General features: G+C 41.5%; 204 protein-coding genes, 10 tRNA genes, 3 rRNA genes, 17 pseudogenes and 1 riboswitch (2 of these 235 running past the window's edge). Of the genes and pseudogenes, 141 read left to right on the top strand and 93 right to left on the bottom strand.

The window, feature by feature from the left end; translation table 11 throughout:
- The 5 genes in view from AC4MDD_RS17335 to AC4MDD_RS17315 are tightly spaced (at most 18 nt apart) and all read left to right on the top strand, a layout consistent with a single transcriptional unit that may run on beyond the window.
- On the top strand, window positions 1-1124 hold the 3' portion of the coding sequence (locus AC4MDD_RS17335; protein WP_491882080.1) for a beta-ketoacyl-[acyl-carrier-protein] synthase family protein. Its footprint begins 73 nt before the window's first position; 1124 of the gene's 1197 nt are visible here — the last part of the coding sequence; its start codon lies off the left edge, out of view; the stop codon is at window positions 1122-1124.
- Window positions 1121-1558 (top strand): hotdog family protein, encoded by a 438-nt coding sequence (locus AC4MDD_RS17330; RefSeq protein WP_159126980.1) that lies wholly within the window; start codon window positions 1121-1123, stop codon window positions 1556-1558. Before AC4MDD_RS17335 ends, AC4MDD_RS17330 begins: the two co-directional genes overlap by 4 nt.
- On the top strand, window positions 1555-2280 hold the full coding sequence (locus AC4MDD_RS17325; protein ID WP_159126981.1) for a 3-ketoacyl-ACP reductase FabG2: 726 nt from the start codon (window positions 1555-1557) through the stop codon (window positions 2278-2280). The genes AC4MDD_RS17330 and AC4MDD_RS17325 overlap by 4 nt, the downstream gene beginning before the upstream one ends.
- Window positions 2280-3500, top strand: a complete 1221-nt coding sequence (locus tag AC4MDD_RS17320; protein ID WP_491882079.1) for a beta-ketoacyl-ACP synthase — start codon at window positions 2280-2282, stop codon at window positions 3498-3500. The genes AC4MDD_RS17325 and AC4MDD_RS17320 overlap by 1 nt, the downstream gene beginning before the upstream one ends.
- An 18-nt stretch (window positions 3501-3518) precedes the next feature.
- On the top strand, window positions 3519-3953 hold the full coding sequence (locus tag AC4MDD_RS17315) for an excinuclease (protein WP_087013779.1): 435 nt from the start codon (window positions 3519-3521) through the stop codon (window positions 3951-3953).
- Window positions 3954-4474: 521 nt separating this feature from the next.
- Here the strand turns inward: AC4MDD_RS17315 and AC4MDD_RS17310 are convergent.
- The 3 genes and pseudogenes from AC4MDD_RS17310 to AC4MDD_RS17300 form a co-directional block, all read right to left on the bottom strand.
- Window positions 4475-4711 carry a VF530 family protein gene (locus tag AC4MDD_RS17310; protein ID WP_004647809.1) on the bottom strand — a complete coding sequence of 79 codons (237 nt, stop codon included), beginning with the start codon at window positions 4709-4711 and terminating at the stop codon, window positions 4475-4477.
- Between the two features lie 115 nt (window positions 4712-4826).
- Window positions 4827-5015, bottom strand: a pseudogene (locus AC4MDD_RS17305) (type II toxin-antitoxin system HipA family toxin); the annotation flags it as partial.
- Window positions 5016-5079: 64 nt separating this feature from the next.
- Complete coding sequence (locus AC4MDD_RS17300) at window positions 5080-5382, bottom strand: helix-turn-helix transcriptional regulator (RefSeq protein WP_002058191.1); 303 nt, start codon at window positions 5380-5382, stop codon at window positions 5080-5082.
- A gap of 198 nt (window positions 5383-5580) precedes the next feature.
- Here AC4MDD_RS17300 and AC4MDD_RS17295 point away from each other — a divergent pair, with 198 nt between their 5' ends.
- The 3 genes and pseudogenes from AC4MDD_RS17295 (at window position 5581) to AC4MDD_RS17285 (ending at window position 11349) form a co-directional block, all read left to right on the top strand.
- Entirely contained in the window at window positions 5581-6672 is a 1092-nt protein-coding gene (locus AC4MDD_RS17295; protein ID WP_002058158.1) for an ATP-binding protein, read from the top strand.
- Between the two features lie 103 nt (window positions 6673-6775).
- Window positions 6776-7738: pseudogene (locus AC4MDD_RS17290) on the top strand (IS481 family transposase).
- 263 nt (window positions 7739-8001) lie between these two features.
- Window positions 8002-11349, top strand: coding sequence for a DEAD/DEAH box helicase (locus AC4MDD_RS17285; RefSeq protein ID WP_491882078.1), 3348 nt, complete (start codon window positions 8002-8004; stop codon window positions 11347-11349).
- Between the two features lie 17 nt (window positions 11350-11366).
- Here AC4MDD_RS17285 and AC4MDD_RS17280 read toward each other — a convergent pair whose 3' ends face one another.
- From AC4MDD_RS17280 to AC4MDD_RS17260, 5 genes are all read right to left on the bottom strand, one after another.
- Window positions 11367-12656 carry a type II toxin-antitoxin system HipA family toxin gene (locus AC4MDD_RS17280; RefSeq protein ID WP_004647812.1) on the bottom strand — a complete coding sequence of 430 codons (1290 nt, stop codon included), beginning with the start codon at window positions 12654-12656 and terminating at the stop codon, window positions 11367-11369.
- On the bottom strand, window positions 12653-12961 hold the full coding sequence (locus tag AC4MDD_RS17275; RefSeq protein WP_004282130.1) for a helix-turn-helix transcriptional regulator: 309 nt from the start codon (window positions 12959-12961) through the stop codon (window positions 12653-12655). The genes AC4MDD_RS17280 and AC4MDD_RS17275 overlap by 4 nt, the downstream gene beginning before the upstream one ends.
- A 227-nt stretch (window positions 12962-13188) precedes the next feature.
- Window positions 13189-16419: a tyrosine-type recombinase/integrase gene (locus AC4MDD_RS17270; RefSeq protein WP_491882077.1), complete on the bottom strand. Its 3231-nt coding sequence runs from the start codon at window positions 16417-16419 to the stop codon at window positions 13189-13191.
- Window positions 16403-18676, bottom strand: coding sequence for a hypothetical protein (locus AC4MDD_RS17265; protein ID WP_086223792.1), 2274 nt, complete (start codon window positions 18674-18676; stop codon window positions 16403-16405). The genes AC4MDD_RS17270 and AC4MDD_RS17265 overlap by 17 nt, the downstream gene beginning before the upstream one ends.
- Window positions 18676-19350, bottom strand: coding sequence for a hypothetical protein (locus tag AC4MDD_RS17260; protein ID WP_016653305.1), 675 nt, complete (start codon window positions 19348-19350; stop codon window positions 18676-18678). The genes AC4MDD_RS17265 and AC4MDD_RS17260 overlap by 1 nt, the downstream gene beginning before the upstream one ends.
- Before the next feature lie 363 nt (window positions 19351-19713).
- Between AC4MDD_RS17260 and AC4MDD_RS17255 the strand changes: the two genes are divergently transcribed.
- Window positions 19714-19977, top strand: coding sequence for a hypothetical protein (locus AC4MDD_RS17255; protein WP_216136848.1), 264 nt, complete (start codon window positions 19714-19716; stop codon window positions 19975-19977).
- 69 nt (window positions 19978-20046) lie between these two features.
- Here AC4MDD_RS17255 and AC4MDD_RS17250 read toward each other — a convergent pair whose 3' ends face one another.
- Both AC4MDD_RS17250 and AC4MDD_RS17245 read right to left on the bottom strand, forming a co-directional pair.
- Window positions 20047-20361, bottom strand: a complete 315-nt coding sequence (locus tag AC4MDD_RS17250) for a hypothetical protein (RefSeq protein ID WP_004835523.1) — start codon at window positions 20359-20361, stop codon at window positions 20047-20049.
- A gap of 99 nt (window positions 20362-20460) precedes the next feature.
- Window positions 20461-20790 (bottom strand): DUF4236 domain-containing protein, encoded by a 330-nt coding sequence (locus AC4MDD_RS17245; RefSeq protein WP_087013843.1) that lies wholly within the window; start codon window positions 20788-20790, stop codon window positions 20461-20463.
- Window positions 20791-21024: 234 nt separating this feature from the next.
- On the opposite strand from AC4MDD_RS17245, the gene AC4MDD_RS17240 reads away from it, so the two are divergent.
- The 3 genes and pseudogenes from AC4MDD_RS17240 to AC4MDD_RS17230 form a co-directional block, all read left to right on the top strand.
- Window positions 21025-21348: a helix-turn-helix domain-containing protein gene (locus AC4MDD_RS17240; RefSeq protein WP_221260618.1), complete on the top strand. Its 324-nt coding sequence runs from the start codon at window positions 21025-21027 to the stop codon at window positions 21346-21348.
- 37 nt (window positions 21349-21385) lie between these two features.
- Window positions 21386-21778, top strand: a pseudogene (locus tag AC4MDD_RS17235) (transposase family protein); the annotation flags it as partial.
- A 29-nt stretch (window positions 21779-21807) separates the two neighbouring features.
- Window positions 21808-22524 (top strand): annotated as a pseudogene (locus AC4MDD_RS17230) (IS66-like element ISAba25 family transposase); the annotation flags it as partial.
- Between the two features lie 105 nt (window positions 22525-22629).
- Here AC4MDD_RS17230 and AC4MDD_RS17225 read toward each other — a convergent pair.
- From AC4MDD_RS17225 to AC4MDD_RS17200, 6 genes and pseudogenes are all read right to left on the bottom strand, one after another.
- On the bottom strand, window positions 22630-24369 hold the full coding sequence (locus AC4MDD_RS17225; RefSeq protein WP_491882076.1) for a protein kinase family protein: 1740 nt from the start codon (window positions 24367-24369) through the stop codon (window positions 22630-22632).
- A 9-nt stretch (window positions 24370-24378) separates the two neighbouring features.
- Complete coding sequence (locus AC4MDD_RS17220; protein ID WP_180105955.1) at window positions 24379-25107, bottom strand: hypothetical protein; 729 nt, start codon at window positions 25105-25107, stop codon at window positions 24379-24381.
- The gene (locus AC4MDD_RS17215) at window positions 25107-25940 is read right to left on the bottom strand and encodes a vWA domain-containing protein (protein ID WP_045126834.1); all 834 of its coding nucleotides are present in this window, start codon (window positions 25938-25940) and stop codon (window positions 25107-25109) included. Before AC4MDD_RS17215 ends, AC4MDD_RS17220 begins: the two co-directional genes overlap by 1 nt.
- Window positions 25941-26235: 295 nt before the next feature.
- A protein-coding gene (locus tag AC4MDD_RS17210; protein ID WP_223235881.1) for an IS3 family transposase occupies window positions 26236-27368 on the bottom strand; the annotation gives its coding sequence in 2 pieces (ribosomal slippage) (window positions 26236-27116 and window positions 27116-27368; 1134 coding nt in all).
- Between the two features lie 374 nt (window positions 27369-27742).
- A pseudogene (locus tag AC4MDD_RS17205) lies at window positions 27743-28682 on the bottom strand (IS5 family transposase).
- 95 nt (window positions 28683-28777) lie between these two features.
- Entirely contained in the window at window positions 28778-29107 is a 330-nt protein-coding gene (locus AC4MDD_RS17200) for a DUF4236 domain-containing protein (protein ID WP_204379267.1), read from the bottom strand.
- A 151-nt stretch (window positions 29108-29258) separates the two neighbouring features.
- On the opposite strand from AC4MDD_RS17200, the pseudogene AC4MDD_RS17195 reads away from it, so the two are divergent.
- The 3 genes and pseudogenes from AC4MDD_RS17195 to AC4MDD_RS17185 all read left to right on the top strand — a co-directional run.
- A pseudogene (locus AC4MDD_RS17195) lies at window positions 29259-29837 on the top strand (class I SAM-dependent methyltransferase); the annotation flags it as partial.
- A 54-nt stretch (window positions 29838-29891) separates the two neighbouring features.
- Entirely contained in the window at window positions 29892-30458 is a 567-nt protein-coding gene (locus AC4MDD_RS17190; RefSeq protein ID WP_026094251.1) for a GIY-YIG nuclease family protein, read from the top strand.
- Window positions 30445-31509 carry an HNH endonuclease gene (locus AC4MDD_RS17185; protein WP_491882075.1) on the top strand — a complete coding sequence of 355 codons (1065 nt, stop codon included), beginning with the start codon at window positions 30445-30447 and terminating at the stop codon, window positions 31507-31509. Before AC4MDD_RS17190 ends, AC4MDD_RS17185 begins: the two co-directional genes overlap by 14 nt.
- An 8-nt stretch (window positions 31510-31517) precedes the next feature.
- On the opposite strand, the gene AC4MDD_RS17180 is transcribed toward AC4MDD_RS17185, so the two are convergent.
- Together AC4MDD_RS17180 and AC4MDD_RS17175 are read right to left on the bottom strand one after the other, a co-directional pair.
- Complete coding sequence (locus tag AC4MDD_RS17180; protein WP_491882074.1) at window positions 31518-32972, bottom strand: oxidoreductase; 1455 nt, start codon at window positions 32970-32972, stop codon at window positions 31518-31520.
- 12 nt (window positions 32973-32984) lie between these two features.
- A complete protein-coding gene (locus AC4MDD_RS17175) occupies window positions 32985-34925 on the bottom strand; it encodes a DUF4407 domain-containing protein (protein WP_491882073.1) in 1941 nt (646 codons plus the stop codon).
- A gap of 250 nt (window positions 34926-35175) precedes the next feature.
- Between AC4MDD_RS17175 and AC4MDD_RS17170 the strand changes: the two genes are divergently transcribed.
- Both AC4MDD_RS17170 and AC4MDD_RS17165 read left to right on the top strand, forming a co-directional pair.
- Window positions 35176-35568 carry a (deoxy)nucleoside triphosphate pyrophosphohydrolase gene (locus AC4MDD_RS17170; RefSeq protein WP_100358050.1) on the top strand — a complete coding sequence of 131 codons (393 nt, stop codon included), beginning with the start codon at window positions 35176-35178 and terminating at the stop codon, window positions 35566-35568.
- Complete coding sequence (locus AC4MDD_RS17165; protein ID WP_491882072.1) at window positions 35565-38456, top strand: DUF3427 domain-containing protein; 2892 nt, start codon at window positions 35565-35567, stop codon at window positions 38454-38456. Before AC4MDD_RS17170 ends, AC4MDD_RS17165 begins: the two co-directional genes overlap by 4 nt.
- Window positions 38457-38586: 130 nt before the next feature.
- Here AC4MDD_RS17165 and AC4MDD_RS17160 read toward each other — a convergent pair whose 3' ends face one another.
- From AC4MDD_RS17160 to AC4MDD_RS17140, 5 genes are all read right to left on the bottom strand, one after another.
- Window positions 38587-39333 carry an ATP-binding protein gene (locus AC4MDD_RS17160; protein WP_491882071.1) on the bottom strand — a complete coding sequence of 249 codons (747 nt, stop codon included), beginning with the start codon at window positions 39331-39333 and terminating at the stop codon, window positions 38587-38589.
- 10 nt (window positions 39334-39343) lie between these two features.
- On the bottom strand, window positions 39344-39916 hold the full coding sequence (locus AC4MDD_RS17155) for a DUF1376 domain-containing protein (RefSeq protein WP_491882070.1): 573 nt from the start codon (window positions 39914-39916) through the stop codon (window positions 39344-39346).
- Window positions 39917-39985: 69 nt separating this feature from the next.
- A complete protein-coding gene (locus tag AC4MDD_RS17150) occupies window positions 39986-40234 on the bottom strand; it encodes a hypothetical protein (protein ID WP_491882069.1) in 249 nt (82 codons plus the stop codon).
- A complete protein-coding gene (locus AC4MDD_RS17145; RefSeq protein ID WP_005403932.1) occupies window positions 40224-41408 on the bottom strand; it encodes a site-specific integrase in 1185 nt (394 codons plus the stop codon). The genes AC4MDD_RS17150 and AC4MDD_RS17145 overlap by 11 nt, the downstream gene beginning before the upstream one ends.
- Before the next feature lie 20 nt (window positions 41409-41428).
- Window positions 41429-41638, bottom strand: coding sequence for a hypothetical protein (locus AC4MDD_RS17140; RefSeq protein WP_005403933.1), 210 nt, complete (start codon window positions 41636-41638; stop codon window positions 41429-41431).
- A 115-nt stretch (window positions 41639-41753) separates the two neighbouring features.
- On the opposite strand from AC4MDD_RS17140, the gene AC4MDD_RS17135 reads away from it, so the two are divergent.
- Window positions 41754-41960 carry a helix-turn-helix domain-containing protein gene (locus AC4MDD_RS17135; protein WP_039909129.1) on the top strand — a complete coding sequence of 69 codons (207 nt, stop codon included), beginning with the start codon at window positions 41754-41756 and terminating at the stop codon, window positions 41958-41960.
- Between the two features lie 491 nt (window positions 41961-42451).
- On the opposite strand, the gene AC4MDD_RS17130 is transcribed toward AC4MDD_RS17135, so the two are convergent.
- From AC4MDD_RS17130 to AC4MDD_RS17120, 3 genes are all read right to left on the bottom strand, one after another.
- Window positions 42452-42527, bottom strand: a tRNA-Gly gene (locus AC4MDD_RS17130).
- Between the two features lie 37 nt (window positions 42528-42564).
- Window positions 42565-42640, bottom strand: a tRNA-Gly gene (locus tag AC4MDD_RS17125).
- A 41-nt stretch (window positions 42641-42681) separates the two neighbouring features.
- Window positions 42682-42757: transfer RNA gene (locus AC4MDD_RS17120), tRNA-Gly, on the bottom strand.
- 221 nt (window positions 42758-42978) lie between these two features.
- On the opposite strand from AC4MDD_RS17120, the gene AC4MDD_RS17115 reads away from it, so the two are divergent.
- From AC4MDD_RS17115 to AC4MDD_RS17095, 5 genes are all read left to right on the top strand, one after another.
- Window positions 42979-43287, top strand: coding sequence for a BolA family protein (locus AC4MDD_RS17115; protein ID WP_058952398.1), 309 nt, complete (start codon window positions 42979-42981; stop codon window positions 43285-43287).
- Between the two features lie 14 nt (window positions 43288-43301).
- Window positions 43302-43694, top strand: coding sequence for a SirB2 family protein (locus AC4MDD_RS17110; RefSeq protein WP_004983982.1), 393 nt, complete (start codon window positions 43302-43304; stop codon window positions 43692-43694).
- 85 nt (window positions 43695-43779) lie between these two features.
- Complete coding sequence (locus AC4MDD_RS17105) at window positions 43780-44634, top strand: ParA family protein (RefSeq protein WP_004684373.1); 855 nt, start codon at window positions 43780-43782, stop codon at window positions 44632-44634.
- Window positions 44631-45020, top strand: a complete 390-nt coding sequence (locus tag AC4MDD_RS17100; protein WP_183173756.1) for a hypothetical protein — start codon at window positions 44631-44633, stop codon at window positions 45018-45020. Before AC4MDD_RS17105 ends, AC4MDD_RS17100 begins: the two co-directional genes overlap by 4 nt.
- 215 nt (window positions 45021-45235) lie before the next feature.
- A complete protein-coding gene (locus AC4MDD_RS17095) occupies window positions 45236-45829 on the top strand; it encodes a LysE family translocator (RefSeq protein ID WP_005401909.1) in 594 nt (197 codons plus the stop codon).
- On the opposite strand, the gene AC4MDD_RS17090 is transcribed toward AC4MDD_RS17095, so the two are convergent.
- The gene (locus AC4MDD_RS17090) at window positions 45826-46470 is read right to left on the bottom strand and encodes a DedA family protein (protein ID WP_004684377.1); all 645 of its coding nucleotides are present in this window, start codon (window positions 46468-46470) and stop codon (window positions 45826-45828) included. The two genes, AC4MDD_RS17095 and AC4MDD_RS17090, sit on opposite strands and share 4 nt — an antisense overlap.
- A 194-nt stretch (window positions 46471-46664) precedes the next feature.
- On the opposite strand from AC4MDD_RS17090, the pseudogene AC4MDD_RS17085 reads away from it, so the two are divergent.
- From AC4MDD_RS17085 to AC4MDD_RS17050, 8 genes and pseudogenes are all read left to right on the top strand, one after another.
- Window positions 46665-47069 (top strand): annotated as a pseudogene (locus AC4MDD_RS17085) (DoxX family protein).
- Between the two features lie 126 nt (window positions 47070-47195).
- The gene (locus tag AC4MDD_RS17080; RefSeq protein WP_491882633.1) at window positions 47196-47543 is read left to right on the top strand and encodes a NirD/YgiW/YdeI family stress tolerance protein; all 348 of its coding nucleotides are present in this window, start codon (window positions 47196-47198) and stop codon (window positions 47541-47543) included.
- Window positions 47544-47690: 147 nt separating this feature from the next.
- A complete protein-coding gene (gene guaA / locus AC4MDD_RS17075; RefSeq protein ID WP_205667349.1) occupies window positions 47691-49259 on the top strand; it encodes a glutamine-hydrolyzing GMP synthase in 1569 nt (522 codons plus the stop codon).
- A gap of 134 nt (window positions 49260-49393) precedes the next feature.
- Complete coding sequence (locus tag AC4MDD_RS17070) at window positions 49394-50068, top strand: HNH endonuclease (RefSeq protein WP_278345109.1); 675 nt, start codon at window positions 49394-49396, stop codon at window positions 50066-50068.
- A gap of 261 nt (window positions 50069-50329) precedes the next feature.
- Window positions 50330-51277: a pirin family protein gene (locus AC4MDD_RS17065; RefSeq protein WP_491882068.1), complete on the top strand. Its 948-nt coding sequence runs from the start codon at window positions 50330-50332 to the stop codon at window positions 51275-51277.
- A 102-nt stretch (window positions 51278-51379) separates the two neighbouring features.
- Entirely contained in the window at window positions 51380-51778 is a 399-nt protein-coding gene (locus AC4MDD_RS17060) for an OsmC family protein (RefSeq protein ID WP_491882067.1), read from the top strand.
- A 131-nt stretch (window positions 51779-51909) separates the two neighbouring features.
- On the top strand, window positions 51910-52551 hold the full coding sequence (locus AC4MDD_RS17055; RefSeq protein ID WP_078426287.1) for a glutathione S-transferase family protein: 642 nt from the start codon (window positions 51910-51912) through the stop codon (window positions 52549-52551).
- A 14-nt stretch (window positions 52552-52565) separates the two neighbouring features.
- Window positions 52566-53165: an alpha/beta fold hydrolase gene (locus AC4MDD_RS17050; RefSeq protein WP_491882066.1), complete on the top strand. Its 600-nt coding sequence runs from the start codon at window positions 52566-52568 to the stop codon at window positions 53163-53165.
- 29 nt (window positions 53166-53194) lie between these two features.
- On the opposite strand, the gene AC4MDD_RS17045 is transcribed toward AC4MDD_RS17050, so the two are convergent.
- Together AC4MDD_RS17045 and argS are read right to left on the bottom strand one after the other, a co-directional pair.
- Complete coding sequence (locus AC4MDD_RS17045; RefSeq protein ID WP_004684390.1) at window positions 53195-53797, bottom strand: SPOR domain-containing protein; 603 nt, start codon at window positions 53795-53797, stop codon at window positions 53195-53197.
- 278 nt (window positions 53798-54075) lie between these two features.
- Complete coding sequence (argS, locus tag AC4MDD_RS17040; protein WP_491882065.1) at window positions 54076-55881, bottom strand: arginine--tRNA ligase; 1806 nt, start codon at window positions 55879-55881, stop codon at window positions 54076-54078.
- Between the two features lie 177 nt (window positions 55882-56058).
- Here argS and AC4MDD_RS17035 point away from each other — a divergent pair, with 177 nt between their 5' ends.
- The gene (locus AC4MDD_RS17035; RefSeq protein ID WP_004684392.1) at window positions 56059-56343 is read left to right on the top strand and encodes a DUF2798 domain-containing protein; all 285 of its coding nucleotides are present in this window, start codon (window positions 56059-56061) and stop codon (window positions 56341-56343) included.
- An 8-nt stretch (window positions 56344-56351) separates the two neighbouring features.
- Here the strand turns inward: AC4MDD_RS17035 and AC4MDD_RS17030 are convergent, their stop codons facing one another.
- On the bottom strand, window positions 56352-56951 hold the full coding sequence (locus tag AC4MDD_RS17030; protein ID WP_491882064.1) for a YfjT/YkfB family phage-associated protein: 600 nt from the start codon (window positions 56949-56951) through the stop codon (window positions 56352-56354).
- Window positions 56952-57223: 272 nt separating this feature from the next.
- On the opposite strand from AC4MDD_RS17030, the gene AC4MDD_RS17025 reads away from it, so the two are divergent.
- The 5 genes from AC4MDD_RS17025 (at window position 57224) to AC4MDD_RS17005 (ending at window position 65596) form a co-directional block, all read left to right on the top strand.
- Window positions 57224-58924, top strand: a complete 1701-nt coding sequence (locus AC4MDD_RS17025) for an NAD-dependent malic enzyme (RefSeq protein ID WP_010325632.1) — start codon at window positions 57224-57226, stop codon at window positions 58922-58924.
- A 151-nt stretch (window positions 58925-59075) separates the two neighbouring features.
- Complete coding sequence (locus AC4MDD_RS17020) at window positions 59076-62381, top strand: type VI secretion system Vgr family protein (protein WP_491882063.1); 3306 nt, start codon at window positions 59076-59078, stop codon at window positions 62379-62381.
- On the top strand, window positions 62371-62925 hold the full coding sequence (locus AC4MDD_RS17015) for a hypothetical protein (protein ID WP_335999852.1): 555 nt from the start codon (window positions 62371-62373) through the stop codon (window positions 62923-62925). The genes AC4MDD_RS17020 and AC4MDD_RS17015 overlap by 11 nt, the downstream gene beginning before the upstream one ends.
- A complete protein-coding gene (locus tag AC4MDD_RS17010; RefSeq protein ID WP_335999854.1) occupies window positions 62925-64871 on the top strand; it encodes a LysM peptidoglycan-binding domain-containing protein in 1947 nt (648 codons plus the stop codon). Before AC4MDD_RS17015 ends, AC4MDD_RS17010 begins: the two co-directional genes overlap by 1 nt.
- Window positions 64868-65596: an SH3 domain-containing protein gene (locus tag AC4MDD_RS17005; RefSeq protein ID WP_234304211.1), complete on the top strand. Its 729-nt coding sequence runs from the start codon at window positions 64868-64870 to the stop codon at window positions 65594-65596. The genes AC4MDD_RS17010 and AC4MDD_RS17005 overlap by 4 nt, the downstream gene beginning before the upstream one ends.
- A 50-nt stretch (window positions 65597-65646) precedes the next feature.
- Here the strand turns inward: AC4MDD_RS17005 and AC4MDD_RS17000 are convergent, their stop codons facing one another.
- Complete coding sequence (locus tag AC4MDD_RS17000; RefSeq protein WP_490792322.1) at window positions 65647-66567, bottom strand: Dyp-type peroxidase; 921 nt, start codon at window positions 66565-66567, stop codon at window positions 65647-65649.
- A gap of 161 nt (window positions 66568-66728) precedes the next feature.
- On the opposite strand from AC4MDD_RS17000, the gene AC4MDD_RS16995 reads away from it, so the two are divergent.
- Complete coding sequence (locus AC4MDD_RS16995) at window positions 66729-67349, top strand: LysE family transporter (RefSeq protein ID WP_078389784.1); 621 nt, start codon at window positions 66729-66731, stop codon at window positions 67347-67349.
- Here AC4MDD_RS16995 and AC4MDD_RS16990 read toward each other — a convergent pair.
- From AC4MDD_RS16990 to AC4MDD_RS16975, 4 genes are read right to left on the bottom strand one after another with little or no spacing between them, the layout of a single operon-like run.
- Entirely contained in the window at window positions 67330-67827 is a 498-nt protein-coding gene (locus AC4MDD_RS16990) for a 2-thiouracil desulfurase family protein (protein WP_491882062.1), read from the bottom strand. The two genes, AC4MDD_RS16995 and AC4MDD_RS16990, sit on opposite strands and share 20 nt — an antisense overlap.
- 4 nt (window positions 67828-67831) lie before the next feature.
- Window positions 67832-68632 carry a zinc ABC transporter permease subunit ZnuB gene (gene znuB, locus AC4MDD_RS16985; RefSeq protein WP_491882061.1) on the bottom strand — a complete coding sequence of 267 codons (801 nt, stop codon included), beginning with the start codon at window positions 68630-68632 and terminating at the stop codon, window positions 67832-67834.
- Window positions 68633-68635: 3 nt separating this feature from the next.
- Window positions 68636-69418, bottom strand: a complete 783-nt coding sequence (znuC, locus tag AC4MDD_RS16980; RefSeq protein ID WP_148826939.1) for a zinc ABC transporter ATP-binding protein ZnuC — start codon at window positions 69416-69418, stop codon at window positions 68636-68638.
- Entirely contained in the window at window positions 69403-69897 is a 495-nt protein-coding gene (locus AC4MDD_RS16975; RefSeq protein WP_004984035.1) for a transcriptional repressor, read from the bottom strand. The genes znuC and AC4MDD_RS16975 overlap by 16 nt, the downstream gene beginning before the upstream one ends.
- Before the next feature lie 141 nt (window positions 69898-70038).
- Here AC4MDD_RS16975 and AC4MDD_RS16970 point away from each other — a divergent pair, with 141 nt between their 5' ends.
- The 11 genes from AC4MDD_RS16970 (at window position 70039) to AC4MDD_RS16920 (ending at window position 78910) form a co-directional block, all read left to right on the top strand.
- Window positions 70039-70878, top strand: a complete 840-nt coding sequence (locus tag AC4MDD_RS16970) for a metal ABC transporter solute-binding protein, Zn/Mn family (protein WP_491882060.1) — start codon at window positions 70039-70041, stop codon at window positions 70876-70878.
- 171 nt (window positions 70879-71049) lie between these two features.
- Window positions 71050-71448 (top strand): ATP synthase subunit I, encoded by a 399-nt coding sequence (locus AC4MDD_RS16965; protein WP_004684416.1) that lies wholly within the window; start codon window positions 71050-71052, stop codon window positions 71446-71448.
- A gap of 107 nt (window positions 71449-71555) precedes the next feature.
- The gene (gene atpB / locus AC4MDD_RS16960; RefSeq protein ID WP_004684418.1) at window positions 71556-72431 is read left to right on the top strand and encodes a F0F1 ATP synthase subunit A; all 876 of its coding nucleotides are present in this window, start codon (window positions 71556-71558) and stop codon (window positions 72429-72431) included.
- Between the two features lie 84 nt (window positions 72432-72515).
- Entirely contained in the window at window positions 72516-72761 is a 246-nt protein-coding gene (gene atpE, locus AC4MDD_RS16955) for a F0F1 ATP synthase subunit C (RefSeq protein ID WP_000424060.1), read from the top strand.
- Between the two features lie 38 nt (window positions 72762-72799).
- Window positions 72800-73270, top strand: coding sequence for a F0F1 ATP synthase subunit B (locus AC4MDD_RS16950; RefSeq protein WP_004684420.1), 471 nt, complete (start codon window positions 72800-72802; stop codon window positions 73268-73270).
- 12 nt (window positions 73271-73282) lie between these two features.
- Window positions 73283-73819, top strand: coding sequence for a F0F1 ATP synthase subunit delta (locus tag AC4MDD_RS16945; RefSeq protein WP_004684422.1), 537 nt, complete (start codon window positions 73283-73285; stop codon window positions 73817-73819).
- Between the two features lie 44 nt (window positions 73820-73863).
- On the top strand, window positions 73864-75408 hold the full coding sequence (gene atpA / locus AC4MDD_RS16940; protein WP_004684423.1) for a F0F1 ATP synthase subunit alpha: 1545 nt from the start codon (window positions 73864-73866) through the stop codon (window positions 75406-75408).
- Window positions 75409-75496: 88 nt separating this feature from the next.
- On the top strand, window positions 75497-76366 hold the full coding sequence (gene atpG, locus AC4MDD_RS16935) for a F0F1 ATP synthase subunit gamma (RefSeq protein WP_005401891.1): 870 nt from the start codon (window positions 75497-75499) through the stop codon (window positions 76364-76366).
- A gap of 26 nt (window positions 76367-76392) precedes the next feature.
- Window positions 76393-77787: a F0F1 ATP synthase subunit beta gene (gene atpD, locus AC4MDD_RS16930; RefSeq protein ID WP_004684425.1), complete on the top strand. Its 1395-nt coding sequence runs from the start codon at window positions 76393-76395 to the stop codon at window positions 77785-77787.
- A 26-nt stretch (window positions 77788-77813) separates the two neighbouring features.
- Window positions 77814-78233 carry a F0F1 ATP synthase subunit epsilon gene (locus AC4MDD_RS16925; protein ID WP_058868679.1) on the top strand — a complete coding sequence of 140 codons (420 nt, stop codon included), beginning with the start codon at window positions 77814-77816 and terminating at the stop codon, window positions 78231-78233.
- A 356-nt stretch (window positions 78234-78589) separates the two neighbouring features.
- Complete coding sequence (locus AC4MDD_RS16920) at window positions 78590-78910, top strand: hypothetical protein (protein WP_491882059.1); 321 nt, start codon at window positions 78590-78592, stop codon at window positions 78908-78910.
- A 31-nt stretch (window positions 78911-78941) separates the two neighbouring features.
- Here the strand turns inward: AC4MDD_RS16920 and AC4MDD_RS16915 are convergent, their stop codons facing one another.
- From AC4MDD_RS16915 to AC4MDD_RS16890, 6 genes and pseudogenes are all read right to left on the bottom strand, one after another.
- Window positions 78942-79877: a hypothetical protein gene (locus tag AC4MDD_RS16915; protein WP_491882058.1), complete on the bottom strand. Its 936-nt coding sequence runs from the start codon at window positions 79875-79877 to the stop codon at window positions 78942-78944.
- 81 nt (window positions 79878-79958) lie between these two features.
- Window positions 79959-80422, bottom strand: a pseudogene (locus AC4MDD_RS16910) (ATP-binding protein).
- A 90-nt stretch (window positions 80423-80512) separates the two neighbouring features.
- Window positions 80513-81103: a PM1805 family lipoprotein gene (locus AC4MDD_RS16905; RefSeq protein ID WP_491882057.1), complete on the bottom strand. Its 591-nt coding sequence runs from the start codon at window positions 81101-81103 to the stop codon at window positions 80513-80515.
- Window positions 81104-81237: 134 nt separating this feature from the next.
- Complete coding sequence (locus AC4MDD_RS16900; RefSeq protein ID WP_491882056.1) at window positions 81238-81612, bottom strand: RcnB family protein; 375 nt, start codon at window positions 81610-81612, stop codon at window positions 81238-81240.
- Between the two features lie 198 nt (window positions 81613-81810).
- Window positions 81811-82356 carry a glutathione peroxidase gene (locus AC4MDD_RS16895; RefSeq protein ID WP_004984048.1) on the bottom strand — a complete coding sequence of 182 codons (546 nt, stop codon included), beginning with the start codon at window positions 82354-82356 and terminating at the stop codon, window positions 81811-81813.
- Window positions 82357-82479: 123 nt separating this feature from the next.
- Window positions 82480-83034 (bottom strand): PM1805 family lipoprotein, encoded by a 555-nt coding sequence (locus AC4MDD_RS16890; RefSeq protein WP_279702185.1) that lies wholly within the window; start codon window positions 83032-83034, stop codon window positions 82480-82482.
- Window positions 83035-83369: 335 nt separating this feature from the next.
- On the opposite strand from AC4MDD_RS16890, the gene AC4MDD_RS16885 reads away from it, so the two are divergent.
- Window positions 83370-84290: a DMT family transporter gene (locus tag AC4MDD_RS16885; protein ID WP_087013942.1), complete on the top strand. Its 921-nt coding sequence runs from the start codon at window positions 83370-83372 to the stop codon at window positions 84288-84290.
- A gap of 399 nt (window positions 84291-84689) precedes the next feature.
- Here AC4MDD_RS16885 and tsaC read toward each other — a convergent pair whose 3' ends face one another.
- From tsaC to AC4MDD_RS16870, 3 genes and pseudogenes are all read right to left on the bottom strand, one after another.
- Entirely contained in the window at window positions 84690-85259 is a 570-nt protein-coding gene (gene tsaC / locus AC4MDD_RS16880) for an L-threonylcarbamoyladenylate synthase type 1 TsaC (protein ID WP_148826928.1), read from the bottom strand.
- Window positions 85260-85304: 45 nt separating this feature from the next.
- A pseudogene (gene dprA, locus AC4MDD_RS16875) lies at window positions 85305-86437 on the bottom strand (DNA-processing protein DprA).
- Between the two features lie 22 nt (window positions 86438-86459).
- A complete protein-coding gene (locus AC4MDD_RS16870; RefSeq protein ID WP_491882055.1) occupies window positions 86460-87614 on the bottom strand; it encodes a LysM peptidoglycan-binding domain-containing protein in 1155 nt (384 codons plus the stop codon).
- A gap of 120 nt (window positions 87615-87734) precedes the next feature.
- On the opposite strand from AC4MDD_RS16870, the gene def reads away from it, so the two are divergent.
- The 9 genes and pseudogenes from def to AC4MDD_RS16825 all read left to right on the top strand — a co-directional run bounded on the left by def (window position 87735) and on the right by AC4MDD_RS16825 (window position 98500).
- Window positions 87735-88268, top strand: coding sequence for a peptide deformylase (gene def / locus AC4MDD_RS16865; RefSeq protein WP_004684452.1), 534 nt, complete (start codon window positions 87735-87737; stop codon window positions 88266-88268).
- 90 nt (window positions 88269-88358) lie between these two features.
- Window positions 88359-88796 carry a DUF2946 family protein gene (locus AC4MDD_RS16860; protein WP_114837735.1) on the top strand — a complete coding sequence of 146 codons (438 nt, stop codon included), beginning with the start codon at window positions 88359-88361 and terminating at the stop codon, window positions 88794-88796.
- Window positions 88797-88868: 72 nt separating this feature from the next.
- The gene (locus AC4MDD_RS16855) at window positions 88869-90869 is read left to right on the top strand and encodes a TonB-dependent copper receptor (RefSeq protein ID WP_491882054.1); all 2001 of its coding nucleotides are present in this window, start codon (window positions 88869-88871) and stop codon (window positions 90867-90869) included.
- 751 nt (window positions 90870-91620) lie between these two features.
- Window positions 91621-93158, top strand: a 16S ribosomal RNA gene (locus AC4MDD_RS16850).
- Between the two features lie 61 nt (window positions 93159-93219).
- Window positions 93220-93296, top strand: a tRNA-Ile gene (locus AC4MDD_RS16845).
- A gap of 68 nt (window positions 93297-93364) precedes the next feature.
- Window positions 93365-93440: transfer RNA gene (locus AC4MDD_RS16840), tRNA-Ala, on the top strand.
- 395 nt (window positions 93441-93835) lie between these two features.
- Window positions 93836-96729 (top strand): 23S ribosomal RNA (locus tag AC4MDD_RS16835).
- A gap of 170 nt (window positions 96730-96899) precedes the next feature.
- Window positions 96900-97014 (top strand): 5S ribosomal RNA (gene rrf / locus AC4MDD_RS16830).
- Together the 16S, 23S and 5S rRNA genes with 2 tRNA genes alongside form the textbook arrangement of a ribosomal RNA operon.
- Window positions 97015-97260: 246 nt before the next feature.
- A pseudogene (locus tag AC4MDD_RS16825) lies at window positions 97261-98500 on the top strand (glutamate carboxypeptidase).
- A gap of 1 nt (window position 98501) precedes the next feature.
- On the opposite strand, the gene AC4MDD_RS16820 reads toward AC4MDD_RS16825, so the two are convergent.
- The 3 genes from AC4MDD_RS16820 to AC4MDD_RS16810 form a co-directional block, all read right to left on the bottom strand.
- Window positions 98502-98972, bottom strand: coding sequence for an IS5/IS1182 family transposase (locus AC4MDD_RS16820; RefSeq protein WP_005399975.1), 471 nt, complete (start codon window positions 98970-98972; stop codon window positions 98502-98504).
- The gene (locus AC4MDD_RS16815) at window positions 98920-99315 is read right to left on the bottom strand and encodes a transposase family protein (protein WP_039889777.1); all 396 of its coding nucleotides are present in this window, start codon (window positions 99313-99315) and stop codon (window positions 98920-98922) included. The genes AC4MDD_RS16820 and AC4MDD_RS16815 overlap by 53 nt, the downstream gene beginning before the upstream one ends.
- A gap of 421 nt (window positions 99316-99736) precedes the next feature.
- Window positions 99737-99964, bottom strand: coding sequence for a hypothetical protein (locus AC4MDD_RS16810; RefSeq protein ID WP_227518530.1), 228 nt, complete (start codon window positions 99962-99964; stop codon window positions 99737-99739).
- On the opposite strand from AC4MDD_RS16810, the gene AC4MDD_RS16805 reads away from it, so the two are divergent.
- Together AC4MDD_RS16805 and AC4MDD_RS16800 are read left to right on the top strand one after the other, a co-directional pair.
- Window positions 99963-102368, top strand: a complete 2406-nt coding sequence (locus tag AC4MDD_RS16805; RefSeq protein WP_491882053.1) for a YgiQ family radical SAM protein — start codon at window positions 99963-99965, stop codon at window positions 102366-102368. The genes AC4MDD_RS16810 and AC4MDD_RS16805 overlap by 2 nt on opposite strands.
- A 381-nt stretch (window positions 102369-102749) precedes the next feature.
- Window positions 102750-103292: a DUF2726 domain-containing protein gene (locus tag AC4MDD_RS16800; protein WP_005401019.1), complete on the top strand. Its 543-nt coding sequence runs from the start codon at window positions 102750-102752 to the stop codon at window positions 103290-103292.
- Between the two features lie 62 nt (window positions 103293-103354).
- Here the strand turns inward: AC4MDD_RS16800 and AC4MDD_RS16795 are convergent, their stop codons facing one another.
- From AC4MDD_RS16795 to mdtD, 10 genes are all read right to left on the bottom strand, one after another.
- Window positions 103355-103711 (bottom strand): RidA family protein, encoded by a 357-nt coding sequence (locus AC4MDD_RS16795; protein ID WP_114836651.1) that lies wholly within the window; start codon window positions 103709-103711, stop codon window positions 103355-103357.
- 78 nt (window positions 103712-103789) lie between these two features.
- A complete protein-coding gene (locus AC4MDD_RS16790; RefSeq protein ID WP_114836650.1) occupies window positions 103790-104023 on the bottom strand; it encodes a hypothetical protein in 234 nt (77 codons plus the stop codon).
- 117 nt (window positions 104024-104140) lie between these two features.
- A complete protein-coding gene (locus AC4MDD_RS16785) occupies window positions 104141-104626 on the bottom strand; it encodes a transposase (RefSeq protein ID WP_225554184.1) in 486 nt (161 codons plus the stop codon).
- Between the two features lie 47 nt (window positions 104627-104673).
- Window positions 104674-104979, bottom strand: coding sequence for an IS630 transposase-related protein (locus AC4MDD_RS16780; RefSeq protein WP_087547287.1), 306 nt, complete (start codon window positions 104977-104979; stop codon window positions 104674-104676).
- A 4-nt stretch (window positions 104980-104983) separates the two neighbouring features.
- A complete protein-coding gene (gene creD / locus AC4MDD_RS16775; protein WP_491882052.1) occupies window positions 104984-106438 on the bottom strand; it encodes a cell envelope integrity protein CreD in 1455 nt (484 codons plus the stop codon).
- 161 nt (window positions 106439-106599) lie between these two features.
- Window positions 106600-108069, bottom strand: coding sequence for a two-component system sensor histidine kinase CreC (gene creC, locus AC4MDD_RS16770; protein ID WP_114836648.1), 1470 nt, complete (start codon window positions 108067-108069; stop codon window positions 106600-106602).
- Window positions 108070-108076: 7 nt separating this feature from the next.
- Window positions 108077-108790 carry a two-component system response regulator CreB gene (gene creB / locus AC4MDD_RS16765; protein WP_078425955.1) on the bottom strand — a complete coding sequence of 238 codons (714 nt, stop codon included), beginning with the start codon at window positions 108788-108790 and terminating at the stop codon, window positions 108077-108079.
- A 346-nt stretch (window positions 108791-109136) separates the two neighbouring features.
- Window positions 109137-110198 carry a DNA polymerase IV gene (gene dinB / locus AC4MDD_RS16760; protein WP_114836646.1) on the bottom strand — a complete coding sequence of 354 codons (1062 nt, stop codon included), beginning with the start codon at window positions 110196-110198 and terminating at the stop codon, window positions 109137-109139.
- 134 nt (window positions 110199-110332) lie between these two features.
- Window positions 110333-111118, bottom strand: a complete 786-nt coding sequence (locus AC4MDD_RS16755) for a glycoside hydrolase family 25 protein (protein ID WP_373863446.1) — start codon at window positions 111116-111118, stop codon at window positions 110333-110335.
- 98 nt (window positions 111119-111216) lie between these two features.
- Complete coding sequence (mdtD, locus tag AC4MDD_RS16750) at window positions 111217-112611, bottom strand: multidrug transporter subunit MdtD (protein WP_114836644.1); 1395 nt, start codon at window positions 112609-112611, stop codon at window positions 111217-111219.
- 160 nt (window positions 112612-112771) lie between these two features.
- Here mdtD and AC4MDD_RS16745 point away from each other — a divergent pair.
- The 4 genes and pseudogenes from AC4MDD_RS16745 to AC4MDD_RS16730 form a co-directional block, all read left to right on the top strand.
- Window positions 112772-113170 (top strand): annotated as a pseudogene (locus AC4MDD_RS16745) (choice-of-anchor I domain-containing protein); the annotation flags it as partial.
- Between the two features lie 72 nt (window positions 113171-113242).
- A protein-coding gene (locus AC4MDD_RS16740) for an IS3-like element ISAba14 family transposase (RefSeq protein ID WP_435370513.1) occupies window positions 113243-114387 on the top strand; the annotation gives its coding sequence in 2 pieces (ribosomal slippage) (window positions 113243-113507 and window positions 113507-114387; 1146 coding nt in all).
- Window positions 114388-114449: 62 nt separating this feature from the next.
- Window positions 114450-115964, top strand: a pseudogene (locus AC4MDD_RS16735) (choice-of-anchor I family protein); the annotation flags it as partial.
- Window positions 115965-116129: 165 nt separating this feature from the next.
- Window positions 116130-117104 (top strand): hypothetical protein, encoded by a 975-nt coding sequence (locus AC4MDD_RS16730; RefSeq protein WP_125273442.1) that lies wholly within the window; start codon window positions 116130-116132, stop codon window positions 117102-117104.
- A gap of 60 nt (window positions 117105-117164) precedes the next feature.
- Here the strand turns inward: AC4MDD_RS16730 and AC4MDD_RS16725 are convergent, their stop codons facing one another.
- Window positions 117165-117785 carry an LOG family protein gene (locus AC4MDD_RS16725; protein ID WP_491882051.1) on the bottom strand — a complete coding sequence of 207 codons (621 nt, stop codon included), beginning with the start codon at window positions 117783-117785 and terminating at the stop codon, window positions 117165-117167.
- A gap of 335 nt (window positions 117786-118120) precedes the next feature.
- Between AC4MDD_RS16725 and AC4MDD_RS16720 the strand changes: the two genes are divergently transcribed.
- The 6 genes from AC4MDD_RS16720 (at window position 118121) to AC4MDD_RS16695 (ending at window position 126945) form a co-directional block, all read left to right on the top strand.
- A complete protein-coding gene (locus tag AC4MDD_RS16720; protein WP_004978531.1) occupies window positions 118121-119701 on the top strand; it encodes a TerC family protein in 1581 nt (526 codons plus the stop codon).
- A 70-nt stretch (window positions 119702-119771) separates the two neighbouring features.
- On the top strand, window positions 119772-120239 hold the full coding sequence (locus tag AC4MDD_RS16715; protein ID WP_148826916.1) for a YchJ family protein: 468 nt from the start codon (window positions 119772-119774) through the stop codon (window positions 120237-120239).
- A 59-nt stretch (window positions 120240-120298) separates the two neighbouring features.
- The gene (locus AC4MDD_RS16710) at window positions 120299-120943 is read left to right on the top strand and encodes a trimeric intracellular cation channel family protein (protein WP_004692884.1); all 645 of its coding nucleotides are present in this window, start codon (window positions 120299-120301) and stop codon (window positions 120941-120943) included.
- Window positions 120944-121044: 101 nt separating this feature from the next.
- Window positions 121045-122364 (top strand): niacin transporter NiaP, encoded by a 1320-nt coding sequence (niaP, locus tag AC4MDD_RS16705; RefSeq protein WP_491882050.1) that lies wholly within the window; start codon window positions 121045-121047, stop codon window positions 122362-122364.
- A gap of 533 nt (window positions 122365-122897) precedes the next feature.
- Window positions 122898-125117: a DNA topoisomerase IV subunit A gene (gene parC, locus AC4MDD_RS16700; RefSeq protein ID WP_491882049.1), complete on the top strand. Its 2220-nt coding sequence runs from the start codon at window positions 122898-122900 to the stop codon at window positions 125115-125117.
- A gap of 148 nt (window positions 125118-125265) precedes the next feature.
- Window positions 125266-126945: an AMP-binding protein gene (locus tag AC4MDD_RS16695; RefSeq protein ID WP_114836637.1), complete on the top strand. Its 1680-nt coding sequence runs from the start codon at window positions 125266-125268 to the stop codon at window positions 126943-126945.
- 49 nt (window positions 126946-126994) lie between these two features.
- On the opposite strand, the gene AC4MDD_RS16690 is transcribed toward AC4MDD_RS16695, so the two are convergent.
- Complete coding sequence (locus tag AC4MDD_RS16690) at window positions 126995-127375, bottom strand: hypothetical protein (protein ID WP_114836636.1); 381 nt, start codon at window positions 127373-127375, stop codon at window positions 126995-126997.
- Between the two features lie 107 nt (window positions 127376-127482).
- Here AC4MDD_RS16690 and AC4MDD_RS16685 point away from each other — a divergent pair, with 107 nt between their 5' ends.
- Together AC4MDD_RS16685 and ppa are read left to right on the top strand one after the other, a co-directional pair.
- Window positions 127483-127887 (top strand): MAPEG family protein, encoded by a 405-nt coding sequence (locus AC4MDD_RS16685; protein ID WP_114836635.1) that lies wholly within the window; start codon window positions 127483-127485, stop codon window positions 127885-127887.
- Window positions 127888-128005: 118 nt separating this feature from the next.
- The gene (ppa, locus tag AC4MDD_RS16680; protein ID WP_114836634.1) at window positions 128006-128530 is read left to right on the top strand and encodes an inorganic diphosphatase; all 525 of its coding nucleotides are present in this window, start codon (window positions 128006-128008) and stop codon (window positions 128528-128530) included.
- Window positions 128531-128634: 104 nt separating this feature from the next.
- Here the strand turns inward: ppa and AC4MDD_RS16675 are convergent, their stop codons facing one another.
- Window positions 128635-129927, bottom strand: coding sequence for an OprD family outer membrane porin (locus AC4MDD_RS16675; protein ID WP_491882048.1), 1293 nt, complete (start codon window positions 129925-129927; stop codon window positions 128635-128637).
- Between the two features lie 457 nt (window positions 129928-130384).
- On the opposite strand from AC4MDD_RS16675, the gene AC4MDD_RS16670 reads away from it, so the two are divergent.
- Together AC4MDD_RS16670 and AC4MDD_RS16665 are read left to right on the top strand one after the other, a co-directional pair.
- Complete coding sequence (locus AC4MDD_RS16670; RefSeq protein WP_491882047.1) at window positions 130385-131155, top strand: TorF family putative porin; 771 nt, start codon at window positions 130385-130387, stop codon at window positions 131153-131155.
- Window positions 131156-131501: 346 nt separating this feature from the next.
- Entirely contained in the window at window positions 131502-132272 is a 771-nt protein-coding gene (locus AC4MDD_RS16665; protein ID WP_491882046.1) for a TorF family putative porin, read from the top strand.
- 72 nt (window positions 132273-132344) lie between these two features.
- Here AC4MDD_RS16665 and AC4MDD_RS16660 read toward each other — a convergent pair whose 3' ends face one another.
- Together AC4MDD_RS16660 and AC4MDD_RS16655 are read right to left on the bottom strand one after the other, a co-directional pair.
- Window positions 132345-133832: a YifB family Mg chelatase-like AAA ATPase gene (locus AC4MDD_RS16660; protein WP_279744567.1), complete on the bottom strand. Its 1488-nt coding sequence runs from the start codon at window positions 133830-133832 to the stop codon at window positions 132345-132347.
- Window positions 133833-133897: 65 nt separating this feature from the next.
- A complete protein-coding gene (locus AC4MDD_RS16655) occupies window positions 133898-134125 on the bottom strand; it encodes an accessory factor UbiK family protein (RefSeq protein WP_004692854.1) in 228 nt (75 codons plus the stop codon).
- 275 nt (window positions 134126-134400) lie between these two features.
- Here AC4MDD_RS16655 and glnK point away from each other — a divergent pair, with 275 nt between their 5' ends.
- From glnK to AC4MDD_RS16620, 7 genes are all read left to right on the top strand, one after another.
- A complete protein-coding gene (gene glnK / locus AC4MDD_RS16650) occupies window positions 134401-134739 on the top strand; it encodes a P-II family nitrogen regulator (RefSeq protein ID WP_004281042.1) in 339 nt (112 codons plus the stop codon).
- Between the two features lie 59 nt (window positions 134740-134798).
- Window positions 134799-136193 carry an ammonium transporter gene (locus AC4MDD_RS16645; RefSeq protein ID WP_058868720.1) on the top strand — a complete coding sequence of 465 codons (1395 nt, stop codon included), beginning with the start codon at window positions 134799-134801 and terminating at the stop codon, window positions 136191-136193.
- 151 nt (window positions 136194-136344) lie between these two features.
- The gene (gene nrdR, locus AC4MDD_RS16640) at window positions 136345-136803 is read left to right on the top strand and encodes a transcriptional regulator NrdR (RefSeq protein WP_004692852.1); all 459 of its coding nucleotides are present in this window, start codon (window positions 136345-136347) and stop codon (window positions 136801-136803) included.
- Between the two features lie 14 nt (window positions 136804-136817).
- Entirely contained in the window at window positions 136818-137921 is a 1104-nt protein-coding gene (gene ribD, locus AC4MDD_RS16635; protein ID WP_491882045.1) for a bifunctional diaminohydroxyphosphoribosylaminopyrimidine deaminase/5-amino-6-(5-phosphoribosylamino)uracil reductase RibD, read from the top strand.
- Window positions 137918-139216: a DNA adenine methylase gene (locus tag AC4MDD_RS16630; protein WP_004692850.1), complete on the top strand. Its 1299-nt coding sequence runs from the start codon at window positions 137918-137920 to the stop codon at window positions 139214-139216. The genes ribD and AC4MDD_RS16630 overlap by 4 nt, the downstream gene beginning before the upstream one ends.
- A 23-nt stretch (window positions 139217-139239) precedes the next feature.
- Window positions 139240-139899, top strand: coding sequence for a riboflavin synthase (locus AC4MDD_RS16625; protein WP_176536997.1), 660 nt, complete (start codon window positions 139240-139242; stop codon window positions 139897-139899).
- Window positions 139900-140044: 145 nt separating this feature from the next.
- A complete protein-coding gene (locus AC4MDD_RS16620) occupies window positions 140045-140593 on the top strand; it encodes a VTT domain-containing protein (RefSeq protein WP_004692848.1) in 549 nt (182 codons plus the stop codon).
- A gap of 82 nt (window positions 140594-140675) precedes the next feature.
- Here AC4MDD_RS16620 and blhA read toward each other — a convergent pair whose 3' ends face one another.
- From blhA to AC4MDD_RS16605, 3 genes are read right to left on the bottom strand one after another with little or no spacing between them, the layout of a single operon-like run.
- Window positions 140676-141311, bottom strand: a complete 636-nt coding sequence (gene blhA, locus AC4MDD_RS16615; protein ID WP_491882044.1) for a cell division protein BlhA — start codon at window positions 141309-141311, stop codon at window positions 140676-140678.
- A gap of 31 nt (window positions 141312-141342) precedes the next feature.
- On the bottom strand, window positions 141343-141750 hold the full coding sequence (locus AC4MDD_RS16610) for a DNA polymerase III subunit chi (protein ID WP_004692846.1): 408 nt from the start codon (window positions 141748-141750) through the stop codon (window positions 141343-141345).
- Window positions 141743-143191, bottom strand: coding sequence for a leucyl aminopeptidase (locus AC4MDD_RS16605; protein WP_491882043.1), 1449 nt, complete (start codon window positions 143189-143191; stop codon window positions 141743-141745). Before AC4MDD_RS16605 ends, AC4MDD_RS16610 begins: the two co-directional genes overlap by 8 nt.
- Before the next feature lie 158 nt (window positions 143192-143349).
- Between AC4MDD_RS16605 and lptF the strand changes: the two genes are divergently transcribed.
- From lptF to AC4MDD_RS16585, 4 genes are all read left to right on the top strand, one after another.
- On the top strand, window positions 143350-144450 hold the full coding sequence (lptF, locus tag AC4MDD_RS16600) for an LPS export ABC transporter permease LptF (protein ID WP_279733548.1): 1101 nt from the start codon (window positions 143350-143352) through the stop codon (window positions 144448-144450).
- A 2-nt stretch (window positions 144451-144452) separates the two neighbouring features.
- On the top strand, window positions 144453-145523 hold the full coding sequence (gene lptG / locus AC4MDD_RS16595; protein WP_491882042.1) for an LPS export ABC transporter permease LptG: 1071 nt from the start codon (window positions 144453-144455) through the stop codon (window positions 145521-145523).
- A gap of 122 nt (window positions 145524-145645) precedes the next feature.
- The gene (gene gpmI / locus AC4MDD_RS16590) at window positions 145646-147193 is read left to right on the top strand and encodes a 2,3-bisphosphoglycerate-independent phosphoglycerate mutase (RefSeq protein ID WP_491882041.1); all 1548 of its coding nucleotides are present in this window, start codon (window positions 145646-145648) and stop codon (window positions 147191-147193) included.
- 18 nt (window positions 147194-147211) lie between these two features.
- Window positions 147212-148387, top strand: coding sequence for a S41 family peptidase (locus AC4MDD_RS16585; protein ID WP_419282461.1), 1176 nt, complete (start codon window positions 147212-147214; stop codon window positions 148385-148387).
- Window positions 148388-148391: 4 nt separating this feature from the next.
- On the opposite strand, the pseudogene AC4MDD_RS16580 reads toward AC4MDD_RS16585, so the two are convergent.
- Window positions 148392-148781: pseudogene (locus AC4MDD_RS16580) on the bottom strand (helix-turn-helix domain-containing protein); the annotation flags it as partial.
- 81 nt (window positions 148782-148862) lie between these two features.
- On the opposite strand from AC4MDD_RS16580, the gene AC4MDD_RS16575 reads away from it, so the two are divergent.
- Window positions 148863-149477: an IS607 family transposase gene (locus AC4MDD_RS16575; protein WP_005402019.1), complete on the top strand. Its 615-nt coding sequence runs from the start codon at window positions 148863-148865 to the stop codon at window positions 149475-149477.
- Complete coding sequence (locus tag AC4MDD_RS16570; RefSeq protein WP_005402020.1) at window positions 149474-150628, top strand: RNA-guided endonuclease InsQ/TnpB family protein; 1155 nt, start codon at window positions 149474-149476, stop codon at window positions 150626-150628. Before AC4MDD_RS16575 ends, AC4MDD_RS16570 begins: the two co-directional genes overlap by 4 nt.
- A gap of 141 nt (window positions 150629-150769) precedes the next feature.
- Here the strand turns inward: AC4MDD_RS16570 and AC4MDD_RS16565 are convergent.
- From AC4MDD_RS16565 to gacA, 3 genes and pseudogenes are all read right to left on the bottom strand, one after another.
- Window positions 150770-151714 (bottom strand): annotated as a pseudogene (locus tag AC4MDD_RS16565) (sigma-54-dependent transcriptional regulator); the annotation flags it as partial.
- 72 nt (window positions 151715-151786) lie between these two features.
- Window positions 151787-153355: a sensor histidine kinase gene (locus AC4MDD_RS16560; RefSeq protein ID WP_078389590.1), complete on the bottom strand. Its 1569-nt coding sequence runs from the start codon at window positions 153353-153355 to the stop codon at window positions 151787-151789.
- Between the two features lie 21 nt (window positions 153356-153376).
- Window positions 153377-154012, bottom strand: a complete 636-nt coding sequence (gacA, locus tag AC4MDD_RS16555) for a response regulator transcription factor GacA (RefSeq protein ID WP_004692836.1) — start codon at window positions 154010-154012, stop codon at window positions 153377-153379.
- 215 nt (window positions 154013-154227) lie between these two features.
- Between gacA and AC4MDD_RS16550 the strand changes: the two genes are divergently transcribed.
- Entirely contained in the window at window positions 154228-155283 is a 1056-nt protein-coding gene (locus AC4MDD_RS16550; RefSeq protein WP_010325698.1) for a serine hydrolase family protein, read from the top strand.
- Window positions 155284-155369: 86 nt separating this feature from the next.
- Here the strand turns inward: AC4MDD_RS16550 and thrC are convergent, their stop codons facing one another.
- The 4 genes from thrC to xerD form a co-directional block, all read right to left on the bottom strand.
- Window positions 155370-156509, bottom strand: coding sequence for a threonine synthase (thrC, locus tag AC4MDD_RS16545; protein WP_004692833.1), 1140 nt, complete (start codon window positions 156507-156509; stop codon window positions 155370-155372).
- Window positions 156510-156574: 65 nt separating this feature from the next.
- Entirely contained in the window at window positions 156575-157879 is a 1305-nt protein-coding gene (locus tag AC4MDD_RS16540) for a homoserine dehydrogenase (protein WP_010325700.1), read from the bottom strand.
- Between the two features lie 129 nt (window positions 157880-158008).
- On the bottom strand, window positions 158009-158818 hold the full coding sequence (locus AC4MDD_RS16535) for a DsbC family protein (RefSeq protein WP_004692830.1): 810 nt from the start codon (window positions 158816-158818) through the stop codon (window positions 158009-158011).
- A gap of 126 nt (window positions 158819-158944) precedes the next feature.
- Window positions 158945-159862: a site-specific tyrosine recombinase XerD gene (gene xerD / locus AC4MDD_RS16530; protein ID WP_419282458.1), complete on the bottom strand. Its 918-nt coding sequence runs from the start codon at window positions 159860-159862 to the stop codon at window positions 158945-158947.
- A gap of 180 nt (window positions 159863-160042) precedes the next feature.
- On the opposite strand from xerD, the gene AC4MDD_RS16525 reads away from it, so the two are divergent.
- From AC4MDD_RS16525 to ftsW, 5 genes are all read left to right on the top strand, one after another.
- A complete protein-coding gene (locus AC4MDD_RS16525; RefSeq protein ID WP_010325703.1) occupies window positions 160043-160303 on the top strand; it encodes a FeoA family protein in 261 nt (86 codons plus the stop codon).
- Window positions 160300-162159, top strand: coding sequence for a ferrous iron transporter B (feoB, locus tag AC4MDD_RS16520; RefSeq protein WP_491882040.1), 1860 nt, complete (start codon window positions 160300-160302; stop codon window positions 162157-162159). The genes AC4MDD_RS16525 and feoB overlap by 4 nt, the downstream gene beginning before the upstream one ends.
- A gap of 27 nt (window positions 162160-162186) precedes the next feature.
- On the top strand, window positions 162187-162438 hold the full coding sequence (locus AC4MDD_RS16515; RefSeq protein WP_004692822.1) for a DUF6587 family protein: 252 nt from the start codon (window positions 162187-162189) through the stop codon (window positions 162436-162438).
- A gap of 160 nt (window positions 162439-162598) precedes the next feature.
- Entirely contained in the window at window positions 162599-163945 is a 1347-nt protein-coding gene (gene murD, locus AC4MDD_RS16510; protein ID WP_491882039.1) for a UDP-N-acetylmuramoyl-L-alanine--D-glutamate ligase, read from the top strand.
- 19 nt (window positions 163946-163964) lie between these two features.
- Window positions 163965-165161: a putative lipid II flippase FtsW gene (ftsW, locus tag AC4MDD_RS16505; RefSeq protein ID WP_010325707.1), complete on the top strand. Its 1197-nt coding sequence runs from the start codon at window positions 163965-163967 to the stop codon at window positions 165159-165161.
- A 152-nt stretch (window positions 165162-165313) separates the two neighbouring features.
- Here the strand turns inward: ftsW and gluQRS are convergent, their stop codons facing one another.
- The 6 genes from gluQRS to AC4MDD_RS16475 form a co-directional block, all read right to left on the bottom strand.
- Entirely contained in the window at window positions 165314-166246 is a 933-nt protein-coding gene (gene gluQRS, locus AC4MDD_RS16500; protein WP_491882038.1) for a tRNA glutamyl-Q(34) synthetase GluQRS, read from the bottom strand.
- Window positions 166247-166248: 2 nt separating this feature from the next.
- On the bottom strand, window positions 166249-166776 hold the full coding sequence (gene dksA, locus AC4MDD_RS16495) for an RNA polymerase-binding protein DksA (protein WP_004692816.1): 528 nt from the start codon (window positions 166774-166776) through the stop codon (window positions 166249-166251).
- 209 nt (window positions 166777-166985) lie between these two features.
- Entirely contained in the window at window positions 166986-167783 is a 798-nt protein-coding gene (gene cpdA, locus AC4MDD_RS16490) for a 3',5'-cyclic-AMP phosphodiesterase (protein ID WP_279733536.1), read from the bottom strand.
- Window positions 167784-167793: 10 nt separating this feature from the next.
- Window positions 167794-168414: an NUDIX domain-containing protein gene (locus tag AC4MDD_RS16485; RefSeq protein ID WP_078390096.1), complete on the bottom strand. Its 621-nt coding sequence runs from the start codon at window positions 168412-168414 to the stop codon at window positions 167794-167796.
- A 75-nt stretch (window positions 168415-168489) separates the two neighbouring features.
- The gene (thiC, locus tag AC4MDD_RS16480; RefSeq protein ID WP_491882037.1) at window positions 168490-170382 is read right to left on the bottom strand and encodes a phosphomethylpyrimidine synthase ThiC; all 1893 of its coding nucleotides are present in this window, start codon (window positions 170380-170382) and stop codon (window positions 168490-168492) included.
- A gap of 144 nt (window positions 170383-170526) precedes the next feature.
- Window positions 170527-170654, bottom strand: a riboswitch (TPP riboswitch).
- A 69-nt stretch (window positions 170655-170723) separates the two neighbouring features.
- The gene (locus tag AC4MDD_RS16475) at window positions 170724-171776 is read right to left on the bottom strand and encodes a hypothetical protein (protein WP_419282454.1); all 1053 of its coding nucleotides are present in this window, start codon (window positions 171774-171776) and stop codon (window positions 170724-170726) included.
- Window positions 171777-172056: 280 nt separating this feature from the next.
- On the opposite strand from AC4MDD_RS16475, the gene abuO reads away from it, so the two are divergent.
- Both abuO and phoU read left to right on the top strand, forming a co-directional pair.
- Complete coding sequence (gene abuO / locus AC4MDD_RS16470; protein ID WP_201953297.1) at window positions 172057-173385, top strand: multidrug efflux outer membrane protein AbuO; 1329 nt, start codon at window positions 172057-172059, stop codon at window positions 173383-173385.
- 90 nt (window positions 173386-173475) lie between these two features.
- Window positions 173476-174192 carry a phosphate signaling complex protein PhoU gene (phoU, locus tag AC4MDD_RS16465; protein ID WP_004692799.1) on the top strand — a complete coding sequence of 239 codons (717 nt, stop codon included), beginning with the start codon at window positions 173476-173478 and terminating at the stop codon, window positions 174190-174192.
- A 403-nt stretch (window positions 174193-174595) separates the two neighbouring features.
- On the opposite strand, the gene AC4MDD_RS16460 is transcribed toward phoU, so the two are convergent.
- Both AC4MDD_RS16460 and argH read right to left on the bottom strand, forming a co-directional pair.
- Window positions 174596-174868 (bottom strand): oxidative damage protection protein, encoded by a 273-nt coding sequence (locus AC4MDD_RS16460; protein WP_004692798.1) that lies wholly within the window; start codon window positions 174866-174868, stop codon window positions 174596-174598.
- A 12-nt stretch (window positions 174869-174880) separates the two neighbouring features.
- Window positions 174881-176314, bottom strand: coding sequence for an argininosuccinate lyase (argH, locus tag AC4MDD_RS16455; protein WP_004692796.1), 1434 nt, complete (start codon window positions 176312-176314; stop codon window positions 174881-174883).
- Here argH and AC4MDD_RS16450 point away from each other — a divergent pair.
- The 30 genes and pseudogenes from AC4MDD_RS16450 to AC4MDD_RS16305 all read left to right on the top strand — a co-directional run bounded on the left by AC4MDD_RS16450 (window position 176305) and on the right by AC4MDD_RS16305 (window position 206432).
- The gene (locus tag AC4MDD_RS16450) at window positions 176305-177459 is read left to right on the top strand and encodes a sensor histidine kinase (protein WP_419380941.1); all 1155 of its coding nucleotides are present in this window, start codon (window positions 176305-176307) and stop codon (window positions 177457-177459) included. The two genes, argH and AC4MDD_RS16450, sit on opposite strands and share 10 nt — an antisense overlap.
- Before the next feature lie 51 nt (window positions 177460-177510).
- Entirely contained in the window at window positions 177511-178251 is a 741-nt protein-coding gene (locus AC4MDD_RS16445) for a LytR/AlgR family response regulator transcription factor (protein ID WP_078425925.1), read from the top strand.
- Window positions 178252-178368: 117 nt separating this feature from the next.
- The gene (gene hemC / locus AC4MDD_RS16440; protein ID WP_419380940.1) at window positions 178369-179289 is read left to right on the top strand and encodes a hydroxymethylbilane synthase; all 921 of its coding nucleotides are present in this window, start codon (window positions 178369-178371) and stop codon (window positions 179287-179289) included.
- 12 nt (window positions 179290-179301) lie between these two features.
- A complete protein-coding gene (locus tag AC4MDD_RS16435; RefSeq protein WP_419380939.1) occupies window positions 179302-180081 on the top strand; it encodes a uroporphyrinogen-III synthase in 780 nt (259 codons plus the stop codon).
- Window positions 180078-180920: a hypothetical protein gene (locus AC4MDD_RS16430; protein WP_087014448.1), complete on the top strand. Its 843-nt coding sequence runs from the start codon at window positions 180078-180080 to the stop codon at window positions 180918-180920. The genes AC4MDD_RS16435 and AC4MDD_RS16430 overlap by 4 nt, the downstream gene beginning before the upstream one ends.
- 4 nt (window positions 180921-180924) lie before the next feature.
- On the top strand, window positions 180925-182118 hold the full coding sequence (locus AC4MDD_RS16425; protein WP_491882036.1) for a heme biosynthesis protein HemY: 1194 nt from the start codon (window positions 180925-180927) through the stop codon (window positions 182116-182118).
- Window positions 182119-182125: 7 nt separating this feature from the next.
- Window positions 182126-182554 carry an acyl-CoA thioesterase gene (locus AC4MDD_RS16420; RefSeq protein ID WP_159153593.1) on the top strand — a complete coding sequence of 143 codons (429 nt, stop codon included), beginning with the start codon at window positions 182126-182128 and terminating at the stop codon, window positions 182552-182554.
- 151 nt (window positions 182555-182705) lie between these two features.
- The gene (locus AC4MDD_RS16415) at window positions 182706-183029 is read left to right on the top strand and encodes an H-NS histone family protein (RefSeq protein WP_004692786.1); all 324 of its coding nucleotides are present in this window, start codon (window positions 182706-182708) and stop codon (window positions 183027-183029) included.
- Between the two features lie 197 nt (window positions 183030-183226).
- Window positions 183227-183937, top strand: coding sequence for a type II secretion system protein N (gene gspN / locus AC4MDD_RS16410; RefSeq protein ID WP_017397056.1), 711 nt, complete (start codon window positions 183227-183229; stop codon window positions 183935-183937).
- Complete coding sequence (locus AC4MDD_RS16405) at window positions 183937-184761, top strand: type II secretion system protein N (protein ID WP_491882035.1); 825 nt, start codon at window positions 183937-183939, stop codon at window positions 184759-184761. Before gspN ends, AC4MDD_RS16405 begins: the two co-directional genes overlap by 1 nt.
- Window positions 184762-184800: 39 nt before the next feature.
- Entirely contained in the window at window positions 184801-187161 is a 2361-nt protein-coding gene (gene gspD / locus AC4MDD_RS16400; protein WP_490751749.1) for a type II secretion system secretin GspD, read from the top strand.
- A gap of 87 nt (window positions 187162-187248) precedes the next feature.
- Window positions 187249-187992: an FHA domain-containing protein gene (locus AC4MDD_RS16395; protein WP_491882034.1), complete on the top strand. Its 744-nt coding sequence runs from the start codon at window positions 187249-187251 to the stop codon at window positions 187990-187992.
- An 84-nt stretch (window positions 187993-188076) separates the two neighbouring features.
- On the top strand, window positions 188077-188745 hold the full coding sequence (locus tag AC4MDD_RS16390) for an HAD-IA family hydrolase (protein ID WP_491882033.1): 669 nt from the start codon (window positions 188077-188079) through the stop codon (window positions 188743-188745).
- Between the two features lie 111 nt (window positions 188746-188856).
- Entirely contained in the window at window positions 188857-190350 is a 1494-nt protein-coding gene (trpE, locus tag AC4MDD_RS16385) for an anthranilate synthase component I (protein WP_491882032.1), read from the top strand.
- A 98-nt stretch (window positions 190351-190448) separates the two neighbouring features.
- Window positions 190449-190524: transfer RNA gene (locus tag AC4MDD_RS16380), tRNA-Thr, on the top strand.
- Window positions 190525-190578: 54 nt separating this feature from the next.
- Window positions 190579-190662, top strand: a tRNA-Tyr gene (locus tag AC4MDD_RS16375).
- Between the two features lie 41 nt (window positions 190663-190703).
- Window positions 190704-190779: transfer RNA gene (locus AC4MDD_RS16370), tRNA-Gly, on the top strand.
- Window positions 190780-190796: 17 nt separating this feature from the next.
- Window positions 190797-190871 (top strand) — tRNA-Thr (locus AC4MDD_RS16365).
- Between the two features lie 146 nt (window positions 190872-191017).
- Window positions 191018-192208, top strand: coding sequence for an elongation factor Tu (tuf, locus tag AC4MDD_RS16360; RefSeq protein WP_004692776.1), 1191 nt, complete (start codon window positions 191018-191020; stop codon window positions 192206-192208).
- A gap of 48 nt (window positions 192209-192256) precedes the next feature.
- A tRNA-Trp gene (locus AC4MDD_RS16355) sits at window positions 192257-192332 on the top strand.
- Between the two features lie 76 nt (window positions 192333-192408).
- Window positions 192409-192849: a preprotein translocase subunit SecE gene (secE, locus tag AC4MDD_RS16350; RefSeq protein WP_004692774.1), complete on the top strand. Its 441-nt coding sequence runs from the start codon at window positions 192409-192411 to the stop codon at window positions 192847-192849.
- A gap of 7 nt (window positions 192850-192856) precedes the next feature.
- Complete coding sequence (gene nusG, locus AC4MDD_RS16345; RefSeq protein ID WP_078390311.1) at window positions 192857-193390, top strand: transcription termination/antitermination protein NusG; 534 nt, start codon at window positions 192857-192859, stop codon at window positions 193388-193390.
- A 118-nt stretch (window positions 193391-193508) separates the two neighbouring features.
- The gene (gene rplK, locus AC4MDD_RS16340; RefSeq protein WP_004668262.1) at window positions 193509-193937 is read left to right on the top strand and encodes a 50S ribosomal protein L11; all 429 of its coding nucleotides are present in this window, start codon (window positions 193509-193511) and stop codon (window positions 193935-193937) included.
- Window positions 193938-193940: 3 nt separating this feature from the next.
- Entirely contained in the window at window positions 193941-194636 is a 696-nt protein-coding gene (gene rplA, locus AC4MDD_RS16335) for a 50S ribosomal protein L1 (RefSeq protein ID WP_004692770.1), read from the top strand.
- Between the two features lie 298 nt (window positions 194637-194934).
- On the top strand, window positions 194935-195441 hold the full coding sequence (rplJ, locus tag AC4MDD_RS16330; RefSeq protein ID WP_010325732.1) for a 50S ribosomal protein L10: 507 nt from the start codon (window positions 194935-194937) through the stop codon (window positions 195439-195441).
- Window positions 195442-195489: 48 nt separating this feature from the next.
- On the top strand, window positions 195490-195855 hold the full coding sequence (gene rplL / locus AC4MDD_RS16325; protein ID WP_004692767.1) for a 50S ribosomal protein L7/L12: 366 nt from the start codon (window positions 195490-195492) through the stop codon (window positions 195853-195855).
- A gap of 301 nt (window positions 195856-196156) precedes the next feature.
- On the top strand, window positions 196157-200245 hold the full coding sequence (gene rpoB / locus AC4MDD_RS16320) for a DNA-directed RNA polymerase subunit beta (RefSeq protein ID WP_062035236.1): 4089 nt from the start codon (window positions 196157-196159) through the stop codon (window positions 200243-200245).
- A 173-nt stretch (window positions 200246-200418) separates the two neighbouring features.
- Complete coding sequence (gene rpoC, locus AC4MDD_RS16315) at window positions 200419-204618, top strand: DNA-directed RNA polymerase subunit beta' (RefSeq protein ID WP_491882031.1); 4200 nt, start codon at window positions 200419-200421, stop codon at window positions 204616-204618.
- Between the two features lie 101 nt (window positions 204619-204719).
- Window positions 204720-205959, top strand: a pseudogene (locus tag AC4MDD_RS16310) (IS3 family transposase).
- 80 nt (window positions 205960-206039) lie between these two features.
- Window positions 206040-206432, top strand: a complete 393-nt coding sequence (locus AC4MDD_RS16305) for a tetratricopeptide repeat protein (RefSeq protein ID WP_490751757.1) — start codon at window positions 206040-206042, stop codon at window positions 206430-206432.
- 143 nt (window positions 206433-206575) lie between these two features.
- Here AC4MDD_RS16305 and AC4MDD_RS16300 read toward each other — a convergent pair whose 3' ends face one another.
- Window positions 206576-207508, bottom strand: a complete 933-nt coding sequence (locus AC4MDD_RS16300; RefSeq protein ID WP_114392660.1) for an IS5 family transposase — start codon at window positions 207506-207508, stop codon at window positions 206576-206578.
- On the opposite strand from AC4MDD_RS16300, the gene AC4MDD_RS16295 reads away from it, so the two are divergent.
- From AC4MDD_RS16295 to AC4MDD_RS16285, 3 genes are all read left to right on the top strand, one after another.
- Window positions 207509-208378, top strand: a complete 870-nt coding sequence (locus AC4MDD_RS16295; protein ID WP_491882030.1) for a hypothetical protein — start codon at window positions 207509-207511, stop codon at window positions 208376-208378.
- A 147-nt stretch (window positions 208379-208525) separates the two neighbouring features.
- Window positions 208526-209065: a hypothetical protein gene (locus AC4MDD_RS16290; RefSeq protein WP_126038576.1), complete on the top strand. Its 540-nt coding sequence runs from the start codon at window positions 208526-208528 to the stop codon at window positions 209063-209065.
- A gap of 149 nt (window positions 209066-209214) precedes the next feature.
- Window positions 209215-209571 carry a YMGG-like glycine zipper-containing protein gene (locus AC4MDD_RS16285; protein WP_491882029.1) on the top strand — a complete coding sequence of 119 codons (357 nt, stop codon included), beginning with the start codon at window positions 209215-209217 and terminating at the stop codon, window positions 209569-209571.
- Between the two features lie 47 nt (window positions 209572-209618).
- Here the strand turns inward: AC4MDD_RS16285 and AC4MDD_RS16280 are convergent, their stop codons facing one another.
- The gene (locus AC4MDD_RS16280; protein ID WP_078425776.1) at window positions 209619-210104 is read right to left on the bottom strand and encodes a DUF4442 domain-containing protein; all 486 of its coding nucleotides are present in this window, start codon (window positions 210102-210104) and stop codon (window positions 209619-209621) included.
- Window positions 210105-210220: 116 nt separating this feature from the next.
- Here AC4MDD_RS16280 and AC4MDD_RS16275 point away from each other — a divergent pair, with 116 nt between their 5' ends.
- The 6 genes and pseudogenes from AC4MDD_RS16275 to AC4MDD_RS16250 form a co-directional block, all read left to right on the top strand.
- Window positions 210221-211105: an alpha/beta fold hydrolase gene (locus AC4MDD_RS16275; protein ID WP_490450528.1), complete on the top strand. Its 885-nt coding sequence runs from the start codon at window positions 210221-210223 to the stop codon at window positions 211103-211105.
- Between the two features lie 101 nt (window positions 211106-211206).
- Window positions 211207-212577 (top strand): Na+/H+ antiporter family protein, encoded by a 1371-nt coding sequence (locus AC4MDD_RS16270; RefSeq protein ID WP_005400971.1) that lies wholly within the window; start codon window positions 211207-211209, stop codon window positions 212575-212577.
- 316 nt (window positions 212578-212893) lie between these two features.
- The gene (locus tag AC4MDD_RS16265) at window positions 212894-213481 is read left to right on the top strand and encodes an OmpW/AlkL family protein (protein ID WP_491882028.1); all 588 of its coding nucleotides are present in this window, start codon (window positions 212894-212896) and stop codon (window positions 213479-213481) included.
- A gap of 160 nt (window positions 213482-213641) precedes the next feature.
- A complete protein-coding gene (locus tag AC4MDD_RS16260) occupies window positions 213642-213986 on the top strand; it encodes a lysozyme inhibitor LprI family protein (RefSeq protein ID WP_491882027.1) in 345 nt (114 codons plus the stop codon).
- 98 nt (window positions 213987-214084) lie between these two features.
- Entirely contained in the window at window positions 214085-216004 is a 1920-nt protein-coding gene (gene htpG / locus AC4MDD_RS16255) for a molecular chaperone HtpG (protein WP_491882026.1), read from the top strand.
- Window positions 216005-216106: 102 nt separating this feature from the next.
- Window positions 216107-216972 (top strand): annotated as a pseudogene (locus AC4MDD_RS16250) (IS3 family transposase); the annotation flags it as partial.
- A gap of 62 nt (window positions 216973-217034) precedes the next feature.
- Here AC4MDD_RS16250 and AC4MDD_RS16245 read toward each other — a convergent pair.
- Window positions 217035-218167, bottom strand: a protein-coding gene (locus AC4MDD_RS16245; RefSeq protein WP_227509860.1) for an IS3 family transposase whose coding sequence is annotated in 2 segments (ribosomal slippage) — window positions 217035-217915 and window positions 217915-218167 — 1134 coding nt in all. Because the reading frame shifts where the segments join, the coding sequence is not laid out codon by codon here.
- Window positions 218168-218308: 141 nt separating this feature from the next.
- Between AC4MDD_RS16245 and AC4MDD_RS16240 the strand changes: the two are divergent.
- Window positions 218309-218632, top strand: a pseudogene (locus AC4MDD_RS16240) (integrase core domain-containing protein); the annotation flags it as partial.
- A gap of 174 nt (window positions 218633-218806) precedes the next feature.
- Here the strand turns inward: AC4MDD_RS16240 and AC4MDD_RS16235 are convergent.
- The 4 genes from AC4MDD_RS16235 to AC4MDD_RS16220 all read right to left on the bottom strand — a co-directional run bounded on the left by AC4MDD_RS16235 (window position 218807) and on the right by AC4MDD_RS16220 (window position 222645).
- Window positions 218807-219958, bottom strand: a complete 1152-nt coding sequence (locus AC4MDD_RS16235; protein ID WP_491882025.1) for a hypothetical protein — start codon at window positions 219956-219958, stop codon at window positions 218807-218809.
- 77 nt (window positions 219959-220035) lie between these two features.
- On the bottom strand, window positions 220036-222018 hold the full coding sequence (locus AC4MDD_RS16230; protein ID WP_491882024.1) for a hypothetical protein: 1983 nt from the start codon (window positions 222016-222018) through the stop codon (window positions 220036-220038).
- Between the two features lie 10 nt (window positions 222019-222028).
- Window positions 222029-222208 carry a hypothetical protein gene (locus AC4MDD_RS16225; RefSeq protein WP_017397192.1) on the bottom strand — a complete coding sequence of 60 codons (180 nt, stop codon included), beginning with the start codon at window positions 222206-222208 and terminating at the stop codon, window positions 222029-222031.
- 275 nt (window positions 222209-222483) lie between these two features.
- Window positions 222484-222645, bottom strand: a complete 162-nt coding sequence (locus AC4MDD_RS16220; protein WP_004692748.1) for a hypothetical protein — start codon at window positions 222643-222645, stop codon at window positions 222484-222486.
- Between the two features lie 459 nt (window positions 222646-223104).
- Here AC4MDD_RS16220 and AC4MDD_RS16215 point away from each other — a divergent pair, with 459 nt between their 5' ends.
- The gene (locus AC4MDD_RS16215) at window positions 223105-223305 is read left to right on the top strand and encodes a dodecin family protein (protein WP_004978694.1); all 201 of its coding nucleotides are present in this window, start codon (window positions 223105-223107) and stop codon (window positions 223303-223305) included.
- Between the two features lie 98 nt (window positions 223306-223403).
- Here the strand turns inward: AC4MDD_RS16215 and AC4MDD_RS16210 are convergent, their stop codons facing one another.
- Window positions 223404-224093 carry a DsbA family oxidoreductase gene (locus AC4MDD_RS16210; RefSeq protein WP_004692746.1) on the bottom strand — a complete coding sequence of 230 codons (690 nt, stop codon included), beginning with the start codon at window positions 224091-224093 and terminating at the stop codon, window positions 223404-223406.
- Window positions 224094-224328: 235 nt separating this feature from the next.
- On the opposite strand from AC4MDD_RS16210, the gene AC4MDD_RS16205 reads away from it, so the two are divergent.
- The 3 genes from AC4MDD_RS16205 (at window position 224329) to AC4MDD_RS16195 (ending at window position 226122) form a co-directional block, all read left to right on the top strand.
- Window positions 224329-224841, top strand: a complete 513-nt coding sequence (locus tag AC4MDD_RS16205; RefSeq protein ID WP_491882023.1) for a hypothetical protein — start codon at window positions 224329-224331, stop codon at window positions 224839-224841.
- A 146-nt stretch (window positions 224842-224987) separates the two neighbouring features.
- On the top strand, window positions 224988-225737 hold the full coding sequence (locus AC4MDD_RS16200) for a hypothetical protein (RefSeq protein ID WP_491882022.1): 750 nt from the start codon (window positions 224988-224990) through the stop codon (window positions 225735-225737).
- Window positions 225738-225849: 112 nt separating this feature from the next.
- A complete protein-coding gene (locus AC4MDD_RS16195; RefSeq protein ID WP_005400961.1) occupies window positions 225850-226122 on the top strand; it encodes a hypothetical protein in 273 nt (90 codons plus the stop codon).
- 57 nt (window positions 226123-226179) lie between these two features.
- Here the strand turns inward: AC4MDD_RS16195 and AC4MDD_RS16190 are convergent, their stop codons facing one another.
- Window positions 226180-226878 (bottom strand): YidX family protein, encoded by a 699-nt coding sequence (locus tag AC4MDD_RS16190; RefSeq protein WP_058868774.1) that lies wholly within the window; start codon window positions 226876-226878, stop codon window positions 226180-226182.
- 285 nt (window positions 226879-227163) lie between these two features.
- Here AC4MDD_RS16190 and tehB point away from each other — a divergent pair, with 285 nt between their 5' ends.
- A complete protein-coding gene (tehB, locus tag AC4MDD_RS16185; RefSeq protein WP_279739502.1) occupies window positions 227164-228033 on the top strand; it encodes an SAM-dependent methyltransferase TehB in 870 nt (289 codons plus the stop codon).
- Window positions 228034-228176: 143 nt separating this feature from the next.
- On the opposite strand, the gene AC4MDD_RS16180 is transcribed toward tehB, so the two are convergent.
- From AC4MDD_RS16180 to fadB, 3 genes are all read right to left on the bottom strand, one after another.
- Window positions 228177-228896: a YidX family protein gene (locus AC4MDD_RS16180; protein WP_279743976.1), complete on the bottom strand. Its 720-nt coding sequence runs from the start codon at window positions 228894-228896 to the stop codon at window positions 228177-228179.
- Between the two features lie 373 nt (window positions 228897-229269).
- Window positions 229270-230442, bottom strand: coding sequence for an acetyl-CoA C-acyltransferase FadA (gene fadA / locus AC4MDD_RS16175; protein WP_004692736.1), 1173 nt, complete (start codon window positions 230440-230442; stop codon window positions 229270-229272).
- Between the two features lie 12 nt (window positions 230443-230454).
- On the bottom strand, window positions 230455-230686 hold the final stretch of the coding sequence (gene fadB / locus AC4MDD_RS16170; protein ID WP_491882021.1) for a fatty acid oxidation complex subunit alpha FadB. 1922 nt of this gene lie beyond the right edge of the window; only the last 232 of its 2154 coding nucleotides appear in the window; its start codon lies off the right edge, out of view; it ends in the stop codon at window positions 230455-230457.

Here is a 230686-nt window from a genome sequence, read left to right as displayed (position 1 = left end):
ATGCCGCTGAGCTTCAACATGCCTTAACAAGCACCAAAAATACCTTATCCCAACGAGAGGATCTGATCGCGGGGCGAACGGTCTGGGTCGGTGCATCTGACCAAGCCTTGCTTCAAGCAGTTCCTGCAAGCTTAAGCAGTGCAGACTCACGGAATTTACGCTTTGCTTTAACGGCTTTGGCACAAATTGAAACCGAAATTCGAACTTATACCGCACAGTTTCCCAAACAACGTCTTGCGGTGATTATCGGCACGTCAACCTCAGGCATCGCGGATAATGAACCAGTTTTAAAAGTCCAGTTTCAACAGTCAGCACCACAGTCTGTACAGCACCAAAAGCAAGAAATGGGCAGTTTAGCGAAAGCCTTACAACAGTATTTGGGCTGGGAAGGGCCTGACTATACCATTTCTACCGCTTGCTCCTCGGCAGCTAAAGCGTTGGCGGTGGGGCAACGTCTGCTAAATGCAGATCTGGCTGATGCGGTCTTAGTCGGTGGAATAGACACCCTATGCAAGCTGACCTTAAATGGATTTGATAGTTTAGAAAGCTTATCAAACGGGATTTGTCAGCCCTGTGGTGCCAACCGTGACGGCATCAATATTGGTGAAGCTGCAGGACTGTTTTTATTGTCGAAAGCACCAGCCCCTGTAATGTTGCTATCGAGTGGTGAGTCAATGGATGCTTGGCATATTTCAGCACCACATCCAGAAGGGAAAGGGGCTGCGGAGGCGATGCAAAAAGCATTAGACGCTGCACAGCTGCAAGCAAGCGATATTGATTATTTAAATTTGCATGGCACTTCCACACCGCAAAATGATGCGATGGAAATTAAGGCGGTACAGACCGTTTTCTCAGATGCAGCTGTGGCCTTGAGCAGCACCAAACATAAAACGGGGCATTGTCTAGGGGCAGCGGGTGCAATCGAAACTTTTATTTGTCAGCAAGTTTTATTAGATCAATCTTGGTTGCCGCTGCATCATGCAGGTGAATTGGACGATGCTTTGGCTGAGCAAAATTATGTGCGTGTTCCACATTTGGATGCACCGATTCGCTATGCGATGAGTAATTCTTTTGCTTTTGGTGGCAGCAATATCAGCTTAATTTTTGGGACGGCTTTGCCATGATGGATGCAGTACAGTTTATTCCTCATGAAAAACCGATGGTTTTCGTGAGTCATTTGATTGAAGCCAATGATGAGTTTGCGATTGCAGAACTTCACATCACACCTGATTTGATGTTTTGTGGGCCAGAAGGTTTACCCACATGGAGCAGCATTGAGCTGATGGCGCAGACCATTAGTGCTTATGCAGGCCATAAAGGGCAAACTAAAGGATTGCCACCGAAAATTGGCTTTTTATTGGGAACGCGTAAAATGCAGTTGCCTTGTGCCTATTTTAGTTTGGGTGCAACTGTGCGGATTCGGGTAGAACAAAGTTATCTGCATGAAGGTTTGGGGCAGTTTAATTGTGAAATTGAATATCAAGAACATCGGTTCAGCGCCATGTTGAGCGTATTTGAGCCTGAAAATATGAATGAAATCATTGGAAAATTAGTGTGAGCAGAAGAATTTTAGTCACGGGTTCGAGTCGTGGAATAGGTAAAGCGATTGCTTTGGAGTTGGCCAAGGCAGGCTTTGATGTCACGGTACATGCCCGCTCAAGACAATCAGAAGCCGAAGCAGTGGCACAGGAGATTCAAGCCTTAGGTCAAGACAGCCATGTGTTGATGTTTGATGTGAATGATCGTGAAAATATTACTGCCATTTTGGAGCAAGATATTGCGCAGCATGGTGCTTTTTATGGGGTGGTGCTGAATGCAGGATTGACCCGTGATGGCGCCTTTCCTGCATTGACCGATGAAGACTGGGATGACGTGGTTTCGACTTCTCTGAACGGTTTTTATAATGTGCTGAAACCCCTGATGATGCCGATGATTCGCTTGAAAAAGGGCGGACGTATTGTGACCTTGTCTTCAGTGTCTGGAATCATGGGGAATCGTGGTCAGGTGAACTATAGTGCTGCCAAAGCAGGCTTGATTGGTGCGACCAAAGCACTCGCACTCGAGTTGGCAAAACGTAAAATCACGGTGAATTGTGTGGCTCCGGGCTTGATTGAAACTGAAATGGTGAGCGAAGAAGTAAAGGAACATGCTTTGAAAATGATTCCGATGCAACGCATGGGGCAGGTGGAAGAAGTTGCAAAAGCTGTGAAATTTTTGTGTAGTGATGATGCCAGTTATATCACTCGCCAAGTGATTTCAGTCAATGGAGGCTTAATCTAATGAAACGTGTTGTTGTGACAGGCATGTCTGGGATTACCTCTTTGGGTGAAACCGCAGAACAAATTTTTGAGCAATTTGCACAAGGTAAAAGTGGCATTCGCTATATGCCTGACTGGGAAATTTATCCTGATTTACGCAGTAAATTGGCTGGCCCTGTTGAGTCATTTACCGTACCCAAACATTTTAACCGTAAAGTGACCCGTGGCATGGGACGTGTTGCTTTAATGTCTGCTGTATGTGCTGAAAAAGCATTGGAAGATGCAGGCTTACTGCATGCCGATATCTTAAAAAGTGGTGATGCAGGCGTGGCTTTTGGTTCCTCTGCGGGCAGTGTAGATGCTGTACGTGAGTTTGGCTCTATGTTGATTGAGCACAATATGAGTCAACTGAATGCCACGACCTACATCCGTATGATGTCGCATACCAGTGCAGTCAATATGACGGTATATTTTGGCCTAAAAGGTTTAACGCTGCCAACCTCAAGTGCTTGTACTTCGGGTTCCATGGCCATTGGTCAGGCGTATGAAGCGATTAAATATGGCAAACAAACCGTGATGATCGCAGGTGGGGCAGAAGAACTCAGTGCCGCAGGTTCAGCCGTGTTCGATGTGTTGTTAGCAACCAGTATGCAAAACGACCAACCTGAGGCAACGCCGCGCCCGTTTGATGCAGACCGCGATGGCTTGGTGGTCGGTGAAGGGGCAGGCTGTTTAATTTTAGAAGAATATGAACATGCTCAAGCGCGCGGTGCCACCATTTATGCCGAGATTGTCGGTTATGGCAGCAATACTGATGGTCAGCATGTGACTCGACCTGATTCCGAAATGATGGGACGTTGTATGCAGTTGGCATTGAAAGATGCACAGCTTACTGCCGCGGATATTGATTATGTCAATGCGCATGGCACTTCAACTGATCAAGGGGATATTGCTGAATCACAAGCCACCGCGAGGATCTTGGGTAAAAAACCGATGAGCTCATTAAAAAGTTATTTTGGCCATACGCTCGGGGCGTGCGGCGCCATTGAGGCATGGCTGAGTATTGAAATGATGCGACGCAATCAGCTGGTGCCTACGCTGAATTTAGATCAGATTGACAGCGCTTGTGGCGATCTGGATTATATCGTTTCAGATATGCGTTCAGCAGAAACGCAAATTATGATGAGCAACAATTTTGCTTTTGGGGGGATTAATACCTCCTTGATTTTTAAACGTGTCTAATAAGATAAGGGTAGAACCATGTTATTCAAAAATATTTGTGCAGTTGCTGTGTTGTCTTTAGGTGCGATTGCATCAGCTCAGGCTGCCGATAAAATGTATGATTTTAAGTTTCAAGAAGCTGTAAACCGTGCTGTTGCAGATGGGGTACTCGATGGTTCAGTGAAGTTTTATTTGGCTGGAACCAAGTCGGGCGGCAAGGTGATTGAAAAGGGCTTAGTGACCAATAAAAAGACCAATGGTTTTGCTAAATCTGCGGAAACTTCATGTGATCATGTACTTCGTTCAGCATTGATTCAATTCCAAAATACTGCCAAAGCCAATGGTGCAAATGCTGTGACTAATCTGGTGAGTTTCTATAAGTCGAATGAAACACGGAGTACCACCACCTACCAATGCGCGAAAGGAACTGCGATGGCGGGTGTTGCGTTGAAAGGGGATTTGGTGAAGTTTTAATTTGTTTGGAGACGTGAGATGAGTTTTCAAATAAGAACAATCTAATTCCAAGTTCGTTGCACAGCAATAGTATTAGGATGGATTCTTACAACGAGGGATGCTCTATTTTTAGACACCCCTTGTTGGTTTGATGTCTCCATTTGGTATTTTTGATTGTCGGAGTTAGTATTGGTAATTTGAGTAATATTCAGAAATGTATAAAAAAGCCCCCATCTTTCGATGAGGGCTTTTTTGAATTTGGAGCGGGAAACGAGACTCGAACTCGCGACCCCAACCTTGGCAATAGTCACCGACATAAAATACACTAAATAACATAATTGGTATTTTAATAAACTCTATATATAACAGTTATATAGAGTTTTTATTTTGTGTGGTGTAATTTAAGGTAGGGTGGGGTACTTTGATTTTTGGTCACTAATTTATTTTGATAATCAACAATAATAACCAACATACACATGCTTAATCTAAAGGTGTTTTACTGACTGGTATAATTTTATAATGAGAGGGGGTGTTGCCTGGGGCTACGGTTTCTGTTTTGCCTTTTGGCGTAAGACGTACAAATATAAGCTTTCTACTTTTTCACGTGCCCATGGTGTGGTACGCAAGAATCGCAATGATGATTTAACACTTGGGTCTATGCAAAAACATCTAATTTCAATTTTACGACTTAAACCTTCAAAGCCACCGTAGTAATCCAATAATTCATCCAAAATGTCAGCAAGTTTTTTGCCGTGTAAAGGGTCATTGGAGTTGTTCATAATAGATCAATCGTATTTTGGGTGGCCATTATTATAACCTGGGCTAGTTGGAAAACTAGAGAGTTGGAATGTAAGTAATGATGGACTGAATAGCCACCAAAATTCTGGAGCACACCCAGCCATCGGGTGATGCATCATATATATGACTTGGTAATCCCATTTGCTGTGTAGGAAAGTTTTTTCTTAATGGGTCACCTTTTAATGGAAGTAGGTAAGAGGAAAGCTCTAAACCTTTACGGATCGCTTCAGCACTGTATTCAAAGGCAATTAATGGTCGACCTGTGATTGCTGTTGAGGAGACCAGTGTACCCTAAAGCCAATATTCACCCCATCCATTGTAGTAAACATTAAGTTTTTTGAGCATGGATTTATTTCCTTTTGATACGTTGGCGAGCCGTATTGCTCTCATAGCGAAGAATATCATCTACACTGTTTAAATTAGGTTTGAAGAGTTCCTCTAATTCTTGTAATCGGCCTAGGACCATGGCAACGCGTACTAAATTTTCAAATGAAACATTTCGACCTGCTTCCAGATTGGATACTGTATTCACACCAATACCAGCACGTGCAGCAACATCTGCCTGAGTCATTTCCAGATAAAGTCGTTCTTTACGAAGCCTCTCACATAATAATCCAACAACTTCTTCAGGTTTTCTGAATTTTAAATCCATAATATTGGGTCTTATGTCCATATATGTCTATTAAACCACAAAATAATGGAGTTATAAAATAAACAGTTGATCGGTAAGAAGGTGCTTTATTGGCCTGATTAGATCCTATTAGATTAAAGAAATCTAATTAGACATTTACAATCTAATGGAATCTAATACAATCTATGGTAATAAATAAATCATTGCCGAGTAATTAAAATGATGACCATCTCCAATGACCCTTGGCACTTTCCACGTACCGAACTGGCGAAACAAATTTTAGGCATGTTTGAGACTGGACTAGCTAGTTCTCTGACTTTTTTTGCCCCACGCCGGATGGGAAAAACTGAATTTTTACGAAAAGATATTACGCCCCTAGCAGAACAGCTTGGATGGCGCGTTTTTTATTTCAGTTTTTTAGATGCAGGCCTGCATAGTGAAGGGCAGTTTGTAAAAGCTCTTGATGAGTTTTCAAAACAAAATGGCTTAATGGGGAAAGCCACACATTGGATTAAAAATATTGGTTCTTTAAGTACAGAGGTGGCAGGGGTAAAAGCTGAAGTGACACTTCTACAAGGACAAGTGAATTCCAGTATTTTGTCTAGCATTACTAAACTGGCTCAGCAGGGGAAACCTATTTTACTGTTACTTGATGAGATTCAGGCTTTAGCTAGTTCAAAATATAAAACCACGATTGCCAGTTTACGTACCGCTTTAGATATGCATAAAGAAACAATAAAGGTAGTTTTTACTGGTTCAAGTCGAGAAGGCCTGAGACAAATGTTTTCTGTGAGTAGTGCTCCCTTTTTTCATTATGGACAGAATTTACCTTTTCCAAATCTAACAAAAGCATTTACAGATCATCTGGCAGATGTATTTAATCAGACAACAGGACGTAGTTTGAATAAAGAAATTTTATGGCACGCTTTTTTAGATATGAAGCAAAGTCCTCAACTAGCAAGATCATTAGTGGAGCGTTTAGCCTTAAACCCAATGCTGGCTATAGATTTTGCCAAGGAACAGCTTATAGCCGATACAATGGGGCATCGTGACTTTTCGGGATTATGGGGAGAGTTTAAGTTATTAGAACAGCTAATTTTAAAAGCCATAGCGGAATCACAAGTTGAACTTTATAGTAGTCAATTTAGACAACATCTGGCTGATTCCATTGGTGTAGATAACATTGCGGTATCAAGTATTCAATCGGCCCTACGTTCTTTATCAAAAAAACAAATTATTTTTAAACCAGAAAATGGTACTTATGAAATCGAGGATGCTCTTTTTAAAGAATGGATTATGGATGAAGCATAATTTTGAAAACTCATTTGGATAAAAATTAACCGTACTGAGTTTGTCGGAGAATTTTTATTTAAGTATTTTATTCATAGACATTATTTCAATATAATGGGTGTCTATGAACAGAGAAATTCAACAAAGACTCGTATGAGTTAAATTATTTGAAGAGACTAATGATGCTGGCCTAGTTTGTCGGAGATGTGGCATTTCTAGACCAACGTTACGCAAGTGGTGGAAACGATATTCTGAGCAAGGTATTGATGGATTAAGTAGCCAGAGTAGACGTCCCTTAAAATCGCCAAATACTAAAATCAATGCTGAGCTAGAAGCCTTAATATTAGAAATGCGCTCAGCTAGAAATTTTGGTGCTCGACGTTTGCAAACAGAATTGATGAGGCTGCACGGAGTCTCGTTGTCCTTAGCGACTATCCATAAAGTACTATCCACCCATCAAGTCAAACCGATTAAAAAATTCCGTCGTAAAGCAGATTTCATTCGTTATGAACGCCCATTACCAGGCGATAGAATTCAAATGGATACCTGTAAACTGGGTCCAGGACTATATCAGTACACATCTATCGATGACTGCACACGATATCGCGTTTTAAGGATATATAAACGCCGAACAGCAGCGAATACTCTCGACTTTTTAGACTGCGTAATTGAAGAAATGCCTTTTCCCATACAGCGAATACAGACCGATCGTGGGCGGGAATTCTTTGCTGAAAAAGTACAGAAAAAAATGATGCAGCATGGAATCAAATTTAGGCCAAATAAACCAGGTTCACCTCATCTGAATGGCAAGGTAGAGCGTTCACAAAAAACTGATAAATCTGAGTTCTACGCTACTGTAGATATCAATTCTGAGGATATCCAAGACAAGCTAGCCGAATGGCAGCATTACTATAACTGGATGAGACCACATTCAGCGTTGAAAGGTAAAACACCGATGGAGAGGTACTTTGAATTATGTGAAGAAACTCCTTTCTCAGATGAAGTCCAGAAGCAATACAACCCCTCAAATGAACGGATTCAACATGCCAATTACAAGATGGATCTAGAGATCGCTAAATTGAAATGATCTCTATGAATCACACATAGAAACAATGCTAAAACTTTTGACCCCATTTGGTTTAAAATTAACTGTTGTGAAGAAATGATCACTTTCTATCAGGATATTTTCGATCTCAATGAACTGTTTAACTTCTCGAATTTGATTGTCTTTATTCACAATATTCCTATTGAGTGAGTCGAATCTGTGCTCAGGTTGAGCAGTTCGGCTACTGTTCTGAAATGACAGCTTTGTCCGTTATAATTGTATAAACATTTTGGTGTCTGGTAATTATGTCCTCATTGATCAATTTTCTATCTCACTTTAGTAATCCAACTCTTCATCGCAGTCTGAGCTATGCTAAACACATTGATAGGGAAACGATTGAGTTCTTTGAGGAAAATGATGATGTCACGATGTATGCTCAAATTGAAGGGACAGATTATTACGATACCGCGATTACCTATAATCTTAAAAAAGACCGTTTAATCGATGATGACTGCACTTGTCCAGTTGGATATAACTGTAAACATGCTGCTGCTTTAGCGCGGTTATTCTTTCAAGAATATCGTCAGGAATTTCAACAGCGTTATGCTGAATCTCAATCTCCGCAGGGAATCGCAAAACGCCGATGGGGGGATGATCAGGCGCAGCGCTGGTTGAATGATTTTAAACGGTATTTGCAACAGACTGAACCTGAGCAATCTGTCAAAACAAACAATTATTTAATTTACCTGCTAGATCAGTCGGTCAGCTTAAAGAAATTGACAGTTGATGTTCAGAAAGCCAGACGCAATAAGAACGGCTCAATTGCAGGGGAAAGTTATTATACCCAATATGAAAATATCACCAGAAAGCATCTGACTTTACCTGAACAAAAACGACAATTATTTAACCAGATTTATTATTATGCCAAAATAAACAGTGACGAACGCTTTTATCAAAGCAATCTTGATATCTCAAGCATTTTATTGGAGCATTTCAAATCTTTTATTCAAAGTGGCGATGTGTACTGGCAAAAAAAGAGCCATACTGCACTTAAATGGTCAGAACAAGGCTATCACATCGAACTGATCTGGCAACAAGGTATAAACAAACAGACAGAGCATTTAAACATTGAATTGGTCAATGGTGATATTCGACTCGATTTAAAATCAAATCCACATATTCAGATTCTCGCGAGCCAGCCACCGTGTTATGTGGATATTCAACAGAACACGGTGGGCCAGTTATATGGTGAATATACGGCAAATCTTCTGTACCATTTTTTACAGATGCCTGATCTTCCATCTATGCTCTTGCCAGAGTTTGAGAAACTGACTCATCAATATTCAGACGTGAAAAATCTGCCTCAGCCCGAGTCTATTCAGCATATTGATGTCCTTGAGGGTAGTCCCCAGCCAATTTTACGCTTCGGTGTTTTAGATAAATTTGATTGGAAATGGGAAGAGTCTGTTTGTGCCGAAATTGAATTCTCCTATGCAGGCGGAAGAATAAAAGCAGGTACATCAGGCGACAGTTTTATTGGTGAGCAGCATGACAAAATGGTACGACAGCTTCGGGACTTAGATCAGGAACAACAGTCAATCCAACGTTTACAGCTATTGGTCGAATCACTGAAGTGGGTGAAAGATCTTAGTTATGACCATCAATTAAAACTGGATAAACAACGTCTTGATTCTATGGTTTTTGCTTTCTATGGAGATTGGATTAAACAGCTGATGCCCATCAATCAAATTGAGTTGATGGGCTGGCAGATAGAGCATCTGAAAAACAGCCCCTTTAATCTGCAATATGTTGAAAATTTAAATATTTCTATCACTGAATCTGAAGGTCAGCAGGACTGGTTCAATATCGGGGCGACGGTTCAAGACAGTGCAGGCAATTCTTATAATTTGCTTGATGCGCTCGTAGCTTTGGTGCGAGTAAATCCTGATTTACTTGATCCACGGACTTTTATTCATCTGCATGACAGTCAAATTTTCACAGTGAAAACTGCAGTTGATCAACCTGATTTGGCTCTATCCGCTAGGGATATTAAGCCGGTATTGTTGCATCTGCAGAGCATTTTACAGCAAGAAGAGCGCAGTATTGATCGCTATGATGCGAGTCAATTATTAGAATTGCAGCATAATCTTGGGATGACATGGCAGGTCAGTGATCGCCTGCAGCAATTTGTACAGAAATTCAAACAAGGCTACCAGCAACAACTGCCGACACCACAAGGTTTTCAGGGGGAGTTGCGTCCATACCAGCAGCAGGGCTTAGGCTGGTTACAGTTTTTAAGGGAAACCCAGCATGGCGGGATTCTGGCAGATGATATGGGCTTGGGGAAAACAGCACAAACTTTAGCCCATTTACTCATGGAAAAGCAGGCTGGATATTTGCAGGACAGTCCCGCCTTAATTGTTGCACCCACATCGCTGATGCATAACTGGTTCAAAGAAGCGGAGAAATTTACCCCTGAGCTCAAGGTATTGCTGCTACAGGGGCCCGACCGCCATCAGAATTTTGAGCAGATTCCGCACTATGATATTGTGTTAACCACCTATCCGCTTCTAGCGAGAGATGAAGAACAACTAAAGCAATATGAATATCATCAACTCATTTTGGATGAGGCGCAGAATATCAAAAATCCGCGTGCCAAAGCTGCACAGGTAGTACGCCAATTAAAAGCACGACATCGTTTGTGTCTAACAGGTACCCCGATGGAAAATCATTTGGGTGAACTGTGGGCACTATTTTATTTCCTGATGCCAGGATTTTTATATTCACAAGAAATTTTTAATAAAAAGTACCGTCATCCGATTGAAAAACGCGGTGATCAGCAGTTAAGGCAAAAGCTGGTCAACCGGATTAAGCCCTTCATTTTACGTCGCTTGAAAACTGACGTAGCCAAAGAATTGCCAGAAAAAACCACGATTGAAGTCAATATTGATATGAATGACCAGCAATCCAAGTTATATGAGGCTGTTCGCGCCACGATGCAGGAAAATATTCAGAAAATTGTGGCAGAAAAAGGCTTTAAACGTAGTCAAATTCAAATTTTAGATGCCTTACTGAAGCTACGTCAGGTGTGCTGCCATCCTAGCTTACTAAAGCTGGATTCAGTGAAAATTGGGCAGGCAAACTCTGCCAAACTTGAACAGTTGATGGATATGGTCGTTCCAATGGTGGAGGAGGGGCGAAAAATTCTTATCTTCTCTCAGTTTACCTCAATGTTGGAACTGATTGAGCAACACCTCCATCACGCAGAAATTGGCTATGTGAAGCTGACTGGAAAGACCAAAAAGCGAGATGAAGTCATTACAGCATTTCAGTCTGGACAAGTGCCAGTATTTTTAATCAGTCTGAAAGCAGGAGGGGTCGGTCTGAATCTAACTGCCGCAGATACGGTCATTCACTATGATCCATGGTGGAACCCTGCTGCTGAAGATCAAGCTTCAGATCGTGCATGGCGGATTGGACAGGACAAGCCAGTATTTGTGTATAAGCTGATTACCAATAAAAGCATAGAAGAAAAAATTCTTGCCTTACAGCAAAATAAAGCAGAACTGGCACAGTCTATTCTAAGTACCGATCATGAGGGCGAAGCGAAACTGACGGAAAATGACGTGATGAACTTGTTTGAGAAATTTTAGTTTGGTTTCAGATTACCCTAATCATCTGTAAGTATCTGAAAGTCTGGATGCAATTTTTTCCAATGTTCTCTTAATTTTTCTTTATGAACAGAAATCATAGGTAAGTCTAGTAATAGCACTGGCCATACTGACCGTGCTTTGTCCATGATCGCGTGAAGTTGTTTTTCAATAACACGCCATGGAACACCGACTTTTTCAGCCCATTGTTCAAAGTGTTTCATCTCAGCTAAATACCAATCTTTATTTTTGGCAAGATTTAATGCGAAATGACGCTCATTTTCAATATATACACTGGTCATTAATATATCGTATGCGGGAGATAATCTGGGTGCACTTTTATCATGATAAATCATACTCCAGTTTTTTAAGTGCGCATCTCCATTGGCGAGCAAAATATTGACGAGTAAGCGGCTGGCAAATTGCTGAATATCAAGAATTTTGTTATCTGAAAATTGATAAATGATCTTTCCTATCTGCTCATAATTTGTGGTGCTGTATTTCTGATGTGGATATGCGCCGAAGATCTGAGCAAAGTCTTCGATGTGAATAAGCTCTATAGTATCAGCAGTACTCTGTCTATCAAATCTTTTGATTGCGAAAGCATATTGCTCTTGGGGTAAATTTAATGGTGGCAGGTCTTGTAAGAGTGCCATATCCACCAAGCGAATCTCAGGGACATCTATGCCGACTGTTTTGGCAAGGCTCATCATAGAATATTCATTTAGTGGAACAAAACCATGTCTGGAAGAAGGAGTTTTGATAATCCAATCCCCTAATAGACTGGATTCTATTGCCTGTGCTAATGTAAAACGCCCATCTTTGGCTTTCATGGAAAACTTCATTTGGACGCCAGCCAAGGAAAACTTATTATCTGTTCGAATCTCTTGCTTTAAAATCTGATCTGGATTCGAGATCTGCAGTTTGAATTTTATTTCATCTGGAATTTCTTCTGGATCTAATGGGGTCGCAATGAGTGCTCCAGGTAAGTCATGACCTAAAGCTGCCAATAACTGAAATTCATTGTCTATATGTACTTTAAGGCTTTGTGCAATGAGTTCGCGTAATGCGCCTTCTGGTAGCAAGTTTGATAGCAAGGGGTGTAAGCGCTGATGTGTAACATAAGTCTTTTCTAAAATCTTATCTGCTTGAGGATACAAGGGGGAAGTCAGCAAGCTCAAGGTCTGGCGTTGCTGATCAAATCGGAAAGAATCCGTAAAAACCAGAATATTTTTTCCGCTCTGAAATCCTGCCAAGTATCCAACGACAGCGTGATGTAATGTTAATTTCAGGACGGCAACAGTATTCATGGTTCCTCTCCTCCGAGAAGACCCTTCCATGGGTTAGTCATTAAGTCATCCTGATCTTCAATAGTGACTTTAATTTCATCATTCAATAATTGTCTAATCAAATGAACCTTATCATCAGGGATGAGCATCAGTTGAGCATTTAATCCTGCCGCGATAATTTCTAAGGTCTCTAATCGAGGGTTGCCCTGACTTTCCAGCTTTTGGTATTGCTGTCTTGAAATGCCTGTACGGGATTGCATATCAACTTGCTTTAAGCCCAATTGGGTTCGTCTTTTTTTGATTTGCTGAAGTAAAGACTTATTCATTGTAGATATATTTATTGCTTTTAGGTCATGTAAGAAACATATTAGTTTCTTTTATTGTGAAAAGCAATTTATGATTTTGTTTAATGTAGATAGTCTGACCATTGAAAATAAGGGGAATTATACTATTTTAATAGTTATATAATAGCGAAAACTGACTATATTTTACTATTAAAATAGAATTATGGGGGTGTTAAACACACAATGGAAATCATAAATAGATCAGTGATTTAATCAGTTTTAAGAAGTTCCTGTTGGTGTAATACAGCCATAGGTTTATGTACGGTATCAGGTGACATGTAATCCAACCCATTAAGCGGAATAGATAGTGGGCGCCCAATACATGCTAGATGTAAGCAAAATTTAAATGCAGCAAGAGCATGACCATCTTTTACTGAGTAGAGTTGTAGACGAGGAAATTCCTCTTGAGTTGATGGATGTTTATCTGTTGATGCTTTTGCTAATTTGAAAAGTTGAGGCTGTTGTTTAGCATCTAACTTTGTTTGCAAATCTTGTCCAAGTAAGTGCCAAAATTTGGCAGGAAATAAAGCCTTAACTTGGGAGTAAAAATGTTCGAGTTGATCGATATCCTTCCAGCGATAATGGATACCTGTGTGTGATGCGGTCACTCGATTCAAAAATATATTCAGGACGCATGCAATTTGTATTGGATTTTTACGAGCTATTTTCTGTAGATGTTCAAAAAAATAAGTCACCGCATGAAGCTCTTCAGCGCTATCAAGCATTGCTGGTTTTAAGTGGGTTGAGCTATCAATACTAAATAAACGTGGATTCCCTTTTTTTGATTTAATGTTTGCTAAATTTAGAGCATTTTCATACCAAAAATTGACGAGTTCTTCTGGCAAGCACATACGTTGAGCTGTACTTTTAGGATCGTTAGTAGTCTCCAATATATTGAGCGTTTCATAGAAGCGTTGAAGTGAAATTTTAGAATCTTCTGTTCCAACAAAGAAAGCAAAAAAATCATGGGATTGATCTATTTGTAACGACAGTTCATCTAAAATGTCAGTAGCATTACTTTGAAGCCATTTTGTTTGATCGTTTAATAATATAGTTGCTAGAACGGCCTGGTTTTTTTCAAAATTAAAGTCTTTTTCATCATTTGTTATTTGCAAATTTTTAAACGTTGCATTGTGGCCCATAATTTTTTTAGCCAATTCATTAGGCATATCTGGATGATGTTTTAGTAGTTTTTGACCAGCTATGAGATAACCTAAATGAATATAGCTTTTGAATGTTTCAACTGGCTCTATATGTCCTAAGAGATGTGCAATAACAAACCAATGGTTTTGTCCATGTTGATTTTGAAGTAGCTCGGCTCGAATTTTTTGATATTCGTTTTCGCTATAGTCAGTTAGCTTTTGCACAAGTGGTGCATATTCAGAGTTCAGTAAAAGCGATAAATGATTCGCTGTAGTGTGACGAAAAGAGTGAAAGGAGTAATGATGCCCTTTAAAGACCTGATTTAATATCAGTTTTAGGGGTGCGGTGACAGTGTGTTTATTCAGTTTTTTATTTTCATTCAAGTTGCTGAATAAATATAAACTTTTCTTATTTTCTAAGCGTTTTTCAACAACAAAATCGCTAAAGAATTGGTACTCATCATCTTTTAGCAAAGCGTATGCAGGCACAATCCGTTCCGCACTATCCGTTTTGAGCAGATGTTGATTCCCTTGTTTTTTTGAACCATAAGGTTGAACCCAGATAGAAAATTGATTTAAACCCTCGATATCTTTTACACGTAACCCGAGTATTTCGTTAATACGCATACCAGTACGGTAAGCCAAAATATAAATGATTTTTAATAATTTATAGTGATGGTCTGAGATGGATTGGTCATGTAAGAGCTGATTTAACTTCTTTAATATGACCTGGAAGGCTGTGTGGCCTATGATGCGTGCCCGTGGTCGACTTTGCGATGCAATAAATTCAAGTTCGAAATCTTCTGCTTGAAAAACAATTTGTTGAAAGGTATGAAAGCGTTTCAACATGTGGATTGTTTGGTCTTTAGATTTTTTAAACTCAGATTGATCTACTTCATCAGCAAGTCGTGTATTGCTAATGATTTGTTGATAGATTTTGTTCAGCAGATCATTAATGTCATCGTCGGCATCGATGTATTGTAAGGCATGAGTTAAAAACGGTTCTGCGATCCGGGTGTAATATGTATAGATTGAACTATCTGCGAGTTTTTGATTGTCTTGAAATGCCTTCGTGTACTGAGTTGTATCAAAATCAAAGGTGGCTGATAATTCTTTTATTTGCTCTGAATTTGGTTGATAGAGACTGATGAGCCATAAGATAATGCGCTTAGAAAACTCATTAAACTGCTCTTGGTGAAGCAGGCAAAAATCAATAATGAGTTTAGCAGTGCCTTGGTCCGTTGATGTGCGCATAATTTTCAGCAAGTTTTTATGAATAAATATCACATTTTCTACTGCTTCAGACGTATTGAGATCTGGTAGGACTTTGGCTGTAGAAGAGACATTTCGTTCGATTTCAGCACTTAATTGAGTTTTAAATTTTGGGAATGCAAAGTTTTCAAACTCATGTTCTGATAAACCACACGTGAGAGTGTTTTCTAACAAACATTGTGAGAGGGCAGGATCAATATCTGCATTCTGTAGTTGTAGCCAATTAAAATTGGCGTAGTCACTTAAAAACTCAAAAGTCTTGTTGGTGTATGGATGTTTTATTTTTTGAAAAATGAGGTGTAGATACACATTCACATCTAGACTGATGTCACGAATTTGTCTTGTATTAAAATGAATGAGCCAAAGTCTTGTCAGCTGATCTGGGATAAAATTACGTGATTTTCGAATTGTTTTTTCATCAACAAATAGATCGCCATAGCTTGGAGAAAGTGGCTCTAAAAAGATGATATTAAAATCGCAAATTTTTTGGATTTTTGCAGGGTTTTTTAAATGTTCGAGCAAAGCATTTAATGAAGATATTTGATTTAATCCACCGTATAACATTGAGCAAAGCAGAATATTCCCAATAATTTCATCATCAGAAAAAGCGGAACTATCTTGAGCAAGAATCCAGTAATCCCAAAGTTTTTCTATAAAGATGTCAATTTCATGACCGGCCTGGATCCAATCCAAAGTGAAAATTGGTTCATCGCGTTTCATCTCAAAGGTGAGATAAGGTAATGGGAAGTCTAGGTTATTGCTCTTATTGAGATCTTTGATATATGTTCGGAAGAATTTATGTGCATATTTTTTCCAAGCCAAATTTGGTGCTTTACGTTTAATAAACTCATAAATCGCAGGGTACGCTTGAATTAATTCGTCATTTGAGAATTTTTGCTCATCAAAGTACTGTCGGAGCTCTTGTTCTGCATCAGCTCGTAGGTTCTTTTCTAATTCATTACGTTGAAGTTGACGTCTATCTTCAGCATAGCGTTTTTTTTGGATTTTTTTATTGAATGATGACATTTACTTCAATCCCGCTAATTTTAAATTGATCCTTCATTTGCTCTAAAACATTCGCAATTTTAGAAAATTGAGATAGGGATAAACTGGAAAAAGGATGTGCTGCTTCTTGTTGCATGAGCTCATGTCCAAAGAGAGCTAAAATCTCAGGTTCGGTAATTTTATGAGTCAAAAATGCACGAGCTGTATGGCGATGCCAATTTGCATGATCAAGTCCTAATTCAGGATGGAAATTTTTGACTGTAGAAGGACTTAGTGGTTTCCACTCATCATCTTGGTTGATTCCCAAAAAGGGCAGCTTACTTGCTTCTATTTGTTGTATAACATCATTTAAAGCTGGATGACTCATCATGATTTGAGTCGAAAAATATTCTAAAAATTTAAGGAATTTTTTTATCTCTTCAACTAAAAATGAACAAAGTGGGATTAGACGTCCGAATCCATTGCGGCCGCCTACTTCTTTGTCAGAAACCATCAAAATTTGGCGTTTTAAATTAAAGTTTTTAAGAAATCCAGGGAATTCAGCAACGGGGCGTGCTGCTGTAAAAAGAAGGAGGATATGCCACATCCATATGTTGTAGTGGTTGTATATAGCAATCAGATCGTCTTCAGCTTGTGAAAAAATATTAAACTTCAATACAGCAAAAATCTCTGTAATGACCTGTGGTTTTGGAGCTTTACGACTACCAAAATGAGTTATTGAATCAGGGAGCGAAGGTACACAACTTTCATATGTGCTTGCTACATCTGCACAAAGTGATTTTAGAATATCAATATATTGTGCATGTAATCGTGGAATATTCTGATGACAATAAGAAACAGATGATGACTGATTGGCATCAATCCCTGTGATTAAATCTGCGAGTTGTTTATTCCCTGTTTTTGCAAGAACCGTATGATGCAGTAGAGAACTCACCTTTACGACAGACAGTTTTGGAATCAATAATTCTTGTCTTAATTTGCGTAAATATTGCTGTATATCATCGAAACTAACCGAATCCATTTTGCGCAGATCCTCAATGAATAGATTCGGGATTGGAATGTCTAAATAGATCGTCTGATTGAGCAAGTTGTCTGAATACTCAAAATTGCGGTTCTCAAATACATTAAAGTGACTGTTTAAGAAGACCTGATCATTTTTATAGATCAATTTTTGGCGGTTATTTAACTTTTTAGCTCGCTTGCTTTGTATATATAGCCACTCATTCACACTATTACCGGTCAAAAATGCGAGCATTAGGATCAAAGCACTTTTATTTTGATGTTCAGAGTAGTCCACATGAAGTCTTTTCAGGAGATGGTTCACGCTAGATGGATTCGGAAAAAAACTACTCGACGTGAGTAAATGTTCTTTGCGTTGAATATGTTTTGCAACAAGCGGTAGAACATAGATTTGACTCGTTTCTGAATGTGCTGCGAGTGGTGTGACGTCAGTTGGATTGACAACAATTTGCCGATTAATCGGCTCATCGATTAAGGTTTCTATATTCAGTGCTTTAGATTTAGCCCCTTTTTTGATTTCGATACTTTCTTCAATGAATTGTTCTTCATCAAGAAACTGATGTTGAAGCTGCGTATCGATACTTGCACGTGCAATCTTCGCTTTGTTTTTTAAAATGTAGTTAAAAGTAATGCGAATATCATTGAGTAGATTGCGATCAAACTCAGGCAATTCATCCGTATCTAATGTGATCAGATGTTGAATAAATTGCTCTAAGCTCTGTGTTGGATCTTGAAGATAGGTACTCCAGAGACGTTGATACTCTTGTGTATTTTGATATTTTTTTTCAGTATCTAAATTTTTATTTGCAGTCCTAAAGCGCTGGAATAAGCGCTTTACGGTATTGAAGTGTTCTGTGTGTGCTTGTTTAAAAAGCTCTGGTTTAAGCTCAGGAAGAGCAATTAAATAAATTGCTGCTTTTAAAACTAGAATATTCCAATTTTTTGCATGCGTCTGCGATTCAGATAATTGCGAAATTGAATTGACATATGAAGTAATCGGTAGATCACTGATCTTAACTTTTTTCGTGAAAGGGATTACCGGAGGTGTCGGCAGCTGCGAATCAAACTTTATATCGATATCAAAGTAATCGAGATTGAGACCAACCAGAAAATTGTCAGTCTGTTGAGAAGACAATAGTTTAAGCACAAAGTTGATATGTTGCGTACGTTCAAATTGCTCATCACCAAACAGTTTTTCTAGTGTTTTTTGCAGTGAAATAACTGTCAAATCAATATGCTCGTTTAGATCGTTCGACACTATGATCTCCAAATTTTTTCTGTACTTATACAACTATCAGAGTGATCAACGAGTTCTTTTACACATCTGCTGTTGAGTGATAATTCATTAAAAATATGTGTACGCTGTTGTTTGATATTTTTAGTACGCTGATTCAGTTGATTTCGAGAACATGAAAGTAGTTGTGCTAGCAGTTCCAGACTCATTTGATGATGTGGCTTTAAAGATGATTCTTTGTTAAGGGTCAATAGTGTTTGACGTGAAAGATGTGTGTTAATTAAATGCAATGTTTTTCGTGGATTTAACGAACGAATATCAAATTTTGTAGATTTGATGAATTGAATAAATTCACGACTGCATAACTCCATCAGAAATGCTAACTCATCCTCTGAAAAAGATTGTTGATGATGAATAATTAAAGTGACTTCATTAATATCTTGCTTTAAATAGCTAAGATATAAGTTAATATTATTGAAAATGGAGTAGTCATCAAATTCTGAAGTTTTCCACACATGGAGTTCTTTTATGCGATTAGAAATATCTAAATCTGCAGTGAGATTTTTAAACATATTTAAGTAGCATAAGTTGAAACCATACGCTTGTGGATGAATGGTGATTCTTCTTTTTTTGAAATTTTTTAGAGTACTTATCTGTGTTGCTGGAAACTTCAAAAGTAGTTCAGATGTCAGATCCATGTGTGCTATTGAATAAAAATAATACAGCAATACTTACGTATATTTAGAGTTTTTGAATATGGCAGGAGGTATCATTTTTTCCTTGTTTTTAAAGTTTATTTATTATTGAAAGTTTCAAATTTTCCTCCTCGATTAGATACTCACTATTAGTTAGCTATATTTGTGAGTTGGCAAAAAATATCATGTTTCTATTATGATGTTCACATAGCAGATTACAATGAATACAGTAGGGATGAGTATAGTTGATTATTACAATAACAATGCTCAAATTTGATCTTTTTTAATGGTAATTAAAACCAAACAGGAGTCAATTTTTGATAAGTATGTAGACAAATTTAACATGATTGATATCGGGAGCCGTATATGGAAATTAAACAACTGAAACAGGTAGAAGTCGTTACAGATATTGTATGTGATGTATGCAACCAATCAACGAAATTGGAATTTGGAACTTTATCTGCGCATTGGGGCTATGGTTCCAAGCATGACGGGGAAAGATATGAATTGCAGTTATGTGAGAAATGTTTCTTTTATGCCTTAGCGACATTAAGAAAAGAGCGAGCAGATGAGTTTATGTTTGATGAAAACTTTGACCCTTCAACCCTAGATGGGTTTGGGTTGAAGTGAACCTATCATCGCGACAGGTTCTAAGAATCCAGAAAATACTGACTCAGATCCAAGCCAGCAGCTTCATTTTTAATGGCGAGTAAGGGATTCAGGAAAAATATTGTTCTTTGCTTCAAGGTCACTGAGCTCTGAAAAGGCCTGAATACCGCCTGCGGCTTTAATTCCATCTAAAGCGACAGATAGAGCTTCCTGATCTGACGGGAATGTTTCATCCCATACCGTAGAAGTACCATTTTGGTTTACCACTTCCAGTGTCCAGTCACTATCAGGTAATCGATAAATTAGAATTTCAATTTGCTCATTATCCTCTTGTAAAACTTGAGATAAGGGAGAGTCGATTAAATCATTTTCATCATAATCCAGAGTACTGTCATTATCAGACATCAGCGGCAGCCTTTATTGTATTTAACATCCGTCCATAGTAATGAATGAATTAAATTTTGCCTAGCAGTGGATATTATGGGGTACAAAGAATGGCTAAATTCAAAAAATAATTGCCCCGACAATAAAACAAAATAATCCAAAAATTACCCAAATCCAGACATTCGATTTGGGTTTCTCAGTATGTGATGTATAGAGTGGTTGTTGTTCCTGAGCAGGATTCTCTTGGTTGCCAGCTCTGTTCTTATAGGGTTGGTGCTTGGAATAGGATAGGCCTGTGCCTGGAATACCAACGCTGGTTCGGGTGCCTTTTTTGCCAATATTTAAAGAAGCACCAGGTTTGCCAATGCTCGCGCTACTAATGCCTTTATGCGTCAGATTGATTTTTAATCCAGGTAATATTTTAATACTCTTGCGAAATCTGAAGCCCATATTTCTCCCCTATAAAATTGAATCTACCTTATTTTATGAAGTACAATAAGTATAATTTTATATAATAGACTTCCGTCATAAATCAAAAAACGTACAATTTATTTGATCTTAAATTAATCAGCAAAATTATTTAATTCAAGAGATAATCCTTGGATGAAATTCAAAGATATTCAAAAATTATCAGACGTTAAGTTTCGTAGGCTTACCGGTGTTAGTTGGGCTACATTTAACCTCATGTTGGCCGAGCTAAATAAGCATTTACCTCGTCATATTGGTAAAGGACGACCGCATAAATTACCGTTGGAAGATCGTTTGCTCTTATGTATAGAATATTGGAGAGAATATCGAACATTTTTCCATCTTGGTATGAGTTACGGTGTATCTGAAACGAGTGCAATTCGTATCACACGTGTTATTGAAGATACCTTAATCCGTTCTGGAAAATTTAACTTGTCAAAACAACTTCCTAATCGAGATGAAGTGGATTGGGAAGTTGTTGTGATTGATGCAACTGAAATATTAGTTCAACGTCCAAAAAAAACAGAAGAAATGGTATAGCGGTAAAAAAAAGCGACATACCTTTAAATTTCAGCTATCTATGCACTATACAACAGGTGAAATACTGAGTGTATGTGGAAGTCATGGAAGCATGCATGATTTTAAAATATTTAAAAAAAGTATGAGGAAATTAAAATTTAAGCCCTTTTTTATCGTTGATAAGGGGTATTTAGGGATAAAAAAATTGGGTTTTGGATGCCTCATGCCATCTAAAGCCAAGAAAACTGAAAAATTAGATTCTGAATTAAAAAAGTTAAATAGAGAGATTGGTCGTAGACGAATTCAAGTAGAGCATGTATTTGGAAGGATGAAATGTTTTAAGATTTTATCTTGTGTATATAGAAATCGTCGTAAAAGATTAAACCTGCGGTTTAATTTACTTGCTGGCATATACAATTTAGATTGGGTGAAAGATAAACAATTAAATTGATTGAAAAATGATTTATGAAGGAAGTCTAGTATAATCCAGTTCAGGCGGTGATCTATGACTTTCAGGATAGTCGTTCAGGCCAGCATGCTGAAGAGTTCTTGAAAGGCTGGCAGGGCTATCTAGTCTGTGATGATTACAGTGGTTATAAAGCACGTTTTAAATCAGGCCAGGTGATTGAGGTGGGGTGCATGGCCCATGCACGTCGTAAATTCCATGAACTGCATGTAACTGGGAAAAGTCAGGTTGCTGAACAGGCCTTAGTGCTGATTCAGAAACTGTATGCGATAGAAGCAGAACTCAGGAAAAAGACCGATGGTACAGCGGAAGACCGCCGCGAATACCGACAACAGCATAGTCAACCAGTGATGCAACAACTATATGAATGGCTCAACCAACATCATCTGACAGTGCCATCGAGTTCTCCCACCGCCAAGGCTATCAATTACACTCTGAAGCGTTGGCCAGCCTTAAGCCGCTATCTGGATGATGGCAATCTACCGATATGCAACAATTGGGTAGAGAATCAGATGCGTCCCTGGGCGTTGGGACGCAAGAACTGGCTGTTTGCAGGTTCGCTGCGCAGTGGTCAGCGAGCGGCAAACATCATGACTTTAATCCAGTCAGCAAAGCTGAATGGCTTGGATCCGTATGCCTATTTAAGTGATGTGCTGAAAAGGTTACCGACACACAAAGTGACCCAAATTGAAGAATTGCTGCCGCACTGCTGGAAACCTAAATCGAATTAAAAAATAGGTATGGGATTCAGCGGACGCTTACCCTTAATAACGGATTTGTTTAACGCCAGCATACTTTTTGAAACACCACCCGCAAAAGGTCTATTGCCTTAAATTTCAACTGCAAGCCTTCAATGCCACTAAAATAATTACAATCCAGATCACCCAAGTAATTACTTGTTCACCATTAAATCCCTTCCTAACTTTATTTTGAGAAGAATTATTTGTAGGTATTGATACTTGGGAGTTAGTAGTAATTTTCTGATTATTAGCAGTTGTAATTGGTTTCCGATTTGAACTATTTATAGCGTTATTAGAGGAAGTATTTATAGTATTACTAGTTGTAGAATGTATTTTACTCAAAATAGCTTGATTAGAAGATTTAGCTGTATTAGTAGAATTTGTACTTACAGATTGACTATTCTTTACAGAAATAGATTGTCCAGTTATCTGAGTTAAAATATCTTTATTAGATACTCTTATTGATGAATTGTTTACTGTACTAGATTGTTTTTTATAAGTTAATCGTTTCTTACCTTCAATCTCATCAATTATAAAATATTGACCTTTCTTTGATACAGTAATTGATATATGAGAATACTTATATTTTTTACTCTTATAAGGTGCTTCCATTAAGCCCTTAATACTTACCCATTTACCAATCCAAGAACTATCAGGCTTATCTATAATGGCATCTAAGCCCTCACTCCAAATTGTAATTTTGAAGATATTACCTTTCCAATCTCCAAAATTGATAAATACATATGGCTTGCCATATCGAGTGAAATTTTGAGTCACATCTGTAATCTTACCAATTACTTCAACTTGGTTACCAATTTGTTGAAGGCAAGCATTATAATCCATTGCTGAAATAACTGGATATGGACTTACATACTCATTAACAATAACAGCACGGCTAACATTCTTAGATATAATATGAACATTACTTAAATTAGGTATATTCAGACCAGTAATAAAGTCACTTAAGCTTGGTATACTTTCCAATTTAGTAACATTACATATTGCAGCAAAGTTTTTAACATGTTCCTTTAAAGCCGGATATGTACTTAATAATGCGAATGTTTGAGAGGCATTAGGATTAGTAAAATCTGTCGAACGAAATACAACTGAATCCTGATCCGATTTTGTTTTATCCCAAATAGTAGAATCAGTTGCTAATGCTTTACAGGCCAGCCATAATAATATCAATGAAAATCTATCAAGTTTACTATTATAAGGGTTTAATTTAGCCCGATAAGGGTGTTGAAAGTTAATATGTCCTAATTCGGCACTACCCAAACTTGCTATGGAATCAATGTACATACCATCATAATCAATCAACTGGATTGAAGATCCAGAATTAGAAATCATTAAATTTCCGGTTTGTATATCACCATGAGAAACTGAATTACCCTCTAAATATTCTGATAACTTTACTAAGGCATTTGATAAATTAGTTATATATAATTGATTATCATAATTATCATCAAGAAACTCACCAAGTGTAGTTCCTACAGCCCATGCCATTTTAATAATTGGATATGAATTACCATCTACAATAATTCCCTTAGGCTGGAATTCAAAATCCAAGAAAAATGCAGAAGACAGGCTTTTTAATTTTTTAGAAATTTCTAAATAACGCTGCTCTAAAGATTTTGATTCTTTATGAAAGCATCTTACAGCATATTTTTTTGAGCCACATTCAATTGTATAAGTTAAGGCAAATCCACCACTAATAGCCAAAGGTACACCGAGTCCCGTCTTTTTGACGTTACCTTTTGCTAATTCACTATCTGTTAATAATTTACTATGAAGCTGAAATGCTTCATTGTATTTCTCAAAGGATGGATAACTCATGACTGTATACTATATCTCTAAGATCACCAAAGTAGTGTCGTCCACTTTTAAACTTCCCCTATTACGACTAAATCTTACTAATTTGTTAAATTTTCTATCATTAATGGTAAGAAATATATTAACTAACTTATTATGATCAATAACCATCATAGCTCTATAAAACCAATCTGCCAATGCATCTGTTGCACATATAGCTATTATAGATTCATCATTTGATAAAATTGGTATATCCAAATAATGATTACTATTTTCTTTATTGAAATCGATAGCCCTATTTAATTCAATTTTTGTAGAGATTAATGTCGGATTTGCGTAAAAATCCGGAATATCAAATGTTTTATGATATTTATACTTTCCATTATTTTTCTTGAAAAAAAATATAAAACTATCACCAAATAATCTTGTAATAATTTTTTTATTAACAAGATCTACGTTAATACTAGTAAATGTTGAAAAACTTCCACGCTGATAGGAAGATAATTGGGCCCAGCTCATATTATCAAAATCATGTTCTAATACATACTCTTTGGCTGCATTATTTAACCAATCATCATTAATATCATCACTCTCAATAAAAGAATTACAAATAATTTTTGCCCATAATTGAGAATTATAAGATTCACTAGCTCCATCACATAGAATGAATTTAGCTAAATCGTTGGAGAAAGCAAATGAATCTTCATTTGCTTTCTCTTCCCCAATTTCTTTTGGATGAGTACCCTGAAAAATAACTTTCATTATCGCAATTGAGAAGCTCTTGTACCAATATCAAAGAAATCTACAATATCAGAAGCTTCGGCATTAAAAATAAAGCCTCGTGATTCACCACTTACTTTGAAACCTTTATCTTGTGCATAACCCACTAAATGTGCAGGCAACTCACTAGACATTCTAAATAACATTTTAGAATAGGCATCAGGTAAAACATGTTCGCTTGAAGGTAAAATGATTGGAGAATTACTTAAAGCACTTACGTGTAAATTATAAATCAATACCGGACCATCATTTGTACCAATTTGGCTCAGATGATTAGCGATTTCTTCTGGGTCACCATCGTTAGACTCCCCATCAGTAACATGTAAAATTGTTGGAGGATAACTATCTGGATGAGCATCACACCATTCAGCCAATACTTCAGCCGCTTTAGTTAATGCTGCACGCATAGGAGTTCCACCATTAGCAGTTGGCTCAAACCACATGGGGAATTTAACCGCAACTTCTAATATTCCACCAGCCCCATCATCCATCTTACGTTTACGATCTTCGACTCTAAGTGGATTTTGCTCTAGTAATGAAATTGGGTTCATTACCTGACTACCTAAAGTACTACCAAACCCGTTGGTTACACCTTGATGACCATATCCTAAGACTCCTATATCAAAGTAATCTCTAATACCTTCTGATTTAGAGCATCTTGTAATTAAGTCCATAAGTGTCTTGTTAAGGACATCGGAAACGAATTCTGCTTTAGTTCGTCCTGAAGACATTTTGTCCATCATAGAACCAGATTGGTCAACTAAAAACAAAAATGCTGTTGGCGAAGTTCTACTAATTTGTGCTTCGTGTGACATTTTTTCCTCTTTTTAAATATATCTATAAAGTTATGATAAATACTCTATTGGATTTTATCCATTATAAATAGCGAATTTTCAATAATATTTAGTCCTACATCCGATTTTTGCTGTTGTGCTTGAGCTATACGCTTTTCTAGTGATGCCCTTTGTTTTGCTTGCCCATAATTACTCTTATTTTTAACTTAACAATTTATATTCTATGATTTTTTATTAATTTTGAGTAGACCTTGCAGAGGTGGTCCCACATGTTTGAACAACTAAAAGCTTATTTATAAGTGATACTCTGCTCTAGTTAAGCTACCTTATTTTGTTGTGGTAGCTGGTCATAGTAAAACTCATCTGGAGTCATTTTGTCCAGACTCGAATGAGGTCGTTTCAAATTATAAAATTCAAAATATGCGTTTAATTGCTTCTTCGCATCCAAAACATTGCTGTAGGCTTTGAGATACACCTCTTCATATTTAACGCTCCGCCATAATCGTTCAACCATCACATTATCAACCCATCGACCTTTACCATCCATACTGATTTGAATGCCATTTGATTTCAATACATCAATAAATGCATCACTGGTAAACTGACTGCCTTGGTCTGTATTAAATATTTCAGGTCGACCATATTTTTCAATAGCTTCATTTAATGTTTCTATGCAAAATGTAACCTCCATACTAATCGATACTCTATGCGCAAGTACCTTGCGGCTATGCCAATCAATCACAGCACATAAATAAACAAAGCCTTTTGCCATAGGGATATACGTTATATCCGTAGACCACACTTGATTACTGCGCTGAATAGCCAATCCTTTGAGCAGATATGGATATTTGCGGTGAGCTTGATTAGCCTGGCTTAAATTTGGTTTGCAATATAACGCATTAATGCCCATTTTCTTCATTAAAGTACGTGTATGACGTCGTCCTATATGATGTCCTTGACGATTCAACAAATCACGCATCATCCGGCTACCTGCAAAAGGGTATTGCATATGTAACTCATCCATACACCGCATCAGCTTCAGATCTGATGCACTCACAGGTTTTGGGCGATAGTAATAACAACCACGGGAGACTTTCAGCAGCTGAGCTTGCTTAGATACTGAAATCTGAAGTGAGTCATCGATTAACTTTTGTGGTTGAAGCGGCCCAGTTTCTTCAACACACCTTCTAAAAAATCAATTTCTAATGCCTGCTCACCGATTTTTGCATGTAGTTTTTTTAGATCGATGGGTGGTTCTGTTGGAGCTTTTGATTGATCGAAAGCTTGCGAGGAAGCTGAAATCAGTTGATTTTTCCAGTCGATAATTTGGTTTTGATGAACATCAAATTCAGCACTCAATTCAGCAAGTGTTTTTTCTGCTTTAATCGCAGCAAGTGCTACCTTAGCTTTAAAATCATTTGAATGATTTCTTCTTGGTCTACGTGCCATAAAATACTCCATATATTGATGTTTATAACATCATTTGGGGAGCAAAATATCACTTATAAGTGTTGTTCAAATTTCCTGATCCACCTCTTTGCATTAGTCAAAGTTTAAACAGCCGTAAGCTATATTTTATAAGATTTTAGCTGATTCAAAAATTAGGTAAAACCACACTTTCGCAAGAGGTTTAATATATAGCAGCAGTTCGCAATCAATTGATGGAATTATAGGCAGCTTAGAAAGCCCAGACATTTGATCAAATGACCAGCATGTTGTTCACTGCCGTATAGGCAACTTAGAAGTATTATTTTCAGTTATACTTATGCAATGCTTTGTTGCACAAAGATTTAAAAAATAGAACTCCCCTAAGCGACTCAAATTTAAGTGACAACTTGGGTATGAGCTCGGCCTAATTCCATAAATTTATTTAAACTGCCACACGTGCATGAATCTCATTCACCTGGCTTTGAAAACTCCGTGCACTGAGTTTATCTCCCAATAATTTGATGCAATGCATCTTGGTTTCTACCAAGCTTCGGCGATGATACCCAGACCACTTTTTCCAAATTGCTCTTCCTAGGCATTTAACCGTTTTCAACAATTCATTTCTTTCTAAAGATGTCAGCTTTTTGTCTTTCCAGGGCTTCGCATTTTTTCTTGGCGGAATCACCGCATGTGCCTGTCGATCTGAAATGACTTTTCTGCAGTGTTTCGTGTCATAAGCACCATCTGTATAGACAGAATCAATCTGCTCATCAAGTGGAATTTGATCAAGTAAATCCTCGAGTACTTGTGAATCACTGACATTGTTTGTCGTGAGCTGAACGGTCCGTATTTGCAGCGTTTCAGCATCTATACCAATGTGAAGTTTACGTCATTGGCGGCGATATTCAGGCTGAGGTTTCTTACGTTTCCATTCACCTTCACCTAAAAACTTCAAGCCAGTAGAGTCGACGAGTAGTTGGAGACCATCACGACTTTTTTGATAACGAATTGCAATATCAATATGCTTTTGTCTTCTACAAATAGTCGAATACGAATATCATTGATATTCGGTGCTGCTCAGCCGCAAAGTTTAATGAGGCTCTGAACAAAGCCAGTGACCATGCGTAAAGAGAGTCGAAATAGTGATTTGATCATAAGGCAGCATTGAATAGCCGCATCAGAATAAGTTTGATTTCTACCATGTTTGCCTTTTGGTTGTGCATACCATTGAGTAGTCGGGTCAAACCAGATCAAGATATTTCCTCGATTCACCAAAGCTCGGTTGTAAGAAGACCAATTGGTTGTGCGATAGGTTTTAGGTGCGGGCTTATTCATTTGAGAATTATATTGCTAGATAAGCCTTTACAGATAGGGTTGTGCAGCAAAGCCCCTAGCGGAATAAATGTTATGGGTACAAAGGTCGGCTAATTCTAAAAAATAATAGCCCCGACAATAAAACAAAATAATCCAAAAATTACCCAAATCCAGACATTCGATTTGGGTTGCTCAGTATGTGATGTATAGAACGATTGCTGTTCCTGAATAGGATTTTTTTGGTTGCCAACTCTGTTTTTATAGGGCTGGTGCTTGGAATAGGATAGGCCTGTGCCTGGAATACCAACGCTGGTTCGGGTGCCTTTTTTGCCAATATTTAAAGAAGCACCAGGTTTGCCAATGCTTGCACTGCTGATGCCTTTATGTGTCAGATTGATTTTTAATCCAGGTAGCAGTTTAATACTCTTGCGAAATCTGAAGCCCATATTTTTTCCATTTACAAGAACCAGTTTGGTTTCTATCTCAGTTGTGCGGATACAGTAACATAAGAGTTTGATTCATTCATAGGACTGATCATTTGACTTATCTAGTGAAATATCAGTATGTTCTTTAACATAAGATATTGGCTTTTAGACAATGAATCAAACATCAAATTATTACAATCAACATGCTCAAGCATTTTTTGAAAATACCTATCAGGTTGAGATGGACAGTCTTTACGCACCATTTCTAAGATATTTGCCGGAACAGGCATTGATCCTGGATTTGGGCTGTGGCTCGGGGCGGGACACTTTGGCATTTAAGAAAAAAGGCTATCAAGTTGAGGCAATTGATTATTCTACCGAGCTGGTTGAAAAGGCGAGAGAGCTGACAGGCATCGAGGTACGTCAGCAAAATTTTTATGAGCTGAATGAAGTAGCTAAGTACGATGGGATTTGGGCTTGTGCTTCTCTTTTGCACTGTGAAAGAGATCGCCTGACTGAAATGTTGGCGCGCATATTTAAAGCATTAAAGCCAAATGGTGTGTGTTATATGTCTTTTAAATATGGCGATAAAGACCGTGAGAAAGAAGGGCGCAGCTTTACTGACTTGAATGAGCAGCAAGCTTACGACTTACTCAAACAAATAGATCAGGCTTTACTGTTACAGCAATGGATTACTGTAGATAAACGTCCAGACCGTACAGAAGAGTGGATCAATGTAATATGGAAAAAGCAATCACATGCTTTTGATTATTACCCGCAGCGTTTATACAGTCGTGCCGAGTTAATGAAAGAGCCCTCTTTGATTCCTGCAGAACACGGGATTTATTTTTGGTGGTTCAAAACAAATCCACCGGGAATCCCAACAAAACACTGTATAACGTATCAAGAATACACTTTGTTGTATGTTGGCATATCGCCTGACAAAAAGACTAAACCAAATAGTAAATCAAACTTGAGAATACGGCTTAAAACACACTTTTCAGGTAACGCAGAAGGTTCAACACTAAGACGAACATTGGGCATACTTCTGGCTGAGATGAGTGGGTATCCGCTTAGAAGAGTAGGGTCAGGTAATCGCATGACTTTCACGCATTTAGGTGAACAATGGCTGGATGCATGGCTTGAAGATAATGCGTATGTGTCCTGGATAATTTGTGAAGAACCTTGGAATGTTGAGGAAAAGGTTTTTGAACAAACGATACTGCCACTCAATTTGAAAGGTAATCAGCACGAGTTTAAAGAAACCCTTTCAGCTATGCGTAAAAAAGCCATTCAAAATGCCAAAATGATGGAAATCGCTACGGAAGCAGGATTACAAAGACAGGTGAAGCTTCAACATGTGGCAGGATGATCGCTTTATAGAAAATAATAAACCTACACCCAACGAGCAGCTGAAATTCTTGAAGCATATTCAGCAGATATTGCAGTCAGGGACTTTTACTTCGACATATAAGTTTGCTTTGCTGATCAGTATCACGCGTCTGGCGATTGAACAGGGTCAAGATACCGGTGCTGCCTTGCATTTGGAATATCAGGATATTGCTGAAAAGTTTATTGACCTATACTGGAAACAGTCACTGCCGTTTCAGTTTAACCAGTACGAGCCTTTTACTATTCATCAAAGCACTGGTAAGCAGGCAAAGATCATCAGTGAAATTCAGAATGCACAGCAACAATTCAAGACCTTGGCCGCGTTGAGAAAGGATGTACTTTACTGGAACAGGCTGAAGCGAACTGTTGCGACAACTGTAAAGCAAATGCCGGTAGTATATTTGCAGAATTTAAATGGTCAAACCGTAGAATTTCTCTATAATCTTGAAGATTCCAAGCAGTCCCTCAAGCTGTTGCCCAAGGTGATGTATTGCTTAAGACAATTTAGTGAAATCATTGAAGAGTTGTGTCAGAAACGCTGGATTGATTTCGTTCGGCTAAACAAGCAGAACCTGGTGGTACTGGATGGTTTGCCTGACCTAGATGAATTCATGTTTGCTCCAAGTCGTAATCAATTGGGGCAGGTCGCAGACTTCTTAATTGACTTACAGCAATGCCAGTGTTTTTACTGTGGAAAAAGTCTCAAAAATTCAAAATATGCTGTAGATCATTTTATTCCATGGTCTTTATATCCTGCCGATACCGGACATAACTTTGTTCTAGCAGATGATAAATGTAATTCACAGAAAAGTAATTATCTGGCATCCGAGCGATTCCTAGATCAATGGAGAGAACGTAATCATCTGCATGATCAATCTATTGTTCAGGAAATTTCCCAATTAGGTTTTCTAACCGATCTGCAACGTTCGCATCGGGTTGCCGATTGGGCGTATAAGCAGGCAATAGAGAATAAGTATTTAGTTTGGTTGGGCGGAAAAGATAAGCAAATTTTTCGATCTATTGGTTTATAAGAAAGACCTTAGATCCCTTGTTTATATAGTTTATTGTAGTTGATGATATCTTGGGTCAATGGAAATTGATCAGGATATAATTTGTACCTTTCAATATATATTTTACGTTTCTGGTCATAAATTTTTTTAATTTGCACCAGATCTATATGAAGGAAATCACGTAAATAAATGCTATTTAATACTAAGATTGCCAATGCTTTTGAGTTTTTCTCATTTTCTATAGCCATAAGTGTATTTTCGATATTTTGAAATTTGGTAGAAGACTTATCTAAGTTGTTCTTAGCTATTTTTTTTAGCTCATCATAAAAAATAAAATTTAAATCGGGGAAAAAATAATGTTTCCATTTTTGTGATGTTAGATATTGACTGTATCTCTGTTCGATTAGTTGAAATGCTTGCTTTTGCTTTTGTAAGGGTATATTAGCTTGGTGTTTTAATTTTTTAATATACGGTAAGTATTGAAGACCAAATTTATCCAGCATTTGTTCCAAACGAAGCTTTTCTTTTTGTAATTCTAACTCTTTGATCTTTTTACCAAAGCCACCTCCCACTTTTGAACCGATTAATGCGCCAACTCCTGCTCCTATAACACCTCCAATAACTGGCATAAACACGAGACTCCCTAAACCAAGCCCGATGGATGCACCAACTTTTGCCATGGTCAGACTCCCTACAGTTTTGGAAGAAAAGTCGATAAGAACGTTCTTATTTATCGAGTTTTCATCTCCACCGGCTTTTAATAATCGTTGTCTTTCATTGAATGCAGCTATTCCGCTTGCAATAGGCAAATGTAGATCGAATGAATCTAAGGCAGCATTACCATTTGCCTGTTCGATGGTAGAGTCAAATTGTTGCGATATATCGGCATGACTCAAACCTTCTAATGGCTGTATATTATCTATTCCAATATTTTGATAGGTATCTTCAGGCACTAAATAAGTCACATCTGGATGTGCCAAAGCTGTCATTTTAATGCTGTCTATATCTAGAATGGTTTTGACATTTACGAGATCATCGTCAATTTTTAAGTCCCAGACTTCTTGATTGGATGTGCTAGCCCAGACAATTTCATGGGTTTGTCTATCTAACAGATCACTTACTTTTTGTTCACCAATATAACCGATTAGACGATTTCTAAAGCCTGATAAAGAAGTTTCATCTTTCTCTAACATATTCAACATTAAATAATTTGAGACATCTAATGCTGAATTTAACTCTTCCTGGCTACTAAAATCGACGGCTTTAATTACGCTTGGATCAATACTGTAAACTTGACATAAATACTCACCGATAGCTAAGCCTGCTGGAAAAAAAACTGAATAATCATTTTTCTGATTTTCTGTAGGTAAATGTAAACTTGCACGGATATGCTCACAGCGACTACGATGCAGTTTTATCTTTCTAATAAAAATAAAAATGCTATAGCCTAAAATTGTCACCACGAAAAAAATTAACCAAATCATATAAATTTATTCTTAAGACATATACGACGGTACTTGAGTCGAAAGCTGGCTTTTCAGTTTCTCTACCAACATCGGTATCTCTTCATCATGGTGTGGTTCATATGGCGTATCAATTAAGCCCTCAGCTCCTAATAGCTCCATTTTTCGTGCTTCAATTTTGGAACGAAAGGTAGAAATAATTTCTAAAGGTTCCTTGAGCTCAGTTAATGTAGCTCTAGTTTTACTTAATTGTTCACGAATACGAGCCATACTTTCTTGAAAATACTTCTGATCTGTTTCAAAAGTTAGTAGTGAAGATTTAATGTTTTTAATATAGGTCTTTTGCTCAACGACCGCAGACTCTGCAGTCGTAAAGGCTCGCAAACTTTCAATGGTATGATTTTCTTCTGGGCGCTGAAGTTTACGTGCTAGGTCTTGCATATCAGCTAAATCTGCCTCAGCAATACTAATTCGTTTGTTGCGAGCATCGATATTGTCTTCATGGTTTTTATAAGTACGTTCAATATCATGGAGCTCTTCAATTAAGTTTTTCTCGTCAATTTCTAGTTGATCTATTTTTTTTGAAAATTTGTTTAAATATTCTATTTCAGCTTCTTCTACTTCATTTAAAGCTTTTAGAATTTGCCCTTCATAAAACACACGAGATTTTTCACGCATTTCAATCTCAGCTTTTTCTTTGGCAAGACGTTCAAAATGAATTTGTTGTGCTTTTTTTAGTTCAGCTTCGACTAATTCTTGGCGTTCTTGTTCCTGTTTCGCTTTGGCCAGTAAACGCTCTTCTTCTAACAATTGCTTCTGCTGCTTTTCTCGAGTAAGTCTTTCTTTTTCTTGAATCATTAATATTTCTTGTTTTTTCCGTTCACGTTGGTCTTGAGCATATTGAACCATGATCTCCTCAAATTCTTCCGGAATAGACTGATTAGTTTGTAGAATAAGATCACTGCGTTCCTGTTCTGGCAAATATTTATCGAATGTTCCGAGTTTATATAGCGCCCATTTCTCTTGTAAGCGACTTGAGAAATACATCTGCAAAGTACGAGGTTGCATAAGTTTTGCAGAGATTAATATCGTTCCGAGAATAATTAAAAAAACATCTACAGCATATTTTGTTTGATTAAAAGCTTTTTGATTTTCAAATTCTTCAATGGCTTGTTGCCTAAATATTGGGCTATCCTTTGTAATAGTAATCCCATATTTTTTTAACTCTTCTTCATTGCCACGATCTACCGCTTGATCAAATTTGGCTAAAAAACTTTCTCTTTCTATACGAGTTGATTTTAAATCTGATTGTAATGTTTCTAATTGCCTTTCAATACTTTGAGCAACGTAACCACGACCATATCCAGTGCCACTTTTACCACTGATTTCTACCTGTAATTTTTCATTAGTATTGTTGACTAACTGTTCAAGTTCCGCAATTTTCTTATCACGATTTTCCAGTCCATTTTTTTTCGCTAGAGCAATATTGTCTTTGTATTGCTCCATCATTTTATTATCAATATCTGCTTTAAAAACTAATTGAGTTAAAAAAGGTGCAGTAATATATAAAGATAAACAGACAATTCCAATCCTGATAGCAAATGGAAAATATTTTGCTATGAATGATTTGATACCGGACCATGAATAAAAAGTTTTTTTTGTTAATTGCAAACCATTCAAGGTTTTTTCATGTTCATCTTTTAATAGATCAGCAGATGCCATTGATCGGTCGAAAAACCACATTAGAAGAAAAACGAATCCACCTACGATAGTCCAGCCGACGTAAGGTGAATTAGGAGTAAAAGTACTACCTAAAAACCCCCATGCGAAACCTTCCGACAAAGCAGCAAGAATCATGATAAATGAAATAACTGTAAGATAAGTCGAACCACCACTTGTCAATAAATTTTTATGGTAGGTTTTCAGTGTCAAGAAATCCCATAATTTAATAAGAATATTTGGTTCTTTATTCATAATGTGACGTCGGTGGGTTTAATTTGAAGTTTAGTGTATCTTATTGTAATTTTTTGTGCATTATCGTTTTAATTTTGGTTTGAATTTTTGGTAAAACTTATAAGAATACTGTAATAAGTCTATATAAATAGTTTGATACATTTAAAAATTTTATTTGATAGCTATTTAAAGTGCTTAATTATTAAAGTTCTGTCTTATCTAAGTCTTATGCTTATAGTAAGATTCTCATTTATCAAAAAAAATATTGTCTATGAAAAAAATTGCTGTTGTTGCTGCCGTAATCAAACATGAAGATAAAATTTTATGTGTACAAAGAGCACCATCTAAATATGATTATATTTCTTTGAAATATGAATTTCCTGGTGGGAAAGTTGAGCAAGATGAAACGCCAGAGCAAGCAATTATTCGTGAAATTCAAGAAGAGTTAAACATGGAGATTGTAGTACATTCACATCTTATTACAGTTGACTATGACTACCCTGACTTCAGTATTTCTTTGAATACATTCTTATGCCGTACCAATGATAAAAATTTACAGTTATTAGAACATGTGGATTATCAATGGTTGACTATTGATGAACTAACTATTCTCGACTGGGCAGCAGCAGATTTACCTATTGTTGATAAGTTGCAAAGAAAATGATTCTAGATGCATTGAGTAAAGGGTTAATTACAAGCTTCATTGATCAATCTTCCTACTCAGAAGATATTTATCAAACTAAGTTGGTACAAAATAATTATCCATTAGAAAAAGTGATCAATACCTTTGAAGGTGAGTTAGAACATTGCACAAGGTTTTGGTTCACTACAGCTTTTTTGAGCATGAGTGGTTTTAATACACTTTATTCTTTGCTAGAGAATTTACAACGCAGGAATGTTCCTGGTCGAATTTTAGTTTCTCAGTATCTTAATTTTACTCAACCAGATGCACTAAAAAGACTAAAAAAGTTTAAGAATATTGAGGTCCGTATCGATACGAAATCTGATTTACATGCTAAAACCTACATATTCCAGCGTGAAGATCATATAAGTGTGTTGTTAGGTAGCAGTAATTTAACTGCTAATGCATTGAGTAAAAATGAAGAGCTCAATATTTTTATTCGAGCTTTGCCTCAAAGTAAAATTATGCGAGATATGCTGCTTAAAAAAAAGATTTTATTTAATGATGCACAAGAATTGACTGACGAGTATTTAGCACAATATAGTGAAATATATCAGGCCCAAAAACAATTTGTTCAGAAACTACCACAACAGAACATAAAGCTTTTTAGTTCAATTACACCTAATTTAATGCAACAAGAAGCCTTGAGTAGTTTGGAAAAATTACGAGAGGGCAATGTTTCTAAGGCTTTACTCATCTCTGCAACAGGTACAGGAAAGACTTATCTTTCGGCTTTTGATATACGCAATTTCAAAGCAAAAAGTATGCTTTTTATTGTGCATCGAGAAAATATTCTTCTTGATGCACAACAGACTTTCAAAAATGTATTAGGGACCGATTTTAAATCTGCTATTTTTTCAGGATCTAATCGAGATATAGCTGGGTACAATAATGTTTTTGCCACTATACAGTCTTTATCTAGAGATCATCATTTAACTCAATTTTCACCAGCGGCTTTTGACTATATCGTAATAGATGAAAGTCATCGTTCAGGCTCTGCTAGCTATTTAAAAATTTTAGAATATTTCAAACCTAAATTTCTTTTAGGTATGACCGCGACTCCAGAAAGAAGCGATGGTATTGATATTTTCAAAGCATTTGATTACAACATAGCCTATGAAATCAGGCTTAAAAAAGCCATGGAATGTAATCTCATTTGTCCATTTCACTATTTTGGAATTTCAGATTTAGAAATAGATGGTGAGCTGATTGATGATAATACTGATTTTGGTCATTTAATTAGTGATGAGCGTGCTCGAAAGATCAAAGAAGCTTCAGATAAGTTTGGTACAGATAACGGCGAATTAAGAGCCTTAGTTTTTTGTTCTAGCGTTAAAGAAGCGAAAGAGCTTGCAGGGAAAATGAATCTCTTAGGGATTCAAAGTATAGCTTTAAGTGGTGAGAATAGTACGGAACAGCGAACAGCTGCGATCGAGTCAATCAGCTCGGTAGATAATCATCGTATTGAAATGATTTTTACGGTTGATATTTTTAATGAAGGAATTGATATTCCTAAAATTAATCAAGTAATTTTTCTACGAGCAACAGAGTCATCGATTATTTATGTCCAACAATTAGGTCGTGGACTACGAAAAACTGCAACTAAAGAATACCTTACCGTTATCGATTTTATTGGCAATTATGAAAAGAACTTTCTAATCCCAATGGCTTTATTTGGTGACAGCTCATTTAATAAGGATCAATTGCGAAAATTAGTGACGAGTGGTGGTTCATTATTACCAGGTGCATCGACGATTCATTTTGATGAAATTGCTAAAGAAAGAATCTTTGCTTCGATTAATAATTCTAATTTTCAAATGAAAAAAGATTTAGTGAATGATTACAAGTTATTAAAGACTCGGCTTGGTCGTATGCCGATGATGATGGATTTTCTACAAACCGATTTGCGAGATCCATTTAGTTTTGTAAATTATGCAAAATCTTATTATTCCTTTATAAATCCGATAGAAAAAATCACACCAACTTTAAATGAGTTCGAAGAGGCATTATTACAATTCTATGCTCTAGAAATTAACAATACAAAGCGTGTACTAGAATCATTACTTTTAGAGAAAATTATTCAATATGATCAAGATGTAATAGAGGTCGAGACATTCCAACATGAAGTAAAGGAAAGATATCAAATCAGTGTATCTAAAGATGATTTGGTATCCATACTTAATAATTTAAATATGGTTTTTAACCCGACTAAATATTTTAAAGATCATGGGGCAATGATCTCTTTAGGGATAAGAAATTCTTATTTTTTTGCTTCTAGTGATTTAAAGAAAGCTCTTAAAAACTCTACTTTTAATAAATTCTTAAATGATAATGTGCAATATGCAATCAGTAAATATTTTAAAGATTTTGATATAGTTAAATTCAACCATGGTTTTGTTTATTATGCGAAATATGGACGTAAAGATGTATTCCGTATTTTAAATTGGGAAAAAAATCAAAACCCACAAAATGTGGGTGGATATTTAGCCAGTAAAGATAAATCAAATTGCCCAATATTTGTCACCTATCATAAAGCAGATGATATTTCTGATAGTACAAAATATGAAGATAAGTTCATTGATCCGCAACATTTTCAGTGGATGTCTAAATCAAAAAGAAAAATTTCTAGTCCTGATGTTCAGGTGATTTTAAATGCACAGCAACAAGGAACATTGCTACCTTTATTCGTGAAAAAAGATGATGATGAAGGTGTCGATTTCTATTTTATCGGTTTTCTAAGTTATATCGAAGGTAGTGCACAAGAGACTTTAATGCAAACAGATGCTGGTCCTGTTTCTGTTGTTAAAATTGATTTTAGAATAAATAAGCCTGTTGAAAATGGATTATATAAATATCTTGTAAATATATGATATGTATAGTTCAAACTTAATAGGATATTGATTTTGGAAACCGAGAGTTATCTGCTGGGTTAGATGTTCTGAATCTTTAGAAAGAAAGCCAATTATCTCGGAAGATAATTGGCTTGAGCAAAGAGTTTGGCTATCCGCTTATTCGTCGGTCATCCCAATAACACGGCACTACAATCAAATGGTTCTCATGTAACCGAGACCATAATCTTATACCTAAATCCCGCTGCATATTTTGGACTGTGAAATTGGAAATCAGCAGGGTAGATTTCATATTGTCATAACGACTATACAAAACCTTATGTATCATCTCCAGGCGTTTTTCATGCCGGTCATGCAGGCCATATTCATCAATCACCAATAACTCAAAACTGGAGAAATGGTCGATGACTTCTTTCTCAGAGCGTGAAGCATCTGACCAGGTGTCCATCATTTTTTGAGCAATTTCTACACTGGTATAGTAGCGTGCAGATTTTGTACTGTTATGCAGAATGTTGCGAATAATTGATGCGCTCAGATGGGTTTTACCTGTACCCGGTGTACCAATCATCAACATGTTCGGATTATGGCCAGAAATAATCTGCTGTGCAAAAGCCTGACATAGTTTGATGGCATTGTCTTGAGCAGGACATGCAACTACAAAATTCTTGAAGCCACGGTCCAGATAGCGTTTATTGAGCCCTGAGTTTTTGATTTTCTGTTGTAGCAATCGCTGTTGCAGTTCATCCTCATAGGCTGCATGTGAGTGATGGACGGCTTCTTTGGCACACAATTTACAGAGCCTGTGACCTGCAATTTCCATCAGGGGTGTATGATGTGTAGGACAGAGTGTTTCCGTTGTTTCTGGGTGAAACTGGAGTGTTTTAAGCATGGTATTCATGATCACTCTCCTAAATCCATTTGGAATTTTCTAAAAAATCCTCATTTTTTTCTTCAAAATTTGAAGATGAAGATGAAGATGAAGATGAAGATGAAGATGAAGATGAAGATGAAGATGAAGATGAAGATGAAGGGCATGGTTCAAGCATGACTTGAGTAATACTCGGGCTCTTCTCAGGAGCTGTTTGAGCATTTACTTTTCGTTGCTTGGTTGATGCTTGAGCATTACTTGCGGATTTATTCCAGCGTGCTTGAGCTGCATTTTTAGCTTTATCAGATTTCATCTGTTGATTTTGCAACGCTTGGTTTTTTAAACTGGTTAAAAAACTTGAAAGAATTTGTTCAGATTCGACTTCAAATAATTCCAATGCTGTCAGCGTATTCAACAAAGTTTTAGCCTTGGTATGCTGCGGTAATTTCGTGATGCTGCATACCGTTGCTAAATCATGAGGAATAGCTCCATTTTTCCAGAAATCCATCATTAACAGCAGTGTTGCACCGATTTGCTCTGCAGTCATTCGTGCAAATTTTGCCTGTAAGTCGCCAATATAGAGTGGCATCCAAATTGAAATATCTTTATGCATGTGTTCACCTTTTTTATAGGTATAGAGGGGCTAAGGTCATCGATTGGATGACCTTGTATATTTATTAGATCAGGGAGCTAAGCTCATTAACCGGAGGCGAGCCTGTTGGGCCAGGTCGTCGTAATGGGCTTGTCCATCATCCAGCATTCGCTGTAGCCAAAGTCTCAACGCCTGGTGATCATCGAAGCATTTATTGATTTCCAGCAAAAAGGCCAGATTATGCAGTTTGGGGATGTGTAACTCATGAATGAGTTCACGCGCGACCATATCTGCTTCTGGGCTAACGACTACACCGCTAAAGAAAGCCTTACTGTTCATGAGCAGGCTCCTCTGTATTTAGTCTTTCCAGCATGGCTTCAAAAGCACTGCCATCACGACGTGTGACGTTTGGAATGTAGCGGCTGTAAACACGGAACAGCATTTCAGTGGTCGAATGACCTAGCTGACGTGCAATCCATTCAGGATTTTCACCCGCAGATAACCAAAGTGTGGCAGCTGTGTGACGTGTCTGATAAGCACGACGAGGCGTTAATCCTAAAAAGCGCAGGATAGGGTGCCATACACGCTTATTAACTAAACGGTAGTCTAGAGGACCGCCATCACGGTTGCAGAAGACGAAGTCCGATTTTCCGTTGTTGAGGCTTTTCTGTTGCAGAAAGGCTTGGTACACCCGGTCATTCATCTGGATCGTGCGGTCAGAACCATACGTTTTGGTTCCACCTAAAACACCATTCACAAGTGCTTCACGGATATGGATTTCACGACGCTGTAAGTCAATGTTTTTCCATTGAAGACCATCAATTTCACTGGTACGCATACCCGTAAAAAAACGGATGGTGTAATACGGTTTAAAGTCATCACGAACCGTTGTAATGATTTGCTGAACTTCTTCAAGAGAGAAAGGGGTGACCTCAATTCGACTCTCTTTTAAGTTGTTTATATTTTTATATGGTGATTCAAAACCATATCGTTCAGCTGCGTCATTGAGTATCATACGTAAAGGCGTCATGATTTGATTGATCCTCGATGCTTTCAGACTTGTTTGATTTTTTCCGTGTGTCACTTTGGCGAGGGAGGCACGGAAGTCAATCAAGTCTGACTTCTTAATTTTCGAAAGAACTTGTTTTCCAAAAGCTGGCTTTAAGTAGTTCTCAATCACTATTAAAACCTTCTGTCGGTAAGACATGCGCCATTCAATTTCTTTCTGTGTAAACCACACTTCAACATAATCATGAAAAAGTGGAACATTACTTTGTACAGCAATTTGCAAACTACGCTTTGCTGTGAACTCTTCGATGCGCTTACTTTTTGGAAAATATTTTCCGTATTCAAACGTACCTAGAGTGATTTCAGCTTCAAGTTGGTCGAGTCGTTTTTTTAAAATACGACGGTTATAAGGGTTATCAACAAGTGTTGTTGTTTCACGACAACGAATGCCCAAATAACGGAAGTCAACAACCAACTTTCCACTGCGGGCTTGTATGCTCGCCATTGGTTAACCTCACTTTAAAATTATTGCAGTGCATCCATGCTTAGGCCTGTGAACTTCAGCATTTCAGTTTCAATGCGTTCCCAAACAAAAAGAATTTTGCGTCCACCAAATGGGCGAATGTAGTGAACACCTTCAATGAAAACGCTATCTTTGAGTTGGTTGCGGATAGTACGTGCGTCGTACTGAATTTTTTCAGCCAATTGTTGGGCTGTTAAGTAGGTATATGTCATAATTGTATTCCTGTCATAATTCATCGGATGGAAGTAATTTTTCATCCTTATAGCTAAAATAACCTTAAATTTAATTAAATGCAATTAAATTTTCATGGTATTAGAGGAAATTTTAATGGTTGTTTGTAAGCTGCCTATTTTGTTGGCGGAGCGCAAAATGCGTGTTGCAGATCTAATCCGTGGTACTGGAATTAATAAAACAACATTGCACAAACTTTATAATGGAGATTTAACAAGGATTGATTTGGATACAATTAATCGCATTTGCGACTACTTAGATATACAAGTAGGGGACTTATTTGTTTTTGAAAAAGATATTTAAAATTAATTATATAAAAATCTTTTGGTCACAAATGGTCACATTGAAAAGTATGTGGCCTCAAACCTTATCATGAGTCTCTAAGGAATTTCATTTTTTACTCTTTGATATAAAAGAGTGGCTTTTTTCGTCAAAATTGAGCTAATTCAGTTTTTTTATGTCGTGATTTTTGGTCACAAATGGTCACATCTAAAATTCTATGGACATTGATAATTTACTCATTGGTAAAAAAATAAAAACATGAACCGAGAATTAGAAGCTTTATACCAAGAAAATGAAGGCTAAATTAGATCGTAAATTAAGCTTATTTGACGTCATTTAGTGTTATTTTGATGCCTAAGGACACGTAATGGTCACATCTTGGTCACAAGGTCTAGTTTATTGGAGAGTGGTAGGTAGGTGCTGTGGCAGTTGTGAGTAGAGTAATTTTCTTAAAAACCTAATAAAATCAACAATAAAAAACCCCCATCTTTCGATGAGGGCCTTTTTGAATTTGGAGCGGGAAACGAGACTCGAACTCGCGACCCCAACCTTGGCAAGGTTGTGCTCTACCAACTGAGCTATTCCCGCGTATTGAGCAGTTTTTGCTAAAACTTACACTAAAAAATGGAGCGGGAAACGAGACTCGAACTCGCGACCCCAACCTTGGCAAGGTTGTGCTCTACCAACTGAGCTATTCCCGCGTATTGAGCAGTTTTTGCTAAAACTTACACTGAAAAAAATTTGGAGCGGGAAACGAGACTCGAACTCGCGACCCCAACCTTGGCAAGGTTGTGCTCTACCAACTGAGCTATTCCCGCATAGCGCTGTATGATACAGCAAGCAAGTTCAGGGTCAATAGCTTTATGAAAAAGCTGAGTTTAATTGCATAAAATAAAGCCAGTTTTAGACGATGCCTTGAGATTTTTTTAACTTTTGCTCGTGAAAAGTTGTGCCTCATGCTAGCTGAAAGGGTTTTATGCATTCAACATCTTGAAGGAACAGGTATACTCTGAACGAATCATTATTTTTGGAGACAGGTATGAGCTTGGAGCAGCAATTGATTGAACGCTTACAACAGCTTTCCCCATCACATTTAGAAGTCGTGAATGAATCTTCTGGTCATGGCGGCTATTTTCCAGGTAAAGAATCACATTTTAAAGTGATCGTGGTGAGTGAGATTTTTGCGGGATTACGCTTAGTTCAGCGCCATCAAAAAATTTATGCGGTAGCAGGAGACTTACTCAGTCCTGGTAAAATTCATGCTTTGGCTATACATGCTTTTTTACCCGAGGAGTGGCAAGGACAAGACACTTCTAGTCCAAATTGTGCACATGCCCCGAAAAGCTAAGCAGAGATTCAGTCATGGAAACACAATTATTGATTAAGATCGTGCATATGAGTGCGGTCAGCTTGGCATGTGTCGTGATTTTGGCGCGTGCCATGACGCTATTTAAAGGCGTCCAAGGCAATCAGCCTAATCCAGCGGGTCGAACGGCTTTTGTTGCTCTTCAGCATTTAAGTATGCTGGTGATTGTACTGACCGGGATTGTCCTTTTAGTGATGAAAAACTTTGATGTGCAAACATGGTTTTATGCCAAAGTGGTTTTATTTTTAGTGATGTTGTCCGCTTTGTCGAAGGCTTATAAAAAAGAAGACAGCATTTTACTTACACAGCGCCGAGCGGGCTTATTCTTGGCCGTGGTTGCGATGATATCCATTTTAGGTTTAGTCATGATTAAACCAAACTTTGGCTAATTGTTAGACATAATCATCGGCACAGCGATTGTTCTGCGCTACACTGCTATCTATAGCGGAAAAATAACAAGAGGGAGGGGATTTCATGCATACACGTGTGGTATTTAATCAAAAAGGTGGTGTCGGTAAATCCAGTATTGCAGTGAATTTGGCGGCAATTAGTGCACATCAAGGCTTAAAAACCTTATTGATTGATCTCGATCCGCAAGCGAATTCGAGTCAGTATGTGCTGGGCGATGACGCAACGTATTCGGCAGACAAGCCAGCCTTAGAACCCAATATTGAAAACTATTTTGAAGAAGTGCTTGGAACGACTCAAAATAAAAGTCTATTGGGAAGTGCCATTGGTTCGATCCTCAAAGGGCGAGCTAAAGGTTTAGAAAGTTATGTACACCAATCCCCTTTTAAAAATTTGGATGTGATTCCAGCCAGCCCAAGCCTCGGGGCATTGGCTTATGCTTTAGAGTCAAAACATAAAATTTATAAACTGCGTGATGCCTTACAACAGCTTGCTGGAAAATATGATCGTGTTTATATCGATACACCGCCAGCCTTTAATTTCTTTACTTTGTCGGCACTGATTGCAGCCAATAAAGTCCTGATTCCGTTTGATTGTGATGTCTTTTCTAAACGTGCACTGCAAACTTTGATCGAAAATGTGCTCGAAACTCAAGACGATCATAATGATCATTTGGAAATTGAAGGCATTGTGGTGAATCAGTTCCAAGCGCAGGCCAAACTTCCGCGTGAAGTGGTGCAACAGCTGAAGGACGAAGGTCTTCCTGTACTAGAAAGTATGTTGCCCCCATCGGTGCTGATGAAAGAATCGCATCACAAAAATTTACCCTTAATTCATTTGGCACACGATCATAAATTGACGCAGGCCTATCAATCATTGTTCAATGAGATTGAGAATAATAAATTGCGAGATTCAGCATGAAAAAGATCACAATTGCTTTTTTAATGGGCAGTACGCTGTTATTGAGCGCCTGTGCCACAACGGTTAAACCGACTTATGTCTCTCCTACACAGTATCAAGCTTTGAACTGCCAACAGTTACAAGCAGAATATAATCGGATTCAGCAACATTTAGATGAAGGTGTACCTACTGCAAAACGTACGGGTGTTGGCGTGGGTCTAGGTCTGGGTGGTGGATGGAGTCATGGTGGCGGTTGGGGCTTTGGTCCAAGCGTTTCAGTCAATATGGGACAATCATCGAATACCAAAAAAACTGAAATTTCACGACTTTTGGGTCAGCAAGAGGCGATTGTACAGGCTGCAAAATTCAAAGGCTGTGCAATTACCGTGCAAAATAAGACGAATTAATGCCGCATTTATTCATTCTGCTGAAGGGTTCAACCTTTCAGCAGTCATTAAAATCTTAGCAAAATGTTTCGAAAATAATCTCAATAAAACAATGTGCTATCGTTTTACCATGCACTTTTCTACCTCATGGGTTCTGTGTTTTTTTTGGCTTTGACTTGAGGAAACAGCTCTTTTTCGGCTAAATTGCGCATCTTTAATGCTGTTGTTGGATGTCTATGATTGAGAGTTGGCTGTTTGTATTGGCAATGATTGCTGTCTTGATGATTCCGGGACCAACCAATGCTTTACTCGCAAGCTCTGCACATCAGCAAGGTCTGGCGAAGACCAGCTTACTTGTACCCGCAGAACTGTTTGGGTATTTCTATGCCATCAATTTATGGGCACTCCTGATTCATCTTAGCACCCCGACTTGGCCTTATCTGATAGACCTTTTACATGCACTCAGTGCAGTCTATGTGTTCTGGCTGGCTTTTCATTTGTGGAAAAGCTCACACTTAGAAAAACATAATCAACGTTTTACCTCGATTCGACCTAAACAATTATTTTTTTCAACTTTGAAAAATCCGAAAGCGGTCTTATTTGCTGCAGGTATTTTTCCCTATGAAGCCTGGGATAATCCCACCAATTTCTTTTTGGTCTTTGCGGTGTTTAGTCTGGTGTTATTGCCAACGGCACTGTTCTGGATGTCTTTTGGCCGTGCCATTTTATCGGGTGAGTCCAAACAAATAAAAGCCGATCTCTTATATAAAGGATCGGCCATGTTGTTGGTGGTGTGTATGTTTCCCGTGATTCTACGCTTTTTTGCTTAAGCTTCAGTGGTTGATTTTTTCTTTAATTTTGCACGAATAAAACCAATGATCCCCGGCAAGACACTAATAATAATAATGCCGAAAATCAGATGCGTGAAATTGTCTTTGACCACAGGCACATTACCAAAAATATAGCCTAAAGTAATGAATGAACCAATCCAGCAGAATGCGCCAATTAGGTTATAAGACAGGAAAAATTTGTAATCCATTTTTCCTGCACCTGCTACAAAAGGTGCAAAAGTCCGCGCAAAAGGGATAAAACGCGCAAAAATAATGGTTTTACCACCATGTTTTTCAAAGAATTTTTGTGTATTAATCAGGTGTTGTTTATTGATGAAACGGGACTCGATTTCAAAAACACGCGGTCCAATATAACGGCCAATGTGATAATTCAGCGTATCGCCCAGTACAGCCGCGATAAAAAGTAAAACACCAAGAGTCCATGGGTTCATTGCACCTGTGGATGCAGCTAATGCACCTGCGGCAAATAATAAACTGTCTCCGGGTAGGAACGGCATGACCACCAAACCTGTTTCCACAAAGATGATGAGAAACAAAATTGCATAAATCCAAACCCCATAGTTGGTGATAAACTCAAGCAGATGGTCATCGACATGTAATATAAAATCAATCAGTTCCATGGGGCACAAATAAGCAAAAGAGTGCGGAAATCCTAGCAGTCTCGTTATCAGAAGTCAGTATTAAAACGTAAATAAATTTAGCTATCAGTGTTCTTATCTTAAAAGTATGTGTGATGAAAATGGATATTTATTCTAAAAATAGAGAACATTAAGATAGCTACAACTTCAAATAAAACGTATTTAAAGGTGTAAAAATATTTAATCGAAATGTTGTGGCCAAAAATATTATCAATCAACCCAATACAGATGTAGTTTTAGCTTTAATTCCCCGTGTACTGATGGCTTATATTCTCTTGTTGCAAGCTAGGGAAAAATTTCAGCTTATAGCGTAACTTTAGGGTATATGGGGGCTTGGAGCGCTATTACCTTTAACCATTTTAGTTGAGTTTGGTAGTGGCTTAGCGCTGTTATTTGGTTTTCAAGCCCACTTTCCTGCGTTTGGCTTAGACCTATTTAGTGTTATTACCGCGTTTATTTTTCACGATGGCGCACAAGCCAGCATTAATTTTATGAAAAATTTTGCCATGGCAGGTGGTCTATTGTTTCTAATGCTGCATGGTGCAGGAAAAATGAGTCTAGATCATTTGATTGAAAAATAATTCAAAATGAAAAGCAGCATGCAGGATGCTGCTTTTTTATTTACAAAAAAGTACGGTGTGGACGTTATTTTTTTTGATCAAGATCAATAAAACATGAGGAAAATAAGATGAAAAAATCTTTTTAAAATAGGGTTATGTATTACAAGTTTAAGTCTTGCCGCTGGCGCATGGGCCAAAGATGATCATATCATTTTACAAGAAGCTGCAAAGAACCATGTCTCTGTGTCAGCCATTGCAAAGCTCAAAGATGAAACTGCGGTCACTTTAAAAGGGACACTGCTGAAACATCTCAATGAAGACAACTACGAGTTCAGCGATGGTATAGGGGATATTTTGCTGGATATTGATGACGATTTATGGAAAGCATCCAATATTAAAGCAGGCGATAAAGTACAAGTGGTCGGTGAGGTGGATACACATCGTTATAAACCGACCGATATTGAAGTCGTTAAAATAGAAAAAGTTTTGAAATAAACATCAGGCACGCGAAAGCGTGCTTTTTGATATAAAAACCATTGGGTTTTAAGTGTTGTATAAAGCTTGTCCGAATTATGTGCGTTATGCGCGGAAAAATGCTAGAATACGGCGCTTATATTCGTTTGCCTTTCATAGTTGTTTGTCATGACTACCAATACTCAAATTACTGAAGATCGTATCCTTATTTTGGATTTCGGTTCTCAATATAGCCAGCTTATTGCACGCCGCGTACGTGAAGCTGGCGTATATTCTGAAATGTATGCCTATGACATGTCTGAAGAAGACATTCGTGCATTTAATCCAAACGGTATCATCTTGTCAGGTGGTCCTGAGAGCGTACACGAAGAAGGCAGCCCACGTGCGCCAGAAGTTGTGTTCAACTTAGGTGTACCAGTTTTGGGTATTTGCTATGGCTTACAAACCATGTCTGCACAGCTTGGCGGTAAAGTTGAGCCGGGTACTGTACATGAATTCGGTTATGCCGAAGTAAACATCCAAGTTCGTGACAAGTTGATTGGTGATCTTGAAGACACTAAAGACCAACTTAAAGTTTGGATGAGCCATGGTGACAAAGTGACAGCGATTCCTGAAGGTTTCCAAATCACTGCAAGCACACCAAGCTGTCCAGTGGCGATGGTTTCTGATGAAGCGCGTCGTTTTTACGGGATTCAGTTCCACCCAGAAGTAACGCACACTGCAAAAGGTGCAGAGTTATTATCGAACTTTGTACACAGCATTTGTGGCTGTCGTAGCCTGTGGAACTCTGAAAACATCATCGATCTACGCGTTGAACAATTACGTCAACAAATTGGCGATCAAAAAGTTCTGTTAGGTCTGTCTGGTGGTGTGGATTCATCAGTGGTTGCTGCACTTTTACACCGTGCAATTGGCGATCAATTGACTTGTGTATTCGTTGACAACGGTCTACTCCGTTTGAACGAAGGTGAGCAAGTGATGGACATGTTTGCGAAAAACATGGGTATCCGTGTGATTCGTGCCGATGCTGAAGAGCGTTTCTTGACTGCACTTGCAGGTGAAGTTGATCCTGAGAAAAAACGTAAAATCATTGGTCGTGAGTTCATCGAAGTTTTTGCTGAAGAAGCACGTAAGCTTGATGGTGTAAACTTCCTTGCTCAAGGGACAATTTACCCAGACGTGATTGAATCTGCTGCAACCAAAAATGGCAAAGCGCATGTGATTAAATCTCACCACAATGTGGGCGGTTTACCAGATGACTTAGCTTTTGAATTGGTTGAGCCAATCCGTGATTTGTTTAAAGATGAAGTACGTCGTTTAGGTACAACTTTAGGTTTACCGTTTGAAATGCTTTATCGCCATCCATTCCCAGGTCCAGGTTTGGGCGTGCGTATTTTGGGTGAAGTGAAGAAAGAGTATGCAGACATTTTACGTCTTGCAGATGACATCTTCATGCAAGAGCTTCGTGCAAGTGGTTGGTATGATAAAACTGCACAAGCCTTTGCTGTATTCCAACCGGTGAAATCTGTTGGCGTCGTCGGTGATGGCCGTCGTTATGCATGGGTGATTGCACTTCGTGCCGTTGAAACGGTTGACTTTATGACAGCACGCTTTGCACATCTTCCTTATGATCTTGTCGATAAAATCTCAACGCGTATCATGAATGAAATTAAAGATGTTTCTCGTGTTGTGTATGATGTGTCGTCTAAGCCACCAGCAACGATTGAATGGGAGTAAAACTGGGCTTTCATGAAGCAACGCTTCATGCCAGTTTTACGCCAAAGGCTACGCCTGTGGCAGTAAACGAGAAATTACTCTTTGAAAAGGACGCTTAGGCGTCCTTTTTTATATAACGAGGTAGGGAGAGACGGATGAATTTTTATCATTGGTTAATACAGAATAAGAATCTTTCAAAGGCTACAGCTTTAAAATATGATTTAGTTATAAAAAATAGAATTAATGAGTGGTTACCTAGTTATGAGTTACCTCAAAACAGCATTGAGTTTGAAGCATTAAAGCAGACAATTTTTACTTTAGATATCTATCAAGATAGAAACCGAGTGGGGAATAATATGTATTCTTCTGCATTGAAGCATTATGGTGACTTTTTAAAAGAAATTGATGTTAATGATGAGTCAATATTTACGGAAAAACAAATATTTACAACAGATGCTGAGCGTTTGGTTAAAGTCAGACTGATTCAAAATAAGTTCAGGAAAAAGCTTTTTGATTTTTATCCGTATTGTGCAGTCACAGGCTTTAGTCATAGTAGATTGTTAATTGCATCCCATATTAAGCCTTGGGCAAAGTGTGATGGAAATGAAAAAGTAGATGTTTATAATGGATTCTTATTGTCCCCAAATTTTGACCGTCTATTTGATCAAGGATTTATTACTTTTCTTGACACGGGGATAGTTCAGATTTCGAAAAAGCTCAATGAGGTTGATAAAGAGTTCTTTTCTATTCCAACACATTTAAAATTGCACTTGGATGTAAAACACCTTCCTTATCTACACTATCATCAGAATGAAATTTATATGGGATAGGCATAAAAATTGAGAAATCTGTATATTTCATTTATCAAAAGGGCTTACACAATAATATTTTTCTTATTTTCAGTTGGTCGTAATCTTTAAAAAAATAAAGAGGTAACAACATTTTTACATCCACGCATTGCCTTGTAGTTAGGTTTTGAAAACACAAGATATTGTCCCAAGTTTAAGAATCAGCATTCTATTTTTAGGGATGTGCAGTTGGGAATCTGCTTGTTATGATCTAGGACATATGGATCTGTAATGAGTAAGCACATGACGAATAATAATTATACTGAACTTTCACATTTGGATGACTGTGAAAAATACGTAAATCAATTCATTCAAGAGTTTCCACTGAGAAGTGCTGAAATAGGCCAAGGGACGGTCATCAATCGCGCGCTGCCAAGTCGCCATAAAAGAATGATTGGTGCATGGTGTTTCTTAGATCACGCGGGCCCTGTAACCTTCCCACAAGGGGATGGTTTAGATGTTGGCCCACATCCACATATCGGTTTGCAAACCTTTACATGGATGATTGAAGGCACCATGATGCACACCGATAGTTTGGGTAGCAAGCAGCTGATTCGTCCAAAACAGGTCAACCTCATGACCGCAGGACACGGGATTTCCCATACGGAAGTCGCACCAGATACAGAAACCAAAATGCATGCAGCACAATTGTGGATTGCATTGCCCGATGCACAAATTGCTGTTGAACCCCGTTTCGATCACTATCCAGAACTGCCAGTGGTGGAAAAAGATGGGGTAGCATTTACCATTTTGGTCGGAGAGTTCTTAAATACCACCTCACCTGTGAGTGTCTATACTGAGCTGTTAGGGGTGGACTTAAGCGCAGCAGAAAGCACCAAAACCCGTTTAACACTCAATCCAAACTTTGAATATGGCTTTATGGCTTTAGAAGGAACGGCTACCGTCAATCGGCACGAACTGAATGAGGATAATATGGTGGTGCTCGAGCAGGGTGTAAGCGCGATTGAAATTGAAATTCATGCTGGTAGTCGCTTGTTGCTGTTAGGTGGTGAACCGTTTGAAAGTCCAATTCTACTGTGGTGGAATTTTGTTGGTCGTACTCAAGCAGAGTTGAAAATTGCACGTGATCAGTGGATTGCACAAGATGAACGTTTTGGTTCGATTCCTGACTATGAAGGTCCGCGCTTAGAAGCTCCAGCATTTCCAGACCAAATGCGCGCTTCAAAATAAAGGGAATACTGCGACAAGTCGTTCAACAACAGAATAGGTGGACAGTTTCAATACTTGAAACCTATTCAAAATAATATCAATGAAAAATAGGATAATAAAAAAATGGCAATAATTGCGAATGCAGAAGTCAAAACATGCGTCGAAGCATGGTCTGGTGAAGTAAGCAGGGGACAACACCAATTTATTACCGATAAACCAGCGTCTTTTGGCGGTCAGGACAAAGGCCCAGCACCTTATGACTTTATTTGTACAGGTTTGATTTCCTGCACCATGATTACCCTACGGATGTATGCACAGCACAAAGGTATTGAGTGGGGGGCTTTTAGTGTCGAAGCAGATTTTAATGCTAATAAAGAAGGCCGAGAATGGATCAGTCGTCGTTTGTCGTTTGAGCAAACATTGACAGAAGAAGCACACCAAAAAATCTTAGACATCTGTCAAAAAACACCAGTCACTAAAACTTTATTACGTTCCGTCGAGATTGAAACCTCAATTGTTTAACTCGCTTGACGGTTTTTTATAGGCGGTAAAGGATTTTGTGCGACTGGATATTCATGTGTATCGACAGGTACAAACTCCAAATTTTAGCGTAAAGTGAGTGCTAGATTTCAATTAAAACAAAAGGTAAAACAATGATCACCCTGCACCATTTGGAACATTCACGCTCTTTACGCATTTTATGGGCTTTGGAAGAGTTAGGGCTGGAGTATGAGGTGAAGTTTTATAAACGCCTACCGACCTATGCTGCGCCACCTGAGTTAAAAAACATTCATCCCTTAGGTAAAGCACCTGTTTTGACCGATGGTGATTTGGTCATAGCAGAATCTGCGGTTATTTTGGAATACCTACAAGCCACCTACGATACGGAGCACAAGTTTAAACCGCAAAATCCAAAGGATTTAATGCAATACAACTACTGGATGCATTATGCCGAAGGCTCGTTGATGCCATATTTGGTCATGACTTTGGTGATGAGTAATGTATCCAAGCATGTTCCCTTTCTAATTAAACCGATTGCCAATAAAATTTGTGATGGGGTGAAAGGTGGCTTTATTAATCCACGCTTGAAAGAGCACAGTGCATATTTGGAAAATTATTTATCTCAACATGACTATTTTGCAGGTGATTTTTCCTTTGCTGATATTCAAATGAGCTTTCCTGTGGTGGCGATGCAAGAGCGGGTAAAAGCCCATAACCCTCAAATGGTTGCTTATGCACAGCGCATTCAGCAGCGCCCAGCATTTAAAAAAGCCAAAGAGCTCAGTGGTTTCTAGTGGGTGGTGATGATTTGAACCTGATTTTTTTGCCCGGTGCATCGGGCAATACGGCATTTTGGCAACCTGTTATCCAACTCCTACAGGACGATTCAACTATAGTCGTCGCTTATCCGAGCTTTGGTGGTTATGCTGATGATGTGGATGTGCAAAGTTTTGAAGGCTTACAAGCCGATGTGTTGAATCAAATCCAACAGCCTTCTGTGGTTATTGCGCAATCCATGGGCGGCATTTTTGCAGTACAAGCTGCCCTAAAAAAACCTGAGCAGGTGCAGGCTTTGGTACTTGTGGCAACCTCAGGCGGTATTGATTTAAGTCCTTTTCAGGTGAAGGATTGGAGAGAGGATTATCAACAGAGCTTTATGGTTCCTGATTGGTTTGTTCAGCATCAGTCTGATTTGACGGATAGTCTGGAGCGTATCCAGTGTCCAGTTTTGTTGATTTGGGGCGATGCAGATCCGATTAGCCCTGTTGCGGTGGGGCAGGCCTTACACCGTCAAATACCACATGCTGAATTGCATATCGTGTCACAGGGTCAACATGATTTAGCTTATGTGCATGCGGCGCACGTTGCGCAATTGATTCAAAATTTTCTTGCCAAACTCAGAGTATAAAAAAGGATGCCGAGGCATCCTTTTTTGTTTTAGCGTTTGACCACAATCGAATCAATCCCGCTATGTTGTAGGGTTTGCTGTGCAATCACCGCGGCTTCTTGCGAGTCATATGGCCCTGAAATCACGCGATACCATGTTTGGCCGCCTTCAACGGTTTTGACGACATCGGCAGAGAGACCATTTAAGATAATTTCTGCACGACGTGCATCGGCACTGTCAGGGTCAGGGTAACTGCGGACTTGCAATATAAAACTTGGCGCTTGCGGTGTCGGTGCTGCTTCGGTTAAACCCGGTTCAGCAGGGGTGCTTTCTTCGGCAGCAGGTGCTTCAACAATCACCACAGTGCTTGGATTATCTTTGGTTTCAGGAATGGCTTGATCAGGAATTGGCGTCACTTGCTGCTGTGGCAGTAGGTCATAGAAACGGTAGTCTTTATTGGTTTCTTCTTGATAATGTTCCGAAGTGATTTGCCCTTTCGGCTTCACTGGTGCCCAAGGTTTCCACAGTAACAGTGCTACAGCAAAACAGAGCACGATTAAAATGACCACAAGTGTACCGAGCCAAGCTGGAATCAGTGGCTTTTTGGGTTTGTTCGGTCTTTCAGATACACCGCGCTGCGTTTTTCCAAACACGTGGAAACCTCTTTTCTTCTAATCAATATGAGGGACTGGCCCATTCTCTTCTTTATTTTAGTACTTGGCCTCAAGGGATTAAAAGAGGCGTCATTGTAAAATAAAGAATCGCTTTGCAAAATTCAAGTTTCACAAAGCGAGCAATACATCAGGGTTGATATGGCTACTTCGGGCAAAGCCCTTCATCTTGTGACGATGTGCAAAGCGTTGCTTTTTACATCGTTACCTCAAGCATAGCTTTCGGTCTTGCAGCCATGTGTGAAGCTTTGCTTCACTTATTACATGGCTTCAGGTGCAGACACACCTAGTAACTCTAAACCATTACGCAAAACTTGTTGTACGTTTATTGAAAGTAATAAACGGGCTTGCGAAAGGGCAATATTCTGTTCGTCGATAATTCTTGTATTATCCAAGTTATACCAACCATGGAATAATGCTGCGAGTTCTTTCAAATAGTTACCCACTTGGTGTGGTTCATAGCTATTTGCAGCACGAAGCACAATTTCTGGATAGGCCGCAAGTTTGGCAAGAATTTCAGTTTCAGCGTCAAGAACTAATAAGGTCGCATCGTAATCAGCTACTTTGCTACGATCAAAAGGAATGCCTTTTTCAGGTGCTTTCACATCGACCATACGATTGACACGTGCATGCGCATATTGAATGTAGTACACCGCATTGTCTTTGCTTTGTGAAACTGCAAGGTCTAAGTCAAAGTCAATGTGTTGCTCAGACTTACGCATCACGTAGTAGAAACGCGCAGCATCGTTGCCCACTTCTTTACGCAGGTCACGTAAAGTCACGAACTGACCAGAACGAGATGACATTTGTACCATCTCGCCACCACGCCATAGGCTGACGAACTGAACCAATAGAACGGTGAGTTTTTTCGAGTCATACCCTAAGGCATCAATCGCGGCTTTAACCCGTGAAATATAGCCATGGTGGTCTGAGCCCCAGATATCAATAATATCGGTATAGCCACGTTGTAATTTGTTCAGGTGATAAGCAATGTCAGAAGCAAAGTAAGTGGTTTGTCCATTACGACGCTTCACAACACGGTCTTTTTCATCGCCAAATTCAGTTGATTTGAACCAAATATTGCCGTCTTTTTTGTATAAGAAACCACGTTGTTCTAAAGTGGCTAACGCTTCATCAATTTTATCAGTGAGTGATGCTTCGCTGAACCATTGGTTAAAGGTTACACCAAACTCGCCCAAGTCATCTTTGATGTCATCTAAGATCGCATTCAGCGCTGCTTGGTGGAATACGCGGTAAGCTTCACCGATTAAGCTTTGTGAATTATGGATTAAACCATCAATGTGCTTTTCTTTGTCGCCTGAAAGGACAACTTTATTGCCTTCGGCATCGAGTTCTTCTGCATATTGCACATCTTCAGGGACATCTTTATAGACGTCTGCTACAGGGCGGACGTAGGCATCGCCATCAGCATCGATAATACTTTGCGCGATTTCTTTAACATAATCGCCTTGATAGGCATTTTTAGGGAAAACCAGTGCTTGGCCTGTTAATTCGAGGTAGCGCAAATAGGTAGATGTTGCAAGGATGTCCATTTGACGGCCTGCATCATTCACATAATATTCACGGTCTACCGTTGCACCTGTTGCCTCAAGCAAGGTTGCAACCGTCATCCCATATGCTGCGCCACGACCATGACCAACGTGCAAGCTAGACGTTGGGTTGGCAGAAACGAATTCTACTTGGATTTTCTTCGCAGCATTGGCTTGAGTGCGACCAAACTGATTGCCTTGCGCTTGAATTTGATCAAGTACAGCAAAGCGTTGGTCAGCATTTAAAAAGAAGTTAATAAAGCCAGGGCCTGCGATTTCTGCTTTGCTGATGTCCGCCACTTCAGGCAGTGCAGCAAGAATTTTTTCGGCTAAATCACGTGGCTTCATACCCGCAGCTTTAGAGGCAATCATCGCGATATTGGACGCGAAGTCACCATGGCTTCGGTCTTTGGTACGCGTCAAAGTACTGCTGTTGTTCCAGTCTGCTGGAAGGACGCCTTCAGCTTGAAGGTTTTGTACTGCGTGCTCGAGAGCTGCTTGGATTGCCGTGTTCATATTCAGTCGAAAATTTAATGTCGCAGAAAAACGCTAAATATAGCAAATTTCCGCGTCTTTAGGTGAATCCATTTTTATAGAATAAAAAATGTTCAAAAACTGCTAAAGATTGCGCTGCAATAAATATGAAAAGCGCAGTATGATGAAAACCAAAACGCATACTTTTAAGGATAAAACGTGTCTGAACAGCGGCCGATGATCATTGGGAATATTCCCAAGTTACCAGCAAAATACGCCATGTTTATTTTGCCGTTTTTTATCTCATTTTTTATGAGTGGCATTATCTCGATGATCAATCTTTGGCGCAATTTGGGTTGGGTGGACAATTTCCTACAGGTTTGGCTGTCCGCATGGATGATGTCTTGGGTGGTGGCTTATCCTGTAGTGCTCATTGTGCTACCGATTGTGCGCCGTTTGACCGGTGTGTTTGTTGATATGTCACATTTGAACCCACCCAAATAACCTCCATTTTAGCTATTTTCACGGCATGAGACAGGTTTGCTTAGGAGTTCCGCATTTTGGTTTTGAAAACGATACAGTTTGCTGGCATGAAAGAGCTTAATTACTTTGGCACTGGCAAGCTGTTGTTGAAAACGACTCAGGGTTTGGCGTTGAAATGGATCAAAGGGATTGCCATAGTTTTTGTTGTCGAGTAAAAACTGAATCTGTCCTGCTTCTTTATCATAGCCATATAAGATACGTTTGCCTTGCGCATCTTGAAGCTCAAATGTAGGCGGATGACTGCTGATTTTACAATTCAGACGTAGTGAGAGCACAAAGCCTTCGGTCGATTTGTTTTGTAGCTGATAAATCCCTTGTTTTTCATTCTCCAAATAGACCCATTGGTTCAAGGGTAAATTTGCACTGAGTTGCTCATATTGCTCGATGGTGGCTTTACTGATATCGACAATGCCTTTGGGATCGATTTCAGGCAGTTTTTCGTTATGACCAAATAGTCCTGTAATTTTATCACTCACTGTAGTCTGCGCTGTAGAAATGGATTGGCATGCTGTCATTTGTGTGAGGTAAAGACATGCGAGGCTCAACAACCTCAATTTTTTGATGATCATTTTTAATATAAAGAAGAAATAAAAGCGTTAGCTTAGCTTGAGCTTTATTTAAGTTCAAATTTTATCCATGCGTTATTTGACCGAAAGACTGTCGTAAACGTCCTTTTTACGTTGAGTTGGTTTGATTTTTATTTTCAGACTAAATCGCTTTGATAATTGCATCACGCTTATAAATATCAAAAGACGAGCAAATGGCGCTAAGCTAGTAGCCGAATTAGATGCATAGATTCTCCCCATAGGTTCATCTAAATCTATGTATAACGAGATAGGTAATGACGACAGAATATTTAAAGACAAAACAACCCTTATACATCCCTTATGCGGGCAATACCTTGCTTGAGTTGCCGCTGTTAAATAAAGGATCGGCATTTACGGAAGAAGAGCGCACTCGCTTCAACTTGCATGGTTTAATTCCGCATGTTGAAGAAAGCATTGAAGAACAAAGTCAGCGTTCTTATCAACAGTACTGTGCTTTTAATGATGCGATCAATAAGCACATTTACTTGCGTAATATTCAAGACACCAACGAAACCTTGTTCTATCACCTCATTGAAAACCATTTAAGTGAGATGATGCCAATTATCTATACTCCAACGGTGGGTGAGGCCTGTCAGCGTTTTTCGGATATTTATCGTCGCCATCGTGGTACATTTATTTCCTATCCAGACCGTGCGCATATTGATGACATCTTGCATAACATCAACAAGAAAAATGTCAAAGTTATTGTGATTACCGACGGCGAGCGTATTTTAGGCTTGGGCGACCAAGGCATTGGTGGTATGGGTATTCCGATTGGAAAGTTGTCGCTCTATACCGCGTGTGGGGGTATTAGCCCAGCTTATACGTTACCAATTACCCTCGATGTCGGGACCAATAATCAGCAGTTACTGAATGACCCAATTTATATGGGTTGGAATCAACCGCGTATCAGTGGTGATGAGTACTATGCTTTTGTCGATGAAGTGATTGCTGCGATCAAGCGTCGTTGGCCGAAAGCCTTAATTCAATTTGAAGATTTTGCGCAAAATAATGCCATGCCGTTATTGAATAAGTACCGTGATGAAATCTGTTGTTTTAATGATGATATTCAAGGTACCGCAGCCGTTTCTGTGGGCAGTTTGATTGCTGCATCACGTGCGGCAGGTAAACAGCTCAAAGATCAAACCGTTGCCTTCTTAGGTGCGGGTTCAGCAGGCTGTGGGATTGCTGAGCAAATTGTTGCACAGATGAAAGTTGAGGGTTTAACTGATGCCGAAGCGCGTGCACGCGTGTATATGGTCGATCGTTTTGGTTTAATCACTGAAAATCAGCCGAATCTACTCGATTTCCAACGTAAATTGGCGCAAAAGCCAGACGTAATAGCGGAATGGGGCAATGCTGAAGAGGTGATTTCACTGCTCGATGTCGTGAAGAATGCCAAACCTACCGTATTGATTGGCGTATCGGGTCAGCCGGGCTTATTCACTGAAGAAGTGATTCGTACTTTGGCTTCGAACTGTGATCGTCCGATTGTATTGCCACTCTCTAATCCCACTTCGCGTGTCGAAGCCGTGCCAGCAGATATTATTCACTGGACGGACGGCAAGGCTTTGATAGCGACAGGCAGTCCTTTTGCTCCTGTCAATTATCAAGGCAAAATTTATAATATTTCGCAATGTAATAACTCGTATATCTTCCCAGGCATTGGGTTGGGCGTGATTGCGGCCAATGCAACCCGTGTGACCGATTCGATGCTGATTGCATCGAGTAATGCTTTGGCAGATTGCTCACCGATGTTGACCAACCCTACAGCAGATTTATTGCCTGAGATTGATGAAATTCAGAAAGTCTCTAAGCTGATAGCCTTCAAAGTGGCCAAAGCAGCAATGGATGCAGGTGTAGCCCCAATTATTAGTGATGAGCAATTGCAACACGCGATTGAGAAAAACTTTTGGAAGCCAGAGTATCGTCACTATAAACGTGTTGCCTTCTAAAGCTGAAAATGAGATTGAACAAAAAGGAGCGTAATGCTCCTTTTTGTTTTTTGAGAGCTGCGTCTTCATTAACATTATTTTACTAGATTAAAAAAAAGACATTTTGTACACTCCGCGCACAAGTATAAAAACCAATAACTTAACAATGATCATGTTCAATTCTATTTATAAAATGCTGGAATCCTTTGGATTCGGCTCACAAAAACGTGCTTTGCATATTCATTTTTCCAATTCGGCTTTGAACACACAGGTGTTTATTCAGCGGATTGAGGGTGAACATCGCATTAATCAGGGCCTAAAAGCTGAAATCCTATGTTTATCGACCAATGCTTATTTGCCTTTAAAACAGTTCATTGGTGGGCGAGTCGCGGTTGATCAGGTCACGGATGTGGGGCAGCTTTCTCGTCTGACGGGGGTGATTACCAGTGCCAGTCAGGGGCAAAGTGATGGCGCGTTAACTGTTTATAAACTGACGATTGAAGATGCAACAGCGCTGTGGCATAAGCGCAGAAACAGTCGTGTGTTTATGAGCAAAAGTGTTCGTGAAATTACTGAAACTCTGTTTAGCGAATGGCAAAGTCACAGCACGTTATTTGCAGCCAGCTTAAGCCTGAACTTAGAGGGTTTGAGCCGTGATTATGATGTACGACCCTTTGTCATGCAGTCTAATGAAACCGACGCTGAATTTCTCACTCGACTATGGCGGAGTGAAGGGATTAATTGGTTGATCGATGAACAAGCTCCGATGGTGCTCAGTTCGTCGGAACCGATTCAGGTACAGCAACTTCGTTTGATGGATGATAATCAAGCTTTTACAGCACTGGGTCGTCGTACGATTCGTTTCCACCGCAGCCATGCCGCTGAGCCTTTTGATAGCATCACCAGTTTTATTGCTGAACGTCACTTACAGTCCACCACGGTACAGACGCAACGTTGGCAAGCGCAACATTTAGCTCAAGATCAGAGTCAAGCTGTATTGAGTGCGCATCAGCACAGTGATCAACAAGACAATGAAAGCTTGGGTCTGGAACAAGTCTGGTGTGTTAGTCCAGCATGGACAGCTGATCTACAGGGTGAGGATCAAGCCACGTCTGCCAATAGCAGTCAACTAGATCGTCTTAACCAACAACTGAACCAATATCACGAGCTTCAGGCCAAATATTTCACAGCAAAAAGTAGCGTTCGCGATGCGCAAGTGGGCTATTGGTTTGAAATGGTCGATCATCCTGAAATAGACCAACATGTGTCCGCAGAGCGTGAATTTCTCATTTTAGGCAAAGTTTTTTATAACCAAAATAATTTACCCAAAGAGTTGCTACAGCAAATCAATCTGTTACTAAAAGGAAGTCGCTGGCAAGGTTTGAGTGAGGAACGTCAAGCCAATGAACTCTTTGTCGTACGCCGTGAGGTCAAAATTGTTCCTGAATATCAAGCGTGGATACACCGTCCAGCAGCTTATCCTTTACGGGCCAAAGTCGTCGGGCCTGAAGGGGAAGAAATTTATGTGGATGCATGGGGGCGAATTAAAGTTCGTTTCATGTTTACGCGTAGTGATGACCATGCTCATGATGGTGGCGCGGGTGCAAATGACAATGACACGGACTCGGCATGGGTCGATGTATTGACTCCATGGGCGGGTGAGGGATATGGCGCACGTTTTCATCCGCGTGTCGGAGAAATTGTGGTCATCGACTTCTTTGAGGGGGATGTCGATCGACCTTTTGTGGTGGGACGTATTCATGAAGCGGAGCGCCTCCAAACCATGTTTGATGTGAAAGGGACATTGCCTGCGACGAAAAAACTCAGCGGGATTCGTTCACAAGAAGTTGCAGGGCAAGGTTTTAACCAGCTGCGTTTTGATGATACGACAGGGCAAATTAGTGTGCAGTTACACAGCAGCCATGGAGCGAGTCAGCTCAACCTTGGCAACCTGAGTCATCCAAAAGCAACTGAAAACAGTGATGGGCGTGGTGAGGGGTTTGAGCTAAGAACGGATCAATGGGGCGCCATGCGTGCAGGCAAAGGCCTCTTGATTAGTACCTATGCACAGGATCAAGCGGTTGCGGATCATTTGGCTGCATCAGAAGCCCAGTCCATCTTGCAGCAAGGTCATGACAGTATGCACATGTTGAGTACTTTGGCTGTTAAACAACAGACTGATGCATTGAATGTGATCAATCGTCTGCCTAAATTGATTCAGTCTGTAGAGTTAAAAGGGGCCAATCAAGCACTCCAAGCAACCGTTGGTTTATTTAAAACGGCAGTTAGTCAGGATCCGATTTCGGCATTAAAAACGTGCGGTGGTTTTCTTGAGGATATTCAAAAATTTGGTCAAGATACGGACAATTTGATTAATGAATTTAAAGACTATTTTCGGGATGCAGAGGCTTCAATAGACAATTTAAAAGCCTTTATTGATAACCTCGAAGAACATGGCACAGATGCTTTGAAAAGTCAGTTGAAAGGTGTGAAAGAAAAATTGAATGCAGATCCATTCGCCGCTTTAAAAGATGTTGGCAAAGTGATTGCCAATGTCGAAATGAAAGACTTTGATCTGACCAGTGCTTGCGGAACCTTTAATAAAGGCAGCAAACTGAATGTTAATCCCATGCAGGCGTTGGGCTCCATGCAAGGTTTTATGGAAGGTTATACTCAAGGCCTAGAAAAAGCTCAGGATGACCAGCAACAAGCTCAAGCGAAGATCTTTCGTCAGGCTTTAATGCTGTTGGCTTCCCCCAATGGTATTGCCTTAACGACGCCTGAAGATATTGTATTACAAGCTACTCAAGACATCGCTGAAAGCGCACAGGGGTCCATTAACTTAAGTGCCCAGAAGAATATTATTGCGCATGCGCAGGATAAGGTGAGCTTATTTGCTGCACAAAAAGGGCTAAAGGCATTTGCTGCAAAAGGAAAAGTTGAATTACAGGCGCAAGATGATGCGATAGAGGCGATTGCGCGTAAGGTGATTAAGCTGATTTCAACTGAAGATAAAATAGAAATAACCAGTCCGAAGGAAATTGTACTGACTGCTGGTGGTTCACAGCTCAAAATTAATGGGGATGGGATTTTTACGATAACAGGTGGAAAGTTTGAAAGTAAGGCGGGTCAGCATAGTTTTGTGGGTGGGGCAAAAGTATCTTATGAGGTTCCTGAATTACCAAGTATGTTTTATGGAAATTTTCTTGTTAGGGATCAGCAAAATAATCCAGTAAAAGGACAAAAATATAAATTAACCTTACCATCTGGACAACAAATTTTAGGAGCGACAGACGATAATGGTATGACAGTAACTGGATATTCCTCATCAAGTGATGAAAGTTTGAATTTGGAAATTATTGAAGAAGTAACCCAAGACATTTGGTTCCAACCACAAACAACGTATGAGTATGAACAGCTTAATCATATAGATTCTCCGCTAATTGATGAAGATAATGGTGAAATAAATGAAGAATAATTTTTTGGTTATTTTCTTGATATCTATAGTAGTTTATGGGTGTAACTCTTCTGATTTATCAGATGGGGGGAGTTTAAATTATAAAAAATATGAATCAAAAGAAATAAAATGTGGGAAGAAAAGAATTAAAATTCTTTCGAGTTGTTATGATTCTGAGGAGGGACTTGTTGATAGAGGTAGTGGAGGAATCGTTAGACAATGTAGAAGTAGTAAACTATTAATTGATGAAAAAACTGTAATTAACTTACCAATAATAGATAAAATGAATAATAAGGAAAAAATAATCTTAGAAGAAGGGTATTTAAGCCCTATTAGTTTTTCATGTATAGAGCATGAAGGAAATAGTTTTTTTCTCCTAAATCAAGGTGTCTCAAATAACATCAATGCAATGACTGTTGAAGAGGTTAATGAATTTAGAAAACCAGTTGTTTTAAATTTAAATGGAGTTATTACTCCAAAAAAAGACGCTAAAAGAATTATAGATAATATGAAAATAAAAAGAATAAAAGTTATATCTGCTAATGCAGTTTATGGGGAAGAATAATGTCTAATATATATGAGATATTGCGTCCAAAAAAAGGTTATGCTTATACAGATGAGCAAATTGTAGATTACTCTTTGATCAGCATTCCTATACCAACCAATAAAAAAAATAAAGGAAATTCTAGAATATATGGTGATATTGAAGAGGCTAACTTTAAGAATATAGTCGACATTATTATTTCGCTATGTTCGAGGTATAACCTTGATTATAAGGAAACGGCTTATACTTTATTAATTTGTTTAGCAGAATCTGGTTTTAATCCAGATGCAGCGGCTGGAACCACCAGTGCCGCAGGACTTGCACAATATACAAAGGATACAGCAAATGCATTTAGAAAAAGAGCTAAAGAGCTGATTGGTGTAGACATTGATATGAGAGGAAACAATGTTTTTGATGCAACGATCGGATCATATGGTGTTTTGGTTGCATTTTTATTTAATAAAGAGCTGGCTATTAATTGGGGGTTTAAGCCTAGTGATGAGAAATACTGGCAATTAATATATATGCTTCATCATGATGGTCCAGGATATTATAATGATGATCGTGGTAAGCAGCGAGCATATAATTTCAAATGGAGGAAGGATGCAATTAGAGCGTATGAAAGAATTTTCAAACAGAAATTAGTAGTATTAACAGCTCTACTGAAGCAAAAGGTAGAAACCAAAATTAAACTAACGGATAATAATGGTTCAGATGTTGAGAATAAAAATTATATTTTGGCAACTGTTAAAAATTCGAGTAATGAAAAGCCTTCACATTTATCAATGGATAGGGGTAATGAAACGGAAATAAATGTTATTTTTGGGAAAACAAATTCAAAAGGAGAGACTAAATCTATACTCTCAAGAATTGGTGATGAAATAATTACTATTATACTTCCTGATAATTACAAAGATTTAATACAGACTAGTTCTACAGCAGGATACGTTGTAAAAAAAGGGGATACTCTAGAAAAAATTGCTAAATCTAATGCTACAACCGTAAATAGAATTATAGAAGATAATAATATTCAAGATAAGAACAAGATAAAGGTTGGTCAGATTCTATTTTTTGGTGTGAGTGAAAGCTATAGTGTGAAATCGGGTGACACCTTAGCAGGAATTGCTAAAAAATTCGGCACTACTATAGAGGAAATAGCAAAAGATAATAAGATAAGTAACATAAATAATATTGCAATTGGGAAGAAACTAAAGATAAATAAATACTTGAGGCACAAACCATCTAATAGTGCTTTAAACCAAATTTTTAACAATATTGGTTTAGGTAATTTAAATTTAGATATTCTTGAGTTTTCGAAGAATCACACAGCGAAGCCGACCGGTAGTATTAGTAACAGTGCTCAACAATTTAATAATATGATTGAGTTGAGTACTCCAGTAGCAAAAGAAGCTGTTAATAATCAAAAGGTAAAAGAGCCTCCAAAAATTGATAAAAATAAAACGCAATTGAATGGGAATACAAAGGATGTGAAAGTGAAAATATCTGATGGGATGGCTGTTATTTATACATTTCAAGATATGGATTATGGCCCGTTTGAAGAGCCCAAAGAAGGATATACTGTTTTCTATGATCATTTAGGTAACAAACTTTTTAGCTTCAAATCAGGAAGTAGAGTGTCTAGTAAAGCTAAAAGTAACGCTGATGGGATGTTCACTGGATTTTATACAATTATTTCCGGTGGCACTAGGACAAGTCAATTGGGGGCAGCATATGGAACTACAAAAATTCGTAGTACTGATACAAGGGCTCGTTGGGTTCATGGAGGAGGCTCTGGCTTAAAAGATCCTTACGCTGAAAAGCAGGGCTGGCGCGTTACAATGGGTTGTACTCGTGCGCAGAACAAGGATGTTGAAAATTTGGCAGAAAAAATCATAAACTTTCAGCGTCAATATCCTAATATAAAAATTAAATACATTCGCGATAAAAAAGGAACTTACCCTAAATGAGAAAAAATAAAATGAATTATATCTTTTTTCCTTTTTTAATGACAATTAGTACTTGTATTTATGCTGATTTTGGATTGATTCAAGATAAAGACGGCTATGTTAATGTTCGTGAATCGGCAGATTTGAGCTCTAAGGTTATATCTAAACAGAAGAATGGAGAAATAGTTTCATGTGTGGATGATATTGTGAATAATTTCTGTTTTATTAACTCATCGTCTGGTGTGAATGGTTATATTTATAATAATAGAATTAATAGATTTGATAGTTATAACAAAATAAAATTAAAAAAATATGATGTTAAAACTGTTTTATATAGGAATTCTTTATATACAGTTGAGATCTCATCGAAGGATGCGGATTTGAATTCAAAAAATTATTCCAAAAGCCTAAAGGGGAGCGAGTTATATAGTTTGTATAAAGGGAAGGCTTTTTATGGTACGGATGGTGACCTCCCTACTGTAAACTTTCTTCAGTTGAACAGAATTGTAGTTAAGATCCAAGAGCAAAAAATCATTATTAATTCAGATCAATTGGAAAACTATTTTTTTCCAAAAGATGGGCTCAGTAGTAAGAATGAACTTGCTGATTTTCAGATTTATCAGAAAAACAATGATTTATACATAATCAACTCATTAAGTAGTGGTGGGGCTGCTCAATATAATATTGCATTACATATTAAAGATGGGAAGTTAGTGAAAAATAGCGTATGGAAAGCCGAATTGTAAAAGATTAGCTTAACTACAGTAGGCCATTACTGTAGTTAAGCATTAAAAAATCACCCTTCCAAAACTTCTTCCAACAGCTCCTCACTCGGCGCAAAATAATAAGCACCATCCACAGGAGTCACAAAATGAAGCATACGGTCATGGATTCCATCACCACTGGTGCCAAACATTCGCAGTAACATCGCATCAATAATGTTTAAATCTTTCGTATAGGCAATAAAAAATAAACCTTGCTCACCTTTACCATCGCCATAAGGAAGCGAGTGACGTAGGATTTCCATTTCTTCGCCTTCATCATCTTCAACCACGACACGTGCAACGTGAGAATTTTCAGGCTTAACGTCATCATCTAGTTCAATACTTTCAAGTTTTGTCCTTCCAAAGACTTGCTCTTGAGCATCAACTTTTAATTTTTTCCACTTTTCCAAATCATGACAATAGCGCTGTGCAAAGATAAAAGAGCCATCTGCGAATACTCCTGCATCTTCACTTAATAAAGTCGTTGCAGCACGATCATCGGGGAACTGCGGGTTTTCAGTACCATCAATAAAACCAGTCAAATCTCGACCATCAAAATTGCGGAAACAGACTCGTTCATCTAGAACATCAACTTTATCTTGGATACCTTCAAAGAACGATTGACTAAGGGCAAAACAAATATCGGTACGTTGGGCCGCTATATGAATTAAAACATCCGCAGGTGAAACAGGCATATTGAAAGAGCCATAAATGGGCTCTAGCTGTTTAAACCCTGCAGGCGCTGTAGGATGAAGTTGTGCCCAAAGTTCAGGGCCAAAAGCAACAGCCGTTTTAATTTGCGCATGTGGATGTTGGGTAATAAGGCGATCACGAGTTGAAAATAAATCTTCTAATTTTTCTTTAAGTTCATCAATACTTAAATCTTTTAAACGTAAAACAATAAAACGGGCATGATCTGAAGGTAATGGTAGAATTACAGATTGGGCGGTCATTCATGGCTCCTAAAAAAATTGTTATTTCTATTGGCTGTACTTATTGTGCCTTATGCAGTTTCTGCTTCATAGCCTTAAGTGATAAATTCATTAATGAATAATAACCCCTAAAAGCATGAAAGATCATATAATCTAAAGGTCATTTTTTTCTCAATACCACTATGTCATTTCAAATTTGGCTGGGCTTTGTACTCGCATGTTGGATCATTAGTATTTCTCCAGGGGCAGGGGCCATTGCGTCAATGTCGAGTGGCCTTAACTACGGTTTTCGGCATGGTTATTGGAATGCGCTGGGTTTACAACTCGCCTTATTGGTGCAAATCGGTATTGTGGCGGCTGGGGTAGGGGTACTCTTTGCCACAACGCCTTGGGCATTTTGGGCCGTGAAGTGGTTTGGTGTGGCTTATTTATTGTATTTGGCTTATTTACAATGGATGGCACCCATCCAATCGATTGAAATCCAACAAGAACAACCAACTAAATCGCGCTCCAAATTGGTGATGTATGGCTTTTTGATCAATATGAGCAATCCCAAAGCAATCGTATTTTTATTGGCGGTTTTACCGCAATTTTTGAATTTGTCTAAACCGCAGTGGAGTCAATATGCGGTGATGGCTGTCACGATGGTCACGATTGATTTGATTGTGATGGCGGGATATACGGGGTTAGCAGCGAAAGTTTTAAAACTCTTAACATCACCGCGACAGCAAAAATATCTCAATCGTACTTTCGCAGTATTGTTCAGTTGTGCGGCGGGACTGCTTAGTTTGGTTCATCAGTAAGTTTAGTCTGCGTCAATTCTACTAAAAACTGTTGTTCGGTAACCACATGTATACCGTGCTGACGAAATAGGGCGGCAGTAATTCCTTCCCCTACAATTTTTTGCCCAGTAAATGAGCCATCATAAATACCATCGCTGCCACAGGATGGGCTATTGGCTTTGAGCACAGCATGGGTAACGTGATTGGCTTGCGCTAATGCTAAAGCTTTGTAGGCACCTTGAATAAAGACATCGCTAATCTGATGGCCATCTGAGGAAAAAATCTGTGCGCGGCCTAATAAAACATCAGCACCAGACCCGTGGCGAATTTCTGCTGCGGGACGCGGGGTTGGAAGTTCTGCACTGACTTCAGGACATAAGCTGACATAATTTTTATCGAGCAAGGCTTCAACTAACTGAGAGACTAAGCAGTCTTTGCCGTCATAACGGACTTTTTGTCCGAGTAGACATGCGCTGATAAAATAACGTTGATGGATCATTTAGTTATGTCAGTTTTTTAAACTTCTGCGCGATAAAAATCAACGCAAACAGAATCGACATGGTTAAAACAATGCTGAGTCCTGTAGAGGTATTCAGCCCTGCGCTGGACCATAAACCAACTGTCACCCCAATTTGCGCAATCACAAAGGCCCAAATCACCATTTGTTTTGGAGAGTGGGCAAGCAGTCGAGCGGTAAGTGCTGGAATGACAAGCAAAGCACCCATCAGTAAAGAACCCACTGCACGAAGCGCCAAAATGGTAAATAAAGCCAGTAGCAACATAAAAATCAAACGTTGCCATTTCGCACTGACACCTTCACTGACGGCCATATCAGGATCGATCGCGATCTGAATTTGAGCTTGCCAACTTTTATAAAGCACTGCCAATGCAACAACAATAACAGTGGCAAAAACGGGCAGGTCTGCCCATGTGATCGTGAGCAAATCACCAAATAAATAGCTGAGTAGCTCAGGTCTTAAGCTTGGAATATGTTGAATAAACATCAGACCCGAGCAGAGCAAGGTCGCAGAACAGAGTGCGAGTAATGCGTCATTAGGTAACCGTGGATCATACAAAACCCAAAGGATCGCCACCAACAAGCCCGCAATAAAAGCCACACCCATCCACAGGGGCAACGCCATTGCTCCTGCAATCGCGACACCCAGTAAAGTACCATGTGCCATGGTGTCGGCAAAAAATGACATGCGGCGCCATAGCATCAAACAGCCCAGTGGTGCAGTCAAAAAGACTAGCAACGTACCCATAATCCATGCAGGTAATAGCAGTTGTAACCATTCCATCATGACTTAAGCTTCCGGTTCGGGGTGAATGTGTGGGCGAGCGTCATGCTGACAAGGCGTTGCACTATCACCATGTGCGCAGTGATCATGATGATGTTGATAGAATACGCGGTTGGTACCAAAAATAGCTTGATACTCAGGGTGTTGTTGCACACTTTCAGGCAGGCCACTACAACAAATGTGTTTATTCAAACACACCACACGATGAGTTCCTTGCATGACCCACTGCAAATCATGTGAAACCATGAGCACAGCACAACCATATTTGGCGGGTAAACTGCGCACATAGTCGTACAGCTCAGCCTCAGACTGAATGTCTAAGCCCTGCATCGGTTCATCGAGAACCAAAATATCGGGTTGACGTAACAGTGCACGAGCCAGTAAAACGCGTTGTCGTTCCCCACCTGAAAGCTGCTGTACTTTAGAATTTTCAAGTTTGCTGATCCCAGTATCGTGGATAATTTCTTGCTTGATTACAGGATCGCATTTTTCCAAAGCCAAAAGGTCTTTCACCCTAAGCGGTAGGCTATGTGAGGGATTAAATTTTTGTGGTACATAAGAAAACTTGAGTGGCTTTGTTGTTTTAATGTCGCCAGCATTAGGGTGCACAATACCCAATAGCACTTTAATGAGCGTGGATTTTCCCGCACCATTTGGGCCAATCAGGGTCACAATTTCCCGTTCATGTAAGACAAAATCGACATGCTTTAAAATGTCGCGTTCATCGATACGAACACTAATTTGGGAGAGTTCGACCAGAACAGGATCAAGGCTTATTTGTGGCGACACTGCTGACAAATTCCTGAAATTTCAATAATGCTATGTTGTGCCGTAAAACCATCGGCTGCGGAAAGTGCATCGAGTTGTTGTAATAATCCTTGAGCAGAGGCCTCTGTCACTGATTTGCAATCGGTGCAAATGAGAAAAGCTGCTTGATGGCCTTCGCGTGGATGGCAACACGGAATATAGGCATTAATTGAGGTGAGTCGGTGAATGAGGCCTTTTTCTAATAAAAAGTCTAAGGTGCGGTACACCGTCGGTGGGGCAGCAGGGCGGTCGGCATTGCTTTTAATTTTAGCCAACAAGTCATACGCACCCATCGGGCCTGTCGCATTCAGGATCAGTGCCAAGACTTCTTTTCTTAAGGGGGTTAGGCGCGCACCAGTTGTTGCGCACAAGACTTCTGCTTCAGCCAAACGCGTCTCAACGTTGTGATGACCATGCACATCATGTAAAGCATGGTGGTGTTCGTGAGAACAAGCGCTCATAACAAACCTCAAGTGCAAAATTTATAAAAGAAAAACGACATTAAATCTTAACATGAAGCGCAGAGAGTTTCGATTAGGCATAGGTATTTTTGTCGATTTGTTATATTATAACACTAATTGTATTTCTAGTGATTGCTCCCCATGTCCCGTTTCTTGGCTTTTTTTGCGTTTGCGCTGTTTAGTAGTGTTGCTTGGACGCAAGACTTGGTTGTCTCTACACAGCCGATTTACTTGATTGCACAGGAAGTGACGAAAGGCATTGAAAAACCAACCTTATTGTTGGCCGATCAATCTGGACATGATGTAAGTTTGACCCCAATGCATCGTAAAATCATTCAGGATGCAGGTTTGGTTGTTTGGTTGGGACGAGCCCATGAAGCACCGCTGGATAAACTCCTGACCCCCAATGATAAAGCAGTTTCTATTTTAGATTCAGGCATTATCAATGCTTTACCACTACGAAATACCCGTGGTGATGCCTTAAAAAATACCATCGATACCCATGTTTGGCTTGACCCAAACAATGCGGTACGCATCGGTTTCTTTATTGCAGGCCTGCGTTCACAGCAGATGCCTGAGTATAAGGAGCGCTACTGGAACAATGCCAAAATCTTTGCTCAGAAAATGTTGCAAGCTTCAGCTATATATAGTCAAAGTACCCAAGCTCGCCCATATTGGTCTTTTCATGATGCCTATCAATACCTGGAGCGACCTTTAAACTTACGCTTTGCAGGCGCATTGACAGATGATCCACATATTGCGCCTACGGTTGCGCAAATCAAATACTTAAATGACAGCCGCCCTTATTCAAAGATGTGCCTTTTGGCTGAAGTGCATGCTAGTCAAGCACAATATCAAAAGTTGAACCCATTGGTTTTCCAAGCGGTTGATGAAAGCATGACTGGGGTAGGGGATTTTGTCAGCGCGTGGAAGCAATTGGCCGATCATGTGCATAAATGTGTGCTAAACACCCGAAAGTGACGCAAAAATTAAACAATAATTGATTAGTTTAAAAGCAATTTAAACATAGAAAAAAACTCGACTTAGGTCGGGAAAAGATTGCATGTTCAGGGGTGTAACTCTATAATGCCTGCGATTAAAAATAATCATCAGCTAAACTTGTCAAGCATGATTGTTGTGAGTGAATAAATAATGAGCCGAACTAGTCGCTTGATTGACCGACGATTAGCGAAAGCTTTAGTCCTCTTACAAGCATGTATGATTCCTGTTTCAGCCTTGATCGGCTGGGTCGTGAAAGACTCAACCGCAGCCCTGAGTGCAGCATTAGGTGCGCTCGTGTGTTGGCTTGCGACTTGCTATTTTTCATGGCAGTCGTTTCGAGCAGCAGGAGCTCGCGCTTCTAAACAAGTTCTTGCGAACATGTATAAAGGCATGATGGGTAAGTTTGCAATTGTGATTGTTGGTTTCATTTTAATTTTAAGCAATGTCAAACCGTTGTCAGCGGTGGCGTTGTTTTGTGGTTTTATGCTCGTTCAAACCATGACGTGGGTTGCTCCATTTTGGGTGTCGCGTCAACAAAAACGAGTTTAATAAGCACTACAAAAAATTGAAAAGTTTTTTAGGAGATGGACGAGATATCAAGCAGCACGCGATGTTCGTTCTCTCTATTTGTATTTGACATTGACCAGGTGTGATTTATGGCTGCTGAAGAACATGCCCTTACTTCGACCGAGTATATCAAGCATCACTTGACGAATATGACTTATGGCAAAATGCCAGACGGTTCATGGAAGTTGGCTGAGACTGCTGAAGAAGCTCAACAGATGGGGTTCACTGCTATTCACTTGGATTCAATGGGTTGGTCTATCACTCTTGGTGTGATTTTCTGTTTGTTGTTCTGGTGCGTAGCGAAAGCTGCAAACTCTGGTGTTCCAACCAAGTTCCAGTCTGCAATTGAAATGATCATTGAGTTTGTGGACTCAAGTGTTCGCGACACTTTCCATGGCAAATCACGCTTAATTGCGCCACTTGCATTGACCATTTTCGTGTGGATTTTCCTCATGAACGCAATGGACTTAATCCCAGTTGACTTTATTCCGTATACAGCTCAACTGATTGGTGCAAGTGTATTTGGTATGGATCCTCATCACGTTTACTTCAAGGTTGTACCTTCTACAGATCCAAACATTACCCTAGGTATGTCTTTATCTGTATTTGTACTGATCTTGTTCTACAGTATTCGCGAAAAGGGGATTGGTGGTTTCGTTGGCGAATTAGCACTTAACCCATTTAACCCAAGTAACCCAGTTGCAAAAGCGTTATTGATTCCAGTGAACTTAATTCTTGAATTAGTAACATTCCTTGCACGTCCAGTTTCATTGGCTCTGCGACTTTTCGGTAACATGTATGCAGGTGAGTTAATCTTCATCCTTATCGCATTATTACCGTTCTGGATCCAATGGGCGTTGTCTGTGCCTTGGGCGATCTTCCACATTCTTGTTATCACGCTACAAGCATTCATCTTTATGATGCTGACTATCGTATACTTGAGCATGGCAAGCGAAAAGCATTAATGGTAATGCCCAACTATCACTGGATGGTTGGGCGCACAATTTTTTAATTTAATTTGGTATAAACCTAACCTCTGAGGAATTATCATGGAACTCACTTTAGGTCTAGTTGCAATTGCATCTGCTATCTTGATCGCTTTTGGTGCTTTAGGTACTGCGATTGGTTTTGGTCTTTTAGGCGGTCGCTTCCTTGAAGCTGTTGCACGTCAACCAGAATTGGCTCCACAACTTCAAACTCGTATGTTCTTAATCGCGGGTCTTCTTGATGCTGTGCCTATGATCGGTGTTGGTATTGGCTTGTTCTTCATCTTTGCTAATCCATTTGTAGGTTAATCAGCTTAATTCCTAAATTAAACTATTGAGGAATAGCAATGAATATCAACCTCACATTGATTGGCCAAGCGATTGCATTTGCGATGTTTGTCGCATTCTGCATGAAATTTGTATGGCCACCACTAATCAATGCGATTAGTGAGCGTCAGCGTAAAATCGCTGATGGCTTAAACGCTGCTGAAAAAGCAAAAGCTGATCTTGCGGATGCGCAAGCTCAAGTGAAAGCTGAATTAGATGCAGCGAAAGCGCAAGCGGCTCAATTGATCGAACAAGCGAACCGTCGCGGTGCACAATTGGTAGAAGAAGCTCGTACTCAAGCGTCAGCTGAAGGTGAGCGTATTCGTCAACAAGCAAAAGAAGCTGTTGATACAGAAATCAATTCTGCTCGTGAAGAATTACGTCAACAAGTTGCTGATCTTGCAGTAACAGGTGCTGAGAAAATTCTTAGCCAAAAAGTTGATGCTGAAGCTCACAATGCCATGCTGACTCAGCTGGCTGCTAAACTTTAAGAGAGGCGGATTATGGCTGAACTCTTGACGTTGGCACGCCCGTACGCTAAAGCAGCATTTGCTTACGCTTCTGAGCAAAATGCAACTGACTCTTGGTCATCTGCATTGAACTTGCTCAGTGCTGCGGTGCAAGACGAAGCATTTTCAGCTTTCTTAACTCGCCCTGAGCTTACTCCTGCTGAGCAGGTAAGTCTTTTTGCAAAAGTATTAGGCGAAGACCAAACTGCAGCAGTGTCAAACTTTTTGACATTGCTTGCTGAAAACAACCGTTTGGTGCTTCTTCCTGAAATTTCTGCTGAATACGAGCAGCTCAAATCACAGAATAACAATACTGTGGATGTAGTGATTGAATCTGCATTCCCATTGACTTCTGTACAAGAACAATTACTTGCACATGCTTTAGAGAAAAAATTCGAAGCTGCGGTAAATGTTTCTGTAGAAGTTAAACCAGAGCTTATTGCTGGTGTTGTTATTCGTGCAGGCGACCAAGTGATAGATGATTCTGCGCTTAACAAGCTAGAAAAAATGCGGACTCGTCTTCTTGCTTAATTGCATATGAAGACTGAACTTTAAAAAGATTGAGGTATAGCGCAATGCAACAACTGAATCCATCCGAGATCAGTGCGCTCATTAAACAGCGTATCGGCGATCTGGACACCAGCGCGACCGCTAAAAACGAAGGGACCATTGTTATGGTTTCCGACGGTATTGTGCGTATTCACGGCCTTGCTGATGCAATGTACGGTGAAATGATCGAATTCGACGGCGGCTTATACGGTATGGCACTGAACCTAGAACAGGATTCAGTGGGCGTCGTTGTTTTAGGTAACTACTTAAGCCTTCAAGAAGGTCAAAAAGCGCGTTGCACAGGTCGTGTATTAGAAGTTCCGGTTGGTCCAGAACTTTTAGGCCGTGTAGTAGATGCTTTGGGTAACCCAATTGATGGTAAAGGCCCAATTGATGCAAAATTAACTGATGCTGTTGAAAAAGTAGCACCAGGCGTAATTTGGCGTCAATCAGTGGATCAACCTGTACAAACTGGTTATAAATCAGTAGATACAATGATCCCTGTAGGCCGTGGTCAGCGTGAGTTGATCATTGGTGACCGTCAAACTGGTAAAACAGCGATGGCGATCGATGCAATCATCGCTCAGAAAAACTCTGGCATTAAATGTGTATACGTAGCTATTGGTCAAAAACAATCGACTATTGCTAACGTTGTGCGCAAGCTAGAAGAAACTGGTGCTATGGCGTATACCACTGTTGTAGCAGCAGCTGCAGCCGATCCAGCAGCAATGTTGTACTTGGCTCCATACTCTGGTTGTACAATGGGTGAATACTTCCGTGACCGCGGTGAAGATGCACTAATCATTTATGATGATTTGTCTAAGCAAGCTGTTGCTTACCGTCAAATTTCATTGTTATTACGTCGTCCACCAGGTCGTGAAGCGTATCCAGGTGACGTATTCTATCTTCACTCTCGTCTTCTTGAGCGTGCTTCGCGCGTTTCTGCTGACTACGTTGAGAAATTCACGAATGGTGAAGTTAAAGGCCAAACTGGTTCATTAACTGCATTACCAATCATTGAAACTCAAGCGGGTGACGTATCTGCATTCGTACCAACGAACGTAATTTCGATCACTGACGGTCAGATCTTCCTTGAAACATCATTATTCAACGCAGGTATTCGTCCTGCTGTGAACGCGGGTATCTCTGTATCTCGTGTTGGTGGTTCAGCGCAGACTAAGATCATCAAAAAATTGTCTGGTGGTATCCGTACTGCTTTGGCGCAATACCGTGAATTGGCAGCGTTTGCTCAGTTCGCTTCTGACCTTGATGAAGCAACTCGTAAGCAACTTGAACATGGTCAACGTGTAACTGAATTAATGAAGCAAAAACAATATGCTCCATATTCAATTGCTGACCAAGCTGTTTCAATTTATGCATCTAACGAAGGCTACATGGCTGACGTTGAAGTGAAGAAAATCGTAGACTTTGATGCTGCGTTAATCTCTTACTTCCGTTCAGAAAATGCTGCGTTAATGCAAAACATCGATGAAACTGGTGATTACAACAAAGACATCGAAGCTGCAATCAAAGCAGGTATTGAAAGCTTTAAAGCGACTCAAACTTACTAATTTCAACTTCAGTTGGATTTAGTTTTGGTTTGGTTCACGGATCAACCTTCGAGGGCTCGAAAGGGCCTTCGAATACTAGGTTAAGCGTATGGCAAATTTAAAAGAAATTCGCGCCAAAGTAGCTAGTATCAAAAGCACGCAGAAAATTACTCGCGCGATGCAGATGGTAGCAGCTTCTAAGATGCGTCGTGCGCAAGAGCGCATGGCTCAAGGCCGTCCGTATGCCGAAAATATGCACCGTGTAATTGCTCACTTGGTTCAAGCGAATCCTGAATACAAACACCGTTATATGGTTGAACGCCCGGTTAAGCGCGTTGGCTATATCATTGTGTCTTCAGATCGTGGCCTTGCTGGTGGTTTGAACATTAACTTATTCAAAAAAGTGGTTAAACACGTACAACAGCAACAAGAGCAGTCAATTGAAGTTCAATTTGCTTTAATTGGTCAAAAAGCGGTTTCGTTTTTTAAAAACTACGGCGGTAAAGTGCTGGGTGCTACGACAAATGTCGGTGATACACCAAGCCTTGAACAGTTATCTGGTTCTGTACAGGTGATGTTAGACGCATTTGATAAAGGCGAGTTAGATCGTATTTATCTTGTGTCAAACGGCTTTGTCAATGCCATGACTCAAAATCAAAAAATCGAACAACTTGTTCCTTTAGCAACTGCTGAAGAAAACAAGACCCTTAACCGTCAATACGGTTGGGACTATCTCTATGAGCCTGAAGCTGAAGAGCTTTTAAATGGCTTATTGGTTCGTTATATCGAGTCTGTGGTATATCAAGGCGTGATCGAAAACATCGCGTGTGAGCAGTCAGCTCGTATGGTTGCAATGAAAGCTGCAACGGACAACGCAGGTGATTTGATCAAGAGCCTACAACTTATTTATAACAAGCTGCGTCAAGCCGCGATTACTCAGGAAATTTCTGAGATCGTTGGTGGTGCCGCTGCCGTTTAACATTATTTTGAATTGAGGAGACAGCAATGAGTAGCGGTCGTATCATTCAGATCATCGGCGCGGTTATCGACGTCGAGTTTGAACGTAACAGCGTTCCTAAGATCTATGACGCTCTCCACGTTGATGGCACTGAAACTACATTAGAAGTTCAGCAACAACTTGGTGATGGCGTAGTTCGTACTATTGCAATGGGTTCTACTGAAGGCCTTAAGCGTGGTTTGAACGTAACGAATACTAACGCTCCAATCTCTGTACCAGTGGGTACAGCGACTTTGGGTCGTATCATGGACGTTCTTGGTCGCCCAATCGACGAAGCTGGTCCAGTTGCGACTGAAGCGCGTTTGCCGATTCACCGTCAAGCACCTTCTTATGCTGAACAAGCAGCTTCTACTGACCTTTTAGAAACTGGTATTAAAGTCATCGACTTACTATGCCCGTTCGCTAAAGGTGGTAAAGTTGGTCTGTTCGGTGGTGCCGGTGTTGGTAAAACTGTAAACATGATGGAGTTGATCAACAACATCGCTAAAGCGCACTCAGGTTTATCTGTGTTCGCTGGTGTTGGTGAGCGTACTCGTGAAGGTAACGACTTCTATCACGAGATGAAAGACTCAAACGTTCTAGACAAAGTAGCAATGGTCTACGGTCAGATGAACGAGCCACCGGGTAACCGTTTACGCGTAGCGTTGACTGGTTTGACCATGGCTGAGTACTTCCGTGACGAGAAAGACGAAAACGGCAAAGGCCGTGACGTACTATTGTTCGTAGATAACATCTACCGTTATACACTAGCAGGTACTGAAGTATCAGCACTTCTAGGGCGTATGCCATCTGCAGTAGGTTACCAGCCTACACTTGCAGAAGAGATGGGTGTTCTTCAAGAACGTATTACATCGACTAAGTCTGGTTCGATTACGTCAATCCAAGCGGTATACGTACCTGCCGATGACTTAACAGATCCATCGCCTGCAACGACATTTGCTCACTTAGACGCAACTGTAGTATTGAGCCGTGACATCGCATCTTCTGGTATTTACCCAGCGATCGATCCACTTGACTCAACTTCTCGTCAGTTAGATCCACTTGTAGTGGGTGCTGAGCATTACGAGATCGCTCGTTCAGTTCAAAACGTTCTTCAACGTTATAAAGAATTGAAAGACATCATCGCGATTCTTGGTATGGACGAACTTGCAGAAGAAGATAAGTTGACTGTTTACCGTGCGCGTAAAATCCAACGTTTCTTCTCTCAACCGTTCCACGTAGCTGAAGTGTTTACTGGTGCTCCTGGTAAACTTGTACCGCTTAAAGAAACGATTCGTGGCTTTAAAGGTCTTTTAGCTGGTGAATATGACCACATTCCAGAACAAGCGTTCTATATGGTTGGTGGTATTGACGAAGTAATTGCTAAAGCTGAGAAACTTTAATTAGTTACCTAATTTAGGAGATTCTCATGTCGACTATGCAGTGTGATGTTGTAAGTGTTCAAGAGTCTTTGTACTCTGGCACTGTAACGATGCTAATTGCTAAAGGTGCTGGTGGTGAGTTAGGTATTATGCCTGGTCACGCGCCACTAGTAACTTTACTCAAGCCGGGTACAATCCGTGTTCTGCTTGAAAACGGTACAGAAGAGTTAATCTATGTATCTGGTGGTGTTCTAGAAGTTCAACCGCATGTTGTTACGGTTCTTGCAGATACTGCAGTCCGTGCAGAAAACTTAGATGAAGCAGCAATTCTTGAAGCGCGTAAACACGCTGAACAATTGCTTGCGAATCAAAAGAGCGACTTGGACTCGGCTGCTGCTTTGGCTGCTCTTGCAGAAACTGCTGCTCAGTTGGAAACCATCCGCAAAATCAAAAACCGCGCTCAATAAGAGATGGTTTGAGATTAAAAAAGCCACCGAAAGGTGGCTTTTTTTATGTCTGTTGGTGAAAATGCGTCAATTGCTTATTTCATGATGAGTTTGTTGGTTTCTTAGTTGTCATTGTTCAAATGGACTGGATTGGTCTGCTGCATACATGCAATCTTTGTTTTGCATGATAGTGCTTCGTCTTTTAACTGTACGCTGGCTTGTAGAATACTTTGAATACTCAATTTTTGAAACTCATCTGAACCAGCGCTCCTATGCTTGATATATTTCGTTTAGCAGGGGCACGACTATCTAAAGTTGCATATCTTTTATTCAATAGAGGTTATATTTTGAAAGCTTCTCTGTGAGGGTAGATGAAGATGAACCTGATTGCGCATGAATCCCACTTTTGGGAACTTTACCAAGATTTTGAGCATTATTATCTGAGTATTGCAGTCGACATGAGCTCAGTGGTGTCGTGTTGGGACTTGGTACTGACTTCAGAAGAAATATTGCAATATGAACATCGGGGTCGCGCGTGCATTCAGGAGCTGACCAAAGCCATGATTGAAGCAGCTTATAAGGGTGATTTTTCAATGATGGAAGCACGTTTAGCCAAGCCATATGAGCGTCACGCCATGCAAAAGGCTTTTAAAGAATGGTTAGCACAGAGCAAAACTCAGGAACAGTCTTCGTTTTGATGAGGTATGAGCTCAAAGGATTGTTTTAAATTTATTTCAAAAAGCTTTGACGTAATTGGCTGCACATCATGCGGCTAACGCTATTGTGCTGCGTCTCAATCAGCTTTTTGATTTGCTCAACTTGAGGTTTATCTTCAGGAATCACAATCTCTGGATCGATTTCGATATCCGAATTGGACATGGTATTGGACGGCTGTGCAAGCAAATTTGAAGATGGGTGTTCGGCATGCCAAAGCTGTGTTTCGAGTGACATGATGTACTTATATTCATCGGTATTGGGGTTAAACCGCTTATATAGTCTCAGGTCTTGCATTGCATCTTGACGGCTTCGATCAGGCATATCTGTTTCGACTTCCAACCATTCAGAGATAACTGGATGAATTTCATGTTGCATCAGTTGGTAATAAAGCCAATCGCTGAGTAGGCTATGATCGATGTCAGACAGATAAGGGCTGTTGTGTTGCAGCAATTGTTGTAAGTGTTCGAGAACCAAAATTTCTTGCTTTTGTAAAGCATAGCGCGCTTCAGCATCAAATTGTTGGTATTCTTCGGCTGGAATTTCAGTGAAATGTTGTTGTTCAACGAAGGCATCTACAATATGCGTTTGAAATAAGTTATTCCATTGTTCTAGCGCATGAATTTCGAGCTGTTGTAGCTCTTTAAACGCTTTGCTTTGATAGCGGCTGAGTTGCAGGCGCTGAATATTTTGCTGGTTGAGTTCAATTTTTTGTTTGATGTATTCAGTATAAGCGCTTTGTTGTTTGGGGCTGACAGGGCTTGTAACATCTACCAAAAGTAACTGCTGCTGTTGTTTGTATTTGAGCCAATCCTGAATACGTTGAACTTCTTTATGCTCTTTAGAAAAAAACTGGGTTAAGTGTGGCGTGGTTTTTTCAGGCATTAAAAAGTGCATCCCGCCAAAGACGATGATTGCTAAACAGGCGATCACAAGAATGACTTTTTTCATTATAAAAAGGTTTTTCTGTGTTTCTTATTTGTACATGGTAGCCTAAAAATGAGAAATAGTTAATGTTTTTTCATTAACGCTTCAAATCTGTATGGGTGAAATTGAAAATTCGCCTTGCCCGAGAATACGAACTTTATACAGTGCATCAAAGCCTTCAGCATAGTGTGGTGGCTCAAATTTTTGAGCGGTGGCTCTGATTCCGACTTCAGGAATGCAGGCTTTACCTTCACGTAAGTGGTTGCGTTCAAGTGCACCTTTAAGCTCAGTCTCAAAGAAATAGCCTACAATTTCAAAGCCTGAAGCCTGAAGCCTGAAGCCTGAAGCCTGAGCACTGGCATATAACGGGCCCGATCGGCTGGCGTAGGGTTAGTGTTATCAATCACCATTTTGGTTTTTGAGGCCAGTCCTGCTTCAAAAATGAGTTTTTCACGATGCCGTGTTTTCAGCATGTCGAGGTTGATGCGCAAATGGCTATGTGCCAAATTCAACAGATAATAGCTCGATTTCCCCGAAGCTTGGATGCCCATAAAAATAATCAGCTGGATGTGTGAAATCGTGCCTCAATCAAATTAGGAGAAAATGGTTGCAGTCATTTTCTCCTACTCTATTGCTGAAAGCACCAGTATTTAAATGTTTTAAGATTGGTTTGTGTTTGAGCTATCATTCTCAGCTTGCTGAGGAATCATCATTGAAGCCAATTTCAACATTTCAGATTGGATCGTGCCCATTTGCTGTTGCATCTTTTTAAAGTCGACTTGGCTAAAATCCACCTGTCCATTTAAAAAAGGTGAAGCTAAGACTTGTTGGTTGGCAGACAGTAATTTTTCACGGATATCATTGATTTCTTGGGTTTTAAGATTCAGGCCATTCAAGGCATTATTGAAACCTGTGAGCTGTTGTTGTAAAGCTGTCGCGGCGTGTTGCAACTGTTGCTGATCGTGCTGTTCAATTGCGGACTGCAAGTCACTTTGGGTTTCTTGCAGCTGAGTGACATATTCGCCTGCTTTTAATTGCATATCTGCCACATCACGCACGATATAGAGCATGTTGCCACTTTTCAGTTCAGCTTTTTCAGGGCTTTGTGTATTCGCTGATTGGTGTTGCTCAGATGACTCAGTCTGGATGTCTTGCTGATTCGGCTCTGTTGCTTGCTCACAGCCAATGAGTAGGATGCCTGAACTAAACAGTGCAAAAGGAAGAACTAAGTTTTGTAAAAGCTTTTTCATCATCAAATCAATATTGGGCTATGTGTTTTTTAATATAAGGGCAAAATGTGTAGATAAAATGCTGGGTTTCAAAGTCATAACAAAACTTTTTAAAACAAAAAAAGAGTGCCTGAGCACTCTTCATTTACAGCAGTTTAACCAGCAATGATTTTAATAATGGAGTGATTGCGAATGTCTGTCAGTACATAGTCGCCATTCACTTTAATCCACTGTTGGTTTTTACCGGGTTTGCTGAGTTTTTTGTATTTTTGGTGATCTACTTTATAGGCATTGCTATGGTAAGCGCTTGGGAGTTTTTGACCTGCTTTCCAGTCTTGAGATGGACGGTTGGCTTTTTTGACAGTGGCATGGGTTGGTTGTTGATGTCCATTCGATGTGTGCTGTTGCGCATGTCCATGTGACTGAGCTGCTTGATGTTGCTGATGTTGTTCTTGTGATGCTGCTAGTGCAGGCAGGGCAATCAATGCGGTTGAGATAGATAAAACTGCTGCTTTTATAAATGTATTCATGAGCTTCACTTCGGATTGTCTTGAGCGGATAGATGCATCATAGAGTGAAGTGTTTGATTGATCGTGAATGAAATGTTGTAAAATTATCAAAATAAAGAAGAAATCATGAAGATCGAACCGATTCGAGTGTCATTACTCATTTAAAAAAATAAAATATAAGCAGCCGTTAAATTCGACTGCTTATAAACAGCTTCAGGCTTATTTGGCCAATTCGGCATTGATGGCATCGACAATACGCGGATCATTGGCCGTAATGTCCGGTGCAAAACGCGCAACCACTTCGCCATTTTTATTGATTAAGAATTTCTCGAAGTTCCACAGCACTTCAGGTGGTTCATTCGGTGTTAAACCATAGTCTACCAAATCTTTCCACCAAGGGCCTTCACCAATACGTTCAGGCACCGCTTGGGTGAGCGTTTCATATAACGGATGCTTATCATCCCCTGCGACCGAGATTTTTGAAAAAAGCGGGAAATCTACTTGATAGTTTAAGGAGCAGAATTCTTGAATTTCAGCATCTGAACCCGGTTCTTGAGCCAAGAAATTGTTGGCAGGAAAACCTAGAATCTCTAAACCCTGTGATTTTTTGTCTTGATAGAGTTTTTCTAAACCTTCGTACTGCGGTGTGAGGCCACATTTAGATGCCACATTCACCACCAAGAGAACTTTACCTTGGTATTGGTTTAAGTTGATGTCTTCGCCCTGAATGGATTTGACAGGAATGTTATAAATCGAAGTGCTCATTTGCGTGTCCTTATACGATGTGCATTTTATTGTGTTGGAAGCGTTCGACAAAGTCACGCCCATTTGCGGATTGATCGCAACAAAAAAGCAAGCCGAGGCTTGCTTTAAAGAGTAGGGAGGTCATTAAGATGCTGGAGCTGCTTTGACTTTCGCTTCTAAAGCCGTTACGTCAGCAATGATCGATTTCTGCAATTCAGTGGCTTTGTTTTGTAGTTCGGTGATTTTCGCGCTATCTGGCGTTGTTTTTGTACTTTCTTTGGTGAGTTCTACACCCAGATCATTGGCGTCCTGCATTTTTTCACGTAAAGCATCTACTTCAGCACTTTTTAAGGTTAAGGCATCTAATTCATCATTAAATTGTTTCACATAGGTTTCTGTTTTTTCAACCATGGCTTTAATTTGAGCGGGATCCTTTTTCTCTAAGGTTGCACTCACTTCTTTTTGAAACGCGGCGGCTTCTTGAGCTTTGGCATTCGATAGCGTTTGTACGGCTAACAAATCGGCTTGAATATCGGCAATATTGTTATTGCTGTGATTAGCAACAATAGTGGTTGCTTCGGTTGAGGTCGCTTCAGATGTAGACGTCGTTTGTTCAACGGCTGGCTCAGTTCCTTTTTTTTCGCACGCAGCCAAAGTAAGTGTGGCCATACAAACTGTGGTTAAAAGTAACTTTTTCATAACGACATCCTTCTATCGGGAAATATGTTTTTGTAGGCCAGAGTCTAAGAGCAATGACCAATCAATTAAAAAATACGTTCGCTAGAACAGTATCAATACGATGCAGAGATCGTTGACATTGTTCTATGGTGTTTTTGTAGAGTGAAGCTGCTGAAATGCATCAATTTATTGAAATGTATAGTTTTATTTTATCTTAATATTATGTTTTTTATGAATTTTATATTTTAAGATAAATGTATCAATTATGTGTGATACCCAAATGATATTCGAATAAATCATAAAAATGTTTTACCATTTATTTAAATTTTGCAAACAAAAGTTAAACGGGAATAAGAATGAGTACCACACCACAACGTATGTATTGGGCTTTGAGTCTCCCTATCATTGCCGTACTCATTTGGTCGATCAATATTGTCGTTACGCGTTATGTAGCAGATTTCATTTCGCCAGTCAGTATTAGTTTTTATCGGTGGTTCTTTGCCTTCATTCTGTTAACACCTTTTGTCGTGCGACCTTTATGTCGGCAGTGGGCATTAATCCGAGCGCATTTGGGTCAGTTGGCAGTGCTAAGTGCATTTGGTCTGGTGTTGTATCAGGGCTTAGCCTATACCGCTGCGCACTATACGACTGCGACCAATATGGGACTGATTAATGCCTTTATTCCGATCTTTACCATTTTTGTTTCTCTGCTGATTTTAAAAGATATTCCAAATCGTTTTGCGATGATCGGGAGTATTTTATCTTTTGCAGGTTTGGTTTATATCATTGGGCAGGGCAATCTTGCGGGCTTAGTTCAATCGGGTGGGCATTTGGGTGATGTCCTGATGGTGGTTGCGGTATTCTTCTATGCCTTTTATGGGGTGTTTTTGAAAAAGTGGCAATTGCAAATTCCCTTGATGTTGAGCCTCTATGTGCAGATCTTTTTTGCACTGCTTTACCATTTACCTTTTATTGCCTATTTCGGTCTCGATTCAATCAATAGTCAAAATGCGGCAAGTGTTATGTATGCCAGCATTTTCCCTTCCTTAGTTGCCCCTTTACTATGGATGTTGGCCATTACCCATTTAGGGCCGAATCGAACCAGTATTTTTATGAACTTGATGCCGGTCTTTACCGCAGTGATTGCCTATGTCTGGTTGAAAGAGGCGTGGACGGTTTATCATACGGTCGGTGGAGTGGTCATTATCTGTGGTATTTTACTTGCACAGCGTAAAACAGCATTAAAAACGCCACCTTTAGCAAACTCGATGGATTGATATTGATTAAAAAATAATCATTTAAATTATTTTTTTAATAGAATAATTCATTAATAAGTTAATTTATTAATGCCATTTTAGATGATGAATGTATTTAATGTATGCAAAAGCTGATTAAAAATAGGTAGATAATTTGAATTATATTTTAATTATCTCCATTAATCAGCGTTTTAACGCTGTTTTTAATATAAAAAATCTATTTGTTTAGAAAAGCAATTTGCTACATAATACGCGCATTGCAAACTTAGGCCAATGTCAAAACGGGCATTAAGTGTTTGCTCATCAGTTTTCAGACCCTCTGGATGTGATTACACATCCTTTTTTATGCTCAGCCATCCCTATATGGCTGAGCTTTTTTTTGTCTATTTTTCAGTAAAAATCCTGAGAAAGAGCACGCTTTTAAGCACGAATCACTGCGCCAGTTTCGGCATCGAGTATGCGACTCGGTTCTTGGCTCAAGCCTAGGTCACCATTCAGATAATTGACCTGTTGGGCAAAGTAGTGGTTGGCATCTTGTAGTGAACGGGCAGGTGATAATCCAGCGGGGTTGGCACTGGTGGAAACAATAAAGCCTTGAAAGGCATTGCAAAGCGCCACACAAATCGGATGTGTGGTTACCCGTACAGCAACTTTAGGGTGATTGCCTTTAATCCATGTCGGAATGTGTTCATTCGCTGGTAGTAACCACGTGGTTGCGCGTTCTGATGGACTGCGATCACTCCAACTCTCGATCACTTGCTGGCGGATGTGGGGATCTAAATGTTCTAAAAGTGGTTCAACTTGAGCAATTTGCCCAGCCAGTAAAATCACCCCTTTTTCAATCGGGCGTTGCTTGATCTGTAAAATATCTAAAAAGGCCTGTTCGTTATACGGATCACAGCCTAAACCCCATACTGCTTCTGTTGGATATGCTAAAACTTGACCTTGTTTTAAACATTGCGCCGCTTCAGTCACAGAGGTGGTAATCATTACACTTTGTACCTTTTATTGATTCATAAAGGGTTATTGTGAACCTTATTGGCTGGAACGGCAACGCAGATAATTGCCAGCTTGTTGTTGTGCAAGCCCCAAAATTTCCAGTTCCATTAACTGGCTGGTGAGTGTGGCAATATCGGTGTTAAGTTTGAAATTAAGTTGATCCATATTTTGTCCCACCCAATCCAGTTGATTATAAAGTTTGAGTAAATCAGATGGGATCTCAATACTAGCACTTGGGGCGGTTTCTTGTGACTGAGATTGGCTATGCCATTGAGTGGGGAGTGCCAAGTCTTCAATGATTTGCTCAGGATGATCAACCAAAATCGCCCCTTCTCGGATTAGTTGATGACAACCTTGATGGTGTTCACTGTAAATATGACCGGGAATCGCAAAAATTATCTTGCCTTGTTCAGCAGCAGATTTGGCTGTACCAAGAGAGCCACTTTTGAGTGCAGCTTCTGCAACCACAACCCCTAAACTCAATGCACTGACGATGCGGTTGCGCCGTGGAAAATTATGTTGTAAAGGCGGTGTATGTGGTAAAAATTCAGTAATGATACAGCCATTATTTTCTAATATTTGCGTACGCAGGGCTTGATGTTGGGAAGGGTAAGTGAGATCTAAGCCCGTGCCCATCACCGCAATGGTACGTTGATATTTTAAGCCGCCCTGATGTGCCGCTGCATCAATGCCTTCAGCCAAACCACTGCAAATATAAAAGCCCTTTTCAGCGAGGTAATAGGCAAAGTCATAAGCCACTTGTTTGCCGTGTGGACTGGGTTTTCGACTGCCGACGATAGCAACTTGAGGTTGTAATAGGCTTTGTGGATTACCTTGACCAAATAAAATCGGTGGCCGGTCAGAATAAGGAAGCAGCTGCGAGGGATAATGACTTTCAGTATCCAGCAAAATAAAATCACAACTGGCTTGGACGTCATGCAGTAAAGCTTGCAACTTGGCTTGGCCAGCAGGTGTCTGGATTTCTACGACACGTTGTAGATGGCTTTTGTGTAAGCCGAGATTTGGCCAGATCTGAAGATTGGAGGCAGCGACAGCTTTTGTGCTTGTGCCAAAATGACGCTGTAGTTTTTGAAAGCTTGAAAAGAATGCTGAACTAAATACCACAGGGTGATTGTTGCAATCTGTTCATGTGATAAAGAGTTCAGCATGTGTACACCTTAAGGCCGTGGATTATTCATCGACCACAGAGGGAGAAAGTTTCGCACCCAAGTTCATTGGCAGTTCGCTGTCGAGCACATAAGCATAACTGACACGGTCAAAGGTTTTAAAGACCATGATGTTGCCGATACGCTCCGTTGGAAGGGTCAGTTTTTCATTGGTTTTTGGATCACGAATTTCTTGCCCCTTTTGACTAACCGAGAACACATAACCCGATTGAACGCCGTCCATTGTGCCACGGTCAATGGTTACAACCGAATGCTTCGCAGCTAGACCAATCGAACCTTGAACACGAATCACTTGTCCACCCCCAGTCACATCTTGTGCATGTGTCGGGTAGAACAAGGTTGGAAGCATGGCGTCGTATTCAGGCAGTACGCGATAACCACGACGTACTTCAGAATTATACGAATCTGTGATTTCTAAAGTGGACATGTCATTTTCACCACGAATGGCAATGGCTGAAGCAACCTGAGTTAATTCTAGACCTAGATTTTGTTTTTTGCCCTCTGCATCCGTCACAATGTATGGTTCGCCTTCACGGTAAATCGCGTAGCGTTGACCGACTTCAATGCCTTGGCCACGTGCATAAACGGTTTGCCCTTTACCTGCAATCACACGCTGATCGGCAGCACCAACGATATACGGTGTACCTTCCAAAGATTCCTCTGAAAGAATAGTGCTGTGTTCAAGCCAGTTTTTAATGTATTCCAGTGGAATGACAGGAATGGCATTGTTTAAAGACTCAACGCGTGCTTGAGGTTGAAGTTTAGTGCCGCCTGTATAACGACGAATGATCCCTTCACAGCCATCACCTTCGTCTTTACCAATAATTGGACGACCTTCATAGGTACACATCAATAAACGGTCACCTGGGAAAATCCAATGCGGATTTTTGACGTGTCTATTGCTGGCCCAAATTTCAGGCCAACGTACAGGATTGTTTAGAAAACGTTTAGAAATATCCCACAGGGTATCGCCTTTTTTCACCACATAAACATTCGGTGCATTGGCTTTTAAAGCAGGTGGATTGTAATTTCGTGTAGGCGCCGCTTGAGCTGTTGAAATGACGCCTGCGCCAACACTTACGCAAACCGCAAGTGCTAACATGTGTTGCTTAAACCCCAAGGCACTAAAAGATGGCATGCCCATAAAAACCTTTTTCATTATCATAATTCCTAAAATTATGTATGTAGTTGCGTTATAATAACGATATTACACACATTTTTTTGATCAAGCATTCCCTTCATTTGGTTTTTTGATCAATGGCATAATTGAGGACGCAGTATGGCCTTATTACCTATTTTAAGTTTTCCTGATCCCCGTCTTCGTACCATTGCAGAACCCGTCGAAGAAGTTACTGATGAAATTCGTCAGCTGGCTGCAGATATGTTTGAAACCATGTATGAAGCGCCAGGCATTGGACTTGCCGCGACACAAGTTGATCGTCATATTCAGTTGATTGTCATGGACTTATCTGAACATAAAGATCAACCTTTGGTATTCATTAACCCCAAAGTTACCCCATTGACTGAAGAAACGCAGCCCTATGAAGAAGGCTGCCTATCAGTTCCCCAAATATACGACAAAGTTGAGCGCCCGTCACGCGTAAAGATCGAAGCAATTAACCTTGAAGGTCAAGCATTTGAGATCGAAGCTGACGAACTTCTCGCTGTTTGCATTCAACATGAAATGGATCACTTAAATGGCAAATTGTTCGTCGACTATTTGTCACCACTGAAGCGTCAACGCGCACGTGAAAAAGTGGAAAAATTGACTCGTCAGCGCCAAAAAGACAAAGTAGCTGTAAAACGCGGTTAAGTTTTTTTGCTTAAAAATCATCTTTAAAGTGAGCCCAATTTCGATTGGGCTTTGTTATACTGGCCGCGTTCCCAATTCGGATGGAATGGATTGTTTTTTAGAGCTGCGTTGCTACTGTCTTGTGTAGCCGTGTTTTTACAGATTGCTGTTTTTTTACAGCCTTTACTACCGACGCAATATCAAATTGCGCCGGTCTGTGAAACCATTTCGCGTGCGCTTTTACTCAAACCAGTTGAACAACTCAGTTCTCATGCTGAAAAGCATTCCACACATCATCATGAAATGCAGGCTCAGCATGAACTCAGTTCACAACCTGCTGAACACAATCATCATGATGCAAGTCATCAATGCCAATACTGTACGGTATATGGCAATCTCGTGCTGCCGCCTGATTTAGAGTTGAAAGCGGTACTTGACCGTATTCAAATCCGTTTAGTTGCATTTCAAAAAGCCTTTGCGCATGTTTGGTTTGCACTGCAACAACTCTTCTTACTGCCTCAAGGGCGAGCACCGCCACTGTTTGTATAAACCTAGACATATATTTTTCGGGTCTTAATGGACTCTAGCCTAGTTGTATTTATAGATTCAGTGAGAATAAAAATGGCTCAGCCTACATTCTTTTTACAGCCTCTTGCGGCTGCGATTTCCCTTGCTTGTTTTTCTACAGTGAGTTTTGCTGCTCAACTGGAGCATTCTACGACACGTCTAGCGCCGATCGTGGTAAATGCACAATTAGATCATGACGCAAATGGTTTAATTCTTCATGCCGATCCAAAGCAACCGATCCAACCTGTTCCTGCAACCGATGGCGCAGATTATTTACAAAGTATTCCGGGTTTTAGTTCAATTAAAAGCGGCGGAACCAACGGAGATGTAACCTTCCGAGGCATGTTTGGATCACGGATTAAAATTTTATCTGATGGCACTGAAAACTTAGGTGCTTGTCCAGCACGTATGGACGCACCGACGTCTTATATTCAACCTGAAAGTTACGATCGTATTTCTGTCGTGAAAGGTCCACAAACAGTTCAATATGCCAATACAGGTTCAGCAGCAACTGTTATTTTTGAACGGAAAAAACCGCAATTATCCAATGATAAAAACTATCTTGGGCAAGCCAGTGTTTTAATCGGTTCGTTTGGTCGTCTAGATCATAATATTGAAACAGCGGTAGGGGATGAGAAAAAATATATTCGTCTGAATACCAATCGTTCGGTATCGAATAGTTATCAAGATGGTGATGGAACCACTGTGCCTTCAGATTGGGAACGCTGGAATGCGGATCTGGCTTTAGGCTGGACACCGGATGAAGATACCTGGGTAGAGTTGACTGGCGGTAAAGCTGATGGTGAAGCCGTCTATGCGGGGCGCATGATGGATGGTTCCAAGTTTGCCCGTGAAAGTTTAGGACTTCGTGTAGAAAAGAAAAATCTTACCGATATCATTCAAAAAGTCGAAGCTCAAGTGAACTATAACTTTAATGACCACGTTATGGATAACTATAGTTTAAGACCAAAACCAATGATGGAAATGGCAACCAATGTGGCACGTAAAACCTTAAATGCGCGTGTTGCCATGACCAGTGAGTGGGACAAGATCAAACTGATCTCTGGTCTTGATACACAAAATAATGAGCACTCGATTCGTAAGACAACAGCTGGCGTTCCCTATCAGAATATGCCACGCATGACCGATATGGAATTTCAGTCTGTAGGTGGTTTTGGTGAATTAAGCTATCAGCTTAATGAAAATAATAAACTGGTTTCTGGTTTGCGTATCGATCAAGTTGAAGTTGATGCAGTTCAATCCGCACAAGAACGTAAAGAAACTTTACCAAGCGCGTTTATACGTTTTGAAAATCATCATCCCGAGCATGATGACGGGAAAACTTATATCGGTTTAGGTTATGTGGAGCGTATGCCAGATTATTGGGAGTTATTTAGTCCCGTAAAAGGTAACGGTTATGAAAATACCTTTAAAAACATTGATACTGAGAAAACACTGCAGCTTGATTTAGGCTATCAACATTCGCATGGTCAATTCAGTTCATGGGCGTCTGCTTATACAGGTTTAATCCACGACTTTATTTTGACTAAATATAACGCCAACAATAAAGCAGAAACTCGAAATGTCGATGCAGTTATTGCAGGTGCCGAAGCAGGAATTGGTTATCAGTTCACTGATGCCATTCAAGCAGATGTGAGTGCAATGTATGCATGGGGTGAAAACACCACCAATAATACGCCGTTGCCACAAATTGCACCTTTAGAAGGACGGATCAATCTTCGCTATATCCAAGATCGTTATACCTTGGGTGCTTACTGGCGCATTGTGGATGGTCAAAGTCGTATTAGCGAACGCGAAGGGAACATTGTCGGTTATGATAATAAGAAAAGTACAGGTTTTGGCACCTTGTCTTTAAACGGTACTTATAACCTAACTGAAGGTGTCGATTTGTCTGTGGGGGTCGACAATGTCTTAGATCGTACATATACCGAGCATTTAAATAAAATGGGGGCTTCAGGTACAGGTCTGCCAACTGATGAGCAATTTAATAATATTGGACGTAATTACTGGGCACGTGTCAGTATGAAATTCTAATTGTTACTCAGTACTCCAAAAGCCATTGCTCAATAGCGATGGCTTTTTAATTTTTAGCGTTGCAATCAATTTTTCCATATTTAAATAGGGCCTATGTATCTTGGAAGAAGACCGTATAAAACAAGTTTTGTCTATATAAGCGTCAGGGCGGTGAAGAATAAAACAAGAATTGACTACGCCTTAAGCAATAGGGAGTGCGTAATAAATGATTTTTTTAAATAATTTTAATTAAAACAATTGGTTGTAATTACTTGGGTGAGAGTTCTTAGCTAGATCACATGAAAATCAAAAATAATTAAAATAAATTTTATATAAAAAACAATTATTTATATTTTTATTGGTTTATAAAACAAACACACGATAAAAAATCTTTGCAAGAAGTGTTGCAAGCGCTCTGAAATGCTGTAGAATGCACATCCATCGGCAGTGATGAAGATTAAAACTTCTGATAAAACAGTAACTTAGCACGAGGTGTTAAGATTGGGTTTTGTTGGTTAAGTTTAAATTAATTTGAATTACGGATTGACACTTTAGAAATTCAGTGTAATATAGCCGACCTAGCTTGCTGATGACGAATCAGTAAGAAGATCATTAAGAGATTATGAAGAACAACTTGTGTGGATTTTTACTGATTGATCGATCGAAGATATTTCATTGATTGAATGGTAAGAATTACTCGAAGTTTATTTGAGAAATATTTGTCAGAAAATTGATGAGCCAAGATTTGTAGCCATAAGCTACTAATGATTTTTAACTGAAGAGTTTGATCATGGCTCAGATTGAACGCTGGCGGCAGGCTTAACACATGCAAGTCGAGCGGGGTGATGTAGCTTGCTACATTACCTAGCGGCGGACGGGTGAGTAATGCTTAGGAATCTGCCTATTAGTGGGGGACAACATTCCGAAAGGAATGCTAATACCGCATACGCCCTACGGGGGAAAGCAGGGGATCTTCGGACCTTGCGCTAATAGATGAGCCTAAGTCAGATTAGCTAGTTGGTGGGGTAAAGGCCTACCAAGGCGACGATCTGTAGCGGGTCTGAGAGGATGATCCGCCACACTGGGACTGAGACACGGCCCAGACTCCTACGGGAGGCAGCAGTGGGGAATATTGGACAATGGGCGAAAGCCTGATCCAGCCATGCCGCGTGTGTGAAGAAGGCCTTTTGGTTGTAAAGCACTTTAAGCGAGGAGGAGGCTACTTAGATTAATACTCTAGGATAGTGGACGTTACTCGCAGAATAAGCACCGGCTAACTCTGTGCCAGCAGCCGCGGTAATACAGAGGGTGCGAGCGTTAATCGGATTTACTGGGCGTAAAGCGTGCGTAGGCGGCTTCTTAAGTCGGATGTGAAATCCCTGAGCTTAACTTAGGAATTGCATTCGATACTGGGAAGCTAGAGTATGGGAGAGGATGGTAGAATTCCAGGTGTAGCGGTGAAATGCGTAGAGATCTGGAGGAATACCGATGGCGAAGGCAGCCATCTGGCCTAATACTGACGCTGAGGTACGAAAGCATGGGGAGCAAACAGGATTAGATACCCTGGTAGTCCATGCCGTAAACGATGTCTACTAGCCGTTGGGGCCTTTGAGGCTTTAGTGGCGCAGCTAACGCGATAAGTAGACCGCCTGGGGAGTACGGTCGCAAGACTAAAACTCAAATGAATTGACGGGGGCCCGCACAAGCGGTGGAGCATGTGGTTTAATTCGATGCAACGCGAAGAACCTTACCTGGTCTTGACATAGTAAGAACTTTCCAGAGATGGATTGGTGCCTTCGGGAACTTACATACAGGTGCTGCATGGCTGTCGTCAGCTCGTGTCGTGAGATGTTGGGTTAAGTCCCGCAACGAGCGCAACCCTTTTCCTTATTTGCCAGCGGGTTAAGCCGGGAACTTTAAGGATACTGCCAGTGACAAACTGGAGGAAGGCGGGGACGACGTCAAGTCATCATGGCCCTTACGACCAGGGCTACACACGTGCTACAATGGTCGGTACAAAGGGTTGCTACCTAGCGATAGGATGCTAATCTCAAAAAGCCGATCGTAGTCCGGATTGGAGTCTGCAACTCGACTCCATGAAGTCGGAATCGCTAGTAATCGCGGATCAGAATGCCGCGGTGAATACGTTCCCGGGCCTTGTACACACCGCCCGTCACACCATGGGAATTTGTTGCACCAGAAGTAGGTAGTCTAACCGCAAGGAGGACGCTTACCACGGTGTGGCCGATGACTGGGGTGAAGTCGTAACAAGGTAGCCGTAGGGGAACCTGCGGCTGGATCACCTCCTTAACGAAAGATTGACGATTGGTAAGAATCCACAACAAGTTGTTCTTCATGACGATGTATCTGAGGGTCTGTAGCTCAGTTGGTTAGAGCACACGCTTGATAAGCGTGGGGTCACAAGTTCAAGTCTTGTCAGACCCACCAAATCTGACTAACAAGCATTGTTAAATGCTGAATACAGAAAAACAGAGACATTGACTTATTGATAAGCTGGGGACTTAGCTTAGTTGGTAGAGCGCCTGCTTTGCACGCAGGAGGTCAGGAGTTCGACTCTCCTAGTCTCCACCATATATTGTTCTTCAATATATAAGCTAAGTAGTTAGATTATAGAAATTAGTAAGAAGTAGACATTAGTTTGCATTTTATTAACTTCTGTGATTTATCACAGTTTCCTGACCTGACGAAGGCTGGAAAAATCATTAACAGAATATATTTGAGTTGAAATAATTTGTTCATACTCGTTTTTAAGATCGACATTAACAGTGATTTATTACTGATTGATGAAGATTGAAGAAATGAGTTACTAGCGAAATTAACTGAATCAAGCGTTTTGGTATGTGAATTGAATTGAAGCTGTACAGTGTTTAAGTACACAGAACAACAAACTGTAAGGAAGTGATGAGAAATCATCATAGACTGTCTTAATCCTACTTGTAGGGATTAACGACTGTTTGGGGTTGTATAGTCAAGTAATTAAGTGCATGTGGTGGATGCCTTGGCAGTCAGAGGCGATGAAAGACGTAATAGCCTGCGATAAGCTCCGGGGAGGCGGCAAATATCCTGTGATCCGGAGATTTCTGAATGGGGAAACCCACCTGTCATAAGGCAGGTATCGTATGATGAATACATAGTCATACGAGGCGAACGAGGGGAAGTGAAACATCTCAGTACCCTTAGGAAAAGAAATCAATTGAGATTCCCTCAGTAGCGGCGAGCGAACGGGGAAAAGCCCATTAAGTCATATCAGTTTTAGTGGAATGCTCTGGGAAGTGCAACCATAGTGGGTGATAGTCCTGTACACGAAAGGGCTGATATGATGATGTCGAGTAGGGCGGGGCACGTGAAACCTTGTCTGAATATGGGGGGACCATCCTCCAAGGCTAAATACTCCTGACTGACCGATAGTGAACCAGTACCGTGAGGGAAAGGCGAAAAGAACCCCTGTGAGGGGAGTGAAATAGATCCTGAAACCGCATGCATACAAGCAGTGGGAGCCGACTTGTTCGGTGACTGCGTACCTTTTGTATAATGGGTCAGCGACTTACATTCAGTAGCGAGGTTAACCGCATAGGGGAGCCGTAGAGAAATCGAGTCTTAATAGGGCGTTTAGTTGCTGGGTGTAGACCCGAAACCGGGTGATCTATCCATGAGCAGGTTGAAGGTTGGGTAACACTAACTGGAGGACCGAACCCACTGTCGTTGAAAAGCCAGGGGATGACTTGTGGATAGGGGTGAAAGGCTAATCAAACTCGGTGATAGCTGGTTCTCCCCGAAAGCTATTTAGGTAGCGCCTCGGACGAATACCATTGGGGGTAGAGCACTGTTTCGGCTAGGGGGTCATCCCGACTTACCAAACCGATGCAAACTCCGAATACCAATGAGTACTATCCGGGAGACAGACTGCGGGTGCTAACGTCCGTAGTCAAGAGGAAAACAATCCAGACCGCCAGCTAAGGCCCCAAAATTATAGTTAAGTGGGAAACGATGTGGGAAGGCATAGACAGCTAGGAGGTTGGCTTAGAAGCAGCCACCCTTTAAAGAAAGCGTAATAGCTCACTAGTCGAGTCGGCCTGCGCGGAAGATGTAACGGGGCTAAAACTATATGCCGAAGCTGCGGATTTGCAATTTATTGCAAGTGGTAGGGGAGCGTTCTGTAAGCCGATGAAGGTGTATTGAGAAGTATGCTGGAGGTATCAGAAGTGCGAATGCTGACGTGAGTAACGACAATGCGAGTGAAAAACTCGCACGCTGAAAGACCAAGGGTTCCAGTCCAACGTTAATCGGGGCTGGGTGAGTCGACCCCTAAGGCGAGGCCGAGAGGCGTAGTCGATGGGAAATTGGTTAATATTCCAATACTTCTATGTAATGCGATGAGAGGACGGAGAAGGTTAAGTCAGCCTGGCGTTGGTTGTCCAGGTGGAAGGTTGTAGGCATGTATCTTAGGCAAATCCGGGGTACTGTATGCTGAGAACTGATAGCAAGCTGTACTTGTACAGTGAAGTGGCTGATACCATGCTTCCAGGAAAAGTCTCTAAGCTTCAGTTACATAGGAATCGTACCCGAAACCGACACAGGTGGTCAGGTCGAGTAGACCAAAGCGCTTGAGAGAACTCTGCTGAAGGAACTAGGCAAAATGGTACCGTAACTTCGGGAGAAGGTACGCTGCCGACGGTGATAGGATTTACTCCTTGAGCTATTGGCAGCCACAGAAACCAGGCCCCTGCAACTGTTTATTAAAAACATAGCACTCTGCAAACACGAAAGTGGACGTATAGGGTGTGATGCCTGCCCGGTGCTGGAAGGTTAATTGATGGGGTTAGCGTAAGCGAAGCTCTTGATCGAAGCCCCAGTAAACGGCGGCCGTAACTATAACGGTCCTAAGGTAGCGAAATTCCTTGTCGGGTAAGTTCCGACCTGCACGAATGGCATAATGATGGGGGCGCTGTCTCCAGCAGAGACTCAGTGAAATCGAATTCGCCGTGAAGATGCGGTGTACCCGCGGCTAGACGGAAAGACCCCGTGAACCTTTACTGCAGCTTGACATTGAACTTTGATCTTACTTGTGTAGGATAGGTGGGAGGCTTTGAAACCGAGACGCTAGTTTCGGTGGAGCCAATCTTGAAATACCACCCTGGTAATATTGAGGTTCTAACTCTGTCCCGTTATCCGGGACGAGGACCATGTCTGGTGGGTAGTTTGACTGGGGCGGTCTCCTCCTAAAGAGTAACGGAGGAGTACGAAGGTGCGCTCAGCGTGGTCGGAAATCACGCGTAGAGTATAAAGGCAAAAGCGCGCTTAACTGCGAGACCCACAAGTCGAGCAGGTACGAAAGTAGGTCTTAGTGATCCGGTGGTTCTGTATGGAAGGGCCATCGCTCAACGGATAAAAGGTACTCTGGGGATAACAGGCTGATACCGCCCAAGAGTTCATATCGACGGCGGTGTTTGGCACCTCGATGTCGGCTCATCTCATCCTGGGGCTGAAGCAGGTCCCAAGGGTATGGCTGTTCGCCATTTAAAGAGGTACGCGAGCTGGGTTTAGAACGTCGTGAGACAGTTCGGTCCCTATCTACCGTGGGCGTTGGAAATTTGAGAGGATCTGCTCCTAGTACGAGAGGACCAGAGTGGACGAACCTCTGGTGTACCGGTTGTGACGCCAGTCGCATCGCCGGGTAGCTATGTTCGGAAGGGATAACCGCTGAAAGCATCTAAGCGGGAAGCCTACCTCAAGATAAGATTTCCCTAGGACTTTATGTCCTCTAAAGAGCCGTTGAAGACTACGACGTTGATAGGTTGGATGTGGAAGCATAGTGATATGTGAAGCTGACCAATACTAATTGCTCGTGAGGCTTGACTATACAACACCCAAACAGTTGGTGTTGTGGTTCAAATCACTGCAAACAACTTGATTTAGTTATAAAGCTAGATAAAATATCCAACTCAAATATACCTGTTAATAACTCATTTGATGAAAGTTAGGCATACACAATGTGTAAATAAGACCCAACGAATAGTCATAAACAGTTGTGCTGGCGACAATAGCAAGAGTGAACCACCTGATCCCTTCCCGAACTCAGAAGTGAAACCTCTTAGCGCTGATGGTAGTGTGGAGTTATCCATGTGAGAGTAAGTCATCGCCAGCTCATTAATTCTAAATCCCCCTAACTCAAATGAGATAGGGGGATTTTTTTATGCTGAATATATTAAATAATAAACGAATCAATCGTCTAATTGAGGTTTAGGATAGGTTTCTACATACTGATTTACTTATTTATCGATCATGACATTTAATCTATCTAACATTTTTTATTTTTAGATTTTTAAAAATATTGAATAGTCGATCAAATGTTCATAGTTTGTTAGCAATATCTTTAAATGGAATAATGAGTATGTCTAATAAAATTCAATATCAACTGAAAAAACTTCCTTTAATCTCATGTGCGTTGTTGAGCTTTTGGGCAAGTACATGCTGTATCTAATGATCAGGTCAAACATCTGGTTGAGTCAGAAAAAAAGAATTATTTAAATACTCTAGAGGCTTTAGTCAATATTGAGTCGGGGAGTAAAGATCTTGTCGGCGTGAATAAGATCGCTAAATATGTCGCTGAACAATTAAAAACGACAGGTGCTGAGGTCAGTATTGTAGAAGCTAAAGATATATATCGTATGGATGATACGCCCCAACAGACTGGTCCAATGGTAAAAGCTGTTTTAAAGGGTAAAGGCAGCAGTAAAATTATGCTAATTGCTCATATGGATACGGTGTATTTAACTGGAATGTTGAAAGACCAACCTTTTAAAATGGAAGGAGATAAAGTTTTTGGCCTTGGAATTTTAGATGATAAACAGGGAGTTGCTGCGATTATTCATACGCTTGATCTTTTGAAAAAGTTGAATTATCAAGATTATGGCACGATCACAGTCTTACTTAACTCCGATGAGGAGATCAGTTCGCCAGGTTCACGCAAACTGATTACTGAAACTGCACAAGACCAAGATGTAGTTTTGTCATTTGAAGGTGGTGGTAAAGATGGTAGTTTACGATTAGCTACCAGTGGGATTGGTGCAGCATATTTAGAGGTTCACGGGAAATCTGCACATGCAGGGGTTAAGCCTGAAGCAGGCATAAATGCACTGACAGAATTATCACATCAAATCTTACAGTTACAAGATTTATCGAATCCTAAAACAGGGTTGAAATTAAACTGGACTGTAGCGAGTGCAGGTAAAGTGCGTAACGTGATTCCAGACCTTGCGACTGCACAAGCAGATGTTCGTGCTTTGCAAGTTAAAGATTTTCAGCAAGTGGAACGTGTATTACAGGAAAGGATTAAACATAAAAAGTTAGCTGATAGTGAAGTTAAGTTAAAGTTTGAAATGCGTCGCCCACCTTTAATGGCAAATCCACAGGCAAAAAAATTGGCTGAACAAGCACAGCTTATTTACAAAACTGATTTTAACTTACCAATGAAGGTCTTAGCTGAAGCAACAGGTGGTGGTACAGATGCCGCATTTGCTGGCTTAAATTCGAAAGCAGCGATTTTAGAAGGCATGGGCTTATCTGGTGATGGTGCACATTCGAATAATGCTGAATATATTTTAGTCGAAAGTATTAGACCTCTTTCATAAATCATTTTTTACTCAGTTCCAAATTATAGATCCCAGCAATTAGATTGAACCTCAATCCCAATCTTTTTCCTCGATTGCGATATCGCTCAGCAAGGATTTTGAAGGTTTTCAAACTGCCAAATACATGCTCAATGCCAATTCTTCTTTTGTTAATTTCTCGATTGTAAAGCTTTAGCTCAGGATCTAGTTTGCAGCGTTTTTTTGCTTTTAATGGCAATAGGCTATTTCGATACACTGTGTAAATCCCTTGATAACCCTTATCTGCAAGTATAAAGGCACTTGCAGGAATCTGATTCAAATTGCGTTTGAAAAGTTCGAAATCATGTACAGCACCACGACTTGTGCATAAACTCAGAATTTGCTGAGTTTTATAATGAACAATGGCTTGAACTTTGAAAGTATGTGCCTTCTTCTTACCACTATAGCTTTTCTTCTGTTTTTTTAGGCCTTTGTATTGGAATTTCTGTGGCATCTACGATCACCACATTCCAGTCAATACCTTCGCCTTCAGGCAAATGCTTTGGTAAATTAAATAAATTGGACTTGATGAGGCAGTCCTCTACATGGTGTACGATTCTTGAAGCAGTGGGCTCTGACACGCCATAACTTGTTGCGACATGGAATAATGTTCGGTATTCACGCCAATAGCTTAAGCATAAGAGAATCTGATCTTCTAGGCTTAATTTAGATGGTCTACCTTTGGCAGGAACATGCATTTTCAATTGCTCAACCATTAAATTAAAGGTTGACCATGAGATGCCGGTATATCGCTTAAACTGTGTTTCAGAAAGCTTCTTTGAATAGATGTATTTCATTCAAAGATTATGCCTGAATGTTTAAGATTCTTCGGTACAAATAATCAGCAATAGATAGGTCGTTTTTTGATTTATGAAAGAGATCTATTGTGCCGCGTTTATATTTAGCGACAAAGTTGATTATGGATTTATCGACTGCTCAAAAATAATAAAGTTGGTATGAAAGAACTGAACTGATTTGAGTTTTTACATGATGAAAGATGGTGTTTATTTTTAGCAGCATTTTTCATTAATCTAAATATCAGAATCTTATAAGGAAATGATGATATCTTAAATAAAAACTATATAAAGTGAGGGATATTCTGAGAGATCGGTATAGCTATAGTTGATGTTACTTTTTTTATTCTTTGCTGCGTTATTCAGCGGAATCTGTTGGGTCTCGATGTATTGCTTGCTGTCCCAAGTGATTGGACTTTGGTCTTTATTCTTTAAGGAATGAAGGGGCAGCTTTTGTCTCTTCACTGTCGAATTGTTTCTTTTTAAATAAAAACTTCGAAATTACGTTTGCATAAAAAAATAAATGATAACGTGCTGTATATGATGCTTTTTTAACCAAGCAAGCTGAATGTAATTCATGGTAAAATGATCGGCTTTCATCTTTGATCTTTATTTGAGATCTTTCATCTGCCAGCCGAGAATTGCTAGCCATGTCTACTGCTTATACTATGCAGACCGCGCCTAAAGCGTTGTTTGATTACGACAAATATTGGGCGTCATGTTTTGAACCTGCGCCATTTTTGCCGATGTCGCGCGAGGAAATGGACCAACTCGGTTGGGATAGTTGTGACTTTATTTTGGTCTGTGGTGATGCGTATATCGACCATCCATCATTTTGTTCGGGCATTATTGGCCGTACGTTAGAAGCACAAGGTTTCCGTGTCGGGATTATTGCACAACCTGATTGGACGAATGTTGAAGCATTTCGAGTTTTGGGTAAGCCAAATATCGCTTGGGGTGTGACCGCTGGGAATATGGATTCGATGATCAACCGTTATACGGCTGATCGTAAAATCCGTTCTGATGATGCCTACTCGCCAGATAATTTACCCAATAAACGTCCAGACCGTGCAGCAACCGTATATTGCCAACGTGTGCGTGAAGCATTTCCAGATGTACCTGTATTGTTAGGTGGAATTGAAGCGTCTTTACGTCGTATTGCACATTATGACTATTGGTCAGACAAAGTCCGTCGTTCAGTGTTGATGGACTCAAAAGCCGATCTTTTGATGTATGGTAATGGTGAGCGTTCAATTACTGAAGTGATACATCGCTTAGCCAAAGGCGAAAAAATTCACGAAATTACCGATGTTCGTGGCACGGCATTTATCGTGAATAAATTAAACCGTCCATCTAAAGCCAAGTTTGTGGAAATCGCATCGAATGATGTGGATGCCATTGGCCGTGTTGATCCGATCATCAATCCTTATGTGATGACTGAAGATTTAGATGGCTGTGAAATTGAAAAAGATAAGGGCAATTCTTTAACCCAATACCAAAATTTCCAAAAAGAAATTGTGACGAATCAAATTGTTCGTGAAGGGGATAAACTCGATCCTGATACACAAATTGTGCAATTACAGCCGTCTTCAAAGGCAATTAAACATAAATTACCGCCGCGTGAACTGGCTGTGATTCGTTTGCCTGCATTTGAAGCAGTGGCAGATGATCCCGTTTTATATGCACATGCCAACCGTATTTTGCACCTTGAAACCAATCCGGGAAATGCACGTGCTTTGGTACAAAAGCATGGCGAGCGTGATGTTTGGTTAAATGCTCCACCGATTCCGTTAACGACGGAAGAAATGGACTATGTGTTTGATTTACCTTATGCACGTCTACCGCATCCTGTCTATGCTGATGCGCGTTTCCCTGCATTTGATATGATCAAATTTTCTGTCAACATTATGCGTGGCTGTTTTGGGGGTTGTACCTTCTGTTCGATTACAGAACATGAAGGACGCATCATTCAAAACCGTTCAGAAGAATCAATTTTACGTGAAGTTGAAAAGATTCGCGATACTGCACCAGGTTTTACCGGCATCATTTCTGATTTGGGTGGGCCTACAGCAAACATGTATCGTTTGCATTGTAAAGACCCTGAAATTGAAAAGAACTGTCGTAAACCATCGTGTGTTTATCCGGGTGTTTGTCAAAACCTACATACCGACCATGCACCTTTAACGCAGCTATATCGTAAAGCACGTGCCATTAAAGGCATCAAAAAGATTCTGATTGGTTCGGGTCTGCGTTATGACTTAGCGGTGTTAAACCCTGAATATGTTAAAGAATTGGTGCAGCATCATGTCGGTGGTTATTTAAAAATTGCGCCTGAACATACCGAAAAAGGTCCATTGTCTAAGATGATGAAACCGGGCATCGGGACCTATGATCGTTTCAAGCAAATGTTTGATCGTTTCAGTAAGGAAGCAGGTAAAGAACAGTATCTGATTCCGTACTTTATTGCAGCGCATCCGGGTACGACTGAATATGACATGATGAATTTGGCGATTTGGCTGAAGAAAAATGGTTTCCGTGCCGATCAGGTACAAACTTTTTATCCATCACCAATGGCCACAGCGACCACCATGTATCACACAGGTAAAAACCCACTAGCAAAAGTGGCACGTTATACTGAAGATGTGGATATTGTGAAAGGTGAGAAGCGTCGTCGTCTGCATAAAGCCTTCTTACGTTATCATGATCCAAACAACTGGCCTTTACTCCGCGATGCTTTAAAAGAGATGGGCCGCCAAGACTTGATTGGTAACTCGAAACAGCATTTGATTCCAACCTATCAACCGCAAGGGACAGAAGGTCAGTATCAGTCTGCTCGGAAGAAAAACTCAACCGTGGATGGTGATTCGCAAAAACGTAATGGTGATAGCCGTAACCAACAAGCGAAAAATCAATCGCATCCATCAAATACCAAGAAGCGTCCTGAACGTGGTCAGATTTTAACGCAGCATACAGGTTTGCCGCCGCGTGAAACAGGTGACGCCAAGAAGCCATTTGGACATTCAAAGTCAAAACCAAAGTCTAAGTCACGTGCTTAATGGCAATTGAATATAAAAAAGGATGCTACGGCATCCTTTTTTAGGATCGATCTTTTTTATTGCGTTAGAAAAATAGCTCAAAGATTGGCTTTTCTGCCATCCGTCTGGAAAATTGGGTCAATCCGAAGAATCATATTGCACGTGAATGAATCACTCTATTACAGTGTAGATAGGCTAAAGAGCCAAAATTTCATTCAGATTAAAACAAAACGTGTTACAACGAATGACATTGCAAAAAATTGTTTAGTTTTATCAGCGTTTGTTTGATTTTAGCTTTAGTTTTTTATTGCGTGGTTTGGATAAATGGTCAGTAGGTTATACTGATCGAATAAAAATGGTTGTGATACCGAAAATTATAATAAAGATCAAAAGGATGAAAATATGACAACTTATATGGTAATTGGTAGCGTGTTGTTGATACTGGTCATGATTTTAGCGAGTAAAGCGTTGATCCCTAAGACCAAGCAGCAAGATAGTGCATTAAGACAACGTGCTATTTTTAGTATGCATGAGCAACTGACTTATACTCGTTTGAAAGAAATTTTACCGCATCATACTGTTCTGGCACATGTGTCTTATGATGCCTTACTGACTACAAAATTTTCGCGTACGCGAAATAAATACCGCAATTTGGTGGCTGATTTTGTCATTGTGGATAGTGCACAACAAGTTTTGGCAGTGGTTGCTTTAGAAGATCCGCTTTCACTGAAACGTCCACAAAAGGCACAGTTTCAGGATGCGATCCTCGATATGGCTGGCTATAAAGTGATTCGTTATGAAGAAGTGCCTGACTATCATCAGTTACGTGAAGATTTTTATGGCGATCTCTATGCCTCATCGCGTTTGACTAAAGATAAGCATGCGACCAAAAAATATGATTACTATAATGCAGCACAAACTCGAAAATTACGTCTGATCGGCTAACTGAATCTCAGCATCCATCATAAAAAACATGAAAACTCATGTTTTTATGATGAGTGTATTTTTTATGTAGGTTTCACTGCAACAACGGTTAACTCTACCAATACTCGTGGATCATAAAGTTTAGCTTCAACACAGGTACGGGGTAAGGCATCAATGTCTGCAACCCAAGCATCCCAAACTTCATTGAACGCTGCATAGTCATTTTCAATGTCTTTTAAATAAATCGTCACCGATAAAATATGACTTTTATCTGTGCCTGCATCGGCAAGAAATTGGTCGATCATGTCCAATGTTTGTTGCGTCTGCCCTTTAATGTCTAAATCGAAGTCAGAAGCCAATTGCCCTGCTAAATGGATGAGGTTTCCAGCAATCGCAATTTCAGAAAAGCGATTTGACACATGAAAACGTTGTACAGCCATAATATTTCTCTAACATGATTCATTATCTAAAGTTTACGTGATCGAGAATATTCTGCAAACCTAGTTTATTATCATCAGTTAAGTTTGTGCTGATCTTGCCAGTGGATCAATACGAATCAAAGACTTATTTTGGAAGATCAATACGCAATTGTATTCGGGACAGACAATAAGGTTACCTAGGTTTAAGAAATGAATTTGAGCCATTCTGAGCCGATTTAAACAATATGCAATCGAACTTTGCAAAGGACAGTATTGTTGGAGCTGTATCTCTTTTTGAATATAGGTCGCAATATAGATAGTTTGGGTTTGCATGATCAATCTCGATATTCGATTGTTATTTCATTGTTTTCGTTCAATTACGGATGGCATGTCGCCATCCGCAAAAGCCTAAGTTTTAAACCACTTATCTAGTTAAAATTAGAACTATAGCTAAATACCAAATAAATCATTACAGTAATCTTTAAATAATTTATCAATATCTTTAACTCTAAACTTATTTCGAATTGCCTTGACTCGCGACCACATATTTTCTATTGGATTTAAATCTGGACTATATCTAGGAAGCCACACAATGTAATGGCCTGCACAACGTACCAACTCCTGAAGTCTTTTCCCTTTGTGAAAGGTCGCATTGTCCATAATCAAAACACTGCTTTCTTTCAACTTAGGTAATAAATCCTGTTCAATCCAACATTCAAATACTTCTGTGTTCACTGAACAATTAAACACACCAACTGTCAGTAATCTATTTTCAATGATTGCACCGATCGCATTACTGCAATTCTTCAACTGCCAGTTAAATTTACCTTCAGCACGTGTTCCTTGAAGGCTATAACTATGGGTTCTGGTACTTTCACTTTGAAAACCACTTTCATCTATGTAAATCAGAGGCAATTTCCCTTCTAAACACTCTATGAGATTTTGAAATTGCTGACGTTGATTTTGATCTGCTTTAGGATGCTTTAACGTCTTTTTTTACGCGATATTCCTGCGGCATGTAACGCATTAAATACCGCATGAGTGCTTACTCCTAAACGTTCAGCTCGCTCATACTGATAATCATCAGGATATTGTTCAACATCCTTCAATATTTGCTCTCTGCTAATTTTAGCTGGACGGCCAGGAATAGGTTTGTTTGTAGTGGACTTTTTCCAGTTCTGAATCGTCTGTATACAGATGTTAAAATGCTGTGCTGCTTTTCGCACAGACATTTCATCTCGAATCATAATTTCTATGACTTTGTCTTTAAAATCTTTTGAATATCCCATATCTCTATTGTTCTATAGTTTTTAGGATTTGGCTATATTCTGAATTAGAAGGGGTATAAGGTTTAAGTGTTGGTGTAGGTTTATTCCCAATGCTGTACCAATCAATATGACGCGTAATAAACATGACGACTGCGAGGATAATGAACGAGATCACTGAGCCTATTAAGAAGGTCTTACCTGAAGATTGCAGTAACATATACATGATGCTGTATAAGGTCATTAAGATGATGCTAAACAAAGCAGCAGCTTTAAATCCTTTCATCACAAAGTATAGGTACCATGTCATTAAGCCGATACAGGCCAATGCTGCTACGATATATGCCCATGCAAAAGCATAATATTCACTGATCGAAAGAAGTAGAACAAAGAAGATGCCTTGCGCCATTGCCACCAATGAGTATTGAATAGGGTGGATTCTCAAGCCTTTAAGCACTTCGAATAAGAAGAAGCAACCAAAGGTGATGATGATAATCACAATACCGTATTTAATCGCACGATCAGTTTGAGTATAAACATTCACCGACTCTAAAAACTCAGTCGATAAGCCAATTTTTTCATGCCCAGCTATTTCATACTCAGTAGAATTTGCAGTTTGAACGTAGTTGCCTTGAGCGAATTGGCGAGTACATTCATTGCTTTCACAATACATGAATTTATTTAGGTTTTGATGACCTAAAGCTATATTTTTCCATTGCGCATTGAATTGTTGTTGAGTGCTGGTTTTTGCATAAGGGAGGTTTTGACCATCGTATTTGATATCTGCCCAATTGCCTTTAGCTTGATAGCTCACACTACGACTGGTTGGAATAAGCGTAAACCTATTTAAACCTGTCAAATTTGCCGTTAAATCAAAGTGAAAGCCATTTTGAATCGCATTGATCAATTCAGGATATTTCTTTGCTGAAATATTCATAAAATCAAAACCTGAGCCATCACTGCCTTGCGAGCTCACTTCAAAAGCATAGTTTTTATTGAGTATTTTAAGTGTAGGTTGCTGATCTAAACCACGTGGGTCATGGACTGGGAAAATAATTTCAGCACGATCCCAAAGATAGGTTTTATTTTCTAATAGAGGTTTTTGGAAGATTCCTTTCGCTGTTAAATTGGCTTGATAACTAATTGCGCGATAAATCGTGCGTTTGTAAGTATCATCTGAAACATTAAAGTTTGATGTCCATTGAGTACTGTCAGCACCGATATACATCCAGTTTTCTTCTGTACATGCATAGGATTTCTTCTGTTCATCCAAACAGGTTTTCTGCTCTTGATACGGAACTTGTATATAGGGCGAAATAATGGTTTGTGGGCTAATATGATTTTGTGAGATTTCTTTGAGGAATGCTTGTTGGTAGTCTTGGCGTTCTGACACAAGGCTGGTAATGAAAAATAAGCCGATCCAGAAAATAGCGACCAGTATAACAATCGCAATGATTTTAAGGCTAAGGAAATGAGAGCGCATAATGATTCCTGATGATTTGTTTTTTTCAGGATTGAGTATGTGAAAGTGAGATGGTTTTTGTTTGAATTGGCCTTGATCTTTATGTGAAGTTTAGGTGAAGCTTTACGAATTTATTTGAGTCGTTCCTAGTAGCATTTTATTAAGAAATTTATAGAACTTCGTTAAGGTAAAACAATACTGACCAATACGCCTTGCTGATGCGGTTGAATAATAGCAATGTTATTTTCCTGAATATTTTGAATTTGAATTTGCCCATGATGTTGTTCAATCACTTGTTTGACAATGCTTAAACCAATACCTGAACTGCGTTGTTGGGTAATAGGACGGGGTAATGAAAAATAAGTATCAAAGACTTGTGAGAGGGCGTATTCAGGTATCCATTCACCTTCATTAAAAATCTGTAATTGAATGCTTTGGTGAGCTTGACGATGCAATTGAATCAGGATTTTCGAAGATTCTGCCGAGAAATCTAGAGCATTATCCAAAATATTGGCAATGGTTTGTTGTAACCAAAAACGATCTGCATGAATCATACAGTTCGCTTCGATATCCAATAAACATTGAATTTTTTTACTTTGTAATTGGCTTGCTTGTTGATCTAAAACCTGTTGTATCAGCTTAGATAAGTTAAAATTTTGAAGTTCGATTTGATGTTTGGATTTTTCTAAACGTGTAAGCAATAACATGCGATCAATCAAAAGTTTTAAACGTTGGCTCTGTGCATGAATGTGCTGTGCAAATTGTTGTTGATCATTTAAAGGCAAATCTTCTTTGAGTAACTCTGCACTGGCTTGAATCGCCGTGAGTGGGCTTTTTAATTCATGGGTTAAAGTATTGACATAATGTTCTACATAGGCACGATCTTCGAGTTTTTCACGCATATTTTCAACAGCTTGAGCCACTTGATTCAGTTCTTTGGCTGAACGGAAATAAGGCGTTTGATTCACTGGAGCAAGCGCTTGAGCGTATTTTCGAACACGGTCAATACTGTGTTTAAGCCAATAAGCGACCAAACTGGCAAGGAAAAGACTGAGTAGGGTAATCCATGCAGCTTGGCGCAGTAATTGATCTTCTGCACGTTGAATATAAGGTTGTACAGAGCTATTCGGTTTACCAATACTCACCACACCAATCAATTTTTGTTGCTGATTTTGAGCAGTTTGATAATAAATGGGCGCAGCGATAAACATGGTACTGCTATTCGGATCTCCCTCATAACTGCGGGTTGAACGTACGCCGTATTTACCTTGCAGTGTTAGATAAACATCATTCCAACGTGAATAATCCTGTCCAGTGGCGATACCTTGTGAATCATAGATCACGGTGCCTTTTGCATCTGTAATATAGATTTGTTGGTTAATTTCTTTTTTATTGTGCTGCCAAATATTGGCATTGAGTTTACGATTCAGTGCCTTTTGAATTTTTTCATCAAATTGTGCGGTACCGACTTTATTTTCATAGACATCTTCTGCCACTAACATGGCGATAATATTGGCATTTTCAGCGAGTGTGTCTTCAACCACTTGGCGAACATTGGGCTTCACTTGTTGGTTAAAGGTGTAGGACATAAACCACAACCCAAGCAAGATAATTAAGCCAAAGAAAAACCAAATACGGATAAAAATCGACATGGTGCTATCACATCCGTTTTAGACTATAACCAAAACCACGATGTGTTGTGATTGGGTCATGTTCAGCTGAAATGTGTTTGAGCTTTTGTCTTAAACTTTTGATATGGGTATCGACAGTACGTTCTAAGCTGTGTTCAGGATGCTCCCAAATATGATCCATCAATTGTTGACGGCTAAAAACTTGTTCAGGATGATCGATTAACAATTTTAATAAGCGGTATTCATAACGAGTGAGTTGTAAGGCACTGCCTTGATAATGAATTTGCAGTGATTCATCAATACATTGCCATGTTTTCGCAATTATTGTTTGTGTCTCAATCGTGCTTTGAGCAGGTTGTAATTGGCTTTGTATGTCCATTCTGCGCCAAATGGCTTTAATACGAGACACGATTTCACGCGAGCTAAAAGGCTTGGTACAGTAATCATCTGCACCAATTTCCAGTCCTACGATTCGGTCAATTTCATCATCTCGTGCAGTTAAAAATAGTAGTGGGGTATGGTTAAACTGACGAATTTTTTTACAGACATCAAAACCGTTTATATCGGGTAAACCTACATCTAAGATAATAAAATCAAAAGTTTGCTGTTGAACAAAGGCAATGGCTTGAGAGCCAGTATTTGCCCAAGTCACTTGCCATTCTTCACGTTCGAGTGCATAGCGTAAGGGCATGAGAATTGCGGCATCATCTTCAACACAGAGGATCTGTTTTTTATTATTCATTGGTCTTTGAATATTGTTAAATCATTTTGAGTGTACTGAATTTCTTTTTTTTAGACGAATGAATTTTAAGTGAAATTGAAATGAACTTTGTAATGATGTGAGAAGTATTGAATGTGTTTTGAGGCAGGTATTTTACCCATGATAAATATCAGAGATGTCCTGTAATCTTCGGATTTGATCGTCACACCAATCACAGGACGTATGCTAAAAGTAAAGGTAAGTTTTAGCATCTCAGCGGTTACATGGATAAATGCAGCGCGTCATTAGATTACTCTAAAAACACAGTTTGTGAATGCTAAATTGCATTATTTTTGTTCTTTTGGTTAAAAAGTGACTGATTGAGCATTCAGTCAGACCATAAAGAGAGCTGGGGTAAAGGCTCTTGAGTCGAAAGTGCATAGACCCCAACACCGATAAGACGAAATTGTTGATCCGGTGTGATTTGCATTTCTTTGAGTAAGATATCTAAGGTCATTTGCAGTTCAGTTTGATGCTTTAATGGCATTTTGAAGCTTTTACTGTGCTGTAGGGTTTGAAAGTTTTTCAGTTTCATTTTGACGGTGACACCGCGGGCATACAGTTGCTTTTTCTCTAAGCTTTGCCAGACTTGCGCAATCAACTTGGGCCAAAATGGGAGACATTGTTCAATGGTTAAGTCATCATCAAAAGTGGTTTCTTTTGAAATTTGCTGACGTTCTCGTTCCGCTTGTACAGGGCGCTCATCAATCCCTTGTGCATATAGATAGAGCTGTTTGCCATATTTGCCAAAATGATGAATTAGGACATTTTCATCCACATGCTGTAAATCACCTAAAGTTTCAAGTTTGAGCGCATGTAATTTTTCTTGCATGACTTTACCCACTCCGGGGATTTTTTTAAGCGGCAAGTGCTGAATAAATTGCTGAACTTGTGAGGGTTTAATCACGCAGATACCATTGGGTTTATTCCAGTCCGAAGCAACTTTGGCTAGAAACTTATTCGGTGCTACACCCGCAGAGGCGGTCAGTCCTGTGCTTTGAAAAATATCAGCGCGGATGCGTTCAGCGACTTCTGTGGCACTGGCCAGTTGTTGTAAATTTTCCGTTACATCTAAATAAGCTTCATCTAAGGAAAGCGGTTCAATGAGTGTGGTATAACGCTGAAAAATTGCATGAATTTGCTCTGAGACCGCACGATATTTAGAGAAATTAGGTTCAATCACTACCACTTGAGGGCAGCGTTTTTTGGCTTGAGTCATCGACATGGCAGAGCGGAGTCCGTAGCGACGTGCAGGGTAGGATGCGGCTGCAATGACAGCACGGGGATGGTGTGAAGAAATCACCACAGGTAAATGCTTTAAGTCGGGACGATCAAGTAACTCCACAGAGGCATAGAAGGCATCCATGTCGATGTGAATGATTTTTCGCATGCTGAATTTTAATATTGAAACCTAAGCCAGTATTGCACTATTCAGATCGATTGCGTAGTTCTACATGCGGCATAAGCGACATAGTTTGACTTGGTATTTTAGTATTTGAATTTCAATGCTGAGCTTGGAACTGCTTACTTGATTGGTAAGTTTTGTGGCAGTTGATAAAGCCCTTGGCGCTCTAAAAAGCTGATCCAATCTTGCTCTGAGCCTTGAAATACATTGAGATCCACCAAGGTTGGTATGCCTTTAATTTGGCCTTGGCTGGTGTGTTGCCAAAAGGTCCATTTCGGATTGCCTTTGAGCTCAGGCTGGCCTTGATATTCACGAATCCAAAGGGGAGTTTGTTTAAATTCATCGACTAAAACAATATTATAAAATGCTTTAGAAGTATAAAAAATGGGTTGCAAACCATAGTGTTGATACAGTTGGTCGTGCATGACCTGAATTTCTTTGAGTAGCTGTTCTCTGGTGTAGGTGTTGATACAGGTGCTGTCATATTCCAAATCAATCACAGGCGGCAAACTATCGGTTTTCTTCGGTACAGTTTCGATAAAGTTCTGGGCCTGAATCTGGCCATCACGGCATAAACGATAAAAATGATAGGCTCCGACCAAAAAGCCTTGTTCACGGGCTTTGAGCCAATTGTCCTGAAATTTACGGTCTTTGAAATCGCCCCCTTCAGTGGCTTTTAAATAAACGAATTTAAACTCTTGGGGAGAAATAGATTGCCATTGGATGTCGCCCTGATGATGAGACACATCAAAGCCTTTTACCGGATACTCTTGGGCAGATGCGACATTGTTCTGCAAGAAAAAATAGGTGATCCCCAGTCCGACACATAGCATCACTACACAGGCAAGTATGTAATAGGGATATGAGGTTTTTGACGGCGTGGAAACTTTTTTTCTTGCGGACATGCTTTTGCAGGTATTGGTTTTTAGCTCATCATCATAGCTCGAATTTGTGGAACTGACCATGATGATTATGGTCAGTGAATGGCAGCACTTTGTATCTGTTATTCATCCACGGTATCTTTAGGGATATGCCAGAAAATAGCTGCGGTAATCAGGTTAATACAGCCCAATACAATTAAAGTGTTATGGAATGCCATGACGATGTGATCTGTACCCAAATATGCGGTAAAGACATTGACTAAAGTACCTGCCAAAGCCACGCCAATACTCATCGATACCATCATGATCATCGACAAGAAACTGTTGCCACTGCTGGCATCTTGTTGCGGTAAATCTTTCAGCGTGAGGGTATTCATAGACACAAATTGCAGGGAGTTCAGCATACCAAAAACAAAGAAATGCAGCGCGCGCAGCCAAGTTGGGGTGTCTGCGGTATTGAGGGCAAAACTGGCGATACATGCACCGACCAACAAGGTGTTAACCAAAAGCACGTGGCGATACCCGAAGCGCTGAATCAAGTGACGAATGATGGGTTTAGACGCCAGTGAACCCAGCACGGTCGGAATCATTAAGAGTCCGGTCACAAAGGGTTCAAAACCGAAAGCCACTTGTAACATGAGTGGCATCAAAAAAGGCATGGCATTGCCACCGAGGCGAGCAAAGAAGTTACCTAAAATACCCACGGCATAAATGCGGTTACGAAACAGTTTACTGCGAAATAGCGCATTTTGATGGGTATGTGCATGATAGGCATACCAAAGCGCAGTCACCAAGCTCAGTACAATCAGCCCCATACTCCACCATAAAGTCAGGTGTGGGCTGGCAAAATTTTCAATCCCTAAAGATAGTCCTGCCATGGCGATCACCAACAGGATAAAACCCCAAAAGTCAAAACGAGGCACATTCTGCTCGGTGACATTCGGCATGGCTTCAAAACTAATCAGGACCCCTAACAGTCCCATGGGGAGGTTAATCAGGAAAATCCAATGCCATGTACTGACTTCGACCAACCAGCCCCCGAGTGTTGGCCCGATCAGTGGACCAATCAGTCCCGCGAGACTCATTAAACTCATGGCCGATAAGAACTGCGTCCGCGGAATGACTTTGAGCATGGCTAAACGGCCAACAGGGAGCAATAATGCACCACCGATGCCTTGTAGCACGCGATACAATAATAATTCATTTAAACTTTCAGAAAAGCCACAGCCCAGCGAGGCAAGGGTAAAAATGATGATGGCACTGAAATAGGTATTGCGCACTCCAAAACGGTCGGCTAGCCAGCCACTCAAGGGAATACAAGCAGCAACGGCAAGCACATAGGCCACTACCACGCTATGCATTTGCAGCGGGTCTTCATTCAGACTGGCTGCCATAGCCGGTAGAGCGGTATTCACAATGGTGGTATCTAAGCCTTGCATAAAAAAGCCAATCGAAACCAGAAGTACCAAAAGACGGTACTCAGGAGCGAGTGCTTGATGGGTCGGCGTTTGGTTCATAGATACAACAAAGTGAAATTTTTAAACAGTTTAGCTTAATTTAAGTTGGACTGTTGTTGCGAATGTGCATTTATCACATGCCATCAAATTGACATCTCTACGTCATGTGTTTGCAACGCGTACGTCATACATTGGTCAAATTTGAACCGATATTTAGATCATGATGAATAAAACATATAGTGTTGTCTTTTTAGCATGCATGGGGTTGGGCTTAGCGGGGTGTAATGACAGTGATGATACGCAAACTATCACACCACCACCAGTAGTAGAGGAAGCCACGCCGAATAGTATTGAACTGGTTCATCTTGCAAGTTATGAGTCAGGGATATTTGGGCAAAGTGCAGCTGAAATCCCTGCCTATGATGCTGCGAGTAAGCGTCTGTTCGTGGTGAATGCACAAAAGGGCATGGTCGATGTTTTAGATTTCTCCCAACCAGCGCAGCCGACATATATCCAATCTTTGGATGCCAAAACTTATTTATCCAATTCCGAAGTGAATAGTGTCGCGGTGCATAATGGCATCGTGGCACTGGCGGTTCAGGCTGAGGATAAAACAGAGATGGATCCGTAAATTTGAACAACTCCTATAAGTGATATTCTGCTCCTCAAATGATGTTATAAACATCAATATATGGAGTATTTTATGGCACGTAGACCAAGAAGAAATCATTCAAATGATTTTAAAGCTAAGGTAGCACTTGCTGCGATTAAAGCAGAAAAAACACTTGCTGAATTGAGTGCTGAATTTGATGTTCATCAAAACCAAATTATTGACTGGAAAAATCAATTGATCTCAGCTTCCTCGCAAGCTTTCGATCAATCAAAAGCTCCATCAGAACCCCCCATTGATCTTAAAAAGTTACATGCAAAAATCGGTGAGCAGGCATTAGAAATTGATTTTTTAGAAGGTGTGTTGAAGAAACTGGGCCGCTTCAACCACAAAAGTTAATCGACGACTCACTTCAGATTTCAGTATCTAAGCAAGCTAAGCTGCTGAAAGTCTCCCGTGGTTGTTATTATTATCGCCCAAAACCTGTTAGCTCATCAGATCTGAAGCTGATGCGATGTATTGATGAATTACATATGCAATATCCTTTTGCAGGCAGTCGTATGATGCGTGATTTGTTGAATCGTCAAGGGCATCATATAGGACGACGTCATACACGTACTTTAATGAAGAAAATGGGTATTCAGGCGTTATATTGCAAACCAAATTTAAGCCAGGCTAATCAAGCTCACCGTAAATATCCATATCTGCTCAAAGGGTTGGCTATTCAGCGCAGTAATCAAGTGTGGTCTACGGATATAACGTATATCCCTATGGCAAAAGGCTTTGTTTATTTATGTGCTGTGATTGATTGGCATAGCCGCAAGGTACTTGCGCATAGGGTATCGATTAGTATGGAGGTGGATTTTTGTATTTCGGTTTTAAATGAAGCGATTGAAAAATATGGATCACCTGAAATATTTAATACAGACCAAGGCAGTCAGTTCACCAGTGATGCATTTATTGATGTATTGAAATCAAATGGCATTCAAATCAGTATGGATGGTAAAGGTCGATGGGTAGATAATGTGATGGTTGAACGATTATGGCGGAGCGTTAAATATGAAGAGGTGTATCTCAAAGCTTATAGCAGTGTCACAGATGCGAAAAAGCAATTAAGTGCATATTTTGAGTTTTATAATTTGAAACGACCTCATTCGAGTCTAGACAAAATGACACCAAATGAGTTTTACTATGATCAGCTACCCCAACAAAACAAGGTGGCTTAACTAGAGCGGAATATCACTTATAAATACGCTTTTAGTTGTTCAAACAAGTGGGACCACCTCTAACCCAAATCGGTATTGTGGCTTTCTTTAAAGCACAAGATCTCTCTTTTATCAGTCAAGTCAACGTGGGAGCTTTGCCTGATATGTTGACCTTCACGCCTGATGGTCGAAAAGTACTGGTAGCGAATGAAGCGGAACCGAATGAAGGGTATCAAGTCGATCCCGAAGGTTCGGTCAGCATTATTGATATTTCAGATATTCAAGAACCAACAGCAACTATTGCGGGCTTCCATGCATGGAATGACCGTAAACAAGACTTATTAGATGCAGGCATTCGTATTTTTGGCCCAGACATCAGTCAATATCCAAATGTAGCGACAGCAGGTATTCAAACGACCACAGTTGCACAAGACCTAGAGCCTGAGTACATCGCAGTCAGTGCTGATGGTAAAAAAGCATGGGTTAGTTTGCAAGAAAACAATGCGATTGGAGTTTTAGACTTAGCAAAAAATCAATTTGTTGATCTTTTCCCGATGGGCTACAAGGACCATAGCTTGCCTGAAAATGCCTTGGATGGGAGTGACCGTGACTGTGCTATTGGTCAAGACTCTTTGGGGCGTAGTATTACAGAATGTGCAAAAGATGCAGGCATGATTAATATTAGTTCTTGGCCAGGGCTATATGGCATGTATATGCCCGATGCCATTGCACAATATCAAGCCAACGGCAAAACCTATTTGGTCACGGCCAATGAGGGGGACGCCCGTGAATGGCTAAGGGATGAAGCCAAATACTTTGAAGGCGGGGACTTAAATGCTGGTTATGCTGAAGAGATACGCATTAAACATTTGTTTAAAAAAGTAGGTTTTGATGCCAAAGGCGATTATGCCGCGCATTTACGTCAGCTTGCACCAGGCGTAAAAGGGGCGAAATTAAACCCAAAGGTGTTTAAACCTTGTCAAACGGCTGACGCAACAGAAGTCTGCGCGGATAATTTAATTAAAGATTCACAAATTGGACGTTTGACCATTAGTTGGACGCAAGGTTATCAAAAAGATCCACTAACAGGTCTGCCGAAGTTGGATGAAAATGGTCGTCTGACTTATGACAAATTATATGCCTATGGTGGCCGTTCGGTGAGTATTGTCGACCCTGAAACCAAGCAGATTGTGTGGGACTCGGGGAGTGAGTTTGAGCGAAAAATTGCGGAGTTGTTTCCACATCAATTTAATAGCAATCATGAAGCATTTAAATTTGATGACCGTAGTGATAATAAAGGCCCTGAACCTGAAGGCGTGACGTTGGGTAAAATTGGTGCAAAGACCTTTGCCTTTATTGGACTTGAGCGTGCCAGTGGCATCATGGTGTATGACATTAGCAACCCGAATCAGGCTAAATTTGTTCAGTATCTGAACCATCGCAATACCAATGAAACTGAAGTCACGAAACAAGGTGACTTAGGCCCAGAAGGTTTGATTTTCATCGCGGCGAAGAATTCACCCAATGGTCACCCGCTATTGGTGGTGGGAAATGAAGTCAGTGGTAGTACAGCGGTTTATGAAGTCAAACTCAATTAAAAAACTGAGTTTTGAATTTGAAAAAAGAGCACTACGGTGCTCTTTTTTATGGCGCTACAAAAAATATATGACAATGATGTCATGAAAATGAAATAAAACCGTCATAATCTTTGGCAAACGTCCAAAGGCACTGTCTTGGAATAAATTATTCAAAAGGTTGGTTTTATGACAATCGAAATTTTGATGGTGATAGGCTTCTGTTTAGCGGCTTATTCTATCGTCGGAAATGATGTGCCGCAGACATTAGGTACGTTTATTTCATCCAATGCACATCGTCCATGGTGGGTGCTTTGGCTCTTTATCAGTACCATTTTGGTGGTGGTGTTGATTTATGGTTGGTATGCATCCGGTGTGGGTGATGCATCATATGGCCGTTTAGAAACGATCCCTTTTCCTGAGGGTGGGGTCACGTGGCTCTATATTGTGCCACCGATTTTACTGCTATTTTTAACCAAATACGGAATTCCCGTCAGTACCACTTTCTTGGTTTTAACCATTTTCTCGCCTGCAAGTTTAGGCTCGATGATGGTGAAATCGATGATGGGCTATGCGGTGGCTTTTGTGGTTGCGATTATTGTCTATCGTTTTGTGATGCGACAAGTCGCAAAGTATTTTGCGAAAACCCGTAATCAAGAACCGTCGCATATTTGGATTGGGCTACAGTGGGTCTCTACGGCTTTTCTGTGGAGTCAGTGGCTGATTCAAGATTTGGCCAATATTTTCGTCTATGTACCCCGTCAAGTGCCGTTTTCATTTTTACTGTTTGCCATCACGGTCTTTGTGGTGTTGTTGGCGATAATTTTGTACCAACGTGGTGGTGCGATTCAGAAGATTGTCGATACCAAAACAGGTGTCACCGATATTCGTGCAGCGACTATTATTGACTTTATGTATGCCCTGATTTTGTTGGTGTTCAAAGAGTGGAGTAACATTCCAATGAGTACCACATGGGTATTCTTAGGTTTACTTGCAGGTCGTGAGTTTGCAATGTCGATGATTTTTGATGAAGTGAACAAACACCGCACTTCGCGTAACGTCAGTAAAGATGCGATGAAATTGATGTTTGGTTTAGCCATGTCCGTGATTTTGGCGACCACACTGCCGTGGTTCTATAACTTTGTCACCCATTATGGGCAATAAACGCACATGTTAAAAAAGCGAGTCCCTAGGCTCGCTTTTTTATGGCATAAATAAAAGGATTTAAATAGCGAAGTGCGCTGGGCTGCCGAGGTTGGCAATGGCTGAATAAATCTGTTCAGCATGGTTGCATACAATTACTTTTGCGCGGTGCTGTGGCGGTAGAAAACCTTCTTCTACTGCATGATCCAATTGTGTAATCAGTGCGTCATAGAAACCATTGACGTTATAAATCATCATCGGCTTTTGGTGTTGGTTGAGTTGTCCCCAGGTTGCCACTTCTAAAATTTCTTCAAAAGTGCCTAAACCACCGGGTAGTGCGACAAAGGCGCTTGCACGTTCGGCCATTAAGGCTTTGCGCTCATGCATGGTTTGTACAACATGTAATTCGGTCAGTTGGTGATGCGCAATTTCATAATCCAGCATAAATTCTGGAATGACGCCGACTGCTTCACCGCCGTGGCTAATCATGGCATCGGCCACTTGTCCCATGAGGCCAATACTGGCACCCCCATAAACCAGACCAAAACCCAGTTTAGCTAAACCTTGTGCCAGTGCAATCGCTTTTTCTTGATAAATCGGTTTATTGCCTGAACGAGAACCGCAGTAAAGTGCGATCAGAGGTTGAGTGGTTTGAACATTTACTTCAGTGTTGAGAGAAGATATTTTTAATTCACTATTCATGGCGTATGTTTTTACCTTTTGCTTTATCTACTTTTTCTTTCTTAGTTTAAGCAAGAAATGTGACGGCAAGCTGTATTTAATCTAACAATCGGGTAATAATTTGTTAAATCTTTTAAAACAGTGCGCTTTTGAAAAAAAGATGAATTTCATGTAGATCTTGCCTATACTTATTTCCTGTTTTACAACACAAGAACGAACATGGGTAGTGGTAGTTGTCGCTCAAGACATCTTCAGTTTTCCGAAAAAAAATTACAGCCATTGGTGCTGAATCTTCCTTTTCATCCGCTTAAGTTGCGTTATGCACCGTATATTTCCCCTCGACAGGAGCAGATCACATGATATTTGAATGGATGTCTGATCCTTCTGCGTGGGTGGGGTTACTCACCTTAGTGGTGCTGGAAATTGTGCTGGGGATTGATAATTTGGTTTTTATTGCGATTTTGGCGGAGAAGCTCCCACCAGAACAACGCAATACGGCCCGTGTTGTTGGTTTGATCCTTGCGCTCTTAATGCGTTTGGTGCTGTTGGCCTCAATTGCTTGGGTGGTGACACTGACCGAGCCGCTGTTCCATATCTTCGATCATCCTTTCTCAGGACGAGATTTGATTCTTCTGTTTGGTGGGGTGTTCTTACTGTTTAAAGGCACCATGGAACTGCATGAACGTATTGACGCCAAAGTGGTTCAGAAAGAAGAAAGTCCAGCCAATGCTGTGTTTTGGATGGTGATCGTTCAGATTGTAGTTTTGGATGCTGTGTTTTCCTTAGACTCGGTGATTACCGCAGTCGGTATGGTTAAACACCTGTCTGTGATGATGATTGCGGTGATTATCGCCGTGGGCATTATGTTGTGGGCATCGAAAGCCTTAATGGAATTCGTCAACAAACATCCGACCGTGGTGATTTTGTGTCTCGGCTTCTTGATGATGATCGGTTTCTCATTGATTGTAGAAGGCTTTGGTTTCCATATTCCAAAAGGTTACTTATATGCCGCGATTGGTTTCTCGGTGATTGTTGAATTCATCAACCAAACCATGCGCCGTAATCAAGAAAAAATGGTCACCACCACAGATCTTCGCTATAAAACTGCATCTGCGGTGCTGCGAATGTTGGGCGGTAAAAGTAGTGATCATGCCTCTGAGCCTGAAGATGTCCTGGCAACTCGCGCTTATGCGGATGAAGTATTTGATCCTGAAAATGGGGTCTATCATAGTGTCTTGGTGCAAGGGGTGCTGGGTTTGTCTGAACGTCCAGTGAAGTCCGTGATGACCCCACGTCCAGAGTTGGAGTGGATTGATTTAGAGGATGAAGAAGCTTCAATCAAATCACAACTACTCAGCATTACGCATTCGCGTTTAATTGTGGCACGGGGCGAGTTAGACAACATCGCTGGTGTGGTACTGACCCATAAAGTTTTGAATGAATATATTGAAACGGGTGTACTCGATTTTGATAAACATTTACGTGAGCCTGTGATTGTGCATGAAAATGCACAAGTCCTGATGGTAATGGAACAACTGCGTCAAGCACCGTTACAAATGGCTTTGGTCTTGAATGAATACGGCTCGATTGAAGGGATTGCCACGCCGATTGATGTATTAGAGGCGATTGCAGGGGAGTTCCCTGATGAAGATGCTGAAGACAATGTGGCTGAAAGCTTAGAAGATGGCAGCTTGATGCTCGATGGCTCTACTGATATTCGTCATGTGTCGTTATTGTTGGATCGTGATTTGGTCGACGAGTCTGATCAGTACTCAACCTTGTCAGGCTATATCCTCTTTCATTTAGGTCGTTTACCTGAAAATGGCTCTAGCCTTGAAGCAGATGGCTGTATTTTTGAAGTGGTGACGATGGATGGGCACAAAATTGAAAAAGTGCATGTGATTCCAAAGTCGGATCTGCACAAGGAATCATCTTAAAACAAACCTTAATCTGGTTTGAACAGGTTAAAATAGCTCGCAATGTCGAGCTATTTTTTATGGAAAAATCATGAGTAATGTTGAGTGTCCGTGTGGGCAGGGTGAATATAAGCAGTGCTGTCAGCCTTTGCACTTGGGACAAAGCCGTGCACAGAGTGCTGCTCAACTTATGCGCTCACGTTATAGTGCTTTTGCCAAACAGCAAATTGATTACATTGTGCAAACCACAGCTTTGGGGCAGCAACAGGCTCTAGATGTTGCAGCAATTGCAGAGTGGAGTCGAAGCAACAAATGGTTGAAGTTAGACGTCGTACAGGCCAATGAAAAACTCGATAAAAACCATGCCATGGTCGAGTTCAAAGCCCATTATCATGATGGCACATCGCCACAGATACATCATGAAATTTCACATTTTGTGAAACATGCAGAAGCATGGTATTTTTTAGATCCAACCACTGAAATGCAAATCACAATGAAACAAGCGTGCGTCTGCGGTTCAGGGAAAAAATTTAAACAATGTTGTGCACAATTTTTATAATTTTAAGCAAATTTGGCTTAGAATAGCGCGCATCAATTAGCCTATATGGAATCCAGGCGATGTTACTCACTATTATTTATATTATAGCGATCACAGCAGAGGCAATGACAGGTGCACTGTCGGCGGGTCGGCGTAGTATGGATTGGTTTGGTGTGGTGATTATTGCCTGTGTCACAGCACTGGGCGGAGGTTCTGTCCGCGATGTGTTATTGGGACATTATCCGCTGACTTGGGTCAAGCATCCTGAATATCTGATGCTGACGTGTTTTGCCGCTTTTATGACGATTTTGATTGCTAAGTGGATGCGCCATTTACGCAACATTTTCTTGGTCCTCGATGCTCTGGGCCTGATCGGTTTTACCATCATCGGCTGTCAAATTGCCTTAGAAATGGGACATGGTTTTGTGGTATCTGCAGTTGCAGGGGTTCTGACAGGAGTCTCAGGCGGTATCTTGCGTGATATTTTGTGTAATGACGTCCCTTTGGTGTTCCGCCGTGAGCTGTATGCCAGTATTTCTTTTGTCGCGGTGATTTTCTATTGGGGCTGCATTCAGCTCGGTTTATCACTTGAGCTGACTGTGATTTCGACTTTGATCTTTGGTTTTAGCTTACGTCTAATCGCGATTTACTTTGGCTTAGAAATGCCGAAATTCATTTATCAAGATGATGATGAGCAATCGGCTTCCTCGAAAGATGCGAGCTAAAATAACGGCGATTTGACCGCCTTGTTTATATAAAAAAGCACATAATGATAAAGCTGTTGAGGAAGCAGCCTGTTATATTTTCCCGCTTTAGAGGCCGAGCTATGGATTTAGTTTCTCGCATACAACGCTTACCGATCGGTAAATTTCACTACACCTTGTTGTGGGTCATTGGCTTGGGCTGGATGTTCGATGCCATGGACACGGGGCTGATTTCTTTTATTTTGGCAAAAATGGCCGAAGATTGGCACATGAGCCCAACCGAGAAAGGTTGGGTGGTCTCCATTGGCTTTGTCGGAATGGCGATTGGTGCGGTGTGTTCAGGGGGCTTGGCCGACCGCATCGGGCGTAAAACAGTTTTTGCTGCGACCCTGGTGATTTACAGTTTAGCGACGGCGGCCTGTGCCTTTGCCCCAAACTTAACGTGGTTGTTGGTGTTTCGTTTTATTGTGGGTTTAGGCTTAGGTGGACAGTTGCCAGTAGCGGTGACCTTGGTTAGTGAATACATTCCTGCGCAGGTGCGTGGGCGTTTTATCGTGCTGCTAGAAAGTTTTTGGGGCTTAGGTTGGCTTTGCGCTGCATTGGTGGCGTATTTTGTGATTCCAAAATTTGACTGGCATATGGCCTTCTTAATCGGTGGAATTCCTGCACTGTACGCCATTGTGATTTGGTTCAAAGTGCCTGAGTCAATTCCTTATCTCATTAACCGAGGTCGTATTGTGGAAGCGCATGCTTTGGTGCAGCAGATTGAACGTCAATGCGGTGTGGAAGTGATCGAGCATATCGTTGTTAAACCGGTGGCAGAGAAAAAGACCGTGTCTTTTACCCAGCTCTGGTCGGGGGCATTTGCGCGTAGAACCTTGATGTTATGGTTGATTTGGTTTGGTATTGTCTACTCGTATTATGGCATTTTTACATGGTTACCGAGTTTGCTGGTGAAGCAGGGGTATAGCATTGTTCAGTCTTTTGAATATGTCTTGGTGATGATTTTGGCACAGCTGCCAGGCTATGTGGCCGCAGCATGGCTGGTCGAAAAGCTGGGACGTAAAGCAACCTTGGCTGGTTTTATTGGCATGTGTGCAGTTTCCGCGTATTTTTTTGGTCAAGCTGACACTGTGAACATGATTATGTTCTGGGGCTGCCTGATGTCATTCTTTAACCTCGGTGCATGGGGCGTCTTGTATACCTATACCCCAGAGCAATATCCAACCAATATCCGAGCTTTTGGTTCGGGCTGGGCATCAGCCATTGGCCGTATGGGCGGCATTGTCGCACCGATGGTGGTGACACATATGATGGTACAGAGTAATGGATTTAGTGCGATTTTCATGATGTTTACCGCAGTGTTGCTTGCGGTTGCAGCGGTAATTTTGATTTTGGGTGAAGAGACCAAAGGCAAAACATTGGAAGAAATTGGACTGTAATTTAGTCCGTGCTGAAGATTGAGAGTCAGATGTGCTGAGACTCTCAGTATTCAATACACTTCAAGATAAAATCTAGATGATAGATTTAAAATAACCGATAACCAGATCCAACTCAGCAATAAGAATTCAATCTGCTTGGCCAAAGTGTGGCTTCTCAACGTTGTATTTTGATAGCTGAAGATCTTGTTAATGATGAGACCTTTTTAATACTCACTGCTTGATTGATACAATATACCCGATTCGTTGTGTCGGATTTTGGATGAGGATGGCCCGATTTTTTGTCGATCGTATCGATCAAGTTGAGAAGACTGAAGTTGCTTAACCATTTTCATTGATGAGCAGAGATGAACACAGGAACTGAACTTCAAAATAATTAGTTGCTCATTTTAAAAAAAATGGATAATTTTACGACACTAGGAACATCTAAAGACGCAATTTGTCGTAGTGGTGTACGCTTTCACTTGTATAGGCAGAGCCTGCGACATAGCATAAGAACTTAAACAAAAAACGATTAATTAGGATGACAGGTTGTTATGACGAACCTTGCGCATCAAGCGACAGAAAACCGTTCCGTAGCAGAATTTACTGAACAAGCATATCTCAATTACGCCATGTACGTGATCATGGATCGTGCCTTACCGCATATCAGCGATGGTTTAAAACCTGTGCAACGCCGTATTGTGTATGCCATGAGCGAATTGGGGCTGAAACACAGCGGTAAACCCAAAAAATCTGCGCGTACCGTTGGCGATGTGCTCGGTAAGTATCACCCGCATGGTGATTCGGCCTGCTATGAAGCGATGGTGCTGATGGCGCAGCCTTTTAGTTATCGTTATCCATTTATTGAAGGTCAAGGTAACTGGGGTTCTCCCGATGATCCGAAATCGTTCGCGGCGATGCGTTATACCGAAGCCAAATTATCTCAGTATAGTGAAGTGCTTTTGTCTGAACTGGGACAGGGGACTTGTGACTGGCAGGATAACTTTGATGGTTCGATGAAAGAGCCCGTGACTTTACCTGCACGTATTCCGAATATATTGTTAAATGGCACCACAGGCATTGCAGTTGGTATGGCTACGGACATTCCGCCACACAACCTGCGTGAAGTCGTGAAAGGCACCATTGCCTTAATTCGCAATCCAAATTTAAGCGATGAAAAAGTTGCAGAATATATTCCTGCACCCGATTTGCCGACCAAAGCAGAAATTATTACGCCACCTGAAGAGCTGTTAAAAATTCAAAGCACAGGGCGGGGCAGTTATCGTATGCGTTCGGTGTATCGCATCGAAAAAAATGAAATTGTGATCACGGACTTGCCTTATCAAGTTTCAGGTTCGAAAGTTATTTCGCAAATTGCAGATCAAATGCAGGCGAAAAAACTGCCTTTGGTGAGCGATGTACGAGATGAATCGGATCATCAAAACCCAACCCGTTTGGTGATTGTACTGCGTTCAAATCGGATTGATGCTGAAGCGGTAATGAGTCACCTTTTTGCCACCACCGATCTTGAGTCGAGCTATCGGGTCAATATGAACATGATTGGTGCGGATGGCCGTCCACAAGTGAAATCGATTCGTCGTATTTTGCTGGAGTGGATTGAAATTCGAAAGGAAACCGTCACCCGTCGTCTGCAATATCACCTGAATAAAATTGAAAAACGCTTACATATTTTGGGCGGTTTGATTATTGCCTATTTAAATATTGATGAAGTGATTCGTATTATTCGTGAAGAAGAACAGCCCAAAGCGGAGTTGATGTCACGTTTTAATATTGATGACATTCAGGCCGAAGCCATTTTAGAACTCAAGTTACGTCATTTGGCTCGACTTGAAGAAATGGAAATGCGCCGTGAGCAAGAAGAGTTAGAAGCCAAAGCTGCACTGATTCGTGAACAGTTGGCTAATCCAGAGTCTTTAAAAGCTTTAATCATCAATGAACTCAAAGATGATGCGAAAAAATACGGCGATGACCGTCGTTCACCAATCGTGCATCGTGCAGAAGCGACGGCGATGAGTGAGCAAGATTTCATGCCTGCTGATCCTGTGACCGTGGTCTTGTCTGAAGCGGGGTGGATTCGCTCAGCCAAAGGTCATGAAGTTGATGCCGAAAACCTGAACTTCCGTGCAGGCGATCAATACCTCAGTCATGCACAAGGTAAATCGAATCAGCGCGTGTATGTGCTGGATGAGTCAGGACGTAGTTATGCACTAGCCATTAATAGCCTACCGTCCGCACGTGGTCTGGGAGAACCGTTGAGTTCAAAATTATCCCCAGCCAGTGGTGTTGGTTTTAAACAAGTCTTCATTGCTGATGATGAAACCGAAGTCATAGCGCTAAGTAGTAAAGGATATGGTTTTAAAACACAGGCAAAACAGTTAGATACCAATGCAAAAGCAGGTAAAGCCTTCCTGACTTTACCTGAAAATGCCACAGTTATGCCGTTAACCAGTGTTGATCAGGCCACCCATTTGGCGTTATTGACCTCAACGGGTCGTTTGTTGATTTTAGAGTTGTCAGAGTTGCCTGTTTTAAATAAAGGTAAAGGTAATAAATTGATACAACTTGAAGAGAAAGATCAAATTGTATTCATGACAAGATTAACGCTAGATGAAATACTGCAAGTCGTTGCAGGACAGCAGCAATTAAAATTGAAGGGTGATGACTTGCAAAAATACATAGGCAAAAGAGCATCAAAAGGGCAGTTATTACCACGTGGTTATCAAAAAGCAAATAAACTGTTAGTTCAGAGATAAAACTAGCATCCATTGATCAAAATACGTTATATATGGTATGTATGCGGGAAATGGATGCAGTATTAAGCAACAGAAGTTAAATAAAGAGCGCTTAATATTGAGAACAATAGTTGAAATTTAAGGATTACTGATAGGAGAATCGGGCGATATGGAAAAAATTTGGTTCGCAGAATACCAAAAAACGGGGATTCCAGAGACTGTAGAATTGCCACCAGAAAACACGTCATTAGTAGATGTTTTTGAACGAAATTTCCAAAAATTTGGCTCTCGTGATGCTTTTATCTTTATGGATAAAGTGCTCACTTTTAATGAGTTAGAAGAAGCAAGCCGTAAATTTGCAACGTATTTACAAAGTTTGGGTCTAGCAAAAGGCTCACGTGTCGCTGTAATGATGCCGAACGTTCTTCAGTATCCTATTGTTGCTTTGGGTGTATTCCGTGCAGGTTTAGTATTGGTTAACGTCAATCCACTGTATACCGCGCGCGAACTTGAACATCAGTTAAATGACTCGGGTTCAGAAGTTTTAGTGATCATCGAAAACTTTGCCTCTGTTTATCAAGCGATTAATGGTAAAACGCCAGTTAAACATGTCGTGATTGCCTCTGTAGGCGACATGTTGGGTGCATTAAAAGGCACCCTGGTGAACTTTGTATTACGTTCTGTGCGTAAGCAAATTCCAGCATGGAATATTCCTGGTCATATTCGCTTTAATGCGGCAATGTCGAAAGTTAGTGCGAGTAACTATAAGCGCCCGAACTTAACGTTAAGTGACACGGCAGTGCTTCAGTACACGGGCGGCACTACAGGGGTATCTAAAGGTGCAGAATTGACGCATCGCAACCTTGTGGCGAACATGTTGCAGTGTGACGGTATTTTCCAAAGTAAATTTGGTGCACAAGATGGTCAACCTGATGACCGCATTTTCTGTGCCTTACCGCTATATCATATTTTTGCGTTCATGGTTTGTGCGATGTACGGCATGTACAAAGGCCAAGCCAACGTTTTGATTCCAAACCCGCGTGATTTACCTGCGGTGATGAAAGAATTACGTAAATATCAACCGTCATTCTTCCCAGCAGTGAATACGCTATTCAATGCTTTAGTGAACAATGAAGAGTTTAAGCAACTCGACCACAGCAAATTGAAAATGGCGATGGGCGGTGGTATGGCGGTGCTTCCTTCTACAGCAGAAGCGTGGAAGCGAATTACTGGAACCAACATCATTGAAGGTTACGGCCTATCTGAAACTTCACCTGTGGCAACAGCAAATCCGCCAGCGTCAGAAGAGTTCAGTGGCACAATTGGTATTCCATTGCCATTAACTGAAGTTGCAATTTTGGATGATGATGGGAAGGAAGTTGCACTGGGTGAACAAGGTGAGATTTCAATCCGTGGTCCACAAGTGATGCGTGGCTATTGGAACCGTCCAGATGAAACGGCTAAAGTGATGACTGAAGATGGTTTCTTCCGTACGGGTGACATTGGTGTCATGGACCCTCGCGGCTATGTCAAAATTGTAGACCGTAAGAAAGACATGATTTTGGTGTCAGGCTTTAACGTTTACCCTTCAGAAATCGAAGAAGTGGTTTCAAAGCATCCTAAAGTATTGGAAGTGGCTGCCATTGGTGTACCTGATGAAAAATCAGGTGAAGTACCAAAACTCTTTGTGGTGAAGAAAGATCCATCTTTAACAACAGAAGAAGTCTTGGCCTTTGCGAAAGAGAACTTAACGGGTTACAAACGTCCGCGTTATGTTGAATTTTTGGATGAGTTACCGAAATCAAACGTAGGTAAAATCCTACGTAAAGATTTACGTAAAACAGCTTAAGTTCAAATAAAAAAAAGCGCCATCAGGCGCTTTTTTTTCATGTTCGCATTTAATTTTTCATTAACCAGCGGTCGATATAGGGACGGCCAATGCCCAAGATGCCAACAAAGGTCAGCATCGTACCGCACTGACGACTAAAGGCTGGGAAAGCAAAACTACCAAAGCTCAGGACATTATCGATCAGACAATAGACGGTCACTGCAAGCAACCAAGACCATAGGTTTTGACGTTTAATCCCGACCATCCAAAATGCAATGATCAGCATGACCAGTGTGCCAAGGGTCGAACCAATATTCATATTGGCACAAATGACCGCCAATAAAAATGCAGTAACGGGAAGCACAATCTTTAACACACGATCCACTTGGCGTTGATGTTGAAGCTGAATTTCGAGCACGTCGAACATTTCTTTTTGATCAGGGCTAGCCATGCTGGAGTCTCATCGGGAAATTATAAAAACACTATAATTTAACCAAATTTATCCTCGGAATGCCATGCTATGATAGCCTTCGAAATGATCTTGATGAGAAAAAACCAATGCAAAGCATTAGCGGGATTATTTATCTCATTTTAATTGCTTGTTTACTGCCTTACGTATTTACAATCATTGCTAAAAAAACAGCAGGATTTCGCGCCAAAGATAATCAACATCCGCGTGAATTTCTCGCCAAAACGACTGGTCTGGCTGCACGTGCCAATGCGGCACAGCAAAATAGCTTTGAGAGTTTACCGTTATTTATTGCTGCCATCTTAATGGCTGAATATATGGTGATTCCGCAAGTGGTCACCATGACATTTGGTATTGCCTATCTTGTCTTTCGTGTGCTGTATGGGATTTGCTATTTGGCCAACTGGTCGACGCTCCGTACGATCGTTTGGCTGTTGTCACTGCTTTGTCCTATTTGTTTATTATTGTTGGTCATTCGACTGACGATGGGCTAAGTGCGAAACATACATATTTTCACCCAGTGGATGTATAATCGCAGAAATATTTTTTTCTCAAAAACCGTTATAATCGATGCGGTTTTTTAAAAGATTTAACTTGTTAAAGAGTGATGTTATGAGCTACAGCAATATCCCTGCGGGTAAAGATGCACCGAACGATATCTACGTGATCATCGAAATTCCTGCAAATGCAGCACCAATCAAATATGAAATTGATAAAGATTCGGATGCACTTTTTGTAGATCGTTTCATGGGTACAGCAATGTTCTACCCAGCGAACTATGGTTATGTACCAAACACCTTGTCTGAAGATGGTGATCCATTAGATGTACTCGTTGTAACGCCACATCCAGTTGAACCAGGTTCAGTGATTCGTTGCCGTCCTGTGGGTAAATTGAACATGGAAGATGACGGTGGTATCGATGCGAAATTAATCGCAGTTCCACACGACAAGTTAACGCCAATCTATAAAGATATTAAAGAGTACACGGATCTTCCACCTTTACTGATTCAACAAGTTGAACACTTCTTCGCGCACTATAAAGACTTAGAGCCAGGGAAGTGGGTTAAATTAACAGGTTGGGAAGGTTCTGAAGTTGCTAAGCAAGAAGTGCTTAAAGCAATCGAAGCAGCAAAATAATCCAGCCTGTGAAGCCTCAATTGAACCGTGTTTGATGGTAGGCTTCAATAAAAAAACCTGCACAATGTGCAGGTTTTTTTATTAGATTAGCTTTTCCGTAGAAATTAGAAGAATTTCACAGGAATGTCTAACCAAATACGCCATTCGTTGGTGTCTGGCATGTAGTAATCGTTTGCGTAAGCATCATCATTACGATAGTGAGAGTAACGTAAACGTAAGCTTGCATCTTTAGCAAAACCAGATTGAACGGTATATTTCACTTGGTTAAAGAGTTCGCTTTCTTTCGCGTTGTCATCAGTTGCTGTATCAATATCCCAACCATAAACATATGCAGTCGTCCAGCTTAGACCAGGAACGCCGTAACCTGCAAAATCTAGGCTATATTGAACTTGCACAGACTTCTCACCACGACCGTTAAAGTCTGAAAGGTAAGAGTTTGGTAGATAAATACTTTGGAAACCGTCTGCATTCTCACCGTATGCATAGCCTGTGTTACCAGTGCTTTGTTGGTAAGCAAGCATAACATTGTGTGCATCTTGGTTATATGTACCAGACAATGCCCAAATATTGTTACTGCGGTCAGATGAAGTGCTAGGTAAAGTAGAAGAAGATACCTTTACACCCTTATCCCACTCAGTGTGATAACCGCTGAAGTCATAGGTTAAAGAGCTGTTGTTTGCCAAAGCTTGCTTGTAGTTGGCATTCACATAGTGACGATCTAATGCGTCTTTGCTGTCTAAGCCAAAGTAAGATGCATTGAATGCATCATTAAACTTATATTTTGCACCCCAAACGACAGCGCGGTCTAAATGGTTGCCATCAGTATTGATTTGGTGTGACATTTGATCTTTAGTGAATTTACCCGCTGTTAATTCAAGACCATTAATCTCACGACTTGTTGCCAAAACACCTTCAAAGTATTCAGGCACTAAACGTGTTGTGTTACTTGCCAGTACTGGTAAGTCTAGAACGTGTGTACCGTAACGTACTTCAGTATTTGAAATACGCGCTTTGACGATACCGCCACCACGTGTCCAGTAGTCATACGCATCTTTTGTGTCATCAGCATTGTTTTGCGGATGTGTTGGGATCATTTGGTTGTCAGTGTGACCATTTTTCCCCAATTTAAATGATGTATCGCCAATAATGCCGACACCAAAGCCAACAGTACCTTGAGTATAACCAGACTCAATTTTGACCATCGCGGTTTGAGCTGCTGAACTTGTATCAGCTTTACCATTTTTCTTGTCACGAGTTAAATAACCAGTACGAAATAGCACTGATCCTTCAGCGTCCTCAACGAAACCTTTAGATTCACTTTGCTCACTCGCAAAAGCTGTTGATATAAGTGCAGTTTGTACTAAAACTGCTAATGCTAATTTTTTTGTGTTTTGCATTGGGGAGCGAACCTTATACAAATTGGATGGAAAGAGAACAGCAATTGTATAAGTAATCGCTGAAAAATTGTCATTTTTATTTAACATATTCAACTAAAGTAATGCATTTTTTTGTAAGTGATCTGTTTGAAATATTTTAATTTTAGTTAAAATATTTGGTTGACTAGAATAAGTCTTTATAAAACATTGAATTATTTTTCTCTCCTTCATTCACTTTTTTGCTATGTATTGCAGAATATAATATATAGGCTGCAAAGTTTTTTAGCCTATGAATCAAAGTGTTTAGCTATTTATGGGCTTTTGGAATCAGCTTAAAATCATGCATAGCTAGATTGGCAAACGATGAATTACACAGCGGTTGTCTAGGGAAATTTGACCCATTGTTAAAAATAGCTTTAAAATTTATGGGTATGGAATCAGTAAATGATTCATGTCTAAAGAAATTTCGAGAACTTAAATGCATAAAAATTCACATAAAATTGCACTATTTTTAATTTTTTCTACTGGCAGTATGTTGGTCAACGCAAGTGAGCCACAGCAACAAAGCTCAGAAGGCGGACTCAGTGGAAGCCTTGCTGTGCTCAGTCAGTATATTTATCGTGGGGGTGTTGAAAATGACCAGCCTACCCTGCAAGCAGGGCTTGAATATGAACATGCATCTGGTCTATATGCAGGTTATTGGGGTTCGACACTGAATTATGATGCCGCAGATATCAGCAAAGATCACGGTGTTGAGCATGATTTTTATATGGGTTATGCAGGCACACTCAGTCCAGATTTAAGCTATCGCTCACATATTGTGACTTATTTATATAATGATGGCGGCTCGGTCTATAGTGAAGATCGCACAGAACGACGAAGTACGACTGGAGCAGAGTTTGTAAATAGTCTGAGCTATAAAGACTTTGATGTAGGTGTCACGGTGGCTTTAGCTGATGTGAGCTATGCCAATGCAGGCGATACCTATTTAAGCCTTGCACATCATTATGCTCTTCCACAAAACTTTCAATTCAATAGTTCGATTGGTGCATCGATTTATCGTCAGCATGATGATGCCATACTCACTACAGAGAAGAACTTTACTGTTAATGAAGTTCGCTTAGGCTTGAGTAGACCCTTTGCAGAGACAGGTATGGAAATGTCTGCGGATTATATTTATGGTGTACATAATCGTATGGGCGAGGATTTAGAAGACCATTTGGTGCTGGGTTTAACTTACAACTTTTAAATGTTAAAGATATGAAGAGTGCATCCAGATCGGTTGGGGATGCACTTTTTTTATGCACTTAAAAACGTACGTTCCAAAGATGAGTCTCAAAATAGCGCATATTGTAAACAATTATGTTTGTTTGATGAGCTTGGCTTCAATTCACCGCGAAGAGGTTTAACGATCAAGCTGAGGATAAGCTCAATTTCTTATATTTTATATAATTTTAACAAAAACAATTATTTATAATAATTTTTTAAAAGGTGTATCTGATGTTGAATTGAATGTGGCATATCTATTGCTACTACCTACATGAGTTTATCGAAATAACCAAAAAACGTCGGATACGATGTGGGGGAATCAAACAATGAAATTTGCACTTAAAGCATTATCTTTAGCTGTGGTGGCTTCAGCTTCTGCATTCACTTTCGCAGATGACGAGCCAGCATTACCGTTTGGTTTATCTTTTAGTGGAAGTGCTGCTGTAACAACTGACTATCGTTTCCGTGGTTTAACTCAAACCCAAAATGATCCAGCGGTACAAGCGGGCTTTACTTTGGCACATGACTCAGGCTTGTATTTGGGTCTTTGGGGTTCAAATGTTGACTTTGGTGAAGGTTCACCGAGCTTAGAGCTCGATCCATCGATTGGTTTTGCAACAACATTAGAAAGCTTTGCCAGCAAGCCAGTGCTTGATGTGGGTATGGTGTACTACAACTATCCAAGTGCAGATGATCTGAACTGGTTAGAGTTTTATGGCAAATTAACCTTTGCGAGTGTCTTTACTGAAGGGGACAGCCTACTGACCAATGTGAACTATACCAATGATTATGTTGCAAAAGATACAGACAGCTGGAACATCAATGCTGGTTATGCAATTCCATTTGGTTCAACGGGCTTTGGTGGTGTCGCGAATGTGGGTTATACCGTGGTGAGTGATGAAGATAAATATTCATTTGGTGATGATGACAATTATGTCGATTGGAAAGTGGGTGTGACCTATGCATTCCAGTCTATTCCTGGTGCAACAGCAGAATTGGCAGCGGTAGGAACCAATTTTGATACTGATAATCTGGATCATGTGACAGCACGTGCTGTAGAAACAGGTGCCGTGTTTACCTTAACTAAAACGTTCTAAGTTTTAGCATCTTCAAAACCCCTCTAGTCCTAAGGCCTAGAGGGGTTTTTTCTATGTGGAATTTAGCGATTTTTAGGCATTTTGCTGTCGGTAGGAGAGAGCTTCAGTCAAATGTCCAGTTTGGATGTGCTCTGACTGGGCCAAATCCGCAATGGTTCTGGCCACTCTTAAAATCCGATGATAACCCCGAGCAGACAAATTTAAACGCTGTTGTGCTTTTTCAAAGATTAAAGCCGCTTGTCCATCTAGTGGTGCGAACTGTTCGAGTTGTTTGGGTGATAAAGCCATATTGAGACAAGCTTGGCGCTGCATTTGCCATTCATAAGCTTGAATCACGCGCTCACGTACAGTTGCCGAGTCTTCCACGGCTTGTGTGTCTTGCAATTCAGAAGCATGCAAGGGTGGTACATCAATATGTAAATCAATCCGATCCAGTAACGGCCCTGAAATGCGGTTTTGGTAGCGTTTAATCGCCTCGGCTGAGCACTGACAACGGCTATCTTGATTAAAAGCATAACCACAGGGACACGGATTCATTGCAGCAATCAGTTGGAAATTGGCTGGAAAGGTGATCTGCCGTGAAGCACGCGAAATCACAATCTCTTTGGCTTCAATCGGCTGTCTTAAAACCTCCAACACCTTGCGGTCAAACTCTGGTAGCTCATCTAAAAACAGCACGCCTTTATGTGCCAAAGTAATTTCACCGGGTTTGGGTTGTGACCCGCCACCGACTAGGGCAACTGCAGAAGCTGTATGGTGCGGTGCACGAAATGGCCGCTGTCCAAAAGGATGTTGATGATTGGCCACCGAGTAAATACTCGCCACTTCCAAATTCTCTTGCGTGTTCAAGGGTGGGAGAATACTGGCTAAACGTGAAGCCAATAGGGTTTTCCCTGTCCCTGGCGGTCCTTTAAATAGCAAAGAATGACCACCTGCTGCCGCAATCTCTAAGGCACGTCTCGGACGTAGTTGACCTTTAACATCGGCCAAATCAAATTTGTAATGTTGGGAGGCTTTTAGCGCCGTGGGTTGAAACTGTTGGATGAGATGGTTTTGCGACAGATGCTCACAGACTTGTTTTAAATGTTGCGCTGCAAATACTTGAAAATTGGGCAGTTGAGAGGCTTCTTGCGCATTGGCCTCAGGTAAAATCAGTTGATGTCCAGCTTGCTGGCAGGCAATCGCAATACTTAAAGTACCTGAAATTGGTCGCAGTTGCCCATCAAGTGCCAACTCACCTATAAATTCAAAATTTTCAGTTCCTTGCTCAGGGAGCTGACCAGAGGCAATTAAAATACCCAGTGCAATAGGCAAATCCAACCGCGAGCTGTCTTTGGGCAGGTCTGCGGGTGCAAGGTTGATGGTGAGACGTTTGGTCGGAAACTGAAAGCCACTATTGATAATGGCGGAGCGCACCCGATCTTTGCTTTCCCGAACGGCTGCTTCAGGAAGCCCCACAATGGTTAAAGAGGGTAGTCCTTGGCTCAGATGAACTTCAACTTCAACCGAAGGTGCGTGTAAACCGAGCAAAGCTCGAGTGTAAATTTTGGCAAAAGACATCTTTTGTTCCATTATAGTGCATTATTTTAATTCGTTATGCGTCTTTTGTTGCACCAAACAGGTGCTCATTTTTTGTTCTGAATGCGTAACTCTAAAGCTTCCACTTGTTTCAATAAGTCATTTAAACGCAAATTGGCATTATTCAGTGCAGTACGTTGACGCTCAATTTCATCTTTGGAAACCAAATCCATCTTGGTGACTGCTTCATTGAGCAGTGCGCGTAAATTATGTTCTAAGTCTTGTTTAGGTTGTTCGACTTGTTCCAGTATGGCTTGTAATAAAGTTTCAATCATTTCTATATCCAACAGTTGGAGACGTGACAGCAGTGTACCATTGCTGCTTCTGACTCTATAGCCTTTCAGATGAAATATGATTTCATCGATTGTAAAAAAATCATAAATCTTCGACTAAAAAACCTGAATTTTGAAGCTCAAAACGCATTTAAATGTATAGAATAGGGTATAAAGAAAACTCATGTCAGACTTTCTTTTCCCCCCAACCTAAGAATTTTTGGCATGAAATTTGAACATAAAACCTTACTGGTGAAATAAGCCGAAGGAAAACAAACATGAAGCTCGTAACTGCAATTGTAAAACCGTTTAAATTGGATGATGTGCGTGAAGCACTGTCTGAAATTGGTGTTCAAGGGATCACGGTAACTGAAGTCAAAGGCTTTGGTCGTCAAAAAGGTCATACTGAACTTTATCGTGGCGCTGAATATGTTGTTGATTTCTTACCAAAAGTAAAAATCGAAATCGCGATCAGTGATGAAATGGTCGACGCGGTGATTGAGTCAATCACACGTGTGGCTAGTACCGGAAAAATTGGCGACGGTAAAATTTTCGTCACAAATTTAGAGCAAGTCATCCGTATCCGTACAGGTGAAACAGGTGCCGATGCCGTTTAATTTGGCATGAAGTTTGCTGAGTAACACATAACTCGCACAAATTAGGTTGGGGGATACGAATGAAAAAGATGCTATTCGCGCTGAGCTTATCTGGCGCACTTTTAGGTGGTTCTGTTGCTTGGGCTGAAGAAGCAGCAACAGCGCCAACGCCATCAGAACAAGTCACAGTGGTTGAAACAACGGATGTGGCTGCTCCAGCGGTTGAAGCCGTTGCTGCTCCAGTAGAAGCACCCGCACCTGCAGAAGAAGAACCAACATTAGATACAGGTGATACGGCGTGGATTTTAGTCTCCACAGCACTGGTTTTATTAATGACCATTCCAGGTTTAGCGTTATTCTACGGCGGTATGGTTCGTAAGAAAAACGTCTTAAGTACTATGGCACATAGCTTTGTTGCTGCAGCAGTGGTAAGTATTGCATGGGTCATCATTGGTTATACATTGGCCTTTGGTGAGGGCAATGCCTTTATTGGTGGCTTAGATAAGTTCATGCTGACTGGGATTACCACAGATGCACTCACAGGGACGATTCCTGAAGTTCTATTCGTTATTTTCCAAATGACCTTTGCCATCATTACCGTTGCCATTATTAGTGGTTCAATTGCAGAACGGATGAAATTCGGCGCATTTATCGCTTTCATCTCGATTTGGGTAGTCGTGGTCTATGCACCAATTACTCACTGGGTATGGGGCGGTGGTTGGTTAGCAAATGATGGCGCACTCGACTTTGCCGGCGGTACCGTTGTACACATCAACTCAGGTGTGGCAGGTTTGGTTGCTGCATATATGCTTGGTAAACGTATGGGCTTAGGTCGTGAATCAATGGCTCCACACAACTTGGCATTAACCGTTGTGGGTGCAAGCCTACTGTGGGTAGGCTGGTTTGGTTTCAACGGGGGTTCTGCATTGGGCGCAAACGGCTCAGCAGGTTATGCATTGCTTGTGACTCAAGTAGCAGCAGCAGCAGCGGCAATCTCTTGGTTAATTACTGAAAAAGTTGCACGTGGTAAAGGTTCAGTACTCGGTGCTGCATCTGGTGCGGTTGCTGGTCTTGTAGTGATTACACCAGCAGCAGGGTTTGTGACTGTCGGCGGTGCACTGGCGATGGGTTTAATCGGTGGTGTGGTATGCTTCTGGGGTATCAGTGCATTGAAACGTGCTTTAAAAGCCGATGACTCTTTAGATGCGTTTGGTTTACATGGTGTCGGTGGTATTGTCGGTGCAATCTTAACAGCATTCTTTGCCAGCGATTTCATCATGGGCGACAAAGCACCAAGTGATGTAATGCATCAACTTTGGGTTCAAGTTGAAGGGGTATTGGCAACGATTGCATACTCAGCAGTATTAACCTTCATCATCTTGAAAGTGATTGATCTGGTGATTGGAATTCGCGTTGAATCTGATGATGAACGTATGGGCCTAGACTTGAGCCAACATGGTGAACGTGTGGACTAATCAATAGAATAATAAATAAACAGTATAATCAATATATTGTGTGAAACAGCCCGAAAGGGCTGTTTTTTTTCTATATCTAGCGTAAAACTCTACAAAACACCGAATTTTTGCTACACTCTAAAACCATTCAAATTTGTTCAATTTAACCACTATGCATTGTCCATTTTGCAACGCTGAAGACAGTAAAGTGATCGACTCACGTTTGGCCGCTGAAGGTTGTCAAATTCGTCGTCGTCGTGAATGTATTAGTTGTGGTGAACGATTCACAACCTTTGAAAGTTATGAAGTGGTCATGCCTCGTGTGATCAAGTCGGATGGAAAAAGTGAACCTTTTGATGAAGCGAAATTGCGTCGTTCCTTGATGCATGCTTTACAAAAACGTCCCGTGACGCAAGAGCAAATTGAAACCGTCTTGAGCGATATTCAGCTGCAAATCCGCCGTTTAGGTGAGCGTGATGTGAAATCACGCACCATTGGTGAAATTGTTATGCAATCTTTATTTTCATTGGATCATGTTGCGTATGTGCGTTTTGCATCGGTCTATCAAGACTTTCAAGATGTCGATGCCTTTCGTCACCAAATTGAACAAATGCAACAACGTGAACATTAAGCGAGTTGGCATCCATGTCTGAATTACAGTCTAGTGCTTTACACGCTGACCAAGCTTGGATGAAACAAGCGATTGTTTTAGCACTGCAAGGTCAATACAGCACCAAGCCAAATCCAAATGTAGGCTGTGTCATTGTGAAAGATGGGCTGTTGCTGGGGACGGGTTATCACCCTAAAGCGGGTCAGCCACATGCAGAAGTTTTTGCGATGCGTGAAGCGGGCGAACAGACCCAAGGCGCAACGGCTTATGTCACTTTAGAACCTTGTGCGCATTATGGGCGTACACCGCCGTGTGCCAAAGGTTTGGTCGAGGCAGGTGTGGCGCGGGTTGTGATTGCCTGTCCAGATCCTAACCCCTTGGTGGCTGGTAAAGGGGTACAAATTTTAAAAGAAGCAGGCATAGAGGTCGATGTCGGCATTTGCCAAACCGAAGCGCATCAGTTGAATGCGGGCTTTTTAAAAGCCATGGCTACTGGCATGCCTTATGTGCGTTTAAAAGTTGCCTCTAGTTTAGATGGTCGAACAGCGATGGCTTCGGGTGAGTCGAAATGGATTACAGGCCCAGCAGCACGGTTGGATGTCCAGCATTTTCGTGCCATTTCTGGTGTCGTGATCACGGGGATTGAAACCGTATTGGCCGATGATCCTCAGCTCAATGTCAGACAGCTTCCGAGTGTTGCGGATCTGACAACGGTTGTACAACCGAAACGTCTGGTGTTGGACCGTCAAGGCCGCTTGCCGCTGACGGCTCAAATTTTACAACAGCCTGATACCGTGATGGTGATGGGGCCTTATCGCCAAGCATTGGCCGATTTAAGTGTGCTACAGTTTGCTGTACAGCCTTTAGATCAGTTATTAAAGCAGTTGGTTCAATCGCATCAGATTTACGATGTCATGGTTGAAGCAGGTGCAACGTTATCGACAGCTTTTTTACAAGAGAAGTTGGTCGATGAAATGATTAGTTATGTAGCACCGACCTTATTGGGTCAGTCTGCACGTGCAATGTTCAATGCTGAGTTTTCTCAGATGGCAGAGCAACTCCGCTTTAAGCTTATGGATGTCACACAATTGGGTGACGATGTGCGCTTAACGCTTATCCCTTCTCAAGAGTCATTATGAGTTCAGAGTCTACGGTTTATCATAAACGTCGTCACGCGGCACGTACCACCGATGAATATCTATTTCATCAACTTGTTCCTTATTTGGGGAATAAGCGCCGTCTGTTACATCTGATTTTAGAGGCACTCGAGAGTACAGGGACTTTAAACCGTGCAGATGGTCGTGCGCCTATTTTTGCTGACTTCTTTGCAGGTTCGGGCGTGGTCTCGCGTTTGGCGCGTCAAAATGGTTATCGGGTGATTGCCAATGACTGGGAACCGTATAGCCATGCCTTGAACCATGCCATTTTGGCCTGTACCGAAGCGCCTGCATTTAAAGAGTTAGGTGGTTATCAAAAAGCCATTGATTATTTAAACCGCTTGCCTGAAGTTAAGGGCTGGGTAACGCATAATCTGTGTCCGCGAAATGATGAGATTTATGATCCAAGCCGAGATCGTTTGTTCTTCAAACGTCGCAACGGCATGCGTATCGATGCGATTCGTCAGCAAATTGCCACATGGCAGGCACAAGGGGCAATCGATGATGTGGAGATGTCTGCTTTACTGGCACCGCTGCTGTATTCTGCAAGTTTTGTCAGCAATACTTCCGGCGTCTTTAAAAGTTTCCACCACGGTTGGGGCGGTAAAACCCAAACAGCGCTAGAGCGGATTGAATCCTTGTTGTGGTTAACTCCAAGTCGTTTTAGTGAAGTGGGTGATAATAAGCAAAAGAATCCGATGGCTGAAATGTGGTGTGTCGATGCACAGCATTTGGCCAACCAAATGAGCAGTTTTGAGGTCGATGTAGCTTATCTAGATCCACCCTATAACCAGCATGCCTACAGCAGTAACTATCATGTTTTAAATGCTTTAACACTATGGGATCAGGTAGATTTACCAACACCAGACACCAAAGGTTTTAAAAGCGGAATTGACCGTGCGTGGCGCAAAGAGCGTCCGAGTCCTTATAACTCGTCAAAGTATGCCAAAGAGGCATATGAAAAATTACTTTCTACCATCAATGCACGTTACATTCTGACTAGTTATTCAACCGATGGTAATATTGAAGCAGGAGACTTGCTCAAAGCCAATTTGGAGCGAGGTCGCGTGACTTTATTAACGCAGGATGTACCGCGTTATCGCGTGAGTAAACAGCGTCAGTCTGAGCGTGCGCGTGTGTTAGAGTTTATTGTGATCACGGATACCCATGCCAAGTCAGGTCCACCAATTCGTCAGCTACTGGGGCAGTTGTACCATTATGCCGAATTGGGTGGGGTCGATACATCTGGGGTCACGACACAGTTGGCGCTGTGGTAAAAATATAGAGGTAGAAATCAGAAATGTTTACAGGGATCATCGAAAGTCTGGGCACGGTTGAAAGCGTACAAAATGTCGGTGGCGATGTGCGGTTACGCATTGGTACGGATCTTGATATGTCAGATGTACATTTGGGTGACTCGATTGCCACCAATGGCATTTGCCTCACAGTGATTGACTGGGGTGAGCACTGGTATGCTGCCGATGTCTCACGTGAAAGTTTGAACCGAACCACACTGACCCACTGGAAAGTTGGACAACGTGTAAATGTGGAAAAGGCGATGTTGCCCACCACACGTTTTGGTGGACACATTGTGTCAGGTCATGTCGATGCTGTGGGTGAAATCACCGTTGTGCGTGAAGATGCACGTTCGCTTTATTTTGAAGTGACTGCGCCAGCTGAGATTGCACGTTACTTGGCAGAAAAAGGCTCGATTACGGTCGATGGGATCAGTTTGACCATTAATCATTTGCGTGGGCGTATTTTAAGCCTCAATTTAATTCCGCATACGGCTGAACGAACCAACATTGGAACGTGGAAGGCAGGCAGTCAAGTGAACCTTGAAGTGGATGTGTTAGCACGCTACATTGAACGTCTGATGATGGGTGACAAAGCTGCGGAAACTCCCCCACAATCTAAAATTAGTTTAGACTTTTTGGCACAAAATGGTTTCTTGAAATAGAAAAATCGTTTAGATTGCAGCAAGAATAGACAAAAGATGAGCTCCCTATTTGCCCAAAATGAGGGAGTTTTTCTTTTGAAATGAATAGGTAAGCAATTGAGTATGATGAAAGATAGTACGCAGTTCATTGCACGGATAGGTGACAATGATTGATTTTTTTCTCCATCTAGAACAATTATTGCCCGTACTGCTTGCAGAATACGGCCTTTGGATTTATGCGATTCTTTTTCTGATTATTTTTGCAGAAACGGGCTTCGTTTTTATGTTCTTTTTGCCGGGTGACAGTTTACTGATTGCCATTGGTGCCTTATGTTCCAGCTCGGATTTAATTCATATCCATACCATGGGTATTTTGATGATGATTGCTGCGGTATTGGGTTATATCGTCAATTATTATACTGGTCAGAAGCTGGGCTTTAAATTTGCCCATCAGCATTCGCGTTGGCTGAAACCCGAATATATGATGAAGACCAATCAATATTTCTTAAAGCATGGTGGTAAAACCATTTTAGTGGCACGTTTTATTCCTTTTGTGCGTTCTTTCGCGCCTTTTGCTGCGGGCGCAGGGCATATGAGCTTGGCGACTTTTATGTGGTATAACGTGACCGGTGGCCTGATTTGGATTGGTAGTTTGTTGGCGATTGGTTATGGTGTGGGCAATACCTTATCGTTTATGGTTGATGTGTTGGTTTGAGATCACAGACCACATCAGCCGAGCAAAACAAGGGTGCATAAAAAAACTCACCGAAGTGAGTTTAAGTGGAAGCCAAGGCCAGTTAGGCAGAGTTGGATACCACTTCATCAGAAAAGTCTGAATTTTTCAAAATATAGTCAATTTCTTCTTGAGCCGCGGCTTGCAGCTTACTGCGGTAGCTGGCGACGGACTCTTCAATTAAGGTTTCCGCTTCAAGCTCTAAACGTAAACGGACACTTTCTAACTCAGACAAAATTTGTGAGTCATCAATACCAAATTTACCTTTGGCATAGTCCAGAGCTTGTTCAGGCGTTTTCTCATAGCGTGCGGTGTAACTCGAAATTTCCTGATCGACACTTTGACGCATCACATTTAAAGCTTGGGTTTGCTCATTGAACTGACGGATTTCATCTTTTTTGAGGCTCTCCGCATAAGCTTCCTGTGCTGCGCGTTTGTTTGCCAGAGATTTTTCCAACGCTTGTTGTTTACGAATTCGCGCTTCTTCAATCAGCTGTGCTTTCAGATCGGCATACGCTTGTTCAATTCGTTGGGTCGAGACAGCTTGAGCACGTTGGTCTTGTTCAATCCAACTGTGCAAACCTGTTTCAGGTTTGAGTACATCGCAGACGCGACTCAGGTCATCAATAAAGGCCTGACGAACAGCATCAGGTACATTTAACCAGCGCTGTTTAAAATCTGGACCAACATTCAATGCCACTACGCATCTCCTTATTTAGACGGGGAATCATTTAAAGCTTGAAGGTTCGAGCTTCAACTCCGAGTCGTCTATATTGTTTAAATTTTTCACGACCTTGTTGTTTGGCCGATTCGTTATTTTCAATAATTTCTATAATGTGGCTAAATTTTTCGAACTGTTCAAGAGCTTGATCGTTAAAATTGAACACAATCCAGTCGGATTGCTCAGGCAGTTGGGCTGAGATACAAATGCGCGCATCGATTTGATCAATGCCATGCGGAATAAAGCTCGTGTCATCAAAACTCCACAAACGTTCATCCAATTGCTGTTGTAGTTCAGGGTCGCTTGCATACAGCCAGATTCGCTCTGGCTGACGCAAGATTTTTCGACACAAACGACAAGCACTTTCGACTTGTCGTTCAGGACTTTGCTCAAACAGATAAAAGCTAATATTAGCCATTAGACTGCGCACGATGAGCTAGGAATTGCATCAATAAGGGTACTGGGCGACCGGTTGCCCCTTTATTGGCACCCGAGTTCCATGCTGTACCTGCGATGTCCAAATGCGCCCAGCGGTAATCACGGGTGAAGCGTTGCAAGAAGCAAGCCGCAGTCACAGCACCAGCTTTAGGCCCGCCAATGTTGGCAATATCGGCAAATGGAGAGTCTAACTGTTCTTGATAGTCATCAATCACAGGCATGCGCCAGACGCGGTCAAAGCTATTTTGACCTGCTTCAGATAGTTCGGCCGCCAGTTTGTCATCTGGGGTAAACATACCCGTTAAGACTGAACCGAGTGCCACGACACAGGCGCCCGTTAAGGTTGCAATATCAATGACCAGTTCAGGGTTAAAGCGCTTCACATAGGTCAATGTATCGCACAGCACCAAACGACCTTCTGCATCGGTATTTAAAATTTCAACGGTTTGGCCACTCATGGTGCTCACAATGTCACCCGGACGCGTAGCCTTACCTGATGGCATATTCTCAGCTGCAGCAATCGTACCTACGACATGAATGGCTAAACGTGATTCACACAGAGCACGGAGTGTCCCTAGAACCGATGCTGCACCACACATGTCATATTTCATTTCATCCATACCAGCACCCGGCTTCAATGAAATGCCACCTGTATCAAAGGTGATTCCTTTACCGACCAAGACCACTGGGGCTTCAGTACGTTCAGCTTGATACTCAAGGGTAATAATACGGCCTGGGCGGTCTGAACCTTTGCTCACCGCAAGGAAGGAATGCATGCCCAGATCAGCCATTTGCTGCTCATCAAGGACATTAACACGGAGTAGGTCCGGATATTGGGCTGCCAGTTCTAAGGCTTGCTCTGCCAAATATTCAGGGAAGCAGATATTGCCCGGACGGTTGCCTAAGTCACGAGCAAAGCTTTGACCAGATTGCACGGCTTCAATCAATTTAAGTTGCGCAGCATTCAGCGGTGACTGGGCGGCAATGAGGCTGATCTGTTCAAGCACGTTGTCTGCTTTTTTCGATTTGAATTCATCAAAAGCATATGCCGCTTGCGTCAAACTGAGGGCAAATAAATAATGGAGTTCAGCTGGAAGGGCTGAAAGGTCAAGGCTGATGTGTTTGAATTTTTTTTGTGAAGCTTTGATAATGGTTTGAGCAATTTTCACCAGCTTTGCTGCTTGTAATTCAGTTGCTTTACCGACACCGACCAAGGCTGCATTGGGGCTTGTTGGAATTTGACCAATCAGGCTCAAGGTTTCATTGAACGCAGCTTTAAACTGAGTCGCTTCAATTAAGTTGTTTAAATCATTAATTTGATAAGCATTTGCAAGGTGTTGCGTGTTTTCAGAATCTACTAATATCAACAAAAATTGGCTAGACGTATTCTCTGTGAATGACGTATTAATAGAGAGTTTCATAAGTTTTATTTAAGCCTTATAAAGTTTGAAAATGATTAAACCACTGAAACATTAACATGAATAGAGTTGCAAAGTGCAACAAGAGTACAGGTTTTATATTTTCACTATTCGGGTAAACTAGCGCTAGTTTTTATTCACCTATTTTTGGAAGAATTAATTTGATTATTCGGCGTTATCTGGTCAAACAAGTGGTGTCGACATCCTTGGTTGTAATCGCCTTATTGACCTTGATCATGATGGGCGGTCGTTTGATCAAGTATTTTGGTGTAGCCGCGCAGGGTCGCTTAGATGCAGGTATTTTATTTAGTATTATTGGCTATCGTTTGCCTGAATTTTTAACGCTGATTCTTCCTCTAGGCTTTTTTATTGGGCTGATGCTGGTTTTTGGTCGTTTATATGTCGATCATGAAATGGCAGTACTCAATGGCAGTGGCGTCAGTCGTAACCAATTGGGGCGACTGCTGATCCCTATGACCGTGGTGTTTCTTGCTGTTCAAGCCGTGCTGATGCTTTGGATGGCGCCGTGGGGTGTTCGTCAGTTTGAGCAACTCACCACCAGTCAGGCGGTGCGTACAGGTTTTGATTTGGTTCGACCCAAAGAGTTTATTTCATCGGGGCCTTATACCATTTATGCGGGTGACTTATCCGAAGACCGTAAAAACCTCAAAGACATCTTCTTCTATCAACGTGCTGAAGCAGAAGGTAAGCCTGATGTCATGATTTTGGCCAAAGAAGCCACGCGGGTTGAAATTGAAAATGATCCCGCCAATGTGGTGGATTTGGTGCAAGGTCGCCGTTATGAAATTTATCCGGGACAGCCGCGTTATAGCCAAGCCGAGTTTCAGTCTTATCGCCTACGTTTAGAAAATGATAAAGAAGCAAAGTTTGAAAGTGCCGATGTTGAAGCATTATCCACCATTAAACTTTGGGATAATCGTCATGATCCTGTCGTGGCGAGTGAGTTGGGCTGGCGTATTTTTGTACCGTTTGCCATTGTAGTGGCGTTGCTTCTCGCTGTGGCTTTATCTGAAGTGAGCCCACGTCAAGGACGTTACTTAAAGCTGTTTCCTGCATTGCTTATTTTTGCCAGTCTAATCGTAGCGCTGATGGCCATTAAAACCCGAGTCAGTAAAGAAGAAATGGGGATTTGGGCTTATCCAATGATCTTGGTGATCTATGCGATAGCAGCGGCTTTGTTTTCGCGTAAACAAAAGCTGGCCCCGAAAATTAAGAAAACATTACAACGAGCGGGGTCTTAATCATGTTCGCACGTCGTATAGTCGCAAAACATGTGACCAAAACCACCGCGATGGCGATGCTGGGTGCTACCGCTATTTTATCGGTCTTGCAAATTCTGTTTACCTATTTGGGTGAGCTAGGCTCCCTTAAAGAAGGTTATGGCGCTTGGGATGCCTTACGTTATGTACTGTGGGGGGCGCCGCAATATCTCTATGAGATTCTACCGATTGCCGCGTTAATTGGCTCCGTACTGGGACTGGGCACTTTGGCTTCAAACAGTGAGCTGATTGTGATGCGCTCGGTAGGGGTGAGTCTTTGGCGAATCGTCGGTTGGGTGATTCGTTCGGCTTTAATTTTGGTGGTGCTGTCATTTGCTTTAAGTGAATGGGTGATTCCATACACCAATGAGCAAGCCAAAGGTGTGAAAAGCCATCGAACTGCGGCTGAACTTGGTGAAGTACGTGGTTATTGGACACGAGAAGGGCAGCGTTTTATTTATGTCGATTATGCCAATTCTCAAGGTCAGCTGAAAAATGTGCAAGTGGTCGACTTTGACAATAATGCTCGTTTAAAAGGCGTTCTAAATGCTGAGCAAGGTCAGTTTGTGCAAGATGGTCGTTGGATTTTAGAAAATACCGCACAAGTTGATTTCCTGCCGACAGGCAATGCTACGGCACAAAAGGCCGCTGAAACGCCTTTGACACTGGCACTGCAGCCGAAATATGTGCACATGGTGACGATTGACCCTGAAGACCTTTCACCGAGTCAATTGGTCAGTTTTATGAGCTATATGCATGAATACAGCCAAGTGCCTAAAACTTATCAGTTGGCTTTTTGGCAGAAAGTGGCGTCTCCATTTGCCTTGATTGCTTTGGTGTTGATTGCCTGTTCCTTTATTTTTGGCCCACTGCGCCAACAATCGATGGGCTTTCGTTTGGTGATTGCACTGTTTACAGGCTTAGGTTTCTTTTACCTACAAGATTTCTTGGGTTATGCAAGTTTGGTTTATTCGCCTTCACCCGCATGGTTTGTATTTGTGCCGATTTTACTGATGTTTGGCGTAGGTGGTTATTTATTACAACGTGCGCGATAACTGCACGATATTGAAGAAAACAATGTGCATGATGGTGTTTAACCATCATGCCTGCATAGAGTCTTGACCGAAAATTCGGTAAGATATAGCGATTAATTTGTAGACAAAAAAGAGTGTTTATTATGGCGGATGCAACTGCTGGCAAAATCCCTCACGTACTGGTCATTATGGATGGTGTGGGTCATCGTGAAGCGGTCGAAGACAATGCATTTTTAGCAGCGAATCGACCGAATTTAACAGCTATTCAAACAAAGCATCCGCATAGCTTAATTTCAGGTTCTGGTGAAGACGTAGGTCTGCCAGATGGTCAAATGGGCAACTCTGAAGTGGGTCACATGAACTTGGGCGCAGGTCGCGTGCTCTATCAAGACTTTACCCGAATCACGAAAGACATCCGTACGGGTGCTTTTTTTGAGCATGAAGTGTTAATCGATGCGGTTGAAAAAGCCAAAGCTGCAAACGGTGCCTTACACATCATGGGCTTGTTGTCTCAAGGTGGTGTGCATTCACATGAAGATCATATTGTTGCCATGGCTGAACTTGCGTTAAAACGCGGTGCAACCGTGTACCTCCATGCCTTCTTAGATGGTCGCGATACCCCACCACGCAGTGCTCAGCCATCTTTAGAAAAATTAAATGCGTTGTTTGCTCAATATCCAAATCAAGGTCGTATTGTGAGTCTGATTGGTCGTTATTTTGCGATGGATCGAGATAACCGTTGGGACCGTGTGGAACAAGCCTATCGTTTACTCACTGAGTCTGAAGCAACACGTACTGCAGCTACAGCAGTTGAAGGTTTAGCCTTGGCGTATGCAGCAGATGAATCTGATGAGTTTGTCAAAGCAACACGCATTGGCGATGCCGTAAAAGTTCAAGATGGTGACAGCATTGTCTTTATGAATTTCCGTGCGGATCGTGCGCGTGAAATTACCAAAGCGTTTGTTGAAAAAGATTTTGCAGGCTTTGAGCGTAAAGTTGTACCAAACTTATCTAAGTTTGTGATGTTGACACGCTACCAAGCCAGTATTGATACACCTGTGGCATATATGCCTGAAGCATTAAAAAACTCGATAGGTGAATATCTTTCAGACCTTGGTAAAACTCAATTGCGTATTGCTGAAACTGAGAAATATGCACATGTGACATTCTTCTTCAGTGGTGGTCGTGAAGATGAATATCCAGGTGAAAAACGTATTTTGATTCCATCACCGAATGTGGCTACTTATGACCTCAAGCCAGAAATGAGCGCCTATGAAGTGACCGATGAATTGGTGGCTGCGATTAACTCTGGTGAGTTTGATCTATTGGTGGTGAACTATGCCAACGGCGATATGGTGGGTCATACGGGCGTGTTTAATGCTGCAGTGAAAGCAGTGGAAGCTGTTGATTTATGCTTAGGCCGTGTCTATGAGGCGGTGATGGCACAAAAAGGCCATATGTTAATTACGGCTGACCATGGTAATGTTGAACAAATGCAGGATTATCACAGTGGTCAGGTGCATACTCAGCATACGACAGAATTGGTGCCTTTTATCTATGTCGGCCCAACCCAAGCAACCATTGCGGAGGGTGGTGTATTGGCCGATGTCGCACCAACCTTGTTAAGCTTGATGCATCTTCCTGTTCCAGCAGACATGCAAGGTCGTAACTTAATTACATTAGACGTATAAATCAATTTGGGTGGGTAAATGGCAAAAGCATCGTGGACTTCAATAGGTGTAGTGATTGCTTTAGGTCTGAGTCTGATCCACCCGATGGGGGCTGTTGCAAAAACAGCGGCAGCACCCGCTTTTGATGATGAATTGGAACAAGGTTATGTCGAAGTTCCAATTGAATCCATTCAACAATTTGTGCAAATCTATGGTTTAGTCAAAGACAATTATGTGGCTGAACGCAGTGATGAGGCATTGTTCCAACAAGCCATTAAAGGCTTGGTTAGTGGTTTAGACCGCTATTCGCGCTATTTATCTCCTCAAGAATATAAGCAACTGGTGCAATATACCGAAGGCGATTTGGCTTCAGTCGATTTCGGTTTAAGCTTTGATACTCGTTTACAGCAATGGCAAATTCGTGGATTAAAGCCTGACTCAGATTCCAGCAAACTGGGCTTAAGAAATGCTGATGCCGTTTTTAAAATAGATGATCAAGAATTACGTAAGCTCAATCAGTCACAGGTCAATGATTTACTCAGTGGGGCGATTGGTAGTACCGTCAGCTTGCAGTTGAAAGCCAACTCAACCCCGATCAATTTAGTCCGAACCAAAAAAGTTGAAACCGATATTCAGGCGCAATTATTGAATAACCAAGTTTTGGTGCTCAAGGTGCGGGTGTTTCAACAGGATACGGCCAATGAAATTCAGCAACTGATTGAAGAACATCAGTCTTCGCGTTTAAAAGCGGTCTTGATTGACCTCAGAAATAATCCCGGGGGGCTGTTGTCTGCCGCAGTTGAATCTGCTGATTTATTCTTAAATCAAGGGGTGATTGTTTCAACCCAAAGCCGTTCTGAAGGGGATCAACAGTTCCAAGCTTTACCCAGCCTAGAGTTTCAAAACTTAAAAGTGGGGATTCTGATTAATGACCGCTCTGCATCGGCCGCGGAGGTGTTTACCGCTGCGCTGAAGGAGCATGGACGGGCGTGGGTGATTGGTGAAAAAAGTTATGGTAAGGGTGTGGTACAGAAACTATTTCCGTTATCGAATGGTGCCGCGCTGCAAATGACCGTATCGCATTATTACACTCCAAGTGGTCGGATGATTGAAGGGGTGGGAATTGCACCGAATCAGGTATACCCAATGCCACATGAACTCAAAGACGAAAGCTATGTTGAACATGTGGCAGAGATTCTAATTAACCGTCGTTAAGTCTCTAAACGGGATCATCTTCGCCATCTAGCCCGAATTTCTTCAAGCGATAACGTAAAGAGCGGAAAGACATACCGAGCTTTTTAGCCGCCAGTGTTCGGTTCCAGTGGGTGAGATTGAGCGCATTCATCAAAATTTCTTTTTCAATTTTTTCTAAATACAGCTCTAAACCCTCTTCGGGCAATTTACGCGAAGGCACATGACTGAGTTGATCATTGCCAACAGCACCTTGTTGCGTGGCATTGGCGTAGTTGGTTTGAGCAATCGGTCGCAGTGGGGTTGTTTGCAAGTGTGGTAAGTCGATACTGCTTTCATCACTTAAAGTGATGGCACGTTCCATCATATTGCGTAGTTCACGCACATTGCCTGGATAATATTGGGCTAATAAAAACTCACGTGCACGTTCACTCAGTGGTTTGACTGGGTTTGTAACTGCTAATTGAAATCTACTTATTTCTATACTATTATATACAACATGAGTAAATATGTAAGCATTAGCGTTGCAGCTAAAACATTAGGTGTTTCCATTCAAACATTAAGGCGTTGGGATGAAGAAGGCACTTTGGTTGCAGATCGAACCCCTAAAAATCATAGACGATATGATCTGAGTAAGATCACGCCTGAGCAAATACACAAGCCCGATAGTCAACTTCAAAGGAAAACCATTGCATACGCAAGGGTATCGAGTCATGACCAAAAAGAAGATTTAATTCGACAGCAACAAGTTCTTGAAATGTACTGTGCAAATCAAGGTTGGACGTTTGAATTAATCTCCGATCTTGGTTCGGGTATGAACTATAGAAAAAAAGGCTTAAATAAGCTGCTAGAAGCAATCATGAATGATGAAATCGGACGTTTGGTTTTAACGCATAAAGATCGCTTATTGCGGTTTGGTGCTGAGTTGGTTTTTGCCTTATGTGAAGCTAAAAGCGTGGAGATCGTCATTCTTAATAAGGGTGAAAATTTGTCTTTTGAGGAAGAACTTGCTCAAGATGTTTTGGAAATCATTACAGTGTTTTCGGCAAGATTATATGGTAGTCGTAGTAAGAAAAACCAAAAGTTAATACAGGCAGTCAAAGACGCACTATGAGCCGATTCATACGAGGGCATGTAATCCAATTACTGCCAAATAATAAGCAAGCAAGTCATTTCGCTCAAGCGAGTGGTGTTGCTCGTTTGTCGTATAATTGGGCTTTAAAAGAATGGCAACGTCAATATAAAGCAGATAAGGAATATAGAGATCAGTGTGACTATTATGGCGTTCAGGTGGATAAAAAACTTCTAAATAAACCATCCGAAGCTAAAATAAGAAAGCACTTAAACTCGTTCAAGCGTGAGAAATACCCTTTCATGCTTAAAGTGACCAAATGTGCGCCACAACTTGCGATTAAGCAATTGGGTAGTTCATTTGATCGTTTTTTTAATGGTCAATCCAAATATCCAAAGCCTAGAAAAAAAGGCGTAGATGATCGCTTCTCATTATCAAATGACCAATTCAGCATTAAAGATAGAAAAATTAGTATCCCAAACTTGGGTTGGGTAAAAATGACTGAGGATTTGCGTTATCAAGGAAAAATATTATCAGCGAAAATATTTAAACAGGGTGGTAAGTGGTTTGCTTCGATTGCTGTTGAATTAAATCAGCCTGAGAAACTTCACCCCAAAACAGGTTTATCTGTTGGTATTGATTTAGGTGTTTCCAGTCTTGCCACTTTATCTAATGGCGAGGTTGTTCCATCAAGTGCGCCACTAAAGAAACAGCTTGCCAAGTTAAGACGACTTGCTAAGTCTTTTAGCCGTAAAAAGAAAGGTAGTCAAAACAGAGAAAAAGCGAAAACCAAGCTCTCTCGTTTGCACTACAAAATATCATGCTTGAGAAAAAACAATCTTCATCAAGTCACATCTGATTTAGTTAAGCGATTCGATCTGATTGCGATTGAGGATTTAAATGTGAAAGGTATGGTACAAAACCGTAAGCTCTCAAGAGCCATATCGGATATGGGCTTTTATGAGTTCAAGCGACAGTTGATTTACAAGGCTAAACAGCATGGCAAATCAATACTTTCTGTTGGACGATTCTTTCCAAGCAGCAAGATGTGTTCGAATTGTGGTGAATTAAACCAAAACCTGACACTTGCAATGCGTGAGTGGCGATGTTCATGTAACACCCTGCATCACAGGGATATTAATGCTGCCATCAATATTCTAAAACATGCAGATAAAGAATTGGTGGCTACATAAGCCACCAATGGCGGTGAGTTACACCGTGACAGCCTATGGAATTGAGGTAATCCCAAGCGCAATAGCAATTGGTTCTTGATGATGAAGTAGGAATTAAACATTAAACCCACGTAAGTAGGTTTAAGTAGGTTTTAAATAACGGATGTCCCATTCTTGGCAGATTTTTTGAATGAAATGTTGAGCCAAAAGAATAATGTCATTGCCACGCTCACGTAGAGCAGGCAGCACAATGTCCATGACATGGATGCGGAAGTACAAATCCTGACGGAACTTGCCTTGTTGCACCAGTGCTTCTAAGTCTTGATGGCTGGCACTAATCACACGGAAATCGACATCAATTTCGGTGTCACTCCCAATTGGGCGAATGCGTTTTTCTTGTACCGCGCGCAGCAGTTTCACCTGCATAGTGAGCGGTAACTCAGCAATTTCATCTAAAAATAAACTGCCGCCATGCGCAGACAGAATCAGCCCTTGTTTGTCTTGAGTCGCCCCTGTAAAGCTACCCTTACGGTGTCCAAACAATTCACTTTCCATCAGTTCAGTCGGTATGGCACCGCAGTTGATGGCAATAAATGGTCCTTCATTGCGATTGCTCAGGCGATGTACCAGATTAGCCACCACTTCTTTGCCCGTACCTGATTCACCCGTAATAAAGACAGGGGCTTGCGAGCGTGCCATTTTCTTTAAGGTGATGCGTAGTTGCTGAATTGGAAGGGACTGACCAATCAGCAGACGATGTTCAAGCGTATCTTCTTGGATATGCAGCTGACTGATCGGCTGATTAAAAGCTTTTTGTAAAAGTTGCTCTAAATGTTTTTGGTTGATCGGTTTGCTGACAAAATCAAAAGCACCAGCTTTAAGTGCTGCAATCGCAATATCCATATTGCCGTAAGCCGTCAGCACAGCAACGGGTAAATTAGGATAATTTTGAGCAATAAAATCGACCAAGCTCAGGCCATTACCATCGGGTAAATTCAGATCGGTTAGACAGGCATCATATTGATGCGTTTTCAGGGCTTGAACCGCCTCTTGTAAGCGATAGGCAATATGTGTATCAATCCCCATCCGACTTAAAGACATTTGCATCAGTGTACATAAGTCTTGTTCGTCATCCACCAATAAAACAAGTGGTTTTTTTTCCACGTTTAACCCCAAAAATTACACGTCATTGTTTATACGGGGGCATTCAATCCGAAAGCATGCCCCTATTTTTTGTTCTACATAGTATAGCTTAGCTTGGTTGGCTTCGCAGAAACTATGGGATAAATATAATCCTAACCCAGTTCCATTGATTGAGGTACTAAAAAACGGTTGAAACAGGGTGCTTTGATCCTGAGTGGCGACCCCTTCACCAAAATCGCAGACATCAATGTGGACGAGGTTTTTATAGCTATAGACTCGAATGTGAATGTGCTCGGCTTCAGCTGCATTATGCCGAATGGCATTTCGAATCAGGTTGATCAGCACTTGCCTCAGTTGTTGTTCATCAAACTGAATCTGAGCTTGATCGGAAATGCGGTAATCAATTTGATCTTTGACATCGGGCAAATCTTCAACGATAAAACGTTCTAAAAAAGAGGCGACATCAATCAAGGTCGGATAGGTTTCTTTACTGCGTGCCATGTTCAGTGTATCGCCAATAATTTTATCAATCCGTGAGGCTTGTTTGGCAATCATGTTATGCAACAGTTCTTGTTGTGGGTCGTTAAGTTGCATTAATTCATTGGCTTGCGTGATGGCTGCCAGTGGATTGCGGATTTCATGTGCAATGCTGGCAGAAAGTTGACCCAGTGCAGCCAGTTTGAGTTGTTGTACACGTTGATTAATTTTTTGTGCATCTTGCAGGACGAATAAGGTGAGTGTCTGATTCGGTACTTGTAGTTTTTGAATTTCGATCTGAATTTGAAAGCGACTCAGCTGGGATGTAAATTGGAATTTTTCTCCATTCTTCAGTTGGTCGAATTTGAGGAGTTCAAATAAATCAGGCTGTGCTTTGTACAAAGGATATTTATCGTGAGCATAAATCGGGGAGATACCCAATAATGCACATGCGGCAGGATTACTCAGCACCATGTGGCAGTTTTCATCGAGAACCAAATAGCCGAGCTCGGTTTGCTCTAAAATATAACGGTTAATGTTTTGCAGTTGATCCAGTTCTTGGGACTGATAGAAGTTTAAATTTTCAAGGACTTGAAAACGTCGTACTGCAATTTGTCCAGACCCATAAACCACAAAGAACAAAAAGGCGAGCACGGCACTGTTGCCAATGGTATTCAGTGAACTAATTGAAAATAGCGTTCCAATAAAGTGTTGATAAACCAGTGTAATCACAGCAATCAACGTAATGATGAGTGCTTTTTGTTTATCGACCAATACAGAAGAGGCAAAGATCGTGATCACAAACAATAAACTTAACTGTAAGTTCGGACCATCGGTGGCGAAAGTAAGTAAGCTGAGGCTAATGACATCGACGATAAATAACAAGGTGAGCTGAAGTGGTATGCGCTTGCGCACATGCTTGAGGCTCAATAGCTGAAAGGCACTGATAAAAATAAAGCCAATCAGGACAGAACGATACAATACTGGATATTGATAATTGGAAAACAGTTGCTCATAAGTCAGCAGATAAACCAACAATAAACAGCAACCAATAAACAGTCGATAAGACGCATACCAAACACCTAGACGGTATTGATTTAACTGAATATTGGTTGAGTATTGCAGCATGTGGGTGTTAGTCAGCTTGCATCAGGGTTTAATTAAACCATAACGAATAGCAAGGTGAGTCAGCTTCACATCACTGTCAATGTTGAGCTTTTCAAAAATTCGGTAACGGTAAGTATTGACCGTTTTTACGCTGACAAAAAGCTTGTCAGAAATTTCCTGTGCACTAATACAATTCACGACCATCATCGCCACCTGCATTTCACGTTCAGACAGAGCATCAAAAGGTGAGGTTTGTGTATCCGATAGATAAGAACTGGCCAGTTGTTCAGCAATATCAGCGCTGAAATATTTGCCGCCTTGCATCACTTTATTGATGGCACGTACCATTTCGGTCACGGGCGCACCTTTGGTAATGTAGCCTTTGGCGCCAGCTTTGAGTAACAGGGAAGGATACGGTTCTTCAGCTAGGCCACTGACTGCCAGTACTTTGGTTTCGGGTGCGGTTTGCAGTAAGCGGCGTGTGGTTTCAACGCCACCAATCCCTGGCATGTTGACATCTAACAGAACCACATTCGGGTGATGTTGACGGACGAGATTAATTGCTTCTTCACCAGATTCAGCTTGGCCAATGACTTGAACATCGGCATGGTCCTCGAGCATTCGACAAATCCCTGTACGTACTAACTCATGGTCATCTACCACTAAAACTGTGATCACCTAGCTCTTCCTCACTATAAAAACCATATTTTTTGTTACATAAAGCAAAATAAGCTTGCAATGAAACGACAAAATTAGCAATCCTATTCTTAGGCTTATTTGAAAAGATATGCACGCTGTCGACGGCAATGCTGTTCGCATTGTGTACAAATGTAAGGCATATTGGCGTGAATACGCAAATGTATCTTATGGGTTATGAAGTTGAGTGAAGAAAAGTGAAAAAATCAAATAAATTTTTAATGCATCTATTGGGATGGTCGATTGCAACGACGGTCAGTACCCATAGCTTTGCAGACTTGGTGATGAATCCGGGCTCGGGCCCTAGCCAAGCAAGCATGAGCTGGTCTGCAGCAGATGCAGAACAGTTTCTGAATGATGATCTCATGGAAGATCCTGAAGAGTACGCTCCTAAGGGTTCAACAAAAGTCACTACCAGTATTCGCAGTTCCAATGGTGTGGTAACAAACAACAGTACCTCGAAAACAGTACAAATTTTCGATACCTCGAAATATTCCAACCAACCCAGTGTCAATGCTCGTGCAGCACTGGTGATGGATGGCAATACAGGTGAAGTGCTGTACAGTAAAAACAGTAATACCGCGCTGCCGATTGCCTCGATTACTAAGCTGATGACGGCGGTGGTGATTTCAGATGCGCGTTTAAATATGTCTGAAAACATTACTTTACAGCAAGCGGACTTTTCGTGTTCGGGTTGTAAAAGTTCAAGCTCGTCCCTGCGTGCAGGGGACAGTATGAACCGTGCAGAGGCATTGTTATTTGCATTAATGAAGTCAGAAAACCCAGCAGCATCGGCGCTTGCACGGACGTATCCGGGTGGTCGCTCAGCCTTTGTTTCGGCGATGAATGCCAAAGCCAAATCTTTGGGTATGAATTCAACCCATTATATGGAGTCGACTGGTCTGCATCCAGGCAATGTCGCTTCAGCACGTGACTTGGGTATTTTGGTCAATGCCGCATCACAGTATGGTCTGATTCGTCAGTTCTCAACCACAGCCAGCTATGACTTTAACTTGGGCTATCGTGTATTAAAATCAAACAATACCAATGCCTTGGTTCGTAATGGTGGTTGGAATATTAATATTTCAAAAACAGGTTTCATTAATGAAGCCGGTCGTTGTGTGGTAATGCATACCACTTTAAATAACCGTCCAGCAGTGGTGGTGTTATTGGGTGCGGACTCATCTGCAGCACGTACCAATGATGCAACGCGCCTAATGAACTGGGCAAGCCAATTACCAAAACGTATTTAACCCGACTTTGTTTTTGTTCACTCAACAACGAAAATTGAGTCATAAAAAAGCCCTGCATATGCAGGGCTTTTTTTGTCTTCTCTCAATTACATGTTTGAAAGAATTGAATCGCGAACTTGTTCTAAAGTGGCATCGATTGATAGCATGACCGCATCAGAACACTGTTTGATCGCAGTATCTGGGTCTTTCAGACCATTACCTGTCACGGTACAGACAATCACAGAACCTTCCGCAATTTTACCTGCTTTGATGTCACGGATTGCACCGCCAATTGATGCTGCAGAAGCAGGTTCTACAAAGACACCTTCATACATTGAAAGCAAACGCTGTGCTTCTAAGATTTCAGCATCAGTCAGTTCATCGAACCAACCTTGAGAATCACGAACCACCGCTTTAGCATGGTTCCAGCTTTGAGGATTACCAATACGGATTGCCGTTGCAACTGTTTCAGGGTTCTCAACGGGTGCACCACGTAAGAATGGCGCAGCACCTGCTGCTTGGTAACCAACCATAGTTGGTAAGCCTTCAGGTTTAGGACCCGTGAATTGATCTGTTTCAGCGTCGTAAATCACTTGCTCAAATTGATCTGCAGGTTGATTGGCAACTGCTTCGGTATAACCCATCCAGTGTGCAGTAATGTTTCCTGCGTTACCTACTGGTAGGCAGTGGTAATCTGGTGCACGACCTAACTCATCGACGATTTCATAAGCAATGGTTTTTTGACCTTGCAAACGGTATGGGTTGATTGAGTTTACGATGGTCACTGGGGCTTTGTCGGCAATTTCTTTAACCAGACGCATGCCGTCATCAAAGTTACCGCGGATTTGCATGGTGATGGCACCATACATCATTGCTTGCGCCATTTTACCCATGGCAATTTTGCCTTCTGGGATTAACACAAACGCTTTGATGCCTGCACGTGCTGCATAAGCCGCAGCCGCAGCTGAGGTATTACCTGTAGAGGCACAGATAATCGCTTTTGAGCCTTCTTCAACGGCTTTAGTAACCGCCATGGTCATACCACGGTCTTTAAATGAACCAGTCGGGTTTAAGCCCTCGTACTTCACATAAATTTCAACATTTTTGCCAATTAAACGTGGAATGTTCTCGAGTTTAATCAGTGGCGTATTACCTTCACCTAAAGAAATAGCGCGAGTAGTTGCAGACACTGGTAAACGGTCGCGATAACGGTCAACTAAACCAGTATAACGATTGGCATTCGACATGATGATGTTCCAATTGTGTGTAGAGCTTGGTGAGGAAGAGAAGAGCGTTCTTTTCCTCAACCCGATTAATTATCAAGCGATTCTAAACGAATTCGCACGATTTCGCCATGAATGACGGGTAAGGCTTGAATTTGAGCAAGTGCCTCGTCCATTTTTGATTCAACGACTGGATCAGTCAAAATCACGATTGGAATAAGGTCTTTTAAGCGTGGTTGTTGCATGATGGCATCGATACTGATGCCTGCACGGCTCAGAATCGTAGTTACATCGGCCAAGACGCCAGTTTGATCTTCAGCATTAATCCGGATGTAATAACCGGTGGTCATTTCTTCGCGGCTTAAAATGGGCACATTGGTCAGTGCTTCGAAGGCCAATTGTGGAATCGTTCCAGCGCCATCTTCGGTATACGAGATATCACGGACGATATCAATGACATCTGCAACGACCGCAGAAGCCGTTGGACCTGCGCCTGCGCCTGCTCCATAGTACAAGGTTGGGCCGACAGCATGTGCTTGTACCAAGACAGCATTTTTAACGCCGTTGACATTGGCAATCAGTTCTTCCGCAGGGATCAAGGTTGGGTGAACACGAAGTTCGATGCCATTCGCCGCACGACGCGCAATCCCCAAGTGCTTAATACGGAAACCCAGTTCTTCAGCATACTTCACGTCTTGCGCTGTGATTTTACTGATGCCTTCGGTATAGACTTTGTCAAACTGTAGCGGAATACCAAAAGCACACGATGCTAAAATCGTGAGTTTATGTGCAGCATCAATGCCTTCGACATCAAAAGTTGGATCAGCTTCGGCATAACCCAGCTCTTGTGCTTCTTTGAGCACATCGGCAAAAGCACGACCTTTTTCACGCATTTCAGTCAGAATAAAGTTGCCTGTACCATTGATGATACCCGCTAACCAATTAATCTTGTTTGCAGCTAGACCTTCGCGCATCACTTTAATGATGGGAATGCCCCCTGCAACCGCAGCTTCATAGGCGATTTGCACGGCATTGTCATCCGCCAGCTTGAACAGCTCATTACCATGTTCAGCAAGTAAAGCTTTGTTCGCGGTGACCACTTGTTTGCCATGCAAAATGGCTTCTTTAATCACTTCATATGCAGGGTGGATGCCACCCATTACTTCAACCACAACATCGACATCAGGCTGACGCACAATGTCGAGTAAGTCAGCACTTTGCTTGACCTCATCGCCTAAATCTAAGTCTGGACGAGGGCGGCGTGTGCCGACATAGGTAATTTGAATTTCACGACCGGTGCGACGTTTAATCTCAGCAGCATTTTCTTTTAGTAGTTTAAGGGCACCACCACCCACAGTACCAAGACCGAGGATTGCCAGACGAACTGGTTTCACGTCACACTCCAATTTACTTATATATATTGAACCAAGCCTAGATCATAGCTAAAAAAACTGTGAGACTCTAGGAAAGAAATCATTTTATGTTCAACTATAAATATTAGTTAAATAACAAATAAAAATTAGTTATTTAAGGCGATTTAATAATTCACTTGGGGCCAAATAGCCACCGAGATATTCACCATCTTCATTGTAGATCGCAGGTGTCCCATTTACGCCCATGTTCAGACCCAACTGGTATTGATCTCGTACTGGGTTTTTACAGGTCGCTGGTGGAAGTTGAGCACCTGAAATTGCTTGATCAAAGGCAGCTTGACGGTCTGCGCTACACCACACACTTTCCATGGCTGGCATGAACTGTTCGCCACGCGGCCATGCAATGTAACGTACTTCAATGCCTTGAGCTGTGATTTCAGGGATGTGTTCGTGCAGTTTATGGCAGTAAGGGCAGCTGGCATCGGTAAAGACATAAACCACATGCTTGGTCTTGCCTTTGGCTTTATAAACCAGTAAGTCTTCAGTTTTGAGCCCTGCTAGAAGCTTTTTGTTGGCTTCAGCTTGCAGATTGTCGCTGACGTTGTGGAGTGTTTTATCGCCCAAGCGAATCACATCACCTTGGATAATATATTTACCATCTGCCGTGGTATAAACCGAGCTCATCCCTTCAAGATTGACCCAAAATAAATTTGGCACTTCAGTGGTTTTGATATCGATGATTTTGGCATTGATATTGGCTGTTTTGAAATGCTTTTGAAGAGTGTCAATTAAACGTTGCTTTGCGTTGCGTTCCGTCAAAGTCGACGCTTCACCTGTGGCTGGCGCGCTTGCTGTTAAAGAGTCTTGTTTTTTTTCTTCAGTGTTATTTGAACATGCTGTAAATAGAACACTTGAAGCAATGGCACAGGCAATGAACAATGGTTTACGGGTAAATAACATAGATAACCCTTTTTCTTTTGACTTTATAAAAACAGAGCGCCAAGCATAGCAAAAAAACTATAGGTCTCGGTAATACTTCGTAGTCTTCGTGCTAAAAACAGCCTTAAGTTATGGATGATCAAGACCTTAAGCCCTTGGGTGATAGCTGGCGTGTAGTTGTTGCATACGTACTTGTGCAACATGGGTATAAATTTGTGTCGTGGACAGATCACTATGTCCCAATAACATTTGTACTACACGCAAGTCGGCGCCGTGATTGAGTAAATGCGTTGCAAAAGCGTGTCGTAAGGTATGTGGAGACAGTTCAGCCTGAATCCCTGCTTGTAAGGCATAGCGTTTAATGGCATACCAAAAGTTTTGCCGACTCATAATGCCGCCATGTTGAGTTAAAAACAGATAGTCAGTTGCAGATTTATATAATTGCGGACGGGATTCAATTAAGTATTTTTCGACCCATTCCACTGCGATTTGCCCCAAAGGTACCAGCCTTTCTTTATTGCCTTTACCCGTAATTCTTAAATAGCCTTGTTTTAAATTGATTAAGTCTAGGCGTAAGTTCAGTAGCTCAGATACACGCAGTCCACAGGCATACAACACTTCAAACATGGCACGATCACGGAGTCCGAGAGCGGTTTCAATATCTGGAGCTTGAATTAAGGCATCCACGTCTTGCTCAGACAAATCTTTAGGCAGTGCGCGGCCAATTTTGGGTGTTTTATGTAGTGCGACAGGGTTGTCTGAACGCAGTTTTTGTTCCCGTAGAAACTTAAAAAAAGAACGCAGAGCAGACAGACAGCGCGCAATGGAGCGCGGGCTTTTGCCTTGCTTGGTCAGGGCCAGCAGAACATCGGCGACATCATCACTGCGCCATTCGGGCATGCTCACCTGACTACACTCGCTGCACTGCAATAAGTCCGAGAGATAAGCATTTCGGGTGTGTGGGCTGACGGTTTGTGCAATGAGATAATCTTTAAAGCCGTGTAAAAAACTGAGCTGAGTTGGAATTTGAACAGGCGCAGGCACACGCGGTTTTTTATTTAACATAAAGCTCTCAAGCACATCATCACGGAAAGACAAAAACAAGGAATAGGGGTTTTATTCAATGTAGTGTAATCATTCTCGCTTGTCGATGTGTTATAACAGATGCGAATCATTATCGAATCTGATTTGGTAATTATTCTCATTTGTTTGTATACTGTTCAAAATATTAAAGGGTTGGATGCGGTGCGTTTATCTGATTTAAAAGTCAAACAAACTGCCATCATTAACAAAGTGAATCATACTTTGGATGGCGAAGCTCAGACTGATTTGGTGGCTAGTCGTCTTGAAACATTAGGCTTTGTCGCAGGTACAAAAGTACAGGTGATTACCAAAGGTGTTTTTGGTGGCGATCCAATTTTAATCCAAGTGGGTTTTACACGTTTCGCCTTAAGAAAAGTTGAAGCTGAAAAAATTGAAATTCAAGTCGAAGGAGCACCTAGATGAGTGATGCCTTGCGTGTTGCCCTTGTAGGTAATCCAAACTGCGGTAAAACTTCTTTATTTAACCATCTCACTGGAACACGCCAAAAAGTAGGTAACTATGCGGGTGTAACGGTTGAGCGTAAAGTTGGTCAATTTAGTCTTCCTTCTGGTCAAGCGGTTCGCGTTCTGGATTTGCCAGGGACGTATAGCTTAGATGCGACCAGCCCTGATGAAATGATTACCCGCGATGTGGTGATGGGGAAAATTGCAGACGAAGATCAGCAAGATGCTTTCTTATGTGTGGTTGATGCAACCAACCTCAAACTTCACCTTGGTTTAGTGATTGAACTGATTGCATTGGGCCGTCCAATGTTAATCGTTTTAAACATGATGGATGAAGCACGTCGCCGTGGCATGCAAATCAATACCCAAAAGCTTTCTGAGCGCTTGGGTGTGCCGATCGTTGAAACGGTTGCGGTGCGTAACTCGGGTATTGAAAGCCTGCTTAGCGCTTTAGAGCAGGGCAAATATGCCGTGCCTTATACCGAGCTGACGGGTTTAAAAGGCGACACTGCACATGAGAAAGTAGAAAATTTATTACATGACGCTGTGCAGTACGTCGATGAAGAAGACAAGCGAACTGATTTTCTAGATAAGATTTTCCTACATCCAGTTTTGGGTTTAGTTAGCCTTGCCGTCATGATGTTTATTGTCTTCCAAGCCGTTTTTGCTTGGGCTGCGCCGTTTATGGATGGGATTGAAACTTTCTTTGGCTGGCTAGGTGAAACCATCGGTGGGTCCATTAGCCAACCTTTGCTTAATAGCTTGGTGGTGGACGGAGTTATTGCGGGTGCGGGTGGTGTGGTGGTGTTCTTACCGCAGATTTTAATTTTGTTCTTCTTTATCTTGGTGTTGGAAGAGTCGGGTTATTTACCGCGTGCCGCGTTTTTGCTGGATAAACTGATGTTTAAAGCAGGTCTTTCTGGGCGTGCCTTTATTCCATTGTTATCAAGCTTTGCCTGCGCAATTCCGGGCATCATGGCATCGCGTACCATTGGTGATCCGCGTGACCGTTTGACCACGATTTTTGTTGCACCGCTGATGACGTGTTCTGCACGTTTACCTGTATATGCCTTGTTAATTGCCGCTTTTATTCCTGAACAAACCGTTTGGGGCCTATTCAATCTGCAAGGTTTGGTGTTGTTTGCATTATATATGGCCGGGATTGTGAGTGCACTGTGTGTATCTTTCGTTCTGAAGTTCTTCCAGAAAGATAAGTCACAACATATGTTGATGATGGAGTTGCCAAGCTATCGTTTCCCTGACTTAAAGAATATTTGGATTGGTTTACTTGACCGCGCCAAGATCTTCTTGCGTCGTGTGGGTGGCATCATTTTCGCGTTGTCTATTTTGCTGTGGTTCTTGTGTACTTTCCCGCAAGCCCCTGAAGGTGCGACTTTACCAGAAATTGATTATTCATTTGCCGGTATGCTCGGTCATTTACTACAACCGATTTTTGCACCGCTGGGCTTCAACTGGCAGATTTGTATTGCCTTGATTCCAGCCATGGCCGCTCGTGAAGTCGTAGTGGCAGCTTTAGGTACGGTATATGCCTTATCCGCTGTCGATGAAGATGCAATGTCACAAGGTTTGGCTTCACTGATCAGTAGTGGCGGTGAGCTCGGCTGGTCGGTGGCGACTGGTCTGTCTTTATTGGTGTGGTTTATTTATGCGCCGCACTGTTTGGCGACTTTGGCGACGGTCAAACGTGAAACAGGTTCATGGAAAACCGTGAGTTTTATGACCATTTACTTGTTTGGTTTGGCTTATTTAATGTCATTCCTGACCTATCAAATTGCAACGCACTATTTGGGCTAATTGGCGTAAATAGGCGAGGAGATTGAGATGATTGAAATTCTAATTGTTGCTGCTCTGGTGATCTGGAGTGCCGTGGTGGTATTTAAGAAAGTATTTCCTAAGACATCGGGTTCAGTTTTCATGTCCTTGTCTGCGCTGTGTGAGGCTCGAGGTTGGACGCGTTTAGCAACGTGGTTAAAACCGTCAATGGCTGGTGGTTGTGGCGGAAACTGTGCTTGTCCAGCAACGGAAGACAGCAATGCGAAAAAGCCTGAAGTCCAAGCGGTGAAGTGGAAATAAAAACGATTTTTGCTCACAAATAAAAAAGCCGTCCAAGAGGGGCGGCTTTTTTACGCACTGACACAAAAAAAGTGCAGGAAAGTCAAAACAGAAAAAGCATTCAAAACAGCAAAGTGCTAACATTTCCGCAGATAAATCTCAGACCAAGCATGGGGCGAAAATGTTAATACAACGTGGTGGACTTAAGGTCGTTGCAGGGCTCGGCATTTCTGGTGTTGCAGCGGTCAATTTTTTACATAACCAAGGCTACCGCGTTGCAGTAACGGACTCTCGGTCGACCCCGCCCGGTCATGACCAAATTCCAGCAGAGGTACAAACCAGTTTTGGTCAGTTTGACGCAGAACTGTTGTTGTCTGCTGAAGAAATCGTTATTAGCCCTGGGCTCGATCCGAAACTACCTGAAATTCAAGCTGCGATTGCCAAAGGTATTCCCGTGGTGAGTGAAATTCAAATCCTACGCCGTGCAACCGACAAGCCGATCATGGCCATTACTGGGTCGAATGCAAAAAGTACCGTGACGACCTTGATTGGGCTAATGGCTGAACATGCAGGTGTAAAAGTCGCGGTAGGCGGTAACCTTGGTCGCCCAGCGTTGGATTTGACCAAAGATGAGCCAGATTTATACATTTTAGAGCTATCCAGCTTTCAGTTAGAAACCACTTCAAATTTACAAGCTGAAGTTGCGGTGGTACTGAATATGAGTGAAGACCATCTTGACCGTCATGGCGATATGATGGGCTATCACACCGCGAAGCATCGCATTTTCCAAGGTGTGAAAAAAGTCGTTCATAACCGTGATGACTCACTTACTCGTCCTTTGGTCCCTGATGCTACGCCAATGCAAAGCTTTGGTTTAAATGCACCTGATATGAATCAGTACGGTGTATTAAGAGATGACGACGGTACGATCTGGTTGGCCCGTGGCCGCACACGTTTATTGAACAGTGCAGAGATGTATATTCAAGGCACGCACAATGTGGCCAATGCTTTGGCCTGTTTAGCTTTAGGTGAGGCAATCAATCTTCCGCTGGAGTCGATGTTGGAAACACTGAAAAGCTTTAAAGGCTTAGAGCATCGCTGTGAGTTTGTGAAAGAAGTTGAGGGTGTTCGTTACTATAATGACTCTAAGGGCACCAATGTAGGCGCAACACTGGCTGCGATTGATGGTCTAGGTGTTGCGATTGAAGCCAAAGGCGGCAAAGTCGCGATCATTTTAGGTGGTCAAGGCAAAGGGCAAGACTTTAGCGCTTTACGTGAGGCTTTGAGCAAATACGTGAAGGTGGCTGTGTTGATTGGTGAAGATGCGGCGTTGATTGAAAAAGCCGTGGCAGGAACAACGACCTTACTGCATGCTGAGACTTTAGAGCAGGCGGTTGCACTTTGCCAAGCCCATACCCAAGCCTATGATGTCGTGTTATTGTCACCTGCATGTGCAAGTTTTGATATGTTCAGTGGTTACCCACAGCGCGGACATCAGTTTGTCGCTTGTGTGCAAGAACTCCACTAAAAATAATAAGGAAATTGAGATGGCTGAGTTTGCTCAGACAACGATCAATAAAATTAACCAGTTTTATAGCCGTTGGGCGCCGCGTGTACCCAGCGAAGTGACACCGCGTAATGTGTTGATCTTTTGCGTCATTGCATTGTTGTGTTTAGGTTCGATCATGGTCGCATCTGCGTCGATGCCTTATGCTGAACGCCTTCATGAGAATTCATTTCACTATGTCCTTCGTCACGGCATTTCAATTGCGGTGGCTGGCGTTTTGGCCTATGCGGTATACCGAGTTCCGCTCAATGTTTGGTTCAATAACACCTTTCCGCTGTGGATTTTGACCATTTTACTGCTGGCCGCTGTGTTGGTCGTCGGTACGGAGGTCAATGGTTCGACCCGCTGGATTCGTGTTGCGGGCTTCACCTTGCAGGCTTCTGAGGTTGCCAAAGTGATGATGGCGATTTTCACAGCCGACTATGTGGTACGCCGTGCCGAAGAAGTAAGAAATAACATCAAAGGCTTGATTCGTCTCGGCATCATTATGCTATTGACGGTGGGTTTGATTATTGCGGAGCCCGACTTGGGTGCAACCGTGGTCATTAGTTTGATGATGCTCGGGATTTTCTTCCTTGCTGGCGCGCCGTTGATTCAGTTTGGTATGGCTTTTGGTGCAATTTTTGCGGCATTTGTCTTTCTGATTGTGTTTGAGCCTTACCGTTTTGAACGTCTAATGTCTTTCTCAAACCCTTGGGAAGATCCGCTAGGCACTGGTTACCAGCTTTCCAATGCCTTGATGGCCTTTGGACGTGGTGAATGGTTTGGTGTAGGACTTGGCCACAGTGTACAGAAAATGGCCTACTTACCTGAAGCCCATACCGACTTCATGTTGGCTATTTTAGGTGAAGAGTTTGGCTTTTTCGGCATCACTACGGTCTTAATTCTGTCCTTTACCATGTTGCTGTGCTGTATCAAAGTGGGTCATCGTGCGCTGAAGAATCAGTACCTGCGTGCGGGTTATTTGGCTTATGGGGTATCGATTATTTTCTTACTGCAAATTTTGGTAAACGCAGGTATGAATATGGGTATGCTGCCAACCAAAGGTTTGACGCTACCTTTTATTAGTTATGGCGGTTCATCACTGATTATGTGTGCAGTGATGATCAGTTTGATTTTGAAAATTGATGCAACAACACAAAGTGCTAATCCAACCAAAGAAGAATCCAGCTTCTAAGCGGGTTGTTCTTTCATCACGCTTTCCGCAGACTAAACGTACTTTTCGTTTTATGCGGATAGCGTTTGAGCCCTTCTAAATTTTTTGAATTTCTTTCAATTACAAACGTTGCGCACTAGACCTCGCGTTGAGTTTCTGCCGCAATCGTTTTGCTATAAATAGATACCGTGCAGGGTAGTATGGTGCGGAATTAGTGAAACATCCCATTGCGCAATGGCTTGTTGCAACATTCGTTCAGGGTGGTCTAACGCGACAGATGGCTGATTTAGAGCATGTATCGCTTGAGCGAGTAGTGCTGGTGCTTGGTTAAGATCCAGTGCCTGTGCCATATTTTGTTTAGACAACTTTTGCCCTTGATCATTCATGGCTAAAGGCAGATGCATATAGCTAAGACGTGGGTAATCTAGCAGCTGACCTAAATAAATTTGTCGCTCGGTATTATCCAATAGATCTGCACCACGAACCACATGGGTGATGCCTTGTAGGTAGTCATCTACCACGACCGCTAATTGATAGTTGATAATGCCATCGCGGCGTTTCAGTACAAAGTCACCGAGCTCATGTGCCAGTTGTGAGCAGTGTCGGCCTTGCAGAGCATCATCAAAACAAATCTCGACATCTTCTACTTTGACGCGAATGGCTTGTTGCTCAAAAGGCAGAGTAAGGTCACGGCAGGTGCCTGCATAAATGTGGTTAGAACCGAGCATTTTTCGGGTGCACTGACAGGCATAGACCAGTTTGAGTTGATGCAGTTGTTGAATCACGTCTTCGTATATATCGAGACGATCTTTTTGGAAAATAATATCCGCATCGGGCTGAAAGCCGAAAGCCTCAATACAACGCAAGATATGGCTTTCACTGCCAGGGTAAATACGCGGGATATCGGTATCTTCGATACGAACCAACCATGTGCCTTGATGTGCTTTAGCTTCGCAATAACTGGCAACGGCGGTGATGAGTGAACCAAAATGCAAAGGGCCGGTTGGCGATGGCGCAAACCGACCTGAGTAGCGAGTCAGCGAAACATCGTTTCGCCGCTGCGCAAGAGCCAAGCGATGCTTGGCTGGAGAGTTATCAACAGTCACAATTAACCGTTATTTTGCTTCTCTTTGATTTCTGCCAGTGTTTTGCAGTCAATACATAAAGTTGCAGTTGGACGAGCCTCTAAACGGCGCAGACCAATTTCGATACCACAGGTTTCACAGAAACCATAGTCATCGTTTTTAATCGCTTCAATTGATTGTTCGATTTTGCGGATGAGTTTACGTTCACGGTCACGTGTACGTAGTTCAATTGCAAACTCTTCTTCTTGTGTCGCGCGGTCATTCACATCAGGCAAAGCGGTGTTTTCGTCTTGCATGGTGTTGAGTGTGCGGTCAACTTCTGACATCAACTCTGCTTTCCATGCCAACAAAATTTGGCGGAAGTGCTCAAGCTGACCTTCAGACATGTATTCTTCATTTTTTTTCGGCTGATAAGGTTCAATACCAAATAAGCTTGCAGTAGAACCACCGTCAGTCGCTTTAGGCTTAGTTTTGCGCACACGTTTTGTAGATTTTTCATCTACAACATCAGTTTGTTCGTCTAAGACAGTATTTTGGTTGTCATTCGCCATTTAGGGCAATCCTCATCATATACGTATCTTTAATACGCAAAAAATATGGTGATATGCAAGTGTTTTTATCCACCCTCGAGGAGATTAACCCTCGGGGGTCGTCATCATATAGACTTTTTAAGTATTTTGATAGTCTTTGATGTTTGGATTAAATTGATCACTTTTTCGTAAGAGCAACTAAGGTAATTGAAAACGATAAAAATGAAAAGTTAATAACCTGAAATTTCAACATTTATTTTTTGCTGTGCGTGTAAGACACGTTCTACGTGGGTTTCATGGCTGCCATCTGCGTTTAATTGTAAAATACGATAACCTGGTGCTTGCTCATCTAAGGCAAAATGATCACTTAAAGGCTTAAATTGGACACTGGTAGACGGCGTCGAGTAAAACTGAATACCATGCCATTCACGCCATGATTCTTGATGGACATGTCCCGACAGCACAATTTTGACATTGTGGTATTTTGCAAGAACCGCAGTAAGGTCTTGGGTGTTCTTGAGTTTATGTTGGTCAATCCATTTTGACTGCATTTCAAAAGGATGATGATGACAGGCAATCACAATGTGTTGCTGGCCAAATTCTTGTAGGATTTGTTCCAGTTGGTTCAATTGTGCTTCATCGACCCAGCCATCGATTTTACCTTTGACAGCACTATTGAGTAAAACCACGCTCCAAGGGCCAAAGTGAATCACATGAACTTTGTTTTGCTGCTGATGAAAAGGGAAGTGTTCGGCATTGTCATGATTGCCCGGAACCTGATAAAACGGCGTCTTTAAACTCTGCATAAAGTCTAAATAGCGTTGATAGGTTCGAGGCACAGGTACTTGTGCCAAGTCGCCCGTATGGACGAAGGCATCAATTTGTGGATGACGTTCCACAATGTGTTGTATTACATGATGAAAGCTTTGCTCTGGATTCATACGTACAAACTCCAGATGATCTTGATCCATCAAGTGCGTATCTGAAATTTGGATAATGGTCCAATTTTTCTCATTATTTAAAGTCATGCCTGACCCCTTAGACATTCCTTGTCGTTTTAATCTGTTGTTGTAGCCATTGCAAGGCCATTATGACAGGCGCATTTCTGAGCCGACCATTGGAAAGTAATGTATCGATCTGCGCATAATCAATCAGGTGTAATAAAATATTTTCACCTTCATCGGGCATACCAAATACACCACCTTGTTCGGGTAAATCGGCCGCAGCACTATACAGATGAAACAGTTCCGCACAGGCACCTGCAGAAGGATAAAAGCTAAACAGATGCTGTAAGTGTTCAATCTGACAGCCTGATTCTTCTAATGCTTCACGGCGAATACAGCTTTCAGGTGATTCATCACCATCGAGTACTCCCGCAATAATCTCCAATTGCCAAGCTGAATCTTGATCATCCATAGCACCAATACGAAATTGTTCAATCAAGGCAAATTTTTGTTGTGCATCATCATAAATCAAGACACCCGCAGCTTCAGGACGCTGAATGAGCTCACGTGAAATCACAGCGGTGTACTCAGTTTGATTAAACAGGCGATGACGTAAATTTACTTTTTCTACTTGAACAAAACCCTGAAAAACAAAGGCCCTGTCTACAATTTGGACATCTTCACTGTGATATGTAGCTTGCTTAATTATGTTCATAAAGCGCAATCAGGATGAAATTTATCATTTCATCCTAACTGAGAATCGTATGATTACAAAAGGTTTTTTATCAACTTACACTTTTTGGTACAAGTTTTGTCCGGTTGCATGGAATTGTTTTTTCATGCTATCGAGACCGTTTTCAACCTCTTCTTGCTGAATTTTATTCAGTGTAGCGTTTTGCTGATTTTGTGCATAATCACGCACGTTTTGGGTGATTTTCATCGAGCAAAACTTGGGACCACACATTGAACAGAAGTGTGCAGACTTGTGCGCTTCCTTCGGCATGGTTTCATCATGCATGCTACGCGCCGTGTCTGGATCAAGACTGAGATTAAACTGATCTTCCCAGCGGAATTCAAAACGTGCTTTAGATAGGGCATTATCACGGACTTGCGCACCCGGATGACCTTTGGCCAAATCTGCTGCATGTGCTGCAATTTTATAGGTGATGATGCCATCTTTGACGTCTTTCTTGTTCGGCAGGCCCAAGTGTTCTTTAGGGGTGACATAACAGAGCATAGCAGTTCCATACCAACCAATCATCGCTGCACCAATCGCAGAAGTAATATGGTCATAACCCGGTGCAATATCGGTGGTTAATGGCCCTAAAGTGTAGAAGGGTGCTTCTTGGCAGACTTCAAGTTGTAGATCCATATTTTCTTTAATCATGTGCATAGGCACATGCCCCGGACCTTCAATCATCACTTGCACATCATGTTTCCAAGCACGATGAGTCAACTCACCTAAAGTGCGTAATTCAGAGAACTGTGCTTCATCATTGGCATCTTGAATACAGCCCGGACGTAGACCATCACCGAGGCTGAATGACACATCATAAGCCTTCATGATTTCGCAGATTTCATCAAAATGCGTATAGAGGAAGTTTTCTTGATGATGGGCCAAACACCACTGTGCCATGATCGAACCACCCCGAGAGACGATACCAGTGAGGCGATTCGCCGTCATTGGAACATAACGTAATAAGACGCCTGCATGGATGGTGAAGTAATCTACGCCTTGCTCAGCTTGCTCGATCAGCGTGTCTTTGAAGATTTCCCACGTCAGGTCTTCCGCTACCCCATCAACTTTTTCTAAAGCTTGATAGATCGGTACGGTACCAATCGGAACAGGCGAGTTACGGATAATCCACTCACGAGTTTCATGGATATTTTTACCCGTCGATAAGTCCATGATGGTGTCTGCACCCCAACGGGTTGCCCATGTCATTTTTGCGACTTCTTCATCGATTGAAGAGCCGAGAGCCGAGTTACCAATATTGGCATTGATTTTCACCAAGAAGTTTCGGCCAATGATCATCGGTTCAATTTCAGGATGGTTAATATTGGCAGGAATAATCGCACGCCCTTCAGCCACTTCTTTGCGCACAAATTCAGGCGTGATTTCCATCAAGTTATGCGCACCAAAGTTTTGTCCCGCGTGCTGACGTGCATCGACTCCTTCACGTTGACGCTGATTTTCACGAATAGCGATGTATTCCATTTCAGGAGTGATGATGCCTTGTTTGGCATAATGCATCTGCGTGACATTGTGGCTTGCTTTGGCACGACGTGGTTTTTGAATATGAGCAAAACGAATATCAGCGGTACGAATATCCCGTAAACGCTCTTGACCAAAGCTTGAACTGAGGCTGTCTAACATTTCAGTATCATTGCGCTCTTCAATCCAACTTTCACGGACATTCGGTAGACCTTTGTTTAGATCAATACTGACATTGGTGTCGGTATACACACCAGAGGTGTCATACACCATCACTGGTGGATTGTACTCACCGCCTAAGCCTGTTGGGGTTTCGGTCAGTTCAATCTCACGCATGGGGACTTGAATGTCTGGGCGTGAACCTTGGATATAAACTTTTTTAGAGGCAGGCAAGATACGGGTCAGATCTTTAGCATCTTGTTCATGTTGTGCTGAAATTTCAGCGGAAAGATTCGTTAACTGGTTCATTGCAATGATCCTTATGAATGACATCAACGAATCAAGCACGACCAAAAACGATGGCAATTGAAGCTATTTCTGTGTGTTGTTGATTTGCGGGTACAAATGCAACGGATGTATTTCTACTGGAAATAGTTCAATGAAAGGCGTTCAGTTTTTAGATGGCTTGATTCCTACGCAGGTCTTAACCTGATCAGGTTCAACGGTACTCAGCTTCAAAACTTTATTGAAAAGTCTTAGCTGATCTCAGCGAGCAATTACTCGCGCTCCGTCAAGCGATGCATCATCTTAACATGCACTGTTGTTAAAAACAGCGACCTTTTTATTCAAAGTGTGAAGGGGGAATGTGTTCAACGTTCTAAGCAAATGGCATCGCTTAAGCAGTCTTTGCCTTGATCGGGTTGGACCATACGTAGTTGAATAAAATGCGCCAATTGTCTTTGTAAGAGTTGATCTGCACCGAGGCGCTGTGCGTGAGCGGAAGCAGGCAAGATGATTTGAGCCGCTCTTTGTTCAGGACTGAGCGCCACAAACTGTAAAAATAAGCGTGCTTGATCCGTCACTATTGAATTTTTTAATGCGGCTAGGCGCTCAATTTCTTCCAAATAATTGCTTTGCACGGTATAGCCGTCGTAAACGCGTTGAGTATCCAGTCCGATAAACAAGAGGGTGCTGTATAGATTCAACAGATGACGTGCATCTTGGTGGTAGCTACTTTTCGGATATTCCTGTAAATAGCTTTCCCAATACAGCGCACGATCCGCAATTTCTTTGGCGTCAATTTTGACCTGACTCCCAATCACGGCTGGGTATTGATTCTGTGTCGCCAGATGTTCAATAAACGCTTGCTCTGCGACAGGGAGATAAGGCGCGAAAATTTTGGCTAAATATTCAGGGCTACGGCGGTAATGCACTTGTCCTTCGCCTGCATCAAACAGCTCGACATAAGACTGCCCTTGGTGTTTGATGAGGTATTGGTCGCGAATGGTAAGTTGCTCAAAAAGACTTTGTTGAATGGTCGGATGCTGAGCCATTTCTAGGGCATAGCTTTCAAAAGCACGCTGCTGTTGCGGTGTACGTTCAACCGATAAAAAGTCACGGTACATTTTATTGGATAAACCCAATAAATGCTTTTGTTGTTGAAAGCCGAGTAAAGGTAAACACAGCTTAAGATCTTGATTGATTTGCTCTAAAGCAAAAGTCGTACGTTGTGCATCTATTTCCGACATGTTTTTGTCAATTTTTTGGCACAAATCGGTTAAGTCCAAGGTTTGAGTCGAAGACGCTTCTATTTGTGCGGGCTCTTGAAAGCTGACAGGTTCAGGTTTCTGACAGGCAGCCAACAGGGCGCACATGAAAATCAGTGCGTAAGGTTTAAGCGAAAATAAAGAAGAATGATTCACAGCGACTCGATCAAAAAACTCAGTTCAGCGACAACACAGTAGAGAAACTCCTTTTCTCCGTGCCTCATTTTATAGGGGGAATGGAATTTTTAATGTGTAGTATTGTGAATGAGTTTGTTGAACGGGCTGTGACACTGTTTAATATTTACTTCATAATGAACAAATTAGTGGGCGCTATTGTAACCAGTGCAATAAAAAATATACGAAAAAAATGACAACCCGTTTTAGTATAGCGTTGCTCAGAACGAGGCCAGTGAGGCGGAAAGGTTGACTGAAAACAATGAAGATTAAATGTATCCTAGCCAGCTGTGTGTTGTTTTTCGCGCCGTGGAGTCATGCCTTGGATTTGGTCGACGCTTTACAACGCGCCAAAGTCAATGATCCCAACTGGCAAGCCAATTTACTCCAATATGAAGCAGATCAACTCAATTTAGGCATTGCACAAGGCAATTTACTACCTACCATTGGTCTGTCTGGGAATGTGACTCGAAAAAATCAACCCATTGGGCAGGTGAGTTCGGTTCTTTCCATGCCCGATACGACCACCACCAAACAAGTGGCGATTACGGCGCGCCAACCCCTTTTTCGTTGGGATGCGTGGGAAGGGTTGAAACAAGTCAAGACCTCCCTCAGTTTAAGTGAAGTCAATTTACAGCTACAGCGACAGCAACACATTTTAGCGGTGACGGAAGCCTATTTTAATGTACTGCGCCAACAAAGTTTAACCGCAGCCAATTTACAAGAAGAACGGGCTCTACTTGAGCAACTGAATATGATGAATGCCAAACTCAGAGAGGGTTTGGTGGCAAAAAGTGATGTGAGTGAAGCCAATGCACAATTCCAAAGCGCACAGGCCAACCGCATTGCGACGCATGTACAACTGGTCTTGGCGCAGGAACAACTGGCGCAAATTATCGGGCCTTATCAAGAAAACTTGGCAGTGCTACGTGAAGACTTTCAGTTTCAAAAACCTTATCCCGCAGAGCTTTCGGCATGGACCAATTTAGCTCTCGCACAGAACTTAGGCATTCAGCAGGCACGTTTACAGCAGCGCTATGCTGAAGATCAAAAACGGGTTGAACAAGCTGCGTTGTATCCGCAAATTGAAGCTGTGGGAAGCTATGGTTATAGTGAGCAGACTCCTGAGAATATTATGTCGGCCAAAGGCAACTTTGATCAGATTGGTATTGAGATGAATTGGAATGTCTATACGGGAGGGAGAACCAAGAAGTCGATTCAAAAAGCTGCCGTCAACGTCAAAAAATCTGAAGCCGAATTGGATGCCGCTATCCGTAAAGCCAATACAGAGGTGAAAAAGTCCTATTTACAAGTGGAAACAGACCAAGCCAAGTTGCAAGCACGTAAAGCTGCCATGGAATCATCCAGCCTCGTCTCTCGTGCCTCACAAGCGCAGTATCAAGAAGGTTTAAAAACTATGGTCGATGTTTTACTGGCACAGCGCAACGCCTTTTCGGCCAAGCAAGATTATGTCAATACCAAGTATGACTACCTGATCAATGTCTTGCATTTAAAGGCATCTGTGGGTAAGTTGACTGAACAAGATATTCAAGAAATGAATGCATGGTTGGTGGACAAAGCACGCTTATAAAATGGGCGTTGTCATCAAATCTTCATAATTGATATGCTTTAATATCGCTCAATCTTTAGTCCCTCATGATGTTGCTGTGGAGTACGTCCTTTGCCAAATAGTCCTGTTTTAAACCATCACATTTCTTCGCAATTCAACGAAGATTTGCAGGATGTGAACACCAAATTTATGACCATGGGTGGTTTGGTAGAGCAACAAGTGGCAAATGCAATTCATGCGCTACTCGACACTGATGCCAACTTAGCGGTCGATGTCCAGTTTAAAGACAATGCGGTGAATCAGCTCGAACGTGAAATTGATGAGGCCTTGACCTTGATTTTGGCGCGTCGTCATCCTGCTGCGATTGATTTGCGTATGGTAATTGCGATGTCGAAAGCCAATACCGACCTAGAGCGTATTGGTGATGAAGCGGCGAAAATTGCTCGTATTGCGCAAAGCTTATGTGAAGATGGCGAATCCCCTCGCGGTTATATGGAAACGCGTCATATTGGTAACCAAGTCCGTGTCATGATTCATGATGCCCTAGACGCTTTTGCACGCTTAGATGCAGAACAAGCGCTACGTGTGATGATGGCCGATGCTGATATTGACCGTGAATATCAATCTGCAACGCGTACTTTGATGACTTATATGATTGAAGACCCGCGTCATATTGCCCGTGTGATTAATGTGATGTGGGTATTGCGTTCATTAGAACGGATTGGCGATCATGCGCGTAATATCTCTGAACAAGTGATTTACATGGTGAAAGGTTTGGATGTACGTCATACCAGTTTTGAAGAAGTTGAAAAACATATCCAAAAATAAAAAAAGCGAAACTTATTTTTCAAGCACAACTTCGGTTGTGCTTTTTAATGGTTGCTTAATTTTCGGATAAAAAAAATCTCAGACTTTGGGGGAAATCTGAGACTAAAATCGGGGATATTTATCGTTATCGATAAGAGGTTTCCCTCTATCCTTGAATGCCATTATAGGAAAGATGTTTTTCTGCGTCATGTAGGTTCTTGTAGTGTAATGTTGAGTTTTGCAATGGTTGTGTAGCGCTATGTTTACACTTAATTATTTAGATACAAATAGCTGTTCTATAGTCTGATTGAGTCATTAATATGTCATCTATTTGGGGTTTGGTCATCCCTGTGCTTGGATAGAACATTGTATGAATAAAAAGAAAAGCCCCGATGTCGGAGCTTTTCAAATGTGCAACGCTTTATCACGCCTCAGGCTTTAAGCCTTCTGCTTTTTCTAAGCTTTCATCATTGTTAAAGAACTTCTCACGTTGTTCTTCAAGAAACTTTTTCGCATCAGGTTCAAACACATTTAAGCGTTTTTCATTGATTAAAGTGGTTTGGTGCTTTAACCATTCTCCCCAAGCTTGCTTGGAGATGTTTTCAAAAAGTTCTTGGCCTTTTGCACCAGGAAACGGTGCAAAGTCTAAACCTTCCATTTCTGTTTGATATTTACGGCAAAAAACTTGTCGAGTCATATCTAGACGTCCTTATTGAGCATAAAGTTTTTCTAAACGCGCATGGGCACGTTCAATGGCAGCTTCGACTTGCGCAGGTGCAGTTCCACCAATGTGGTTACGTGCATTGACTGACGCTTCAAGGGTTAGTGCTTTTTCAAATACATCCGCTTGAATTAAGTCAGAGAACTGTTGAAGTTGTTCTAAAGTTAATTCAGAAAGATCTTTTGACTCTTGAACACCTAAAGCAACAGCTTTACCCACAATTTCATGTGCATCACGGAAAGCCACGCCATTTTTCACAAGGTAATCAGCCAAGTCAGTTGCGGTTGAGAAACCACGCAGCGCTGCTTCACGCATGATGTCGATGTTTGGCACCAAAGCAGGAATCATGTCTGCAAAAGCCATGAGCGAGCCACGCACGGTATCAATCGCATCAAACAACGGTTCTTTGTCTTCTTGGTTGTCTTTGTTATACGCCAACGGTTGACCTTTCATCAGTGTTAACAAACTCATCAAGTCGCCATAGACACGGCCTGTTTTACCACGCACTAACTCAGGCACATCTGGATTTTTCTTTTGTGGCATGATTGAAGAGCCAGTACAGAAACGGTCTGGAATGTTTACAAACTTAAACTGTGCAGACGTCCAAAGAATCAGTTCTTCTGACATACGTGATAAGTGCATCATGATCAGAGAAGCCGCAGCATTGAATTCAATACCGAAGTCGCGATCAGATACTGCATCGAGTGAGTTTTCAGAAACAGCTTCAAAACCCAGTAACTCTGCTGTAAATGCGCGGTCGATTGGGTAAGTGGTACCCGCAAGTGCTGCTGAACCTAAAGGCATACGGTTAGTACGTTTACGACAGTCAATGAGACGCTCAGAGTCACGTACTAACATTTCAAACCATGCCAACAGATGGTGACCAAAAGTCACGGGCTGTGCCGTTTGTAAGTGGGTGAAGCCCGGCATAATGGTATGTGTGTTTTGCGCAGCAATACTCAAAATACCTTTTTGTAATTTTTTTAGTAATTCTAAAATGGCATCGATCTCATCGCGGACATAGAGGCGAATATCGGTTGCCACTTGGTCATTACGGCTACGACCGGTATGGAGCTTTTTACCTGTGATGCCAATCCGTTGAGTTAAACGCGACTCAATGTTCATGTGCACATCTTCTAGGTCAATACGCCATTCGAACTGACCCGCTTCGATTTCAGCTTGAATGGTGTTTAAGCCATTGATGATGTCATCGCGTTCTTGTTCAGTCAGAACGCCAACTTTTGCAAGCATGGTCGCATGAGCAATAGAACCTGCAATATCTTGTTTATAAAAGCGTTGGTCAAATTGTACAGATGCTGTAAATTCAGCAACAAAGGCATCAGTAGCTTCAGAGAAACGACCGCCCCACATACCCGAAGTTTGGGCTTGTGACGGATTTGAGGAATTAGAAGATGTGGTCATGTCGGCTCAATAAGATAAAAAGCGGTAGAACTCGCATGAGTATAACAAATTCAAGACAACTTGCCGAAGTTCAAGATGCGCAAAGTTTAACTTCCAGCATGGCTAAGCCAAATATCTCTTATTTATTTAGTAAAATCGTGCAATGGCCGCATTTGTTGGAATTATTTGTTGGTGGAAATTTGTTGGCCATGCTGTTGGCTTTGGCCGAGGCGCAGTCTTGGTCAAACTTGGTGTTTGAGCATGTACTCGGTTATATGCTTTACATCAATTGGGTTTTACTGTCTTTTGCTGCGCTAATGCAATATGGGCAAAAAAAGTTGCAAGATTTGAGTCTCGGTATGACTTTATTGTCAGGCTTTTTTCTATTACAGATCATTGTGTTGGTGACCACGCTCAGCCTTAATATACTGATCTTCTTTGGAGCTAATTTTAGTTTCAATGGTTTGACTTCAGCCATCTTATGGAATGATGTGGCTTTGTATTTGGGTTATGGCTTGCTGTTGGGCAGCTTTTGCTTTCGTTATTTGTACCTAAGAGAACAGTGGTTTAGGCAGCAAAACAGTGAGCTGAATGCACGGGTGCAGGCCATGCAAGCCCGTATTCACCCGCATTTTTTGTTTAATAGTTTAAACAATGTGATTTGCCTAATTGCGATTGACTCAGATAAAGCCGAACAGATGCTGCTCAATCTATCGCGTTTGTTTAGAGCCAGTTTCCAAGAGTTAAAACTGGTCAAGCTCAGTGATGAAATTGAGTTGTGTCAGCGTTATTTGGCGATTGAGCAAATTCGTTTGGGTGATCGTTTACAGGTTGAATGGAAAATCGAGCATGCCGAATTGTGTAAGCAGGTACAAATTCCACTCTTAACTTTACAACCTTTACTTGAAAATAGTATTTTTCATGGTGTTGAAAAATTTTTAACTAAGAGTACGATAAGTGTACTGATTGAAATATTGCAAAATCAAGTTAATATCGTCATAACTAACCCATTTACAAAGGAAACAATTCATAAACGACAAGGACATGGTATTGCCATTGAAAATGTGAAGCAGCGCCTAGAGGCATATTTTGGGCGAACTGTGAGCTTTCAAACCTATGCAGGGGAGGGAATGTATACCACTGTTGTGCAGTATCGATATAAATAAGCCGCAGTGAACCTATAAAAATAAACAAGGTGACTGTTGGGGAGGAGATAAATGGACATCCTAATTTGTGATGATGAGCCTTTAGCAATCGAACGTTTGTCTAGATTGGTGAGTCAGCTCGGACATCAAGTGGTGGCAACAGCCTCACATGGTCAACAAGCAATTGAATTAACTCAACAATATGAACCAGATGTGGTACTTTTAGATATTCAAATGCCAGAAATGGATGGTTTGACCTGTGCGCATTATTTGCGCCAACTTGAACCGATGCCTGCTTTGGTGTTTTGTACAGCTTATGATGAACATGCGCTCGATGCATTTAAGTCACATGCTGAAGGTTATTTATTAAAACCAGTGATGCAACAGGAATTGCAACAGGTGCTTGGTCACCTCACTAAATTAACCCAAGCTCAAATGAGCGAGATAAAACAAAAAGAAAATATGGATGAATTTAACATAAAGCGACATCAAATCGCAGCGAAAACCTATCGTGGTGTGGAATTGGTTCCCATTGAAAATATTTACTATTTTTTGGCGGATCAAAAATATGTCACGGTACGCCACAAAAACGGCAGTGTCTTAATTGATGAAACCTTAAAAGACTTAGAGTATGAGTTTGGGGATGCCTTTATTCGTATCCACCGTAATGCCTTGGTTTCAGTTCACTTTTTAGAAGGGCTTGAAGTGGTCAACTCTGGGCAGTATCAAGTGCGTTGCCGTGAGTTAGATGAGCGTCTAGCGGTGAGTCGACGGCATTTACCGGGCTTGCGCGAGCGCTTACATAAGCTTTAGCATGCCAATTTAATGGCTCTGCTGCTGATGAGACGGGGTGCTTTGGGCTGAATACATTTCCAATGGGGGAAATTCAGTTTAAGATAGTTTCATTCTTATCGGCACATACTAAAATTTATGAAAACCCTAAAGATCGCTACTCGACAAAGCCCACTTGCCCTTTGGCAGGCTGAACATATTCGTGCTCGTTTAGAAGCATTGCATGCGGGGCTCACAGTAGAGTTGGTGACTTTTGTTACCCAAGGGGACAAAATTTTAGATACACCATTGGCAAAAATTGGTGGCAAAGGTTTATTTGTCAAAGAGCTTGAAGCAGCGTTATTGGATGGTCGTGCTGATTTGGCGGTGCATTCGATGAAAGATGTTCCGATGGCTTTGCCTGAAGGTTTGTCGCTGGCCGTCATTTGTGAGCGTGAAGATCCTTTAGATGCTTTTGTGTCGAATAGTTATGCGAGTTTTGATGCATTGCCACAAGGAGCAAAGGTCGGCACTTCGAGTTTACGCCGTAAATGCCAAATTTTAAAACAACGACCTGACCTAGAGATTATCGACTTACGAGGGAACGTGGGAACGCGTTTATCTAAATTGGATGAAGGTCAGTATGATGCCATTATTTTGGCCAGTGCTGGATTAAAGCGCTTGGGTTTGGCAGAACGTATCCGTCATACCATTCGCCCAGAGTTGAGTTTACCTGCCGTGGGTCAGGGCGCTTTAGGGCTAGAGTGCCGTGCAAATGATCAAGCGGTATTGGATTTGATTCATCCTTTATTACATGTAGAAACCGATACCTGTGTTCGCGCTGAACGTGCTTTCAATGCTTATCTTGAGGGGGGATGTCAGGTACCCATTGCGGGCTATGCCACTTTAGCAGACAACCGCATTCAGCTTGAAGGGCGTGTGGGGAGTGTCGATGGGCAAACGCTCCTCAAAGCACAAGTGGCGGGTGATGCGGCTGAAGCCGAGCATTTGGGTGTTGTCCTTGCACAAGAGTTATTGGCTCAAGGTGCAGGCGACTTACTCAAAGCCTTTTATCACTAATATTTCTTAACGATGCTGTTTATTAATACGCGCCCAATTGATCGCGCGGCAAGCCTCACGATGGCACTAGAGCAACAGGCTGTTGAAGTCTATGCATTGCCGTTACTGGAGTTGTTGCCTAGAGCATGGGATCATGATCTGGCACGCTTGTATCAGCAGTTAGAGCACACCCAAGTGATTGTGGTGGTCAGCCCCAGTGCCGTGCAGTTTGGTATGGCACATTTGCTGCAAAGTGGTTTAACGGTGTCCGATTTACAGCATATTCAATGGATTGCGGTTGGACAAAAAACAGCGCAGGCTTTGGCTGAATATGGTTTGGATAGTGTGGTGCCTGAGGTGGAAACCTCTGAAGGGATGTTACAACTGCCTGTTTTGCAGAACTTGGCCAGCAATGCGAGCATTGCGTTTTGGCGGGGAGAGGGTGGGCGTCAGTTTATGATGGACACCTTAATGCAACATGGGCGTCTTATACTGAACTTTGTTTTGTATGAGCGTCATTGTCCAAATGAAACGATGCAGCAACAGGCTGAACTAATTCAATGTTTATCAGAACATAATCACTACGTCGCACTGATCAGCAGTGAGGCCAGTTGGCTGAATTGGTTAGCTCTGCTGGACTCAAATATTCAGCTTCTGCAACAAGGACACTTTTTGGTGTTGGGTGAGCGTTTGGCACAGATCTTGAAACAGTATCAACAGCAAATGCATGTGCCGTTTAAAATGAGTGTACTGAAAGATTTAAAGACAGCCACGATTGTACAGTTGTTACAAAGTGAGCAAGGGAACGCATGAAGAAGATTCTTATCATTGTATTGATGGCTGCATTGGCGTGGATTGCGAAGCTAAGTTATGACGTGTGGGGGCTGAGTACACAGCAAGCTACTTTGCTCAATGAAATGCACCAAATCGAACAGCGCAGCGCCAATTTGAACGATCAAGTCGTGGCTATGCAGCGTCAAAAAGAAACTTTGAAACAAAACCCTGCAACAGTGAATACGATGAGTAGCCAACCTGCCGAATTGGTGGTTGAGGGTATTGATCCAATTTTGTTTATTAAGCAACAGTTGGACTTGGTTGAGTTTGCCTTAAAGCAACAGCAGTATGTGGTGGCCACCGATAAGTTGGCTTTTTTAGATATGCAGCTGGAAAAATATAACTTGGCTGTGGCGTTGAAGCAAAGTTTGCATCAGGTCATAGCGCGAGATATGCAAACCATTCAGAAGTTTGTGGCTGAGCGCAATGAGCAGCAAGCGTTGATTAACCGCCAGCTGCAACAGATTGATCAGGCTTTAAGTCGAGAAATACAACAACCTCAGTTAAACACCACGCGCGATACGTCCGAATCCTTTTGGAAACAATGGTTGAGGCTCGAACCTGCGCAAGCACCTGCAACAGCGTTAATGCAACGACAAATCGTGCTTAAAGAAGCCCAGTTACGCTTATTGTTGGCACGCCAAGCCTTAGCTGCAGGGCAATATACCGAATACCAAAAAGACTTAACCGAAGTAATGCTGTTGATCCAGCAACTTCCAGACCCTAAAGCCAAAGAGCTGCTGAAACAGCTGAATAAGCTGAAAACATTGGTGGTTGTCCCAACGCCTATTTTAAGTACGCGTGCGTTGTTGGGGTAATGGAATGAAACAAATACTGATTGCTTATGGTTTGGTGAGTTTAGTTGCAATTGCTGTGTTGAGTGTCTTGAGTTATGGGCATGGTGCGGGTTATGTCTACGTGTTTTGGCATGACTGGCAGTTACAAACCAATCTCTGGATCGTATTTATTGCTCTAGCACTGCTTAGTTTTAGCTTGCATTTGGTTTGGTTGGGGCTAAAACGGTATCTCAGTCGAGAAAAACGCAAAGCGGAAACTGTTTTTGATTTTAAAAGTTTGCATCCTTATGAACAACTGGCTGTGATTTGGCTGTTGGATGCAGGTCGAGATCAACAAGCCTTTATTCAAAATGCCTTCGCGCAGTCGGGCTTGCTCAAAAGTATAATCGATGCACGTTTATATTTGATGCAGGAGCAGTTCCCTGAAGCCTTAAGCGCCTTGAGCCAAAGCAATGCCATGGCTTTTGAGTTGGCTGAACTGCAGCGTATTGAACTGTTTTTAGCACAAGAAGATGCAGAACAGGCTTTAACCCATCTAGAGTTTCTCAATCAACATGAACTTTCACCTTGGCTTAAAGATGTGCAAACCGCTTATGAAGCGTGTTTAAAAGAGCTATGGGGGCGTTTTGCGATTCAGTTTCCGTGGCTGTATTTACGCTCAACCCAATATGGTCATTTAGATCAAGATGTGAAAAAAGCATGGCTGAAGCGTTTGTTGATAAAATTTGATCAAGCCAATTATGAAAATTTAGAGGATTTAAAACAACGTTATTTGGATTTGTCTGATCAGATTTTCAGCCGCAGTTATGATGTTCAACTGCTGTGGCTTAAGTTATTAGCACGTATGCCAGACATGAGTGAACAGCATGAATACTTGTCGATTTATTTACTCAATCAGCAGTTTAATTCGGAAGTATTTTATTTGTGGTTCCAGCAGCAACTTTTGAAACAGCAACCCGATTATGTGGACTTGCAGCAACACATTGAAGCATGGGAAGTGAAGTATAAGAGTGTGCCGGTTTTGAGTTTTGCTAAGTGGCATATTTATACTGCTTTAGGCATGAAAGAGCAGGCAGATGCGTTATTAAGTTTATATCCCGATAATGTATTAATGAACTATTTAAGAATCAAATCGACCTTAAATGGTGATGAAGATTTAATTAAACAGTTAAATTTAATTTTTGAAAATAATGCAAATTTTGTAGAAATGAAAATATAGGTGCATAATGCAGAGCGTTTTAGATTACCCATTGGTTTATACTCAACACGTGGCTTGGGGAGATATGGATGCCTTTGGTCATGTTAATAATGTAATGTATTATCGTTATGTTGAAAGTGCTCGTTTGGCTTATATTGAACATACGGGTATTTTATCTGCGGATGTGCTAACTGTTGTTGCATCAAATCAGTGCAAATATTTAAAACCAGTATTTTATCCAGACCAATTAAAAATTAGTGCACGTATTGAAGAACTCAGAAATAGTGCATTTCGTATGCACTATTTATTATGGAGTGAACAGCAACAAGCGTTAGTTGCGGAAGCAGAAGCGGTCATTGTTTGCGTCGATAAAACCAATATGCAGAAAACATTAATTCCTGAACTGGTGCGTCAAAAACTCAAAGAATTTGAGTTAACCGTCGGTCACCAAATATAAATCTCTTTTTATTTATTTTAAAAGTCGTTAGACTATATAAATATTGTCTAAGTATTGTTGTTTAAGTCATGGATGAGTTGAGTCTTTGGTCTAATCAAAATATTATTAAATAGACTCAGTAAATAAAATGTTGGTTAATGGAGTTAATGTAATGCCAGATATTAGTAATTTATCCGTAGAAGAGTTAAAGCGTCTACAAATCGAAGCGGAAGCTTTAATTGCATCTAAAAAAGATCAAGCAATTGAAGATGCTTATACTCAAATTAATGCGATTGCGGAAAATGTAGGCTTAAGCATTGAACAAATTTTAGAGTTTGGCGCGACCAAGCGTAAAAAAGGCACACGTAAGTCGGTTGAACCGCGTTACCGTAACAAAGGCAATGCTGCTGAGACATGGACTGGCCGTGGTAAGCAACCACGTTGGTTAGTGGCTCAGTTAGAAAAAGGTGCGAAGCTTGAAGATTTTCTAATCTAAGTCATCACCTTGTCACAGATGTGACCTAAGCTCAAAAAACCAAGTATCATCTGCTTGGTTTTTTTTATAGTTAAAGTTTGGTGTTGTTGTAAAATTATGCATAATGTCTATCAAAGAAAGACAAGAAATGAAGCAAGGAAGAATAATTGAAAGTTCGTGGTGGGAGAATCACAAAACCTAGATACATCACGTGGTGGATGTTTGCAGTCGTTGCCTTTTTAATTTTTGTTTTGCTGCAAATTCCTGCGGCATGGCTCATTGCAAAATTTTATAAAAACAACCAAGTTTTACATAACGTCAGCGGTAATATTTGGCATGGACAGGCCGATTGGCAAACTGGAAAATTACGTGGAACTGTGCTTTGGACCACCCGACCTTTAGATTTACTGCTTCTTCGTGCAGGGGCCAATCTCGAAATTTATAGTGCCAATACCAAGCTTGAAGGCGTTTTGGCCTATGGGTTTGGAAAAAAAATAATGGTGCGTGATTTAAACGGAAAAATTGCACCCGAAACGTTAAAGTCGTTGGCCAATTGGCAATGGCCAAGTAATGCGATTCAGTTACAAGAAATTGATTTTAATTATAAAAAAGAGCAAGGATTCGACCAAGTGGATGGGGGAATACAATGGGCAGGCGGCGAACTCATGTATATCTTTACGCAGCGCCCACAACAAATGCAGATTCCATCGTTAGCGGGTCGTTTGTCGCAGGAGCAAAATAAGCTGATGGTCGATTTACGCGATCAACGACAACAAAAACTGATGAACCTGACCATCGACCCAAGTCTGATGTTAGATGTGCAATTAACCCAGCGTCTCATGTTGAATGTCCCGTCATATCAAGGCAAAGCAGGCCTAGATAGTTATGTGGTGAGTTCACGTCAGCCTTTACTTAGTGGGGGCTTTTAATGGGTTTCGATCTGCAAAAATTACCAGAAGTGAATCTCAAACAGTTTGAACGTATAGCACCACTGTGCTTAATGCTTTTGATCTTGGCACTATGCTGGAAGTTGGCTGGCTTATTTTGGCTTTGGGTGGCGCCACCACAAGTTATGCAAATGCCACGCGTTGAATTGGGTTCGCAGCAACCTCAAGTTCCGAATATTACCAATTTTGCGTTATTTGCAGAGCAAAGTAAGAATCCCGCAGATGATCAGCTCAATTTACAGCTACAAGGGGTGGTGGTTGGACAACCCAGTCAGTTCTCATCTGCCGTGATTAAGGCAAATAATGTGGCAGAGCGTTATCGAGTGGGGGAAAATATCGAAGGCAGCGCTTATTATTTGGCAGAGGTGTATTGGGATCGCGCGATTCTCAAAAGTAACAGTGGGCAAACCCGAGAATTGTTTTTTCAAGGAATTGATAATTTAGATCAGCAAATTGTGCCCCCAGCAACAGCACCCGTTGTAGCGTCTGCTGTGAGTCAAGAGCAGCAAGCATTAGGCCAAGCAGTACAGAACTTACAACAAGATCGTGAGCAATATTTAAAAGATTTGGGTGTAAATACCAATAACACAGGGCAAGGTTATCAAGTCACTGAGCAAACACCAGCTGCACTGCGAAGCCGTTTAGGCTTGCAGGCAGGGGATCAGATTATGTCTTTAAATGGTCAAAAGATCGGACAGGGGCAAAATGACGCGCAGTTGTTAGAGCGTGCGCGCCGTGAAGGACAAGTAAAAATAGAAGTGAAACGTGGTGATCGTATCATTACGGTACAACAGAATTTTCAGTGATTGAACATCACCAATATTAGTTAGGAATGACTTGGATTTATGGCTTTATTGAATCACCGCCCTGTTTGGGCACTGACAATCGCAGCGCCTTTGCTTGCCATGGTGAGTACAGCCAGCTATGCACAAACGTGGAAAATTAATCTGCGTGATGCGGACTTAACTGCATTTATTAATGAAGTTGCGGATATCACTGGGAAAAACTTTGCAGTTGATCCACGGGTACGCGGCAATGTCACGGTGATTTCAAACAAAGCGTTGAATAAGCAAGAAGTCTACGACTTGTTCTTAGGGGTCTTGAATGTCAACGGTGTGGTCGCGATTCCTTCTGGTCGGACCATTAAAATTGTGCCTGACAGTAATGTCAAAAGTTCTGGCATTCCCTATGATGTTCGTCACCGCGCCACAGGCGATCAGGTTGTGACGCGGGTGATTTGGCTGGAAAACACCAATGCCAATGACCTGATTCCTGCACTGCGTCCATTGATGCCGCAGTTTGCACATTTATCTGCGGTGAATGGCACCAATGCACTGATTGTGTCAGATCGCGCCAGCAATATTTATCAGCTTGAGACGATTATTCGTAACTTGGATGGGACGGGACAAAATGACATCGAAGCGGTGTCGTTGCAGTCGAGTCAGGCTGAAGAAATGATTGGATTACTAGAAAGTATGAGCGGAACGGGCTCGATCAAAGATTTAAAAGGTTCCAGAATACGAATTATTGCAGATAATCGGACCAATCGGATTATTCTAAAAGGGGATACCGCGACACGTAAACGTATTCGCCAAATGATCGAGATGCTGGATGTACCTGCTGCGGAGCGTCTGGGTGGCTTGAAGGTGTTCCGTTTAAAATATGCCAGCGCTAAAAGCTTATCCGAAATTTTACAAGGTTTGGTTTCAGGGCAGGCTGTTAATTCTAGCGAGTCTAACGACAGCAATAACAATAGCAATTCCAGCTATAACCAAAATAATAGTTCGAGTGAAGGTTCATCGTCTCAGATTTCCACACCAAGTATTAATTTAAATAGCCAGTCCAATCGCAATCAGAACAACATCACCAGCTTTAACAGTAATGGGGTCAGTATTATTGCCGATAGTTCGCAAAATGCATTGGTGGTCAAAGCGGACCCTCAGTTGATGCGTGAAATCGAGTCTGCCATTCAGCAGTTGGATACCCGTCGTCAGCAAGTCCTGATCGAAGCGACTATTCTCGAGGTGGAAGGTAACGATGCCGACCAGTTGGGCGTGCAATGGGCGATGGGTGATTTAAGCAGTGGTGTTGGGATTATCAATTTTGACAATATTGGTTCGAGTCTCAAAAGTATTGCTGCAAACTATTTAACGGGTGGCGGTGCGGGGGCTGCAAGTGCAATTGGCGCGGGTGGTTCGTTAATCCTTGGGGATTATAAAGAAGGCAGTGATGGCTCGCGTCAGTTATATGGCGCGATGATCCAAGCGTTAAAAAGTAATACCAAGTCGAATCTGCTGTCTACACCATCGATTGTCACCATGGACAATGAAGAAGCCTATATCGTCGTGGGTGAAAATGTGCCCTTTGTAACAGGCTCAGTTTCTACCACCTCTTCAGGTACAGCCAACCCTTACACCACCATCGAGCGTAAAGATGTGGGTGTGACGCTTAAAGTGGTGCCGCATATTGGTGAAGGTGGAACTATCCGCTTAGAGATTGAACAAGAAGTCTCGGATGTGAAAGCCAATAAAGGTCAAGCGCAGGATTTGGTCACCAGTAAGCGTGCGATTAAAACCTCAGTCTTGGCTGAGCATGGCAATACCATCGTTTTAGGCGGCTTGATTTCAGATAACACATCTTATTCACGCCAATCGATCCCAGGCCTTGGCGCAATACCAGGATTAGGGCGTTTGTTCCGCTCAGATGGTAAGTCGGATCAGAAACGCAATTTGCTGGTTTTCATTCATCCGACGATTGTGGGGGATGGGGAGTCTGCGCGTCGCCTTTCTCAGCAGCGCTACAGTCAGCTTTATAGCTTGCAGTTGGCCATGGATAAAGATGGTAGCTTTGCCAAGTTGCCTGAAAATGTCGATGATGTTTTCCAACAGCGTTTGCCTGTGACATCAACCAAACCGACCTTGCCACAATCGTATCAACAGGTACCAAGCAGTCCAACCTCAACGCAGCCGATGGTTGAAACAACGCCTGTGGCCATTGAACCTGCGATTCGTAAACAGCCGATTGCTAGTGTTCCTAAAAATACCACCTCGCGTCAGCTATACCCAATGGTTCAGCCCCAGATTGGCTTGAACTTGATGATGCAAAATGTTCAAGGTGGTCGCGTGGTACACATGGCTCAGGCGGTATCGACAAGCTATTCCATCCCTGAACGATATACTGAGAATGTCTCGATAGGTTCAGCCTAGCTGTCCTGCTATTCATCTCTAAGGGAAGGTGAAATGGTAAAGAATATTCTCTGTGTTATCATAAATCAGCACATAGAGAGATAAGTCATGACTTGGAAAATACAAGCAATTACTGGCGAATTAACTGGTCAGGAAATTAGCATTGACCGTGATATGTTGGTCGGTCGTCATCAAACAGCGGATATTTTATTACAACAATCTGAAATTTCGCGTAAACATGCGGCTTTTTTACTGAAAGAACATGCTTTGTGGCTACAAGACTTGGGTTCTTCAAATGGCACATATGTGAATAATGTGCAAATTGCGGCAGAAACGTTGTTGAAGCAGGGTGATATCGTCCAGTTTGCAAGCTTAAAGTTTTCGGTCTTTGAGCCTGCTAAGGCGTTAGAAGATGTGGTGGAATCGGTAGAGGCGGCAACTCTGGGCGCAGCTGTGGTTGAAGCACCGATTAGTCAGCCATCTGAAGCGGTAGCTGCTTCAGAAACTGCCCAAGCGCAAGTTAGTACTAATGAAGCTGTTGTTGACCCAAAACAGCCGAAAACAGCAGCACAGCATATGAACGATCAGGGCATGCCTGAGCTAAAAGAACGTGATGGCAATGTGAGTTTAACGCGTGATGGGATGCCGCAAAATGTTGGTATTCCGAAACCCGCTCCTATTCCAGCAGGGGTGGATTTGAATGCGCCTAGCGTGCCTCAGGTTGAGAATAATGAGGCTCCAAAAGTACAGGTTGAGCAAGAGGCTGAAACTCAGAAAAATGCCTCGCTGGGTCTAATCTCGATTATTGTCTTGATTATTTTAGCGATTATTGCTTGGCTGATGTTCAAATAAAACGCAGATCACACTACAATCAAGGCATGCACAAGCATGCCTTGATTGTTTTGGGCAGTACACGATAAAAATGGGTGAGGGTGAATGAATATTGCAAATTTGGCACAGCGAGAGGTTTTACTTTTCGATCTAGACGGAACCTTGGTGGATTCAGCAACAGATTTACATCGTGCCATGGATATGAGCCTGAATGCTTTGCAACTGACTACCGTTACTGAAGCGCAGGTGCGGGTCTGGGTTGGTAAGGGAACAGCGCTGTTTTGTCAAAGTACCTTGCAACATTTAACGGGTAAAGTCGATCCTGCCCAGCAACAACAATTATTGGATACTTTTTTAAAAATTTATAATGCCGACCCATGTGTAGAAACTCAGCCTTTCGATGGCATTCTTGAGTTTTTAGAATGGGGCTTGGCGCAAAAGAAAACCATGATTTGCGTGACCAATAAACCTGAAGCACCTGCACGTGCTATTGTCGATCACTTAGGCATGAATCATTATTTTGCTGATGTCATCGGCGGAGATCGTTTCGAAGAGCGCAAACCTCATCCCCGCCAATTGTTACATTGTGTTGAGCAATATGCGCAAAGCAAAGATCAAGTCTTAATGATTGGGGACTCATCCAATGATGTTGAGGCTGCACGCCGTGCGGGTATTGATTGTGTTGTGGTCAGCTATGGCTATAATCATGGTGAAAATATTTTAGACTGTCAGCCACAGCAAGTGGTGGATAATCTGTGTGAACTGATCAGGTAACTTTGCAAACGAAGGAATGAACATGAGTAAACATATGACTTTTCGATGGCGAAACTCCAAGCACTAATTTTAAAAACTGATCACGCCATATTGAAAAAATAGAGAACACTCATGACAACGCAAACTCAATTCGATCAACTCAAAACAGCGGGTTATAACCTGATTCCTGTCTATCGCCAGCGCTTAGCCGATACTGAGACACCATTGTCGGTCTTTGCGCGCCTAAAAGAGCATAAGCAAGCCTATTTGTTTGAATCTGTGGAAGGTGGGGAGAACTGGGCACGCTATTCTATTATTGGTTTAGGTGAATCTACCGTGTTCTCATGCAACGCGGGTGAGCTGACCATTCAACAAGCCGACGGCACTATAGAAAAGCAACCCTGTACAGATCCGTTTCAATTCATCCGGGATTTTCAGTCGCAGTATAAAGTACCTACTCAAGCGGATTTACCTGCTCTGCCAAGCTTTACGGGTGGCTTGGTGGGCTACTTTGGTTATGATGCGGTACGTTACATTGAGCCGCGTTTAAACAACGCACCAGAAGCAGATCCGGTGGGTTTGCCTGATATTTGGATGATGCTGTCTAAAACAGTGATTGTGTTTGATAACTTAAAAGATACTTTATTCCTGATCGTGCATGCCGATGTGGTTGACGCGGATGCATATAACCAAGCCCAGCAGCAATTGGATGCATTGGAAGATTTACTCGCAACGCCAATTAGTCTAAAAGCCACGCCGCATACTGCACCGCATTTTGAGTCACTCACGGGCAAAGTAAAATTCTTAGAATCGATTGAAAAGGTGAAAGAGTATATTCGTGCTGGTGATGTGATGCAGGTGGTGCCAGGGCATCGTATGGTCTCTGACTTTGATGGTGAGCCTTTACAAGTCTATCGTGCGCTACGTCATTTGAACCCATCGCCTTATTTGTTCTTGGTGCAGGGGCAAACTTTGGAAAATAATCAGCCTTTTCATATTGTCGGTTCTTCCCCGGAAATTTTATCGCGTCTTGAAAATGGAATTGCAACCGTGCGTCCGCTGGCAGGAACGCGTCCACGTGGTAAAACCAAAGAAGAGGATTTAGCGCTTGAACAAGACTTGCTGTCGGATGAAAAAGAGATTGCTGAACATTTAATGCTGATTGACTTGGGGCGAAATGATGTCGGTCGTGTCTCGAAAATTGGCAAAGTGCAAGTGACTGATCAAATGGTGATCGAACGTTATTCGCATGTCATGCATATTGTTTCCAATGTGCAAGGCGAAGTTCGTGATGATGTAGATGCCTTGGATGTTTTTAAAGCAACTTTCCCTGCAGGTACACTTTCAGGTGCGCCAAAAATCCGTGCGATGGAAATTATTGATCAAGTTGAGCCCGTAAAACGTGGAATTTTTGGTGGTGCTGTTGGTTATTTAGGCTGGCATGGCGAAATGGACATGTCGATTGCAATTCGTACCTGCGTTATTCGTGAAAATAAGGTGTATGTTCAGGCAGGAGCGGGGCTTGTTTATGACTCAAATCCTGAATCTGAGTGGAATGAAACCCAAATAAAAGCTCGCGCAGTGATCAAAGCGGTTGAATTATCGTCAAACGGATTGATTTTGTGAGTTTTTGACGTTTTTTTTGAAAAAAACACTTGCAAGGATTTTGAGTTTTGCTAAACTGCACACCGTTCCGATACGAAACGTACGAAACACTAAGAAACGCCGGCATAGCTCAGTTGGTAGAGCAACTGACTTGTAATCAGTAGGTCCACAGTTCGAATCCGTGTGCCGGCACCATCTTAGAGAGTTGAGTGAGTTAAGTAAAGAGCGACACTGAAGTAAGTGTAAAATGGTGAGGTTCCCGAGCGGTCAAAGGGGGCGGACTGTAACTCCGCTACGAAAGTTTCGAAGGTTCGAATCCTTCCCTCACCACCAATTTTAAGACTTCAAGAAAGTGGTCTTTGTACCAACATCGTGCGGGAGTAGCTCAGTTGGTAGAGCGGTAGCCTTCCAAGCTACATGTCGCGAGTTCGACCCTCGTCTCCCGCTCCATTTGAAGTTTTATATTTGCTCTTATAGCTCAGTGGTAGAGCACTCCCTTGGTAAGGGAGAGGTCTCGAGTTCAAATCTCGATAAGAGCTCCAGATTACAGTTTAGTAGAATTTCTACAAATTTTTAAAGAAGCAGGCTTATTAGTCTGCTTTTCAAGTATTTGGTGTTTGATTTTTTAGGCGATGTGTCGATACTGAGTTGTTTATACCTGTGTTCGACGTAAACGAGGAAGATGAACATGGCTAAGGCTAAGTTTGAACGTAATAAGCCACACGTTAACGTGGGCACAATCGGTCACGTTGACCATGGTAAAACAACTTTAACAGCTGCAATTGCAACTGTATGTGCGAAGAAATTCGGTGGCGAAGCGAAAGACTACGCTGCAATTGACTCTGCACCAGAAGAAAAAGCACGTGGTATTACAATTAATACTTCACACGTAGAATACGATTCTCCAACTCGTCACTACGCACACGTAGACTGCCCGGGCCACGCCGATTATGTTAAAAACATGATTACTGGTGCTGCTCAGATGGACGGCGCGATCCTTGTATGTGCTGCGACTGATGGTCCAATGCCACAGACTCGTGAACACATCCTTCTTTCTCGTCAGGTTGGTGTACCTTACATTCTTGTATTCCTTAACAAGTGTGACCTTGTTGATGATGAAGAACTTCTTGAATTAGTAGAAATGGAAGTTCGTGAACTTCTTTCTACTTATGACTTCCCAGGTGATGACACTCCAGTTATCCGTGGTTCAGCTCTTCTTGCACTTAACGGTGACGCTGGTCAGTATGGCGAAGAAGCAGTTGTTGCGCTTGTTGACGCACTTGACACTTACATTCCAGAGCCAGTGCGTGCAATCGACCAAGCATTCTTAATGCCAATCGAAGACGTATTCTCTATTTCTGGTCGTGGTACAGTAGTAACTGGCCGTGTAGAAACTGGTATTGTGAAAGTAGGCGAATCAGTTGAAATCGTTGGTATCCGTGATACTCAAGTAACTACAGTTACTGGCGTAGAAATGTTCCGTAAACTTCTAGACGAAGGTCGTGCGGGCGAGAACTGTGGTGTTCTTCTACGTGGTACTAAGCGTGAAGACGTACAACGTGGTCAAGTACTTGCTAAACCAGGTGCAATCAAGCCACACACTAAATTCGATGCAGAAGTATACGTACTTTCTAAAGAAGAAGGTGGTCGTCACACTCCATTCCTTAACGGTTACCGTCCACAGTTCTACTTCCGTACAACTGACGTAACTGGCGCGATCAAATTACAAGATGGCGTTGAAATGGTTATGCCTGGTGACAACGTAGAAATGTCAGTAGAATTAATCCATCCAATCGCAATGGACCCAGGTCTACGTTTTGCGATCCGTGAAGGTGGCCGTACAGTTGGTGCTGGTGTAGTTGCTAAAGTAACTGCATAATTATAAAATAAAATTACAAATTGGGGTTTCGGCTCCAATTTGTTTTGCAGGTCAGTAGTTCAATTGGTAGAGCGTCGGTCTCCAAAACCGAATGTTGGGGGTTCGAGTCCCTCCTGGCCTGCCAACTTTTTTATAAAAGACGCTTGATGTCGGCAAAACTGGTCATATAATAAGTCGCGAAACCTACGACGAGTACAAAAATGTCGAATGAAAAATTACGCGACGCACAAAGCGACGCGGCAATCCCTCAAAGAAATAATTCTGCTGAAGTAGTTAAATCTGGTTCTCCCCTAGACGTCGTCTTATGGATTATCGCATTGATTTTATTAATTGGTGCGACCATGGTGAATCAACACCTACCAGCGTATTGGGCACCAGCCAACGATATCTGGGTGCGCGTTGGGGTAATTTTGGCTTGTATCATCGTGGCATTCGGTTTATTATACGCCACCCATCAAGGCAAAGGCTTTGCTCGTTTGTTGAAAGACTCACGAATTGAGCTGCGTCGAGTGACTTGGCCAACAAAGCAAGAGACCATGACCACATCTTGGCAGGTGCTTGCGGTTGTAGTTGTTGCATCCATTTTATTATGGTGTTTTGACTACATTTTGGGCTGGTTAATGAAGTTTATTATCGGGTAAGAGAGCTATGAAACGTTGGTACATTATTCATGCCTATTCAGGTTATGAAAAACAAGTGATGCGTTCACTTAATGATCGAATCCAGCGTAGCGCTGTAGCCGATAGCTTTGGTGAAGTCCTTGTTCCTACCGAAGAAGTGGTAGAAATGAAGGATGGTAAGAAGCGTAAATCTGAGCGTAAGTTCTTTCCAGGCTATGTATTGGTCGAAATGGAAATGAATGATGAAACTTGGCACATTGTTAAAGAATGTCCAAAAGTTTTAGGTTTTATTGGTGGTACGGCTGAGAAACCGGCACCAATTACCCAGCGTGAAGCAGATGCGATTCTTGCTCGTGTACGCAATACTGGTGAAGCACCACGTCCGAAGACGATGTTTGAACCAGGCGAAGAATTACTCGTGGTTGACGGTCCATTCACAGATTTTAAAGGTGTGGTGGAAGAAGTTCTATACGAAAAGTCACGTTTAACGTTGACTATTAATGTATTTAATCGACCAACTCAGGTTGAGCTGGAATTTCGCCAAGTCGAAAAATCAGTTTAATTGGATGTGGTTGAAAAACGCCTGGCTTATTTATAAGTCAGGCATTGTTGTTGTAACGGTATCGTTACTTAGAAATTGGGGAGCCTTCATCGGCGTTTGTACCCAGAGGTAATTTGAAATGGCTAAGAAGATTGACGGCTATATCAAGCTGCAAGTTCCAGCTGGTAAAGCGAATCCATCTCCACCGATTGGTCCTGCATTGGGTCAACGTGGTGTTAACATCATGGCATTCTGTAAAGAATTCAATGCTGCGACACAAAAACTTGAAGTTGGTTTACCAATTCCAGTCGTGATTACTGTGTACAACGACAAGTCGTTCACATTCATCATGAAAACTCCTCCTGCATCTATTCTTCTTAAGAAAGCTGCTGGTATCCAAAAGGGTTCTGCTGTACCTAACAAAACTAAAGTTGGTAAGTTGACTCGTGCTCAATTGGAAGAAATCGCGACTACTAAAGAACCAGATTTAACTGGTGCTGATTTAGACGCACGTGTTCGTACCATCGCTGGTTCTGCACGTTCTATGGGCTTGGAAGTGGAGCTATAAGACATGGCAAAGTTAACTAAACGTCAAAAAGCCATTGCTGCTGCTATTGAAGCAAACAAAGTTTACACTTTAGAAGAAGCAGTAGCTGTTCTTGCTGGTCTTCCTGCTGCGAAATTCAAAGAATCTTTGGATGTTGCGGTAAACCTAGGTGTTGACCCTCGTAAATCTGACCAAGTTGTTCGTGGCGCGACTACACTTCCTGCAGGTACTGGTAAAACTGTACGTGTAGCTGTGTTTGCTCAAGGCGCTGCTGCTGAAGCTGCTAAAGCTGAAGGCGCGGATATCGTTGGTTTTGATGACCTTGCTGAAAGCATCCAAGCGGGTAACCTTGACTTTGACGTAGTAATTGCTGCTCCTGATGCAATGCGCGTTGTGGGTAAGTTGGGTACGATTCTTGGTCCACGTGGCTTAATGCCAAACCCTAAAGTGGGTACTGTAACTCCTGACGTAGCTGGTGCAGTTAAAAATGCAAAAGCTGGTCAAGCACGTTACCGTGTAGACAAAGCGGGTATTATCCACGCTGCGATCGGTCAAGTAGATTTCTCTGCTGAAGCTGTTCGTCAAAACGTTGAAACTTTGATTGCAGACTTGAAAAAGTTAAAGCCTGCGACATCTAAAGGTGTATACATCAAAAAGATCACTTTGAGCTCAACTATGGGTCCTGGTCTTGTTGTTGATGTAAGCAACGTTTCTAACTAAGTTTTACTTAGACAGAATTTTAAAGCCCTGAGTAAAAATCAAAGCGCTGCTTTGATTTTTACGCAAGAAACGCTCTGTCGTATTTTGCAAACTTAGGCAAACTTTGAATTGGTAAATGTAGATTTATCAGCGTCAAAGACCTCAGGCGAGAGTAATTTCGATTACTTTCTTAATTTCCCAGCCTGAGTAGACGCGGTGGTGTGATTTGTTCATCCTCCGCGTGTAAGTTCAGTGATGAACTTGCGAATTGGGAGTGTACTTCGCGTAAGTACATAAATCACCGTTAGGAGGTTTTACAATGGCTCTTCTTATCGAAGGCAAAAAACAGATCGTTGCTGAAGTAACTGAAGTTGCTTCTACTGCGTTTGCTGCTGTTGTTGCTGACTACCAAGGTTTAACTGTTGAGCAATTAACTGCTCTTCGTGTTGAAGCTCGTAAGTTAGGTGTTGCTACACGTGTTGTACGTAATACTTTGGCTAAACGCGCTCTTCAAGATACTCCATTCAATATCTTGAACGACAACCTTGTTGGCCCAACAATTTTAGCTTTCTCAACTTCTGCAGATGATATGGGTGCTGCGGCACGCTTATTCGAAGAATTTGCGAAAACTAACAAAGCATTTGAACTTAAAGCTGCTGCATTTGAAGGCAAACTTTATCAAGGCGCAGAAGTTAGCGTTATCGCGAATCTTCCAAACCAAGAGAAAGCGCTTACTATGCTTGCAAATGTTCTTCAAGCTCCTATTTCGAAATTGGGTCGCTTACTTACAGCGCTTCAAGAGAAAAACGAGTCAGAAGCTGCATAAGCTCAAACTTAAACACACATCATTCAATACCCATTTGGAGTTACTCTCATGGCTTTAACAAACGAAGAAATCTTAAACGCAGTTGCTGAAAAAACTGTTCTTGAACTTGTTGAACTTATTTCTGCTTTCGAAGAAAAATTCAACGTATCTGCTGCTGCTGTAGCTGTAGCTGCAGGTCCTGCTGCTGCTGCTGCTGAAGAGCAATCAGAATTCAACGTTGAGTTGACTTCTTTCGGCGCGAACAAAGTAGCTGTGATTAAAGCAGTTCGTGAAATCACTGGTCTTGGCTTGAAAGAAGCTAAAGACATGGTTGAAGGCGCTCCTTCAGTTCTTAAAGAAGCAGTTTCTAAAGAAGAAGCTGAAGAACTTAAGAAAAAACTTGAAGAAACTGGTGCTACTATTACTATTAAGTAATGTTACCAGGGGGGGAATATTAATTTCACCCCAAAAATTGGCTGATGGCTCTTGGGTCATCAGCCTTTTTGCGTTACAATAATCGGCTCGATTTTTGTTTGCTTGGTGGAAAATCCATCAAATTAAAATAAAGAAAAGAATCAAACGCTTACCAATATTTTTCAAATTTAAAAATATTGGTAAGCGTTTCAATACCACTGAAAATTGCAGCATTTGTAAAAAGTGGTGGCCATATCGGCCTGCGTAATTCCTTCTGAGCCCGTTCTGCAGGCGGGCTCGGTTTACTTTCCGAGGACTCCAGATGGCATACTCATATACCGAAAAGAAACGGATCCGTAAGAATTTTGGTAAATTGCCTAGTGTTATGGATGCTCCGTACTTGCTCGCGATTCAAGTCGACTCGTACAGAACATTTTTACAAGATGGCAAATCACCAAAAAACCGCGAAGATATCGGTCTGCAAGCCGCGTTTCGTTCAGTTTTTCCTATAGAAAGTTATTCTGGCAATGCTGCTTTAGAATTTGTTGAGTATAGTCTTGGTAAGCCTGAGTTTGATGTACGCGAATGTATTCTTCGTGGCTCAACTTATGCAGCACCAATGCGCGTAAAAATTCGTTTGATCTTAAAAGATCGCGAAACTAAATCAATTAAAGATGTGCGCGAGCAAGAAGTGTACATGGGTGAAATGCCACTCATGACCGATAACGGTACATTCGTTATTAATGGTACTGAGCGTGTAATCGTATCTCAATTACACCGTTCACCGGGCGTATTCTTTGACCACGATAAAGGCAAAACCCACTCTAGTGGTAAAGTGCTTTATTCTGCGCGTATTATTCCTTACCGTGGTTCATGGTTAGACTTTGAATTTGACGCAAAAGACCTTGTATTTGTGCGTATTGACCGTCGTCGTAAATTACTTGCGACTGTAGTTCTTCGTGCTTTGGGTTATAACAATGCGCAAATCTTAGATTTGTTCTATGAAAAAGTGCCTGTATACCTAGACATGGGTAGCTACCAGATTGACCTTGTTCCAGAACGCTTGCGTGGCGAAATGGCACAATTTGACATCGTAGACAATGATGGCAAAACCATTGTTGAGCAAGGCAAGCGTATCAACGCGCGTCATGTGCGTCAAATGGAAGCTGCTGGCCTAGAAAAGCTTTCTGTGCCTGATGAGTACTTATACGAGCGTATTACTGCAGAAGACATTCCACTTAAAGATGGTGATGTGATTGCAGCAAACACCTTGTTAAGCCATGAAATTATGGTGAAATTGGCTGAAGGTGGTGTTAAACAATTTAACATTCTATTCACCAACGATATCGACCGTGGTTCATTCGTTGCAGATACTTTACGTGCAGACACCACGACAGGTCGTGAAGAAGCATTGGTAGAAATCTACAAAGTAATGCGTCCAGGCGAGCCACCAACAAAAGAAGCGGCTGAAAACTTATTCAATAACTTGTTCTTCTCTTCAGAACGTTATGACCTCTCTCCAGTCGGTCGTATGAAGTTCAACCGTCGTTTGGGTCGTCCTTACGAAGTGGGTACGGATCAGAAGTCTCGTGAAGTTGAAGGCATTTTGTCGAACGAAGATATCACTGATGTATTAAAAACATTGGTTGAAATCCGTAACGGTAAAGGTGAAGTCGACGATATCGACCACTTGGGTAACCGTCGTGTGCGTTCAGTAGGTGAAATGACTGAAAACCAATTCCGTGTTGGTTTAGTTCGTGTAGAACGTGCTGTTAAAGAACGTTTAAGCCAAGCTGAAACAGATAACTTGTCTCCGCAAGATTTGATCAATGCGAAACCAGTGGCTGCTGCAATCAAAGAATTCTTTGGTTCAAGCCAGTTATCTCAGTTCATGGACCAAAACAACCCATTGTCTGAGATTACGCACAAACGTCGTGTATCGGCGCTTGGTCCCGGTGGTTTGACACGTGAACGTGCGGGCTTTGAGGTACGTGACGTACACCAAACTCACTACGGTCGTGTATGTCCAATTGAAACGCCGGAAGGTCCAAACATTGGTTTGATCAACTCGCTTTCTGTTTATGCGAAATGTAACAATTTCGGTTTCTTAGAAACACCATACCGTAAAGTGGTTGATGGTCGTGTAACGGATGAAGTTGAGTATTTATCTGCAATTGAAGAAGTAGGTACTGTGATTGCACAGGCCGATTCTGGCGTAGATAAAGACGGTAACTTAACAGAAGAATTTGTTTCTGTACGTCACCAAGGTGATTTCGTACGTATGCCGCCTGAAAAAGTGACGCATATGGACGTTTCTGCACAGCAGGTTGTTTCTGTTGCTGCATCACTCATTCCATTCCTTGAACACGATGACGCCAACCGTGCATTGATGGGTTCAAACATGCAGCGTCAAGCTGTGCCTACATTGATTGCTGACAAACCGCTTGTAGGTACAGGCATGGAAGCAAATGTAGCGCATGACTCTGGTGTGTGTGTGATTGCGGGTCGTGGTGGTCGTATCGAATTCGTCGATGCTTCACGTGTCGTGATTCGTGTCAACGAAGACGAAATGGTTGCAGGCGAGGCAGGTGTAGATATCTATAACCTGATCAAATATACACGTTCGAACCAAAACACTTGTATTAACCAAAAAGTTCTTGTGAAACTTGGTGATAAAGTCGGTCGTGGCGATGTATTGGCTGACGGTCCATCAACAGATGGCGGTGAGCTAGCGTTAGGTCAAAACATGCGCGTTGCGTTCATGACGTGGAATGGTTACAACTATGAAGACTCGATCTTACTTTCAGAGCGCGTACTTCAAGAAGACCGTTTAACCTCGATTCACATTCAAGAATTGTCGTGTGTTGCTCGTGATACGAAGTTAGGCGCAGAAGAAATTACTGCGGATATTCCTAACGTAGGTGAAGCTGCACTGTCTAAGCTTGATGAATCAGGTATCGTATATATCGGTGCTGAAGTGACTGCTGGCGATATCCTTGTAGGTAAAGTAACGCCTAAAGGTGAAACGCAGTTAACACCAGAAGAAAAATTGCTTCGTGCAATTTTCGGTGAAAAAGCAGCTGACGTAAAAGACTCATCTTTACGTGTTCCATCAGGTACCAAAGGTACAGTGATTGACGTTCAAGTGTTTACACGCGATGGTCTTGAAAAAGACGAACGTGCGCAAGCAATTGAAAAAGCTCAGCTTGATTCATATCGTAAAGACTTGAAAGAAGAATACAAAATCTTCGAAGAAGCAGCACGTGAACGTATTGTTCGTTTGTTGACAGGTCAAGAGTCTAACGGTGGTGGTACAACCAAGCGTGGCGATAAGCTTTCTGCAGACGTATTGTCTGGTTTAGAGTTGGTTGATTTACTTGAAATCCAACCGACTGATGAAGCTATTGCAGAGCGTTTAACTCAAATTCAAGTGTTCTTGAAAGAGAAGAGCTTCGAAATTGATGAGAAATTTGCAGAGAAAAAACGCAAACTTTCTACAGGTGATGAATTAACAACAGGTGTATTGAAAGTTGTTAAGGTTTACTTGGCTGTTAAACGTCGCATCCAACCGGGTGATAAAATGGCGGGTCGTCACGGTAACAAGGGTGTTGTTTCTAACATCTTACCTGTTGAAGACATGCCGCACGATGCCAATGGTGTTCCAGTCGACATCGTATTGAACCCACTGGGTGTACCGTCACGTATGAACGTGGGTCAGATTCTAGAGACTCACTTAGGTATGGCAGCGAAAGGTCTTGGCGAAGAAATCGACAAGATGTTAAAAGCGCAACGTACTGTACTTGAGCTTCGTGGATTCTTAGACAAGATTTATAACAAAGTTGGTGGCGAGCAAGAAGATCTTGATAGCTTAACTGATGATGAAATTTTGGTACTTTCGGGTAACTTACGTGCGGGTGTTCCACTTGCAACGCCGGTATTCGATGGTGCTGAAGAATCACAAATTAAAGACTTGTTAGAGCTTGCGAACATTTCACGTACTGGTCAAACAGTATTGTATGATGGTCGTACAGGTGAACAGTTTGACCGTCCTGTAACTGTAGGTTACATGTACATGTTGAAACTGAACCACTTGGTAGATGACAAGATGCACGCGCGTTCTACTGGTTCTTACTCATTAGTAACTCAACAGCCGCTTGGTGGTAAAGCACAATTCGGTGGTCAGCGTTTCGGTGAGATGGAAGTCTGGGCGCTTGAAGCATATGGCGCAGCTTACACGCTTCAAGAAATGCTTACTGTTAAGTCGGATGACGTTGAAGGTCGTACCCGTATCTATAAGAACATTGTAGATGGTAACCATTATATGGACCCAGGTATGCCTGAATCGTTCAACGTATTGACCAAAGAGATCCGTTCTTTAGGTATCAACATTGAACTGAAAAATGGTGACTAATTAGTTCCATTTAATCCTCCCAACCCCCTTTGAGAAAGGGGGAGTTCCCACTTTAAAAGAGTAGGAGCTTCCCTCCTTAGAAAAAGGAGGGATTGAGGGAGGATTGTTCAGTAAAAACAATATTTGTGACCCAGTTGTGTAGTGAAAGTCTCCACAACACACGGAGAAAAAAATTGAAAGACTTGCTCGATATCATGCGCAAAAAGACGGATTCAGATGGTCATGCTCCAGTTGAGTTTGATCGCATCCGTATTGGTCTTGCGTCACCAGAAATGATTAAGTCATGGTCTCATGGTGAAGTTAAAAAGCCTGAAACCATTAACTATCGTACGTTCAAACCAGAACGTGATGGTTTATTCTGTGCCAAAATTTTTGGCCCAGTCAAAGATTACGAATGCTTGTGTGGTAAATACAAGCGTATGAAATACAAAGGCGTCATTTGTGAAAAATGTGGCGTTGAAGTAACAACTGCGAAAGTTCGTCGTGAGCGTATGGGTCACATCGAGCTGGCTTCTCCAGTTGCACATATTTGGTTCTTAAAATCACTTCCGAGCCGTATCGGTCTATTATTAGACATGACTTTACGTGATATCGAACGTGTATTGTATTTCGAATCTTACGTAGTAACTGACCCAGGTATGACTCCATTTGAGAAATACCAACTTTTAAACGATGAAGAATACTTCAACGCTTTAGAAGAACACGGTGATGAATTCACTGCGAAAATGGGTGCAGAAGCTGTTCAAGACTTGTTAAAAGACATCGATCTTGAAAACGAAATTTCACGTTTACGTGAAGAAATTCCAAACACAACGTCTGAGACTAAGCTTAAAAAAGCGTCTAAGCGTTTGAAGTTGATGGAAGCGTTTAAAGAGTCAAACAACAAGCCAGAATGGATGGTGATGAATGTACTTCCAGTACTTCCACCAGATCTTCGTCCGTTAGTACCACTTGAAGGTGGTCGTTTCGCGACTTCTGATTTGAACGACCTTTACCGTCGTGTGATCAACCGTAACAACCGTTTGAAGCGTCTTCTTGACCTTGCAGCGCCAGACATTATCGTACGTAATGAAAAACGTATGTTACAAGAGTCTGTAGATGCATTGTTAGACAACGGTCGTCGTGGTCGTGCAATCACGGGTTCGAACAAGCGTCCTCTTAAATCTTTGGCTGACATGATCAAAGGTAAACAAGGTCGTTTCCGTCAAAACTTACTTGGTAAGCGTGTTGACTATTCAGGTCGTTCGGTAATTACTGTAGGTCCTACTTTACGTTTGCACCAATGTGGTCTTCCGAAGAAAATGGCACTTGAATTATTCAAGCCATTCATTTTCGCGAAACTACAAGCATCTGGCCAAGCAACAACCATTAAAGCTGCGAAGAAAATGGTTGAGCGCGAAACGCCAGAAGTTTGGGACGTTCTTGCTCACGTGATTCGTCAACACCCAGTGATGTTGAACCGTGCGCCTACACTTCACCGTTTGGGTCTGCAAGCATTTGAACCGATCCTGATTGAAGGTAAAGCAATCCGTCTTCACCCACTCGTTTGTGCTGCGTTTAACGCCGACTTCGATGGTGACCAAATGGCGGTACACGTACCATTAACACTTGAAGCGCAGTTAGAAGCGCGTGCGTTAATGATGTCGACCAACAACATCTTGTCTCCAGCGAACGGTGAGCCAATCATCGTACCGTCTCAGGACGTTGTCTTAGGCTTGTATTACATCACTCGTGATGCGATCAATGCCAAAGGTGAAGGCATGGTGTTTGCAGATACTCACGAAGTTAACCGTGCACTTGCAACAGGTCAGGTAAATTTACACGCTCGCGTAAAAGCACGTGTACACCAGACTGTGATTGATGAAAATGGTAACCGTGAGCAGCAAACTATTGTTGTGGATACCACACCAGGTCGCTGCTTACTTTGGGAAGTTGTGCCAGAGGGTATGGATTTCCAACAAATCAACGTTGAGATGACCAAGAAAAACATCTCTAAATTGATTAACTCTTGCTACCGTAAATTAGGTCTTAAAGATACAGTGATCTTTGCAGACCAATTGATGTACTTAGGTTTCCGTCAAGCGACACGTTCAGGCGTATCGGTAGGTATGGAAGACATGGTGATTCCACCTGCGAAGTACTCAATTATTGAAAAAGCGGAAGTTGAAGTTCGTGAAATTGAGCAACAGTTCGAACAAGGTTTCGTAACTGCGGGTGAACGTTACAACAAAGTGGTCGATATTTGGGCACGTACCAACGACCAAGTCGCGAAAGCGATGATGGACAACTTGTCTTTTACCACTGTTAAAAACAAACAGGGTGAAGATGAGAAGCAAAAATCATTCAACTCGATCTATATGATGTCTGACTCAGGTGCCCGTGGTTCGGCAGCTCAGATTCGTCAGTTAGCGGGTATGCGTGGTTTGATGGCGAAACCAGATGGTTCGATCATTGAAACTCCAATTAAAGCGAACTTCCGTGAAGGTTTGACCGTACTTCAGTACTTCATTTCAACACACGGTGCGCGTAAAGGTTTGGCCGATACAGCACTGAAAACAGCAAACTCTGGTTACTTGACACGTCGTCTTGTAGACGTAGCGCAAGACTTGGTTATTACTGAGCCTGACTGTGGTACTTTGGGCGGTCTTGTAATGACTCCGTTCATTCAAGGCGGTGACGTAATCGAGAACTTAGGTACTCGAGTACTGGGCCGTGTTGTTGCTGAAGATGTGAAGAAAGCAGGTTCTGATGACATTATCCTGCCACGTAACACTTTGATTGATGAGAAACTTGCAAACTTCCTAGAAGAGCAAGGTGTCGATGAAGTTAAAGTACGTTCAGTGGTTGCGTGTGAATCTACATTCGGCGTATGTGCGAAATGTTATGGTCGTGACCTTGCGCGTGGTCATCAGGTGAACCCTGGTGAGTCTGTGGGTGTTATGGCTGCACAATCGATTGGCGAACCGGGTACACAGTTAACCATGCGTACGTTCCACGTTGGTGGTGCTGCGAGCCGAACGTCTGCTGCAAATAGCATTCAAGTCCGTAACAAAGGTACTGTACGTTTCCACAATGTGAAAACAGTACAACATGCTAAAGGTCACTTGGTATCAACATCTCGTTCAGGTGAAATTGGTATTGCAGATGACTTAGGCCGTGAACGCGAACGCTACAAAATTCCATACGGTGCGTCGATCATCTTGAAAGATGGCGAATCTGTGGAAGCTGGCGGTATCGTGGCGACTTGGGATCCGCACACCCACCCACTTGTAACAGAAGTTGCAGGTAAAGTACGTTTCAGCCAAATTGCTGATGGCGTTACTGTTACCTCGAAGACTGATGATGCAACGGGTATGACGACGATTGAAATCTTACCTGTGACTGCACGTCCTGCGTCTGGTAAAGATTTACGTCCTGCGGTTGTTCTTGATACGACGGATGGTGGTGAGCAGTTCTACTTCCTACCACAAAACACGATTCTTTCTGTCCGTGATGGCGAAACAATTGGTGTGGGTGACGTTATTGGTCGTGTACCTCAAGAAACTTCACGTACGCGTGACATTACCGGTGGTCTACCGCGTGTAGCTGACTTGTTCGAAGCACGTAAACCGAAAGAGCATGCGATTCTTGCTGAAATTTCAGGTGTTGTAAGCTTTGGTAAAGAGACTAAAGGTAAGAACCGTTTAGTGATTACTCCAGATGATGGTTCTGAGATTTACGAAGAACTGATTCCAAAATGGCGTACCATGAACGTGTTCGAAGGCGAACATGTGAACCGTGGTGAGACTGTTTCTGATGGTCCACAGAACCCACATGACATCTTACGCTTGAAAGGCGAAGTTGCGCTGACCAACTACATCGTGAACGAAGTTCAAGATGTATACCGTCTGCAAGGTGTAAAAATCAATGACAAGCACATTGAAGTCATCGTACGTCAAATGTTGCGTAAAGTTGATATCACTGATGGCGGTGATACAAGCTTCATCAAAGGCGAGCAAGTGGATTACATCCGCGTGATGCAAGAGAACCAAGCTGTTCTTGCGCAAAACAAGTTCCCTGCGAAGTTTGAACGTCAATTGATGGGTATTACCAAAGCATCGCTTTCTACTGACTCGTTCATCTCTGCTGCATCGTTCCAGGAAACCACACGTGTGTTAACTGAAGCGGCTGTAACAGGTAAAGAAGATGATTTACGTGGCTTGAAAGAGAACGTAGTGGTAGGTCGTTTGATTCCTGCAGGTACCGGTCTTGCGTATCACTTAGAACGTCGTCGTCAAGAAGCTGAAGCTGCAGAGCATGAGCTTGTAAATGACTTCTCTGATGTTGATCAAGCATTAAGCCAAGCATTTAGCGATGAGTTTAACGGTCTGTAATTAGCCCTTTAAATGAATTAAAAGCCACCTTCGGGTGGCTTTTTTTATATACTTGAATGTCCCGTCCTGAAATAAGTTTACACCTTTAAGAGGCTTATTTTATGGAACATGAACGAGAACAAAGAGTTAAACGTACACAAGGTGATTATAGCTTTGCCTTTAAAATGATGGTTGTACATGAAGTAGAAAAAGGGCAAATTACTTATAAACAAGCTCAGGCAAAATATGGTATTCAAGGAAGATCAACTGTGCTGGTATGGTTACGCAAGCACGGACAACAGGACTGGACTTCGAATATGCCGCCTTCTTCTAAACGCCAATTAACACCCCAACAACGAATCCGCCAATTAGAAAAGCAGTTAGCCGCAGAAAAGCTTAAAACTGAATTTATTCAGGATGTGATTTATCACATTGATAAAGAATGTGGGACTGATCTTGGAAAAAAGTATACCGAGCACGTTTCAAAGATTGGCAAAGCCAAAGAGGACTAAGCGTTTCACGTTATTGTCAGTGGTTGGGAATCACCCGACAAGCTTATTATCAAGCAGAAAAACGTGCTCAAATGACTGCACAAGCAACTGAACAAATACTTGAGTTGGTTATGGAATATCGTTGTCTCATGCCAAGTATCGGAACACGTAAGTTGTATTGGCTTATTAAAGGCAAATTGTTGCAGCGTGGTTTAAAGTGTGGACGGGATCAGTTATTTAAAATATTGAAAGAGCATAATTTATTGATTCGCCCCAAGCGTCGCTATACAAAAACTACGGATAGCAAGCATTGGATGAAGAAGCATCCAAATTTATTAAAGGATTATTCAGCAGTGCAAGCCAACGAAGTCTTTGTTAGTGATATTACTTATGTTGAGAGTGCTGAAGGCGTACATTATTTATCATTGGTGACAGATGCTTATACCCGTCAGATTAAAGGTTATAAGTTATCGAATGATATGCGTGCGGAGAATGTTATGCAGGCTCTACATATGGCGATGCAGCATGTGACGGATCGAGAGCGACTAGGATGATTCATCATTCAGACAGAGGCTCTCAGTATTGCTCTGAGCTATATCAATCGGCATTGCGCCATTATGGGATATGTCCTTCCATGACAGATGGATACCTTGCGAAACAGTGTTTCTCATATCAAAATGCATTAGCAGAGCGGATTAATGGAATATTAAAGCAGGAGTTTTTAACTACACGATGTCAAACCATGAAGGAGTTAGATCACTTAATTACGGAATCTATCATGATTTATAATTGCTATAGACCACATTTAAGTTTAAATATGAACACCCCGAATCAGATGTATGAGCAAACTAAAACCGAGCTAATTGCTTAACTCGGTTTGAAGTGGAATACTGTCAATCTATTTCAGGACAAGACAGAAAAATATAATATTTAGTTATAAGGGAGAGTTGTATGAAATTAGAAGAAGCACAGGCGATTTTTAAACAAGCATCTGAAGCATATAAGAATGATAATATTAATCATGCAATTGAACTCTTTTCTAAAATTGAGAAAAACTTTGATGGATTAAATAAAATTTATGCAAGAGCTCAATTTCATTTAGCGAATTTAATGGATGATTTAAAGCGATATGAAGAGGCAGAAAAAGCATATAATAATGTTCAAAAGGAAGATAATGTTGGGCTATATGCAAATGCTCAATTCAATTTAGGTGTTTCACTAAAACAGCAAGATAGACTTAAAGAAGCAGAAGAAGCATATAATAATGTCCAAAAAGAATATAGTATTGAGCTATATGCAAGAGCCCAGTGTAATCTAGGTTTTTTATTAAGAAAGCAAAATTGACTTGAAGAAGCAGAACAGGCATACCAAAATGTAAAAAGAGAGGATACGGCCGAGCAATATGCAAGAGCTCAATTTAATTTAGGTTCTCTACGGCTTTGTTGCACAAAGATTTGAAATGCAAAGCGCCCCTAATTGAGCCAAATTTAAGGCGTAACTTGGGTAAGTGGTCGACCTAATTCCGTAAATCTGTTAAGGACTGCTACACGTGCATGGATTTCATTCACTTGGCTATCAAAACTCCTTGCACTGAGTTTATCGCCTAATAATTTGATGCAATGCATCTTAGTTTCAACCAAACTTCGCCGATGATAGCCTGACCATTTTTTCCATAGTGTCCTGCCTAAACGTTTAATTGTTCTAAGTAATTCATTTCGCTCTAGCGAGCTACTCTTTGTATCTTTCCATTGTTTCGCATTTTTTCTAGGTGGAATCACCGCATGCCCTTGCCGATCTGCAATGACCTGACGGCATTGCTTGGTGTCATAAGCTCCATCGGTATAAACAGAGTCAATCCGCTCATCTTGTGGAATCTGATTAAGTAAATCACCAAGCACCTGTGAATCACTGACATTATTGGTTGTAAGCTGAACTGCTCGTATTTGTAGGGTTTTAGCATCTATACCAATATGAAGTTTACGCCATTGGCGACGATATTCAGGTCCATGTTTCTTGCGTTTCCATTCGCCCTCACCTAGAAACTTCATGCCTGTAGAGTCCATGAGTAGATGCAGCCCATCGCTACTTTTTTGGTAGCTGATTACAATATCAATATGCTTTTGTCTTCTACAAAGCGTGGTGTAATCTGGAGCTATCCAATTTAATCCGCAAAGTTTAATCAGACTTTGCACAAAGCCAGTGACCATACGTAAAGACAGACGGAATAAGGATTTAATCATTAAGCAGCATTGGATGGCTGCGTCGGAGTAGGTTTGATTTCGCCCTTGTTTGCCTTTTGATGGCGCATACCATTGCGTAGCAGGATCAAACCAAATGGCAATATTTCCGCGACTCATGAGTGCTCGGTTATATGCGGGCCAATTGGTTGTGCGGTAGATTTTGTGTGTAGGCTTCTTCATTTGAAAATTATATCGCTGAAAAAGCCTTTACAGATAGGTTTGTGCAACAAAGCCACTCAAGATACGGCGTTTATTTCTTGTTTTACATTACACCATGACTCATTAAATCAATTTAGACTTTATGCGAAAGAGAAGAAGGAGGACGCTTCGGGTTTAAGTTTAGTGTTGTCAAAAGATTTCTTTGCCACAGAACATAATGTTGCACGCATATATGAAAAATCTGGGTTAGTCGCAGAAACTGGTGAAGAGGAAGATAATCTAAGTATAAAACAAGAAAAGTCAAAATCTGGATTGTCAGCAATGCCGCTATATCGCTGTATTTATTTTGATCCAACTTCTGGTTTAACTAAAGTGGCACAGCGTGAGGAATGGAGTTTCAGACGTGAGTTTAAATTAAAAAATAATTCTCCGTGGTATACAGAGAATGATGTAGCACAACAAAAGTGGGATAAGTATCTTACTAAAATTCAAGAAACTGAAAGTAACGTAAAAGGTGGTTTAGAGCAGCTTACAAAACTTATTCATGAGATTAACATAGAAAAATTACCGCCTAAAGAAAGTGAACTATTGGCTGAGATACTTCTGCCTTTACGCTATTTGATAAAACATATGGCATTTAAAGAAGAACAAGAGTGCCGCATGATTTATGTAACTCAAATGGATAATGAATTAATTCAATATGATGAAAAAATTAATCGTATTTATATAGATTATGAGCCATCAATAATGGAATATTTAGAAAAGATCTACCTTGCACCTAAAGCTTCGGGAGAAAAAATGGTGTTTGAATATTTATGTTCTCGCGGCCAAATAATTAGAAAAGGTAAAGATGCTGTCAAAGTCAAAATTTCACAAAACCCATTTCGTTGATTCAGCCACCTTCGGGTGGCTTTTTTTGTCCTTTTGTTACAGAAGTGGATTTAAGCTTTTATAAATTTCACATTTTTCCTATATTAAAAATATAAGTACACAAATCTCCTTACTTCATTAACGATTAAAAAATAGAGGTGGTTCTACATGAAATTGACATCAAAACTATTGGGCTTAAGCATCTTCGCATTTGTGAGCCAAACGATGGCAGCGCCGATGCCGAATACCATCACCGTGGAGGATAAGGCGGTTGTACCGATTGTCAAAACACAGATTATTCGCAGTGTTGCTGGTCAAGACCCTGTGCGGACAACCGAAGCGACTATTTTTGAAGTGAAAAATGGTGGTAAAGATATTGTGGCGCGTGAAGTGGTTCTCGAAGAAAATGCCAGCCAATTTTCAGATAAAAAAATGTCGGCACCGATGGTGCAAAAGGGCAGTGTGATTGTTCCGACATCCAAAGTCGAAGTGAAATCGACCTTGAGTCAAGGTGGTGTAGTCCTTGCAGAAGGTAAGCAAATTGATGCACAAGGGGTTGAGTTTAAGAAAGGGCAGGAACCTATACGTAAGGAGCTGAAACTGGATCAAGTGAAAGATCCGAATAGTCAAGAAAGTGTGACGCGTGCGGTGCTCCAAGAAAATGGCACCACCACCAAAGATGTGGTTGTGGTGAAAGAGCCTGAATAAGCTTGAGTTGAATACGGTAAGAAGCCCTCTCAGGAGGGCTTCTTATTTACAAATTTTCAGCAATAGCACCTGTAACCGTAACATTTCACGGGTTTTAAGTTCATACTGATCTTTTATGCTGTAAGAAATAGCCCATAAGGACAAATCTCATGAAAAAGTATATGAGCATGATTGCAGTGGTATCTTTTTCGACGATGCTGTTGGCAGGTTGTGAGAATATGAGTGCTTCCGAGCAACGTATTGGGACAGCGGCTTTAGGCGGTGCAGTAGGTGGTGCTGCGGGGAATAGCCTCGGTGGCGGTGTAGGTGCAGCCATTGGTGGCGGTGCTGGTGCAGCTGTGGGCAGTAAAGCTCAAGGTGGCTCAAACCGTAGTGCAACCTACAGTGGTGTTGGCGGTGCGATTGGTTCAGCAGTGGGTAAAAGCGTGTTTGGTGGTAATACCGGCGCAGCCATTGGTGGTGCCATCGGCGGTGGTGCAGGCGCTGCAATTGAAGAACGTAAATAATGTTTTAAGTTCAGATTTTCAAAAAGCACTTCATGAAAGTGCTTTTTTTATAGCTGTGCCGGTTTAGGTTTTTTACGACGGATATATAAAGTCTTTTCCACTTCGGCAATTCGAATGCCAGCTTCATCATAAATATTTAAGGTATAAATACGATGTACGGGGGCATAGTTGTCGGCCAGTTGTTTCACGGTCGCGATTTCTTGGGCATCGAGGTGAAAGTCTGCATAGACTGTACTGCGCCCTTGGCTGAGAAATTGGATAGAGGCTGCTTTGTCCCAGACAATATACTTATTGCCTAAGTGATGCATCAGCAGGGTCATATAAAAAGGATCGACCATTGCATATAAGCTCCCGCCAAAATGTACGCCGACAATGTTTCGGTTTTGTCGAGTCAGGGGCATTTTGACGCGAATGTGGTAGTGTTTAAGGTCAAATTTTTCAATTTGAATCCCTGCACCTTTAAAGGGAGCAAAATGATTGAGAAAGTATTTCGCGACAATTGGCTGTGTCACAAGTTTTTTTAAAATGCTCATTTCGGTCAATGGTATCTGATGAACTTCTATCCATACTAGAGAAGATCAAATCAATTGGCATTGATCGTTTTGCCAGTAAAGTATAAAAAACAGTCAATAACAATAAGGAGCTGAATATGGAGCAGCAAAGTCATTGGGTACAGACAACTGATCAGCAAAGACTTTATGTCAAAACATGGGGGAAATCGGAGAATCCTGTCGTAGTCTTGGTGCATGGCTATCCTGATAATCAGGACGTATGGGAGCCCGTGATTCAATACCTCATCCATGATTATTATATTGTGACTTATGACGTACGTGGCGCAGGTATGTCGAGTGTGCCGCGTCGTACACGTGCCTATGCCTTGCCTCAGCTATCGCTAGATTTGGAAAGTGTGGTGAATAGTATGATCCCACAGCGTAGCTTTCATCTGGTTGCGCATGACTGGGGATCGATTCAGTCATGGGAGTCCGCGACTGAGCCAAAATTTAGAGAGCGTATGCTGTCATTTACCACTATTTCAGGCCCATGCTTAGACCATGCCGCATTTTGGATGCGTGAACAGTTCACACAATACAAGCCTCAATTTTTTAAGCAATTAACGAAGTCTTGGTACATTGCGGCCTTTCAGTTGCCTTTTCTGGCACCAAGCGTATGGCAGTTTTTTAGTCCTGAGCATTGGGGCAAAGTTTTATCGCGTTTAGAAGGACGTTCAGACTTACCGCTGAATCATCACATTGCTGCCGATGGTAAGCACGGGGTTGCGCTCTACCGCGCGAACTTTATCCCACGTCTGACGAAACCTCGGGAACGCTTTGCAATTTGTCCCGTACAAGCGATTGTGTTGGAGCAAGATCAGTTTGTGAGTCCAGCGTTAATCGATGAAATGCCGAAGTGGGTCGAGGATTTTCAACGGGTGAATGTGAATGCCAACCATTGGGCAATCTTGAGCCAGCCAGAGGTAATTGCTAAAGAAATCAAAAGGTTTGTTCAAAACTGGCGTTGTGTTGAAGCCAGCTGAAATGATCTGTGAAAGAGAAAGGCGCTAGCGACCTGTAAGGGCAGAATTTTTTGGTTATTTTCTGATAAAATGCGCCTTTCTTCCAAGTCACTCTTTTCACTATGTTCGCAATTCTTGCCGCTATTGGGGTCATGTTTGGACTTTCATTAGCTCGTGTGCCTGTAGTATTTGCATTAATTATTGGTGCTGTCACAGGCGGTTTATTGGCTGGTTTAGGGCTACACGGTACCCTCGAAGCATTTAATAATGGGCTTGGGGGCGGCGCAAAAATTGCGTTGGCTTACGGGGTTTTAGGTGCATTTGCTTTGGCTTTGGCGCGCTCAGGTTTACCTGACTTGTTGGCTTATAAGCTTATTAAAACATTGAAAGGTTCGAGCAATGAAAAGGCACAAAATCGGGTTAAATATCTGATTTTTATAACCGTCGCGTTAGCAGCCATTTGTTCACAAAACGTCATTCCTGTGCATATTGCGTTTATTCCAGTCCTGATTCCTCCTTTATTAAGTGTGTTTAACCATCTTCAGTTAGATCGTCGATTAATTGCTTGTGTTCTAACCTTTGGCTTGGTTGCCACTTATATGCTGGTACCATTTGGATTTGGTGCGATTTTCCTGAATGACATCTTAGGTCAAAATATTAATACTTTCGGGCAACCCTACGGCTTTAAAATCAATTATGCCGATATCCCTTCAGCAATGGCCATTCCTGTTTCTGGCATGTTTATTGGTTTATTGGTTGCTGTATTCTTTAGTTACCGTAAGAAACGTGTATACGAAGAAGTACATGTGGAACCAGTGCAGCAAAGTATTTCTTCTGAACTTGATATCACGGGTGAGAAGTCTAAGCCCGAAATTTCAAAGTTTACGTTATCTATGGCGCTTATTGCGGTAGTTGCTACGCTTTGGGTACAAATTGCATCAGATTCCATGATTTTAGCTGGTCTGGTTGGTGTTGCGATTTTGAGCTGTGCGGGCATTTTTAAATGGAAAGAAGCAGATGATGTGATTATTAGCGGTATGCGAATGATGGCATTAGTTGGTTTCATTATGATTGCAGCACAAGGTTTTGCATCTGTTATTTCTGCGACCAATCAAGTGCCAGCATTGGTAGAAGCATCAGTGCAATGGATTGGTTCTAGCCAAGGACTCGCTGCATTTTGGATGCTATTGATTGGCTTACTGATTACTTTAGGAATTGGTTCTTCGTTCTCTACCATTCCAATTTTAGCAATTATTTATGTGCCTTTGTGTATCCAGTTTGGTTTCAGTCCAGCGGCAACTATTGCGATTATTGGTACGGCTGCGGCACTCGGTGATGCGGGTTCTCCAGCTTCTGACTCCACTTTGGGACCGACTTCGGGTTTGAATATGGATGGTCAGCATGATCACATGAAAGACAGTGTGATCCCGACCTTTATTCACTTTAATATTCCACTCATGATTTTCGGTTGGATTGCGGCCATGGTGTTGTAATTTACCCCCCCAATGATTATAAAAAGGCGATTTTAAAATCGCCTTTTTTATTATTTATTCAGATTAAAACAATCGGGTTTATAATGTTAATTCGGATTAAAAAGGTTGGAATTAAAATATATTTATTTTGCTTGTATATTATTAATTTAAAACCAACTAAAATAGTCTATTTAATATTTAATTAAATTAAAACAATAACTTAAAAATAGTATTTAAAATACATTATTATTATAATTGCATATTAATTACACTCTTGTTTATGATGAGTTAATGTTAATTTTTATATTAATTATTTTACAAACAGAGGTTGTTTGAAATGTTGAAGCAAATTGCTCTAATTACATTAATGGGTCTTTCTGCATCTGCTGCAATGGCAGGTCAATGGCAAATCAAAGTCGGTGGATCTGCAGTTGCACCAACGCAAGATACAACAGTTGCTGCATTGGGGAATGCAAAAATTGAAGCTGATAGCGAACTTGCGTTTACGCCATCGGTTGAATATTTCTTTAATGACAATATTTCTGCCGAGTTACTGCTAGCAACGCCAATTAGCCACGATGTACTCATTAATGGTGCAGAAGCAGTAAAAATTAAACATTTACCGCCTACCTTAACGGCAAAGTATAACTTTAAAAACTCAACAGGTTTCACGCCTTATATTGGTGTCGGTGCAACAGCATTTATTGCATGGGATGAAGAAGGTGTGAAAAGCATAAAAGAAGATTTCGGTTATGCTGCACAAATTGGTTTTAACTTCCAACCTGCTGATGCAAAAAACTGGGGTGTGTTTGCCGATGTCCGTTATGCAGATTTGAACCCAGAAGTAAATGTAGATGGCACAACGAAGTTTAAATTAGATATCGATCCAGTGATTTATACCCTCGGTTATAGCTACAAATTTTAATAATCAAAAGTAGCTTTTTAAGAACCTCATCGATGATGGGGTTTTTTTATGCAAAGACTAAAGTTGAATAGTGGTCAACGTTGAAATAAATCACGATGATTCAGTATTAAAAGAAAATCATCTATAGAATGGATAGAAACAGAATAAGAGAGTTATAAAAATGAAAGCTATGCTCGGAATTGGTTTAGTTTGTGCTTTGGCTTGGAGCATGCATGCTCAAGCAGCAAGTTTTAATTGTGATAAAGCAAAAACGACGACAGAACATGCGATTTGTGAGTATCGCCAAATCAACGATGCCGATGTGAAAATGGCCACCACTTATACCATTTTAAAACGTCTTGTTCCGATGGGGGCACGTGGCTTGATTCAAGATGAGCAAGTGAAGTGGTTGAGTCTCCGTGACCGTTGTGGTACTTCACAACGTTGCCTCATGGATGTGTATAAAATGCGCCAGCAGCAGTTAGAGCTGAATTTAGATCGTATTTACCGTCAGGGCCCATTTTAAAAAAAGCAAAAAAACTTGCGATTGCTATTGAAAAACGTATCGCTCACTCCAATTCATTAATCATTCTCTATAAGACTTAATACATTAAGGAGCGATTGATGAGCGAGCAAAACGCACATAAACATAGTTTCCAAGCTGAAGTGGCTCAGCTATTACATTTAGTGACGCACTCACTGTATTCAAATCCTGACATTTTCCTACGTGAATTGATCTCAAATGCATCCGATGCCTGCGATAAATTGCGTTTTGAAGGCATTAATCATCCTGAATATTATGAAAATGACCCGGACTTACATGTGCGCGTCAGCTTTGATGAAGCCAATCAAACACTGATCATTTCAGACAATGGGATTGGTTTAACTGAACAAGAAGCGATTGACCACTTAGGGACGATTGCTAAGTCTGGAACCAAGGACTTTATGTCTAAGCTCACAGGTGACCAGAAATCAGATGCACAACTGATTGGTCAGTTTGGTGTCGGTTTCTACTCAGGTTTTATTGTGGCTGATAAAATTACCGTAGAATCACGCCGTGCAGGTGTGGATGCTGATCAGGCGGTACGTTGGGTCAGTGCGGGCACGGGTGAGTTCGAAGTCGAGCAGATCCACAAAGACAGCCGTGGTACCGATATTATTTTACATTTGCGTGAAGATGCGTTGGACTATTTACAGTCGCATAAAGTGAAGCAAATTATCAATAAATACTCAGATCACATTAGTCTGCCGATTGAGATGCAACAAGAAGTTTGGCAGCAAGAAGAAGCGGTTGAAGGTGAAGAACCAAAACCGGGTCAGTATGTGAAAACGGGTGAGTGGGAAGCGATTAACTCAGCCAGCGCCCTGTGGACACGTAATAAAAATGAAGTGACTGAAGAGCAGTACGTCGAGTTCTATAAGAATCTCAGCCATGACTTTGCAGCGCCACTGGCATGGGCGCATAACCGCGTCGAAGGCAGTACCGAATATACACAGCTGTTGTATGTACCGAGCAAAGCTGCAGCGAATATCTTTACCCGTGAAGCCAAAGCGGGGATTAAGCTCTATGTAAAACGTGTCTTCATTATGGATGATGCGGATAACTTGATTCCAAACTATTTACGCTTTGTTCAAGGGGTGGTCGACAGTGCCGATTTACCATTGAACGTTAGTCGCGAGTTGTTACAAGAAAGCCGTGATGTGAAAACCATTCGTGAAGGGAATGCACGCCGTGTATTGACCATGCTGGATGCTTTAGCCAAATCGGAAGATGAAAAAGACCAAGAGAAGTTCAAAACCTTCTACCGTGAATTTGGTTCAGTATTGAAAGAAGGTTTGGGCGAAGACTTTGGTAACCGTGAGCGTATTTTAAAACTTTTACGCTTCCCAACTTCAAACAATGATGCGGTGAGCACTTCTTTGCAGGACTATAAAGCGCGTATGCCTGAGGGGCAAAAAGCGATTTACTATGTGACTGCAGACAGTCTAAATGCTGCGAAGAACTCGCCACAACTTGAGCTGTTTAAGAAAAAAGGAATTGAAGTCTTACTCATGGCAGACCGTGTCGATGAATGGGCAATGGAATTTGTACATGAGTTTGATGGCACACCAATGCAAAACGTGGCCAAAGGTGCAGTCGACTTAGGTGATTTACAAGATGCCGAAGAGAAGAAGGCACTTGAGGCAGCTGCAGAGCAGTTTAAACCTGTGGTTGAAAAACTGTCTGACTCATTGAAAGCCAAGACCAAAGAAGTACGGGTGACCACACGTTTGGTCGATTCGCCTGCATGCTTGGTGACAGGTGAGGGAGAGCTTTCGCCACAATTGATTCGTATGTTGCAGCAAGCGGGTCAGGCTGTACCTGAAAGCAAGCCAATTTTGGAAATTAACCCAGAGCATCCATTGGTGAAAAAATTAGAAAATTCGGCACAGTTTGATGACTTGGCTAATGTGATTTTTGATCAAGCGGTGATTGCTGAGGGCGGCTTACCTGATGATCCTGCCGAATATATCAAACGGATTAACAGCTTATTGCTTCAATAAATTAATATGTGCTTAAAAAAAAGCCTATCGCTAAGATAGGCTTTTTTTTTATGTTAACTGTCCCGTCCTGAAATAAGTTTACACCTTTAAGAGGCTTATTTTATGGAACATGAACGAGAACAAAGAGTTAAACGTACACAAGGTGATTATAGCTTTGCCTTTAAAATGATGGTTGTACATGAAGTAGAAAAAGGGCAAATTACTTATAAACAAGCTCAGGCAAAATATGGTATTCAAGGAAGATCAACTGTGCTGGTATGGTTACGCAAGCACGGACAACAGGACTGGACTTCGAATATGCCGCCTTCTTCTAAACGCCAATTAACACCCCAACAACGAATCCGCCAATTAGAAAAGCAGTTAGCCGCAGAAAAGCTTAAAACTGAATTTATTCAGGATGTGATTTATCACATTGATAAAGAATGTGGGACTGATCTTGGAAAAAAGTATACCGAGCACGTTTCAAAGATTGGCAAAGCCAAAGAGGACTAAGCGTTTCACGTTATTGTCAGTGGTTGGGAATCACCCGACAAGCTTATTATCAAGCAGAAAAACGTGCTCAAATGACTGCACAAGCAACTGAACAAATACTTGAGTTGGTTATGGAATATCGTTGTCTCATGCCAAGTATCGGAACACGTAAGTTGTATTGGCTTATTAAAGGCAAATTGTTGCAGCGTGGTTTAAAGTGTGGACGGGATCAGTTATTTAAAATATTGAAAGAGCATAATTTATTGATTCGCCCCAAGCGTCGCTATACAAAAACTACGGATAGCAAGCATTGGATGAAGAAGCATCCAAATTTATTAAAGGATTATTCAGCAGTGCAAGCCAACGAAGTCTTTGTTAGTGATATTACTTATGTTGAGAGTGCTGAAGGCGTACATTATTTATCATTGGTGACAGATGCTTATACCCGTCAGATTAAAGGTTATAAGTTATCGAATGATATGCGTGCGGAGAATGTTAAGAGGTGGTCCCACTTGTTTGAACAACTAAAAGCGTATTTATAAGTGATATTCCGCTCTAGTTAAGCCACCTTGTTTTGTTGGGGTAGCTGATCATAGTAAAACTCATTTGGTGTCAATTTGTCTAGACTCGAATGAGGTCGTTTCAAATTATAAAACTCAAAATATGCACTCAATTGCTTTTTCGCATCTGTGACACTGCTATAAGCTTTGAGATACACCTCTTCATATTTAACGCTCCGCCATAATCGTTCAACCATCACATTATCAATCCATCGACCTTTACCATCCATACTGATTTGAATGCCATTTGATTTCAATACATCAATAAATGCATCACTGGTGAACTGACTGCCTTGGTCTGTATTAAATATTTCAGGTGATCCATATTTTTCAATTGCTTCATTTAAAGCCGAAATACAAAAATCCACCTCCATACTAATCGATACCCTATGCGCAAGTACCTTGCGGCTATGCCAATCAATCACAGCACATAAATAAACAAAGCCTTTTGCCATAGGGATATACGTTATATCCGTAGACCACACTTGATTACTGCGCAGAATAGCCAACCCTTTGAGCAGATATGGATATTTACGGTGAGCTTGATTAGCCTGGCTTAAATTTGGTTTGCAATATAACGCCTGAATACCCATTTTCTTCATTAAAGTACGTGTATGACGTCGTCCTATATGATGCCCTTGACGATTCAACAAATCACGCATCATACGACTGCCTGCAAAAGGATATTGCATATGTAATTCATCAATACATCGCATCAGTTTCAGATCTGATGAGCTAACAGGTTTTGGGCGATAATAATAACAACCACGAGAGACTTTCAGTAACTTAGCCTGTTTAGATACTGAAATCTGAAGTGAGTGATCGATTAACTTTTGTGGTTGAAGCGGCCCAGTTTCTTCAACACACCTTCTAAAAAATCAATTTCTAATGCCTGCTCACCGATTTTTGCATGTAACTTTTTAAGATCAATGGGGGGTTCTGATGGAGCTTTTGATTGATCGAAAGCTTGCGAGGAAGCTGAGATCAATTGATTTTTCCAGTCAATAATTTGGTTTTGATGAACATCAAACTCAGAACTCAATTCAGCAAGTGTTTTTTCTGCTTTGATCGCAGCAAGTGCTACCTTAGCTTTAAAGTCGTTTGAATGATTTCTTCTTGGTCTACGTGCCATAAAATACTCCATATATTGATGTTTATAACATCATTTGAGGAGCAGAATATCACTTATAGGAGTTGTTCAAATTTCCGGATCCATCTCTGTTATGCAGGCTCTACATATGGCGATGCAGCATGTGACGGATCGAGAGCGACTAGGATGATTCATCATTCAGACAGAGGCTCTCAGTATTGCTCTGAGCTATATCAATCGGCATTGCGCCATTATGGGATATGTCCTTCCATGACAGATGGATACCTTGCGAAACAGTGTTTCTCATATCAAAATGCATTAGCAGAGCGGATTAATGGAATATTAAAGCAGGAGTTTTTAACTACACGATGTCAAACCATGAAGGAGTTAGATCACTTAATTACGGAATCTATCATGATTTATAATTGCTATAGACCACATTTAAGTTTAAATATGAACACCCCGAATCAGATGTATGAGCAAACTAAAACCGAGCTAATTGCTTAACTCGGTTTGAAGTGGAATACTGTCAATCTATTTCAGGACAAGACAAACCCATTGGGTCAAGCGCCTTAATATCTGTTAAATGCATTGATTAAATTGGCGGAAAAGAAGCTGATGTGGATATCCGTGGATAAGTGAGAACTTATCCACAGTTCAGGCTAAATATCCGCCATGCCATTAAAATAAAGCTTCAAAACGGACCAAGGCACTGACGTAATGGCTGCGGTCTTCACGGTGATCGTTAAAATAATTTAAATCGCCTTGGATATAAAACCACTCGCGTAAGAAGGGTTGACGCCACGAGACAAAAGGCCCCCAACGGTTCAAGCGCAGGTCGTCGTTGTTGTAGAAACCGCCAGTGTAAATGCCGTAGTTAAAACGATTGCCATGAAAGAATTGGTGTTGTCTAAAGCTATAGTTATCCCAGAGCAGATCATCATCTTGTTCGTCGGCATAGGTCAGACTGAACTGATTGGATAAAAAGGGTTGATTGGGTCGTGCATGCGTCAGCTCTAGGTTGGTACGTAAGTAATTTTCACTGTCGATACCATAACGATAAATCTGTTCAGCATACGCACGAAAATCATTGTCGAGTTTCCATTCTTTCGATAACTCGATCCGCGCATAGATATCATCCCCTGAACGTACACCCAAGTCGAAATCGGTTTCAAAAGGCAGACGATCTGATAATTGCGACCATCTTAAAGCCAGTGAGCTATTGGCATCACGGGTTTGGCGGCGATCAAATGTTTTATCGTTATTCGCACTGGGTGGATTTTCATTGGTAATTGCAACATTGTTTTGCAGTTCGTTATCTAATGAGTCATCCCCAAACACCACACTGAGTTTATGTTCTAAAGTTGGAAGTTTAACCCGCCCCCTAATCCGCGGTTTTACATCGTATTCATCATGTTTATTCCAGCGGTTATCGACCAAGACCCGTAAGGTGGCTGTGGCCGGTTTTTTAGGATCAGTTTCACCAAACCAATTGTCCATTTTAGTGGCTGTTCGGTCTGCCCAGTTTCGAACTTCTTTTTGCTGGCGGTCGACCCATGTGCGTTCTTCAGTGAGATCAGTCGTGGGCACAATCAGCTCGTCCGATTCTTCAGGTAGAACGGTTGGAAGTGAGTCAATCCACTGTGGAATTTGATATAAAAGTCCACTACCTTTGGGGGGCGATGCGATTTTGTCAATTTCAGCCACGTCGTGAGGTGGCACAAAATGTTGTGTGATGTTGGTATTGCTTTCCGCCCAAGCCACGTTGACGTATGTACCTACACTTAGGCAGAAAAATAAAGAGATGGATCCCACATGTTGAGTTCTTAGCATGCTTTCGTACTTTATTGTTCTTCGATGTTTTAGTGTTGTAAATTTCACATAAGAACACAAGTAGAAAATACAAAACTCTACAACTCGCTGCCAAGTTGTTTTTGAATAGAATCAAATAATTGAAACACGGTGATAGGTTCAGGCAAAGTGGAAATCGTATTTTGAATCAGTTGCCAACTGACGCCGTGCTGTCGGTCTAAGACCAAGCACGGATACGCGATCTCGGCACGTGAGAGTTCAACCCGCTTTTGACCATGAATCACTCGAATTTTTTGTCGTTCTTTTAACACTAAAATGGGCGTATTTACGTCCGCGGAGCTTTCTTCAAACTGGATGAATTTACGGCTATTGAGTAGATCGACCAGAATAAATGGATGATAGTCTTCAATATGCCATACCAGTTTGGCCTGTTGGGTATACAGCTGAAAAATCGAAAATACATCATGCATGTGACCCTGTAGCTGCTCCCATTCAATTTCGCGAATGGCTGCGATTTGATGTTGACAACTCTGGGCAAATTGTTGGCTCAGACAAATGGCTTCCGTGGGACTGTCAGCACCAAATAGAGCCAAATAGTTAATAAACCCTCCGTGTTGATGGGTCTGTTCTGCCACATAGATGGGAGAGTCCAACCAGTGATCGAGTCGGTCGCTGTGAATCAGAAAATCGATATTTTGGCCGATCTCGGTGTGCCCTGAAATGTCGAGGCCATACAGCTTAGGATCTAAGTTTGGTTGATGCAGCGTGCGCAATTTCGCTTGATATTGCCCTAGATTGATCTGTGTGGGCAGTATGGGTTGCGCAGCAAGGGCTGTTGTTTCCGAGTTGTCTGTATAGCTATCCTGTACAGCAGGGCGTGGTGCTGTCACTTCGCTTTTAAGTCGATCTTGTGGTTCAGCTAAGATTGCTTGCCTTTGGATAAAGTCCTGAATGGCGAGCGTTGAAATAGATGCACTTGGCTTGAGGTCAAATGGAATGGGTGCAGCGGTCTCAATGATAAATTCTTCATGAGGCTGAGATAGCTTATCATTTAAAAGAGGCAGATGACTGAGAAGTGAATGATTTTCTGCTAATACTTCAGGTCGAGGCTCTAAATCTGTTTGTACGATATCGACCTGATTTTCAGGTTCCTTATCTTGTTTGATACTTAGCTCAATAGCATTGATTGAGACGACATCTTCTACAGCGCTTTGCTTAAAAGAGCTGAGTTTGGTTTGTTCAATTTGAGTTGCATTTGGGCTGCTGGCGAATGTGGGTTCTATTTCGGTATTGAAATGAAGCTCTGCTTCAGCCTCAGATAAAACTAGACTAGAATCTGGGCTGACTTCGGGAAGCAATAACTCAGAATCTTGGGGCTGCTCAGCCGATGAGTGATCATCTGTAGCAATGCTTAAAAGCTCAATACCCGTGAAGATAAAAGCGTCACTAACCACATTGTCCTGTGCATGCCCTATGCTAGTTTCTTCATCGAATGTTGTTGCAAGAGGGACGATAAACTGGTCTCGTGCAACTTCTGCAACTTCTGCAACTTCTGCAACTTCTGCAACTTCTGCAACTTCTGCAACTTCTGCAACTTCTTCGGATATTTCTGGTGTCGTAAGAAAATGTGCGTTGTCGAGTTGTTGAGCGCTTTGTACATGGCTCAAAAACCATTGGTAGGTATGTTCAAACTTTATGTGCCATGGGCTGCTATATAGTGTAGCTGGAGTGCTTTGAAAAGCAATTTGCCAACCCAAACCTGATTTATATAAAACACCCCATGCGAAAGCCGCCTGCTGTTTTAAGGCATCGCTTAAAGCAGATTCATATTGAAATAGTCCAATATAGGCATGCTGGTAGGGGCTTTGCTGTATCCAGCGTTCAGCCGCAGCTTGAGGCTGAGTCAGCGCCTTATAGGCTTCGAGTTGTTTTTGAAAAATGGGTTCATCACAGAGTGCAAAGATTTCACGGATGCGTTTTTTCGAGCGTGCAATTTCAAAAAAAGACAGAGGTTGATGCTCCAAACCATCAATCAATTGATGCAGTTCTTTGATCAGCAGTGCTTTTTCGATTGCTTTCATGCGCTGAGCTCTAAAGTTGTTTTTGTGCTTGTTCCAAGTAGCTTGCCAAAACCATATTGATGGCCAGTTCAAGTAATTTATATTCGGCTGAAGTCGGCTGCGTATACTGCTGTGCAAACGCAATTAATTGATCAAGGTCAATGGCTTGGGGCGTAATACGGCCTTGGATGAGGGCTTGTAAATTTTGCATAGGTATGTGCTATTGAGTGCATTTAATTTATTGGTTTTGGAATTGGGTCTTCTTGTTTGATCATAATTAGAAAAGAATAAATAGGCAAAAATTATTCTGCTCTCGATACGAGAAAAGGGTAGTGAAAAATGTAGATAATTTCGATTTCAGCACAGATTGAATTAAATATTTTTGCCCTAGAGGGTTCATAGCTGAAATTTTTTGTCAGTTCTTTGCAATTTTGGGCAAAAAAATAGGCAATCAACATTGCCTATTTTTGACCAAGTCAGCGCAAATTACGCTTCTTGATGTGGTGCAGCCGCAGGAGCATCAGCCGTTGCCGTTTGAGTGTCTGCTGGTTTTTTTACAGGAAAATCTGGAACAAAAACAACTTGTGCAGAAACAGTTGCAGAAAGAGCCATTACAGCGACAGCCAAAGCATATTTAACAGCGTTCATGATATTTCCTCTAAAAAGGAGGTCTCACTAAGGAGACTGGGAGTTTTAAAAAGATAAATTTCGCATGAATAATATCAAAAAATGATCGATTTAAGCGCTGGTTTAGGCCAGTAAAAGATGAATGGTGAGTTCATTTATTGTTAAAAAACAATAAATTAGAATAAATACTCTAGTCTAGTATAGAGTTTTTACTCCAGCGCTAAACTGTTTAAATTTAAAGTGAAAATTTAGATTTTCAAGTTTGAAAGGAAGCTTGAAAGTAGGTCTTTTTTGTCTGAAATGAGACCTGAAGAAGGACGTAGAGTTACATGATTAATCGTTTAAATATTCACCATTTTGAAGTCTTTTGATTGTGCGCACTGTGTAAGTTTTTGCTGTGGAATGTTTAACTCATCTATTTTTGATTAAAAATTCACCTAAGATGAACAGGTAAAAACAACAATAGCTGAGGACAAACAGATGGCCATTGCAAAAGTGGTAGAAGTCAATTCAAGCAGTGCGAAAAGTTTTGAAGATGCGATTCAGACTGGGATCGCAAAAGTCACCGAGACGGTGAAGAATGTTCAAGGTGCTTGGATCAATGAACAAAAAGTGGTGATTAAGGACAACCAAATTGTAGAATATCGGGTCAATCTTAAAATTAGTTTCTTGGTCGATTAAACACAAGTCCATTTTTTTATAACCTATAAAAAATCCCCGCAGATCGGGGATTTTCTTATCTATGGATAGGGCTCAGTTCAGCTCTGAACCCAGTATCCTTATGATTGTTTTGGTGTTTCACAAGACTCATCGGAACACTGTGCCGCATTATTTTCTTCTGCTGGCATTTGTGCTTTTTCAAGGACTTGTAAAAAGACTTCACGCGGCTGTGCACCCGCTAAAGCCACACGTTGATCGAAAACAAAGAACGGCACACCCGTTACCTTCAGTTGTTCACGCGCCACTTCTTGGTCAAACTTCACGAAATCTGCGTATTGGTCAGAATCCAGCACATCATCTACCTCAACTGGGTTTAAGCCAATACGAGAGGCCACATCTTCAATGGTTTCACGTTCACCAATCGGTAAACCTTGCGTCATATAACTAAAGAAAAAGGCTTCTTCAGCTTCATTGCCTAAACCATGGCTTTGAGCAAGGTGGATAATACGGTGTGCATTGAAACTGTTGCCTGAGTTGGCATTTTCCCAGTTAAACTCAATGCCTTCTTCCGCAGCCATTTTGGCAATATTACGTTGCATTTCTTCAACTTCAGCGACTGTGCGTCCATATTTTAGTGCGAGACGTTCTGAGTTCGAAATTTCTTGGCGTACTGGTGCATCTGGATCCAGTTCAAAACTGTGCCAATGCACTTCCAATTCAACACCAGCCTGTTCAGCCGCCGCTTCTAAACGTTTTTTGCCAATATAACAAAAAGGACAAACAACATCTGACCAAATATCTACACGCATGGGATTTCTCAAAAATAGTAAAAAGAGCAATTAAGGAAATGATGGGGATGAGTTATAAAATTTAAAGCAGGCCCATTAAAAAAAGCGGTTTCGCTATGGATTCAATCAGTTGAGCCTCTGGGTTTGACCGTTTATCTGACAACTACGCTGCATAAAGATCGAAAAATATACAATAGAGTGAAGGTGCTCAGTTTGAGCATGCCTTTTTATATCTCTTATCGTTTGGGATTGTTTTATGAAATTTTTAAATTATCTTCCCATTTTTTGTTGCGCTCTTCTTATGCCGACTTTGCTGCAAGCCAATGGTGAGATTGTGAGTCTACCGACTTTTAAAACCATGGCGGAATCAGAGCTACGTGCAGAAACGGGTGTGATTCCTTATCAACAGGATGAAAATATTCGTAAAGCCTTGCAGCACCGTATTGTTCAGTTACAGGATGATGCACAGTCTTTTGTGGTCGATCCGACTATCACTCAAAACATCGATATTTTGCCACCTGCGGTCACCGCAGATCTAAATTCTGTGCCGCCTTTGTTACGTGAACATGTCTTAAACATCGCCGCTGGTTTGCAGTCGTCTAATCCAACTGAAGGTTTGTATATTATGTTACAGCCGTTTGGCATTGACCGTAATGCGACCAATGTACAAATTGCCCGTGAACAAATTTCGATTGGGCAGATTGATCGGAATTTTATGCAAGGGATTCAACAGAATAGTCAGCAACCAAGAATAGCTCCAGCGAAGTAACACTTCCTTATTGGTTTATCGCCAGTACTTCCTCATCCACTTGGGGAAGGTACGGGCTTAGCATCCTCAAAGATCGATAACATGTTGAAATATTGATCATGTGCCTTTATTTGCTATGATGAAAAGAAATGAAGAGGAAGCTGAACATGCGACGTATCGTGTTGATTTTAGTTCTTGCGACCAGTGCCGTTTTTGGTTGGATGTTTTATCAGTATTCTCAACAACAAAAAGAGCAGCAGCAGCTACAACGCTATGAAACGGTGCTGTATGAAAAGACCGAACAAATTTACAAACAAGCTCAAGATTGGACTACACCGATTCAAGTCGATGTAAAAGACCCACGTCTGACAGGTGACTATCAAATTATGGCGGAGTTTGTGCTCAGTCATATGCTGCAAAATGCCGAAGCGCGCAATCAATATCTACGAGATTTAAAAGCCTTAAATTGGGATCAGTTTCTAAATATTGACCGATTAAGCAAAGACAAAAAGAACAATTATGCTGAAACGGAGCAAATGCTGAAAGATGTACATGCCGTTGTTGAGAGCTATGCTCAGCAGGTTGAACAACGTCAAAAAGAGGCCATTGCTCAGGCCAAAGATTTAGCAATATCTTCGCGGTTCCGCCATCAACTGACTGACAGCATGAAAGCCAGTGAAAAAAGCCATGAAGCTACCCGCCTGTTTAGTCTTGAACAGCAGAATTTAGCCAAAGCGGATCAAATTTTCTTGGTGCTGAAAAATAACCAATGGGAAAAGAAAAATAATACCTTTATGTTTTATGAAGATGCACCACTACAGCATTTTAATGCGCTGTATAAAGAGATTTTGGCATTGAATAGCCAAATGCAGCAGGTCGAAAAACAGACCCAAAAAGAGGTGGAACAGAAGTTATAACACCGTGCAAAGATGACAGTCTTGTAAGCGGACTGTCATCTGTTGTTCAAAATTGGCTGCTAGAGTAAAAGCATCACAACGATGACGACTTTTCAGTGCAGGCAGGTGAGTCATGAGAACCATACACGTTTTTGATGATATTCAGCATGTGTATAGTGAGTTTGTAGAAAATAAAAACTATCCAAAATTAGAACGTTTAAGCAACTGGGGGAAGAATCGTTTTTTCTTCAACCAATATTTCAAAATGATCGAAGACTGGCACCACACCGAACAAATCGTGATTCAGTTCAACCAACAGTACTTCAGTCTAGATACGGGCAGCGCACCTGACTTTATGGACAAAGAAAAGTATATGGCTTGGTTGATGGGCGAGCTCTTAATTTAAATCCTTCACAAAAAAGCACAGCGCCCGATTCGTTCTAGGCGCTGTGCTTTTATTGTCTTAATCAAAAATTTTATCGGCTGCTTGGAAGGGTAGGCTGACCACATCAATTGCGACGGCAAAAGGTAGCAGCACTAATTTTTCAAAAGGATTCATGCCCGACTTCGATTTATAACTTTCCTCTTGGTGGGTATAAATGCTCACCTGATAAGGCTTACTCAAAGCTTTTAAAGACGCTAAATTGTTCGCCGCAGGGTAAACCACACCTGCCAGTTTTATCTCGAAACAGAAACGCTGCGCAAACATGCGTTCATCGCTGGAACTTGAACATTCCTTCGCGCCATTTTCAATAAAAAATTCCAGATCTTTCTTGCTGATGTCTTCTTTGAGCTTCACATAAGACAGTGGCAGTGTTCCTGTAAAATGACCATCATTCTTTTCTGAATAGAAACTTAGTTCTCGGGTGACTTGAATATTTTTCGGCTCCAGTTTCCCAATCAAGCTGACAAATTGGGGCCCGCCTTGGGTCAATACATAACTTTTTTGTTGGCCCGCAATCACTAAACTATGCGCAGGTAAATTCGGTAGAGGCTGAGCAGGTTTGCCAAAAGCCACCACTTGGTCTTCAATCAAGGTGACTTTGTTGGTACGGGTATAGGTTTTATTGTCTTTGGTCATCAGGGTTTTGGTGGCACAGCCTGTGAATAATGTCCCCATGACGCCTAAGCAAATGATGGTTTTTAAAGGTGATGCAAACATCGATAGACTCCGAATCATTTGAAATATAGTTAAGCTGAATTTTTATTGTCTTTAAGCCTATCATTAAAATGTTCAAAAAGGCGTCAAAGCTCAAAAGTTTAAAGTCATGAAAGTTCGATGAGTTGCTCAATGCAGGGGAGCGACAGATTTTATTTCTTACACATCTGTAGTTTTTAGTCACTGAATGAATGTTCATTTGAGTCTGAACTGGCTATGATCATACAAGCGTTCAATAATAAAAGATGGATTAGCAAATACGTCATAACAAAGGTGGGGACTAGGCTGATGCAAGACTTGATTTGTTATAAAGAACTTCCTGTGTGGACTGCGCAGGCCATTCCGCAAGGGTTTAAAAATCAACACAATACCAAAGCAGGCACGTGGGCAAAGTTAAAGATTTTTCAAGGTGAGCTGAGTTTTGCTTTTCTAGATGAGGCAGGTCAAGTGCAATCTGAGCATCTATTTACCCCTCAGCAACAGCCACCATTTATTCAGCCTCAAGCATGGCACAAAATTGTTTCGACCAGCGATGACATAGAGTGTCAGTTGCAATTTTACTGTACCCCGCAGGATTATTTTAATAAGAAATATCAGCTTTCACCTACGCACTCAGAAATTTTGGCGGCTACGCCGTATTTACACGGTGGTCGGGCTTTGGATATCGGCTGTGGGCAGGGGCGAAATTCGCTGTATTTAAGCCAGCAAGGCTTTGAGGTGGATGCTTGGGATGTTAATCCGCAAAGTTTGCAAAAACTACAACGGATTATAGATGCCGAAGGTATTCTAAAGATTCATGTACAAAAGCGTGACCTCAATGCTGACCCAAGCATTACAGGTACATACGACTTTATTTGCTGTACGGTAGTGATGATGTTTTTAGAAGCCAAAACGGTGAAACCGCTGATTGCGCAGATGCAGCAAGCAACTAAAGTGAATGGATTTAACTTGATTGTTTGTGCGATGGATACCGATGATATTCCTGCGCAGGCTGACTTTCCATTTGCGTTTAAAGCAGGAGAGTTAAGTGCTTTGTATGAGGGTTGGAACATTGCTAAATATAATGAAAATGTAGGTGAGTTACATCGAGTCGATGAGCAGGGCAATCGGATTAAGCAGCATTTTGCGACCTTGTTGGCGCAGAAAATTGAAGTATGAGCTTTTTAATTGTTTGAGTTGAATAGGTTTTGTATTCAACTCATTAATTAAATACTCGAAAGTCTTTGGTCACTTCCTTAAGTTAGATGGACTGTTCTTATATTCAGAAAAAGACAGTCTATTTAATGTGATGATGTGAGTAATTAAGGTTGATAAGTAATGTCTAAAGCTTTCAGAGGCAATTGAATAATGTCGATGGCGATTGTTAAAGGTAATAGCGGTATTGCAGACAATTTTTCACGACGAGACATTTTAATATAGCCACTTTGATTGTCGTAATACATGATACGTACTTTATAAGGATGACTTAAGGGCTTTAGATCCGTGGCATTCTCAATTTTGGGATAAATCGTACCTGAAATTTCTAAACTAAATAGATGATCTTGCTGCTCTGCCTTAGAGCAATCACATGGTGCAACACCATATTTTTTGAATAATGAACGTTCTTCTGGACTTAATATTCCATTGGGTGGTACATAAGAAAATTTAAAAGTGCCGCTAAATTTATTGCTGTTGAGCCTAGAAGAATAGAAATCAAGTTCACGATTGATATGGATATATTGCGGATTGAGTTGGCTAATGAGTTCAATAAAATCCGCACCGCCTTTATTGATGAGGTAACTGTATTTATTTCCTGCAACTACAATGCTATCAGTTGGCTCGTTCGGAAGCGCTTTAGACAGTTTGCCAAATGCAATCACATCGTCTTCAAGTAAGGTTACCCATTCGTATTTAGCCTCGTATTTTTGAAATAAGCTACGGGAGTGATGCCCAATTTCTTTATTAGCAATGCAACCTGTGAGGAAAAGTGAAGTACAGAGGTAGCCGATCGTCAAAAGGGAATAAAATGGTTTGATTTTCATTGTTATGTAAAAGACTGTTATATTTTAGGTCATACCATAAAGCAAAAACTTCTGAAACTCTAGAATTTTAGTCCCCATTATTGAATTGATGCGCTTCGTTAGGAATGCTTCTAAGACTGTCTAAAGATCAGATTTTATGAGAAAAGGTCGAATAGGAGTAAGAGGTTTAATGAATGTTTGGGCTTTGTAAGATAGTAAATAAGATGTTTATTCAACTTATGATTCAGTTTTGAAACTTGAGCTTTCTATCTGTTGGTTTATTTTAGACAATCGCTTTAAGTTTAAGTGAATAGCATTTATTTCATTTATTCTTTGCTTCATAAAAAACCCCGCAATAAGCGGGGTTTTTTTAATCTCAGTATTTAATTAAATATTAAACACGTTCGATAATCGTTGCGATACCTTGACCCAGGCCGATACACATCGTCGCAAGACCAATTTGCGTATCTTGTTGTTCCATCACGTTCAACAACGTCGTTGTGATACGTGAACCAGAACAGCCCAATGGGTGACCCAGTGCAATCGCACCACCATTTAAGTTAATGATGTCTTGCTTCTCATAAACACCTAAGCCTTTCATTACAGACAAGCCTTGAGCAGCAAACGCTTCGTTTAACTCGATGGTTTGGATATCCGCCATGCTTAAGCCAGCACGTTTAAGCGCTTTTTGAGTTGCAGGTACAGGACCATAACCCATGATCGCAGCGTCACAGCCTGCAACCGCCATAGAGCGGATCACAGCACGTGGCTTAAGACCTAAAGCTTGAGCACGTTCAGCAGACATGAGTAGCATTGCAGATGCACCGTCAGACAAAGCTGAAGACGTTGCTGCTGTTACCGTACCGCCTTTCGGGTCAAATACAGGACGTAAACCTTTGAATGCTTCAAGGTTGGCATCTGGACGAATCACTTCGTCGATATCGCAAAGGATTTTGAAGCCATTTGCATCATGACCTTCAACACCCACGATTTCGTTTTTGAAACGACCTTCTTGCGTTGCAGCCCAAGCGCGGCGGTGAGACTCAACACCGAACGCATCTTGTTCTTCACGCGTAATGCCGTTCATACGACCTAACATTTCAGCCGTTAAGCCCATCATGTTCGACGCTTTTGCATAGTGCTTAGACGCTTCTGGGTTGAGGTCGATGCCGTGCATCATGCCGACGTGACCCATATGCTCTACACCACCGATGATGAAGATATCACCTTGGTTGGTTGCAATCTGTGCAGCAGCGGTGTGCAGCGCTTGCATAGATGAACCACAAAGACGGTTAACCGTTTGACCTGCCACAGTTTTTGGAAGGTCAGCCAATAAACCAATGTTACGGCCAATGTTCATACCTTGTTCTAGAGTCTGGTTTACACAGCCCCAGATCAGGTCTTCAACTTCATTGGTGTCAAACTGGTTACGAGCAACTAAAGCACGAACCAATTCAGCCGATAAGCTGTCAGCACGTACATTGCGGAACATACCGTTTTTGGTTTTACCCATTGCTGAACGTACGCCATCAACGATGACAACGTCACGTGGATTTAAAGTAGCCATTCACGTTGCTCCTTAACCGTAGAATTTTTTGTTGTTAGCAGCCATGTCACGCAACATTTGTGGCGCTTCATAAGCCTTACCTAAGTGTGCGTATTTGTCGCAAAGTGCAACGTATTCAGCAACACCTGTTTGGTCGATGTAACGGCATGGACCACCACGGAATGGAGGGAAACCTACACCCATAATCATCGCCATGTCTGCTTCAGAAGCAGTCGCTACGATGTTGTCTTCTAGGCAACGAACA

It is taken from the genome of Acinetobacter sp. CAU_H_29a_1 (assembly GCF_058599505.1).
This window is presented reverse-complemented; position numbering and strand designations above follow the sequence as displayed.

Excerpts from the sequence above, each read along its gene's own strand:
- AC4MDD_RS17215 (WP_045126834.1), bottom strand. The coding sequence starts at position 25,940 with ATGTCACACGAAGCACAAATTAGTAGAACTTCGCCAACAGCATTTTTG.
- AC4MDD_RS16265 (WP_491882028.1), top strand. The coding sequence starts at position 212,894 with ATGTTGAAGCAAATTGCTCTAATTACATTAATGGGTCTTTCTGCATCT.
- glnK (WP_004281042.1), top strand. The coding sequence starts at position 134,401 with ATGAAGCTCGTAACTGCAATTGTAAAACCGTTTAAATTGGATGATGTG.
- parC (WP_491882049.1), top strand. The coding sequence starts at position 122,898 with ATGACGAACCTTGCGCATCAAGCGACAGAAAACCGTTCCGTAGCAGAA.
- AC4MDD_RS16585 (WP_419282461.1), top strand. The coding sequence starts at position 147,212 with ATGGCAAAAGCATCGTGGACTTCAATAGGTGTAGTGATTGCTTTAGGT.
- AC4MDD_RS16800 (WP_005401019.1), top strand. The coding sequence starts at position 102,750 with ATGACAACTTATATGGTAATTGGTAGCGTGTTGTTGATACTGGTCATG.
- AC4MDD_RS16190 (WP_058868774.1), bottom strand. The coding sequence starts at position 226,878 with ATGTTTGCATCACCTTTAAAAACCATCATTTGCTTAGGCGTCATGGGG.
- AC4MDD_RS16415 (WP_004692786.1), top strand. The coding sequence starts at position 182,706 with ATGCCAGATATTAGTAATTTATCCGTAGAAGAGTTAAAGCGTCTACAA.
- AC4MDD_RS17185 (WP_491882075.1), top strand. The coding sequence starts at position 30,445 with ATGTGGCAGGATGATCGCTTTATAGAAAATAATAAACCTACACCCAAC.
- AC4MDD_RS17330 (WP_159126980.1), top strand. The coding sequence starts at position 1,121 with ATGATGGATGCAGTACAGTTTATTCCTCATGAAAAACCGATGGTTTTC.
- AC4MDD_RS16405 (WP_491882035.1), top strand. The coding sequence starts at position 183,937 with ATGGGTTTCGATCTGCAAAAATTACCAGAAGTGAATCTCAAACAGTTT.
- AC4MDD_RS16235 (WP_491882025.1), bottom strand. The coding sequence starts at position 219,958 with ATGCTAAGAACTCAACATGTGGGATCCATCTCTTTATTTTTCTGCCTA.
- AC4MDD_RS17255 (WP_216136848.1), top strand. The coding sequence starts at position 19,714 with ATGGAAATTAAACAACTGAAACAGGTAGAAGTCGTTACAGATATTGTA.
- AC4MDD_RS17190 (WP_026094251.1), top strand. The coding sequence starts at position 29,892 with ATGAAAGAGCCCTCTTTGATTCCTGCAGAACACGGGATTTATTTTTGG.
- AC4MDD_RS16895 (WP_004984048.1), bottom strand. The coding sequence starts at position 82,356 with ATGAGCACTTCGATTTATAACATTCCTGTCAAATCCATTCAGGGCGAA.
- thiC (WP_491882037.1), bottom strand. The coding sequence starts at position 170,382 with ATGAACCAGTTAACGAATCTTTCCGCTGAAATTTCAGCACAACATGAA.
- nrdR (WP_004692852.1), top strand. The coding sequence starts at position 136,345 with ATGCATTGTCCATTTTGCAACGCTGAAGACAGTAAAGTGATCGACTCA.
- AC4MDD_RS16535 (WP_004692830.1), bottom strand. The coding sequence starts at position 158,818 with ATGTTATTTACCCGTAAACCATTGTTCATTGCCTGTGCCATTGCTTCA.
- AC4MDD_RS16630 (WP_004692850.1), top strand. The coding sequence starts at position 137,918 with ATGAGTTCAGAGTCTACGGTTTATCATAAACGTCGTCACGCGGCACGT.
- secE (WP_004692774.1), top strand. The coding sequence starts at position 192,409 with ATGTCGAATGAAAAATTACGCGACGCACAAAGCGACGCGGCAATCCCT.
- AC4MDD_RS17315 (WP_087013779.1), top strand. The coding sequence starts at position 3,519 with ATGTTATTCAAAAATATTTGTGCAGTTGCTGTGTTGTCTTTAGGTGCG.
- AC4MDD_RS16220 (WP_004692748.1), bottom strand. The coding sequence starts at position 222,645 with ATGAACGCTGTTAAATATGCTTTGGCTGTCGCTGTAATGGCTCTTTCT.
- AC4MDD_RS16570 (WP_005402020.1), top strand. The coding sequence starts at position 149,474 with ATGAGCCGATTCATACGAGGGCATGTAATCCAATTACTGCCAAATAAT.
- AC4MDD_RS16810 (WP_227518530.1), bottom strand. The coding sequence starts at position 99,964 with ATGGCTAGCAATTCTCGGCTGGCAGATGAAAGATCTCAAATAAAGATC.
- AC4MDD_RS16225 (WP_017397192.1), bottom strand. The coding sequence starts at position 222,208 with ATGCAAAATTTACAAGCCCTCATCCAAGGCCGTATTACGCCCCAAGCC.
- AC4MDD_RS16965 (WP_004684416.1), top strand. The coding sequence starts at position 71,050 with ATGAGCCGAACTAGTCGCTTGATTGACCGACGATTAGCGAAAGCTTTA.
- AC4MDD_RS17270 (WP_491882077.1), bottom strand. The coding sequence starts at position 16,419 with ATGTCATCATTCAATAAAAAAATCCAAAAAAAACGCTATGCTGAAGAT.
- AC4MDD_RS16620 (WP_004692848.1), top strand. The coding sequence starts at position 140,045 with ATGATTGATTTTTTTCTCCATCTAGAACAATTATTGCCCGTACTGCTT.
- cpdA (WP_279733536.1), bottom strand. The coding sequence starts at position 167,783 with ATGACTTTAAATAATGAGAAAAATTGGACCATTATCCAAATTTCAGAT.
- AC4MDD_RS16755 (WP_373863446.1), bottom strand. The coding sequence starts at position 111,118 with ATGTCCGCAAGAAAAAAAGTTTCCACGCCGTCAAAAACCTCATATCCC.
- AC4MDD_RS16460 (WP_004692798.1), bottom strand. The coding sequence starts at position 174,868 with ATGACTCGACAAGTTTTTTGCCGTAAATATCAAACAGAAATGGAAGGT.
- rplK (WP_004668262.1), top strand. The coding sequence starts at position 193,509 with ATGGCTAAGAAGATTGACGGCTATATCAAGCTGCAAGTTCCAGCTGGT.
- AC4MDD_RS16795 (WP_114836651.1), bottom strand. The coding sequence starts at position 103,711 with ATGGCTGTACAACGTTTTCATGTGTCAAATCGCTTTTCTGAAATTGCG.
- AC4MDD_RS17175 (WP_491882073.1), bottom strand. The coding sequence starts at position 34,925 with ATGAATAAAGAACCAAATATTCTTATTAAATTATGGGATTTCTTGACA.
- AC4MDD_RS17280 (WP_004647812.1), bottom strand. The coding sequence starts at position 12,656 with ATGAATACTGTTGCCGTCCTGAAATTAACATTACATCACGCTGTCGTT.
- ppa (WP_114836634.1), top strand. The coding sequence starts at position 128,006 with ATGAGCTACAGCAATATCCCTGCGGGTAAAGATGCACCGAACGATATC.
- AC4MDD_RS17135 (WP_039909129.1), top strand. The coding sequence starts at position 41,754 with ATGGTTGTTTGTAAGCTGCCTATTTTGTTGGCGGAGCGCAAAATGCGT.
- htpG (WP_491882026.1), top strand. The coding sequence starts at position 214,085 with ATGAGCGAGCAAAACGCACATAAACATAGTTTCCAAGCTGAAGTGGCT.
- AC4MDD_RS16905 (WP_491882057.1), bottom strand. The coding sequence starts at position 81,103 with ATGAAAAAGCTTTTACAAAACTTAGTTCTTCCTTTTGCACTGTTTAGT.
- AC4MDD_RS16430 (WP_087014448.1), top strand. The coding sequence starts at position 180,078 with ATGAAGAAGATTCTTATCATTGTATTGATGGCTGCATTGGCGTGGATT.
- AC4MDD_RS16925 (WP_058868679.1), top strand. The coding sequence starts at position 77,814 with ATGTCGACTATGCAGTGTGATGTTGTAAGTGTTCAAGAGTCTTTGTAC.
- AC4MDD_RS16710 (WP_004692884.1), top strand. The coding sequence starts at position 120,299 with ATGTTACTCACTATTATTTATATTATAGCGATCACAGCAGAGGCAATG.
- AC4MDD_RS16690 (WP_114836636.1), bottom strand. The coding sequence starts at position 127,375 with ATGGCTAGCCCTGATCAAAAAGAAATGTTCGACGTGCTCGAAATTCAG.
- AC4MDD_RS17260 (WP_016653305.1), bottom strand. The coding sequence starts at position 19,350 with ATGGATCTGACATCTGAACTACTTTTGAAGTTTCCAGCAACACAGATA.
- murD (WP_491882039.1), top strand. The coding sequence starts at position 162,599 with ATGTTAATACAACGTGGTGGACTTAAGGTCGTTGCAGGGCTCGGCATT.
- creD (WP_491882052.1), bottom strand. The coding sequence starts at position 106,438 with ATGCGCTCTCATTTCCTTAGCCTTAAAATCATTGCGATTGTTATACTG.
- AC4MDD_RS16890 (WP_279702185.1), bottom strand. The coding sequence starts at position 83,034 with ATGAAAAAGTTACTTTTAACCACAGTTTGTATGGCCACACTTACTTTG.
- AC4MDD_RS17100 (WP_183173756.1), top strand. The coding sequence starts at position 44,631 with ATGAAAAAGATCACAATTGCTTTTTTAATGGGCAGTACGCTGTTATTG.
- dksA (WP_004692816.1), bottom strand. The coding sequence starts at position 166,776 with ATGGCGAATGACAACCAAAATACTGTCTTAGACGAACAAACTGATGTT.
- AC4MDD_RS16200 (WP_491882022.1), top strand. The coding sequence starts at position 224,988 with ATGCGACGTATCGTGTTGATTTTAGTTCTTGCGACCAGTGCCGTTTTT.
- AC4MDD_RS17310 (WP_004647809.1), bottom strand. The coding sequence starts at position 4,711 with ATGAACAACTCCAATGACCCTTTACACGGCAAAAAACTTGCTGACATT.
- tehB (WP_279739502.1), top strand. The coding sequence starts at position 227,164 with ATGCAAGACTTGATTTGTTATAAAGAACTTCCTGTGTGGACTGCGCAG.
- AC4MDD_RS16215 (WP_004978694.1), top strand. The coding sequence starts at position 223,105 with ATGGCCATTGCAAAAGTGGTAGAAGTCAATTCAAGCAGTGCGAAAAGT.
- AC4MDD_RS16645 (WP_058868720.1), top strand. The coding sequence starts at position 134,799 with ATGAAAAAGATGCTATTCGCGCTGAGCTTATCTGGCGCACTTTTAGGT.
- AC4MDD_RS16625 (WP_176536997.1), top strand. The coding sequence starts at position 139,240 with ATGTTTACAGGGATCATCGAAAGTCTGGGCACGGTTGAAAGCGTACAA.
- abuO (WP_201953297.1), top strand. The coding sequence starts at position 172,057 with ATGAAGATTAAATGTATCCTAGCCAGCTGTGTGTTGTTTTTCGCGCCG.
- AC4MDD_RS17000 (WP_490792322.1), bottom strand. The coding sequence starts at position 66,567 with ATGACCGCCCAATCTGTAATTCTACCATTACCTTCAGATCATGCCCGT.
- AC4MDD_RS16205 (WP_491882023.1), top strand. The coding sequence starts at position 224,329 with ATGAAATTTTTAAATTATCTTCCCATTTTTTGTTGCGCTCTTCTTATG.
- AC4MDD_RS16210 (WP_004692746.1), bottom strand. The coding sequence starts at position 224,093 with ATGCGTGTAGATATTTGGTCAGATGTTGTTTGTCCTTTTTGTTATATT.
- fadA (WP_004692736.1), bottom strand. The coding sequence starts at position 230,442 with ATGGCTACTTTAAATCCACGTGACGTTGTCATCGTTGATGGCGTACGT.
- AC4MDD_RS16855 (WP_491882054.1), top strand. The coding sequence starts at position 88,869 with ATGGCTCAGCCTACATTCTTTTTACAGCCTCTTGCGGCTGCGATTTCC.
- AC4MDD_RS16605 (WP_491882043.1), bottom strand. The coding sequence starts at position 143,191 with ATGAAACTCTCTATTAATACGTCATTCACAGAGAATACGTCTAGCCAA.
- AC4MDD_RS17015 (WP_335999852.1), top strand. The coding sequence starts at position 62,371 with ATGAAGAATAATTTTTTGGTTATTTTCTTGATATCTATAGTAGTTTAT.
- AC4MDD_RS17150 (WP_491882069.1), bottom strand. The coding sequence starts at position 40,234 with ATGAACAGTAAGGCTTTCTTTAGCGGTGTAGTCGTTAGCCCAGAAGCA.
- AC4MDD_RS17160 (WP_491882071.1), bottom strand. The coding sequence starts at position 39,333 with ATGAATACCATGCTTAAAACACTCCAGTTTCACCCAGAAACAACGGAA.
- AC4MDD_RS16300 (WP_114392660.1), bottom strand. The coding sequence starts at position 207,508 with ATGAAGAAGCCTACACACAAAATCTACCGCACAACCAATTGGCCCGCA.
- AC4MDD_RS16725 (WP_491882051.1), bottom strand. The coding sequence starts at position 117,785 with ATGAATAGTGAATTAAAAATATCTTCTCTCAACACTGAAGTAAATGTT.
- AC4MDD_RS16975 (WP_004984035.1), bottom strand. The coding sequence starts at position 69,897 with ATGAGCGCTTGTTCTCACGAACACCACCATGCTTTACATGATGTGCAT.
- atpE (WP_000424060.1), top strand. The coding sequence starts at position 72,516 with ATGGAACTCACTTTAGGTCTAGTTGCAATTGCATCTGCTATCTTGATC.
- AC4MDD_RS17110 (WP_004983982.1), top strand. The coding sequence starts at position 43,302 with ATGGAAACACAATTATTGATTAAGATCGTGCATATGAGTGCGGTCAGC.
- AC4MDD_RS17250 (WP_004835523.1), bottom strand. The coding sequence starts at position 20,361 with ATGTCTGATAATGACAGTACTCTGGATTATGATGAAAATGATTTAATC.
- AC4MDD_RS16790 (WP_114836650.1), bottom strand. The coding sequence starts at position 104,023 with ATGCAAACCCAAACTATCTATATTGCGACCTATATTCAAAAAGAGATA.
- AC4MDD_RS17225 (WP_491882076.1), bottom strand. The coding sequence starts at position 24,369 with ATGAGTTATCCATCCTTTGAGAAATACAATGAAGCATTTCAGCTTCAT.
- creB (WP_078425955.1), bottom strand. The coding sequence starts at position 108,790 with ATGAATAATAAAAAACAGATCCTCTGTGTTGAAGATGATGCCGCAATT.
- AC4MDD_RS16695 (WP_114836637.1), top strand. The coding sequence starts at position 125,266 with ATGGAAAAAATTTGGTTCGCAGAATACCAAAAAACGGGGATTCCAGAG.
- AC4MDD_RS16610 (WP_004692846.1), bottom strand. The coding sequence starts at position 141,750 with ATGGCTAATATTAGCTTTTATCTGTTTGAGCAAAGTCCTGAACGACAA.
- thrC (WP_004692833.1), bottom strand. The coding sequence starts at position 156,509 with ATGTCGAATGCCAATCGTTATACTGGTTTAGTTGACCGTTATCGCGAC.
- niaP (WP_491882050.1), top strand. The coding sequence starts at position 121,045 with ATGGATTTAGTTTCTCGCATACAACGCTTACCGATCGGTAAATTTCAC.
- AC4MDD_RS17055 (WP_078426287.1), top strand. The coding sequence starts at position 51,910 with ATGATCACCCTGCACCATTTGGAACATTCACGCTCTTTACGCATTTTA.
- AC4MDD_RS17180 (WP_491882074.1), bottom strand. The coding sequence starts at position 32,972 with ATGATTTGGTTAATTTTTTTCGTGGTGACAATTTTAGGCTATAGCATT.
- ftsW (WP_010325707.1), top strand. The coding sequence starts at position 163,965 with ATGGCTGAGTTTGCTCAGACAACGATCAATAAAATTAACCAGTTTTAT.
- AC4MDD_RS16195 (WP_005400961.1), top strand. The coding sequence starts at position 225,850 with ATGAGAACCATACACGTTTTTGATGATATTCAGCATGTGTATAGTGAG.
- lptG (WP_491882042.1), top strand. The coding sequence starts at position 144,453 with ATGTTCGCACGTCGTATAGTCGCAAAACATGTGACCAAAACCACCGCG.
- znuB (WP_491882061.1), bottom strand. The coding sequence starts at position 68,632 with ATGATGGAATGGTTACAACTGCTATTACCTGCATGGATTATGGGTACG.
- AC4MDD_RS16445 (WP_078425925.1), top strand. The coding sequence starts at position 177,511 with ATGGACATCCTAATTTGTGATGATGAGCCTTTAGCAATCGAACGTTTG.
- gspN (WP_017397056.1), top strand. The coding sequence starts at position 183,227 with ATGTTTGCAGTCGTTGCCTTTTTAATTTTTGTTTTGCTGCAAATTCCT.
- AC4MDD_RS16805 (WP_491882053.1), top strand. The coding sequence starts at position 99,963 with ATGTCTACTGCTTATACTATGCAGACCGCGCCTAAAGCGTTGTTTGAT.
- AC4MDD_RS17140 (WP_005403933.1), bottom strand. The coding sequence starts at position 41,638 with ATGACATATACCTACTTAACAGCCCAACAATTGGCTGAAAAAATTCAG.
- AC4MDD_RS17070 (WP_278345109.1), top strand. The coding sequence starts at position 49,394 with ATGAATTTTTATCATTGGTTAATACAGAATAAGAATCTTTCAAAGGCT.
- trpE (WP_491882032.1), top strand. The coding sequence starts at position 188,857 with ATGACAACGCAAACTCAATTCGATCAACTCAAAACAGCGGGTTATAAC.
- rplL (WP_004692767.1), top strand. The coding sequence starts at position 195,490 with ATGGCTTTAACAAACGAAGAAATCTTAAACGCAGTTGCTGAAAAAACT.
- rplJ (WP_010325732.1), top strand. The coding sequence starts at position 194,935 with ATGGCTCTTCTTATCGAAGGCAAAAAACAGATCGTTGCTGAAGTAACT.
- AC4MDD_RS17030 (WP_491882064.1), bottom strand. The coding sequence starts at position 56,951 with ATGATCATCAAAAAATTGAGGTTGTTGAGCCTCGCATGTCTTTACCTC.
- AC4MDD_RS16655 (WP_004692854.1), bottom strand. The coding sequence starts at position 134,125 with ATGATTGAAACTTTATTACAAGCCATACTGGAACAAGTCGAACAACCT.
- feoB (WP_491882040.1), top strand. The coding sequence starts at position 160,300 with ATGAGTGATGCCTTGCGTGTTGCCCTTGTAGGTAATCCAAACTGCGGT.
- gspD (WP_490751749.1), top strand. The coding sequence starts at position 184,801 with ATGGCTTTATTGAATCACCGCCCTGTTTGGGCACTGACAATCGCAGCG.
- atpG (WP_005401891.1), top strand. The coding sequence starts at position 75,497 with ATGGCAAATTTAAAAGAAATTCGCGCCAAAGTAGCTAGTATCAAAAGC.
- mdtD (WP_114836644.1), bottom strand. The coding sequence starts at position 112,611 with ATGAACCAAACGCCGACCCATCAAGCACTCGCTCCTGAGTACCGTCTT.
- AC4MDD_RS17295 (WP_002058158.1), top strand. The coding sequence starts at position 5,581 with ATGATGACCATCTCCAATGACCCTTGGCACTTTCCACGTACCGAACTG.
- AC4MDD_RS16280 (WP_078425776.1), bottom strand. The coding sequence starts at position 210,104 with ATGAGCATTTTAAAAAAACTTGTGACACAGCCAATTGTCGCGAAATAC.
- AC4MDD_RS16230 (WP_491882024.1), bottom strand. The coding sequence starts at position 222,018 with ATGAAAGCAATCGAAAAAGCACTGCTGATCAAAGAACTGCATCAATTG.
- AC4MDD_RS16920 (WP_491882059.1), top strand. The coding sequence starts at position 78,590 with ATGAACCTGATTGCGCATGAATCCCACTTTTGGGAACTTTACCAAGAT.
- AC4MDD_RS16995 (WP_078389784.1), top strand. The coding sequence starts at position 66,729 with ATGTCATTTCAAATTTGGCTGGGCTTTGTACTCGCATGTTGGATCATT.
- AC4MDD_RS16285 (WP_491882029.1), top strand. The coding sequence starts at position 209,215 with ATGAAAAAGTATATGAGCATGATTGCAGTGGTATCTTTTTCGACGATG.
- gpmI (WP_491882041.1), top strand. The coding sequence starts at position 145,646 with ATGGCGGATGCAACTGCTGGCAAAATCCCTCACGTACTGGTCATTATG.
- guaA (WP_205667349.1), top strand. The coding sequence starts at position 47,691 with ATGACTACCAATACTCAAATTACTGAAGATCGTATCCTTATTTTGGAT.
- tsaC (WP_148826928.1), bottom strand. The coding sequence starts at position 85,259 with ATGATTACCACCTCTGTGACTGAAGCGGCGCAATGTTTAAAACAAGGT.
- AC4MDD_RS16670 (WP_491882047.1), top strand. The coding sequence starts at position 130,385 with ATGCATAAAAATTCACATAAAATTGCACTATTTTTAATTTTTTCTACT.
- AC4MDD_RS16660 (WP_279744567.1), bottom strand. The coding sequence starts at position 133,832 with ATGTCTTTTGCCAAAATTTACACTCGAGCTTTGCTCGGTTTACACGCA.
- AC4MDD_RS17145 (WP_005403932.1), bottom strand. The coding sequence starts at position 41,408 with ATGGCGAGCATACAAGCCCGCAGTGGAAAGTTGGTTGTTGACTTCCGT.
- AC4MDD_RS17165 (WP_491882072.1), top strand. The coding sequence starts at position 35,565 with ATGATTCTAGATGCATTGAGTAAAGGGTTAATTACAAGCTTCATTGAT.
- AC4MDD_RS17025 (WP_010325632.1), top strand. The coding sequence starts at position 57,224 with ATGACGACAGAATATTTAAAGACAAAACAACCCTTATACATCCCTTAT.
- AC4MDD_RS17285 (WP_491882078.1), top strand. The coding sequence starts at position 8,002 with ATGTCCTCATTGATCAATTTTCTATCTCACTTTAGTAATCCAACTCTT.
- dinB (WP_114836646.1), bottom strand. The coding sequence starts at position 110,198 with ATGCGAAAAATCATTCACATCGACATGGATGCCTTCTATGCCTCTGTG.
- AC4MDD_RS16290 (WP_126038576.1), top strand. The coding sequence starts at position 208,526 with ATGAAATTGACATCAAAACTATTGGGCTTAAGCATCTTCGCATTTGTG.
- AC4MDD_RS16390 (WP_491882033.1), top strand. The coding sequence starts at position 188,077 with ATGAATATTGCAAATTTGGCACAGCGAGAGGTTTTACTTTTCGATCTA.
- AC4MDD_RS17200 (WP_204379267.1), bottom strand. The coding sequence starts at position 29,107 with ATGGGCTTCAGATTTCGCAAGAGTATTAAACTGCTACCTGGATTAAAA.
- AC4MDD_RS16665 (WP_491882046.1), top strand. The coding sequence starts at position 131,502 with ATGAAATTTGCACTTAAAGCATTATCTTTAGCTGTGGTGGCTTCAGCT.
- AC4MDD_RS16950 (WP_004684420.1), top strand. The coding sequence starts at position 72,800 with ATGAATATCAACCTCACATTGATTGGCCAAGCGATTGCATTTGCGATG.
- AC4MDD_RS17155 (WP_491882070.1), bottom strand. The coding sequence starts at position 39,916 with ATGCATAAAGATATTTCAATTTGGATGCCACTCTATATTGGCGACTTA.
- AC4MDD_RS16395 (WP_491882034.1), top strand. The coding sequence starts at position 187,249 with ATGACTTGGAAAATACAAGCAATTACTGGCGAATTAACTGGTCAGGAA.
- AC4MDD_RS16260 (WP_491882027.1), top strand. The coding sequence starts at position 213,642 with ATGAAAGCTATGCTCGGAATTGGTTTAGTTTGTGCTTTGGCTTGGAGC.
- AC4MDD_RS16685 (WP_114836635.1), top strand. The coding sequence starts at position 127,483 with ATGCAAAGCATTAGCGGGATTATTTATCTCATTTTAATTGCTTGTTTA.
- AC4MDD_RS16275 (WP_490450528.1), top strand. The coding sequence starts at position 210,221 with ATGGAGCAGCAAAGTCATTGGGTACAGACAACTGATCAGCAAAGACTT.
- def (WP_004684452.1), top strand. The coding sequence starts at position 87,735 with ATGGCCTTATTACCTATTTTAAGTTTTCCTGATCCCCGTCTTCGTACC.
- AC4MDD_RS16450 (WP_419380941.1), top strand. The coding sequence starts at position 176,305 with ATGTGGTCATGTCGGCTCAATAAGATAAAAAGCGGTAGAACTCGCATG.
- AC4MDD_RS17240 (WP_221260618.1), top strand. The coding sequence starts at position 21,025 with ATGTTGGCCGAGCTAAATAAGCATTTACCTCGTCATATTGGTAAAGGA.
- AC4MDD_RS16420 (WP_159153593.1), top strand. The coding sequence starts at position 182,126 with ATGCAGAGCGTTTTAGATTACCCATTGGTTTATACTCAACACGTGGCT.
- AC4MDD_RS16815 (WP_039889777.1), bottom strand. The coding sequence starts at position 99,315 with ATGAAATACATCTATTCAAAGAAGCTTTCTGAAACACAGTTTAAGCGA.
- AC4MDD_RS16270 (WP_005400971.1), top strand. The coding sequence starts at position 211,207 with ATGTTCGCAATTCTTGCCGCTATTGGGGTCATGTTTGGACTTTCATTA.
- AC4MDD_RS17115 (WP_058952398.1), top strand. The coding sequence starts at position 42,979 with ATGAGCTTGGAGCAGCAATTGATTGAACGCTTACAACAGCTTTCCCCA.
- AC4MDD_RS16730 (WP_125273442.1), top strand. The coding sequence starts at position 116,130 with ATGACAATCGAAATTTTGATGGTGATAGGCTTCTGTTTAGCGGCTTAT.
- atpD (WP_004684425.1), top strand. The coding sequence starts at position 76,393 with ATGAGTAGCGGTCGTATCATTCAGATCATCGGCGCGGTTATCGACGTC.
- AC4MDD_RS16870 (WP_491882055.1), bottom strand. The coding sequence starts at position 87,614 with ATGAAAAAGGTTTTTATGGGCATGCCATCTTTTAGTGCCTTGGGGTTT.
- AC4MDD_RS17060 (WP_491882067.1), top strand. The coding sequence starts at position 51,380 with ATGGCAATAATTGCGAATGCAGAAGTCAAAACATGCGTCGAAGCATGG.
- AC4MDD_RS16675 (WP_491882048.1), bottom strand. The coding sequence starts at position 129,927 with ATGCAAAACACAAAAAAATTAGCATTAGCAGTTTTAGTACAAACTGCA.
- AC4MDD_RS17090 (WP_004684377.1), bottom strand. The coding sequence starts at position 46,470 with ATGGAACTGATTGATTTTATATTACATGTCGATGACCATCTGCTTGAG.
- AC4MDD_RS16435 (WP_419380939.1), top strand. The coding sequence starts at position 179,302 with ATGCTGTTTATTAATACGCGCCCAATTGATCGCGCGGCAAGCCTCACG.
- xerD (WP_419282458.1), bottom strand. The coding sequence starts at position 159,862 with ATGTTAAATAAAAAACCGCGTGTGCCTGCGCCTGTTCAAATTCCAACT.
- AC4MDD_RS16485 (WP_078390096.1), bottom strand. The coding sequence starts at position 168,414 with ATGAACATAATTAAGCAAGCTACATATCACAGTGAAGATGTCCAAATT.
- tuf (WP_004692776.1), top strand. The coding sequence starts at position 191,018 with ATGGCTAAGGCTAAGTTTGAACGTAATAAGCCACACGTTAACGTGGGC.
- argS (WP_491882065.1), bottom strand. The coding sequence starts at position 55,881 with ATGAACACGGCAATCCAAGCAGCTCTCGAGCACGCAGTACAAAACCTT.
- rplA (WP_004692770.1), top strand. The coding sequence starts at position 193,941 with ATGGCAAAGTTAACTAAACGTCAAAAAGCCATTGCTGCTGCTATTGAA.
- AC4MDD_RS16820 (WP_005399975.1), bottom strand. The coding sequence starts at position 98,972 with ATGCCACAGAAATTCCAATACAAAGGCCTAAAAAAACAGAAGAAAAGC.
- rpoB (WP_062035236.1), top strand. The coding sequence starts at position 196,157 with ATGGCATACTCATATACCGAAAAGAAACGGATCCGTAAGAATTTTGGT.
- AC4MDD_RS16990 (WP_491882062.1), bottom strand. The coding sequence starts at position 67,827 with ATGATCCATCAACGTTATTTTATCAGCGCATGTCTACTCGGACAAAAA.
- AC4MDD_RS16915 (WP_491882058.1), bottom strand. The coding sequence starts at position 79,877 with ATGAAAAAAGTCATTCTTGTGATCGCCTGTTTAGCAATCATCGTCTTT.
- AC4MDD_RS17020 (WP_491882063.1), top strand. The coding sequence starts at position 59,076 with ATGTTCAATTCTATTTATAAAATGCTGGAATCCTTTGGATTCGGCTCA.
- AC4MDD_RS16720 (WP_004978531.1), top strand. The coding sequence starts at position 118,121 with ATGATATTTGAATGGATGTCTGATCCTTCTGCGTGGGTGGGGTTACTC.
- AC4MDD_RS17300 (WP_002058191.1), bottom strand. The coding sequence starts at position 5,382 with ATGGATTTAAAATTCAGAAAACCTGAAGAAGTTGTTGGATTATTATGT.
- AC4MDD_RS16885 (WP_087013942.1), top strand. The coding sequence starts at position 83,370 with ATGAGTACCACACCACAACGTATGTATTGGGCTTTGAGTCTCCCTATC.
- AC4MDD_RS16560 (WP_078389590.1), bottom strand. The coding sequence starts at position 153,355 with ATGCTGCAATACTCAACCAATATTCAGTTAAATCAATACCGTCTAGGT.
- AC4MDD_RS16780 (WP_087547287.1), bottom strand. The coding sequence starts at position 104,979 with ATGGGATATTCAAAAGATTTTAAAGACAAAGTCATAGAAATTATGATT.
- AC4MDD_RS17245 (WP_087013843.1), bottom strand. The coding sequence starts at position 20,790 with ATGGGCTTCAGATTTCGCAAGAGTATTAAAATATTACCTGGATTAAAA.
- AC4MDD_RS17010 (WP_335999854.1), top strand. The coding sequence starts at position 62,925 with ATGTCTAATATATATGAGATATTGCGTCCAAAAAAAGGTTATGCTTAT.
- AC4MDD_RS17320 (WP_491882079.1), top strand. The coding sequence starts at position 2,280 with ATGAAACGTGTTGTTGTGACAGGCATGTCTGGGATTACCTCTTTGGGT.
- AC4MDD_RS17170 (WP_100358050.1), top strand. The coding sequence starts at position 35,176 with ATGAAAAAAATTGCTGTTGTTGCTGCCGTAATCAAACATGAAGATAAA.
- creC (WP_114836648.1), bottom strand. The coding sequence starts at position 108,069 with ATGTCGATTTTTATCCGTATTTGGTTTTTCTTTGGCTTAATTATCTTG.
- AC4MDD_RS17275 (WP_004282130.1), bottom strand. The coding sequence starts at position 12,961 with ATGAATAAGTCTTTACTTCAGCAAATCAAAAAAAGACGAACCCAATTG.
- AC4MDD_RS16715 (WP_148826916.1), top strand. The coding sequence starts at position 119,772 with ATGAGTAATGTTGAGTGTCCGTGTGGGCAGGGTGAATATAAGCAGTGC.
- AC4MDD_RS17105 (WP_004684373.1), top strand. The coding sequence starts at position 43,780 with ATGCATACACGTGTGGTATTTAATCAAAAAGGTGGTGTCGGTAAATCC.
- AC4MDD_RS16945 (WP_004684422.1), top strand. The coding sequence starts at position 73,283 with ATGGCTGAACTCTTGACGTTGGCACGCCCGTACGCTAAAGCAGCATTT.
- nusG (WP_078390311.1), top strand. The coding sequence starts at position 192,857 with ATGAAACGTTGGTACATTATTCATGCCTATTCAGGTTATGAAAAACAA.
- ribD (WP_491882045.1), top strand. The coding sequence starts at position 136,818 with ATGTCTGAATTACAGTCTAGTGCTTTACACGCTGACCAAGCTTGGATG.
- AC4MDD_RS17005 (WP_234304211.1), top strand. The coding sequence starts at position 64,868 with ATGAGAAAAAATAAAATGAATTATATCTTTTTTCCTTTTTTAATGACA.
- AC4MDD_RS16180 (WP_279743976.1), bottom strand. The coding sequence starts at position 228,896 with ATGAAAATCAAACCATTTTATTCCCTTTTGACGATCGGCTACCTCTGT.
- AC4MDD_RS16900 (WP_491882056.1), bottom strand. The coding sequence starts at position 81,612 with ATGAATACATTTATAAAAGCAGCAGTTTTATCTATCTCAACCGCATTG.
- AC4MDD_RS16425 (WP_491882036.1), top strand. The coding sequence starts at position 180,925 with ATGAAACAAATACTGATTGCTTATGGTTTGGTGAGTTTAGTTGCAATT.
- AC4MDD_RS16305 (WP_490751757.1), top strand. The coding sequence starts at position 206,040 with ATGAAATTAGAAGAAGCACAGGCGATTTTTAAACAAGCATCTGAAGCA.
- argH (WP_004692796.1), bottom strand. The coding sequence starts at position 176,314 with ATGACCACATCTTCTAATTCCTCAAATCCGTCACAAGCCCAAACTTCG.
- hemC (WP_419380940.1), top strand. The coding sequence starts at position 178,369 with ATGAAAACCCTAAAGATCGCTACTCGACAAAGCCCACTTGCCCTTTGG.
- AC4MDD_RS17065 (WP_491882068.1), top strand. The coding sequence starts at position 50,330 with ATGACGAATAATAATTATACTGAACTTTCACATTTGGATGACTGTGAA.
- atpB (WP_004684418.1), top strand. The coding sequence starts at position 71,556 with ATGGCTGCTGAAGAACATGCCCTTACTTCGACCGAGTATATCAAGCAT.
- AC4MDD_RS17095 (WP_005401909.1), top strand. The coding sequence starts at position 45,236 with ATGATTGAGAGTTGGCTGTTTGTATTGGCAATGATTGCTGTCTTGATG.
- AC4MDD_RS17220 (WP_180105955.1), bottom strand. The coding sequence starts at position 25,107 with ATGAAAGTTATTTTTCAGGGTACTCATCCAAAAGAAATTGGGGAAGAG.
- AC4MDD_RS16970 (WP_491882060.1), top strand. The coding sequence starts at position 70,039 with ATGTCCCGTTTCTTGGCTTTTTTTGCGTTTGCGCTGTTTAGTAGTGTT.
- atpA (WP_004684423.1), top strand. The coding sequence starts at position 73,864 with ATGCAACAACTGAATCCATCCGAGATCAGTGCGCTCATTAAACAGCGT.
- AC4MDD_RS16515 (WP_004692822.1), top strand. The coding sequence starts at position 162,187 with ATGATTGAAATTCTAATTGTTGCTGCTCTGGTGATCTGGAGTGCCGTG.
- AC4MDD_RS16575 (WP_005402019.1), top strand. The coding sequence starts at position 148,863 with ATGAGTAAATATGTAAGCATTAGCGTTGCAGCTAAAACATTAGGTGTT.